This is a genomic window from Kribbella sp. NPDC048928 (genome assembly GCF_043197975.1).
GTDB lineage: Bacteria > Actinomycetota > Actinomycetes > Propionibacteriales > Kribbellaceae > Kribbella.
Genome location: NZ_JBICUC010000009.1, coordinates 53,511 through 277,510 on the forward strand (window position 1 = coordinate 53,511; position 224,000 = coordinate 277,510).

Sequence of the window (224,000 nt, forward strand, 5' to 3'; positions counted from 1 at the left end):
CAGGTCGGCTGGCTGCAGTTGGAGCGAGGCCACCTTGACGACGCCGAGCTGTGGATGAGCCGCGCACTGGAGCTGACCGACGACGAGCCGTACGGGCATGTACGCGCCATCGCGCTCAACGGCCTCGGGATGGTGCGCCTGTACCAGGGTGCTTTGCAGGAAGCCGCTGACCTCTTCGCGGCTGCGCTCGAGGCCGGCAAGTACGGTCTGGAGACGTCGACCCTCACCATCCGCGGCAACCTGGCGAGCGCCCTTCTGCAATCAGGCGCGACCGACCGCGCGGCTGAGTTGCTCAGCGAGCTGATGGCGACGTACCACCGCCGCTCGCACTTCCGTGGTGAGCTGTCGACCTTGGACGACTGGGCGCGGCTGCACAGTCAACGTGGTGACGGTGCAGCCGCACTGGAGACGGCGCTGCGAGCACACCAGCTCGCCAACGTCGTACGTGATCCGAAGGCTCAGGCTCAGACCGCGTCGACCGTGGCGCAGGCGCACCTGACCTTGGGCGACGCGGCCGCGGCCGCTGAGTGGATCGAGGCGTGTCTCGCGATCGCCCGCGAGACGTACCCGTACCTCGAAGTCGAGGCGCTGCTCGTGCTGGCTGCTGCCCGGGCCGTCGTCGGCGACCAGAAGGCCGCGGACGTGGCCGCCGAGCAGGCTGCGGTGATCGCCGCAGCCTGCGGTTTCCGACGACTCGAGGCCGAGGCCAGAACCAGATCTCAGGCCTTGTAGAGGCAGTACGAGTAGACGATGCGGCCGGTGATCGCACTGTCGCCCCGCGGCTCGAACCACAGCATGGTCTTGGTGCTCCGGGGGTGGTAGCCGAGGTTCACGGTCTTGGTGACCTCGCGGCCCGAGTTCCCCTGCAGGGTCGTGAACGTGCTGGACGTGCCCTGCCTGATCCGTACCCGGATCATCTTCGTGTTGCTCGCGGTCCGGTAGGTGACTCGTACCTTGGCGGTCCCGCCCGGCCAGGTGAGGTAGCCGAACCCGATGCCGGCGCTCACCTGGAAGCTCTCGCTCCTGGAGCTGACACAGGTCACGGCGTCCGCTCGGCTCGCGGTCCGGACTGCGACGGCCGACGACATCAGCAGGGCGAGCGCCGTGATCAGCACGGACACTCTTCGGACAGACAGACCCACAACGACTCCTTCAGTGGTTGGACAGCATCAGGAGCAACCTAGGAGTCGTGGCCGTCGTCCGGCTGCCCGTACTGTGCCCGTACCGGTGGGGTCAGCTGAGCGTTGTGGCTGCTGCTTTGAGGTCGTCCAGCGCGGCCAGGGTGCGCTGAGACAGCGTGGAGTCGTCGTCGACGGCCGTCCAGCTCTCGAAGCCTTGCTTGAACGCCAGGAGCCCGAGCTCGGCTGCCAGGTGGGCGATCGGGGCTGGGGTGCCTCGGCTCAGCAGGGCCTCGGTCATGGCTCGGCCCAGACCCACCGACTTCAGGGCGTCGCGTTCCTGGAGCTCTGTGCTGGCGGCGATGGCTGCCTTCAGGCGGGGAGCGAGCTCGCGGTTCATGGGGCCCATGGTGTTCGCGGCGCGTTCCAGGCCGGCGGCCACGGCCTCCAGCGGAGTGGCGGCGGCCGGCGCCTCGGTGATGCCCTCGGTCAGGAGCGTGCTGAGGGCGTCCTGCCCGGCGACCAGGAGTTCGCGCTTGTCCGGGAAGTGCCGGAAGAACGTGCTCTTGGTGACGCCTGCGCGCTCGGCGATCTGGGCGACCGTGGTGGTGTCGTAGCCGTGTTCGGCGAACAGGTCTACCGCGGCCATGACCAGCCGCTCGCGTGCTCCTGGTTGCCATCGTGCCATGCCGCCATTCTAGGCGATGGGACCTTTGTCCCATCGAGTGCTACGGTGATAGGACAAAGGTCCCATCACTGAGGAGTTCCTGATGCAGGTCTTCATTACCGGCGGCACCGGGCTGATCGGTTCCGCCGTCGTTCGTGAGTTGCTCGCCAACGGGCACACGGTGCTCGGGCTGGCGCGGTCCGATGCGTCCGCCGCTGCGTTGCGGGAGGCCGGCGCGGAAACAGTTCGCGGCGGTTTGGCCGATCTCGACGTGCTGCGCGCCGGCGCCGCCAAGTCCGACGGCGTGATTCACCTTGCCTTCAGCAACGACTTCAGCAGTCCGGAGGTGCTGGCCGCGGGGGTTGCCGAAGAGAGTGCTGCGCTGGCAGCGATGGGTGAGGAGTTGGTCGGGAGTGGGCGGCCGCTGGTGACGGTGTCCGGTACGCCGTGGGTGCCGGGGCGGGCGTCCACCGAGGAGGACCCGTTGCCGTTGGAGGGTCCGGTGGGTGGGCGCGGGCGTTCCGTCATGGCGGCGCTGGCGTTGGCCGAGCGCGGTGTGCGGAGTGCTGCCGTACGGATGCCGCGAACTGTCCATAACGAGGGTGACGGTGGATTTGCCGGCCTGCTGACACAGATCGCGCGTCAAAGCGGAGTGTCCGGATATCCCGGTGACGGTACGCAGCGTTGGCCCGCGGTGCATGCACTGGATGCGGCGGTGCTCTTCCGGCTGGTGCTGGAGAGTGCGGACGCCGGTACGGCGTGGCAGGCGGTGGACGACGAGGGAGACGCCGTACGGGACATTGCCGAGGTGATCGGCCGGCGGCTCGGACTGCCGGTGCAGTCGGTGCCGGAAGAGACGTACGGCCCACTCGGCCAGATCTTCGCGGTTGATCAGCCGGCGTCGAGTACGTACACGCGGAAGACTCTCGGCTGGCGGCCTGAGCACCCGAAGCTGCTGGCGGACCTGGAGAACATCCAGCCCTGAGGTGCAGACTGGGGGCGGAGGTACGCGATGGCTACCGTTCGCTACATGGTCCATGACGTCGACGCTGCGATCGCCTTCTATTGCGATCAGCTCGGGTTCCGCGAGGTGATGCACCCGGCGCCGACGTTCGCCATGGTCGCCCGGAACGACCTGCGGCTGACGCTCAGCGTCCCCGGGGGCGGGCCGGGCGGCGGGCAGGCGATGCCCGACGGTACGTTGCCGGCCCCGGGCGGCTGGAACCGGATCTCGCTCGAGGTCGCAGACCTCGAGGCCGACGTCGATCGGCTGCGCGCGGCCGGAGTCGTGTTCCGCAACGACGTCGTGACCGGCGTGGGCGGCAAGCAGATCCTGGTCGACGATCCGTCCGGCAATCCGGTGGAACTCTTCCAGCCCTTGATCCCCGAGGCGGCCGAGTAGTTAGGAAACGCGGCAGCTAATCTTGACTCATTCCAGAAAACGCGGAAGACTGCTGGGCGTGCCGACGGTGGATGAGCTCGAGGGGTTGCTGCGTGCAGCCTCGTTGCGGGTGACCCGGCCGCGGCTGGCGGTGCTGACCGCGGTCTACGGGCATCCGCATGCGGACACGGACTCGATTATCGGTGCCGTGCGCAACGAACTGCCCCAGACCTCGCATCAGGCGGTGTACGACTCGCTGCAGACGTTGACGGCAGCGGGCCTGGTACGGCGGATCCAGCCGCTGGGATCGGTGGCGCGGTACGAATCGCGGGTGGGCGACAACCATCACCACGCGGTCTGCCGGTCCTGCGGTGCGATCGCCGACGTCGACTGTGCGGTCGGGCATGCGCCCTGCCTGACCGCGTCCGACGACCACGGTTTCGTCATCGACGAGGCCGAGGTCATCTACTGGGGCCTGTGCGCCGACTGCTCACGCCGTACCTGATCTTCGTTCGACAACGTCCAGTCCTGGAAGGAATCCGATGTCCGAGACCCATGAGCCCCTGCCTGGCGAGGCTTCCGCGGAGAGCCGCGGCGCCGAGGAGACCGGCGGCTGCCCGGTGAACCACGGTCAGGGCGTGCACCCGACCAGCGGGAACGCCAACCGTGAATGGTGGCCGAACCAGCTGAACCTGAAGATCCTGGCCAAGAACCCGGCCGTCGCGAACCCGCTCGGCGGAGACTTCGACTACGCCGCCGAGTTCAAGACCCTGGACCTGGCCGCGGTCAAGGCCGACATCGCCGAGGTGCTCACCACCTCGCAGGACTGGTGGCCGGCCGACTTCGGCAACTACGGCCCGCTGATGATCCGGATGGCCTGGCACAGCGCCGGTACGTACCGGATCCACGACGGCCGCGGTGGCGCCGGCGCCGGGCAGCAGCGGTTCGCGCCGCTGAACAGCTGGCCGGACAACGGCAACCTGGACAAGGCGCGCCGGCTGCTCTGGCCGGTGAAGAAGAAGTACGGCCAGAAGATCTCCTGGGCCGACCTGCTGGTGCTGACCGGCAACGTCGCACTGGAGACGATGGGCTTCAAGACTTTCGGGTACGCCGGCGGCCGTGAGGACGTGTGGGAGCCCGAGACCGACGTGTACTGGGGTCCGGAGACGACCTGGCTCGGCGACGAGCGGTACACCGGTGACCGCGACCTGGAGCGTCCGCTCGGTGCGGTCCAGATGGGCCTCATCTACGTGAACCCGGAAGGCCCGAACGGCAACCCGGACCCGATCGCGTCGGCCCGCGACATCCGCGAGACGTTCGGCCGGATGGCGATGAACGACGAGGAGACCGTCGCGCTGATCGCGGGCGGCCACACGTTCGGCAAGACCCACGGAGCCGGCCCGGCCGAGAACGTCGGCGCGGAGCCCGAGGGTGCGCCGATGGACCACATGGGCCTGGGCTGGCGGAGCACGTTCAACACCGGCAAGGGCAAGGACGCGATCACCAGCGGTCTCGAGGTCACCTGGACCACCAAGCCGACGCAGTGGACGAACGAGTTCTGGGAGATCCTGTTCGGCTACGAGTGGGAGCTGAGCAAGAGCCCGGCCGGCGCCAACCAGTGGGTGGCGAAGAACGCCGAGGCGATCGTCCCGGACGCGCACGGCGGCCCGAACAAGCTGCCGACGATGCTGACCACCGACCTCGCGCTGCGGTTCGACCCGATCTATGAGCCGATCTCGCGGCGGTTCAAGGACAACCCGGACGAGTTCGCGGACGCGTTCGCGCGGGCCTGGTACAAGCTGACGCACCGCGACATGGGCCCGATCGTGCGCTACCTCGGCTCCGAGGTTCCGGGCGAGGTGCTGATCTGGCAGGACCCGGTGCCGGCCGTCGACCACGAGCTGGTGAACGACGCCGACGTGACCGCGCTCAAGGCCGCTATCGCCGCGTCGGGCCTGACCGTGGCGCAGCTGGTCTCGACCGCGTGGGCGTCCGCGTCGACGTTCCGCGGCAGTGACAAGCGTGGTGGCGCCAACGGTGCACGTATCCGCCTGCAGCCGCAGAGCGGGTGGCAGGTCAACAACCCCGACGAGCTCGCCCAGGTACTGCGGACGCTCGAGGGCATCCAGCAGTCGTTCGGCAAGCCGGTCTCGCTCGCGGACGTGATCGTCCTGGCCGGTGGTGTCGGTGTCGAGATCGCCGCGAAGAACGCCGGCGTCGACATCGTCGTACCGTTCACCCCGGGCCGTACGGACGCGACCGCGGAGCAGACCGACGCGGACTCGTTCGCCGCGCTCGAGCCGGTCGCGGACGGGTTCCGCAACTACTACGGCAAGGGCAACCGGCTGCCGGCCGAGTACCTGCTGCTCGACCGTGCGAACCTGCTCACGCTGAGCGCCCCGGAGCTGGCCGTCCTGGTCGGCGGTCTGCGGGTCCTCGGTGCGAACTACGACGGTTCGAAGTACGGCGTACTCACCGACAACCCCGGCACGCTGACGAACGACTTCTTCGTCAACCTGCTCGACCTCGGCACCGAGTGGCACGCGACCGACGAGAGCCAGGAGACGTTCGAGGGCACCGTCGACGGCAAGGTGAAGTGGACCGGTACCCGCGCCGACCTGGTCTTCGGCTCGAACTCCGAGCTCCGCGCCGTCGCCGAGGTCTACGCCAGTGACGACGCCAAGCAGAAGTTCGTCACCGAGTTCGCCGCCGCCTGGCACAAGGTGATGGAACTCGACCGCTTCGACCTCCACCGCTGACCCACTCCGAAACCGGCTCCCTCGCGCATGCGGCGGAGCCGGTTTCGCAGTGCGCAGCGCTCAGTTGTGGCAGGTGCGCGGCGGCGCGGACGGGGCTGTCGGGTCGCCGTTGGGGTCTACCAGAACCGGGCGGAGGTCGGTGATCTGGAGAGGGAGAGAGCGGCTGAAGTTGAGTGGGATGTCGCCCTGCATGCCGCCGCCGGTCCAATGCACGGTCCAGTACGCCGTTGCGGTGACGGTGTAGCTGCCTGTCTTCGTACAGCGTGAGGACTTGGTGTACTTGAAGCCGCACGTGGGCGATGAGGGCATGGCCTTCAGTGACTTGCCGGCCGCCATGCTCGTGGTGAACGGCGTGCCGGCGCCCTTGCAGGTAACGGACTTGCCGGCGCCCATGGCCCAGTCGATGTGGTCCACCCTGCCGGTCGCCGTGATCGACACCCCACCGAGCGTCGCAGTCTTGGTCTGCGGCCCGGTCGTCGTCGGCCCCGGATCCGTCACCCACATCCAAACCGGCACATTCACAATGCCGACATGCTGCGCACTCTGCACATAAGGCGAAACCCCAAGCCCCGGCGCCACAAACCCCATCGTCCGAACCACCAGCCGCGCAGCAACCCGAGGATCAATCGTGCGCGCCTTCGCGGGCTCCCGGACGACGGACAGCGCCCTCTCGATGCCTTCCGGTCTCCCGTTCACGACGTCAAGAATCACCCAGCACATGTAGTACTTGGTGCCTGGCGGGTACTTGATGGGCGGTCCCATCAGGAGCGGCGTGTCCACGGGGGTCAGGTAGCAGCCTGACCCCGCGTCGAAGAACCCGTCGGCTGTCCGGCAAGGCACAACCTGACCTTTGAAACGCACGCAGACTTGGCCGGCTTCTTGGATCCGGGAGTTGCCGTCCCGGAGGTCTTGGGCGGGTCTCCGCCGTCCTCGACGGAGGTTACACATTGGCCCGCGCTCCACCCGACGACGCAGTCCGATGAGCTCGGGACAGGATCTGCGGTTGCTCTGGGCAATCCTAGGAGGGACAGAGCGACTACGGCGCCGAGGACCTTGTACGTCAACACTTGGCGGCCTTCCTGCTCTGCGCATGATCAGCCTTCCAGGCGCCCTGGACGCGACGCATCTGCATCTGATCGACAGTCTGGTCGGGCGTACCGGGCCGCCGAACGCTCTTGCCCTTCGAGTCCAGCGCACCTGCCTCGGAGGAGTCGACGCACGCGCTCAGGATCAGATCGTTGATCTCGCCGGTGGCGTCAGGCTTGCCGATGCTCAGCGGCTTGGTCCAGACGACCCGCAAGTGGCCTGCGGAGTGCCATTTGTAGGCGCGGAAGTTCTCTGCCTCGATGATTTCGGCCTTGAGCATGACGCCGCTCGTGTACTTGTTCAATGCGGTCACATTGACGCCGCCGCTGAGGTACATGGCGTCCACTGCAGCGACGAAGCCGCGGTAGGCCGTTGATGCGGCTGCTACTGCCTGTGTTTTGGGCGAGTGGCTGGAGGTGGGGGAGGGCGTCGAGGTCGGCGAAGTGGGGGTGGTGTTGGGGTGACCGGCTTCGGGGGAGCCTTGGCAGGCCGTTAGCGCTGTCAGGGCGCAGAGGGCTGCGAGGGCGGTTCCGAGGGCCGGTCGGCGCGGCATTGGTGGCTCCGTTCATCGATGCGGGTGGTGTAAGGGTCGCATACGGAGGGTGTTCGCCGGCGGGTTATCCACAGAGCTGCAGGTTTGCTGCAATCGCGGGAGTGCCTGTGGATAAGTGGGGCTGAGGGCGGGTGGGAGTCGTACAGTCGGGGGGTGGCTACTGAGGGTTTTGAGGTTTGGTCGGTGGGGGATTTGCGGCGGGATCTTGCTGGGGTGTTGGGGCGGTTTCGGCGGGGGCGGGGGATGGCGTTCAGTTTTGGGGACGGTGGGGTGCCGGAGGCGGTGGTGCTGACGTACGACCAGTTCGAGGATCTTGGTGGGGAGACGAAGTTCGAGCGGCGGCCCGGTGTGGTGGGGGTCGAGGACGTTCGGGCTGAGTTGGCGGCGATGGTGGAGGCGATTCGGGGTGGGGCGTTCGCGCCGGTGGTGTGGGGGGATGGGGGTGTGGCTGAGGCGGTCATCATGTCCACTGCGCAGTACCGCGAGTTGCGTGGGGACGATGAGCCTCCGGCGGGGACGATCGACGACCCGACCCGTCGCGTCTACGCCAGCGAACCCCTCCCGACCAGCCGCGCCATGACTCTCGACGAGATCGCCGAGATGATGGGGCCGTACACCCAGCAGGTGCTCGAGGAGATCCGCCAGGAGCAGCGCGAGGAGGCGGAGGGTTCGCGCCGGGACGATGACTCGCAGTGAGCCAAGGCCCGGCGCGTTACGAGATCGTCATCGGCAAGGGGTTCGCCGTCGACCTGATGCGTCTTGCGGCGGCCGCTGAGAAGGATCCGCGTGGCCCCGACGGCTATCTTCACCGCCAGGTGCTGAGGCAGATCGGCGACCTCGCCGAGGGGGTGGCTGATGGGCGGCATGCATTGGGGTATGAGTCGGGGAAGGGGGATTTGCGGGATTGTGTGACTGCTTATCTGCAGTCGGATCCGCAGGCGAAGGCTGATTATCGGCTGGTGTTTCGGGAGATGCCGCCGGAGGGGCCGGGTGGGATTCCGCGGCGGGAGTTGCTGGCTGTCAAGCCGCGGCAGGGCGCCGGGAACATCTATGAGCACACGTGCGCGCGGCTGAACCGGAACCCGCACGATCGGCAGCCGGGGCTGAATGCGTTCGGTGATCGGATGCCCAGCCTCAAGCAGAACCAGGCTCAGCGGCAGGCCGAGCTTGACGCCAAGCGTGCTGTCGCGCACGCGTTCCCCGGTCAGGTGCCGTTGGCAACGTCACGCCCGCTGGCGGCCGCTCAGTTCGGCGCCCGTCGGGCGGACTCACCGTCGCAGCCGGGCCAGAGCCTCGACCGCTGAGGTGGTTCCCCACGCAGGCAGAACCCCGCAAAACCGGGGCAAAACGGCCTGATATCGGGGGTTCTGCCTGCGTGGAGAACCAGTTGGCGGATGGGGAGGGTTTGAAAGCGGGGGCTTGCGTGGCAGGCTGGTTGGGTTTGTTGTGGGCGGAGAGGGAGCTGGTATGCGGTTTCATGGAGATCGGGTGCCGGCGGGTGACCTGACGTTCAGTGATGTGTTCTTGGTGCCTAATCGGTCGGCGGTGGCGTCGCGGCTGGATGTGGATCTGTCGACGGCGGATGGGACCGGGGCGTCGATTCCGGTGGTTGCGGCGAACATGACCGCGGTGTCGGGGCGGCGGATGGCGGAGACGATCGCTCGGTGTGGCGGGCTGGCGGTGATTCCGCAGGACATTCCGGTGGATGTGGTCGCCGAGGTTGTTGCCTGGGTCAAGCAGCGGGATCCGGTGCATGACACGGCGTTGACGCTGCCCCCGACCGGTACGGTCGGCGAGGCGCTGAACCTGCTGCCGAAGCGGAACCACGGTGCCGTGATCGTCGTCGACCGGGGGCGTCCGGTGGGTGTCGTGACGGAGGCGGACTGCTCCGGCGTCGACCGGTTCGCGCAGCTGGACGCGATCATGTCCCGTGAGTTGCTCACGTTGCCGTACGGGATCGATCCGGAGGCGGCGTTCAACCAGCTGCACGACGGTCGGCACCGGCTGGCTCCGGTTGTCGATCGCGAGGGCGAGATCGTCGGCATCCTCACCCGTCAGCGGGCTCTCCGCGCCACGCTGTACGACCCGGCGCTCGATGCGAACGGCAAGCTCCGCGTCGCGGCCGCGATCGGGATGAACGGTGACGCGGAGCAGAAGGCGAAGGCCTTGCTGGATGTCGGCATTGACGTCCTGGTGCTCGACACCGCGCACGGGCACCAGGAGCGGATGCTCGAGGTCGTCGAACGGGTCCGTGCACTCGCCCCGCAGGTGCCGATCGTGGCCGGCAACGTGGTGACCGCCGAAGGCGTCACGGATCTCGTCAACGCCGGCGCGGACATCGTGAAGGTCGGTGTCGGACCGGGGGCGATGTGCACGACCCGGATGCAGACGGCGGTCGGGCGCCCGCAGTTCTCGGCGGTGCTCGAGTGTGCGACAAGGGCGCGGGAGCTCGGCAAGCACGTGTGGGCGGACGGCGGCGTACGGCATCCGCGGGATGTGGCGCTGGCGCTCGCGGCGGGCGCGTCGAGTGTGATGATCGGATCCTGGTTCGCGGGTACGTACGAGTCGCCGGGCGACCCGCACCGCGACAGCAAGGGCCGGATCTACAAGGAGAGCTTCGGGATGGCGTCGGCCCGCGCGGTCAAGTCCCGTACCGCCGAGGACTCGCCGTTCCAGCGCGCCCGGAAGAGCATCTTCGAGGAAGGGATCTCGACCGCCCGGATGTACCTGGATGCGGACCGCCCGAGCGTCGAGGACCTGCTGGACTCGATCGTGTCCGGGATCCGCAGCTCCTGCACGTACGTCGGCGCGGCGAACCTGAACGAGTACCACGAGCGTGCCGTGGTCGGGTTGCAGACCGCCGCCGGGTACGCGGAGGGCAAACCGCTCGACACCAGCTGGCTGTAATCGACTACACGGGCGTCATCCCGAGGGTGAGAGCGGGGCCCCGGCAAGATCATGCGCCGGGCGATGGTCACGGACCGCGTTCGGTGTCACCGTGTAGTCAACAGGGGGAGGAAGGGCACCGAACCATCCGTCGGGGGGTCGGAGTCCCGCTGGGGGCAGCGGGAGCGATCGACGCGGGGGCGCACGAACACCGGTGTCCTGCTCGTAGACGCGGGCGGTGGTGAGTTCGACCGAGGCTTGGGAGGGCGACTCGGGAACTCGCCCACCGCCCGCATCTGCTGTTCCGGCGGCACTTCACCGAGGCGCCCTTGATCCGGGCGGCGTACGGCGGCATAGTCTCAAGTGATCGATTGCTGCTCGGGAGCCGCTGTGGAAGCAGACAAGGCTGCCCCGCTACGGGTTGATGCCGAGACCGCGATCATCCTGCGCGAGGCGTACCACAAGATCGAAGCGTTGTTCCGCTCCGATCACTACGGGCTGTACGACTACGTCCGGGTGGTGGCCGGGAAGGTCGCGCACGTCGACGCGTTCTACGTCGGGTTCCTGCAGGGCACCAGCCGGGTGCGGTATCCGTACGGGTACGACGACGGCCAGTACGTCGACCCGGACACGCACATCTTCGGGCCCGGCGGGCAGACCGCGTGGCTGCTCAAGCACCGGCAGACGTACCGGTTCGGGTACGACAACGGGTTCGTGCTGCACGCCGGCGTACCGGTCGGAGATCCTGCCCGGCGCTCGGAGGACGCCGTGACCGTGCCGATCTACCGGCCGGCGAAGGACGGGCCCGACCAGCTGTTCGGGATGCTGTCGATGCAGAGTTACACGCCCAGGACGTACGACGACAACGCGGTGCGGGCGTTCGAGTGGCTGAGCGAAGTGGTGGAGCGGGTGCTGACCCGTGAGGGCGAGGACCGGGAGGCGTTGCGCCGGCTGCCCGCGGGGGACGTCGGCCCGAACCTGCTGACCTCGGACCACGTCATGGAGTACCTGACGCACCGGGTCGCGTCGATCCGCGAGATCGCGGCCGAGGCGCTGGACGAGCCTGACGTCGGTACGGCGGTGCACCGGCATCTGGAGCGGATCGTCGACGCGGCCGAGCACATCCAGTCCGAGCTCATCGAGATGCTGATGGAGACCGACGAAGGTCCCGAACGGCGGTTCACCACGCTCACCAAGGCGCAGCAAGGGGTCGCTCTGCTGCTGGCCGACGGCCTCGACAACGACCAGTTGGCCGTGGAGCTCGGCGTCAGCCTGAACACCGTCAAGACCCACCTCAGCGCGATCCTGCGCAAGTACGGGTTCCGCTATCGCGCCCAGGTCGCCGAGGACGTCCGCAAGTACCTGGCTCGCTGACCTCTCGACATAGTTGATCGGATGAAGTAACTTCCCGGGTGGTTAATTCATAAATATCCCCGCCGCCCCTGGGAGGTTCCTGTGCCGCTCGATCCTGTGTCCCGCCGGGCTTTTCTCGCGACGAGTGGTGGACTGCTCGCGTCCTGGACGCTGCCGGCCACCGCCCGTGCAACACCACCGGCGCAGACCACCGACCTGGCGCGGTTCCGTCCGGTGCGGGCGTCGTCGACCGCGTACGCCGCGACGCCGCCGGAGTTCGCCGTCGACGGCCTCGCGGTCCCGGGCGTCCGCGGATCGGGCTGGCGGGCCGGCGGCACGGACCCGCAATGGATCATGGTCGACCTGCAGGCGCGGTGCCGGGTGGAGTCCGTACGGCTGACGTTCGAGGCGACCGCTCAGGATCCTGCCTTCGACTTCTCCGGCGGCAACCCGTACGGGAACACGACCGGGCAGGAGTTGCTGTCCAGTTCACCGCTGGACTTCCGGGTCGACACCTCGACGGACGGCACGTCCTGGCAGACCGTGCACCAGGCGACGAACAGCCCCGGCGGCGCGGTGGAGATTGCGCTGCCGTCGCCGGTGACTGCGCAGTACGTGCGACTCACCGGGACCCGCCAGGCGAACACGAATGCCCTTGGCCTGAACGGTTTCCAGGTGTACGGCAGTACTGGAGCGCATCGTCCCGAGGCGACCGGCTGGACCGATTGGGGCCGGCACCTGGATCGACCGCCCGCGCTGCGGAAGGCCGCGGACGGGACGTACCCGATCGAGTCCGGCTGGACGCTGACGATGGACGAGTTCGCGAGTACGTCGGATGGCGCGGTGCTCGCCCAACCGGCAACTGACACGTCCACGTGGCTGCCCGCGACGGTTCCCGGGACCGTACTGGGGTCGCTTGTGGAGCAAGGGCATCTGCCGGATCCGGTCGAAGGCATGAACAACCTCGAGGTTCCGGAAGCGCTCAGTCGGCATGCGTGGTGGTACCACCGCAAGTTCGACCGGCCGACCGGCAGCGGGCGGGCCTGGCTGGAGTTCGACGGCGTGAACCATCTCGCCGAGGTGTGGCTGAACGGGACGTCCGTCGGATCCGTGAAGCACCCGTTCGCGCGAGCCGCCTTCGACGTCACCGCGGCGCTGCAGGCGAAGAACGCCCTCGTTGTTCGGATCACCCCAATGCCGCATCCCGGAACCGCCGGCGACAAAGGCGATGCAGGGCAATCGTTTGTTCAATCGGCGACCCTGTATCTGGACTCGCCGACGCTGCTCGCAGCATCCGGCTGGGACTGGATGCCCGCGGTCCGCGACCGCGCCGCCGGAATCTGGAACCACGTCCGCCTCCGCTACACCGGTGACGCGGTGGTCGGCGATCCCCGCGTCGTCACCAAGGTCCCGAGCCGCGACCGTGCAACCGTGACGATCACGGTCCCAGTACGCAACGCGGCCGCCGCGGCCCGGACGGTTACGGTGCAGGCAACGTTCCCCGGGCATACGGCCCGCAAGACCATCACCATCCAGCCAAACGCCACCACGAACGTTCCCTTCGACACGGTGACGATCGACAACCCACAACTGTGGTGGCCGAACGGCTACGGTGATCCGGCGCTACAGGAGTTGACTGTCACCGCGTCCGTCGCTGGTGCGGTGAGCGACAGCAGGACAAGCACCTTCGGGATCCGCGAGTTCTCGTACGACTACGACCTGCCGATCGTGATCGATCCGGCGACGAACAGTGCGCCGCAGACCGTCACGTTCGCCCAGCAGACCGCCCAGTACCTCCGGGTCCAAGGGCGTCGTCGCGCGACCGGGTGGGGCTATTCGCTGTGGACGTTGGCGATCAAGGACTCCACCGATCCGTCGGTGGACCTGGCGCGGACCGGTACAGCGACGGCGTCATCGGACGACGGGAGTCCCGCGTCGCAAGCAATCGACGGGAACGACAAGAGCCGGTGGTCCTCGCAGTACAACGACGATGAGTGGATCCAGGTCGATCTGGGAGCGCCGAAGGCCTTCGATCAGCTCGACTTGTTGTGGGAGACCGCGTACGCACTCTTGTTCACCGTCCAGGTCTCCCAGGACGGCGAGACCTGGACGGACGTCGAGACGGTCAGCAACGCACCGGTGCCGTTGAAGATCGGTGTGAACGGCGTCCGCGTGTTCTGCCGCGGCGGCAACTGGGGCTGGGACGAACTGCTCCGCCGGATGCCTGATGACCGGATGAGCGCGGTCCTCGGGATGCACCGGGACATGAACTTCACGATGATCCGGAACTGGATCGGGTCCAGTACGCGGGAGGAGTTCTACCAGGCCTGCGACGAGAACGGGATCCTGGTCTGGAACGACTTCTGGGAGGCAGGACCGTTCACCGACGACCTGCCCGGGTATGTCGGCATCGCCCGGGACACGATCGTCCGCTACCGGTCGCATCCCTGCATCGTGATCTGGTGCGGCGCGAACGAAGAGACTCCGCCGGCCGCGATCGGTGCCGGGATCGCGGCCGCGGTCCGCGAGGAGGACGACGAGATCCTGTACCTGCCGAACTCCGCCGCGGGGTTCGTCTCCGGTCATGGGCCGTACTACTGGGTCGATCCGGTGAAGTACTTCGACGCGAACACCTACGACACGTTCAACTTCGGGTTCCACACCGAGATCGGGATGCCGACGATCCCGGTCGTGGAGAGCATGCGGAACCTGGTCGGTGCTGACGATGCCGGCTGGCCGATCGGTACGCCCTGGTACCACCACGACTGGTCCACGCACGGCAACCAGCGGCCGGACACGTACCTCGGGGCGATCGAGGAACGGCTCGGGTCGTCGAGTGGGCTGGAGGAGTTCACCCGCAAGGCGCAGTTCGTGAACTACGAGAACCTGCGCGCGATGTTCGAGGCCTGGAACGCGCACCTGTGGAGCGATGCGTCGGCGCTGCTGCTCTGGATGTCGCACCCGGCGTGGCACTCGACCGTTTGGCAGACCTACGACTACGACCTGGACGTCAACGGCAGCTATTACGGCGCCCGCAAAGGCTGCGAGCCGATCCACGTCCAGGCGAACCGGACGGACTGGACAACGGTGGTCGTCAACCACACGACACAGCCGCTCGAAGGCACTGTCAACGCCGATGTGTACGCCCTCGACGGACGCCGACTGGCAACTCGCTCCGGTTCGGTGACAGTTGCGGACAGCAACAAAGCGGACGGTTTCCAGGTGGAGTTCGGCGACGAGCTGCCCGATCTCCACCTGCTCAGGTTGACGTTGGTCAGCGGCGGCAAAGTCCTTTCGGAGAACACCTACTGGCGGTACCGCCAACCGAATGCCATGCAGGCGCTCAACCAGCTCGGTCGGGCGCGCCTCGACGTACGAGCAAGCACCCGGAACGGTGCGCTGACCGCGACCGTCCGCAACACCGGCAACGTGGTCGCGGCGATGGTGCGGTTGTCGTTGCGGGATCACGCGGGCGAGCGGGTGCTGCCGGCGACGTACTCCGACAACTACTTCTGGCTGTTGCCCGGCGAGACCCGCACCGTCACCGTCACGACGCCGGGCTCGGCCTCCGGCCTGAAGCTGCAGGCCGAGCCCTACAACCGTTAGTACGAACGGGCGACGTACGCGATCAGGTCCGGCTCGTTGTCCTCGATCGGGAGCGAGCCGTCCTGGCGCTGGAGGCAGCGGACCGTCACGCCGGACTCGGCGAGGCGGTCCTCGCCCTCCTCGCCGACCGTGTCGTACGGCAGCCGCGCCCAGCCGGAGGCGGTCACCTCCACCGCCTCGTCGATCGTCGACACCGTGGTGATGCGGGCATTCTGGCGGTCGGTCGCTTCCGCCAGCAGGTGTTGCTGATCCGCGTCGATCGCCTCGACGACCGTGTTCGTGAGCTCGGCGAGGCCGACGGCGGACTTGGTGGAGCCGCGGAGCCGGCGTACGACGGTGGCGGTGCCGGCCGCCAGGTCGCGCGGGCCGACCTCGATCCGGATCGGTACGCCCTTGAGCTCCCAGTTCACCGCGCGGCGGCCGAACGGCTGGTCGGCGCGGTCGTCGAGCGTGACGCGCACACCGGCCGCGGTCAGGTCGTCCGCGATGCTCCGGGCCGCGGCGATCGTTTCATCCTTGATGGCGAGCACAACGACCTGTACGGGGGCGACTGAGGGCGGGACGCGGAGCCCCGCATCGTCTCCGTGCACCATGATCACGCCGCCGACCATCCGCGTCGTACTGCCCCAGGAGGTCGTCCAGGCCAGCTCGCGGCGGCCCTCGTTCGACAGGTAGCCGATGTCGAACGCGCGGGCGAAGTTCTGTCCGAGCTCGTGCGACGTCCCCATCTGCAGGGCTTTGCCGTCGCCGGTCATCGCCTCCAGGGTCATGGTGTTGATCGCGCCGGCGAACCGCTCCCGGCGCGTCTTCCGGCCGGCCACCACCGGGATCGCCAGCAGGTTGACCATCACGTCGCGGTAGACGTCGGACAGGATCCGCGTCGCGAAGGCGCGCGCGTCCTCGGCGGTCGCGTGCGCGGTATGGCCTTCCTGCCAGAGGAATTCGGTCGTCCGGAGGAACAGCCGGGGACGGAGCTCCCAGCGGACGACGTTCGACCACTGGTTCAGGAGCAGGGGCAGGTCACGGTAGCTCTGGATCCACTTCGCCATGTACTCGCCGACGACGGTCTCGGACGTGGGGCGGATCACCAGCGGCTCTTCGAGTTGCTTGCCGCCGGCATGCGTCACCACGGCGAGCTCGGGGCTGAAGCCCTCGACGTGTTCGGCCTCGCGCTGCAGATAGCTCTCGGGGATCAGGAGCGGGAAGTAGGCGTTCGCGGCGCCGGTGGACTTGATTCGGCGGTTCATTGCCTCCTGCAACAGTTCCCAGATCCCGTACCCATACGGTCGTACGACCATGGTCCCCCGCACCGGGCCGTTCTCGGCGAGCTCGGCCTTGGCAATCACGTCCTGGAACCATCGGGGGAAGTCCGTCGCCTGCGCAGCAAGCACGGATCGGGAAGCTGTCATGCTCCAGAAGTCTAGGAGCGTGCGGCCGGCGACGCCGCCCAATTAACGTACGAGCGCCCGGCCACCACGTGGGTTGCCGGGCGCTCGGGACTTGCGGTCAGAGGGTTGCGAGGGTGGTGTTCCAGGTCTTGGAGGGGCGCATGACGGCGGCGGCCTTGGCCGGGTCGGGCTGGTAGTAGCCGCCGAGGTCGACGGGGGTGCCCTGGACGGCGAGCAGTTCGTCGACGATGGTCTGCTCGTTCGCAGCCAGCGCCTCGGCGAGCGGGGTGAACGCCTTCGCCAGCTCCGCGTCGTCGGTCTGCTTGGCCAGCTCCTGCGCCCAGTACAGGGACAGGTAGAAGTGGCTGCCGCGGTTGTCGATCCCACCGACCCGACGGGTCGGCGACTTGTCCTCGTTCAGGAACGTGGCGGTCGCCCGGTCGAGGGTGTCGGCCAGGATCTGGGCCCGCGCGTTGCCGGTCGCCTGAGCGAGGTGCTCGAAGCTGGCGGCCAGCGCGAAGAACTCACCGAGGCTGTCCCAGCGCAGGTAGTTCTCCTTGACGAGCTGCTGCACGTGCTTCGGCGCGGAACCGCCCGCACCGGTCTCGAACAGACCGCCGCCGGCCATGAGCGGCACCACCGACAGCATCTTCGCGCTGGTGCCCAGCTCGAGGATCGGGAACAGGTCGGTCAGGTAGTCGCGCAGCACGTTGCCGGTCACCGAGATGGTGTCCTCGCCGCGCCGGATCCGCTCCAGCGAGAACGTGATCGCGTCCACCGGCGCGAGGATCCGGATGTCCAGGCCCTCGGTGTCGTGCTCGGCCAGGTACGTCTGCACCTTCGCGATGATCTGCGCGTCGTGGCCGCGGGTCTCGTCCAGCCAGAACACCGCCGGGTCGCCGGTCGCCCGGGCCCGGTTGACGGCGAGCTTGACCCAGTCCTGGATCGGGGCGTCCTTGGTCTGGCAGGCGCGGAAGATGTCGCCGGCCGACACGGCCTGCTCGAGGACGACGTCACCGGCCTTGTTCACCAGCCGTACGGTGCCGGTGGTCTGGATCTCGAACGTCTTGTCGTGCGACCCGTACTCCTCGGCCTTCTGCGCCATCAGGCCGACGTTCGGCACCGAACCCATGGTGGCCGGGTCGAACGCACCGTTGGCGCGGCAGTCGTCGAGGACGGCCTGGTAGATGCCGGAGTAGCTGTGGTCCGGCAGCACGGCGAGGGTGTCGGCCTCGGCGCCGTCCGGGCCCCACATGTGCCCCGACGTACGGATCATGGCCGGCATCGACGCGTCGACGATCACGTCCGACGGGACGTGCAGGTTCGTGATGCCCTTGTCCGAGTCGACCATCGCCAGCTTCGGGCCGGCGGTCAGTTCGGCGTCGAAGGACGCCTTGATGTCGGCGCCCTCCGGCAGCGCGGCGATCCCGTTCAGGATGCCACCGAGGCCGTCGTTCGGGGAGAGACCGGCCTTGGCGAGTACGTCACCGTACTGGGCGAAGGTCTGCGGGAAGAAGGCGCGGACGACGTGGCCGAAGATGATCGGGTCGGAGACCTTCATCATGGTGGCCTTCAGGTGCACGGAGAACAGCACGTCCTCGGCCTTCGCGCGGGCGACCTGCGCGGTCAGGAACTCGCGGAGCGCGGCCACGTGCAGCGCCGACGCGTCGACGACCTCGCCGGCGAGCACCGGGATCGCTTCGCGCAGCACCGTGGTGGTGCCGTCCTCGCCGACCAGCTCGATCCGGAGAGTGTCGTCGGCCGCGATCACGGCCGACGTCTCGGTGGCGCGGAAATCGTCGCTGTCCATCGTCGCGACGTTGGTCTTCGAGTCGCCGGTCCACGCGCCCATCCGGTGCGGGTGGGTCTTCGCGTAGTTCTTCACCGAGGCCGGTGCGCGGCGGTCTGAGTTGCCCTCGCGCAGCACCGGGTTCACCGCGGAGCCCTTGATCTTGTCGTAGCGGGCCTGGATCTCCCGCTCCTCGTCGGTCTTCGGCTCGTCCGGGTACTCCGGGAGGGCGTAGCCCTGGGACTGCAGCTCGGCGACGGCGGCATTCAGCTGCGGGACCGAGGCGGAGACGTTCGGCAGCTTGATGATGTTGGCCTCGGGCCGGTGGGTCAGCTCACCGAGCTCCGTCAGCGCGTCCGCGATCCGCTGGTCGTCCTTGAGGTACTCCGGGAAGACAGCCAGGATGCGGCCTGCCAGTGAGATGTCCCGGGTCTCCACGCCGACACCGGCCTGGCCGGCGTACGCCTGGACGACAGGGAGGAACGAGTACGTGGCGAGCGCCGGAGCCTCGTCGGTGTGGGTGTAGATGATCGTCGAGTCAGTCACAGGCCCACCTTAATGGGCCCTCCGGCCGAACCGGCCCGGGCGTGGGCAGGCTCACCCCGGGCAGGGCTCGGCTGCGGTGATCAGTCAGTCGAGCTCGTCGGGGTGCGCAAGTGTGATACCGCTCGCCGCGGTCACCGCGCTGGTGAACGCGAGCGTGTCGATCGGCGAGGCGGCGGCGACGGTCGCCCCGGCCAGCGAGGCGAGACCCTTCGCGCCCTCCCAGATGCAGTCGACGAAGACCGCAGTGGACGCCTTGACCTGGGAGAACTCCACTCCGGACAGGTCGCAGTTGCGGAACGTGGCGCCGGTCAGGTCAGCGGAGACGAAGTCGGCGCTCTGCAGCCGGCAGTCGGAGAACTCGACCTTCAGGAACTTCGTGAACCGGAACGACGCGAAGTCCAGCACGGTGTCGCGGACGGTCACGTGCTGGAAGCTCGCTCCGGAGGCCGCGAAGCCGATCATCCGGGAGCCGCCGATCGCGACCCGGGTCAGCGCCGCGTCCGCCCAGCGCGAGTTCGCGAGGTCACACTGGGTCAGCTCGGTGTCGACCAGGATCAGCTTCTCCAGCTCGGAGCCGGCCAGCTTGCACCGGGTCAGCCGGCAACCGCCGATCTCGACGTGCTCGGCCTCCACATCGCTGAGGTCCACGTCCTCCAGCCCGAGATCGAGCAACCGCTCCTCGTCCTCGACCTCGGTCGGGACGGCAGACTCCAGCTGGGTACGAAGGCGAGGCGCGGCGATCTTCACGGAGTCGACCGTAACGGCAGTCACCGACAACGGCGGTCCGCCAGGCCATCACAACTGCTGTGCTGCCGCGTCGCTGAGCGGGCCTGGGCCCGGTGCGGCTGATTGTGATGGGCCTGGGGTCCGCTACGCGGTGCGGAGGAAATGCGCGGCGGCGCCGATCAGGGCGGACTGTTCGGTGTCGTGGGTGGCGGAGGCGGGGAAGTCCAGGGCTGACGCGACCAGATCGAAGGCGCCGGAGATGGAGCCGCCGAGGACGGTCTGCGTGACTCCGAAGGCGTCGATCCAGGGCTTCAGTGCGTTGGCCAGGTCGGTGAAGCATGCGGTGAGGACCTCCTGCGCGGCGGTGTCGCCGGCGCGGGCCTGGTCGGCGATCTCCTTGACGCCGGGCGCTTCGGCACCGGTACGTTCGGCGTACCGGCGGAGGATCGCGCGGGCGGAGATCGAGTCCTCGAGCGGCTTCCCGGCGTACGACGTCTTGTAGAGCTCACCACCCGGCGGGACCGTCGGGCCCTCGCGCAGCACCCGGCCGTCGACGAGGAACGCCGTTCCGATGCCGGTGCCGATCGTCACGCCGACGCAGCGCTCGACGCCGCGGACCTCGCCCGCCGTCCACTCGCCGACCGCGAACGCCTCGGCGTCGTTCATGAACAGCGGCCGCTTCCCGCTCAGCTCGGCCTCGAGTTCGTTGCCCAGGGCACCGCCGAGGTCGAACCCGTACAGCTGATCGAACTTGCCCTGGTTGCGGTACCAGGCGACCCCGGTGTCGAAGTCGAACGGACCCGGCAGCGCGACCGCCAGACCGTTTGCCAGTGGCAACTTCCGGGCCGCGTCCGCGAGCTGCGACACCACCTCCGCGGCCGCCGCCTGCGACTCGAGCTTGGCCCGGTCGACCTCCGTCACCTGCCAGGTGTCCGCAGCCACCACGGCCGCCGTCACATGGCTTCCCCCGACCTCCAGCACCGCTACGTCCATCCGCACATCATCGCAGGGGTCAGTACTTCACCCGGAACACCTGCTTCCCCGAGGCGTCGTACATGGTGATGTAGACCGGGTCGGTGTTGAGATTCGTGTTGTCGGCGGTGTAGATCCGGTGCGTCCAGTACCCGTCCTTGACGGTGGCGTCGGCCTGCTGACCGAGACCCGAGAACGCGATCCGGGTGACTCCCTCCGGCACCCGGCCCGCGTAGCTGTACCTGGCTCCTTGGCACTGCCCGTAGTCCCGTGGATCAACCGGCTTGTCACCGCAGGCGCTGCTCCAGTACCGCTGGATCTGGTACGGCCGCGTGATGATGCCGGTGTTGAGCAGTGTCGACCCGAAGCCGCCTACCGGCTTGCCCTGGATCGGTACGCCGGCCACGCAGTACGCGACCTGCGATCCGTCCGGCGACCGGCGGACCAGCATCGAGCCGTCGGCGTCGGAGTCCCCGACCAGGACATCGCTCCAGTTCCTGACGATCTGCAGGCGATACCCCTTGTTGTTGGCGGTGCCGAGGAAGTTGTCCGACTTCGCGCACAGGTCGGTGGTCGGAGCCGGTGCCGGTGGCATTGCAGGCTGCGGCTCGGCGCGGGTGGTGTTGAGTTGGCCCACGAGCACCGCGGCGATCACGACCGCCGCCGCGGTCACCCCGGTCATCATCAGGCGGTGCACGCGCTCGCGGCGACGCCCGGCCGACACCAGCTCGGTGATGTCCGGCGCGAACGTCGTACCGCGCTCGGCGGCCTGATCCATCAAGTTCTTCAGGTCACCCATGTCAGGCCTCCATCCCGATCAGTTCGGAGAGTTCGGCCAGCGACGGGTGCGCGCGGAGCTTGTCCAGGGCGCGCATCGTCTGGCTCTTCACGGTTCCGGGGCGGCAGTCCAGGGCGAGCGCGGTCTCCTCGACGGACAGTTCGTCGAAGTACCGCAGGACGACACAGGCGCGCTGCCGGGGCGGGAGTTCGGCGAGGGCCTTGGTGATCACCATCCGGTTCTCGACGAGGCCGAGCGCATCGCCGACCACGGTCTCGTTGGCGAAGTACTCCTCGCCGGTGACGACCTCCTGGCTGGACTTGCGGCGGAGCGCGTCCAAGGTGGTCGACACGACGACCTTCCGGGCGTACGCGCCGACCACGCCCTTGCGCTGGATCCGGCCCCAGACCCGGTACATCCGGATCAGTGCCTCCTGGGTGGCGTCCTCGGCGCGCCGCCAGTCCCCGCACAGTAAGTAGGCGGTCCGGCACAGAGAGTTGGCGTGCGCGGTCACGAACTCGACGTAGTCCTGCTCCGTGTCCGGCTTCACCCGTGTCTCTCCCCAGTCATGCCGAATCTAACGTGCCAGGTGGCTCAACAGGTTGCACGTCTCCCGGGGGAACCGCCGTCGGTCGCTGTCCGTAGAGTTGCTGGAGCGAGGGGATCGACATGCCGACCGAGAGCAGGACGACATCCGTGGTCGCGGCGCTGAGCGTCGCGGTGGCGGTGATCGGTCACGCGCTCGTCGGGGGTGGCGGGGTGCCGCTCGGCGTCGTACCTCCCTTGGCCGCGCTGGCCGGGGTCTGCTGGCTGCTGGGTGAGTACCTGGCAGGGGAGCGGGTCCTGACCGCGCTGGTGCTGGCCGGCGTCCAGTTGTTCGTCCACGTCACGCTGGATTCGGCGACCATGCACCACGGGATGCCGATCAGCGGCAGCCTGATGATGACGGCCACCCACCTGACCGCGCTGATCGCCGGGGTGCTGGCGGTCGGTGGCACGCATCGGTGGGCCCGGCGAGTATTGCGAGTGTTCGCGCGACTGCTGCCGGAGCTTCCGGTGCTGCGCGCGCTCGCGGTGATCCCGACAGCTCCGGGCTTCTTCATTTCGTGGACCCCGATCGGGGTCCGTCTCGGTACGAGCGTTTCGGGCCGCGGACCGCCCGGCGTACGAGTAACTGCAGCTGTCTGAACCGGCGCTTGCGCCGGACTACTCGTATGCCCCGAAGTTAGGCCCTGAAAGGCTCTTTCATGCCCAAGAGATTCGCCCTGCGGGCGGCCGCGATCGCCGCGGCGTCCGCGCTCGTGGTGATCGGCGCCGCAGGCTCGGCGTCGGCGCACGTCACGGTGTCCTCGCCGGACGCCAAGCCCGGTGGGTACGCGAAGCTGGTCTTCCGCGTGCCGACCGAGTCGGACAACACCAGTACGACCAAGCTCGTCGTCTCGTTGCCCAAGGACCATCCGTTCGCGCACGTCGGTGCGCAGGTGAAGGACGGGTGGAAGGTGGAGAAGAAGGAGGAGAAGCTGCCGTCGGCGGTCAAGGTCGGCGACGTCACTCTGACCAAGGCGATCACCACGATCACCTGGACCGCGACCGCGGGCGGCATCCCGCCGAACGACTTCGACGAGTTCGCGCTGTCGGTCGGGAAGCTGCCGGAAGGCGTCGACGCGCTGAGCTTCCCGGCGGACCAGACCTACAGCGACGGTGAGGTGGTGAAGTGGGCCGAGGTCGCGAAGGACGGTGCGGACGAGCCCGAGCACCCGGCGCCGACGCTCAAGCTCGCCGCCGCGATCACCCCGGTCGCGGCGACGACCTCCGACGACGGTGGGTCCGACTCGCTGGCCCGGTGGCTCGGCGGCGGTGGGCTGTTCGTCGGGCTGCTCGGTCTGGCCTTCGGTCTGCGGTCACGCCGGGTCGCCGCGGAGTCCGGGAAGTAGCCGTGCGCCGACTGATCGCAGTACTGGTTGCGTCGCTGCTCATGCTGGCGGGTTCCGCCGGCATGGCGGCGGCGCACGCCAAGCTCGAGTCGATGACGCCGACCGACGGTTCGTCGATGGCCGCACCGCCGACCAAGGTGGTGCTGACCTTCAACGAGCCGGTCGGCTCCAACGGGACACAGGTCCAGATCAACTCACCGAGCGGCAAGAACGTCGCGAGCGGTGACGTCCAGGTGGTCGACAACACGGTCACGCAGCCGGCCGGCGCGATGGTCGAGGCCGGCAAGTACACGGTCGAGGCGCGTGTGGTCTCGGCCGACGGTCACCCGATCACCATCTCCGGTACGTTCACCGTCACGCACGCCGGTCACCCGGCCGTCGACCCGGGAACACCGACCTCGACAACCCAGCAGGAGGGCGGCTCCAACACGGTCACCATCGTGGCGATGTGCCTGGTGATGCTCGTCGTCGTGGCCCTCGCTGTGGTGATCGTCCGCCGCCGACCCGCGTCGTGATGAGCGAACGCACCGCACGGTCCGCCGGAGCGCGTATCCGGCTGGCCGTGCTCGGGATGGTTGCCGTCGGCCTCGTTGTGATGGTCGGCGCCCTGTACGCCGGGGGCGGCGCTCCGCAGAAGCCGGCCGACGGACTGCTCGGCGCCGGGCTCGGTGTCTCCTGGGCGGTCCTGGTGCTGCGGATCGTCGCCGACGCCGCCACGGTCGCGACCGCCGGAGCACTGCTGGCGGTGTTGTTGTTCCTGCCGGCGAAGGGCGGAAGGCTCGGTGCCAAAGCGATCCACGCCTGTCAGGACGCCGCGCTCGCCGCGGGGATCTGGGCCGTTGCGAGTATCGGCGGGCTGATCACGACCGCGACCGTCATCCTCGGTATCCCGCTCTCGCATCTGGCCGAGCACGCCGACTCGGCCGGCCAGATCACGCAGGTCCGCGCGCTGGCGGTCGCGGTCGTACTCACCGCCGTACTCGCCGTGATCCTCAGTGGGACCAAGACGCTGCGCGCTGCCCGGGTGGCCGCCGTGCTCACGGTCGCCGCGCTCATCGGTCCGCTGCTGACCGGTCATGGTGCGATCGACCGAACCAACCTGTGGTCGGTTCTCGCGACGGTTTCGCTCGTCGTTCATGTGACCGCCGCCAGTGCGTGGGTCGGCGGGCTCGGCGCCGTACTGCGGTATTCGCGGTCCCGCGAGGCCGCGGAGATCTTCAGCAAGCTCGCGCTGGTGTGCGCGGTGACGATCGGCATCACCGGACTCCTGACCGCAGAGATTCACCTCGACGGTCGGCAAGGTGGGTGGGGCCTGATCACGCAGTGGGTGACGACGGGGTACGGGGTGCTGGTGCTCGGGAAGGCGCTTGCGTTCACCGCGTTGGTCTTCATCGGGTGGCAGCACCGCCAGGGCACGCTGCCGCGGCTGGCGACCGGCGACCCGGCCGCGTTCCGTCAGCTCGCGGTCCTCGAGCTGTTGGTGATGGCCGGCACCATCGGGCTTGCCGTGGCCCTTTCCCGCACGCCGTAGCGGACTCGGTGACATGTCAACGTCTGTCCGTACAATGGGCAGATGAAGGAACCGCAGTGGCTCGACGAGCGTGAGGCGCGACTCTGGCAGTCGTACCGCGACACGCATCGCGAACTGATGCGTGCGCTCGAGGCGCGCATGATCACGAACTCGGGCCTGTCCGGCGCCGACTACGCCCTGTTGCACCCGTTGTCCGAGGCGGAGGACGGCGTCCTGCGGACCCGCGATCTCGGCCGCTCCGTCGGCTGGGAGCGCAGCCGCCTGTCGCACCAGGTCAGCCGGATGGAGAAGCGCGGCCTGGTCTGCCGCGAGGAGTGCACCTCCGACGCCCGCGGCTCGATGGTCCGCCTCACCGCCCTCGGCCGGAAGGCGATCGACGCCGCCGCCCCCGACCACGTCGAAGCCGTCCGCAACTACTTCTTCGACCGCCTCACCCCCAACGAGCAGGCCCAGCTCACCACCCTCCTCGACCGCATCGCCGCAGCCCTCCCCAACACCTGCACCCCCTCGGACTGCGAGGAGTAGCACCCGTACCGAACAACGGGTAGTGGTGCCCTTTCCGCCCAGGCAGCGGGTCGGGCCGAGCGTGCGCGCCGGGCGGCGGGACCTCCACTACCCGTCCTTCGGTACGCCCTGACACGCCGCTACGCAGAGCGACCGGTTGGCGGCTGCCGACAGAATGAGTGCGGTCGGGTTCGGATGCGCGCTGGATTTGACAATCGTTTTCACCAAGGTGAGGATGTGGCGCGTGTCCGAGGCGTTGGGTAGGCGTGGGTTCTTGGGGCTGGCCGCTGGTTTGGCCGGTGGGTTGGCGGGGGCTGCGGGGCTGGCTGCGATTGCCGGGTGTGGGTCCGCCGCGGCGGAGCCGAGGCCGGGTGGCCGGCTGCGGGCGGTCTATGCCGGTGGTGGGGCGAAGGAAGTGCTCGATCCACACGTGCAGAGCCTGTTCGTGGACATCGCGCGGCACAAGGCGCTCTACGAGAAGCTGGTCGAGCTCGGCCCGGACCTGAAGCCGGTGCCCCGGCTCGCGGCGCACTGGGACCACGACGGTACGGCTGCCACCTGGCGCTTCACGCTGCGGGACGCGACGTTCCACGACGGCGCGAAACTGGTCGCCGACGACGTGCTGTACAGCCTGACCCGGATCATCGATCCCGCCGTACCGGAACGGGTCGCCCAGTCGTCGCTCGCGACGCTGGATCTCAAGCGCAGCAAGGCGATCGGGCCCTCGACGGTCGAGCTCGTGCTGACCCGGCCGGACGCCGAGTTCCCCGCGTTGCTGGCCGGCATCGGCATGCAGATCGTGCGCAACGGCTTCAAGGATCCTTCGAAACCTGTTGGTACGGGCGCCTTCCGGTACGTCTCCTTCGAGGCGGGCCGCTCGATGATCGCCTCGCGGTACGACGACTACTGGGACGAGCCCGCGCGGATCGAGGAGTTGCACGTCCTGTCCGCGGACTCCGACGCACGGGCGAACGCGGTCCAGGGCGGCCAGGCCGAGTACGCCAACGACATGACCGCGACGTTCGCGCGGACCGCCGAGGCCGGGAAGACGGTGCGGATCGTGGCCGCGGAGGCGAGCACGCTGCAGGCGTTCGTGATGAAGGTCGATCAGCCGCCGTTCGACAATCCTGACGTCCGGCTGGCGTTCAAGCTGCTCGCGGACCGGCAGCGGCTGGTGGACGTTGTGCTCGCCGGACGGGGTGAGGTGGGGAACGACCTGTTCGGCAAGGGATATCAGTACTACCCGGCCGAGCTCCCGCAGCGCGAGCGGGACGTCGAACGGGCGAAGGCGTTGCTGGCGAAGGCCGGACTCGTGGGCAAGGAGGTCGAGATCTTCACCGCGGACGCATCGGCCGGGTTCGTGGAGGCGGCGACGTTGTTCGCGGAGCAGGTCGCGGAGGCGGGCGTACGGCTGAAGGTGACGACCGGCAGCCCGCAGACGTACGCGAAGGACCTCCTGACGAAGGGGGCTATCGGCAACCACCGCTCGGGGGCGATGCCGATCCCGCAGTACGTCACCGATCGCCTGCTGTCGCACTCGCCGTTCAACGTGACGCACTGGCGGCGGCCGGCGTTCGACGCGGGGTTCGCGGCGGCGCGTGCTGTGACGGACGAGGCGGAGCGCTCGCGGCGGTACGGCGCACTGCAGAAGACGTTGCGCGAAGAGGGCGGGATCCTCGCGTGGGGCCTGCCGGACTACCTGGTCGCGGTGTCGGCCAAGGTGCAGGGGGTGCAGGCGGCGCCGCCGAACACCATGGACCAGGGCCGGTTCGACAAGGTGTGGCTGGCCTGAATGCGGTCGTACGCCGTCCAGCGAGCGCTGCTCGCTGTGGCGCAGCTCGCCGTGCTGTCGGGACTGGTCTTCGCGCTGACGTCGTTGCTGCCGGGCGATGCTGCCGACCTGCGGTTCACCGAGACGCTGACGCCGTCGCAGGTCGCTGCCCTTCGGGTCGAGCTCGGCCTCGACCAGCCGCCGGTCGAGCGGTTCGTGCACTGGCTGGGGAACGTACTCACCGGTGATCTCGGTACGTCGTTGATCAGCGGCGGTCCCGTACTCGACATCGTGCGGCACTCGATCGGCGCGACGCTCGTCCTCACCTTGACGACCCTCGCGCTCGTCGTCCCGCTGGCCGTTGCCCTGGGCATCGTCATGGGAACGCGGGAGAACGGACGCCTCGATCGCGCGATCACGTCGGTCACGCTGGCGCTGTCCGCGATCCCGGACTTCGTGATCGCTGTGGTGCTGGTGGCCGTCTTCTCGCTACGCCTCGGGTGGTTGCCGGCGACCTGGATCGGCGGCAATCTCCTCGCGTCGCCGGCGCTGCTGATCCTGCCGATCGGAGTGCTGTTCGGCCGGACGGTCTGCTTGCTCTCACGGCAGGTCCGCGCCGGGACGGTCGCTGCTCTCGACGCGGAGTACATCACCCAGGCGCGCCGCCTCGGGGTCCCACGCCGTCAGTTGCTGCTACGGCACGTCCTGCCCAACGCTGCGGTGCCCGGGGTTCAGGAGCTTGCCCGTACGGGAGACACGCTGCTGGGTGGTGTGCTGGTGGTCGAGGCCATCTTCGCCATCCCCGGCTTCGCAACCGCACTGGTCGACGGTGTCGAGACTCGGGACGTTCCCGTGGTCCAGGGCCTCACCTTGGTCCTGGCGATCGCCGCCCTGCTCATCAACCTGGCCGCCGACCTGGTCTGCAATCGCCTGGTCCCACGGACGGCGCTCCTCCGATGAAGCGCGTCGCGGTGGGGTTGGCGCTGGTGCCGCTGATCGTCGCGGTGTTCGGGCCGTTGATCCCGTACGACGTGCAGGACGGACTGCCGTACTCGTCCGAAGGTCTGTTGGGGACCGATGGTTTGGGGCGGGACGTATTCGCGTTGGTGCTGGTTGGTGGCCGCTCGGCGTTGGGGATGGCGTTCGGGGCCGTTGCGTTGGCGTACCTGCTCGGTGGGCTGGTCGGTCTGACGGCCGCGTCCACTCGGCATCGGTGGCTGGACGAGGGCCTGATGCGGCCCCTCGACGTACTGCTGCCTTTGCCCTCGCTGCTCGTGATCAGCGTGGTCGCGGTCGGTTGGCGCGCGTCGGCGGTCGCGATCACCGTGGCTGTTGCTCTCGTCAACGTGCCGACTGTCGCGCGCCTGGTCCGGGCGGCTGCACTCGACGCGGCCAGTGGGCCTGTTGTCGAGGCGCTCCGGATGCAGCGGGAGTCATGGTTCACGATTCAGCTCGGATACGTCGGACGTTCGGTGCTCGGGCCGGTCGCCGCGGATCTCGGTACCCGGATCACGCTCGCGGTGTTCCTCGTTGCCTCGGTCAACTTCCTCGGACTCGGGCTGAGTCCGACCGCACCCGACTGGGCCGTGAGCGTCTCGCGCAACCGTGAGGGTCTGCTGCTGCAGCCGTGGTCTGTCCTCGCGCCGGCGCTTCTTCTGGTCTCGTTCACTCTCGGCTTCAACCTCCTGGCCGACTGCCTCGTTCACCACGCTCGCAGTCCGGTGGAGGCGCGATGAGCGGGGCGGAGCTGCTGGTTCGGGTGCGCGGGCTGTCCGCGGTCGCGGGATCCGCCGTGCTTGTGGACGACGTGTCCTTCGACGTGGTTGCCGGGGAAGTGACTGCGCTGGTGGGTGCTTCCGGGTCGGGGAAGACCACCTCGGCGCTGGCGTTGCTGGGGGAGTACGGGGACGGCGTACGGCTGAATGGGCTGGTCGAGGTCGCCGGCCGACTGGTTGTCGATGGCAACGGAGTGACGGACGCCGACGTCCGTGGCCAGGTCGTCGCCTACCTCCCGCAGCACCCGGGCAGCGCACTCAACCCGGCAAGGCGGATCGGTACGACGCTGCACGAACTCGCGAAGCTCCACGACGGCGACGCCGGTGAGGCTGTCCGTGCCGCACAGCTGCCCGGCGACACGGCAACGCTCAAACGGTTTCCGCACCAGTTCTCCGGAGGCCAGCGGCAACGCGTGGCGCTCGCACAGACGCTGACCTGCCGTCCGCAGGTCCTCGTGCTCGACGAGCCGAGCACCGGGCTCGACTCGATCACCAGGCTGCGTCTCGTCCACGAGCTCCGTGATCTCGCCGCCGCGGGCCTCGGCATCCTGCTGCTCAGTCACGATCTCGACCTGGTCCGCGCGCTCGCCACCCGGACCGTGGTCCTCGACGCCGGGGGCGTGATCGCCACCGACGTACTCCCCGAGCCGCCGGACCTGCACGCTCCGGGAACCAGCACGCCCGGACAACCGTTGCTAAGAGCAATGAACCTGTCAGCCTCGTTGCGCCCGCGCGGTCGCGGCGCCGTACTGCACGAGGTCGACCTCACTGTCCGCGCCGGCAGCTGTCTTGGCGTCGTCGGCCGCTCCGGCAGCGGGAAGACCACGCTCGCCCGCTGCCTCGCCGGTCTGCACGAGCGCTACACCGGCACCTTGCTTCTTGACGACGACAACCTCCCGGTCCTCCGCAAGCGCACCCTCGAGCAGCACCGCCGCGTCCAGTACGTCTGGCAGGAGGTCCGTGGGTCGTTCGACGAGCGGCGCCCCGTCGACCAGCAAGTTGCCCGTACGGCCGAACGCTTGCGCGGACTCGCCCCGGAGCAAGCCCGCGCCGAGGCCGTCTCGACCCTGGCTCGGCTCGGTGTCGCCGCGATCACTGCCGCTCGCCCGCCGAGCAGGCTGTCCGGCGGCGAACTTCAGCGCGCCGCACTCGCGCGGGCGATCCTCGCGAACCCCGAGGTCCTGATCTGTGACGAGATCACAACCGCCCTCGACGATCGCGGTACGGCCCTGGTCCTCGACCTGCTCGGCGAGCTGAAGGCCCGCGGCACGGCGCTGATCTGGATCGGGCACGACCTCGGTCTGGTCGCGGCCGTCGCCGACGAGGTCGTCGTCCTGGACGCCGGACGGATCGTCGAGCAGGGCCCGCCGGCAACCCTCACCACCGAACCGCGCCACGAGCTGACCCAGCGCCTGGTCGCCGCGGCCCACATCGGTGACCCCGAAGCTCCGCCCATGCTCACCCTCGATCCAAGGAGCGAACCGCGCCGATGACGCGACTGCACGACCACCTGGCGGAGGCCATCAAGGACCCGGACCCGATCCGGGTCAGATCGGCGTCCGGGGACGACCTGATCTGCCTGCGGTTCGAGACCATGAAGGTGTACTCGGCGCTCGGCGCCGTCCGGCACCTGCTGGAGACCGGCCGGGTCCGACCAGGCGACACGCTGATCGACAGCTCGAGCGGGATCTACGCGCACGCCCTCGCGCTGGCCTGCCACCGGTACGGGATGAAGTGCCACATCGTCGGCTCCACGACGGTCGACCGGACGCTGAAGATCCAGCTGGAGATCCTCGGCGCGACCGTCGAGCAGGTGCCGTCGTCGAACAACCTGCAGCTCGATCAGAACCTCCGGGTCCGCCGGATCGGGGAGATCCTCCGCGACAACCCGACGTACCACTGGATGCAGCAGTACCACGACGACATCCACTACCTCGGGTACCGCGCGGTCGCGGACCTGGTCGCCGCGCTCGTCCCGACCGGGCCGTTGTGCCTGGTCGGAGGCGTCGGTACCGGGGCGTCGACGGGCGCGATCGCGGCGTACCTGCGTGACGGTGGGCGGGACGTGAATCTGGTCGGGGTGCAGCCGTTCGGGAGCGTGACGTTCGGGGCCGGGCACACGCAGGATCCGGAGATGATCATCGCGGGGATCGGGAGCTCGATCGAGTTCCGGAACGTACGGCACGAGCTGTACGACCGGCTGCACTGGGTCTCGTTCGAGTACGCGATGTCGGCGGCGGTCGATCTGCTCCGGACGTCCGGGGTGTTCGCGGGGCTGTCGGCGGGGGCGGCGTACCTGTCGGCGCTCTGGGAGCACAACTGCGACCGCGGCCGGCAGCACGTCTTCCTGGCGGCGGACACCGGCACGAGGTACGTCGAGTCCGCCTTCGCCCGCCACGCCGAGGCCCGCCCGATGGCGTCGATGCGCCCCCAGGAGATCGACTCCCTGGAAGACCTCAAGGTCCCCTGGTCCACCATGCCCTGGCACCGCCGCGAGCCGACCCAACTTCAGCGCCGGGAATTCCCATCTGCGACTCAATCGCATTAGTGTGTGGGGTGTGAGTGGGTATGTGCTGCTGCCGGAGCTGTTCGGGACAAACGAGGTTGACCGCTTGCGGGACGTCGCCGAGCAGGTGCACGCGGAGGTCGTGGCCGCCGCCGAGGCAGGCGAGACCACGGTGAACATCTGGCCGGACGGACACCGCCTGGAGTCGGTCCGCGGCACAACCATCCACTGGGAACCGGACGCGATCGGCAAGGCGGTCCGCAGTCTGTCCCCGGTCTCACACCTGCATCCGGCCCTGGATGCACTCTGGGACGACCACCGATTGACCGACCCGATGTGCTCGTTGATCGGGGCAACGACCGGACGCTTCGTCGCGAAGCTGAACTTCAAGCGCGCCGGCGTCGGGTCGGAGTACGCCTGGCACCAGGACTTCCCGTACTGGTACGGCTGCTGCGGCCCGGCGGCGTACGACATCGCGACCGCGATCGTGATGCTCGACGACAACACCACCGCGAACGGCGCGCTGACGCTGATCCCAGGCAGCCCGGCCGTCGGTCCGGTACGCCGCGACCCACTGGACCCGACCGGATTGCTGGTCGACCCAACGCTGGTGGACGAGGCCCGCGCTGTGACGGTGGAGGCGCCGGCCGGATCGGTGCTGATGTTCCCCGGCCTGATGGTCCATCGCTCTGCCCCGAATCGTACGGCCACCGACCGCCGGTCTTTGCTGTACTGCTTCCAGCCGGCCGGCCGTCCGCAACTCCCCGCCCTGCAGTACGACCCCGAAAGGCTGGCCGATCTGCCATGACCGTTGCCGAGCTCACCGCCTCCGTCCTCGCCGGATCACCCTCGCCCGCGGACCTCGACATCACCAGCGCATTCTGGTTGCACCACACCACCCGTCTTCCCGGCGCCGACGTCACGTACCGGAACTACTACGTCCTGCTGCGAGTAGGCGAGGTCTTCGGCGCCTGCTCGTTCGAGCCCGGTGAGCTCGATCCGTCCTACTGCGCCGACACGTCCGGCCGTACGCTCGCCGACGTACTGTCCTCCGACGACGAGCCGCTGCCTGTCCGGATCGCCGCCCTGGATGCGTACCTGGCATCCGTCGAGCCGCATCACACCTCGCCGTACGCCGAGGAAGTCGTCCTTCCGGCCGGTACGCCGGACGTCCGCGCTCGGGCCCGCGACGCCGCCGTCGCTGGCCTATTGGACGTTGCCGAAGGCACCAAGGTCGCACTGATCGGCGTCGTCAACCCGCTTGTCGACGCGATCACCGAGCGCGGCGGAATCTGCCTGCCGTGCGACTTCAACCTGCGCGAAACCGCCTCCGGTCTGCCGGTCGCACGGGACATGACCGAGGTCGTCGACGCGGCCGACGCGGTCGTAGCGACCGGGATGACTCTGTCGAACGGCAGCTTCGACGTACTGCTGAAAAGTTGCCGCGAGCAATCGAAGCCGCTGGCGATCTATGCCCAGACCGGCAGTGCCGTGGCGCGCGCGTTCCTCGGCGCCGGCGTGACTGCGCTGTCCGCGGAACCCTTCCCCTTCTCCCAGTTCAGCTCCCGCCCGAGCAGCCTCTATCGCTACAGGACGGACAGATGAGCACGCAGCAGATCACCACCGCCGCCGAGGTGCCGGGCGACCTTCGGATGGCCAAGCGACTGTGGCCGTTCCTCCTGGCCTCGACCGTCAGCCTGATCCCGTTCACCGTGTTCGGGATGTATCTGGTGCCGATCTCCAACGCCGCCGGGGGGAGCGTGGCGGAGATCGGCGGGCTGCGCGGGCTCGGCGGACTCGCGGCGCTGGCAGTCGGCGTACTGCTGGCGCCGCTGATGGATCGCGCGCCGCGCGAACTGGTCGCCGCGGGCGGTCTGGGCCTGCTCGGCGTCTCGGCCGCGTTAGGTGCTGTGGGCAACGTATTCGCGCTGGCGGCGTTCTGCTTGCTGATCGGCGCGTCGACGTCGATCCTGGCGCCGGCGATCGGCGCTGCGGCGGCGGATCGCTTCCGGGCGCCGGCCGCGGCGGGGCGGGCCGCCACCCTGGTGTCGGCGACGACGAGTGCGATGGCGATGCTGGCCGCGCCGGTGCTCGCGGGGCCCGGGCTGCTCTGGGGCTGGCGGGGCAATCTCCTCGCCGCGTCGGCGATCGCACTGGTTCTGTCGGCGGCGTTCTTCATCCGCGGACGTGGGCGTACGGCGCCCGTCTCCGCCAGGGAGCGCACGAGCTACCTCGCGACGTACCGCGAACTGGCCCGCATCCCGGGTGCCCTGCCGCTGCTGGCCGTGGCGATGCTCAGGACGGCTGCCTTCATGGGGTACCTCGCGTACCTGGCGGCGTTCTACGACGAGAAGTTCGACCTCGCGCCGGGCTGGTTCGCGCTGGTCTGGTCGCTCAGCGGCGCCTCGTTCTTTCTGGGGAACCTGTTCGCCGGCCGCTACCTCGCCACCGAGCGTCCGTGGACCGAGCGGCTGCTGCTCATCGGGATCACCGTCGCCCTGGTCGCGGTCGGCGCATTCTACTTCTCGCCGACCCTGCCGCTGACACTCGTCCTCACCGCGGTCATGGGGGCCAGTCACGCGACTGTCGCCGCGTGCGTGACCACCCTCCTCGTCCGCCGCAGTGGTGAGTTGCGCGGTTCGGCGCTCAGTGTCAACGCGGCCGGGATGAGCCTCGGCACGTTCCTCGGCGCCGCGATCGGCGGGCTCGGCCTGAGCCTCGGCGGATACCCCGGTACGGCGGCCACGTTCGCCGCGCTCACCCTCGCAGCCACCCTCTGCGCGCTGCGCGTCCACCCCCGCCCCTGACCGCCTTTCCGGAACTTTTCCGTCGCCCGGTGCGAATTTGTTACCGCAAAGGGTCGTCTCGGGGGCGGTTCAGGGTTTTCACGGTGGTTTCAGGGGGCTGGTCTCGATATATCGTTGCGTGTTATGGAGAATCTGCCCGACAACCAGCACCCGCACGCGCATCTGCGCGCGTCCGACATCGATCGCGACCAGGTCGTCGACGTACTGCGGGATGCCCTGATGTCGGGCCGGTTGACGCAGGACGAGCACTCCGAGCGGCTCGAGCAGACGCTGCAGGCCCGGACCCTCGGCGAGCTCGAGCCGATCACCCGTGACCTGCTCGTCCCGGGGCAGGCGGCCCCGATCGCGCAGCCGGCCCAGGCCGCGTCGACCAGCCTGGTCCCGATCGAGGAGCCGGCCGATCCGAGCCAGAGCATCGACCACCTGGTGGCGATCTTCGGCGGCGGCGAGCGCAAGGGCCGTTGGCGGGTGAAGCAGCGGACGAACGCGTTCGCGATGTTCGGGGGCCACGACCTGGACATGACCGACGCCGTGTTCGAGGGCCGCGAGGTGACGATCTATGCGGTCGCCGTCTTCGGCGGGATCGACATCACGGTGCCCGAGGGCGTCACGGTGCGCAACGAGGGGATCGGGATCTTCGGCGGATTCGCCGCGCAGGGTTCCGACGACCCGGACCCGAACGCGCCGACCGTGGTGATCAAGGGCCTCGCCCTGTTCGGCGGCGTCGGTGGGCAGTCGTCGGCGAAGCGGCACCGCAAGCGCTTCAAGGACAAGAACCGCCACGAGCTGCACTGAGCCAAATGTGAATGCGGTCCGGCGGCAGCTCTCGTAGCCTGCCGTCATGGCCGACTTCGTTCCAGCTGACTTCGACGTACCGCGCGAGCTCGTCACGCCGCGCTTCCGGCTGGAGCCGCTGGGCCCCGAGCACAACGCCCCGGACTACGCCGCGTGGACCAGCAGCATCGACCACATCCGTGAGACCCCGGGCTTCGTGGGGAGCAGTTGGCCGCCGGTCGACGGGATGTCGCTGGACGGCAACCTCGGTGATCTGCAGCGGCACGCGGACGACTTCGCCGGACGTCGCGGGTTCACGTACACGGTCATCGAGACCGACGGCGACGTGATCGGCTGCCTGTACATCTACCCGTCGCGCAAGAACCCGGGCGCGACCGACGTCCGTTCGTGGGTACGCGCCGACCGGGCCGAGTTGGACCTCGAACTGTACGAGGCCGTGTCCGACTGGCTGGCCAAGCGCTGGCCGTTCACGAACGTCGACTACGCGCCTAGGGCGTGACTCCTGATCCGACGCCCTAGATCCAGGACTTGAACCACATCCGGCTGAGCCAGTCCTGGTGCGGGAGCACCTTGTCGGTCAGGACCGGCCAGATGTAGGCGAAGTTCAGCACCACCAGTACGACGAACGCGCCGACCACCGCGCTGCCGACGAGCCGGCGTGGAGTCGCCGTACTGAGCGCCTGTTTGGCCGGCCCGAGGACCTTGCCGAGGACCAGCGCCAGCGCCATCACGGTGAACGGGATCATCGTGACCGCGTAGAAGAAGAAGATCGGTCTTTGGTCGAACCCGAACCACGGGATCCAGCACGTCACGAACCCGACGATCGGGACGCCGAACCGCCAGTCGCGGGACCCGATCCACAGCACGAGCGCGGAGATCAGCGCCAGCGCGCCGCCCCACCACAACAGCGGCGTACCGAGGGCAGAGATCACCTGCAGACACGTCTGCCCGGCTGGGGCGTTGCAGCCCGGCGTACCGGGTTTGATGTCGTTGACCGCGTCGAAGCCGATCGGGCGGGCGATGATCGGCCAGCCGGCCGGGTTCGACTGGTACGGGTGGGTGGCGTGCTTGATGTAGTCGCCGGTGTGGAACGCGAGCACTTCCTTGTGGTACTCGAGCAGTGACCGGAAGTCGTCCGGGACGACCTTCATCACGCCGTGTGCCGGATTGCTCGCGGCCCAGTTGTGGTCGTACGCGTTGTCGTGCAACAGCCAGCCGGTCCAGGTGGCGACGTACGTGACGCCGGCGACCAGTACCAGGCTGACGAACGCCGGCAGGCCGTCCACGAGCGCCGACTTGACGAATGCGAACCGGACGCCGAGCGCGCGCCGGGCCCCGAAGTCCCAGGCGAACGCCAGGACGCCGAACGCGGCCAGCGTCCAGACCGCCGACCACTTGGTTCCGAGCGCGAGACCGAAGCAGATCCCGGCGGCGATCCGCCACGGCCGGATCAGCAGCCAGCGGCCGAGCGTCCGGCGGCCGCCGTCGTCGACAGGCTTGTCCAGGGTCTCGGCGTGCCGGCGGCGGGTCCAGTCGCGGTCGCACACCAGGCAGGAGACCGCCGCGACCAGCCAGAACGCGAGGAAGATGTCGAGCAGCGCCACCCGGGACATCACGAAGTGCAGGCCGTCGACCGCGAGCAGCAGGCCGGCGATGGCGCCGATCAGCGTCGAGCGGCTCATCCGGCGGACGGTCCGGATCACCAGCAGCACGGTCAGGGTGCCGAACAGCGCCGGCATGAACCGCCAGCCGAACGTGTTCATCCCGAACAGGTGCTCACCGGCCGCGATCATCCACTTGCCGACCTCGGGGTGCACGGTGAGGCTCGGAGTGTCCTTGAAGACGTCCAGGTTGCCGGCCAGGATCGCCTTGTCGGCGGCCCCCTCCGGCTGGTCGATGAACTGCCGCGCATAGCCGAACTTGAGCAGGCTGAACGCGTCCTTGGCGTAGTACGTCTCGTCGAAGACGAACTTCACCGGCGTACTGAGATGCCAGAACCGCAGGATGCCGGCCAGCAGCGTGATCGCGAGCGTGGCGATCCAGCCGGCGTCGAAGTCCCGCGGCATGGCCGGGTACAACCGGTCCTTGAGCGGCGGCAGCCGCCGGCCGAGCACGTCCCGCCCGAGCAGTTCGTGCTCCGCGTCCACATCGCTCCGCCGGACAGTCCCGTCCTCGATCACAGCAGCCACGCCCGCCATGCTACGGACCCCCCGGTCCCACCGCCTCCCGGTGTCGGTCCGGACGACTGGGATGATGGGCGGATGACCGGGCGATTGGTGTTGGCGGGGACTCCTATTGGGGATGTTTCGGATGCTTCGGGCCGGTTGGGGCAGGTGCTGGGGGCGGCTGATGTGGTGGCCGCGGAGGACACGCGGCGGTTGCGGCGGTTGACGGGGGAACTGGGAATCCACCTGAGCGGGCGGGTGGTCAGCTACTTCGAGGGGAACGAGCGGGAACGTACGCCGGAGTTGTTGCAGGCGCTCACGGACGGTCAGACCGTGGTGGTGGTGACGGATGCGGGCATGCCGAGCGTCTCGGATCCGGGATACCGGCTGGTCGCGGCGGCGATCGAGGCCGACGTACCGGTGACCGCCGTGCCAGGGCCGTCGGCGGTGCTGACCGCGCTGGCGCTGAGCGGGCTGCCGGTGGACCGGTTCACGTTCGAGGGCTTCCTGCCGCGCAAGCCGGGGGAGCGCGGGCGGCGGCTGGAGGACCTGAAGGACGAGCCACGAACGATGGTGTTCTTCGAGGCGCCGCACCGGCTGACCGCGTCCCTGGAGGCGATGCGGGACGCCTTCGGCCCGGATCGCCGGACGGCGGTCTGCCGAGAGCTCACGAAGACGTACGAAGAGGTCAAGCGCGGGCCGTTGTCCGACCTGGTGGCCTGGTCCGCGGACGGCGTCCGGGGCGAGATCACCGTGGTCGTGGCCGGCGCCGACCCGGACAAAGTACTGACGCCGGAGGACCTGGCCCGCGAGGTGGCCGTCGACGAGGAGGCCGGGACACCGCGCAAGCAGGCCATCTCCGACGTCGCCAAGCGCTTCAACGTCCCGAAACGGACCGTGTACGACGCCGTACTGGCCGCCCGGGACCCTGGTAACTGAGGCTGGCGCGCGGCACTACCCTTGTTGACATGTCCGAGAAGGCCTATTACGTCACCACCCCGATCTACTACGTCACGGCGGCGCCGCACATCGGCAGCGCCTACACGACGGTGGCCGGGGACGTCCTGACCCGTTGGCACGCCCAGCGCGGCGAACGCAAGTGGTACCTGACCGGTACCGACGAGCACGGCGAGAAGGTGCTGCGCAGCGCGCAGGCCCAGGGCATGACGCCGCAGGACTGGACGGACAAGCTCGTCGAGGAGGCCTGGAAGCCGGCCTGGGTCGACGTCGACATCGCGTACGACGACTTCATCCGGACGACCGAGAAGCGGCATACCGAGCGGGTCCAGGAGTTCGTCCAGGCGCTCTACGACCAGGGCGACGTCTACAAGGGCGAGTACGAGGGGCTGTACTGCGTCGGCTGCGAGGAGTTCAAGCTCCCCGCGGACATCCGGACCGACGACGACGGCGTCCAGCGGTGCATGATCCACGGCACCGAGCTGGAGACGGTCTCGGAGACCAACTACTTCTTCCGGCTCTCGGCGTACGCGGACAAGCTGCTCGCCCTGTACGACGAGCAGCCCAGCTTCGTCGCGCCCGCCAGCGCCCGCAACGAGGTGGTCGCGTTCGTCAAGCAGGGTCTGCAGGACCTGTCGATCACCCGCTCCACCTTCGACTGGGGCATCCCGGTCCCGTGGGACAAGGACCACGTCCTGTACGTCTGGGTCGACGCGCTGCTGAACTACGCGACGGCCGCCGGCTACGGCGCCGACCCGGAGCGGTTCGCGAGCCTGTGGCCGGCCGACGTGCACCTGGTCGGCAAGGACATCCTCCGCTTCCACGCGGTGATCTGGCCGGCGATGCTGATCGCTGCCGGAATCCCGGTCCCGAAGCAGGTCTTCGCGCACGGCTGGCTGCTCGTCGGCGGCGAGAAGATGAGCAAGTCGAAGCTGACCGCGATCGCGCCGCACGAGATCACCGACCACTTCGGCTCGGACGCCTTCCGGTACTACTTCCTCCGCACGATCCAGTTCGGGTCCGACGGCTCGTTCTCGTGGGAGCACCTGAGCGCGGTCTACACCTCCGAGCTCGCGAACGGCCTCGGCAACCTGGCCAGCCGGATCGCGGCGATGGTCGGGAAGTACTTCGACGGCCAACTGCCCGAGGCGACCGACCACGGTCCGGCCGAGCAGGCGCTCGCCGACAAGCTCGCGCAGACCGTGGCGACCGCCGACAAGGCGTTGGACACGCTCGCGTTCCAGGACGCGCTGGCCGCGATCAACGAGCTCGTGGGCGCGGTCAACGGGTACGTCACGGAGCAGGAGCCGTGGAAGGTCGCGAAGGACGAGTCGCAGCGCGACCGGCTCGCGACGATCCTGTACAGCGCCGCCGAGGTGCTGCGCGCGGTCGCCGTACTGCACAACCCGACGATGCCGAAGTCGTCCGCGAAGCTGTGGGCCCTGCTCGGCGCGGAGGAGAAGCTCGGTTCGCTGGCCGACCAGCGGATCCAGGACGCCGGGACGTGGGGCCAGCTCCCGGCCGGCGCCACGCTCACCAAGGGCGACCCGCTGTTCCCGCGCTTGGAAGAGAACTAACCGCAACAAACTAGCGCCGCCGTCCGGGAATGCCGGGCGGCGGCGCTGGCTTTTCTTGTAGCAACAACCATTCTTTTGGAGGCGGGTGCCATGCGCGCGGTGGAGTTCGAGGAGTACGGCGGTCCCGAGGTGCTCAAGGTCCAGGACGTGCCGGAGCCGCACGCCGGTCCGGGGCAGGTGCGGATCAAGGTACAGGCAGCCGGCGTGAACCCGTACGACACGAAGATCCGCCGCGGCTTCACGAAGGACTTCGCGCCCGCGAAGTTCCCGGCGATTCCGGGGTTCGAGGTAGCCGGCGTCGTGGACGAGGCCGGTGACGGCGCGGCGTTCGCGGTCGGCGACGAGGTCGTGGGCTGGTCGGCGGGCGGTTCGTACGCCGAGTACACGCTCGGCGGGAACGTGACGCGCAAGCCCGCCGGCGTGGCCTGGGAACAGGCGGTCGGCGTACCGGTGGCAGGCGAGACCGCGCAGCGGGTGCTCGATCTGCTCGGCGTGAAGTCCGGCGAGACGATCCTGATCCACGGTGCGGCCGGCGCAGTCGGTTCGGTCGCGGTCCAGCTCGCCAAGGCCGCCGGTCTCACGGTGATCGGTACGGCGTCGGCCGCGAACCACGACTACCTGCGCTCGATCGGCGCGGTCCCGGTCGCGTACGGAGAAGGGCTGCTCGAGCGCGTCCGCGAAGCCGCACCGCAGGGCGTCGACGCGGTGTTCGACACCGCCGGTCAGGGCGGTCTGCAGGAGTCGATCGAGCTCCGGGGCGGCACCGACCGGATCGTCACGATCGCCGACTTTGCCGCGAGCGAGCTCGGCATCCTGACGTCCGGCGGCGGCACGGCCTCCCCTGAGGAGGTCCGGACCGCCCTCGACTCGCAGCTCCAGGCAGTCGCCGACGGCAAACTCACCATCCGCATCGCCGAGACCTTCGGCCTCGCCGACGCCAGCAAAGCCCAGGCCCTCAGCGAATCCGGCCACGCCCGCGGCAAGATCGTGATCGTCCCGTAGGCGGACGCCCAGCACTCACCAACCTGCTCCCGGAGGACCTCCGTGCCGTCCGCCACGCCTGACCGCGAGCGCTGACGTGCGGTTGGTGAGTGCTGCAGGTCCGCCCTTCAGACGTAGGCGAACCGGGACGGCGGTGTGGGGACGTCGTCGACGCGCGGATCCCAGCGGTTGACGAAGTTGACGCCGGCGGGGACCTCGATGCAGTCGGTCGAGGTCCAGTTGCGGGTGAGGGTGGGGAAGTCGGGGACTTCGGGGTGGTAGTGCGGTTTCCCGGTGCCGAGGAGGTCGCGTGCCATCGGGGCGCTGACCGCCTGGTACCGGAAGTCCGCCGACAGTCGCAGCCGGTTCGTCCGGTTCGGCATCGCGCCGTGCACGGTGAGGCTCCCGAACAGCAGTACGTCACCGGGCAGGTACGACGTCGTACGCCACTCCGGATGGTTCTCGTCCGCCTCGGCCCGCATCATCCCCGGCCCGTCGGACGCCCGCACCGGCAGGACGCCGAGCCGCGGCGACCCGGCGAACACGCGCAACCCACCGATCTCCGGCGGCGCCGCACTCAACGGCAGCCAGGTCGTCAGCGTGTCGACGCACCCCTGGATGAACCGGTAGTCCTGATGGATCGGCGTCGGGTTGGCGCCCGGCGACGGCGGCGCGATCCGGCAGATGTGCGCCGGATGCGCGAACGCCTCCTCCCCGAGCAACCGCCCCGCCAACTCCAGCAACTCCGGACGTACGGCGAGCCGGTGAAATGCCTCGGTGCTCTGGATCGCCGTGTACGCCCCGAAGAACCCGGCCGCTCCTTCCTCGACCGCGCGCCCCGAGGCCACCAACTCCCGAGGATCCGCGTCCCGGTCCAGCCAGTCGCTGTCGTACAGAATCCGTGCCAGCTGCTCGTGCACATCGCCCACCACGTCCGCAGGCAACAAGCCCCTGAAGAACAAGTACCCGTCGTTCCCCAGCCGTTCCCGCAGTACGCCGGCGTCCTGCACGTCGGCGTACGAATCGGTCAGTTCCTTCACTTGTCGTTTCCGATCTTGTCCATGGCCTTGGCGATGTCGGCGACACCGACCTTGTCGAGGTAGAGGTCGTTCACGGCCTTGTTGATGTCAGGAGACTTGGCCGTCCAGCCCTCCGCGATCGGAAGGTTGACGGTGCTGCCGGCCGCGGAGTCGATGAAGGGCTGGACGTCGATGTCCTTCTTCTTCCAGTACGCCTGGTAGCCGGCGCCGGCGTCGTTGAGCGCCGGGATGATGTACCCGGCATCGCCCATCAGCCGCTGCGCCTTCTCCGAGCCGAGGAACGTGACCAGCTTGCCGGCCTCGTCCGGGTGCTTGGTCTTCGCGAACATCGCCTCCGCGAGCCCGTTGATCACCACTGTGCGTCCGGCGGGTCCGGCCGGCATCGCGGCGACCCCGATCGGGAACTTCACCTCGGGCAGGGCGAACGGGAGCAGCGCGTTGTTCGCCGGGAACATCGCCACCTCACCGCGGTAGAACATCTCGGTCGCCTGACCGGTCGGCGGGTTGGTCCGGGTACCGTCCGGCGACACCTTCCACTTGAAGACCAGGTCGCGGGCGAACTGCAGCGCCTCGACGGACTTGTCACCGGCGAAGTCGAAGGTCCCGTACGGCTTGTCCATCGCGTGGCCGCCGTTCGAGGCGATCCAGTTCAGCCACTGGGTCTGGCTGTGGTTCCAGGAACAGAAACCCCACTGCTTCTCGCCGACGGTCAGCTTGCGAGCGATCTCGAGGAAGCTGCCGGACCCGTCGGGCGCCCACGTCAACTCGGAAGGCATCGTGATGCCGGCCTTCGCGACCAGCGTCTTGTTGTAGAGCAGCCCGACGATCCCCAGGTCCTTCGGCATCCCGAGCTGCTTGTCCTCGAACTTGTACGACTGCACGACGTTCGGGTGGTACGCCTCGAGTTTCAGCCCGGCCTTGGAGATCAGGTCGTCGAGCGGCGCGAGCACGCCCTTGCTCGCGAAGTCCGGGAAGTAGTCGACGGTCAGCCAGAACACGTCCGGTGCCTTGCCGCTCGCCAGTTCGGTGGTGAGCTTGGTCCAGTACTGGTCCCACGGCAGCACCTCCATCCGGACGGTGATGTCCGGGTTCTCCTTGGTGAACTCCGCGAACACCGCCTTGTACCCGACCTCCTGCTGCTCGTCCCACAGGCGGTAGACGAGCTCGACCTTGCCGCCGCCGCTCGGCTTGTCGTTCGACGAGCCGCAGCCGGCCAGTGCGAGCACGCTGCCGGCGCCGATCAGAAAAGTCCTCCTGGACAAAGACATGAGAGCCTCCGAACTACTTGAGCCCGGTAACTGCGACCGAGCGGACGATGAAGCGCTGGAAGACGATGAACAGCACGAGCAGTGGCGCCAGCGCGATCAGGCTGCCGGCCATCACGGCGTTGTAGTCGACGCCGATCTCCCCCTTGAACAAGGCGATCCCGACCGAGAGCAGCCGCTTGTTCTCGCTGTTGGTGACGATCAACGGCCAGAGGAAGCTGTTCCAGTTGGCGACCACGGCGAGCGTGGTGACGGTGACCAGGATCGGTTTCGACAACGGCAGCACGATCGACACCAGTGTCCGGACCCGGCCGGCGCCGTCGATCCGGGCCGCGTCCTCGAGATCCGCGGGGATGCCGCGGAAGAACTGCCGGAGCAGGAAGATCGCGTACGGCGTCCCGAGCATCGTCGGCAGCATCAGACCGGCCCAGGTGTCGACCAGGCCGAGCTTCTGCATCATGAGGTACAGCGGGATCATCGTGACCACCGGCGGCACCATCAAAGTCGACAAATACACCCAGAACAGAGCGTCCCGGCCCGGGAACGTCAGCCGCGCGAACGCGTACGCCGCGAGGATCGCGAACACCAGCTGCCCGAGCGTGATGCCGGCCGTGACGAGCGCCGTGTTCACCAGGTACCCGCCGAAGCCGGACGCGAACAACCGGTGGAACGCGGCCGTACTGGGCGGCAGTCCCGGCTCCCACGGCATCGTCTCGGACAGTTGCCCCGGGCCCTTGAACGCGGTGAGCAGGGTCAGGAAGTACGGGAAGATCGCCAGAATGCAGCCGGCCACCAGGACGGCGTAGACGAAGATGCGCAGTCTCATCCGGACACCTCGTAGGTCGTACGGCGCTCGAAGTACACGAACTGGGAGATCGTCGCGATCAGTACGACCGCGAACAGCAGGACCGAGATCGTCGACGCGTACCCGAAGTCGAACTTGTGGAACGCCTCGTCGTAGATCAGGTACGTCGTCACCTCGGTACTGTCGCCGGGGCCGCCCTCGGTCATCACGAAGATCGTGTCGAACGCCTGGAACGAGCCGATCACGTTGGTGATCAGGACGAACAGCATCGTCGGCCGCAGCAGCGGGAGCGTGATCGTGAAGAAGTGCGCGATCGGTGAGGCGCCGTCCAGCGAAGAGGCTTCACGCAGTGAGGGCGGGATGTTCTGCAGGCCGGCCAGGAAGAACAGCATGTTGTACCCGGCGAACTGCCAGATGTGCACCGCCGCGACACTGGGCATCGCCAGTACCGGTGACGACAGCCACGCCGGACCGTCGATCCCGAACAGTCCGAGAAACTGGTTCAGTGCGCCGCGGCCGGGGTCGAAGATCCAGCTCCAGACCAGACCGAGCGCGACCGGCGTCGCCATCCACGGGATCACCAGTAGCGCCCGGAAGTACTTCATCCCGCGCAGCTTGCGATCGACGAGCAGGGCGAGCAGGAGCGAGAGGATCGTCGTACCGGGCACGCAGATCACCACGTAGTACAAGGTGACGAGCAGCGAGTGCCAGACGTCGGAGTCCGCGAAGAGTTTGCGGTAGTTGGCGAGGCCAATGAACTCCGGTGTTGAGAGCAACTTCCAGTCGAACAGGCTGAGCACCAGGACGATCAGCACCGGCGCGAGCAGGAACCCGAGGACCCCGACGAGGCTCGGCGCGAGCAGGGCGTAGGCGGCGGCCGTCTGCTTGTGGGCGCCGACGCGCCGGGCGCGTCGGGGCGCCGGCCTAAGCATCGGGATCCTTGAGCGGATGCGGCCGCGGTGAACTCGGGACGAGCAACTCGCGGGTACGGTCGATCGCCCACCGGTCGAGGGCGCCAATCGGGTCGCTGGACATCCGCAGCCCGGGACCGTCCGCGATGTGCTGAGCCCACAGCTCGCGTTGCTGGATGTCGGGTCGCACGATCAGGCAGTCGGAGTCGTTCGCCCACCAGCGCCCGTGCAGGAACTCGCGGGCGACCGAGGTTGACCGGGCGCCGCGCTGCCCCGGCTGGCTGATGTCGCCGGACGGTGGATCGACCAACGGATCGGTGTCGGGGGAGATCCGCATGCAGTCGACCAGCCCGAGGCTCGGCAGGATCGGGGCGCCGCACCCGTGCAGGATCCGGTTCGGGCCGACCGCTTCGCGCAGCAACCGCATCCCGTGCCGGTACGCCGTGACGCCGTCGACCTGCTCGTGGCGCGGTCCGTCGATCGCGCCGGCGTACACGAAGTCGAGTTTGAAGTGGTCGTACCCCTGACGGCAGAGCTCGGTGAACACGTCGTGGACATGCCGCGCGGCGCCCGGGTGCGTGACGTCGAGGACCAGTTGCTCCTCGCCCCAGTTCGTACCGGCGCTGATCCCGGGAACGAGCCACTCCGGATGCTTGCGAGCCGTCTCGCTGCCCGCCGCGGCCAGGAACGGCGCCACCCAGATCCCGGCCCGACGGCCGCTGGAGCGGATGTCCGCGGCCAGCCGGACCGTCGAGCCGAAGTCGTCGCGCGGGGTCAGCCAGTCGCCGATCGCCGTCTGGTATCCCTCGTCGAGCAGCACCAGGTCGACGCTGAGGTCGTGCTCGTCGAACTGCCGGACGTCCGTCATCACGTCCCGCTCGGTGACCTTGCCCCAGTACGCATACCAGCTGCACCACGACGGCCCGAAGACGCGCACCGCCGGAGCGCCGGCCCCTGCCGCGAAGGTGTCGGCCCAATCTGCGAGGGCCTGATTGGGGTTGGTCTGCGTACTGGTCTTCACTTCGACGTCGCCGTCGGCCGCGACCACCAGCTTGTCGCCGTCGACCTCGGCGCGGATCGACGGGATCGCGTCGGGGGTGACTGCCGCGATGACGGTGACCTCGCCGGCGGTCGCGACCGCGAGCAGTCCCTCGCCCTGGAACCGGCCCGCATCGACTCCGGGGCGGTACGCCATCACGTGATGGTTGGGCGCGGTCGGCCGCGGCGGCCGCGCGTCGAGCCGGTACCAGCCACTCGGGCTCCAGGACTGCCAGCCGTGCTCGAAGACCAGCGTGTGCGGATCGTGGTCGAGCTCGGCGACCGGGCGGAAGGGCACGGATCCCTCGATTCACTAGAAGTGCAGGATCTTGCTGCTACTGACTGCTGTGCCGCTAATCTTGGAGCGCCTACGAGGAGATCCACCATGACGGAGCCTGCTGACTTCGAGCACGATCTTGCTACTCAGGTGCTGATCGAGCTGTACAGCGAGATCCCGCCGCCGAGCAAGCTGGTGACCGGCCACTTCCACAGCGGCGGCGACTACCGCGTCGTCCGCCCGGACGGCGTCGGCAGCTGGTACCTGCTCTACACCGCGTCGGGAACGGGCCGGTACGTCCTTGGCGACAACAAGCTGATGCTGCGCCACGGAGACGTCCTGCTGGTCAGCCCGGGCACGCCGCACGACTACGGGACCGTCGGGACGTACTGGGAGTCCTGGTGGGCGCACTTCCAGCCGCGGCGGGAGTGGCACTCCTGGCTGTCGTTGCCACAGGCAATGCCCGGGCTCTCGTACGTGCGATTGTCCCGATCGTCGGAGACCGATCGGGTGGTGTCCGCGTTCGATCGCCTGCACCGCGACGCGCAGCGCGCCGGACTGTCCCCGACCGGCGACACCGAGCTGCACCTGCTGGAGAAGACCATCGCCACCGAGCTGACCATGAACGGCATCGAGGAGGTGCTGCTCACCGCGGTCGCCAGCCTGCGCCGCGAGATCCAGCACCTCGACGCCCGCGTACATCTGGTGCTCGAGGCAATCACCGCCGACCCGGCCAGGCCGCACACCCTGACGTCACTGGCCGGCCTCGCGCAGGTCTCGGTCTCCCGCCTGGCACACCTGTTCAAGGAGCAGGTCGGCGACTCCATCATGAACGTCGTTCTCGCGCTCCGCCTGCAACGCGCCGCCGAACTCCTCGGCGCCACCGACATGTCCGTGGCCCAGATCGCCGCCGCCGTAGGCTTCGACTCCCCCCACTACCTGAGCCGCCAGTTCGCCCGCCGCTACGGCATGTCCCCAACAACCCACCGAACCACAGTCAGGAACCCGGAGCTAGAGCTATATTGAGCTCGGTCGCGGCCGCGTAGTCCGCACCGCCCGCGAGTCCGACCAGCCGCACGTAGCGCGCGGTCGTACCGGCCGGGAATCTCGCGATCTTGGCGTCGATGCTGCCGTCCCACGAGCCCTTCGTCACCGACGTGAAGGTACTGCCGTCGGTGCTTGTCTGGACGTCGTACGACGAGATCCGTCCGTTCGGCACCTCGGCGTCCTGGCGTGGGGTGTAGACGAGCGCCTCGATCGCCCGCGGCGTCTTCAGATCCAGGGTGATGTACTGCGGGAGCGGGGCGTGCGGGCTCCAGTTCGAGTGCCACATGGTCGCGCAGTTGCCGTCGATCGCGGCGGGTGCTGCGTACGCGGACGAGCCCTGGCTGGTCGCGGTCGCGGTCATCTCGCGCTGCGGCAGCAGGTTCAGCGGACCGAACGGGCCGTCGGCCGGTGGTGGCGTACCCGGGATCGCGGTCACCCGGTCGAGGTTGGGTGCCTTGAGCGACGGATGGGTCCGCAGGTAGTTCAGGAAGACCTCCTGTCCCATCCGAGGTGCCCTGGTGAGGTCCGTGTACTGCTGGAAGCCCGGGTAGCCGTACTGCGCTCCGTGCAACGGCATCGCCGCGCTCGTCGTCACCCGGTAGGTCTTGTCGAGCTGCAGCGGGTTGCCGTTGATGAGGACGGCGGCCGGATCGATGCGGTCGCCGACCGGTCTGCGCAGGTCGTACGTGTAGCGGAAGTTCGCCGAGGTTGCGAGCGCGGACAGCCGGCTGCAGCCGTACGCGGGCGGGATCCACTGCTGCTCCAGAACGGCCTCGACCGTGGAGCCCTTCATCGAGAGCGTGGTGATCGGTGAGATCCCGGCGACCGGCCAGGCTTCGCCGTACGTCACCCTGCCCGCCTTCAGCCCCGCGGCGATCACGTCGACGCCAAGATCGGCCGGGACCAGAGCGAAGTCGCCGCCCGCCTCGGTCTTGTACAGGTCCGCGACCAGGTTGCCGGTGCGGCTCTCCGCCGTCGGTACGAAGTCGAGATCCCGGTCGAGCCTGGTCAGTGGTTCCTGCCGGCGTGCCGTCCACTTGTCCATCCAGTACTTGACGATCTTCTGGACCTTCGGGTCCGGCGTCACGTCCTTGGTCACCGCGTGGTTGGTGGCGGTTGTCGCGGACCGGATCACCTCGCCGGTCGCGGGATCGAGCGACAGGTTCACCTCGCCGAGTACGCGCCCGTGATTGCTTGCCTCGAGCACCGGACGCGGTACGCCGTTCGGGTCCGGGATCATGCAGTTGAACGCGGTGTGCCAGTGCCCGCCGAGGATCACGTCGATGTCGGGCGACATCGTCCGCGCGGCGTCGAAGATCGGGCCCGTCGGATTCGTGCACTCGTCGTACAGACCGCCCTGCTGTCCGCCCTCGTGCATGCTGACCACGATCGCGTTCACGCCCTGGGCCTTCAGCTCGGCGGCCGCGCGGTTGGCGGCCTCGACGACGCCCTGGAACTCGAACCCGGAGCCCTTGATCGACAGCGTCTCGGTCGGTGTCCCGGGGAAACCCAGCCCGATGAACCCGATCCGCTGCGAGCCGGCCTGGGCGATCCAGTACGGCGGGAGGACCGGACGTTTGGTCCGCGGGTCCACGATGTTCGCCGCGTGGTACGCGTAGTCGGTGCCGTGGAAGTTCCGGCCGGTGGAGTCCTTGAAGCAACTGTCGAAGCCGGGCTTGCCGTAGCAGGCGCCGGTGGTCATCCGGCGCAGGAACGGGAACTCCCGGTCGAACTCGTGGTTCCCGGCGACGTCGAAGTCCATCCCGAACGCGTTCAGTACCTCGATGGTCGGCTCGTTCGCGAAGGCCTGCGTGTAGTCCGGCCAGCCGCTGAACTGGTCGCCCGCGCCGATCAGGAAGCTGTTCGGCTTCCGCAGCTGGTCCAGGTGTGCCTTCAGGTACGCGGCGCCGCCGACCTGCTGGGTGCCGGACGGGCCGGCGATCGTCAGGTTCTCGGTCTCGGAGAGGTAGCCGTGCAGGTCGGTCAGGCTGAACACCTGCACCGGGATCGGCCTCGCGGCCGCGTCGCTCGGCGGCGGGGCGACTCCTGCCACCAGACCGAGTACGGCGAGAAGTGTGGTGATCCGGAACTTCCTGGTCATCGGCTGCTCCTGTCGGTCGGGCGGAACCTCGACGAAAGCTAAGCGCCGCCACCGGCGCCGCGACATGGCCCGGAGTGCTGACTTCCTGCACGATCCGGCTGACGCTTTTCTCCAAGCGGTTGGAGGGCGGGAATCGTACTGTCGACCTATGACTGGTTATGTGGCAGTTGCCGAGATCGACATTGCAGCCTCGCCCGAGCGGGTGTGGGACGTACTCACCAAGCCGGCCGACGTGCCGGAACTGTGGTTCGGCGCCGTGGTCGAGACGGACTGGCAGGTCGGCAGCCCGATCACCTGGACCGGCGAATGGCAAGGCAAGGCATACCAGGACAAAGGCGAGATCCTGGCCTTCGAGCCCGGCCGCTCCCTGAAGCTCACCCACTTCAGCCCTCTGACAGGCCAACCCGACGCCCCGGAGAACTACCACACCCTCACCTACACCCTCACCGGCAACACCCACCTGAAGCTGGAACAAGACAACAACGGCAGCGAGGAAGAAGCGGCCCACGCCCAAACCATGTGGGAAACCCTCGTCGCCAAGGTGAAGGAAGCCGCCGAATAGCCCGGTAGCGGATTGTTTGACGGCTGCCGGGTTACAACGCCCTAGCGGTGACATAGCCCGTCAGCGGGCCGGAGCGCGCGATGGCGCGGCTGATCTTGGCGAGGAGTACGGCGGGCTGGGAGAGGTCTGGCCACGAGACTCGGACCACTTGGTAGCCGAGATCGCGGAGGTGGTCCTCGCGGACCTTCTCCGCGAGTAGTGCGCGGGGTCCGCCGTCGGCGTACTTGACGGCTCCGTCGAACTCGACGATGACGCCGTACTGCTCGAACAGGAAATCGACCCGTCCGACGAGCTTGCCGTGTTCGTCGCGGATCTCCGCCTGTGGCAGCGGCGCCGTCATCGCTTGCGGCGTGGCGAGCCGGAGCCGCAGGACCTGATCCACCACGGAGACGGCAACCGGCAGGCTGGTCGATCGAACGGTCTCGACGACAGCCCGCGCGGGAGTGGTCGTCCGCACACCGTCCAGCTCGCAGATGACCTGTACGGCCGGCCGGGCCCCGTGTTGGCACACGGCCCGGTCGGACCGCCCGGACCCGATCATCCGGGTCACGTGCACCCGGTGCAGATCGAGCTCCGAGACCCGTACGCCGTGCAGGAGCAAGGCCGACTGATGACTCACCACGGCGCGGCCGCCCAGCCGGTGGTAGGTCGCTCGCGCCGCACGCCCATGAACCCAAGCCGCCTGCTCCCACGGCGGCATCGCCTCCACAGCAGGACAACGTGGTGCGTACGCACCACGCGTGACCCGCATCCACTCCCCGGACGCGACGTGCCTGCGCAGGTCGGCATCGGAGTACCCGGCAACAATCGCGTCCCGCCGCGAGAACCACCCGCCTCGCTCCGCGGCCACCATCTCCAGTTCGACATTCATGCCCGAGAAGATGCCCGGTTCCGCCTCCGCCGCGCGGCCCGACTTTGCGCCTGTGGACAACCGCTCGCCAGCGGGTTGTTTCACCGCTGGCCCGCTGCAACCCGGCAGCGGTGATAGAAGCCGCTGGCGACTCAGTAATCTGGCTCGTATGGGTTCAGATGGTGTGGAGGTTGGTCGGCCTACTCGGGAGCGGGCGGCCGTGGGGGAGGACGGGCGGTCTCGGGATCGGCGGCGGCCGGAGGTGCCGGATCCGTTGCCGATGAGCGTGGTGGATGCGCATTGCCATCTGGACATTGCGGATTCCGAGGACGGGGACTGGCTGAGTCCGGCTGAGGCGATCAAGAAGGCCTCGGCGGTTGGTGTGACCCGGATTGTGCAGGTGGGGTGTGATCTGCCCGGCGCGCAGTGGGCGGTCGAGGCGGCGGAGCAGTACCCGAACCTGATCGCGGGTGTTGCTCTGCATCCGAACGAGGCGCCGAAGTTGAAGGAGGCCGGCGAGCTGGACAGTGCGCTCGCCGAGATCGAGCGGCTGGCGTCGAGCAGTGCCAAGGTCCGGGTGATCGGCGAGACCGGGCTCGATTACTTCCGGACCGGTGCGGACGGGCAGGCGGCGCAGCACGAGTCGTTCGCGGCGCACATCGGGCTCGCGAAGCGGCTGGACAAGACGCTGATGATCCACGACCGGGACGCGCACCAGGACGTACTGCGGATCCTCGACCGCGAAGGCGTACCGGACCGGCTGGTGATGCACTGCTTCTCCGGCGACACCGAGTTCGCCCGCGAGTGCGTGAACCGCGGCGCGTACCTGAGCTTCGCCGGCGTCGTCACCTTCAAGAACGCCCAGTCCCTGCGCGACGCCCTCGCCGTCACTCCCCTCGACCGCATCCTCGTCGAGACCGACGCCCCGTACCTCACCCCGTCCCCCCACCGCGGCAAACCCAACGCCTCCTACCTGATCCCGCACACCGTCCGCAAAATGGCCGACGTCCTCAACATCTCCGTCCCCGAACTCTGCACAGCCCTCAACACCAACTCCAACAACGCCTTCGGCGGCTCCTGGTAGCACTGGGCCGATACCCTGAGTCCCGTGGACGAGGTGACGTACGAGGCTGTCAGCGCAGAGGTGAACGCGCTCGCCGACTCACTCCGCGGCGCCGACCAGGCCACGGTGTCCGCGGAGATGCAGCGCCTGCAGGAACTCGCGGAGCAGATCGCGGACGAGGGTCCCCGCCGTACGGCGTTGATCCGGGTACGCAAGCTGCCGGCGCTCATCGAAGGACCGAAGGCACCCTCGAGCCCCGAGTTCCAGCGGGCCTCGGCCCTGCAGGCCAAGGTGCTCGTGGACAAAGGCACGCCGGCCGAGCGGATCGCTCATGCCGAACGCGTGAAGCGCGAGATCGGGGAACTGTCCAGGCAGGCGCCGGCGCGCGAGTCCATGACGATCCTGCGGCTGAACTCCACCCTGGTGAGACTGATCGAGCGTCTTCGCGACGAGAACCGCGGCGACTGATCGTGAGCGGGTACGCCGAGGTCTCGCCGCAGTCCTGGGAGTACCGGCTGGTGGCCGCCGTCGTCCGTGCTGTCGAGCAGCGGGCCGGACGCGGCCAGGTCAAGACCAGGTGGAACGGCCGGCTGCTCGAGGAGAGCGACCCCGGACAACCTCGGTACGGCGCACCCGGACGGCAGCCTCGCGCTGTCGGTCGAGCAGGTCCTGTCCCGGTTGCAGCAGGCACAGGATGCCGATCGGCCGCTGTCCGAGGACGAGGTCTGGCTGCTTCGCGACGCGATGAACACGGTGGCTCACGAGGCCACGCACCTGATGACGCCCCTCGGCGACAAGACGGCACCGGAGGCCTACCCGTACGACGATGCCGCATCCGCGTTCGACGAGGGGCGCACCGAGTACTGGGCCGACGCCAACCTTGACGACATCGTCGAGGACGTCTTCCCGGAGGTCGGGCTGGGCCACCGGAAGGACGCGGTCGTGGGCGAATCGAGTTTGTCGGCCTATCCCGGCTACTCGGCGGCTGTGCGGCACCTCGACGAGGAACTGGCGGCGCGCAGCGGACTGACGCGAGAAGAGGTCACCCAGAGGTTGGTGGTGGCGGACGACCCCCAGCGGTGGAACGTTGCGGTCGACATGGTCATCGACGAACAGCTTGCCAGGAAAGGGCTGATGCCGGAGACCGACCGCGCGGACGTGCGTAGGCAGTTGGTCGCTCCGTTGCGCGAGTCCTTCGGCAGATTGGCTGCAGTCGAGGCAGACGAATCCCTTGCGGACAACGAGAAGGCGGCCGCCGGCATCAAAGCTGCACAAGAACCGGTGGCAGGTCTCGACACCGAACTCGATCGCATCAGGACGCAGCAGGAGCTGTCCCCGGATCTCAAGCGTTTGCAGGCCCTGACTGCGCCTCAGGCGCCCGCGGCGGGGGCGATCGGTCCGCGTGGGGAGGGTGGGCTTCGTGAGCGGGCGGGTGGGTCTGGTGAACCTTCTTCGAGACCGTTGCGGGGTGGGGCTCAGAGGAGCGGGCTGAGGGTGCCGGCCCCGGGTGGGGTCGGTCCTCGAGGGGAGGGGTAATGAGCGTTCTGATGACGATGCGGGTGAGGGGGGATGATGGCGCAGGCCGGGTGACGGAGGGGCCGAAGACCGAGTTCTGGCGGCATCTGGAGGTCGGCGGCGACGTCGGCTGACGCCGCTGGTAGACACACCTCATGGAGTTCAGCGAGGTGGTCCGCAGACGGCGGATGGTCAGGAACTACGACCCGGATCGGGCTGTGTCGGAGGAGGTTCGGGAGCGGATTTTGGGGAACGGGTTGCGGGCGCCGTCCGGGGGGTTCAGCCAGGGGTGGGCGTTCTTGACGTTGGAGGGGGACGAGCGGGAGCGGTACTGGGGGATTTCGGCCGCGGATCCGGATCCGAAGTATGTTGAATGGATCACAGGGCTGCGCCGGGCGCCGCTGCTGATTCTGGCGTTCGCGCACAAGGATGCGTACCTCGATCGGTACACCGAACCGGACAAGGGCTGGACCGATCGGGACGAGGGTCGCTGGACGGCGCCGTACTGGTACGTCGACACCGGGATGGCCGTTCTGCTGATGCTGCAGACGGTCGTCGACGAAGGCCTGGGAGCCTGCTTTTTCGGGCCTCCTGCGGACAAGGTGGGCGAATTGCTCGAGGAGTTCGGCGTCCCCGAGGGGTTCGATCTGGTGGGGGTGCTGTCGGTTGGTCACCGGGCCCCGGACAAGCGTTCGCCGTCGCTCAAACGGGGCCGCCGGACGACCGCGGAAGTGGTGCATCGGGGGCACTGGGGCAATCACAGCGCGTAAAGGGCCCGTTACACCTTTTTACGACTCGCCGACCAGGGGATTGGCGCTTCCGCTACTTCTTCGTTATGGTCCCGTGATGTTGGCCGGGATCGGGGAAGTTCCCGGGCAGTACAACCCCTCGGCGGGATTTGTGGGTTCCAGGCAGCCAGCCTGGCCCTCGCGATCGGTGCCTGTGCTGCTCCACCCCGTGCCCGGGTAGCCCTACCTGGGAGCGTTAGTGCGTAAGTCCATCATCGTGGCTGTCGGTGCGACGGCTGCGTTAGCCGTCGCGGGCGGCTCCGTGGCATATGCCTCGAAGAGCAAGACCGTGAGCATCTCCGTCGACGGCCAGGTGCGGAAGGTGCACACCTTCGGCTCCACCGTGGCAGACGCCCTGAAGGCCGAGAAAGTTCAGACCGGTGACCACGACAACGTGGCGCCCAGCCTGGACTCGAAGCTGAAGGACGGCCAGGAGATCGCCGTGCAGTACGGTCGCCAGCTGACCGTCAACGCCGACGGCACCAAGAAGGCGTACTGGACCACGGCCGACAGCGTGAACGAGGCGCTCGCCGACCTGGGTCTGCGGTACGACGGCGCGCAGCTGTCGACGAGCCGGAGCGCTGAGCTCGGCCGTCAGGGGCTGGAGCTGACCGTCACCACGCCGAAGACCGTGAACATCGTGCACCTCGGCAAGACCGTGACGATCAAGTCGCTGGCCGGCACCGTCGGGCAGGCCCTGACCCAGGCGAAGATCGCGTGGGACAAGGACGACCGGATCACCCCGGCGGCGGCCACCCCGCTGAAGCTCGGCGTGAACACGATCGGCTTCGTGCAGGTCCTGCAGAAGTCGGTCACCAAGACCGAGGCCGTCCAGCACGGCACCGACGAGACCAAGTCGGCGACGCTGCTCGAGGGCACCAAGAAGACCACGACGAAGGGCACGGACGGCGCCAAGGCCGTCACGTACCTGTACACCTACCTGGACGGCAAGCTGTCGACCACCAAGGTGGTCGCGACCAAGCTGGTGACCAAGGCGGTCGACGAGCAGGTCGTCGTCGGCACCAAGCCGAAGCCGGTCGACAAGCCGACCACCCCGACGTCGACGGGCGAGACCACGCCGCCGACCACGAGTGGTGGTGCCTGGGACCGGATCGCCGCGTGCGAGTCCGGCGGCAACTGGGCCGCGAACACGGGCAACGGCTACTACGGTGGCCTGCAGTTCGATCACGGCACCTGGGCGGCGTACGGCGGTACGGCGTACTCGAGCAACGCCAACGGTGCGTCGAAGGCGCAGCAGATCTCGATCGCGGAGAAGGTCAAGGCCGACCGCGGCGGGTACGGTGCGTGGCCGGTGTGCGGCAAGAAGGCCTGAGCCTGACACACTGACCAGCGTGAGCTCGTCTGATTCATCAACGTCCGCCGGACCGAGGCTTCTCGGTCCGGCGGACGTGCGTTCACTGGCCGCCGCGCTCGGGGTCCGCCCGACCAAGCAGCGCGGCCAGAACTTCGTCATCGACCCGAACACCGTCCGCCGGATCGTCCGCGCCGCCGACCTGACCGACGGCGAGCGGGTGCTCGAGATCGGCCCGGGTCTCGGATCGCTGACGCTGGCGCTGCTCGCCGACGGGCACCCGGTCACTGCGGTCGAGATCGACCCGCTGCTCGCGCAGGCGCTCCCGTCGACGGTGGCGACGTACGCTCCCGATCAGGCCGCTGATCTCACCGTCGTCGAGGCGGATGCGATGAACGTCGGGCCGGCCGAGATCGGGACGCCGACCGCCTGCGTCGCGAACCTGCCGTACAACGTTGCCGTACCGGTCCTGCTGCATCTCCTCCAGGTGTCGGACGACCTGCGGCACGGGCTGGTGATGGTGCAGGCCGAGGTCGCGGACCGGCTGGCCGCCCCACCCGGCTCCCGGACGTACGGCGTACCTTCCGCGAAGGCCGCCTGGTACGCCGATGTACGACGCGCCGGGCCGATCGGCCGGAACGTGTTCTGGCCGGCCCCGAACGTGGACTCCGGGCTGGTCGCGTTCGAGCGCCGCGAACCGCCGGCGACCGAGGCGAGCCGCGCGGAGGTGTTCGCGGTGATCGAGGCGGCGTTCTCGCAGCGCCGCAAGACGGTCCGCTCCGCCCTGGCCCGGTGGATGCCCGACCGCGCGCGGCTGGACGAGGTGTTCGCGCAGACCGGCATCGACCCGCAACTGCGCGGCGAGATGCTGGGTATCACAGAATTCGCGGCCCTAGCTGGAGCGGCTAGGCACTAGCCTGTCCGACGTGCCACCTTCTGCTGAGGTCACGGTGCGGGCGCCGGCCAAGATCAATCTCGGTCTGTCCGTCGGTCCGCCGCGCCCGGACGGGTTCCACCCGGTTGCCACGGTGTACCAGGCCGTTGCCTTGTACGACGATGTGACCGCGGTCCTGCGGGACGACGACGGCGAGGTCTCGGTGGAGATCTCCGGCGACTTCGCGGACGGCGTACCGACCGACGAGACCAACCTCGCGGTCCGCGCGGCGCAGCTGCTGCAGGCGGAGTACGACGTCGACGAGGGTGTCGATCTGACGATCCGGAAGACGATCCCGGTCGCGGGCGGGATGGCCGGCGGGTCGACCGACGCGGCGGCGACGCTGGTGGCGTGCAACCGGCTGTGGGGTCTGCAGCTGACCCAGACCGAACTGCAGCACCACGCGGCCGAGCTCGGCAGCGACGTACCGTTCTGCCTGGTCGGCCACACGGCGCTCGGCCAGGGACGTGGCGAGCAGGTCACCGAGGTGATGTCCCGCGGGACGTTCCACTGGGTGTTCGCGATCGCGGACGGCGGGTTGTCGACGCCGGAGGTGTACGGCCAGCTGGACCGGATGCGGCCGCTGCGCCGTGTCGAACCGCCGCAGGTCCGGCCCGAGCTGTTGTCGGCGCTGCTGTCCGGCAGCGCGGCGGCGCTCGCGGTTGCGCTCAGCAACGACCTCCAGGCGGCCGCGCTCGCGCTCCGGCCCGAGCTTGGTGACACGCTCCAGTTCGGCCTCGACCACGGCGCGCTGGCCGCGCAGATCTCCGGTTCCGGGCCGACCTGCCTCTTCCTCGCCGCCGACAGCCGCAACGCCGTCGACCTCGCCGTCGACCTCGCCGAGTCCGGCCTCTGCCGCATGGTCCGCCAGGCCGAAGGCCCCGTCCCCGGAGCCCGCATCCTCCCGGCAATCGTCAGCCGGTAGTAAACTTAGCTAGGTGGGCTAAGGCGGCTGGATGAGCGAGCTGGCGCAGTACAACATGCACGAAGCGAAGTCGCAGCTGTCCCGGATCGTCGAGCGGGTCGAGCACGGTGAAACTGTCGTCATCAGCCGGGCGGGCAAGCCGGTCGCCAAGGTCGTCCCGTTGACGGAGCTGCCGCGGCGGACGGGTCGCGGCTCGCTGGCCGGCCGGATCAGCTACGCCCCCGACTGGGACTCGGCCGAGGTGAACGAGGAGATCGCCGCCGACTTCGGTCTGCAGTCGTGAGCCCGTCGCCGGGGACCGCCCGGCTGCTCCTGGACACCCATGTGCTGCTCTGGTGGGCGCAGGACAGCGACGACCTCTCGGATGACCTGAAGGAGCGGATCGACACCGAACTAGAGGTCTACGTCAGCGCGGCGACACTGTGGGAGTTGTCGATCAAGGCGGCGGCCGGGAAGATCGAGCTTCCCGGCGATCTGGCCGAGTGGGCCGAGCGGAGTGGTCTGAGGGCGCTGCCGATCGACGCGACGCATGCGGTCCTGGCCAGCTCCTTGCCGATGATTCACCGGGATCCGTTCGATCGGATGCTTGTTGCGCAGGCGCTGGCCGAGAGGCTGACGCTCGTGACGCGTGACCGGTTCATCCAGAAGTACGACGTGCAGGTCCTCGAAGCCTGAAATTGGGTCGTCAGTGGGCGGAGTCGGTGTTAGCTTCGCCTCGAGAGGTTCTCAGCCACAGACAGGAGACCGGGATGCGCCAGGGATCGATCTACCGCATCGGTATTGATCGTTTCTACGCATTCGCGAGGACTCTTGAACTCTCTGACGATGGGCATTGTGGCGCATGTCGACGCCGGTAAGACCAGCCTGACCGAGCGGCTGCTGTACGCGGCCGGGGTCGTCGACCGGGTGGGCCGGGTCGACGACGGCAACACCCGTACCGACTCGATGGACCTCGAGCGCCGGCGTGGCATCACGATCCGATCGGCGGTGGTGTCGTTCCGGCTTGGCGACCTGCCGGTGAACCTGATCGACACGCCCGGGCACTCGGACTTCATCGCCGAGGTCGAGCGCGCGCTGTCGGTGCTCGACGGCGCCGTGCTGGTGATCTCCGCGGTCGAGGGCGTGCAGCCGCAGACCCGGCTGCTGATGCGTACGCTCGACCGGCTACGGATCCCGGTATTGCTGTTCGTGAACAAGATCGACCGGGTCGGCGCCCGGTACGACGAGTTGCTGGCGGACATCCGCCGGCTGCTGACACCGGCCGCCGTACCGATGGAGTCGGTCGACGACCTCGGCACCCGCGCGGCCGCCGTGGACCTGCTCGCGTTGCAGCGGCCGGAGCTCGGTGAATTGCTTGCCGAGCGCAACGATGCGTTCCTGGAGTCGTATCTGGAGGGCAACGCCGTCGACTACACGGCCGAGCTGAAAGCCCAGGTGGCGAAGGCCGCCGTGCACCCGGTGTACTTCGGATCCGCGATGACCGGGGTCGGAATCCCCGAGGTGATCGAGGGCATCCGGACTTGGTTGCCGCGGGCAAGCGGGGCGCCGGACGGCGAGCTGCGGGCGCGGGTGTTCAAGGTCGAACGCGGCGCGGCGGGGCAGAAGCTCGCGTCCGCGCGGATCGTCAGCGGGACGCTCGCAGCACGTACGCCGGTCCCGGTGCATCCCGTCGACGGGCCCGAGTACCAGACGCGGCCGAGTGGGATCGAGGTGTACCGCGACGGATCCAGGCAGCCCGCCGAACGGGTCGAGGCGGGGCAGATCGTGGCGTTGCGCGGGCTCAAGAGCATCCAGATCGGCGACCAGCTCGGCGTCCGGACGGCGTACTCGCAGCGGTTGTTCGCGCCGCCGACGCTGGAGACCGTGGTGAGTGCGCGGGACCGGATGCGGTTGTTCCAGGCGTTGACGCAGCTCGCCGAGCAGGATCCGCTGATCCGGGTCCGGAAGGCCGACGGGACCGGCGACATCACCGTCAGCCTGTACGGCGAGGTGCAGAAGGAGGTGATCGCGTCGCTGCTCGAGTCCGAGTACGGCGTCGAGGTCACGTTCAGCGAGACGACGCCGATCCACGTCGAACGGCTGAACGGCACCGGCGCCGCGACCCGCGAGATGTCCGAGAGCCTGTGGACGTCGGGGGTCGGGTTCCGGGTCTCACCGGTTGCCGAGGGCATCGAGTACGTCCTGGAGGTGGAGCTTGGCGCGCTGACCCGGGCGTTCCACACCGCGATCGAGGAGACCGTCCGGCAGACGCTCCAGCAGGGGTTGTCCGGCTGGGAGATCCCGAACATCCGCGTCGAGCTGACGCACACCGAGTTCGACAACGCGACGAGTGTGGCCTCGGACTTTCGCCGGCTGGTGCCGTTGGTCCTGATGCAGGCGATCGCCGAGGCCGGTACGACGGTGCTCGAGCCGGTGAACCACTTCGAGCTGGAGGTCCCGGCGGACACCGTCTCGCGGATCCTCGCCCACGTCGCGGAACATCGCGGCGTCGTCACGCAGGCCACCCAGACGCACATCGAGGGCACGATCCCGGCCGCGACCACGCACGCCTTCGAGTCCTACCTGCCCACCCTCGGGCGTGGCGAGGCCCTGCTCACCACCACGTTCCACAACTACACCCCGGTCGCGCCTCCGCCGCCGACCCGCCCGCGCACCGACGGCAACCCCCTCAACGAGAAGCAGTACCTCCTACACCTCAATCAAAGTCTTTGAGGATGGTGTGGATCTCGCTCACGGTGTCCGGGACGTCGGCGGTGTGGGCGGTGACGCAGAGGAGTTCTCGCAGGTGCAGGAGGGGCAGACGGTCGCGCCAGCCCGGGGTCAGCGGGTGGATCTCCTCGTACGCGTCGAACAGGGTCTCGGAGAGGTGGTTGTAGATGAGGAGGGTGGCGAGCTCGGCCTCCGGCCAGCCGTAGTACACGGCCGGATCGATCAGGGCCGGTGCGCCCGAGGGGCTCGGGAGCAGGTTGCCGTGCCAGAGGTCGCCGTGCAGGAGGGACGCGGGCTGGACGGGGATGAGATTCGCGAGGTTGCCGGCAACGCGTTCCAGCCGGCGGCGATCCTCCGGCGGGAGTTGGCTGTTGCAGTTGGGTTCCTCGAGGTACCGCAACAGCCGGTGCTCGGCGAAGAACGCGTGACCGTCCGTGGTCCACGGGTTCCGCTGCGGCAGTACGCCGAGGTAGTTGTCGTGCTGGTACCCGAACGCGTCCGCGGTCTGCTCGTGCTGAAGCGCGAGCGCGCGCCCCGCGTCCTCCCAGTACGTCGGCGACGGTTCCGACGTACCGAGATCCGCGAGCACGATGAAGTGTGGTGTGACCCGCAGCACTTCCGGTACGTCGAATCCGCCGGGCGCACGCAGCGCGTCGAGGCCATCGGCTTCCAACGCGTACAGGTCGGACGGCAGGTTCTCCTGGGTCTTCACGACGACCGTCCGGCCCTGTGTCGTACGCACCCGGAACGTCTTGCTGGCGTACCCGCCCTCGAGCGGATCGGCAGCGATCGGATCGCCAAGGGACAGGTCTTCCAGCCAAGCAGGAGTCAGCACTCGGACGATCCTGGCATGTGGGCTCGCGTCAGCTACCCTTGGGCGCGTTATGGCGGCACCTAACTTGGTCAATCTGGAAGCTGTTTCGAAGGGCTTCGGGACCCGCACACTGCTCGACTCGGTCAGTCTCGGCGTAGGCCGTGGTGAGCGTATCGGCGTGGTCGGGCGCAACGGCGACGGTAAATCGACGCTCTTGCAGCTCCTGGCCCGGCGCGAGCAGCCGGACAGCGGACGGATCACCCACAATCGCGACCTGCGGCTCGGGTTCCTCGGGCAGAGCGACGACCTCGACCCGGAGCAGACCGTGCTGCACGCGGTCCTCGGCGACGTCGAGACCTACACTTGGGCGGCGGACCCGCGGGCACGCTCGGTGATGGAGCACCTGCTCGGCGAGGTCGACCATCAGGCGCTGGTCGGCAGCCTCAGTGGTGGTGAACGCCGCCGTGCGTCGCTCGCCCGGCTGCTGCTGACCGAGGTCGACCTGCTGATCCTCGACGAGCCCACCAACCACCTCGACATCGAGGCGGTCAGCTGGCTGGCCGAGCACGTCGTCGACCGCGCGGGCGCGCTGATCGTGGTCACCCACGACCGCTGGTTCCTGGACGCGGTCTGTACGGACACGTGGGAGGTGCAGGGCGGCCGCATCACGTCGTACGACGGTGGGTACGCCGCCTACGTCCTGGCGAAGGCCGAGCGGACCCGTTCGGCCCAGGTCAGCGAGGAGAAGCGCCAGAACCTCCTGCGCAAGGAGCTGGCCTGGCTGCGCCGCGGCGCACCGGCCCGGACGAGCAAGCCCAAGTTCCGCATCGACGCCGCGAACGCCCTGATCGAGAACGAGCCGCCGCCGCGGGACAAGCTCGCACTGTCCCAGCTCGCGACGTCGCGGCTCGGCAAGGACGTGTTCGACGTCGAGGACGTCAGCCTGAGCTTCGGTCCGCGCACGATGCTCGACCATGTGACGTTCCGGCTCGGCCCGGCGGACCGGATCGGGCTGCTCGGCCCGAACGGGGCCGGCAAGACCACGTTCCTCAGGGTCGTCACCGGGCAGCTCGCGCCGGACCACGGCCTGGTCAAGCAGGGCAAGACGGTCCGGGTCGCGAACCTGTCGCAGACCCTCGACGAGATCGACGGCAGCCTCACGGTGCTCGACCACATCACGTCGATCCGGCGGACGGCGGCGCTCGCCGGGCGCGGCGGTGAGCTGACGTCGTCGCAGCTGCTCGAGCGGTTCGGGTTCACCGGCGACAAGCTGACCACCCGGATCTCGGACCTGTCCGGTGGCGAGCGGCGCCGGCTGCAACTGCTGCGGATCCTGCTCGACGAGCCGAACGTACTGATCCTCGACGAGCCGACCAACGACCTGGACGTCGAGACGCTGACCGTGCTCGAGGACTTCCTGGACAGCTGGCCCGGCGTGGTCGTCACGGTCACCCACGACCGGTACTTCCTGGAGCGGGTCAGCGACATGGTTTACGCAATCATGGGCGACGGCCGGGTGCGGCATCTGCCACGTGGCGTCGAGCAGTATCTCGACGAACTCGCTGCCGGAATTCCGCGACGGCCGGCGGCCAATGCATTGACGTCGGCGGCGGAAGTGCCCGCGGATATGCAGGCCGCGGAAAACGGGCAAGTGGTTGAACGTGGGACGGCTGACTCGGCAGTGGCCCGCGCAGCCAAAAAGGAGCTGAACCGGATCGAGCGGCAGCTCTCGAAGCTCACCCAGACCGAGACGAAACTGCACGACCAGCTGGCCGCCAGTGCGAGCGACTACGGGCGGCTGGCCGAGCTGGATGCCGAGCTGCGCAAGCTCGCGGACGAGCGCGGTGAGCTGGAGACGGCCTGGTTCGACGCCGCCGAACGCGCCGAGTAGCAGGGCTGAGCCTGCAGTGAGGGCTGGGGGAGCGAGCCGCGGCGCCCCCTCCGATCCCCTGTGATTCGGAGGGGTACGCCGAGCTCCTGGGTGAGCGGGCCCTGTGCCGGCCGGCGTTGTTCGGGCCCCGAGCCCCGGACACCGCACGGCCACCATTCGGCGGACCACCTCTTGCCGCCGAAGTCACCTTGTTTTGACATTTTGTAGTCGTTCAACCACCGACGGTGATGACCCTAGTAGGGGTGTAGACCGGTGTCGATGGCTCTCGGCTACAGCAGTCTCACGATCTCGTTGCAACTAGCAACGACCGAAACAGGGCCGAAGTGACGGGTGGTCTTTTCGGATAATTCCGGCGCAATTCCGCCGGGCTTTGTCCGGACCGGCAATCCGCTTTGTTCGGGTCAGTGTTTTTCGAGGTCGAACGGACGGACCAGCTCGCGCAGGACGCGGGCGATCTTCTGCTGGTCGCGCTCACCGATGCCGCCGAGCAGCGTGCGCTCGTGGGTGAGCAGGTCGGCCATCGCGGCGTCGACCTTGTCCCGCCCGGCGGGCGTCAGCTGGACCAGTACGCCGCGGCGATCGTGTGGATCAGGGAGGCGCTCGACGAGGCCGCGCGCGGTCAGCCGGTCGACCCGGTTCGTCATCGTGCCGGACGTGACGAGGGTTTCCTTCAGCAGCTTGCCGGGCGACAGCTGGTACGGCGCCCCGGCGCGACGCAGGGCGGCGAGCACGTCGAACTCCCAGGACTCGAGCCCGTGGGCGTCGAACGCCTGGCTGCGGGCGCGATCCAGGTGCCGCGCGAGCCGGCTGACCCGGGACAGCACCTCCATCGGGGCCACGTCGAGGTCGGGGCGCTCCCGCCGCCAGGCCTCGATCAGCCGATCGACCTCGTCCTCCATGAACTCGAGAGTACCGATCAAGACTCTTGACATCAAGACATCTGCGAGAGCTAGAGTATCTCGACGTCAAGATAAAATTCCTGGGAGGTGCAGTTCGATGCGCAGGTCACCGGTGTGGAGTCCCGAGCAGTACGGCACGTACGCCGACGAGCGGGCGCGGCCGTTCCGCGATCTGGTCGAGCGGGTCCGGGCCACCGACGTACGGACCGTGGTCGATCTCGGATGCGGTCCGGGTGCGCTGACCGCGTCGCTGCGCGACGTCTGGCCGGAGGCGACCATCCGTGGGATCGACAGCTCGCCGCAGATGCTCGAGGCGGCTGCGCCGTACGCGGACGAGCACCTGAGCTTCGAGCTCGGTGATGTCCGGGAGTGGACCGGCGCGGACCTCGATGTCATCGTCACCAATGCGACGCTGCAGTGGGTCCCTGACCAGGTCGAGCTGCTGCCCGGGTTCGTACGGGCGCTGCGGCCGGGTGGGTGGCTGGCGATCCAGATCCCCGGCAACGGCGACGCTCCGTCGCACGCGATCCTGCGCGAGCTCGCCGGGACGCCGCCGTACGCCGAGTACGCGAAGGACGCGTCGCTGCGTCCGGACGTACCGGGGCCGGCCGAGTTCGTCGACGTACTCAGTGCGGAAGGGTGTGTCGTGGACGCGTGGGAGACGACGTACTTCCACGTGCTGTCCGGCGACAACGCCGTACTGGAATGGGTGAAGGGGACCGGCGCTCGGCCGGTGCTGCAGTCGCTGCCGGACGAGCTGCGCAAGCAGTTCGAGGCGGAGTACGGCGCGCGGCTCGCGGAGGCGTACCCGCAGAAGGACTACGGGACGCTGCTGCCGTTCCGCCGGATCTTCGCCGTTGCGCAGAAGGCGGGATGACGATGCGCCTGGACCATGTGCAGGTGTCGTGCCCGCCCGGTGGCGAGGACGTGGCGCGGGCGTTCTACCGCGACGCGCTCGGAATGACCGAGGTGGAGAAGCCGGAGCTGCTGAAGGCGCGCGGCGGGTGCTGGTTCAAGGCCGACGCCGCCGAGCTCCACGTCGGCGTCGAGCAGGACTTCACCCCCGCGAAGAAGGCTCATCCAGCGCTCGCAGTTGAGGATCTGGACGGTCTGGCCGCACGGCTGGAAGGGCTCGGCTATCCGGTCACCTGGGACAACGAGACGATCCCGGGCCGGCGGCGGTTTCACACCGCCGACGGCCACGGGAACCGCGTGGAGATCGTGTAGTAAGAGCGGCTCGCCCAGCCCCCTCAAGCCGGGCGAGCCGCTGGCTCATTCGGTTGCCAGTGCGCCGGCCGGGGCGACCTTCGCCGCACGGCGGGCGGGCAGCACCGAGGCGAGCAGACCGGCGACCGCGGCGATTGCGGCGATCGCGATCAGCAGCGTTCCCGGTACGGCGTACTCGACACCGCCGTCGACCGTCTGGCCGCCCATCAACGCACTCGTTCCGGTCCAGCCGTACAGCAGGCCGAGCAGGATCCCGAGACCGGCCGCGACCAGCGCCATCATCAGCGACTCGAACGCGAGCATCCGGCGCAGCTGGCGGCGGGACAGCCCCATCGCCCGCAGCAGCGCGTTCTCCCGCGTCCGCTCCAGTACCGACAGGCTGAGCGTGTTGCCGACGCCGACCAGCGCAATCAGTACCGAGACCCCGAGCAACCCGATCCCGACGATCAGCAGGACGTCGAAGATCTTCGTGTACGACGACCGCTCGGCGAGCCCGCCGTCGACGCCGAGGTTCTGCACGCTCGGGATCGACTGCTCGACCGCGTCGATCACGTCCGGCGCGTCCGCCTTCGGATCGGAGGCCAGCCAGTACCCGCTCACCGCCGCGTTCGGCGCCAGCTTCGCGAGGTCGGTCGAGGTGATCGTGATCGGATCCAGCCCGATCGACAGCCGGACCGTCAGCGTGAGCTTGTGCTGCCCGGACACGAGCGTGATCGGCGACCCTTCCTCGAGGTCCAGCCCGCGCATCGTCGGATAGGTGACCAGCGCCGTCCCGGGCGTGAGCTTCCCAGCCAGCTCCTCGTTGTGGATCACCGAGGCGGCCTTGCCGGCGTCCAGTCCGGTGACGGGCAGCTCCTGCCCCCCGGTCTTCACGTCGACCGAGCTGACCGGGACGACCTGGGTGATGCCCTTGATGTCGCGGAGCTGCTGCTCGGCGCTCGCGGGCATCTTCTCCTTGTACGCCGTGACCTTCAGGTCGACCGGGTACTGGCCGTTCATCGACACGTCGAACGTCTTCTGCACCGAGGCGATCCCGACGCAGGTCAGGCTGATCAGCGTGACGCCGATGAGCAGGGCGGACGTGGTCGCCGCCGTACGCTTCGGGTTCCGGACGGCGTTCGCGACCGCGATCCGGGCCGGTACGCCGCCACCGCGGGCGGGCAGCGCACCGATCACGCGGATCAGCGCCGGTACCAGCAGCGAGCCGATCGCGAGGATGCCGAGGAACGAGATCGCCCCGCCGGCTGCGCCGATGATGACCTGGTGCATCGCGGCACCGGCCACCAGTAGTACGCCGCCACCCGCGAGGAGCAGGAAGCCGGCGAGCAGACGCAGTACGCCTGCCCGGGATCCGGCGGCCGGCGCGACGTCGGGGCGAAGCGCGGCCAGCGGTGCCACCTTCGTCGCCCGGCGGGCCGGTACGACGGCCGCGACGAGCGTGGCCAGGGTGCCGAGCAGGAGCGGGACGAACACCGACGCAATGTCCAGGTGCAGCGGTACCTTCGGGATGCCCCAGTCGAACTCGCGAGACAGCGTCAGCGCCAGCGCGGACAGTGCGACACCGAAGATCACACCGATCGCGGATGCGGCCACACCGACCACGCTCGCCTCGGCGAGTACGGACGTGAACACCTGCCGCCGGGACGCGCCGACGCAGCGCAGCAGCGCCATCTCGCGGGTGCGCTGGGCGATCACGATCGTGAAGGTGTTGCCGATCACCAGACACGCGACGAACAACGCGATCAGCGCGAACATGCCGAAGACTCCGCCGAGGACGTCGATGCCGTGTGTGTAGTCCTCGACCTCGCGCTGAATGAACTCCTCACCGGTGTACGTGGTGAGGCCGTCGGCCACCACACTCCGGGTGGCGTCGGCGAGCTGCGTCTGCGTGACACCGGGCTTGGCCGACAGCCCGATCGCGCGGACGAACGCCTCCGGTGCGATCACCTTCATCGTGGCCGGAGTCACCACGGCCGAGGCGGTGCCGACGGACTTCGAGTCGTCGACCAGTCCGACGATCTTCAGCGTCCACGACTTGCCTTCGTACGAACTGATCCGGAGCTGGTCGCCGATGCCGACCTTGTGCTTGGCGGCGGTCCGGGCCGGGAGTGCCAGCTCGTTCGTTGCGGTCGGCAACCGTCCGGAGGAGGTGCCGGGGCCGGCGATGACGCTGGTGTCGTAGAGCTCGTCGATCGAGATGCCGGTCGGACGGACCAGATCGGGGTACGAGACCTCCAGGTACGCGGTGGTCAGTGTGACCACGGACGACGCCTGCTGGACCTTCTGCGCCTTCGCGATGTCTTCGGGGGAGATCGTCGAGCGGCTCGGGTAGACGACCGCGTCGGCACCCTTGTACTGCGCGCCGACCGTCTCGTCGATGCCGTGCGATGCCGACGAGTGCACGATCATCGCCAGCGAACCGAACCCGACCCCGAGGACGATCGCCAGACAGGCGGCGACCAGGCGGCCCAGGTGGGCGCGCAGCGAGGAGAGGAGTGAACGTCGCACGTCAGGCTCCCAGCTGCCGCAGTGCGCCGAGGACGCTCTCCGGGGTCGGCTGCTGGAGCTCGCCGGCGAGCTTGCCGTCGGCAAGCATCACGACGCGGTCCGCGTACGACGCGGCGAGCGGGTCGTGCGTCACCATCACCACGGTCTGGCCGAACTCGCGGACCGAACGGCGCAGGAACCCGAGCACCTCCGCGCCGGACCGGGAGTCCAGGTTGCCGGTCGGCTCGTCGGCGAACACCACCTCGGGCCGGCCGACCAGTGCCCGCGCCACCGCGACCCGCTGCTGCTGGCCGCCGGACAGCTCGGACGGGCGGTGCGTGAGCCGGTCCTTCAGTCCGAGTACGTCGATCAGCGTGTCGAGCCACTGCTGGTCGGGCTTGCGGTTGCCGAGCTCGAGCGGCAGCAGGATGTTGTCCTTCGCGGACAGCATCGGTAGCAGGTTGAACGACTGGAACACGAACCCGATCCGGTCCCGCCGGATCTTGGTGAGCTCGGCGTCCGCGAGCCGGGTCAGCTCGGTCTCGCCGAGCAGGACCTGGCCGCTGGTCGGGGTGTCGAGACCGGCCAGGCAGTGCATCAGCGTCGACTTGCCGGACCCGGACGGACCCATGATCGCGGTGAACCGGCCGACCCCGAAGTCCACCCCGACACCGTCGAGCGCGGCGACCGCGGTGTCACCCTGTCCGTACACCTTGCGCAGCTCGTGGGCCCGGATCGCCGTCCGCGGCTCCCCGTCCTGCGGCAACCGCCCGACCGCGGACTGCGGTGTCTGCAAGCTCATGTCACTCCTCGACTCAACTGAACGTTGGTCAAGAAGTTAGTCACCGCGGCCGCGGATCTCGTCGGACCGCAGACTGCACTCCGGGTACGACCTGGGTATTACTTCGTCGGCTTGACGAGGCCGGTCTCGTACCCGAGGACGACCAGGGCGACCCGGTCGCGGAGGCCGGTCTTGGCCAGGATCCGGCCGATGTGCGTCTTGACCGTTGCCTCGGACAACGTGAAGAGCTTGGCGATCTCGGTGTTCGACAGGCCGCGGGCGACCTCGACCAGGACCTCGCGCTCGCGGGCCGTCAGGTCGGCGAGGTCGGGCCGCTCGTTGCCGGCGTCGGGCAGGGCGCCGGCGAAGTGCTCGAGCAGGCGTTTCGTCGTACTGGGGGAGACCACGGCGTCACCGGAGTGCACCTGGCGGATCGCGCTCAGCAGGTCCGCGGGCGGGGTGTTCTTGAGCAGGAAGCCGGCCGCGCCGGCCTTGATCGCGGCGAACGCGTACTCGTCCAGGTCGAACGTGGTCAGCACGATCACCTTCGGGGCCTCCGGCAACGATTGCAGCTGCCGGGTGGCCTCGACGCCGTCCAGCCGGGGCATCCGGACGTCCATCAGGACCACGTCGGACGCGGTCACCTGGATCTTCTCGACCGCCTCGCCGCCGTCCCCCGCCTGGCCGACCACGCGCATGTCGGCCTGGGAGTCCACCAGCATCGTGAAGCCCGCTCTGACGAGCTCCTGATCGTCCACCAGGAACACGCGGATCACGTCGTCTGACACTTACCCTCCGTTGGGCAGGTTGTACGGCAGCCGGGCGATCACCTCGTACCCACCGCCCGTCTTCGGTCCGGCGCTCACCGTACCGCCCGAGACCGAGACGCGCTGCCGCATCCCGACCAGCCCGTGACCGGGATCCACGCTCGGCGCGACCCCGGCTCCGCGGCCGTCGTCGGTGACCACCACGGTCAGCATCTCGCGTCCGAAGTCCAGCAGGACGGAGGTGCGGGCTCCCGGCCCGGCGTGTTTCAGGGTGTTGGTCAGGCCCTCCTGCACGATCCGGTATGCCGTCAGCCCGAGCAGTGCGGGCAGCTCGCGGGGCTGGCCGGTGACCTGGTACTCGACGGCGAGGCCGGCGTCGCGGACGTTCTCGATCAGCTCCGGGAGGCTCGAGACGCCGGGCTGCGGGCGCGGCTGGTTCGGGTCGAGCTCGCGCTCGTCCTGTTTGAGCAGTCCGAGCATCTTGCGCATCTCGGTGAGTGAGCTCCGGCCCGTGTCGCCGATCGTGGCGAGCGCCTTCTTCGCGGCCTCGGGGGACTGGTCCGCGGCGTACAGCCCGCCGTCGGCCTGGACGATCATGATCGACAGGCCGTGCGCGACGACGTCGTGGATCTCGCGGGCGATCCGGGTGCGTTCGTTGCTGACCGCGAGCTTGGATTCGCGGTCGCGGTCGCGCTCCAGCTGGGCGGCGCGTTCCTCGAGCTGAGCGACGTACAGGCCGCGGGTACGGCGGCGTTCGCCGAACGCCCAGACGCCGAAGACGACCGCCGCCAGCCCGCCCATCGTGGTGACCTGCTGTTTCCAGTCCGAGCCGGCCCAGTACCGCGAGGTCGCCATCAGCACGCCCAGCCCGCCGATGGCCAGGGCGACCCGGCTCAGGCGGACGTCTCCGTACACGGTGATCGCGTACAGCGCGACGAGCAGGCCGATGTTGCCGAGCTGCAGCTCGATCCCGATCAGCCATTGCAGGGTGGCGACCGAGCAGACGGCGAAGAACACCAGCTCCGGATGCGTACGGCGCCAGATCAGCGGGACCAGCATCCCGAACGAGAGCAGCCCGCCGAAATGCGCCTGGGCCAGCGACAGGAACCCGAACACCATGCACAGCGAGCCGGCCAGCAGCAGGTCGAACGCCCTGCTCCGGGCAGGCAGCGGCCGCGCGGTCAACATCCCCGTCATGCCCGCCAGCGTACGGGCCGGACCGCTTCTCGGGGTCATGCCACGGGGGGAACCTCTGCTACGACCGTGGGCTGGCGTACCGAAGGACGGGTAGTGGTCGCCTCCGCCGCCGCGCGCGACGCCGTCCGCGGCCTCACGGAGTGCCGGAAACAGGCACCACTACCCGTCCTTCGGTACGGCTACTTGTGCGGGCGGGTGGAGAGGATGGGCTTGGCCTCGAGGCCGGACAGGCCGTTCCAGGCGAGGTTGACGAGGTGGGCGGCGACGTCCTGCTTCTTCGGTTTGCGGGCGTCCAGCCACCACTGGCCGGTGAGCGCGACCATGCCGACGAGCATCTGCGCGTACATCGGCGCGTTCTTCGGCTCCAGGTCGCGGCGCTTGAACTCCTCGCCGAGGATGTGCTCGACCCGGGTCGCGACATCGCTGAGGATCGAGATGAACGAGCCCGTCGACGACCCGACCGGCGAGTCGCGGACCAGGATCCGGAACCCGTCGGCGTTGTTCTCGATGTAGTCCAGCAGCGCGAGCGCCGCCTGCTCGACCAGTTCGTGCGCGCGGCCGGCGGTCAGTGCGCCGGTGACGCCGTCGAGCAGCGCGCGGACCTCGCGGTCGACAACAACGGCGTACAGGCCCTCTTTGCCGCCGAAGTGTTCGTACACGACCGGCTTGGAGACCTCGGCGCGGTGCGCGATCTCCTCGACCGAGGTGGCCTCGTAGCCCTTCTGCGCGAACAGGCCGCGGGCGATCGTGATGAGTTGCTCGCGACGTTCGGCACTGGTCATCCGGATCCGGCCGGACCGCCGCGGTTTGGGTTCCGTCACGTCGTGATCACGTCAGCATCATGCCGTACTCGAGGTGTTGCCGGTGGGGGTTTTCGGTCTCAGGCAGCTTTCAGCGTACGCGTCGAGGCGTCCACCCGGCGGGCTTCCAGCCGCTCCTTGACCGGCCAGCGGACATCGGAGACCCAGCCACGCTGCTCGAAGAACCAGATGCAGCGGGCGGACGTGTCGAGCTGACCCTTCAGGACGCCGTGCCGTGCGCAGGTCGGATCCGAGTGGTGCAGGTTGTGCCACGACTCGCCCTGGCTGAGGATCGCCAGCCACCACACGTTGCCGGACTTGTCCCGGCTCTTGAACGGCCGGTCGCCGATCGTGTGGCAGATCGAGTTGATCGACCAGGTCACGTGGTGCAGCAGCGCGATCCGGACCAGGCTGGCCCAGAAGAACGCCGTCAGCGCGCCGGTCCAGGACCAGGACCACAGGCCGCCGATGACCGCCGGCGCGAGCAGGCTCACCGCGACCAGCAGCGGGAACATCCGCGACACCTTGACGATGTCCTTGTCCTTCAGCAGATCCGGCGCGTACTGCCGCTGCGGGGTCTGCTCGGTGTCGAACAGCCAGCCGACGTGCGCATGGAAGAAGCCCTTGGTGAGCGCGCCCAGCGTGTTGCCGTACTTCCACGGGCTGTGCGGGTCGCCGTCCCGGTCGGAGAACTTGTGGTGCTTGCGGTGGTCCGCCACCCAGCGGATCACCGGCCCCTCGATCGCCAGCGAGCCGGCGATCGCCAGTACGTACTTGAGCGGGCGATTCGGCTTGAACGACTTGTGCGTGAACAGCCGGTGGAAACCGATCGAGATCCCGTGCCCGGCGATCGTGTAGAAGACCACCGCGAGGACGATGTCCCGCCAGCCGAGGAGTCCGCCCCACGCGATCGGCACTGCCGCCAGCACCGCCAGGAACGGGATGCCGATGAACAAGGCCAGTGCGACCTGTTCCCACAGCTTCTTCTGCTCGCCACCGAGCGTCCCGGTGTGCACATCCTCGACAGGCGCGGTACGGGTGGGCGCGTCCGGCGTGGCAACGGGTGGAGTCATGACTGTTCTTCTCTCGGCTCCGGGGTCCTTACCTACGCCACCGTAACCTACGGAGGCGTAGGTAAGGAACCCCTCAGCGTGTCATCCACCCCACTCATGGCAAACTGTCCCGGCAACCACGATCCCCCGTGGGGTAATCGGCAGCCCGCGAGACTTTGAATCTCGAAGACCAGGATCGAAACCTGGCGGGGGAGCAACAGAACCCCCAGGTCAGAGCGCTTCTGACCTAGGGGTTCCCGCATGCTCAGACGGACCTGCTAACGCGCGACCACCGCCGGGCATCCCCGTTTGCGTGGTTCACCCTTCGGGTTGCCGGACAAATCACGGGCAACGAAGGCGCGCGCCTGTGCGTCTAATAGAAGGGACCTGGAAGGCGGAGAGACATGTCGCGCAGTACAGGGGCTGCGGTTCGACGGGTTGGACTGAGGCTGGGGTGTGTCGTGCTCACGCTGGCACTTGCCAGCGGTTGCCAAGCACACAGCACAGACAGCAGCACAGCTAGCATCACAGTGCGCGTCGCTCGCTTCGGAGGTCCGGTGACGCCAGGTGGTGGGATGGCTCTGGACGGCGCACCGGCGGTCGGCGTCGAGGTGACCGCGACGGCGGCCAGTGGAGCTACTTGGACGGGTACCACCGACGGTCGAGGCGAAGCGACGCTAGTCGTGCCACCCGGCTCGTACGAAGTGTTCTCGACCGGCTGCGGCACCAAGCACGTCGTAGCCCAGGCCAAGGCTGCCACGGCTGTGCCGATCGACTGCCAGGTCGCGTGAGCGACACCGCCAGTGGCTGCCGGCAATGCCGGGTTCTTGCCGGGGTCAGGTTTGTTGGGGGCCGGATGGTTGTTGGGTGATGGGGCGGCCGTTCGAGGTTCGGTGTACTCGGCGGAGGCCGTCCACGAAGAGAACGATGCCGAACAGGGCGAGCGGGGCGGCGAGGATCATGAATGCCCACCACCAGCCGCCGTTGTTGGCCGCGACCACCACCAGCGCGGCGGCCATGATCGACACCGACAGGCCCATCGTGATCAGGATCGGGTCGCGTTGCTCGATCTCCTGCCCGGCGACCATCGCGCGGACGCGATTGTCGACGTGCGAGAGGAGCAGCGGTCTCGCCGTACTGTCCTCGGGCAGCAGCCGGAGCAGTTCCGCATCCGCCTTCAACTGACTACCTCGGCCGGCATCATTTCGCCGTACCTGCAGCCACGTCGTGACCAAGAGCGCCAGCGCACCGACAATCGCGGCGACAACCTCAGGTGCCATGTCTCCTCATCGTCCCGCCCGGAAGCGACATCCTATGGTCGCGCAGAGTGCGCCGCGTGTTGTTGCATGTCGGTTGCAGGTTGTCGCAGGGTTTCTTTCTAGCTGTGAGGTCACGCGGCTAAGAAGATGGCGACCGTCGAACGGACGCCGACCGTGGCGATGGGGGTGGGACGTTGGCCGTTGGAGACGGACGGGACGCGGACGATCGTGTGCGCGTCCGCGGCTGGTTCCTGGCCGTGCAGGCGTTGGAGTTGGCGGTCGCGGCGGTGGGACTGCTCGCGTTCGGCTGGGCCGCAGCGGGGCTGAACTACTACCTGACCACCGTCGACCCGCGAGGTGGTGCGGACTCCGGGAAGCCTGTCGACCTCACCTGGCTGGCGATCGTCGCCTGGCTGCTCCTGACCTTGGTCGCCTCGACCGGACTACCACGCCGGAGCGCAGGTGGTGGGCTTCGGCGGGCTCGGGGTGGCGGTGGTGCGGCGGCTGTGCAGCTGATCGGTGGGCTGGTGGTGATCGGCGGGACCCTTCTGGCGTACGTCGTCTCGCACCCGTACGGCTTCGGCGGACCGGACATTCCCTGCACCTACGCCTCGTGCTGGCCGCAGCGGCCGCAAGCGGTCGGGCTGACCGTGCCAGGGCTCGCCGCCGGGGCCGCGTCGGTCGTGATGGCCCTCCTGGTGGACCGCTGTTCGTGGCTGACCCGGGCCGTCGTACCGGCCGCGCTCTGGGTGGTTCTGCTGGTGCTGCAGAACGCGATCTGGGACCCGTACCTGCTCCCCATCCTCCAAGGCCCGCCGCGATGACGAGGTACGTACCTGAGGGTCAGGTGAGGGTCTTCTTGAAGAAGGTTGCGGAGTCTTCGTAGGTGAGAGCTTGGTAGAACGCGCCTGCCCGGCGGCTCGCGAGCGCCACGTAGGCGGCGTTCTCGGAGCGGGCCCATTGTTCGGCGTGATCCATCAGCAGGCGGCCGACGCCGGAGCCACGGAGGTTCTCGTCGACCATGACCTCCTCGACCCAGGCGACCCGCCCGTTCGCCAGGAACGTCAGGTGACTGTTGCCGAGCAGATACCCGACGATCGCGCTGGTAGCGGTCTCGGCGACGAGCAGGAGAGTTCCCGGTACGTCGACCAGTTGCGACCATGTGGCGTCGAACGCTGCACGTTCGGGTGTGAACGAGGTGGCGAACGCGCGGGCGAGCGGCCAAACCTGTGCGCCGTCGTCGAGACGAGCGGGACGAATGCGAATCGGCTGATCTGACACAGGACCCATTCTTACGGTTCGCCGTGCCGTGGGCGATTGCAGGTTGTTGCAGATTGCTTGCTCGTGGCGAGCGGGCTGCGGAAGGATCTTCCGCAATCGGCTCGGGGCTGGGCGGGGGATGTTTCGTGGACCTGAAGATGCCACGTGAACGGTGAGCGGCGTGCAGGATTCCTGGCGGCGCAGGCGTGCGTACTGGTTGCTGCGACGATCGGATTGGTTGCGTTCGGCTGGGCGAGTGCGGGCCTGAACACGTACCTGATGGTCGTTGATCCGCGGGGTGGGTCGGATCCGAGGAAAGCGCTGGACCTGACCTGGGCGGCGATCGTCGTCTGGCTTTCGTTGACGTTGGTCGCCGCGGCCGGCCTGCCTCGACGTCGTGGTTCCGACCAGAGCGGTGCCCGACCGCTGCAGGGTCGTACACCGTGGGTGCAGGCTCGCGGTGGCGCTGGGGCGGCGGTTGTGCAGTTGTTCGGCGGTCTGGTCGTGATCGGTGGGACGCTGCTCGGATACTTCCTCAGCCACCCGTACACCTTCGGCGGACCGGACACCCCCTGCGCCTACACCTCGTGCTGGCCCCTGCGCCCGCAAGCTGTCGCGTTGACCGCACCGGGCGTGGTCGCCGGCCTGGTCATGATCGTGATGGCATTCCTGGTCAACCGTCGCCCGTGGTGGTTCCGCGCCGCCACCCCAGCCGCGACCTGGCTCCTTCTCCTCCTACTCCAGTACGCAATCTGGGACCCCTACCTCCTCCCAGTCTTCCAAGGCCCACCGCGCTAACGACGCGTTTGGAGACGCACTGTCCGCCGCCGGGCTTGCTGACAAGCGTGTGGGACGTTTGTCTTCGAGGTCCGGGATGCGTTCGAGCCACTGGACGCCGCGGTCCCAATTCAGGCACGCGGGACTCCAGATATCGCGAAGATATTCGCCATCGAGGTGCTGGGCCTGCAACATGGGCGCTGTGATCCGGAGACCTCGCGTTGAGCAACTGGCCGAGCTGCGCATCCGCGGTATGAACACGAGCGAGGATTTTGATCCGGACTCCTTGACGAGTCTCCTTGATGTCTCCCCGACCAAGGTCTGGCGACAGGGTGACGCTCTCCGTTCCGGCCGCATCCATCGCGCGACTGTGTGGTGGTGGGAAGGTCGCGAGCGCGTCGAGCGGGACAGCGAAGCGCTCGTACTCGAGGTGCTCGACGTCTTCGAGCCGGTCGCCGAGCAACTCGCGGAGGCGATCCGTCGCTGGGGACTCACCGTGGAGATTGGCCTCGTCATTTCCATGTACGGCGTGGTCCGGACCGACTCGGACAACGAGATCGGTGTCGACCTCTCAACGCCGGCCCTGGCCTTCTCGGCCGAGACACTGCGCAGGTTGGTACGACTGGGGGCGACCCTCGACATCGATCAGTACGTGATCGCCCCGGAATAGCCGCCGACGCGCACCGTCCACATCCACCGCGATCCACCTTCCCGACGGCCGCAGCCCGTCTGGCGGACGAGTGTCGCGTCAGTCGATCGGGGACATCGATCGAAGGTCGGAATCGGCGGGTACATAATCGCGTCATGGTTGTGCGGCGTCCGGCTTATCCGTTCGTGCCCAAGTCCAGTGCGTACCTGTTGCCTGGACACTTCTGGGGTGTTCCGCTGCGGGACGGGCGCTTTGCATGCGGTGTTGTGGTTGCGATTCCCACGGGGCAGGACGTTCCGCAGCGTGCCGTCAACGGTCGTACGTTCGTCGCGGGTCTGTTGGATTGGAGCGGCGACGATCTGCCGTCGCCGGCCGCTGTCGGCGACAGGCCGCTCCTCGCCTGGGGCTTCGGGCACATCAAGATGATCGGCACGAACGGCGGCGCGATCCTCGGTCGTCGGTCGGTGCCGGCGGGCGTGGACGGGGCATTGGAGCTTCCTGTTGGTACGTGGGGCTTCCGGTACGTCGTGGCGTTGGCCGATCGGGCGTTCGTCGACGGCGGGCCGATTGCTCGTGCTGAGTGAGATTGGGGAGCGGGTGGGTCGGCGGGTTGAGTGGCTGGGGTGCTGGGTGAGGCCGTGGTGATCGGTGGGACGCTGCTGGCGCACCTGCTCACGTACCGGGCAGCTAGACGGTGTGGGAGGCTGACCGCGTGTGCGCCTCAGCGTGGTGGGAGTTGCTCCAGGCTGACGATCGCCTGCGATTGCAACCGCCTGCCGGAGCGGCAGGGCTCGATTCCGTCGAGCGTGAACTCGGCGTCAAGCTGCCTGCCCAGCTGCGCCAGCTGTACGACGTGTCCGACGGCATCTACGACCTGCATGGCCAATGGTTCGCTATCTGGCCGCTGGGGGATCTGGTGGAGCGGAACGCTCTGGACTGGATCGGCTGGGAGACCGAGGTGCGGCGGACACTGCTCGGGTTCGGGGACGACGGCAGCGGAGCCCCGTACTGCGTTGCGCGCGAAGGTGGCTCCGCCATCTTCAAATGGTCACCGATCGACCAGGAGTCGACTCCGATCGCGTCGACACTCCGCGATTTCTGGCTGAGCCGGTACCCCAGGCCATCCACGACCTGACCGCGTCGACCTGAGCACCGTCATCGAGGCGAGCTGGGCGAGTACGAACAGGCTGATCAGACACGTCGACGGTCTCCGGCAGCTATGAGTGGCTGGTGATGTTGAAGGGGCTTTTGGGGGTGGTGTTCGACAGGAGGGTGGTGAGTAGGGGGCCGAGGTTGGGTGGGTAGATGGTGGATTGGGTGGTGGTCAGGGATTGGGGGGTCCACCAGTGGAAGGACTGGATGGTGCGGGTTTCGTAGGGGGTTAGTTGGGCGGGGGCTGGGGTGAAATGGGGGATGTGGTGGAGGAGCCAGTCTTCGTGTACGTCGTAGCGTTGGTTGTCGTACTCGTAGGTGTGGTCGCGCCACCAGACGTGTATGCCGGTGGGGAGGTCGCGGAGGCCGGTCTCCTCGTACGCCTCGCGGGCGGCCGCGTCCTGGAGGGATTCGCCGGGCTCGATGCCGCCGCCGACCGGGTACCAGCAGTCGTTGCCGGTGCTGGGGTCGCGGGAGTGGATGAGGAGCAGATGGTCGTGCTCGTCTAGCAGTAGGAGCTTGACCGTTTGGCGTGCCATCAGATCCAGCTCCGGTACTTGTCGGAGTCGACGTTGCTGCCGCAGATGATCGTGGTCACCGGGCGTCCGGCGAACCGGGCGGGGTCTTCGAGGATCGCGGCGATGCCGAGTGCGGCCGAGGGTTCGACGACGAGGCCGGCGTGGTCGAGGAGCAGGCGCAGGCCGGTGATGATCGAGGACTCCTGGACGAGTACGGCGTCGTCGGCGACGATCAGCAGGTCGTCGAGGACCTCGGGGATCGGGCGCCGGCCGGCGACTCCGTCGGCGATCGTGTCGGTCGAGTCGGTGGTGATGACGCGGCGCTGGTGCCAGGAGCGCGTCATCGCGGGCGCTCCGTGCGGCTGTACGCAGATCACCTCGACGTACGGCGCGAGCGTCTTCAGCACGTACCCGATCCCGGTCGCCATCGCACCCCCGCCCAAAGCAATCAACACAACCGGCTGCCCCGATCCTGTTCCACCGTCGCCGCCCGACCTGCCCGAAAGGTGGGCTTGCGGTGGGAGGACGGCCCGCGACTCGTGCGGCGCGTACGGGCGGAAGGAATCGACGAGTTCGAGGGCGATGGTGGCGGCGCCTTCGCAGGTTTCGAGGTCGAGGCTGTCTTCGAGGAGGCGGATGCCGTTGTGCTGGGCGATGGCTGCTGCGCGGTCGCGGGCGAGTTCGTGGTCGCCATCGACGAGTTCGAGGGTGGCTCCGAGGGCGCGGATGCGGTCGAGTTTCGCAGGGGTCGCGTACCGGGAGGCAACGACCGTGACGGCGAGGTCGCGGTGCCTGCCGGACCACGCGAGCGCCTGGCCGAGGTTGCCGGCGCTGGCGCACACCACCGCGTGTGACGTACCGCGGGAGAGCTGATCGGCGACGACCTCGGTACCGCGGCCTTTGAAGCTGCGTACGGGGTTGGCGGTCTCGAGTTTGATGCTGATCGCGCAACCGAGCACCGGGTCGAGGGCCTCGCAGCGATACAGCGGACTGTCCAGGAACACCGGATCGATGACCTGTCGAGCCGCACGAATCCGTTCCAGGTCGAGCCGCGTCCCCAGCACAGCAACAGAGCCTACGTGGCGTCCGGGCGATCCCACGCCCGGACGCCGCCGCGGACTCAGCTAGTCAGGGTAGGGAGCCAGTGGTGGTCGGGGTAGCGGGGCGCGATGTGGTCGTGGAGCCAGGTGCGATGCGGTGGGGTGAGCAGGTCCGCGACGTCGGTGAAGTCCGTGGTGTCCTTCGGCCGGTCGCTGCGGGACTTGAACAGCAGCACGATCTCGGGCGCCAGGTACGGGATGCCGTCGCGCGTGAGCGTGATGTCGTCGAGCGGTTTGCGGAGGGTTCCGCGACCGCGGTGGTAAACCCAGTCGTCGCCGTCGGAGGCCGCGAGGATGAGGCGGACCGGGGACGGGAACAGGTCGTCGGGGAATGCGAGTACGTCGGGGCCGGGGGTCAGGCGCTCGCCTGGTTCCCACGGCCGAAGGTCGCCGGTGTTCGGGTTCTCGACCAGCGGCCGCGGATCGGTGAAGGTGGCGGCGACCAGATCGAGGTCGCGGGCCAGGACGAGTACGTCGACGTCGGTGTGCGGTCGGCGGACCCGATCCGCGAACAGGTCGAGCGCCCACCCGCCGGCGATCCAGTAACGACCGGGATAGTCGGCGAAGTACGCGTGAACGGCGTTCAGAGAATGCATTGCGGGACTCCCTCGCATGAGGTCGGATGCGGTGAGCCCCGGGGGAGAGTCAGAGCCGCCGGAGTTTTCGAGGCGGCACCGCGCATGATCTGCGCATGACAACCACCTCCTCGACGCTCTGACACTCGACCACCGAGGTTAGCGGTCGCACAGTCGATCCCGCATCCGAATTCAGCCCGACAGGAAGTTGCGGATGTGGGTGGACCAGAGGCCGGGTTGTTCGAAGTGGCACATGTGCGCGGTCTCCGGGATTACCTGCAACTGGCTGGGGACCGAGTCGTGGAGGCGGCGGGCGAGTTGGACGGGGAAGCCCATGTCCTGCTCGCCGTGCAGGATGAGGATCGGCTTCGCGAACTCGCGGAGGATCTGCTCCGGGTCGCGGGTGCACCACGGATGCATGAGGCCGTTCATCGCGCGTTCGAAGGACCAGTCGCCGAGGTCGGTGCCGAGCGATTCGAGCAGTTGCAGGTACGCCGGTGCGCGCTCGAGGTCCCACACGAAGACCGTGGAGTTCCGCAGCGCACCGTTGGCCTCGTCCTCGATGCGTTGCCGGCGCTGGTACTCGGGCCAGTCGGCCAGGTACGGCGCGGCGTCCGACGACGAGTACGCCGACGTGGATGCGAGCACCAACCGGCGTACGTGCTCGGGATACTGGTCCACGAACTGCATCGCGGCGCGCCCGCCGGTCGAGAACCCCACCAGGTCGACGACCCCGAGCCCGAGCCGCTCGATCAGCCGGGCCGTGTCGCGGACGACGTACTCCGGCTGCAGATCGTCGTCCGGCAGCCCGCGCGAACTCCGCCCGCAACCACGGAAGTCGAACAGCACCACGTGATGGTCCGCCGCCAACGGCTCGAACCCGGGCACCAGATAGCCGTGACCCACATCCGGCCCACCGTGCATCACCACCAGCGAAGGCCGCTCGCCCCGCCGCCCGAGCTCCCGCACGAACAGCGTCACACCCCCAACCTCCACCAGCGATTCACCCATGCAGGAACGATGTCAGGCCCCACCGACAGAAAATCCACAGCACCCGACGGGCCCGCGAACTAGGGTCGCGGGCATGACTTTGTCGGATGGGTTTTTGCGGGAGCAGCTTGGGGGGCTTCCCGGGGAGCCGTTGGCGGTTGGGATGCAGGGGGCGGTTTATCGGGTTGGGGACGGCACGGTTGCCAAGGTTTGGTTTCATGCGGAGGAGCCGGAGCTCAGGACGCTGGCGGAGTTGTACGGCGCGATCGATGGACAGCTGCCGTACCGGACGCCGCGGATCCTGGACCTGCGCAGGCCGGGGCAGTACTGGGTGACGGTCGAGGAGGAGCTGCCGGGCGTTCCGCTGCACACGGTCGCGGTGCCGTACGGCGAGCCAGGATGGGAACGTACGCGGGACTGCGTCGTCGACGTGGTCGAGGCGCTGGCTCAGCTGGAGCCGCCCGAGGTTCTTCGCCGTACGTCAGTACTCGACGAAACCGTGCCGTTCCGGCCGGACGAGCGGTCCTGGATCGACGCGCTGACCGGGCTGGTTCAACGGCGGATCGCGCGCTTCGGGGATCAACTCGAGCCGGTCGTCGACGACTTCGGGCCCAAGGTCGACGCCTTGCTGAAGCTACTGTCCGACCTCGCAGAACCCGAGTCCCGCTTCGTCCACGGGGACGTCACGGCCGGCAACATCCTGGTCGACGACGAGCTGAATCCCGTGACGCTGCTCGATTTCGGGCTGCTCACGATGGCCGGCGACCCGATGTTCGAAGCTGCCGCGACCGCGAGCGTCATCGACCTGTGGTCGCCGAGGTCGCGCGAGATCGAGGCGGCGTACGACGCAGCGTTCGTGGAGCGGCTCGGGTACGACGACGTACGACTGCTCGTGTACCGGTGCGCGTACTCGTTGATCATCGCCAACGCGCACGAGGACGACCCGTACGGCCGCGACAGTCACGTACCGCTGACGGCCCGCTTCTTCAACACGCCTGAGGTCAGCGCGCTGCTCAGCTGATGACGCAGAAGACTGTGCCGTCGGGCGCCTTCAGCACGACGAAGTCGGCGTCCGGCGGGTAGGTCCAGTCGACGCGTTCGGCGCCGAGCGCGATCAGGCGCTCCACCTCGGCCTCCTGCGTCGAGTCTTCGACCCAGAGGTCGAGGTGCGTGCGGTCGGTCGTGTCGAGATGGAGCCTTGTCGGGCGTGCGGCCGCGGGCGGAACCAGGAAGTCGGGATTGCCGGCGGCGGTGAAGCCGAGGGCCTGCTGCCAGAACTCCGCGGCGGGGCCGGTCTCGGGGACGTTCAGGATGATTGCTCCGAGGGTGAGTGCCATGGTCTCCAGGCTGGCAGAAATCCGGGTGTAACGCAGGAGGATGGTCACCGCGTCGGGAGGGATACAAGGAACGCTGACTCGGAGGGGATCCCAGTGCGACCGAAAATGACACTGAAGACAGGCCTGCTCGCCGCAACGACCGGAATGCTCGCCACCGCGCTCGCAGCCGGACCCGCGACTGCGGGCGAGCCGCAGGGAACCACCGCGCAGAAATCGTTGCAGTGGACAACGACCGCGACCCATCGCCAACCGGCCACATTCAACGACGTGGCGACCGGCGCGGGCGGGACCTGGGCCGTGGGTGGCGACCAGAAGGACGAGTTCGTCGACCAGCGACCGCTCGCGATGCGCTGGGACGGGAAGGCGTGGAAGGCGACCGCGCAACCTGTGCAGACCAACGCAGTACTGGAAAGCGTCGCGGTCGGCACCGCGAAGAACGTCTGGGCCGTCGGCGAGGACCGTACGAACCCGGACCAGCCGAAGCCCCTCGCCCTGCACTGGAACGGCACCAAGTGGCAGGTCGTGAAGCCGCCCGCCGTGCCGACCGGATCGTTCGACGACGTCGTGGTCGCCCCGGACGCGTCCGCGTGGGTGACCGGCTGGGCGAACGTCGGCGGCAAGGAGCGCGCGGTCGTCTACCGGTACGCCGCGGGTAAGTGGCAGGCGCTGAACACCGGGCTCGATACCTCGATCAACGGCAACGTGCTGTCGGTACTGTCCGCGAAGAACGCCTGGCTCGGCCTGAACGCCGGCCTCGCGCACTTCGACGGGAAGCGCTGGACGGTGGTGAAGGACCTGCCGACCGACGGGTCGATGATCCCGACCGGTATCGCGGCCGCCGGCCCGAAGAACATCTGGCTGGTCGGCGTCCAGTACATGTCCGGGATCAAACCGCTCGCGATGCACTTCAACGGCACCAAGTGGACGCAGGTCCCGGCGCCGACGGGCATGGCCCAGTTGTACGACGTCGCGCTCCGCAACAACCGTCCTGTCGCGGTCGGCGAGCGCTTCGAGGGCGCCAACACGGTCGCGAAGCCGTACGTCCTCCAGTTGAGCGGCGGGAAGTTCGTCGCCGCTCCCGCCCCGAAGGCCGCTACCGGCACCCTCACCGCCGTCACCGCCGCCAAGGACCGCCTCTGGACCGTCGGCATGTCCGCCGCGTCGACCACCGCCCCCTTCACAGCCCTCGCCGCCTTCACCCGCTGACGGCCTACTGCCGTGAAATATTGACCCGATGCGTGCATTTGGGTTCAAGGAGATCAACGGCGACATCGTCGAGCTGGATCTTCCGTGTCCGGAACCGGGGGAGGGCGAGGTACTCATCCGGGTCTCGCACGCCGGGGTGAATTTCGCGGAGGTCCAGCACCGGCGCGGCGACTTCGGCGCGCCGGAGCCGACCGGTGACGTGCCGGGCCTCGAGGCGGCCGGGGCGGTGGCGGCCGTCGGTCCGGGCGTCCGGGGATTCGGCATCGGCGACCAGGTGACGGCGTACCTGCCGGCGTTCGGCGGCTACGCGGAGTATGTCGTCGCGCCGGCGGCGTTCACCTACCCGGTCGGGGACCTCGACCCGGTGGTCGCGGCAGGTGCCCCCACCGTGCTCACCACGGCGTACGGACTGCTGGTGGGCGCCGGGCGCCTGGCGGCGGGGGACACGGTGCTCATTCATGCGGCCGCCGGAGGGGTCGGCACGGCGGCGGTTCAGCTCGCCAAGGCGCTCGGGGCGGGGCAGGTCATCGGTACCGTCGGCTCCGCGGACAAGGTGGCGTACGCGAAGGAGTTCGGGTACGACGAAGTGGTGGTGCGTGACGGCTTCGCCGAGCAGGTCCGCGAGCTGACGGGCGGCCGCGGAGTGGACCTGGTGCTGGACTCGGTCGGCGGCAGCACCCGCGCCGACAGCCTCGGCGTCCTGGCCGTGTTCGGGCGGCTGGCTGCGTTCGGCGACGCGGGGAACCACCCCGATCTGACCCTGGCCGTGCGTCCGCTGTGGAAGAGCAACCAGCTGGTGGGCGGATTCAACATCGGCGACCTGGCCCGGCGCGCGCCGGAGTTGGTCACCCGGTTCGCCCGGGCGGCGCTGGACCTCGTCGCGGCGAAGCAGGTCCGGATCGACGTCACCGAGGTCCTGCCGCTGCCGGACGCAGGCGTTGCGCTCGACGGCCTCGCCGCCGGAACGAGCCGCGGCAAGCTGGTCCTTCGGGCGTGAGATCGCTCTCGTCCGGGGCGGTCAACGGGGGTTCTTCGGAGCAAGTAGGCTTGCGCGGGCACTGCATCGGGTGCCCATGCTGATACTTGTCGAAAGAACTCGCAGGGAACTCGAGGAGAAGACCGCGTGACTTCCCATCGCCCCGCGGCGGTCGTCATCATGGCCGCCGGTCTGGGAACCCGGATGAAATCGGCGACCCCGAAGGTGTTGCACGAGATCGGCGGGCGCAGTCTCGTCGGGCATGCCGTGCTGACCGCCCGGTCGCTCAGTCCCGAGCACCTCGTGGTCGTGGTCGGCAACGGCCGCGAGCTCGTCGAGGAGCACCTGAAGAACGTCGACGCCGACGCCCGGACGGCCGTCCAGGAGCAGCAGCTCGGGACCGGCGACGCCGTGCGCGCCGGGCTGGCTGCCGTACCGGAGACGTTCGACGGCTCGGTGATCGTCACGTCGGGTGACGTCCCGCTGCTGGAGGCGGAGACGCTGCACGAGCTGGTCGCGGCGCACGACAAGGACGGCAACGCGGTCACCGTGCTGACCGCACGGGTGCCGGACCCGACCGGCTACGGCCGGATCGTGCTCGCCCCGGACGGCACCGTCGCGGCGATCGTCGAGCACAAGGACGCGACGGCGGAGCAGCGGGCGATCGACGAGATCAACGCCGGCATCTACGTCTTCGATGCGGCTACGCTACGTGACGGTTTGAGCAGGTTGACCACGGACAACGCGCAGGGTGAGCTGTACCTGACCGACGTCCTCGGCATCGCCCGGACCGACGGCAAGCGGGTCGGTACGCACGTCACCGACGACGCGATGCAGACCGAGGGCGTCAACGACCGGGTGCAGCTGGCCACGCTCCGTGCCGAGCTGAACCGCCGGACGCTCACCAAGCACATGCGCGCCGGTGTCACGATCGTCGACCCGAGCACCACCTGGGTGGACCAGACCGTCGACCTCGCCCGCGACGTCACCCTGCTGCCGAACACCCAGCTGCACGGCGCCACCTCGGTCGGCAGCGGTACGGCGATCGGCCCGGACACCACGCTTACCGACGTCGAGATCGGCGAGAACGCGACGATCATCCGGACCCACGGCTCACTCGCGGTGATCGGCGACGGGGCGAGCGTCGGCCCGTTCGCGTACCTGCGTCCCGGCACCAAGCTCGGCGTGAAGGGCAAGATCGGCACGTTCGTCGAGACCAAGAATTCCACCATCGGCGACGGCGCCAAGGTCCCGCACCTGACGTACGCCGGCGACGCGACGATCGGCGAGGGCGCGAACATCGGCGCCGGCACGATCTTCGCCAACTACGACGGCGTCGCGAAGCACCCGACGCACGTCGGCAAGTACTCCTTCATCGGCAGCAACTCGGTACTGGTCGCGCCGCGGACGATCGCGGACGGTGCCTACCTGGCGGCCGGTACGGCGCTCACCGAGGACGTCGGCCCGGGCGAGATCGCGGTCGCGCGCGGCCGGCAGCGCAACATCAAGGGCTGGGTCGCCCGCAAGCGGCCCGGCACCAAGACCGCTGCGGCGGCCGAGGCCGCACTGGCCGACCAGCCGGCCGACCCGGACGCGGCCGGCCCGGCGGACCGGCCGGACGAGCAGCAGGCCTGAGCAGCAGACAGCACAACGGGAGGCGCGGGCGATGAGCGGGATGAAACGAACCACCGAGAAGAACCTGATGGTTTTCTCCGGCCGGGCGCATCCCGGCCTCGCCGAGCAGGTGTCCGAGGAGCTGGGATCGGGCTTGGTCCCGACCCAGGCGTACGACTTCGCCAACGGCGAGATCTACGTCCGGTTCGAGGAGTCGGTGCGGGGCAGCGACGCGTTCGTGATCCAGAGCCACACCTCGCCGATCAACGAGTGGATCATGGAGCAGCTGATCATGGTCGACGCGCTGAAGCGGGCGTCGGCCAAGCGGATCACGGTGGTGCTCCCGTTCTACGGGTACGCGCGGCAGGACAAGAAGCACCGCGGCCGGGAGCCGATCTCGGCCCGGCTGATGGCCGACCTGTTCAAGACCGCGGGCGCCAACCGGCTGATCTGCGTGGACCTGCACACCTCGCAGATCCAGGGCTTCTTCGACGGCCCGGTGGACCACCTGATGGCGATGCCGATCCTCAGCGAGTACGTCCGGAACAAGTACGGCGACGAGCAGCTGGCCGTGGTCTCGCCGGACGCCGGCCGGATCAAGGTCGCCGAGCAGTGGTCGGCGCGGCTGGACAATGCGCCGCTGGCGTTCATCCACAAGACCCGCGACATCGACCGCCCGAACGAGACGGTCGCGAACCGCGTCGTCGGTGAGGTCAAGGGCCGGGTCTGCATCCTGGTCGACGACATGATCGACACCGCCGGCACGATCACCAAGGCCGCCGACGCGCTGTACGCCGAGGGCGCCGCGGGCGTCGTGATCGCGGCCACCCACGCGATCCTGTCCGGCCCCGCCGTCGACCGGCTGAAGAATTGCCAGGCCAGCGAGGTGATCGTCACGAACACGCTGCCGATCGCCGAGGAGCGCCGCTTCGACAAGCTCACCGAGCTGTCGATCGCGCCGCTGATCAGCCGGGCGATCCGCGAGGTCTTCGAGGACGGCTCGGTAACCAGCCTCTTCGACGGCCGCGCCTGAGAGCCGGGCCGATGCGGATCGCGGTCTTCCATCCGGGGGCGATGGGCTCCAAGCTCGCCGCGCAACTGGTTGCGGCCGGGCACGAGGTGCATTGGGTGCCGGACGGCCGCAGTGAGTCCTCCAAGGCCCGCGCCGACGAGGCGGGCCTGATCGGTACGCCGTTCGCGGACGCCGTCGCCCAGGCGGACGGCGTCCTGTGTTCGTGTGCGCCGCAAGGGGCCGTGGACATCGCCAAGCAGGTCGGCCGGGCCGGCTTCAAGGGTGTATACGTCGAGGCGAATCCGCTCTCGCCGATGTCGCTGCGGGAGGCGCAATCCGCCGTACCGGATGCGACGTTCGTCGATGCCGGGGTCGTCGGTCCGCCACCGACCGGCGGGCCGAGCCCGACGCACCTGATGCTGTCCGGGACGGCGGCCGACCAGGTCGCCGGGTGGTGGGCCGGTACGGCGGTCACGCCGATGGTGGTCGGCTCCGAGCCAGGGGCAGCCAGTGCGGCCAAGTCGTCGTACGCGCTCTACAACAAGGGCAAGGCGGCGCTTGCCGTTCTCGCGTTCCAGCTGGCCGAGAAGCACGGTGTCACCGAGGCGCTGGTCGCCCAGCAGACCCGCGCCGACGGAGGCTCCCTTAAGGACCCCGGCCTGCCCGAACAGCTCCGCTCGGTCGCCTGGCGCTGGGGTCCGGAGTTCGACGAGCTCGCCGAGACGCTCGACAACGCCGGTCTCGAAGGCGATGCGGCCCGCGCGCTGCGTCAGGTCTGGACCAGACTCACCTGAGCTCGGGGACAGCTCAGGAGTAGACCGGACCTCCGTAGTCGCGGAGCACGAACGGCGGCAGCAGGTCGACCAGGTGGCTCATCGCCTCCAGCCGGGCGAGGACGTCCGGTACGGCGAAGCTGTCGCGGGTCCACGAGACGAACGCGTTGCCGGCGATCTGCCACTGCAGCCCCGGGTTGCGCAGCTGGCACTCCATCATCCGCGGGTGCATCACCGCCGAGCCGTACCGGTCGTCCAGGCACTCGACCCGGAACTGCTCGTTGAACTGCTCGTTCTCGAGCTCGAGATCGCTGCCGCGGAACATCCACCCCAGGCTGTTCTCACGCCCCACCGTGATCGGCGGCAACGCCACCGGCAGCGTCAGCGCGACCAGGTTGACGTGGTGCGTCTGGCTGGACTTGCCGTTGCTGGTGACGTACGTGTAGTCGAGGACGCACAGACCGCGACCGTTGTACACGCCGGCGTACGCCTCGCCAGGTGTTCCCTCCCGGAACGTGTTCGCGGCGACGTGCGCCAGCCACGGGTTCGGCGGGACCGGATACCAGCCGATCGACTGCACCTGCGCCGCGCGCTGCAGCAGCAGATCGCGCCGGCGGCGGCCGGTGACCACGATCAGCGCGACGACACCGGCGATCAGGGCGACCGGGAACAGCAGACTGAGGAGGACGTAGGCGGCAAACACCCTGGCAACGTACCCAAGATCCCGGATTTCCCGTCTGGGCACGCTCGTGGGTAGACTGTTTTGGTTGCCTCGGCGAGGGACGCCCCCCGAGATGTGCAGGGCGCGGCTCCGTGATCGACGCGGTGGTTCGTTGCCTGACGCCTTCTCCGGGGTCAGCAGGCGCCCGCTGAGGCTGCAGCCTAGTTCCATCCAGACAACAGATCACCGCAACGCTTTAGAGGAGTGTCATCTCGTGGCCGAGGTCAAGATCCAAGCCGAAGCGCGCACTGAGTTCGGCAAGGGTGCTGCCCGCCGAATCCGCCGGGACAACAAGGTGCCCGCAGTCCTGTACGGCCACGGCAGTGACCCGGTGCACATCTCGCTGCCCGGGCACGACACCATGCTGGCCCTGAAGACCGCCAACGCCCTGCTGATGATCGAGGTCGAGGGCGGCGAGTCCCACCTCGCGCTGCCGAAGCAGGTCCAGCGCGACCCGATCAAGGGCTTCATCGAGCACGTCGACCTGGTCATCGTCCGCCGCGGCGAGAAGGTCCAGGTCGAGGTTGCCGTGCACCTCGAGGGCGAGGCCGTCTCCGACGCGCTGGTCGTCACCGAGCACGCCTCCGTCCTGGTCGAGGCCGAGGCGACCCACATCCCGGAGAGCATCACGGTCTCCATCGAGGGCCTCGAGATCGGTGCGCAGATCCACGCGTCCGACCTGGCGCTGCCGACCGGGTCCACGCTGGCCATCGAGCCGGACACCCTGATCGTGAACGTCACCGCGCAGCCGACCGCCGAGCAGGTCGAGGGCGAGCTGGCCGATGCCGAGGCCGAGGCCGGCATCGAGCGCGACGAGTCGGCGGCCGCGGAGCCGGTGGCCGCAGCGGCCGAGTAGTCTGCTCCCGCAGCACCAGACATCTTCGGGAGGGCCGGGATCCGTGGCGGACGACGTGTGGTTGGTCGTCGGACTGGGGAATCCCGGCCCTTCGTATGCCCGCACCCGGCACAACATCGGGCACCTGGTCGCCGACGAGCTGGCGGCCCGGACCGGCGGGAAGTGGAAGCAGAGCAAGCAGGTCAAGGCCGAGGTGATCGAGACCCGGATCAGCGGCCTGCGGACGGTGCTCGCCAAGCCCCGGGCGTACATGAACGAGTCCGGCGGCCCGGTGTCCGGGCTGCTGAAGTTCTTCAAGCTGGATCCGGCCCACCTGGTCGTCGTGCACGACGAGCTGGACATCGACTTCGGTGTCCTGCGCTGCAAGTTCGGCGGCGGGGACAACGGCCACAACGGGCTGAAATCGGTCCGGAAATCGCTTGGCAGCGGTGAGTACTATCGAGTCCGGTTCGGTGTGGGTCGTCCACCGGGCCGGCAGGCGCCCGCCGACTTCGTCCTCAACGAGTTCTCCTCGACCGAACGCAAGGACCTTCCGTTCGCCGTCGACCGGACCGCGGACGCCGTCGAGTTCCTGCTCACCGACGGCCTAGAGGCAACCCAAGGGCGGTACAACTCGTGAAACTGAGCGGTCTGGTCGACACCCTGATCACCGATCCGGTGGTGTCCGAGGCCGTTCGTGACGCCCGCGGTGAGAGTGTCACGACCCTCGACCTGAGCGCGCCGACGCCGGTGCGCCCGGTCCTGCTCGCCGCGCTCGCCGCGGCTCAGAACGGCGCCGGCCGTCCGGTGCTCGCCGTCACCGCCACCTTCCGCGAGGCCGAGGAGCTCACCGAGTCCCTGCAGTGCCTCGTCGAGGAGCCCGGCACCGTCGCGTACTACCCGGCCTGGGAGACGCTTCCGCACGAGCGCCTGTCGCCGCGCTCGGACACGGTCGGGCGCCGGCTGGCCGTACTGCGTCGGCTCGTGCATCCGGATCCGTCCGACGAGACCACCGGGCCGATCCGGATCCTGGTCGCGCCCGTGCGTTCGGTGCTGCAGCCGCAGGTCGCGGGACTCGCGGACCTGAAGCCGGTGCAGCTGCACGTCGGCGACACCGTCGAGCTCGAGGACGTCGTCGAGCGGCTCGCCGCCGCGGCGTACCACCGGGTCGACCTGGTCGAGCGCCGTGGTGAGTTCGCGGTCCGGGGCGGCATCATCGACGTCTTCCCGCCGACCGAGGAGCACCCGCTGCGGGTGGACTTCTTCGGCGACGACGTCGAGGAGGTCCGGTACTTCGCGGTCGCCGACCAGCGGTCCCTGGAGATCGCCCAGCACGGTCTGTGGGCGCCGCCCTGCCGCGAGTTGCTGCTGACCGACGAGGTGCGCGCGCGGGCCGCCGTACTGGCCAAGGAACACCCCGAGCTGGCCGAGCTGTTCGACAAGCTCGCCGAAGGCCACGCGGTCGAGGGCATGGAGTCGCTGGCGCCGGTCCTGGTCGACGAGATGGAGCTGCTGGTCGACCTGATGCCGGCCGGCGCGCACGTCGTCGTCAGCGACCCGGAGCGGGTCCGTGCGCGGGCGCACGACCTGGTGGCGACCAGTCAGGAGTTCCTGGAGGCGTCCTGGGCCGCGGCCGCCGGTGGCGGCGAGGCTCCGATCGACCTCGGCGCGGCGGCGTACATGTCGCTCGGCGACGTCCGGTCGCATGCCCTGGGCAAGGGTCTCGCGTGGTGGAGCCTGTCGCCGTTCGCGGCGGCGCCGGCCGACGACCCCCGCGAGCTGCGGGACTCGATGGGCGAGCGGATCGCGTTCGACATCGACACCGAGGCCGGCGCGGTGACCAGCAAGATCCTCGACGTCCACGAGGTCGACCCGTACCGCGGGGAGACCGGCGCCGCGACCGAGGACATCCGCGGCTGGCTGCGGGACGGCTGGCGGGTCGTCTGCGTCACCGAAGGACACGGGCCGGCGCAGCGGCTGGCCGAGGTGTTCTCCGAGGCGGAGTTGCCGGCACGGGCGGTCGAGGGCATCGAGGAGATCCCCGAGCCCGGTGTCGTACTGATCTCGCAGGGTCAGCTCGACCACGGGTTCATTGCCGAAGGCATCAAGTTTGCGGTGCTCACCGAGAACGACCTGGCCGGCCAGCGCTCGGCGGCCGAACGTCGTTCCCAGCAACGGATGCCGTCGCGGCGGAAGAAGACGATCGACCCGCTCGAGCTGCAGCCCGGCGACCACGTCGTGCACGAGCAGCACGGCGTCGGCCGGTACGTCGAGATGATGCAGCGCACCGTCGGCACCGGCACGCAGAAGGCCACCCGGGAGTATGTGGTCATCGAGTTCGCGCCGAGCAAGCGCGGCCAGCCGGGCGACCGGTTGTACGTTCCGACCGACCAGCTCGACCAGGTCACGCGGTACGTCGGCGGCGAGCAGCCGAGCCTGGACAAGATGGGCGGCGGCGACTGGGCCAAGCGCAAGGGCCGCGCCCGCAGGGCGGTCCGGCAGATCGCCGGCGAGCTGATCAAGCTGTACGCGGCGCGGCAGGCGACGAAGGGTCACGCGTTCGCCAAGGACACCCCGTGGCAGCGCGAGCTGGAGGACGCGTTCCCGTTCGTCGAGACGCCCGACCAGCTCTCCACCATCGACGACGTCAAGCACGACATGGAACGCGTCATGCCGATGGACCGGATCGTCTGCGGTGACGTCGGGTACGGCAAGACCGAGATCGCCGTCCGGGCCGCGTTCAAGGCGGTGCAGGACGGCAAGCAGGTCGCCGTACTGGTGCCGACGACGCTGCTCGTACAGCAGCACTACGCGACCTTCGCCGAGCGGTACGCCGCGTTCCCGGTGACCGTCGCGCCGCTGTCGCGGTTCCAGACCGACAAGGAGGCCAAGGCCACCATCGACGGCCTGGCCGACGGCTCGATCGACGTGGTGATCGGGACGCACCGGCTGTTCAGCGGCGAGGTCGCGTTCAAGGACCTCGGCCTGGTGATCGTCGACGAGGAGCAGCGGTTCGGCGTCGAGCACAAGGAGCAGCTGAAGCGGCTGCGGACGGCCGTCGACGTACTGACGATGTCCGCGACACCGATCCCGCGGACGCTGGAGATGTCGATCACCGGGATCCGCGAGATGTCCACGATCGCCACCCCGCCGGAGGAGCGGCACCCGGTACTGACGTTCGTCGGCGCGTACGACGAGCACCAGGTGACCGCCGCGATCCGGCGCGAGCTGCTCCGCGAGGGCCAGGTCTTCGTCGTGCACAACCGGGTGAACACGATCGAGAAGGCCGCCGCGCGGATCCGCCAGCTGGTGCCCGAGGCGCGGGTGGCGGTCGCGCACGGCCAGATGAACGAGCACACCCTGGAGCAGGTCATCCAGGGCTTCTGGGAGAAGCAGTCCGACGTGATCGTGTGTACGACGATCGTCGAGTCCGGGATCGACATCTCGAACGCGAACACGATGATCATCGAGCGTTCCGACCTGCTCGGTCTGTCCCAGCTGCACCAGCTCCGCGGCCGCGTGGGCCGTGGTCGCGAGCGCGCGTACGCATACTTCTTCTACCCGCCGGAGAAGCCGCTCACCGAGACCGCGCACGACCGGCTGGCCACGATCGCGCAGCACGCCGATCTGGGCGGCGGCATGGCGGTCGCGATGAAGGACCTGGAGATCCGCGGCGCCGGCAACCTGCTCGGCGGCGAGCAGTCCGGGCACATCGCGGACGTCGGCTTCGATCTGTACGTCCGGCTGGTCGGCGAGGCGGTCGCGGAGTACCGCGGCGACACCCAGGCCGAGGAGCCCGAGGTCAAGATCGAGCTGCCGATCGACGCGCACCTGCCGCACGACTACATCCCGTCGCAGCGGCTGCGCCTGGAGATGTACCAGCGGCTCGCGGCCGTACGCGACGACGAGGGCATCGCCGAGCTGGTCGAGGAGCTGCACGACCGGTACGGCGACATCCCGCAGGCCGTGCTGAACCTGATCGAGGTGGCGAAGTTCCGCAATCACGCCCGCCGGGCGGGGCTGCACGACGTCACTCTGCAGGGGAACCTGATCCGGTTCGGGCCGGTCGAGCTGCCCGATTCGAAGGTGCTGCGGCTGAACAGGCTGTACCCGAAGAGTCTGGTGAAGCCGCAACTGCATACCATTCTGGTGCCGAGACCTGCCACCAGGCCGGTCGGCGGTCAGCCGCTCCGCGACCAGGAGTTGCTGCAATGGTGCACCCGGTTGATCGACGACGTGATCGCCGAACCTATCGTGGTGCCCGCGTGAACCTGACAAGAACTGACGAGGAGATTCGGTGAGCACACGGCTTCGGGCTCTCGGTGTGGTGGCGGCGACGGTGCTGCTGACCGGTGGTTGTGCAGCGGGGACCCACCCGGGTGCGGCGGCTGTGGTCGGCAAGACGGAGATCAGCATCAGCGACGTGGACAACACGTCGCGGGCGGTCACCACGGCACTCGGTCAGAACTTCAACGCGAACGCGACCCTACGCACCCTGGTCACCAACGCGATGGCCGCCGAAGTGGCGCAGCAGAAGTCGATCACGATCACCCCGGCCGAAACTGCCCAGTCGGCGCTTCAGGCGGTCGGCGAGAATCAGGAGGCCTACGCGAAGTTCCAGAGCGAGGCCGACACCCGCGATTTTCTGAACGCGGTCGGCAACACGCAGTTGATCGCGCTGAAGCTGGCCGGCGGTGGGGTCAACGACATGCAGAACCAAGCCAAGCTGCAGCAGGCCCAGATGGCGATCAATGAGGCATCGAAGGGCATCGACATCACAATCGCGCCGCGCTTCGGCAAGTGGACCGGCAGCGACGTCGACAACACGATCTCCGGGTCGTTGTCGAAGGAGTCCAAGCAGACCGCTGCCCAGCGCGAGGCCGCCGAGAACGCTGCCAAGCAGCAGCAACAGCAGGGCCAGGGCTGAGCCCCGAGCCGGTGACTGACGTCCGCGAGCCCGCCGGTGCGGGGGAGTCCGGCCGGATCACAATCCTCCTGACCAGCCCACGGGTCGCCCCCGGGCTCATGACCCGCGCGGCCTGGCAGTCCCTCACCGACGCCGACGAGATCGCCGCGGCGGGCCGCGGTCAGGTGTTGCGCGGTGACGTACAGGCTGTGGTCGGGTCGGGGCTTGCGGTGACGCAGGTCGAGGGCGACAGCGGCGAGCACTGGGGCTGGTTGTCGTCCGCGGCCGAGGCGGGCCGGAGCGTCGCGTGGCTCGTCGGTGACGACGGTGAGCCGGGTCTGCTGCGGGTGGTCGCCGAGCAGGTGGCGCGGGACCCGCGTCCGGCGTACGGCGTGGAGATCCTGCACGGCTCGTACGACGTGCCAGGAGCCCGGCTGATCGATCTGGTCCGGGTGATGGACCGGATCCGCCGCGACTGCCCGTGGACGCAGCAGGAGACGCACGAGAGCCTCGCCAAGTACCTGCTGGAAGAGACCTACGAGACCCTCGAGGCGCTCGACACCGGCGACCGCGCCCACCTCCGCGAGGAGCTCGGCGACCTGCTCCTCCAGGTCGCGCTGAACTCCCGCATCGCCGAGGAGGACCCGGACGACGGGTTCACGATCGACGACGTGGCCGGCGGCATCGTCGAGAAGCTGATCCGCCGCCACCCGCACGTCTTCGCCGATGTCGACGCCACCGACGTGGCCACCGTCGAAGCCAACTGGGAAGCCATCAAGGCCACCGAGAAGCAACGCTCCTCGGTCCTCGAAGGCATCCCGCTGGCCCTCCCCGCGCTGGCCCTCGCAGACAAGGTCCTCGGCCGCGCCGCAAAGGTCCTCCCCGCCGACCTCCCGCCCACCGGCGACTCGGCCCAGGACCGCATCGGCCACCACCTCCTGCAACTCGTCCGCGAATCCCGCGCCGCCGGCGTAGACGCCGAGCAAGCCCTACGCACCGCCATACGCCAACTCACCACCCAAATCCGCACCGCCGAACACCCCTGACCGCAGCCCGCTGGCGGGTTGTTTCACCGACGGCCTGTTGCAGGGCGCCAGCGATGAAACAACCCGCCGGCGGCGTGGCTGATTACTGCGGGCCGTTGAGGAGGGTCTCGAGGGCGGTTCTGTGAGCTGTGTAGGCGTGTTGGCCGGCTTTGGTCATGCGGTAGGTGGTGGTGGCGCCGCGGCCGTGGCCGCTCTTGGTGGTGGTGACGTAGCCGGCGGACTCCAGGGCGGACATGTGTTTGGAGAGGTCGGAGTCAGCGACCTCCAGGTAGTCCTTGAGGAAGCGGAACGTCACAGTGGTCGCGTTCGCCAGCACCGCCATCGCGGCCAGCCGCTTCGGGGCGTGGATGACCGGGTCGAGTCCGTCGATCACCCGAGACGCTCCCGGACGTGTGCCGCGGCGATCGCGTACCGGCGCTCGTAGTACCAGATCCCGGCCGTGACCAGCACGAACGCCGTCGCCGCGGCCACCGGTACGCCGGCCAGCCACCACGTGAGCCCCACGACCACCACGAGCACCGGCACGGCCAGGAAGTACCCCTTCCAGATCCGGCCGATCTCCCGCGGCGGCCGCCCACGCCCCGGGAACGGCATCGCGCCGTGCCGGCGCTGCATCCAGACCAGGAACCAGACCTCGAACGCGACCAGCACCGCCAGCGAGCCGACGAACAGCAGGCCGTTCTCGCGCCACCAGGCGAACGCACCGATCAGCCCTGCCACCCAGAGTCCGACGGCCGGCGGATACCACCCCGGCGTCTCCGGATAGCTGACATACGGTGCCGCCTCGGCGCGCTCGATGATCCACAGCTGCTCGTCCGCATCACTTTCCACACTGGAAACTTAATCAATAACTTTCCACTTCCGCAAGTAAAAACAGCTCCTGCATTGCATGTGTGATGGTCGGGATCGGCAGCTCGACAGGACGTGTCGGTCGGTGCCTAGTACACCTGATCCGGCGCCACGGTGAGCGTGGGTGGTTGTGGGTGGTGAGGTCTGGTATTACCGGGCCGGGGTCGCGACAATCGGGTTGGCCCGGCGGGTCCTCCGAGTACGACGGCTGTAGGTCCCGGACTGGGTGCGGATCAAATTACTGGGGATGGAGACATCATGAAGAAGCTGATCGCGCTGGCTGGACTGGCTGTCCTGTCGATCGTCGGCGTTGCGACCCCTGCGGCGGCGACCCCCGCAGCGCCCGGCTGCGTCATAGTCGTGCAGTGGTGCTGAGCCACCTGCCCTAGTCCCGCTGGCCAGCACTGCTCAGGGTTCGGGGTGGGGCGGAAATCGGGTGTCGGGGGGCGGGGCCGCGCTGGCAGGGTGGGGTTGGTGGACGTTGCTGGGGTATTGCGGGAGTACTGGGATCTGAAGCCGTTGGAGCTGGAGGTGTTGGCCGGCGGCATGAACTCGGCGGCCTGGCTGGTGTCCACGGGTGCGCGGCGGGTCGTTGTGAAGACTGTGGAGCTGGACGACAGTGCGTTCGAGCCTGGGCTGGAGCTGGCGGCGCGGTTGGACGATGGCGGCGTACGGACAGGTCGGCCGTTGGCCGGCAAGCAGGGGCGGCTGGTCGAGCGGGTGGACGGGCGGCAGGTCGCAGTATTGGAGTACGTCGACGGGCCTGAGCTTGGGCCCGCGGATCAGGCGCCGATCGGGGAGCTGCTCGGACGGGTGCACGAGGCCGCGGTGGTCGAGACCGGCGTGACGGCCGACTGGTTGCGGTTCCTGCTGCCGTTCCAGGCGAGCCTCGATCTGGAGCCGTGGATCCGGCCGGCCGTCGAGGCGGCGGTGGCCGATGCGATCTCACTCGGCACGTTGTCCTGGGCCTGGTTGCACGGGGATCCCGCCGCGGAGGCGTTCCGGCGGCAGAGCGACGGCCAGATCGCCCTCATCGACTGGGGCAGCGCGATGCGAGGACCGATCCTGTACGACGTCGCATCCGCCGTCATGTACAACGGCGATCAGGTGGTCCCGGCGTACCTGCGAAAGCGCCCCGACCTGACCGACGAACTCGACCGTGGTCTCCCCACGTTCCTCCGCGTCCGCTGGGCCGTACAAGCCGGCTACTTCGCCTGGCGCATCACCAACAACATCCTCACCGGCATCTCCGGCCCACCCGACAACCTGAGGGGCCTGAACGACGCCCGCCGTTCATTGTCCTAGAACGCCGACCTGGGGAGGATTTTGTGCCGAATCGGGCGCAAAAACCTCCCCAGGCAGGCAGGACCGGCGCGGGCCGGGAAGGCTTGCTGGGTGTGGATCCCGCCGATCTGGAGGTGTTTCGGGCGCCCAACGGAGTGTTATTGACGCGGGAGGTACCTCGGGATGCGATCGTTAGCGTCGACGCGGTCCACTGAGCCAGGTGGTCTGGGGACTAGGCTCGGCAGCGATTCGTCATCGAGAACTTGGGAGTCATTGTGGCCACCATTGAGGCCGTCGGCGCGCGCGAGATCCTCGACTCGCGCGGCAACCCCACTGTCGAGGTCGAGGTTCTGCTCGACGACGACACGATCGCCCGTGCGGCCGTCCCGTCGGGCGCGTCCACCGGCCAGTTCGAGGCCGTCGAGCTCCGCGACGGCGACAAGGCCCGGTACGGCGGCAAGGGCGTCCAGAAGGCCGTCACCGCGATCCTCGAGGACATCGACAAGGAGATCGTCGGGTACGACGTCCACGAGCAGCGCCTGATCGACCGGGCCCTCCTGGACCTGGACGGCACCCCGAACAAGGCCAAGCTCGGCGCGAACGCGATCCTCGGCGTCAGCCTCGCGGTCGCCAAGGCCGCGGCGGACAGCTCCGGCCTGCCGCTGTTCCGGTACGTCGGCGGCCCGAACGCGCACGTCCTGCCGGTGCCGATGATGAACATCCTCAACGGCGGCGCGCACGCGGACAGCAACGTCGACGTCCAGGAGTTCATGATCGCCCCGATCGGCGCCGCCACCTACGGCGAGGCGCTGATGCAGGGCGCGACCGTCTACCACGCGCTGAAGGCGGTGCTCAAGGAGCGCGGCCTGTCCACCGGTCTCGGCGACGAGGGCGGCTTCGCGCCGAACCTGGACAGCAACCGGGCCGCCCTGGACCTGATCGCGGTCGCGGTCGAGAAGGCCGGCCTCGAGCTCGGCAAGGACATCGCGCTGGCGATGGACGTGGCCGCGAGCGAGTTCTTCACCGAGGGCGTGTACGCCTTCGAGGGCGGCAAGAAGTCCGCGGACGAGATGATCGCGTACTACGCCGACCTGGTCGCCTCGTACCCGATCGTCTCGATCGAGGACCCGCTGAACGAGGAGGACTGGGACGGCTGGAAGAACCTCAGCTCCCAGCTCGGCGACAAGATCCAGATCGTCGGCGACGACCTGTTCGTCACCAACGTCGAGCGCCTGCAGCGCGGTATCGACGAGAAGTCGGCGAACAGCCTGCTCGTCAAGGTGAACCAGATCGGGTCGCTGACCGAGACGCTGGACGCCGTCGACCTCGCGCACCGCAGCGGCTTCACCTGCATGATGAGCCACCGTTCCGGTGAGACCGAGGACACCACGATCGCCGACCTCGCGGTCGCGACCAACTGCGGCCAGATCAAGTCCGGTGCGCCGGCCCGGTCCGACCGCACCGCCAAGTACAACCAGCTGCTCCGGATCGAGGAGGAGCTCGACGACGCGGCGACGTACGCCGGTCGCTCGGCCTTCCCGCGCTTCCAGGGCTGACCCTTCTCGGAGGTTTGGTATGCCGTCCCGTCGGGATTCCGGTGCACGACCCGGCTCGCGTCCGTCGAGCCGGACCCAGTCGCGTCCACCGGCCCGGCGGGGCGACCAGCCGAAACGCCGTACAGCGGGAACTCAGGCCGAGCCCGCGCGGACCAGAGGGTCCCGCAACCTGACCGGCCGGGCGGCCGTCGTGCTGCTCGTGCTCGGCGCGCTGATCGTGTCGTACGCGCAGAGCCTGCGGGTCTGGTTCGACCAGCATCAGCAGATCAGCGCCCTCAACCAGGAGATCCGGGACCGGGAGAAGCGCGTCGGCGAGCTGAACGACGAGATCGCCCGCTGGCAGGACGACGCGTACGTGAAGGCGCAGGCGCGGCAGCGGCTCGGCTGGGTGATGCCGGGCGAGATCGGCTACCGGGTGATCGGCGTGGACGGGAAGCCGCTCGGCGCCCCGCCGGAGCCGCCCGCACCCTCCGACGGTACGGCGGAGCCGGAGAAGCCGACCTGGTACACGAAGCTGTGGGGCAGTGTCGAGGGCGCGGGCAACCCGCCGGCACCGGCCGTCACGCCGACCCCGACGCCCACGTCGTCGGCGACCGGCACGCCGTCACCTAAGGTGACCAGGTGAGTGTCAGTCCTTCCGATCAAGAAGCGGTCAGCAAGCAGTTGGGCCGGACCGCCCGCGGCATCCGGTCAATCGCGCACCGGTGCACTTGCGGCCTCCCCGACGTGGTCGAGACCGAGCCGCGGCTTCCGGACGGTACGCCGTTCCCGACGACGTACTACGTGACGTGCCCACGGCTCGCGTCCGCGATCGGGACGCTCGAGTCGTCCGGGCTGATGAAGGAGATGACCGACCGGCTGGCCGAGGACGAGGACCTGGCCGCGCGCTACCGGGCGGCCCACGAGTCGTACCTCGCGCATCGCGAGTCGATCGAGCAGGTCGAGGAGATCGCCGGCATCACCGCCGGCGGCATGCCGACCCGGGTCAAATGCCTGCACGTCCTGGTCGGTCACTCGCTCGCGGCCGGCCCGGGCGTGAACCCGCTCGGCGACGAAGCCCTGGAGGCCCTTGAAGACTGGGGCCGCAAAGGTCCCTGTGTCTGACGCTGGAGTGCGGGTTGCGGCGGTCGACTGTGGAACCAACTCGATCCGGCTGCTGATCGCCGATCTTGTCGATGGTCAGCTGCATGAGGTCGATCGGCGGATGACAATCGTGCGGCTGGGGCAGGGCGTGGATGCGACCGGCGCCTTCGCCCCGGAGGCTCTGGACCGGGTGTTCGCGGCCGCCGAGGACTTCGCGTCGGTCATTCGGTCCAACTCCGTCAGCAGGATCCGGTTCGTTGCGACCTCCGCGGCCCGCGACGTCAGCAATCGGGACGCGTTCTTCGCCGGCATCGAGGAGCGTCTCGGCGTACGTCCGGAGATCATCTCCGGCGACGACGAAGCCGAGCTCAGCTTCCGCGGCGCCACGACCGCCCTCGACGTCCCCGCGCCGTACCTGGTGACCGACATCGGCGGCGGCTCCACCGAACTCGTCCTCGGCGACGCCAACGGCGTGATCGCGGCGCAGTCCCTCGACCTCGGCTCCGTACGCCTGACCGAGCGCCACGTGACGACCGACCCGATCGCGCCGGCCGAGCTCGCGGCGATCACCAAGGACATCGATGCCCTCCTCGACGCGACGACGGTCCCACTCAGCGAGGCCCGCGCGTTGATCGCAGTGGCCGGGACGGCGACCACTGTCGCAGCCGTCGCCCTCAAGCTCCCGGAGTACGACCGTACGGCGGTGCACCACGCTCGCCTCACCACGGATCAACTCCGCGAAACCACGACCTGGCTCACGACGTCGACGCATGCGGCTCGCGCCGCAGTCCACTCCATCCACCCCGGCCGCATAGACGTCATCGGCGCCGGCGCCCTCATCCTCCAGCGCCTGACAGACCGCCTCCCAGTCACCACCCTCACCATCTCAGAGCAAGACATCCTCGACGGCACAGCCCTAACCCTCCACTCACCTCGTTAGTGGGTGCGGACGCCGTCCAAGGCTATGGCCAGGACTCGGTCTCGTTGGGCCTGGTCCACGAAGCCGGCTGCGGTGAGGCCGCTGACCATGCGGAGCAGATCGTCGAACGAGACGTCCTTGCGCGCCTCGCCGGCCGCCTGGGCGCGTTCGAACAGGGGAGTGCCGGCGCCGTACATCGCTGCGCGGGCCGTCTTGAAGCTGTCGCTGTCGCGGTTCAGTGACTCCCAGATCGCGCGCTTGGTCGCGGCGTACCCGACGAAGCGCTGCAGCCAGGTGGTGAGCGCCTCCCACGGCGGCAGGCCGGCCGCCTCGTCGGCGGCGACGCACAGCTCCTCGATCTCGCCGAAGTACACCGCGTTCAGCAGGTCCTGACGGGTCGGGAAGTTCCGGTAGAGGGTGCCGATACCGACGCCGGCCTGGCGCGCGATGTCTTCCAGGGACGCCCCGACGCCCTTGGTCGCGAACGCGTCCCGCGCGGCGCCGAGCAGCGCGTCGAAGTTCCGTCGCGCGTCGGCTCGCTGCGGACGCCGTACGTCGACCTGCAACGCAGCCCGATTCTGCTCGCTCATCCATTCACCTTAATCACTTGGTACCGGAGGCACCCCTCCGTTATAGTGGAGGCATACCTCGACTTTACCAGGCCGGGGAGATCTCGCGCCCGTGTTCCGGCGCGCTCACACCCTCTCGAAGGAACTTCTGCATGCCTGTCATCAGGTCTGGAAACCCACGGCTGACCCTGGCGGTACTCGCCACGGTGGTCGCCTCGTTCTCGATGTTGCAGTCGCTGGTGAGCCCGGCGCTGCCCGTCATCCAGCACGACCTGCACACCACCCCGGGCACGGTCACCTGGGTCTTCACCGCCCTCCTGCTCTCGGTCTCGATCGCGACCCCGTTGCTCGGCCGCGTCGGCGACCTGGCCGGCAAGGAGCGCACGCTGTTCATCGCCCTCGGCGCGCTCGCCGTCGGCTGCCTGATCGCGGCCCTGGCGCCGAACATCGGCGTACTGATCGCCGCCCGGGTGTTCCAGGGCGTCGGCGGTGCCGTATTCCCGCTGGCGTTCGGGATCATCCGCGACGAGTTCCCGGCCGAACGCGTGCCGTCCGTGGTCGGCGTGGTCTCGGCGATCATCGCCGCCGGCGGCGGGCTCGGCATCGTCCTGGCCGGCCCGATCGTCGAGTGGCTCGGCTGGCGCTGGCTGTTCTGGATCCCGATGGCGGTGGTCGTGATCTCGACGGCGCTGGTCCGCCGGTACGTTCCGGAGTCGCCGAACCGGGTCGCCGGCCGCATCGACTGGCTGGCCGCGGCAATGCTGTCGGGCTGGCTGATTGCGCTGCTGCTGCCGTTGAGCTCCGGGCGCTCGTGGGGTTGGGCATCGGTACGTACGACGGGCCTGTTCGCGCTCGCCGTCGTACTCTTCGCAGGCTGGATCGCGGTCGAACTGCGCTCGCGGAACCCGCTGATCGACATGCGGATGATGCGGCGCCCCGCGGTCTGGACGACCAACCTGGTCGCGCTGCTGTTCGGTGCGGCGATGTTCGCGGTGTACGCGTTCGTCCCGCAGTTCCTGCAGATCCCGAAGGCCGCCGGCTTCGGCTTCGGCGCGAGCGTGACACAGGCCGGACTGCTGATGCTGCCGATGCTCGTGACGATGGCCGTCACCGGTTCGCTGAGCGGGCCGCTCGCGTCCCGGATCAGCGCGAAGAAGCAGGTCGTGTCGGGTTCGGCGCTGACGCTGGTCGGCGCGCTGCTGTTCGCCGGCTATCACGACCAGCAGTGGCAGATCGCGGTGTCGACGGCGTTGTTCGGTGTCGGGCTGGGCCTCGCGTACGCGTCCATGACCAGCCTGATCGTGCAGAACGTCCCGCGCGAGCAGACCGGCGCGGCGACCGGCATGAACACCAACATCCGTACCATCGGCGGCTCGATCGGTACTGCGCTCGCCAGTTCGATCATCACCAGCCACGTGCAGCCCTCCGGCCTGCCCGCGGAGTCCGGCTTCACCAGTACGTTCCTGTTGCTCTCGGCCTTCGCCGCTGCGGCCGTCGTACTGGCCCTCGCCATCCCGACCGCACGCCACACCCGCGCGACCGTCCTCGACCGCCCCGCCGAGGAAGAGCAGCTAGCCGCTTAATCTATGGGGATGCAGCTGCCGCATCCCTTGACCGGCGAGGTGTTCGAGAGTCCTGTCCCGCCGGGGACCGGCTGGCCCGAGGACCCGGCGGCGCCGGATACTCCGGTGGCGCGGGGTCCGGACGACGTACGGCAGTTGGCGGCGATCGACGACCTGCACGAGCTCGACGCGCGGGTGTCGGTCTGCCGGGCCTGCCCGCGGCTGGTGGAGTGGCGTGAGGACGTTGCCGTCGGCAAGCGCAAGTCGTTCGCCGGGCAGCCGTACTGGGGCCGGCCGATCCCGGGCTGGGGTGAAGCCGAGCCGGGCATCCTGATCGTCGGCCTCGCCCCGGCGGCGAACGGCGGGAACCGGACCGGCCGGGTCTTCACCGGCGACCGGTCCGGCGACTGGCTGTTCGCGAGCCTGCACCGGGTCGGCCTCGCCAATCAGGCGACGAGCGAACATGCCGGCGACGGCCTGCGCCTGTTCGGCGCGCGGATGATCGCCGCCGTCCGCTGCGCCCCACCGGCCAACAAGCCGACCCCGATCGAGCGCGACACCTGCGCTCCCTGGTACCGCAGTGAACTCGAGCTCGTGCTCCCCAGCACCCGAGCCATCGTCTGTCTCGGCAAGTACGGGTACGACACGCTGCTCGCCGCACTGATTGCCCTGGGCGCCGACGTACCGCGACCGCGGCCGAAGTTCGGGCACGGTGTCGAGTACCGGATCCCGACTCCGTACGGCGAGGTCAGCGTGCTCGGCTGCTTCCACCCCAGCCAGCAGAACACGTTCACCGGCAAGCTCACCGAAGAGATGACCGACGCCGTACTGACGCGTGCGAAGGAGTTGTCCACAGGTAGGCAGAAGGGGAGTTGACCGTGCCCCCTGAGGTGTTGGAGGCTCTGCACTATGCATCCGGGGCGCGCTCATGAGTCGTGACAATCTGCCCGAGCAGTCCCGGGGCCGTCCGGCCGCGCAACGGCCCTCGGGCGGTGGCGTCGAGCGCGCGCAGCCGACGCAGGCGATGCCGGCGGCGCATCAGGCCGGGGCGCTCGGGTTCGTCCCCAGCCCGGACCGGTTCCACTGGTGGGCGGAGCTGTCCGGCGACGTCAAGACGTACGTCGAGGGCAAGGTAGGACCCGCCGTCGAGTGGTGGGCAGATCTGCATGAGCGCGAGCGCGATCGGCCGTACGCCGTGGTTCTCGGGCCGAACGGGCTGGCCGTGACCACCCCGAAGGTGAACCAGCGCGGCCAGCGGACGCAGAGCGTGCGCCTGGACAAGTTCGTACCGTCGAGCCTGAAACACGCCGTCGTCCAGCAGCAGGCGACCCGGGCGCGGTCGGGGCTGCGGTCGCTGATGGGGCGGGGGCGCGACGAGCAGCAGCCGACGGCTGCGCCACAGCTGGAGCTCTCGGAGTACATGCGCGGCGTCCTCGGCAACCTTCCGCTGGAGGCACAGCAGCGGTTGCAGACGCCGTTCCTCGGGTCGCAGGCCGTCCAGCACTACCGGTCGTACTACTACGGCAACGACGAGGACCTCGACATGTGGCTGTACCTCGCGGGCGACCGGACCGTCACGTTCGCGTCCGGCCACCGTTCGTTGCCCGCCGGCGCCGACCCGCAGCAGGCGTCCTGGCGACTGGTCTGTTATCAGGCGGACGTCGCTCGATGAGCGCCGGCCGGGACTTCCGGGACCTCGCTGGAGCCGATCCCTGGAAGTTGCTCGGCGTCGCGCGTACTGCGGACGCCGACGAGATCAGGCGCAGCTACCGGCGCCTGTCGCGCAGCCACCACACCGACGTCGGTGGTGACGCGGACCAGCAGGCCAGGATCAACCGTGCGTACGCGGTGTTGTCCGACCCGGGCCGGCGGGCCGACTACGCGCAACTCCTGGATCGCCCGAAGCAGCAGCCCAGGGCGAACCCGACCGACTTCGCGCAGCCGGACCCCGACGAGCCGCCCGCCGACCCGTTCGAGTGGTCCACCGGCCCGGCCCCGAACCACACCCAGCCATACGCACCACCGCGCCAGCCGGCCCCGCCACCGCGCCAGCCGTACACCTCGCAGCGCGAGCCGTACGTCGCCCCGCCATACCAGCAGACACCCCAACAAGACCCGCACGTCGCCCCGCCGTACCGCGATCCGTACAGCGCGCCCACGTACCCGACCCAGCGCCGTGGCCTCAGCGGCCGCGCGGTCGCTGCGCTGATCACGGTCGTGATCTGCTCGCCGCTGTCGATCATCCTCGCGATCCAGGCGCTGCGGAGGATGCGCTGGAGCGGTCAGCGCGGCAAGACCCTCGCCTGGCTCGCACTGGCCTTCGACGCGCTCTTCATCGGGTCGTTCGTCTACACCCAGCTCAAGTAGTGCGGTGCCCGGGACGGGATTCGAACCCGTACACCCGTGAGGGCCAGGAGGTTTAAGCTCCCTGCGTCTGCCGTTCCGCCACCCGGGCTCCGGCCCCTGAGACTACTCGCTACTGGTAGGTCTTCCGCGGGTACACGGCGTGGGCGCCGGCGACGCGGTCCAGGAAGAGCTTGCCGTTGCAGTGGTCGATCTCGTGCTGCAGCGCCCGCGCCTCGAACGCGTCGGTGGTGACCGTGACGGTTTCGGTGGTTCCGGGCAGTACGCCGGTCACGGTCAGGCGGCTCGCGCGTTTGACGTCGCCGGTGAAGTCCGGGACCGACATACAGCCCTCACGCGCCTTCTCGTTGCGCGAGGCCTCGACGACGACCGCATTGCAGAGCACGAAGACGCCGTGGCAGGTACGGGTCTTCGGGTGACCGCTGACGTCCAGCGAGAACATCTGCGCGGCTACGCCGACCTGCGGCGCCGCGAGCCCGACGCAGCCAGGCGAGACGCGCATCGTCGCGACCAGGTCCGCGGCGAGCTGGATCATCTCCGGGTCGAGCGGGTCCACGGGCGCACTCTCGGTCGCCAGCACCGGATGCGGCGCGCGGACGACCTCCAGGACCGCCCCCTCGACCTTCAGCTCGTCGGGCGACCAGTCGGTGATCACAGGTCGTCGCTCTCGGCCGGCCGCAGCGTGACGCCGACCCCGAGCTCCTCGGCGGTGATCTCGAGCGCCCGGTTCAGCGTCTCCAGCTCGGCCGCCGGCGGCAGCTCCACCTCGGCGGTCAGCACGTACAGGCCGCCGCTCAGCCGGGTCGACAGGTCCGTGATCGTGCCGCCGACGGCCGCGATCATCCGCGTCACCGCGGCCACGATCCCCGGCCGGTCCGCGCCGTGCACGCTGAGCATGTACGGCGCGCCGATCGGCGCGTGCCGGTGCTCCGGGCCCATCTTGCGGACCGTGATCACCAGCTCGCCACGCAGCGGCTCGAGCGCCGACTTCACCTCGTCGAACGGCCCGGCGCAGACGATCATCATCGCGAAATGGCCGCGCAGCAGCGTCATGGTCGAGTCCTCGAGGTTGACCCCGGTACCGGCCAGGGCCTCGGTGACGTCCGCGATGATTCCTGGGCGGTCCGGTCCGATGACGGTGACAGCGAGCTGACTCATGCCCGGAAACCTACCGTTGACCTAAGTAGCCGGGGGCTGCGACTTCGGTATCCGGACAGCCGGCAACGCCCCGGACAGCGGTCGCAGACCGCTACATTCGGACCATGGAGTCCCCGCGCCCGCGTCGTTCCACCCGTGACTGGGTGGTCGACAGCGTCGCGTTCGTGGTCGCGATCCTGATCGCGCTGCTCACCTACAACGACGGCCGGTCCGACCAAGTACCGGGGGTGCTGCTGGCGATCGACTTCTGGTCCGGGATGCTGCTGGCGCTGACGCTGTGGTTCCGCCGCCGCTGGCCGGTGCAGCTGGCGCTGATCGCCGCCGCGATCTCGGTGTACTCCGACGCGGCGGCCGGGCCGACGCTGGTGCTGATCATGACGGTCGCGGTTCACAAGCCGTGGCGTACGTCGCTGTGGGTGTTCGCGGTCAACTTCATCGCGACCGTCGGCTACCTCCAGGTGCGGAACAAGCCGGACTGGAAGACGCAGCTCGTCATCGCCGTCATCCTGTACGCCGCGATGGCCGGCTGGGGGCGGTACATCCGTTCCCGCCGGCAGCTCCTGCAGACGCTGCGGGACCGCGCGGATCGGGCCGAGACAGTGGCGACGCTGCAGGCCGAGCAGGCGCAGCTCCGGGCGCGGGAGGAGATCGCCCGCGAGATGCACGACGTACTCGGCCATCGGCTGTCGCTGCTGAGCGTGCACGCCGGTGCGCTGGCGTACCGTCCGGATGCGTCCACGGCCGAGGTGGCCGGTGCTGCCGAGATCATCCGCGCGAGTGCTCATCAGGCGCTGCAGGATCTGCGCGAGGTGATCGGTGTCCTGCGGGCGCCGGTCGGGGAGCTGCCGCAGCCGGCGTTCGCGGACCTGCCGGAGTTGGTGGAGGGGTCGCGCGCGGCCGGGATCCCGGTGGAGCTGATCCTCGACGCGGACGGCCCGATGCCGGAGCATGTCGGACGTACGGCGTACCGGATCGTCCAGGAAGGGCTGACGAACGCGGTCAAGCACGCACCGGGCGAAGCGGTGACGATCAGCGTGACCGGTGCCCCGGGCAACGGATTGTCCGTCGAGCTCCGCAACCCGGCACCGCACCGGCGACTGGGGGACGGCCAAGGACTGAAGGGCCTCAGCGAACGCGCCGCCCTGGTGGACGGCCGCCTGGAGCACGGCCGCACCCCCGACGGCGAGTTCCGCCTATACGCCTGGCTACCGTGGCCGCTATGACCGAGCGGAGCGAGGGCATCATCGAACACAGCCCATTTTGTGCCTCATCCGCGCCCGGAGCGAAGCGAGGACGTGGATGAGTATTCGGGTACTCATCGTTGACGATGATCCGTTGTTGCGGGCTGGTTTGAAGTTGATGCTGGGTGGGGCCGAGGACGTCCGCGTGGTCGGGGAGGCGGGCGACGGGTCGGGGATCCACGGGCTGATCGAGCGGCTCGCGCCGGACGTGATCCTGATGGACATCCGGATGCCCGGCACCGACGGACTGACCGCGACCGAAGCCGTACGCCGTCGTCCGGGCGCCCCCGAGGTCGTCATCCTCACCACGTTCGACGCCGACGAGCACGTCCTGCGGGCGCTCCGTGCCGGCGCGGCCGGTTTCATCCTCAAGGACACGCCGCCCGCGGAGATCGTCGAGTCCGTACGCCGGATCGCGGCCGGTCAGCCAGTGCTGTCGCCGGCCGTGACCAAACGATTGATCACCCGCGTCGCCGACTCCGGCCAGGACAACCGCAAGTCCAAGGCGGCCGCCCGGCTCGCGGAGCTGAACGACCGCGAGCGCGAGATCGCGGTCGCGGTCGGTGAGGGCAAGTCGAACGCCGAGATCAGCGCGACGCTCTACCTCAGCGTCCCGACCGTGAAGACGCACGTCTCGCGCATCCTCACCAAGCTCGACCTGAACAACCGCGTCCAGATCGCCCTGCTCGTCCACGACGCCGGCCTGCTGCACGAACGATGAAAAGAAGGCCGGGCCCCCGGCGAGTTGGAGGCCCGGCCGATCAGGTGGTGTTGCGGCCCTGGAGCTGTGCTACGACTGCGTGGCCCGGCGGAACTCGTCGTTCGGGGTCTGCAGGCTGCCGAGGCTGGTCACCTCGCGCCGGAAGAACAGCGCCAGCGTCCAGTCCAGGATGACCCGGGCCTTCCGGTTCAGGGTAGGCACCCGGGACACGTGGTACGTCCGGTGCAGGAACCAGGCCAGCCAGCCCTTCACCTTGATGCCGTACAGCTGGGCGACGCCCTTGTGCAGGCCGAGGCTTGCGACCGAACCGACGTACTTGTGCTTGTAGTCCTGCGGCGGCTGACCGTCGACGACCCGGAGGATGTTCGCGGCCAGCTGGTGCGCCTGCCGGACGGCGTGCTGCGCGTTCGGGGCGCAGAACGCGCCGGTCTCGCTCGTCAGGTCCGGTACGGCGGCGTTGTCGCCGGCGGTCCAGGCGTCCTCGACGCCCTCGATCCGCAGGTTCGCCAGCGTCTTGATCCGGCCCTTCTCGTCCAGCGGGAAGTCGGTCGCGGCGAGCGCCGGGTTGGCCTTCACGCCGGCCGTCCAGACGATCGTGTCCGCGTCGAACTCCTCGCCGTCGCTGAGGATCACGTGGCCCTTCTCGCAGGACTCCAGCCGGGTCTCCAGCTTGATGTCCATGTTCCGCTTGCGGAGCTCGTCCACGGTGTACTTGCCGAGGTCCTCACCGACCTCGGGCAGGATCCGCCCGGTGGCCTCGACCAGGACCCAGCGCATGTCCTCGGGCTTGATGTTGTCGTAGTAGCGAGTGGCGTAGCGCGCCATGTCCTCGAGCTCGGCGAACGCCTCGACACCGGCGTACCCGCCGCCGACGAAGACGAACGTCAGCGCGGACTTGCGCAGTACCGGGTCGGGCTGCGAGGACGCGACGTCCAGCCGGTCGAGGACCTTGTTGCGCAGGGCAATGGCCTCTTCGACGTTCTTGAACCCGGTCGCCTCGTCGGCCAGTCCGGGGATCGGCAGCGTCCGGGCGATCGAGCCGAGCGCGACCACGATCTGGTCGTAGGCGAGCTCGTACTCCGGGCCCTCCTCGGGCATCACCTTCGCGACCTTGTGCGCGTGGTCGATCCCGGTCACCCGGCCGGTCACGACCCGGCAGCCCTTGAGGGTCTTGCGCAGCGGCACCACGACGTGCCGCGGCTCCACCGATCCGGCCGCGGCCTCGGGCAGGAACGGCTGGTAGGTCATCACCGACCGCGGGTCGACCACCGTCACGCGGATCCGGCCCTGACGGGCGGCGCGGCGCAGGCCGTACGCGGTGTACATCCCGACGTAACCGCCTCCGACGACGAGGATGTGCGGCACCTGGGCTGTCATCCGGTTCACTCTCCCTGAGTGGATCTCCGACTTCATGTTCACTTCAACGCTAAACACTCGTGAAAGATTTCACAAACCCTCTCACGAGTGATCTCACCCACCGAACATCCCCCGCGCGAGGGACTCTCCATCCCCACATGGTGAGCCGGTTCCCACCCCCGAACCACCCCACACCACCCCCCGTCACACAACCGCAAGCCCCAACCACCCCCGCCCCGACCCACCGCCCGGACCCACCGCCCCCAATCTGCGCCGAGTCGTGGCGTTTGGCCGGCCCCCGGAACGCCGAGTCGTGGATCGAGGCTCGATCGGGCCACATTTCGCAGCCGACATCCACGACTCGACGAACCGTGGACAACTGCCGCACGGCGGCGGACAGGTCGAGGGCCGGCCGAGCGCACACCCGCGGATGCGTCAGCCAAGAGTGGATATCCGCTGCTCTTGAGGGTTCTTCGTTCGCACACCAGAGGAGAACCCACAACACGAGCAGATATCCACTCTTGGCGAGGGCGAGGGCGAGGGCGAGGGCGAGGGCGAGGGCGAGGGCGAGCCCGAGCCCGAGCCCGGGCCGGGCCGGGGGCAGGTGCCGGTTGGTGGGTTGAGCGGGTGTGCGGTGGGTGCTGGGGCGGGTGGTTGGTGGGTGGTGGTGGTGTTACGGGGTGGGGAGGCGGTAGGTGGTGATGTGGGAGGGGGAGTCTGCTGTGAAGGGGGTGGCGGTCCAGTCGGCGTGGCGGGATTCCAGGGTGAAGCCGGCGAGTTGCGCCATCAGGTCGAGTTCGGCGGGCCAGATGTAGCGGTGCGGGGTGCGGAAGAGCTCGGCCTTGGTGCCGTTCCCGAAGTGGAAGTGGTGCGAGACGACGTGCTGCTGCAGTACGTCGTACGTGTCGAGCAGGATGTAGCCGGGATCGGTGACGCCGACGGTGGCCGGCGTACCGGGTGGGAGGCGGCGGAGTTCGGGTACCCAGAGCTCGATCACGAAGCAGCCGCCGGGGGAGAGGTGCCGGGCCGCGTTCCGGAAGCAGGCGACCTGCTCCTCCTGAGTGAGCAGGTTCGAGATCGTGTTGAAGACCAGGTACACGAGGCTGAACTCGCCCGGCGCGCGGGTCGTCGCCATGTCGCCGGCCGTCACCGGGATCGTTGCCTCGTCGGCCTTCTTCCGCAGTTGCGCGACCATCGCGGGCGCCAGCTCGATCCCGCTCACCGGTACGCCGTGCTCGGACAGCGGTACGGCGACCCGCCCGGTGCCGATCGCGAACTCGAGCGCGCGTCCGCCCGCCGCGAGCTGCGCCAGCCGCTCCACGGTCGGCCCGATGACCTCGGGCGCGAACATCCCGGTGCCGGGCGTGTCGTACCGGGCGGCGGTCTGTGCGTTCCACAGCTCCTCGCGCCTGGTGTCCTTCGTCCACTGCAGGATGTCCTCGGTGTCGTTCGCACCGATCTTGACGAAGCCGAGGCGGTCGTAGAGCCGGCGCGCGTCCGGGTTGTCGCGTTCGACGTGCAGTTTCAGCGGTACGTCGTTGCGCTCGGCCTCGGACTGCAGCCGCGTGATGATCGCGGTCCCGATCCCGCGGCCCTGGACGCCCGGGTGCAGCTGGATCCCGTTCAGCTCGACCGCTTCCGGCGTCCGGCTGACCCGGAGCCGGCCGACGCTGCGGCCGTCCACCTCGACGACGCTGAGGTCGGTCGACGGATCAGCGATCGACTCCCGGCTCCACTCCACGAACCCGGCGGTCCATGTGTCCCGGTCGAAGTCCGCGGGCAGCCGTCCCTGCGCACGGGTCGCCGCCATTGTGACGTTGGCGAGGAACAGTACGTCGTCCTCCACCGCCGGCCGAATCCGGTAAGGCTCCACCATGGCAACCCAACCTAGTGTTCGAGGCAGCCCTCCGGCCTCCCATTTTCGAGCGCTACTCGCCGACCTCACCGTCGGTGGACTCGCGGAGCAGGTCGAGGTGGCCGAGATGGCGAGCGGTTTCCTCGATCAGGTGCGCCACGGCGTACCGCAGGTTGAACGTCATCCCTTCCGAGCGCGCGATGTCGTCGAAGGACGCCGCCGCGATGATCCGGCGGGACCGCGCGCATTCGGTGCGGTACGCCGCCAGTAGTCCGGCCACGGTGTCGTCCGGGGCGAGGGGGAAGCAGCCGTGCGGATCCTCGTCGGTCCACGGCCACTCGACGTCCTGGCCGGCGAAGTCGATCGCGAACCAGAAGCGTTCTACGCCGGTCAGATGTTTGACGACTCCGGCCGGTGTGAGTGCGGACGGGGTGACCGGGCGGGCGAAGGCCTGCTGCTCGGTGAGGCCGGTGAGTTTGAGCTCGACGGTGGCCCGGAGGAAGTCGAGCAGGCCGGTCAGCGTGCCGCGTTCGTCGGCGTCCTCGGGCGGACGGATGCGTGCGATCTCGGGCATGGGGCCACCGTACGGGTGACAGACCTTTGTGAGAACTGTTGATCCGATGCCGCAGGTGCGCATCAATAGGGGAGTGGAGAACTACCGCGCCCCGGTCCTGACGGCCTCACTGCTCGTTCCGCCGGCGATTTGTGCACTGCTGACGCCGTTCCGCGAGCATTTCGACAACGCGAACGCCGCGCTTGTGCTGGTGGTCGTGATCGTCGCCGTCGCCGTGTTCGGGATCCGGCTGGCGGGGATCCTGGCGGCGATGTCGAGCGCGGTGTGGTTCGACTTCTTCCTGACCGTGCCGTACGACAGCTTCACGATCAACAGCAGCAACGACGTCGAGCAGGCCGGACTGTTGCTGGTGATCGGCATCGCGGTCACCCAGATCGCGATCTGGGGCCGACGGCAACAAGCCAAGGCATCCCGGCGGCGCGGGTACCTGGACGGTGTCATCACCACCTCGCAAGCAGTCGCGGCCGGCGCGTCGGCGGACGACCTCATCGAACAGGTCCGCGCGGAACTCACGGCCGTACTGGGCATCGACGGCGCGAAGTTCGTTGCCAACAGCAAGCAGACGACCGGGCCGCGGCTCAACCCGGACGGCTCGGTGACCCGCGGTTCCCACGTCCTCAAGGTGGAGCGCGACGGCCTCCCGACGAACGCCGAGATCGAGCTCACCGTCCAGCACGCCGGCGAGCCCCGCGGCCGCTTCCTCCTCACCGCCGCCACCCACATAGCCCGCCCCGACCTCGAACAACGCCTGGTAGCCATAGCCCTGGCCGACCAAGTAGGCGCCGCCCTCACCACCCAACAACCCGCCCACCCCCACGTCTGACCAGAAAACTCCATCGGCAACCGATGTAATCCCTTGTATTTCAGGGGTTTCGGTTGGGGAACATCGGGGGGATTCTCAGATTGTGTTCAGGATGGGGCCGTAGTATTTCGGCACGGCCCCGGATGTGGGTCATCAGGAGGAAGCAATGCAGAGCCGTAACCCGGTGCTGAACCGGTCGAGTGCGTTTGCGCCTGGCCAGGGCCAGGCCTATCCGGGGGCCGCTCCGTACGGTCAGCCGGCCCCTTACGGCTACGGCGGGTCGGGCATGCCGCCGCAGCAGCAGCAAGGTGCTCCGGCCGCGAGCCGGCCCATGACCCTGGACGATGTGATCGTCAAGACCGCGATCACCCTCGGTGTGGTCGTTGCGGCCGCCGCCGTGGCCTGGTGGCGGGTCCCGGACACGCTGGTCACCCCGGTGTTCCTGGCCGGCGCGCTGGTCGCGTTCGCGCTCTCCATGGTGCTGTCGTTCTCCCGCAAGGTGAACCCGGCGCTGGTGATGGTGTTCGCCGCCGCCGAGGGCGTGTTCCTCGGGATCGGCAGCAAGTTCATCGCCAACTGGTCCGGTCATTCCGACATCATCGTGCAGGCCGTGCTGGCCACGATGGTGACGGCCGGCCTGACGCTGGCGACCTACAAGTACTTCGCGATCAAGGTGACGCCGAAGTTCACCAAGATGGTCGTGATCGGGACCATGGGCTTCGCCGGTGTGCTGCTGGTCAACCTGCTGCTGAGCCTGTTCGGCGTGCACACCGGGATCAGCGGCTTCGGCCCGATGGGCCTGCTGTTCGCCGCGCTCGGTGCGGGTCTCGCGGTGTTCAACCTGATCCTCGACTTCGACCTGGTCGAGCAGGGCGTCCGCCACGGTGCCCCGCAGAACGAGGCCTGGCGCGCAGCGTTCGCGCTGACTGTCACGCTCGTCTGGCTGTACTGGAACATCCTGCGCATCCTCGCCATCCTCCGCGGTGGCGACTGATCCAGCGGGGTAGCCAAATCAACGAAGGGCCGGTCCAGGTGGGCCGGCCCTTCGTCATTGGATCAGGGGGCCTTCTCGGCGACCAGACCACGCCGTACGGCGATCCCGCCCGCAATCGTGCTCACCGCGATCGTGACCAGCGCCCCGAGGAGCAGCGCGGACGACTCGCCCGGCTCGAGCACGTGCAGTGACGTACCGACCGTGGCGGCAGCTACCGGTACGCCGAGCTGAGCCGCGGCCAGCGCACTGATGCTGATCGGCTGGCGGGTCAACGCGCCGGACAGGTGACTGATCACCGCACCGACGCCGAGCAGCACGCCCAGGGCGATGAAGGCCGGTTTCGTGCCGAGCTCCCGCAGTTCGAGCGACGCGCCGAGCCAGACGAAGAATACCGGCCCGAGGAAACCCTCCGTCAGGGCGAACAACTGTCGGGCCAATCGTCGCGGTTCGCCCACGGCCGCCACCGCCAGCCCGAACACGAATCCGGCCAGCATGATCGAGACATGTGTGGCCGTCGCGAGCCCTGCGAGCGCGAACAGCACCACCAGACTGATCCGCAGTTCGACCGCGAACAGCCGGTCCTCCGAAACGTCGTGCACCCGGCGCCGTACGCCGGACCGCTCCGCCTTGTTCAGCAGGACGAACACCACGACACCCGCCCCGATGACCGCCAGCGCACCGAGCGCCGCCCGGCCGGCGTGTGGCGGATCGATCGCCAGCGGCAGGGCCACGATGCAGGCGGCGTCCGCGATCGCGACCTGCGGCAGCAGTTCGACGACCGGCCGCCCGCCGAGACCGAGCGAGTCGACGATCGGCAGGATCAGCGCCGCGGACGAGGACGCCATCAGTACGGCGTACAGCGGCACGTGACCGGTGTCGAAGACAGCGTTGAGGGCGAACGCGAGACCGGTCGCGACCAGGCCCGTGAGCACCGCGCGGAGCAGCCCGGGGCGGATCGCCCGCCGCAGGCTCTCGTCGCGGACCGGGACATGGGTCCCGGCCACGAACATCACCAGGCCGAACCCGATGTCGGCGAGGAACGTGAACAGGGTGTCGGACGCGGTCAGGTACCCGAACCCGGTGCGCCCGAGGACGACGCCGGCGATCAGCTCGCCGAGCACGATCGGGATGTGCCAGCCGCGCGGCTGCGCGAGCAGCGGTCCGAGCAGGCCGATCGCGACGACCACCGCCAGCATCGTGAAACTCACCGCGCCATTGTGCATCCGCACCGCGTTGTTCCCCGGGATCTTCGGTTCCGGACGCACCTCGTCCGGTTCCGGCTCTACGGTGGTCACCATGACCAGTGTTTGGTACGACGCTCCCTCGCACGCCGCCGGCGCCGCCCTCGCGACTAACCCCGCAAACGCGGACCTGGACATTCGGAGTACTGGCGTACGGGTGTCCGTCGATGACCTGGCGGAGGTGTCGGCGCACGCCCGCGAGCTCGGCCTGACGGAGAACCCGGAGGGTCTGCAGACCCTCGACGTAGAGATCCAGGCCACCGACCCAACCGCGGTCGGCACCTTCTGGGACGTCGCCCTAGGCGGTCTGCAGGATCCGCTCCGGCGTGGCCCCGCCTTCGCCGTACGGAAGCTCGAAGAGCCACGCCCGCTCCGCAACCGGATCCACGTCGACGTGGTCCGCCCCGAGGCAGAGGTGATCCGCGCACGGGCCGGTCGTGAACCCTCCGGCGCGTTCGGAGTGATGCTCGCCGACGTCGAAGGCAACGAGGCCGACCTGGTGCCCGGCGACCCGCTGCCCGGGACGACCGACTGGCTGGCGCTGTTCAGCGCGATGGTCTTCTACCCGAACGCCACACCGCAGTTCGTGACGACCGTGGCGGAGCTGGCCGACGCCGCGGACCTTCCGCTGCTGATCGACGTACGGCGGGAAGGCGTCCTGCTCGACAGCGGCAAGGACCGCTGGGAGGGCGACGACGGGGCCGACCCGAGGTTCGTCGCGCTGGCGCAGCAGATCGAGGCCGCGGCGAAGGAACTGGGGCTGCGCGCCGATCCGGCGCCGCTGCGGTTCGTGCAGTTCGGGATCGACGCGATGGATGTTCCTGCGGTACGGGCGTTCTGGACGCGGCTGCTCGGCTACGAGGAGGATCCGCGGATGTTCCTCACCGACATCCGCGACCCGCGCGGGCTGAACCCGGTCCTGTTCTTCCAGCAGCTGGAGGAGGCCCGGCAGCAGCGGAACCGGATCCGCTTCGAACTCGCCGTACCGGAAGAATTGCTGGCGCAGCGGATCGCGACCGCGGTCTCGGCCGGCGGGCGAGTACTGTCCGAAAACCCTTACCTGGTAGCGGATCCGGAGGGCAACGAGGTTCTGCTCGGAACGCGAAAGACCTGCCCCTCCACCTGAAAGGGCAGGCCTTCGCGGTTGTCTCCTTTGCGGTTCAGCCCATTCGCCGGTGCGCCTTGACCAGGTCGTACTCGTGCACGATGGCGGTCGCGTGCCCGTGGGCGAGTGCGTACTCGCCGGCCAGCCATCTCACTCTTTCGTCGAAGCGCAGGAACGACGGTCCGTCGTTCATCAGCTGGAACCACTCGGTCATAGCGCGTCCGGTGCACCTGGGCACGGCCTCCACCAAACGCTGATGCGTCTCCTCGGAGTGGTTCAAGCCCATCTTCGCCTCCCGCTATCGGGGTACCGCGTAGTTATCGACTGTGCACCACACGGCCGCCCGGAGGCAAGACTCCCGACATGAAAGGTGCCGCTCAGCGGACGCACAACCCAGCAACTATTGGCCGACCGGCACCGATTCGGCCGAGTCCTTCGAGTCCTCGTCGACGCGTTCCACGTCGGCCTGCGGGTGCCGGCGACGATGCCGGAGTGCAGCCCAGCGACCGCGCGGACCGCGCTCCCGGCCGGCGACCTCGGTCGCTGCCACCTCGGTACCGGCGCGACGGGCGGCCTGGACCGCGGCCTCCGCGATCGGCAGGATCGCCTCGCCGCGGAACGGCTCCGGGTGCACGAACGACTCCGGTCCGACGCCCATCGCGGCGGCGACCGACGGCAGCAGCGCGGCGGCAGCGGCCGCGTACCCGGTGGCCGACGGGTGGAAGTTGTCCCGGCCCCACATCGACGGGTTGGTCCGGAACACCTCACCGAGCAGCGAGCCCAGAGACACTGAGCGGCCGCCTGCCTCGACGACCGCGATGGTCTGAGCGGCGGCCAGCCGGTGGCTCCAGGACCGGGCGACCCACCGCAGCGGCGGCATGATCGTCCGGACCACTCCCAGGTCGGGGCAGGTACCCACCACGACCTGACAGTTCGCGGCGCGCAACCGGCGGACGGCGGCGGACAGCAGCCGTACCGAGGTCGACGGCGGCATCTGCGCCTTGACGTCGTTGACGCCGATCAGGATCACGGCGACGTGCGGCCCGGCCTGCAGGGCGGCGTCGACCTGTGCGGCAAGATCGGTGGACTTCGCCCCGGTCTTGGAGACGTCGACGAGTCGCACCGGCCGCTCGGCGAGGTCGGTCAGCCCGGAGGCGAGCATCACGCCGGGCGTCTCGTCCGGCGAATCGGTGCCGTACCCCGCGGCGCTGGAATCGCCCAGCATCGCGAACGTGATCGGATGTCCTGGATACCGGCCGTACAGACCGTCGCCCGGAGTGGGGTAGTACCTCGCCGGTCCGATCACGTGTTTCGCGTACTCGGCCTCAGCGGTCAGTACGCCGTACAACGTGGCACCGATGAGTCCGAGTCCCCCGCCCCCGAAGGCTGCGGCCTGGGCCAGCTTCTTGGCTGCCCTGGCTCTACTCACAAGTACAAGGATTACACGCTGTCACGGCGGCGCAAGTGAAAATAGGGGAAAGCAGCGCGTATCACTACAGTAAAGATCGTGCGCTACGCAGAATCACTCCTGGACCTGGTCGGCAACACCCCGCTGGTGCGGCTGACGAAGACGACCGACGGCGCCAAGCCTCTCGTGCTGGCCAAGGTCGAGTACTTCAACCCCGGCGGCTCGGTGAAGGACCGGATCGCGGTCCGGATGATCGAGGCCGCGGAGGCCTCCGGCGAGCTCAAGCCCGGCGGCACGATCGTCGAGCCGACCTCCGGCAACACCGGCGTCGGGCTGGCGATGGTGGCCCAGCAGAAGGGCTACAAATGCGTCTTCGTCTGCCCGGACAAGGTCAGCGAGGACAAGCGCAACGTGCTCAAGGCGTACGGCGCCGAGGTGGTCGTCTGCCCGACGGCGGTCGCCCCCGAGCACCCCGACTCGTACTACAACGTCTCCGACCGCCTGGTCCGCGAGATCGAGGGCGCCTGGAAGCCGAACCAGTACGCGAACCAGAACAACCCCCGCTCGCACTACGAGACCACCGGCCCGGAGCTCTGGGAGCAGACCGACGGGAAAATCACGCACTTCGTCGCGGGCGTCGGCACCGGCGGCACGATCACCGGCACCGGGAAGTACCTCAAGGAGGTGTCGAACGGCCGCGTCCAGATCGTCGGCGCCGACCCGGAGGGCTCGGTGTACTCCGGCGGCACCGGCCGGCCGTACCTGGTCGAGGGCGTCGGCGAGGACTTCTGGCCGGAGACGTACGACCGGGAGATCTGCGACCGGATCATCGAGGTCTCGGACGCGGACTCGTTCGCACTCACCCGGCGGCTCGCGCGTGAAGAGGCGATGCTGGTCGGCGGCTCGGCCGGGATGGCCGCCGCGGCCGCGATCCGGCTCGCGCACGAGCTCGACGATCCCGAGGCCGTCATCGTGGTCCTGCTGCCGGACGGCGGCCGCGGCTACCTGACGAAGGTGTTCAACGACGACTGGCTGGCGCAGTACGGCTTCCTGGCGCACGCCAAGCAGGGCACGACGCTCGGTGACGTACTGGCCGGCAAGGACGGCAGCCTGCCGCCGCTCGTGCACACGCATCCGCACGAGACGATCGCCGAGGCGGTCGCGATCCTCCGTGAGTACGGCGTCTCGCAGATGCCGGTCGTACGGGCGGAGCCGCCGGTGATGGCGGCCGAGGTGGCCGGCGCGGTGTCGGAGCGGACCCTGATGGATGCGCTGTACTCCGGCAAGGCCCGGCTGGCCGACATCGTCGAGCAGCACATGGACCCGGCGCTACCGTCCCTCGGCGCCGGCGAACCTGTGGCGAAGGCGGTCGGCCTGCTCGAGGGCCGCGACGCCCTGATGGTCCTCGACGACGGCAAACCGGTCGGCGTCCTGACCCGTCAGGACCTGCTGGTTCACCTGTCCGCCGACTGAGGATCAGCGGTCGACGACTGATGGGATGATGGCGATCAGCGCGGTGATCAGGATGCCGATCACCACGACTGCCGCGCCTGCGATCTGAAGAATGTCCATGTCTCAAGAGTCCTTCAACAGACCTTCCGAGACATCGCCCTCCGGATCGGTCTTCCCCTCATCCCAAGGTCGTACCCCAACACCCCCCACCTCCTACTACAGGAGTCCGGGCAATCCCCTAATGGACTACTGCGAAGTCTGCTGGGTTCAGGCGTCTGGTTCGGCGCCAGTAGGTGAAGGTCCAGTCGGGCCAGATGGTGGAGTTTCGGCCGGTGGTGTCCAGGTACCAGCTGGTGCAGCCGGAGTGCCAGACCGAGTTGTCGAGTTCGTGCTGGACGGTGTCGACGAACTGCTCCTGGGCATCCTCGCGGACCTCGACGTACGTCGCGTTGCGGCGCCGGAGCAGGTGCAGGGCCTGCATCACGTACCGGACCTGGGCCTCGATCATGAAGACCATCGAGGAGTGGCCGAGGACGGTGTTCGGGCCGACGAGCAGGAACAGGTTCGGGTAGCCGGCGACCGTGATGCCGAGGTGGGCGCCGATGCCGTCGCGCTTCCAGTGGTCGGCCAGGTCGACGCCGTCCTTGCCGAGGATCGGCATCCGGGTCAGGTTCGCCGAGACGTCGAAGCCGGTGCCGAGCACGATCGTGTCGCAGGCGCGCTCGGTGCCGTCCGCGGTGACCACTCCGGTCGGTGTCACCCGCGCGATCGGTGTGGTGACCACGTCGACGTTCGGCCGGGTGAGCGCGGGGTAGTAGTCGTTCGAGATCAGTACGCGCTTGCAGCCGATCTGGTAGTCCGGCGTCAGCTTCGCGCGCAGTTCGGGATCGGTGACCTGCTTGTGCAGGTGCCGTTTCGCCTGTAGCTCAAGGCCTTTCATCAACTTCGGGTTCCCGGCGAAGCCGGCGCCGCGGCCCTCGAGCCCCCAGTAGATCGCGTTCCGGATCGTCCGCTGCGCGGCCGGGAACCGTTCGTGCAGCTTGCGTTCCCAGCCGCCGATCGCGCGGTCCGGTTTCGGGGTGACCCACGCCGGCGTGCGCTGGTACAGGTCCAGTTGCGCGACCTCCGGCGCGATCTGCGGTACGAACTGGATCGCCGACGCCCCGGTGCCGATCACGGCGACGTTCCGGCCGCGCAGCTCGACCGAGTGATCCCAGACCGCGGAGTGGAACGCGGTGCCCTCGAACGTGTCCAGGCCGGGGAGGTCCGGGAGCTTCGGCGCATGGAGGCTGCCGACGCCCGCGACCAGGGCCTGGGTCTCGATGGTCTCGTCGCCGTTGACCGTCACGGTCCAGTGCCCGCTCGCCTCGTCGAAGACGGCTTCAGTGGCCTCGGCGCCGTACCGGACCTTGTCCGCGATGCCGTACTTGGTGGCGCAGTGCCGAAGGTAGGTGAGGATCTCGTTCCAGGGGGCGAACATCCGCGTCCAGCGCGGGTTCTGCTCGAACGAGAACGAGTAGAGGTACGACGGGATGTCGCAGGCGCAGCCCGGGTAGGTGTTGTCCCGCCAGGTGCCGCCGAGGTCGTCGGCCTTCTCCAGGATGACGAAGTCCTCACATCCGGCCTGCCGGAGCTTGATCCCCATGCACAGCCCCGCAAACCCGGACCCGATGATCACGACGTCTGTCATAACCCGCAGGTTACCGGCGGGTCATCTCCAGCGGCTAGGCCTTCAGGCGGTAGAGGGTTTCGCCGGCGTTCGGGACGACGAAGGTGTCCGGGTCGTCCTCGTACGTCTGGAGGTCGAACGTCGACGGGTCCAGGTAGCCGAGGTTCGCGCCGCGGACGACCTCCTCGGGGATGCCGGTCGCCAGCGTGACCCGGACGCGCAGGTGCTCGCCGCTCGTCGGGTCCCAGCTGCCGGCGCCGCGCAGGTGCGTGGAGTGCGCGAGCACGCCCCAATGCAGGTCGCGGAACTTCTCCCACTGGCCGAGGAAGTAGTCGCGGCAGTGGTACCCGATCTCGGCGATCTCCGGGTGCATCGCGGCCAGTTCGGTGACGTGCGGCGCGTACAGGATCACCTCGCCGCCGTCCGCGACGATCGGCTCCACCTTGTAGAACCCCTTCGCCGCGGTCCAGATGTCGGCGTACTTCGGTGGCATCACCGAGACCACGCGCCGGACCGGACGCTCCAGGTAGCGGACGTGGGTCTGCGCGGAGATCTCGGCGGCCGCGCGCCAGGACGAGATCGTGTCACCGAACGCGACCGCGTGCAGTGCGTCGGTCCCGGACTGGGCGACCACGGACAGCGCGAGCTTCTCGGCCGGGATCAGCGCCGCGGCCTCGTCGATCAGCGCACGGACCGGGGTGATGCCCGGCGTACCGATGATGTTGGCGCTGGTGATCAGCGCGCCGAGCCAGTGCGAGAAGTCGATGACCTCCTGGCCGGCGACGCCCGGGAAGAAGTACTTGTTGCCGCCGGAGAAGCCGACCACCTCGTGCGGGAACACCGGCCCGACGACCAGCGCCACGTCGTGCTCGACGACGGCGCGGTTCAGCCGCACCGGGACCTCGTCGCGGAGCATCTCGCCGGAGATCGCACCGACCCGGTCGGAGCCGATCGTGCCGAGGTCGGCGAAGGTGTCCGGCTTCCACCACTCGTGGTTGATCACGTTCGGATAGTCGTCACCGAGGTGCTTGCGGAGCTGCTCTGGCGTCATCTCCGCATGGGTGCCGAGGGCAACCAGGATCGTGACCTGACTGCCCTTGAGGGCCTGGGTGACGGCCTTCAGGAGCAGGGGCAACGGGCAACTACGGGTCGCGTCCGGGACGATCACGCAGACGCTGCGCCCCTCCAGCCCCGCACCGGCCAAGGCCTCGCCGACGAACGACGTCACCTCGTCCTCGGTCAGAACCTGTCCTGCACCACCGATCACCGCCGCACTGGTCACGCCTCGACCTTACCGACGGACAACGCTCGATCCCAGACCGTCTCAGGGCGTTGACCCCTGCACGGGTGCGTTGCACGATCGGTGGATCACCTGGGGGAGTGAGCAAGGGGGAGTTTCAGCATGTCCGACACGATCGAACACGCACGCCCACCGGGATTCGGTGGCGTAGTGCTCCAGGGCGGTGACCCGGCGTACGACGAGGCCCGGACCGTCTTCAACGGCATGATCGACAAGCGGCCGGCGATGATCGCGCAGTGCGAGACCGCGGCCGACGTCCAGGCGGCGGTGCGCTACGGCACCGGCCGGGACCTGGAGGTCGCCGTCCGCGGCGGCGGTCACGGGGTGGCGGGGACCGCGGTCACCGACGGTGGGCTGGTGGTCGATCTGCGCCGGATGAACAGCGTCCAGATCGATCCCGAGGCGCGGATCGCCCGGATCGGCGGCGGTGCGACCTGGGGTGACGTCGACCGCGCGTGCACGCCGTACGCCCTGGCGACAACGGGCGGCCGGGTGTCCACGACCGGGGTCGCCGGGCTCACGCTGGGCGGCGGCTCGGGGTGGTTCGAACGCAAGTGGGGGCTCGCCTGCGATGCGTTGGTCTCGGTCGAGCTCGTGACCGCCGACGGCCGGCTGGTCATCGCGGACGAGACCCGGAACACCGAGCTGTTCTGGGCGCTGCACGGCGGTGGCGGGAACTTCGGTGCCGTCACGTCGCTGACGCTGCGGCTCCAGCCGTTGCCGGAGTGCACGCTCGCGTTGCTGCTCTGGCCTGCCGACGCGGGGCCACAGGTGGTTCGTGCGTACCGGGATCTGATCGAAGCCGGCGCGCCGGACGATCTCGGTGGTGCGGTGGTGTACCTGACGGGACCGCCGGAGGAGTTCGTCCCCGAGCATCTGCAGGGCAGGCTGCTGATCGGTGCCGCCGCGGTCTACGCCGGGAACGAGGCGGAGACCCGCGACGTGTTCGCGCCGATGTTCGCTCTCGCCCCGGAGGCGGTGATGGTCGCCGAGTTGCCGTACGACGCGTTGCAGTCGGCGCTCGACGATCCGCCCGGGTTCCGGAACTACTGGTCCGCCGAACACCTGTCCACGTTGCCGGATGCGGCGGTCCAGGCGTTCTGTGACCGGGTGGTCGACATGCCCAACCCGTCGCCGTCCCAGCAGATGGTGGCGCCGTGGGGCGGCCAGGTGCTGCGCGCCGCGGACCGGTGGCCGTTGCCGCACCGGAACGCTGCCTGGGTGGTTCACCCGTTCGGGCTCTGGGCGGACCAGGCCGACGACGAGCGCGGGATCCGCTGGGCACGTGACCTGTGCGCGGACCTGCAGGAGTGGGCCACCGGGTACGTCTACCTGAACTTCATCGGCAACGAAGGACAGAACCGCGTGATCGCGGGCTTCGGCCAGGAGAACTACGAGCGGCTGGCCCGGGTGAAATGCCAGTGGGATCCGGAGAACGTCTTCCACCTGAACCAGAACATCGAGCCAGGCTGGCCCTGCTAGGGCGCCCTAAACCGGCTGCCCCGCGGGGGCCGGGACGCGGGCCCATTGCACGGCGACGATGACGGCGTAGGCGACCGCCCCCAGCGGGACAGCCCAGAAACGGAAGAACGGGAGCTGTCCCGAAACGGCGGTCGCCGCGAAGACCACGCCGTACGTCGAGATGCCCGCGATCGTCCCGCGCCGCCGGGAATCGAGCGCGCTGCTCGGCAACGGACCCATGTGCCGGTCGAGCAGCGTGCCGAACCCGCTCACGCCGGCGAGCGTCGCCACGATGCTCAGGATCCCGCCAGGCAGGCCGCCGAAGATGATCCCGGCCACGCTGAAGAAGGTGACGACCGCGAAGGCCACGCCCATGTCCAGCGCGCCCCACATCAGATGTGAGCGCCGTCGGCGTTTGAGGTCGACGGCGGCGCCGGCCTCGTCCGTGCCGGGCCGGATCGGGCCGGGGTCGCCGGTGAGCCGTTGGACGGTCAGGATCAGGCCCGGCACGAGCACGATCAGCAGCAGGACACCGACGACGGACAGCACCACCGAACGGGTCGTCGACATGTACTGGTGGACCTCGCCGCCGGACACACAGCTCGCGGACGGTGGGAACCAACTGGTGCGCACCGTCCCGTCACCGACGCCGAGCTTGCGAGCACAGTCCTCGCCCGGGTCGTACCAGCCCGGCGACGACAATGTGACGACCGTCGTCCACACCAGGCCGCCGATCAGCCCCAACCCCAGCAGGGATCCTGCCCGCCGTCTCACCCAGTCCACGGGCTCTACCCTCTCATCCGTGGACTCCTACCTTGCCCAGCTGCGTCGCGACGTCGGCTCCCGCCTGCTCCTGCTGCCCGGCGCCCAGGTGCTCGCGGTCGACGCGGACGATCGCATCCTGTTCCAGCGGAGTCGCGACTCCGGGCTGTGGGAGCTTCCGGCCGGTGGTGCGGAGCCGGGAGACAGCTTCCGGCGTACGGCAGCTCGCGAGTTCCGGGAGGAGACCGGGCTCGAGGTCGCGGAGGAGGACCTGGTCCCGTTCGCCAGCCTGTCGCAGGCCGACGTCCACACACTGACGTACCCGAACGGCGACGTGGTGCACTGCTTCGCCCTCTGCTTCGAAGCCCGCCGCTGGACCGGAACCCTGCAGCCGGGCGCAGACGAGGTGATCGAGGCCGGCTTCTTCAGCGCGCCGCCCGGCCCGTTGCATCCCCCGACCGAGGTCGTGCTGCGCCTGCACGCCGCGTACCGGGAGACGGGGTTGTTTCAAGCGCTCTAGATGCTTGCGCGCTTGTTCTGCTCGGTCGGTCAGTCGTCGGTGATGTCGATGAGGACCTTGCCGATGATGCTCTGCTCGACGGCGGCGTGGGCTTCGGCGGCCTGGGCCATCGTGTAGTGGTGCAAGGGGATTCCGGCCTCCGGGCCGATCCGGATCGCGCCGGCCTCGACCGCGGCGGCGACGTCGGCGAGGCCGCGGGGGCGCCAGGAGTCGGGGGCCGTGTAGAGCAGGACGAACTGCCAGCGGGCGTTCGGCACCATCGACGCGCGGACCGGGAGCTCCATCGTCTCGCCGCCGTCGGTCGCGTACACGGCCACGGAGCCGTGGGTCGCGATCACCGCGGCGTCGATGGCCGCGTTCGCCGCCGGCGAGACCTCGACGATCGTGTCGACGCCGTGCGGTGCGATCGCGCGGACCTCCGCGGCGACGTCCTGCTGCTTGTAGTCGATGACGTGGTCGGCGCCGGCCAGCGCCGCGAGGTTGCCCTTCTCCGGGCTGCTCACGGTGGTGATCACCGTGGCGTCCGACCAGCGCGCCAGTTGGATGGCCGCGTTGCCGACCGCTCCGGCACCACCCGTGACGAGCACCGTCCGGCCTGCGAGCTTGCCCGGCCCGAGGCGATCCGGGCCGTCCTCGGTCACGGTCAGGCAGCGATGCGCGGTCAGGAACGGTACGCCGAGCGCGGCGCCGAGGTCGTACGACGCGTTGTCCGGCAGCGGCATCACATGCCGCACCGGCACCACGGCGTACTCCTGCGCCGTACCGCCCGAGGGACGTTGGTACGCCGCCTCCCAGAGCCAGACGCGCTGCCCGGCGAGCGCCACGTCGACGCCCTGGCCGACGGCGTCGACGACACCGGAGCCGTCTTGGTTCGGCACCTGCGCCGGGTGCACCGGCGTACCGGCGCCGGAGCCGCGGCGCGTCTTCCAGTCGGTCGGATTGACGCCCGACCGGTGGATCCGCACCCGCACCTCCCCGGGCCCCGGATCGAGGATCGGCCTGTCCACGAGGGTCAGGACATCGGGCTCACCGGTCACGGAGTACTCGACAGCTCGCACCCTCCCGACGCTACCTCAGCTGTTTGGTGAACATCAGGGTGGCGTCGTCGTCGTTCCGGATCATCTCCATCGGCGGCACCTGACGCCCGTCGTAGATCAGCCCACGCCCGTCCGGAAGGTAGCCGCGCCGTACGTACATCCGCTGTGCCTGCCCGTAGTCCGGGTACAGCCCGACCCCGATCCCGACCACCGCAGACCGCTCCGCGACCATCGCCTCGGCCGCGTCCATCAACGCGCTCCCGATGCCCTGCCGCCGCACCTTCGGCAGCACGTTGAAATCCTGGATCTCCGGGATCGTCGCGAAGTACGGCGACCTCCAGGCCTGCGCGAGCGCACTGGACCGTGCAAACGGTTTATCGGCGAGGGCGCCGTCGCTCGGACGGCGCCCTCGCTACGCGGTTACGGTGTTGGGTCCGGGTAGCTGCCTCCGAGGATGTCAGTGTTTCCGAAGGTCGACGGGCAGGCCACCAGGACGTTCGGCGGTGCACCGGGGGTCGCGGTGTACAGCGACGTCCGATAGGCATTGATCGCCGGGCAGACGCCCGCATTCAGCGAGTCGTTCCAGACCGCGACGGCGCGGTCGTTCGTCGCAGCGGCGTAGACGTAGTCACCCAGGAACTCCGAGGTCAGCGAGTTCGCGCTGCTGCCCCGCGGGTCACCACCCGGTACCCGCTCCAGCGTCGTCCAGCCGGACGGTACGCCGGCCGTGACGTTCGCGTGCCGGACCTCGCCGACCAGACCGCGCGGGTCCGTCGTGTTGTCGCGGTACGGGGTCGTGAACGAGTTGTGCACGAGGTACAGGTCGGTGCCGTCCGGGGACACGGCGGGCGCCGTGTAGACCGGGCGGTCCCCGGTGCTCAGGGCGAGCGGAGCCGGCGTCGCCCAGGATGCGCCGCCGTTGCGCGACCAGGTCAGCATCAACTGCTCGTGATTCAGGCCGGCCCGGCCGTCGGACCAGGTCATGAAGATCTCGTTGGTCGCTCCAACGCCGGTGGGGCGGCCGTTCGCGATGTCGACGTTCGGCCCGCCGGCCAGGTCGACGCGGGCGCCGGCGACACCGTCCATCACCGGGCGTCCCTGGACCGGGTCGAGCACGCCGGGCTCGATCACTGGCGCGACCGCCGCCGGACCGACCCAGTGCGCGCCGCCGTCGGTCGACTTGTACATGAGTTGCAGGCTCGTGCCGCCGCGTACGCCGACGCCGAAGACGTAGACGTTCCCGGTGCTGTCGGTACGGACCACACAGCCGTCGGGCTGCTGGTTGATGCCGTTGCTGGTGGCCGGTCCGACCTGCTTGGTGACCCAGGTACGACCGCCGTCGGCCGAGCGCGCCACGGTCAGCGGCACCGGAAGGGCCTGTCCGTGGCTGTTGCTGCGGAAGCTCGCCCAGCAGGTGTACACGTGGCCGAAGAAGCGGCTGCTCGCGGCGTTGTCGGCGTAGATCTGCTCCTTGTCGGAGAAGGTCGTCGACGACTGCTTCGAGATGATGACCGGAGCGGTCCACGCCGAGGCGTTGTCGGCTGCCGCGGCGCGGACGTCGTCGGTGGTCGACACCGCGATCGCCTCGAAACCACGGAACGTCTCCAGCTGCCGGTCGGCGGCGAAGTTCGAGGTCAGATTGGCGTAGTACAGCCGGGAACCGTTGGCCCACGAGAACGTGCCGTCGGGGCCTGGGCGCGGCCCGAACGCGACGGCCGGGTCGCCGTCGGAGACCAGCCCGGCCTCGTAGTAGTGCGGCAGTGTCCCGATCGGCCCGACCTGCGGGACGCAGGCCGCCGGGCCGAGGCAGGCCCGGGCGGTCCAGCCGGCGTAGGTCGGCTGCGTCCAGTTCTGCCCGCTGTCGAACGAGAAGTACACGCCGGAGACGCCTACGCCGCCGGTGAACGGGCACGTGCCCGGGTCACCCGCCGCGCACGACTCCATGTCGATCTCGTCGTTGGACCCCGCGACCATCACGGCCGGATCGTTGGCGTCGATCGCGACGGCCGGTTCGTTCTGCTTGTTCTGCGAGAACGGCGACGGTGGGCTGCCGGCCGACACCTGCACGACCGGTGCCGCAGAGGCAGTGACCGCGGCTCCGCACAGGGCAGCTGCGAAGGCAGCGACGGAAGCGACGATGAGGCGTGGTTTGCCCATGATCCCCTCCCCGGGACAACCATCGGTCCGGGACGGTTTCCCGGCCCGAATGGCCGATTCGACCTTGCACCCGCGGTCGGTGCCGCACAACAGGTCGCAACCGGCCGTGACGGCCCGCACTCGGGTTGATGCGGGTCGTCACGGCCTCGGCGTCACCGGACGGTGTGGGTGGCCTTTTCGATGACTTTGGTGACCGGGCCCGGGTCGGTGAGCAGGCCGAGGTGGCCGGCCGGGATCCGGGTGATGGCGGAGTGCGCCCGGGTGGCCATGAAGTTCTGGGCCGTCGGGGTGATGATCAGGTCGCGGGTCCCCAGGACGTACCAGGACGGGATCGTGGTCCAGGCCGGCGTACCGGACGGAGTGAAGCCCGCGCTGAGCGTGAGTGGCCGTTGCGCCGGGTACAGCTTCTCGGACTGGCTGCGCGGCATCCCGGAGGCGAACGACTTCACGAACGTGTCGTGCTTGAGGTAGAGATCGACGTCACCGGCCGGTGCGCCCGGGTACGGAACGCTGTCGAAAACGTTTTCCGGCGGTACGGCGAGCGCGGAGTCGGCGCCGGCCAGCGGGAAGATCGGCTCCCCGGCCGCGGGCGCGAACGCGTCGACGTAGACCAGCGCCTTGACGTTCGGGTTTCCGGTGGCCGCATTGGTGATGACGGCGCCGCCGTACGAGTGCCCGACGAGCACGATCGGTCCGGACAGCGTGCTCAGGAAGTCCCGGATCGTGGCGGCGTCGGTGGTGAGGTTGCGCAACGGGTTCGGCGGCACCCGGACCTGGTAGCCGTCGTCGATCAGGCGGCTGGTGACCTTCGACCAGCTGGACCCGTCCGCCCACGCGCCGTGCACGAGCACGACGGTCGGCTTCGGGCCTTTCGGGTACGACGCGGCGGCGGGCGTCACCGCCGCGAGCAGGATTGCGAGTACGGCCCCCAGCACCGCCAGAAAACGTGTTCTGTGGTGGCTCATGGCTTACGACCCGAAGAATTCGAGCAGGTCGGCGTTGACGACGTCGGCGTGCGTGGTGGGCAGTCCGTGGGGGAGGTCCTTGTACGTCTTGAGGACCCCGTTCTTGAGCAGTGCGGCGGACTTCGGGCCCGCGTCGGCGTACGGCACGATCTGGTCGTCCTCGCTGTGCACGACCAGCACCGGGATCGTGATCTTGCGCAGATCCTCGGTGAAGTCGGTCTGCGAGAACGCGACGATGCCGTCGTAGTGCGCCTTGGCGCCGCCCATCATGCCCTGGCGCCACCAGTTCGCGATGATCGCCTCGTTCGGCTCCGCGCCCGGCCGGTTGAACCCGTAGAACGGTCCCTCCGGCAGCGCCCGGTAGAAGGCCGACCGGTTCGCGGCGAGCTGGGCCTGGAGGTCGTCGAAGACCTCCTTGGGCAGACCCTCCGGGTTCGCGTCGGTCTTCAGCATCAGCGGCGGGACCGCGCAGAGCAGCGCGGCCTTGGCGGCCCGGTCCTCGCCGTGCCGGGCCAGGTAGTGCGTGACCTCGCCGCCGCCGGTCGAGTGACCGACGTGGATGCAGTCGCGCAGATCGAGATGGTCGACGACCGCCTTCAGGTCGTCGGCGTAGTGGTCCATGTCGTGCCCGTCGCCGGTCTGCGAGGACCGGCCGTGACCTCGGCGGTCGTGCGCGACGACGCGGTAGCCCTTCGACAAGAAGAACAACAGTTGGTTGTCCCAATCGTCGGCCGACAGTGGCCATCCGTGACTGAAGACGATCGGCTGTCCCGTCCCCCAGTCCTTGTAGAAGATCTCCGTACCGTCACCGGTCGTGATCGTACCCACCGTGAACCCCCTCAAGTTCGGACGGATGCGGCGTTCTCGCCGCCCGGGTTCACGCTAGACGGCGATCGCCCGGCCGAGGAGGCCTCGGCGGCACAACCACGGACAAGACCACGGATTCTCATAGCGGACAGTACCTGGCCGCTTCTCCGCCTAGAGTCGAACCATGACGACAAACGAGCAGACCGTCTCCGGCGAGCGGGCGGACATCCTGGACCTCCTCAACACCCGCCGGAACTTCCTGCGGCACACCGCACAGGGCCTGACGGACGAGCAGGCGAGTACCCGCAGTACCGCCAGCGAACTGACGGTCGGCGGGCTGATCAAGCACGTGTCGACGGTCGAGCAGCACTGGGGCGAGTTCGCCCAGGGCAAGGCCGCGACCGCGCCGGTCGAGTTCACGCCCGACGTCGTCGCCTCGTGGCAGGACCAGTTCCGGATCGTCGAGGGCGAGACGCTCGCCGACGTCCTCGCGGCGTACGACAAGGTCGCCGCGGAGACCGAGGACCTGGTCCGCACCCTCGACCTGGACGCGAAGTACGAGCTGCCGGCCGCGCCGTGGCAGCCGCCGGGCGTCTTCTGGACGGTCCGGATGGCGTTCCTGCACATCGCCTCCGAGACCGCGCAGCACGCCGGCCACGCCGACATCATCCGGGAGACCATCGACGGCCAGAAGACGATGGGCTGAAACTCAGCAGCCTGAAAATAGTGGGCTGAACCAACAACCTTCTTCCCCACCGGCGCATCGAGGTCTGTAAGGGGTAACAGAGCTCGGGGACGGTGGGGAGAGGTGTGGCTTCATGCGATTCAGGGGTACGGCCGGTGTGGCCGTGGCAATCGCTGTTCTGGCTTTGGGGGCCGGAACGGCAGCTGGGGAAACGCGAGCACCGCAGGACAATCCCGGGATCCCGATCGTGCCGGGACCCGAGGAGCCGGGCGAGGCGCAGTTCGTGCCGGGGGCGAGCAATGTCGTCCCCGCCACCGCGGCGCCGGCAACCGACATCGGTGCGAGCAAAGCGCGGTCGCTGACCGCTCCGTTCTACGCCTGTCCAGGGTTCAGCGGGATCGACGCCACCAACCCGCTGGCCAACCTGTACGCCGACAAGTTCGCCTGGGGTCCGTACGCGGCGTACAAGGTCGGTAACGGTGGCGGCAACATCAACTGGGCCTCGAACCCGTACAAGAACGCGAGCTGGTACATGTGGTTCCACTCGCTGCGCTGGCTCGGGCAGGGCATCGTCGCGGCCGGCAAGGGCGACCTGACCGCGCTCACCCGGGTGAACACGATCGCGTACGACTGGTACCGCGACAACCCGTACTCGTGGAAGGCGAACGTCGGCGCGTGGGAGTCCACCATGCACCGTACGAACGTCCTGATCTGCCTGCGCCAGGCGATCATCAAGGGCCTGAACGTGACGACGCTGCCGACCCGGTACGCCTGGCTGGACACGGCGCTGCTGAGTCACGCACGGTTCCTCACCAACTACTGGAGCGGCGCGTGGAACCACGGCACCGACGAGAGCATCGCGCTCTTCGGCGTCGGCTGCACGCTCGGCCGCACCGACTACAAGAACGTCGCGCAGCAACGGCTGGGCGCCGGGATCACCACCTCGATCGATGCCCAGGGGTCGACCAACGAACAGTCGACCGGGTACGCGTCATTCAACTACTCGCTGTGGGGCCGTGCGATCGCGGTGCTGCAGAACTGCGGTGTCGATCCCGGTACGACGATCTCGACACGGCGCGCGTTGCTGGCCAAATGGTTGACGCTGGCAACGAACTCGCTGGGCAAGCTGCACCAGCTCGGTGACACCGAGGTGCAGTCGACGTACCCGTGGGCGGGGACGCCGATGGAGTACGCCGGTTCGCTCGGGAAGAGCGGGACGGTACCGCCGTGGCGGGTCGGGATCTACTCGAACGGGTACGTCTTCGGGCGGACCGGTTGGGGAACCGAACCGGGGCGCGGGTTCACCGGCGAGTCGACGTACAGCATCAGGTTCGGGCCGGGACGGGCGTTCCACGGGCACTTCGACCACACGAGCATCACGTACACGGCGCGCGGGCGGGACATCATCGTCGACGGTGGGTACGCCGCGTACACCGCCGGGGCGTACCGCACGTGGGTCGTCAGCCCGTACGCGCACAGTGCGCTGACGACGCCGATGTCGACGTACACGAACCCGGTCACGCGGCTGACCGCGTCGACGGTGAAGGCGAACTGGGAGTCGTACGTGTTCAACGATGCGCCGGGGGCCTCGATCAACCGCCTGCGGTCGGTCCTGGTACTGAAGGACCCGGACCTGATGGTCGTCTGGGATCGTGCGTCGGCGAAGACCGCGCAGGCGTTCCAGACGTTGTGGCACCTGCCGTCGGACCAGAAGGCGAGCGTGTACTCGCGGACGACGGCCGTGGCGATGAAGCCCGGCGACTCGACCCGGACGGTCGTGTTCCAGGTGCCGTTCCAGCAGGCGCTGCCGCCCGGCGCGATCCTGATCAAGCAGGCGCAGACCAACCCGATCCAGGGCTGGCAGTACCCGACCAGCTACGACCGCAGGTCTGCTCCGACCCTGATGATGGCGCGCTCCGGCAAGTCGGCGTCCATCCTGTCCTTCGTCGTCCCGGTCCGGGCGACAGGATCCGTCCTGTACGCCGTCCGCAAGGTCGGCACCACCACCATCGTCGACCTGAACGTGGGCGGCGTGAAGACCTCCATCGCGATCTCCGGCGGCGGCTCGCTGTACCGCGTCAGCTGACCCCGGTCGGTACTGCGCTCCCGATCACCCCCGGGAGCGCAGCACCGCGAACGCTTCCGATGGACCGCCGTACAGCCGCTCACCGAGGATATGGTCGACAACCACGTTGTTCCCCGCCGACACCATCCCGGCCACCGCGCGGTGAAATCCCAGGACGGTCCGCTGGAACACCGCCAGGAACTCCTCCTCGCTCCACTCCCGCCGCGCGCGGATGTGATGAAACTGGTCGATCGCGAGCCAGTCATCGCTCGTACTTCGTGGGGAGCTGGAAGCGGTGTACCTCCTGGGGCCAGCCGCACGCGATCGCGATCTTGCCGGCCCAGTGCCGTGCGGCCTCCTCGTCGGGTACATCCAGTACGGCGAAGCCGCCCAGGTGCTCCTTCGACTCGACGTACGGCCCGTCGGTGAACAGCGGCGTACCGCTCGACGCGTCCACACTGACCACCGGCGCCTCCGGATCCAGCCCTCCGGTGAAGATCAGCGCCCCGGCCTCCCGCATCTCAGCGAGCAACGGCCGCAGCGCCCGGGACCTCCCGACCAACTCCTCATCGGTCAGCTCCGGCACCCACTCCTGGTTGAACACCACCAAATACTCAGCCACAACTCCTCCTAGGAACCACCCACCACAACCCTTCCACCTCCACCACGAACCCGCGTCGCCCGATCCGACACTCCGCGGGGAAGGAGTTATTCGCCGGACAGCCAGGCGCTGGTACGGGAGGCGTAGACCGTTCCGGGGAAGGTGATCGCGATCTTGCCGTACGACGTGATGGTGGTTGCTGTGCCGTTGGCCTTGCCGAACACGTACTGATAAGCGGAGTCGGTGTTGTGGTCGATGCCGACGACGACGCTCCCGTCGTAGTTGCCGCAGTGCTCGACCAGGAGCGACTCGAACGAGGGCCAGCCCGACTTGCGGATCACCTTCACGACCGGCTTCGCCGTCGCGGTGGTCGGGATGTGGATCGTGTAGAGCGCGCCTGCGGTGGTCGTCATCAGGAGCGTGTCGTACGTCGGCCGCTGGCTGATCACCGCCATCGTCTTGAAGCTCCTGAACCCACCGAACGAGCCGTACGCCTTGTAGCCGGTGCCGTTCGCGGCGTACCGGTAGAGGTACCCGTTGGTGTTCAGGCCGTACAGGAACGAATGCTTGGCGCCGACCGGTTCGTTGAAGCTCGACGTCGCGATCGACTTGAAGCTCGTCCACCCGCCTCCGAGCTTGGTCGCGGTCACCCGTGCCCGGCTACCTGGCGGGGTGATGGTGGAGTGCCGATACAGATTCCCACCCTGCAGCAACAGCCCGTACGAGTACTGCTCACCCTGACGCGTCGTCGACATGTACCAGGTCGACATGGCCCGAACCGGCACGAACTGTGCGAGCTGGTACGGCCCCAGGCCCCGCGGCGGTTTCGCGGCGGTGACGTCAGCCTCCTGCACAGCGTTCGCGCTGTCGGTCCAGACCATGTAGTTGGTGCACGGCACCGAACTGGGCAAAGCCGCCTGCGCCCGCCCGGGCAACCCACCAGCCATCAACACCCCGACCACAGCCAGAACCGCCCCCAGCCGCCGCACGCTCATCCGCCCCATCCCTCCGCCATCCTGAACCCCGGACCGCAGACGATAGCGCCCCCTCCGGACAAAACCACCCCCCATTGCCACTTCCTGCAAACACCCCCGGCGAACTCAAACATGGCCCCGAACTAGCCCGCCTCGCTGTAGACCGCTTCACCGGCCCGGTCGACGGACAGGACCAACATCAGTTGGTGATCACCCACGCATTCCTGGTCGCCTGGCTCGCACGCCACGCCCTGGACGCCCCCAACTGGCGCTGGCTAACCCTGACCCCCCACAACGCCGCCCTAACAATCCTCCGCTACACCCCGACGCGCCCGTCCGCGATCGTCCTGTACAACGACACGCACCACCTCAACGAAAGAGGCCCCTCGATGAACGTCTAATCGTTGGCTAGGTCAACAACCGCGTCGAAGTACGGCCAGCCGTCGAGCTCGGTCTGCTGCTCGAGTGCCGAGAGATCCAGTTCCGACGCAGCCGCATCCAGGAGCCGGCGAACTGTTCCGGGCTCGAAGAGGTTGAGGTAGTTGCGATCCGGCAGCCGCGCCACGGTCCCGGCCTCGAAGTAGGTGTTCGAGACAACCCGATCCGCACCAGGACGAAACACGAAAACCAACCGGCCCCGCGCCCCCTCCCGAACCAAAGAGAGCCGCAGGCAACAGTCCGCACCCTCCCCCCGCTGCCGAACCGTCCACAGCCAAACAACATCCCCCACCACCAGGCGGCGCAGCCGACGGTCCTCGTTCCTCACCCAACTACCGTAATCCACAACCCCAGGGGTTCTTGTCGAGGTAGGACGTCAGAGCGATGGGGCTCAGCCATGCGTGAGCGAGTCCAGTTCTCTGCTGATGGCATCCCGCAGCGCATCGTGTTGAGGACCGAGCCGGAATTGCTCGTCACTCCACCGGTCACGCGGATAGAGCCATACCGGCTTGCCCGCCAGTTCGGCCGGCTCCCATTCGAAGCGCGGCCAGATATGGGCATGCAGAAAAGGGTCTGCGTTACCGAGGATCTCCAGGTTGACCCGGCGAAAGTCGGGGTCCAGCCGCCGGCATGCCCGCTCAACCGCTTCTCCGAGTTGATCCATGTCGGACAGAAACGCCAGTCGCTTGGCCCTGGGCAGGTCAGTCAGCCGTTCAACAGCCGGCTCGTCGGTCAGGAGAACGGAGTATCCGGGGAGAAACTGAACATCGCCGATCACCGCGAAGCCGGATCCGAGCCGCCTCAGCACGGTCGGATTCTGGCCCCGCAGAGCAGCCCCGATCCGGTCCATCCGCCAGTCACTGGTCATGGCGCGAGACTACTGGCAGGTGATCAAGACCTGCGCTTCGCTCTCCGCTCACCTCAAGGGCCGACTTAGAAGGTGAGAGACGCTGAGGAACTGACCTCTTTCGACGGTGGACGGCCCACGATCAGCAATGGGAGGAGCAGCGTGCGTGAGCTCCTCCCACCTCCACCTAACCGTCAGCGGGGAACCGGGCACCGGTGTTGCTGTGGCAGCGGTAACCGTACGGGTTTTTGTGGAGGTACTGCTGGTGGTGGGGTTCGGCGTAGTAGAAGGTTTGGGCGGGGGCTATTTCGGTGGTGATTTCGCCGTAGCCCAGGGGCTTGATGACGGGGGCGTAGAGGTCGCGGGTGCGTTCGGCCTCGGCGCGCTGGGCGTCGGTGGTGTAGTAGATCGCCGAGCGGTACTGGGAACCGCGGTCGTTGCCCTGGCGCATGCCCTGGGTCGGGTCGTGGGTCTCCCAGAACACCTTCAGCAGGTCGGTGAAGGTCGTCTTGCTCGGGTCGTACACGACGCGTACGGCCTCGGTCTGGCCGGTGCGGCCGGTGCAGACCTCTTCGTACGTGGGGTTCGGGGTGTAGCCGCCGGCGTACCCGACCGCGGTGGTGTACACGCCCGGCTGCTGCCAGAAGATCTCCTCGGTGCCCCAGAAGCATCCGGTGCCGAACCAGACCTCCTCGAACCCCTCAGGTGCAGCGGCGGTCTGCGGCGTGTGCAGGACGATGTTCTCGTCCGGTACGGCGAAGCCCGGCGTCGAGCGGCCCGGCAGCGCGGCCGCAGGCTCGACCATGGCGGTTTTGCGACTGAAGAACGACATTCTCACGCCTCTCGCAGAGTTGCTCTCACACCGTCTCAACGCCTGCTTCAAGGTCGACCTTCCCCAGAGCCCTTACGGCACGATGACGCGTACCGACCGACGGGTGGTGGTAGGCGCGATCGGCCAGCTCGCGGCCTGGCGCGGCGGCCGGGCGGCCGTCCGGGGCGACCACTACCCGTTGATCGGTACGGTTCACGCGATCATCACGCCGCGCCGGGTGGGGATCGCAGCGGTCAGGGAGTCGTACGACACCGCCAACCGGTGTACGCCGTCGCGGAGGGCGTCCTCGTCGAGGGTGAAGGGGAGGCGGATGAACGATTCGAGGCCGCCGTCGGGGGAGAAGCGGGAGCCGGCGACGAGCAGCGCGCCGTTGCGCTGGGCAACACCGACCAGGCTCGACCCCACCGGCTCAGGCAGCTCGCACCACAGCGACAACCCACCACCCGGCACGCGGAACTTCCACGAAGGGAGCTCGGCTGAGACCGCTGCCGCGAGCGCATCCCGCCGCCGCGCCAGCGTCACGCGCCGCTCGGGCAGCAGCGAGGACCGCCGCCGCAGCAGGTCCGCGACCACCAGCTGATCGAGCACCGGTGCCCCGAGATCCATCGACGCCTTCGCGTCCAGGACCCGTGCCACCATCGACTCCGGCACCCGCATCCACCCGATCCGCAACCCACCCCAGAACGACTTGCTGACCGACCCCACCGTGATCACGCCGTCCGGGTCGAACGACGCGAACGGCGGCGGCATCTCCTGCCCGTCCAGCGACAGCTCGAAGAGCGTCTCGTCCACGATCGCCGTCGTCCGCGACCGTGCGAACGCCCGCGCCAGCCGCTGCCGATCCGCCGCCGGCATCAGGAAACCGGTCGGGTTCTGGAAGTCGACCACCATCCACGCGGCCCGCGGCGCGGTCTGCCGAATGGTTGCCTCCAGCAATGGCAGGTCCCACCCGCCGGGCGACGTCGGTACGGCGACCACGCGGCACCCGCTGCGCCGGATCGCGTCCACCGAGTTCGGGTGCGTGGGGCTCTCGGTGAGTACCCGGTCGCCGATCTGCGTGATCGCCCGGACCGCGATCGAGGTCGCCGCGAGGGCGCCCGCCGTGACGATGATCTGGTCCACGGACGTCGGCAGCCCACGTTCGCAGTACGCCGCCGCGATCTCGGCGCGCAGTACTGGCAGCCCCTGCGGGTGATATCCGGGCGTCGCGAGGTGCCGCGGCAGTTCCTCGGCCGCCGACGCCACTGCCGTACTGATGCCGGGCACGGCCGCGGGTGCCGCGCAGGTGAAGTCGCAGAGGCCCTCGGTGTCGATGCCCGGCGCGTGGTGCCGCCCGAGCTCCGGCTCGATCTTCGACGGCAGGGCGGTGACGCTCCCGGATCCCCGCCGGCTCGTCAGGTACCCGCTGTCGCGCAGTTCGCGGTACGCCGACGCCACCGTCGTCCGACTGACGCCGAGCGCCTCGGTCAGCTCCCGCTCGCTCGGCAGCCGCGAGCCGGGCATAATCCGCCCGTCCGCGATCAGCAGCCGCAGCCGCTCGGCCAGGACCCGGTACGCCGGACCGGTGCCGTCGGCCCACTCGCCGAGCAGGCCGGTCAACGTACTGGCGGGAAGATAGCGCGCTCGCATGCAGTCCACTATTGCGCAATTGGCTATCGAACACCAGGCCACTTTCTCCGGACACTGGAGAACGTGACCGCCACCTCCGATGCCGCCCCGCGCCAGCTCGCGCCGATCAACCCGATCCAGCAGCTGAAGGCAGGCCACCTGCCGCGCCGCCTGGTGCAGCTGTACGTCGGCCTGACCCTGTACGGCGCCTCGATGGGCCTGATGATCCAGGGCAACCTCGGCCTGGATCCGTGGGACGTCTTCCACTCCGGGATCATCAAGCACCTGCCGCTCAGCTTCGGCACGGTGGTGATCCTGATGAGCTTCGTCGTCCTGCTCGCCTGGATCCCGCTGCGCCAGTGGCCCGGTCTCGGCACGATCAGCAACGCCATCGTGATCGGCCTGGTCACCGACCTGACGCTGGCCACGCTCGATCGCCCGGACGCGCTCTGGCTCCGGATCGTCTTCCTGCTCGCCGGTGTCGTGCTGAACGCGCTCGCCGGCGCCCTCTACATCGGCGCCCAGTTCGGTCCCGGCCCCCGCGACGGACTGATGACGGGTCTGGTCCGCCGTACGGGTCTGAGCGTCCGGCTCGTACGGACGTCGATCGAGCTGACCGTACTCGCGACCGGCTTCCTGCTCGGCGGCTCGGTCGGCGTCGGCACCGTCATCTACGCGCTCGCGATCGGCCCGCTCGTCCACGTACTGCTGCCGATCTTCACCGTCCGGCTGAAGCAGTCAGAGCCGGCTCCCGCTCTTCGGCCGGTGGACTGACCTTGATGCGGCGCGGCCACCAGGCGCGGGTGCCGAGCAGTGCGATCACGCTGGGCACCAGGAAGCTCGACATCACGAACGCCGAGATGACGATGCCGGCCGCGACCGAGAACCCCATCTCGGTGAGCAGCGCCATCCCGGCGAGCATCAGCGACGAGAACGTACCGGCCAGGATCAGCCCGGCCGCGGCCACCGACGGACCGCCGTGCTCGATCGCGCGGTCGGCCGCGGTCCGTGGATCGGTCCCGCGGGCCGCCTCCTCGCGCAGTCGCGCGATCATCAGGATGTTGTAGTCGGTGCCGATGGCAACGACGAACAGATACAGCATGATCGGCAGCGAGAACGTCACGCCCGCATGCCCGGCGGCGCCCTGGAACACGAACACCGTCGCACCGATCGAGCTGAAGAAGCTCAGCACCACCGCGAGCATCAGGATCAGCGGCGCGATCAGCGACCGCAGCAGCAGCGCGAGGATGACCGCGATCAGCCCGCCGGCGACCGGGAAGATCACCGAGAGGTCCCGGCTGTTCGCGGCCCGGATGTCGGTGTAGCTCGCGGTCACGCCGCCGATCAGCGCCGTCGTACCGTCCGGGGCGTCGGCGTGCACGGCCTCTCGCAACTTGCCGTCGACGAGATCCAGCGAGGCGTTCGCGTACGGCGCTTCCTTGAGCACGACGTTGAGCTGGGCAACGGTCTTGTCCTTGTTCAGCAAGGCCATGCTGCCGTCCGCGCTAGCCGGAAGCACTCCGCCGACACCGTCGACCTTCGCCAGCTTCCCTGCGTACGTTGTGATCTCCGCCGGGTCGAGCGGCGTGCCGTCGGTGCTGCGGACGTACACGGTTGTGGGGTTCAGCGCGCCGGCCGGGAACCCTGCCTGCAGGTCCTTGATCGCGCGCGCCGACTCGGTGCCGTCCGGCAGTTGGCTGAAGGCGTCGTAGTCGACCTTCATCCCGAGCGAGCCGAGCGCGAGCACCACCATGATGCCGCCGGAGATCGCCGCGACCACGCCCGGGCGGCGCGCGGTGAACGTGCCGAGCCGCTTGAACATCGCGCCTTTCGGCGTCTGCTGCCAGGACTTCGACGGCCAGAACACCTTCGGGCCGAGCAGCGAGACGACTGCGGGGATCAGCGTGATCGCCGCGAACGCCATCACCGCGACCGCGATCGCGAGACCCGGGCCGAGGCTCTTGAACCCGCCGAACACCGCGAGCAGCAGCGCGCTGAACGCGACGATGATCGCGCCCGCCGCCGACACGATCACCTCGGCGACGCGGGCGACCGCATTCACCAGGGCTTCCTTCGGCTGCTCGCCGGCGCGGAGCCGTTCGCGGTAGCGGAACAGCAGGAACAAGATGTAGTCGGTGCCGACCCCGTACAGCACGACGGTCAGGATCGTCTGCAGGTCCTGGGTGACCTGCAGGCCGGTCGCCTTCGCCACCAGGGCGATCAGGCCGGGCGCGATCGCGGAGACCAGACCGACCGTCAGGATCGGCAGGAACGCGGCGACCGGGCTGCGATAGATCACCAGCAGCAGGCCGATGATCAGTACGACGGTCGCGATACCGACCACGATGAACGCATTGTTGAACGCGTCCTGGTTGTCGAGCATCAGCGCCGCGTCGCCGGTCACGCCGTACTCGAGGTCGGCGCCGGTGAGCGTACTGCCGGTGACGTCGCGAATCTTCTGGACCGCGTCCAGTACGGGCTGCTCGTCCGGCGTGCCCTTCAGACCGATGCTGACGATCTGGACCTGCTTGTTCGGCGAGACGGCCTGCGGGCCGGTGACCGCCGCGGTCACCCGATCGATCCGGGCGCCGGTGATCTTCGCCGCGACCTCGGTGACCTTGGCCTGGTCGGCCGCGGTCAGTTCGCCGCCCGCGGCCCGCTTGACCACGATGCTTGCGGTCGCGTCGTTGGTCTGGCCGAACGCGTCCGCGGCCAGCTTCTGCGCCTGGACCGATTCGTACTTGTCGGGCAGCAGCGCCGCCTGGTCCTTGGTGGTGACGTCCGCGAGCGTCGGCGCGAACGCGATCACGGCCACCGCCGCGACCACCCACGCGGCGATCACCTTCCACGGGTTGTGGACGACGAACCGTCCGAGTCTCGTGAACACCCCGAACCCCCTCCAACCTCCGCGAAGCGGAGCTCTTGCCCAACCAACCTCCGCGAAGCGGAGCTCTTGTGAAGTCTTCCCTGTCTACCTGCCGGTCGGTAGGTAGACTACCTGCCGCCCGGTAGGCGAGTGAAGGTGAGAAGGTGGTGACGTGCAGCACGCGACGAGTTCCCGGGACACCAAGACGGAGATCCACCGTGCCGCGGTCAACCTGTTCTCCACCCAGGGGTACGACAAGACCAGCCTGCGCGAGATCGCCGAGCAGGTCGGCATCACCAAGGCCTCGCTCTACTACCACTACTCGTCGAAGCAGGAGCTGCTGCGCGCGATCGTCGGCACGTTCCTCGACGACGTCTTCGCCGTACTGCGCCTCACCGAGACACTGGAGTGGTCGCCCGAGACCGAGCAGGACGTTCTCGGCGCGTACGTCGACGTGATCATCGCGCACCGCTCCACCGGGCCGACCCTGCTCCGGGACATCGCGGCCGTACTGGCGGCGTTCGGGGACGACCTCGACGAGCTGATCGCGCAGAGCCGGCGGTTCCAGCTGTGGCTGGCTGGGCCGAATCCGAGCGCTGCCGACCGGTTGCGCGCGTCGGCCGCGGTCGAGTCGATCGGGGCGGCGATGTCCGCCGAGCTCGAGCTCCCGACCCGGAACGAGGAGATCCGCGCGGTGCTGCTGGACTCCGCCACCGCGATCCTCACGCGCCGCGGGATGCCGGTGGCCGAGTGAGCGGCTACCGGTTCACGGCGCCGATGTGGCTGTATCCGGGGGAGGTCAGCTGGTACTTCGTCACCGTGCCCGAGGGGATCAGCGACGAGATCACCGACCTCACCGAAGGGCGCCGGAAGGGCTTCGGATCGGTACGTGTCGCGGTGACGGTCGGTGGGAGCAGCTGGCAGACTTCGGTGTTCCCGTCGAAGGACGGCACCTACGTTCTACCGATCAAGAAGCCCATCCGGCTAGCCGAGTCGCTGGCCGAAGGCGCTCCGGTCCGCACTCACCTGCAGCTCGTAGACCTCTAACCGCCGACGGGCTGCTCGGTCAGATCTGCTTGCCTGAAGGCTTGGACTGGGTGGACTTGGTTGGGCCCTGGTTGCCGTGCTGCGGTCGGCTCGTGTCGCCCTGGCTCTCCTGGGTTGCCTTCTTGACGTCGTCCCCTGAGACCTTGCCGAGCGGCGTCTGCGCACCCATCGAGACCCGTCGCAGCTCCGCGAGCTGCGGATCCGCGGCAGCTCCCTGCCCCTCACCCTGCACCTCACCACCCTGCTGCGCCTGCTGCCCCGCAGGGCCTGGCGTCTGCGTACTCGATGCCGCCTGCTGCCCGTTGGGACCCGGCGTCTGCGGGCCGGGTGCCGGCTGCTGTCCGTTGGGACCCGGCGTCTGCGGGCCTGTTGGGGTTTGTTGTGACTGTGGGCCGGGCATGGCCGGCTGTTGCTGGTTGCCGGTGCCTTGTGGGCCGTTCGCGTACGGGTTGCCGTTCTCGATCGACTGAGTCCAGCGCTCACCTTCAGAGACCTCAGCCTGAGCAGGCGCCTGCTCAGGCCCACCCTGGACGGCAGCCTCGTTCCCGCTCAACCCCTGCTCACCACCCTGCTCACCAACAGCCCGAGGCTCGCCACCCTCGCCACCCTCGACGACAGCCTCGCCCTCCTGCCCCTGCTCGCCGGGGGCTTGGGCGGCGGGCTCGGGGGCTGGGGCGGCGGTCCCGGTTTCCTCGCCGGCCTGCTGTCCCTGGCCGTCGTCGAGTACGGGCATGAACCGCACGTGGTCGTCGAGCTGCGGAGCCGGCTGCTGCGCCCCGCCCTGCTGCTGACCCGGCTCGCCCTGCTGCTGCCCTGACTGGCCTTGCTGCTGGTCCGGCTCGCCCTGCTGCTGACCCGGCTGGCCTTGCTGTTGACCTGGCTGGCCTTGCTGCTGGCCTTGCTGACCCAGGTCCTGGGACGGGTTCGTGAGCTGGTTCTGCTGCTGGACCTGCGCGGCCCGCTCCTGGAGCAGTTGCTGCATCTGCGCCTGGAGCTGGTTGTTCTGCTCGAGGAGCGCGATCGTCCGCTGCTGGTTCTCGATGATCGACTGCTGCAACGCGATGATCCGCTGGTTCATCTGCTCGGACTGCGGCGCCGGTCCCCGCTGAGCGGCGTCCCGAGACTGGATCCCCGCCTGCGGCTGCTGCGCCCGCCCAGCACCCTGCGGCTGCTGACCAGGCCCATTCTGCCCCTGGCCCCGCCCTGGCGCTTGACCCTGCCCGTCGAACACGCGCCCGACCTGACCCGACGAGAGCGACGCCAGGTCCAGGCTGGTGAACCGCGACCGCCCGATCGCCGCCAGCACCGCGGGATCGGTCTTCTTCACGTCCCGCGCTGCCTGCGTGAACGCCTGCTTGAGCGCCTTCGTACCGGCGCGCTCATTCCGCCGCCAGCGCGAATACCGGTTGTGCCGGGTGATGAAGTTGTTCCTCGGGGCCGGACCGGCCCGACGGAGCCGGGCGTTCGCAACCTGGCTCAGCCGCTGCGCGTGGTTGCCGTACCGATCCGGCTGGAACTCTGCGTTGACGGCCGAGTGCGCCAGGGCTTGCAGCTCGGCCCGGCCCAGCTTGGCGCGCCCGATCTGCTCACGGACCGCCGGATCGATGCGCTTGCGCTCGGCCGCTGCCAGTGCGTACCCGGCCTTGAGCATCTTCCGGCCCTGCCGCGCGGCGCGCTTGGTGTCCTTGCGCTCGGCCTTGTCGGTCTTGCGCTGCGCGCGCTCGGCGCGCTTCTGCTCGCGCCGGCTCAGGGGCTGCACCGTCGTGTCGCTCATGGGGTCTCCTAGTCGATGTAGACCGCGTAGTTGACCCCGACCGCCGTCGTGAGCGGGTCGTGGGCGGGCTTGATGCTGTACAGGTGGAACTCCGCGCCCTCGCGCAGCCAGACGGCCAGGTGCCGCCGGCCGGTGCCGGCGCCGACCTCCCACTCGTCCACGAAGGCCGGGCTGCGGTCGTCACCGACGTAGTCGGGCTCCCCCCAGTGCCGCGTCGCGAGCGCGAGGTGCTGGGGCCAGTGCGCGTCCAGGCCCGCCTCCGCGGCGGCGATGTCGCCGGGACCGATCTCGTACGCCGACCAGCCGCTGTCCGGGCAGTCCGGGAACGCGAGCCCGTCGAACACGATCATCGTGGTCCCGCGACGGGTGGTGAACCCCCACGAGACCATCTCCGCGTCGATCACCTCGCCGGCCTGCAGCGGCCAGGGCTGCCAGGACGTCCGGCCCATCACCCGGTGCACCAGGGCACGCACGACCTCCGGCCCGGCGTCGTCGCCGTCCGGCCCCGCGATCACGGTCCAGTCCGGGATCTCGGCGAGGTCTGCCATCGCCAGGTCGTCCTGGTCGAGCGGCCTGTCCTGGGTCTTCATCCGGCCCCGTCGTCCTTCCTGCCCCGGTCCCTGACCGTGATTTCGGTGTAGCTCTGTGCGTAACCGTAGGTGGCCGAGTGGGTCATCCGCCAGCCGGTACGACGTGCCTGTGGACAACTGGGTTCCTGCGGATCGGCCGGGCGGTGGACGGGATGCGGGTGTGCAGCAGACCACGTCGTACGCTGGTCCGGTGAACTCCGAACACCAGTACGGCTTCGAGACGCTTGCCATCCACGCCGGGAACGAGCCTGACCCGACGACCGGAGCAGTGGTCCCGCCGATCTACGCGACCAGCACCTACAAGCAGGACGGCGTCGGCGGCCTCCGCAACGGCTACGAGTACTCCCGGTCGGCGAATCCGACCCGGACCGCGCTCGAGGAGTGTCTGGCCGCGATCGAGGCCGGTAGCCGCGGCTTCGCCTTCGCGAGCGGTCTCGCCGCCGAGGACACGCTGATCCGGTCGGTGTGCGCGCCCGGCGACCACGTGGTGTTCCCCGACGACGCGTACGGCGGCACCTTTCGGCTGTTCTCCCGCGTACTGAGCAACTGGGGTGTCGAGATGACGCCCGCCGCGGTCACCCACCCGGAGGCGATCCGGGCCGCGATCCAGCCGGGGAAGACCAAGGTCGTCTGGCTGGAGACCCCGACCAACCCGCTGCTGAACGTCGCGGACATCGCGATCGTCGCCCAGATCGCGCACGACGCCGGGGCGCTGCTCGTGGTCGACAACACCTTCGCCTCGGCGTACCTGCAGCAGCCGCTCGAGCTCGGCGCGGACGTCGTCGTGCACTCGACGACGAAGTACATGGGCGGCCACTCCGACGTGGTCGGCGGTGCGCTCGTGGTCCGCGACGCCGAGCTGGCCGAGAAGATCGCCTTCCACCAGAACGCGATCGGCGCGGTCGCCGGCCCGTTCGACTCGTGGCTGGTGCTGCGCGGCATCAAGACGCTCGGCGTCCGGATGGACCGGCACAGCGACAACGCGGAGAAGGTGGTCGAGTTCCTGCAGCGGCACAAGTCGGTCAGCCAGGTGCTCTACCCGGGCGTCGACGGGCACCCCGGGCACGAGACCGCTGCCAAGCAGATGAAGCGCTTCGGCGGGATCGTCAGCTTCCGGGTCGCCGGCGGTGAGGCGCAGGCGCTCGACATCTGCAACAAGGCCGAGGTCTTCACCCTTGGTGAGTCGCTCGGCGGCGTCGAGTCGCTGATCGAGCACCCGGGCAAGATGACTCACGCCTCGGTCGCCGGCACCCCGCTCGAGGTCCCGGCCGACCTGATCCGGTTGAGCGTCGGCATCGAAACCGTCGACGACCTGCTGCTGGACCTCGACCGAGCCCTCGCATAACTTCCCGCCCCTTCCCGCCCTACCCCCGACGCACCCCATCCCGCCCCACCCGCAACCGCCCGCCCCGCCCCGCAACCGCCCGCCCGGCAACCGCCCGTGGTCCCGCAACCGCCCCATGGCACGGCCGTGCAACCGCCGGCCCGCAACCGCCCGCTCTGTGCCACCACCGCGCAACCGTCGGCCTGCCCCATTTGAGTGGTGAACCTCTGAGATTGTTGCTTCGCCCTTGCCAGGCGAGCGGTGAAGGAACCATCTCAGAGGTGAACCTCCGAGATGGGCACCGGGCGGCGGCACCGGGCGGCGGCACCGGCGAGGCGGCGGTGCGGGGCGGTGGTGCGGGGCGGTGGTGCGGGGCGGTGGTGCGGGGCGGTGGTGCGGGCGGTCGGCGGTGGCGGGGCGTGGGGGGGCGGCGTGTGAGGGTAGTGCGTGTCGGCGGTGGCGCGGGTGGCTGCGGTGGCGGGGCGTGGGGGGCGGCGTGTGAGAGTGGTGCGTGTCGGCGGCGGTTGGGTGTTGTGGGTTGGGGGTGATGGTTGGTGAGTTTGGTGGTGGCGGTCGACTTCGGGTCGACTTTTACCAAGGCGGTTGCGGTGGATCTCGGCTCGGGCGAGTTGGTGGCGCGGGCCGAGCACCGGACGACGATCGACAGCGACGTGATGGACGGCTGGCAGGCGTGCCGCGCCGTACTCGAGGAGGCTGATCGCGGCGTCCGGACCGCCGACGTGCTGGCGTGTTCGAGCGCGGGCGGCGGTCTGCGGATCGGTGTCGTGGGCAACGAAGAGCTCGTGACAGCCGAGGCCGGGCGGCGGGTGGCGCTGTCCAGTGGCGGGCGTGTGGTGGCGGTGGTCAGCGGCGGCCTGACCGCGACCAGCCAGAAGGCGCTGCGCAAGGACCGTCCGGACGTCGTACTGCTGCTCGGCGGCACCGACGGCGGCAACTCGGCCGTACTGCTCAAGGCCGCGGAGACGCTCGCCAAGTACCAGTGGCGGAAACCGATCGTTGTCGCAGGCAACTTCGACGCCCGCGACGAGATCGCCGGTACGTTGACCGCGGCCGGCGTACCGCACGTGCTGGCCGGCAACGTCGTACCGGAGATCGGGGTGTTCGCGCCGGACAGCGCCCGGGCCGCGATCCGCGAGATGTTCCTCGAGCACGTGATCGGCGGCAAGAACCTGTCCCGGGACCCGGCGTTCGCGCGAATGGTCCGCGCCGCCACACCGGACGTCGTGCTGCGCGGCGTGGAGGTGCTCGCCGGTCTGCACGGCGACGTCGCGGTCGTCGACATCGGCGGCGCCACCACAGATGTGCACTCGGTGATCGAGCTCGACCCCGAGGACGCGAACCTCGGCCGCGAGGTGGTCGCGACACATCCCGTGACGCGGACCGTCGAGGGCGATCTCGGCATGCGCTGGAGCGCCGTACCGGTGGTCGAAGCGGGCGCCGAGGCCGAGCTGATCGCCGACGTCGAGGCGCTGCGATCGGCGGCCGAGCGGCGCCGGGCGGATCCGGCGTACCTCCCGGACGGCGAGCGCGAGGCGACGTACGACGAGACGCTGGCGAGCGTCGCCGCGACGGTGGCGCTGCGGCGGCACGCGGGACGGCAGCGGATCGTGTTCGGTCCCGGTGGGCGGGTGATCGAACGCTCCGGCAAGGACCTGCGCGAGGTCGATCTGCTGGTCGGATCCGGGGGAGTACTGCGGCACAATCCACCCGAGGTGGCGGCGCGGATCCTCGGTGCGATCGGGACAAACGCACAGGAGGAGGGCTGGCTGGTGCCGCAGCACGCGGACGTGTGCGTCGACGCGGACTACGTACTGGCGGCCGTCGGGCTGCTCGCCGAGGACGCCCCGAAGGCGGCCGAAGGACTGGCCGCGCACATTCATGGAACGGCCCGCGCCGGGCACTAGTCTCTCATCAACAGGGAGGTCTGATGAGCGACAAGGGGCGGGACGAGGAACCGGTGGGCGACCGCGCCGAGGAGAGTCCGGTCGCGGACAACGAGGTCGTGGAAGACTCCGCAGACCGGGCGACGCCCGGCGAGCAAACGGACGCGGCAACGGCCGCCGAGCAGTCGGACAGTAAGCGGACGGCTGGTGAGCGGACGGATGTTGTGACGCCGGACCGCGGGCGGCGGGTGGACACCGGAGTGACGCCTGGCATGGCGATCGCCAGCGCCTGGGCGTGGCGGTTCCTGGTTGTCGTCGCGGCCGTCGCGGTCATCGGTTACGCGATGCGGTACCTGTCCGAGGTCGTCGTACCGGTGACCGTCGGCGTACTCCTCACCGCCCTCCTGGTCCCGATCACGAACGGTCTGCAGAAGCTCCGCCTCCCGCGCGGCCCCGCAGCAGGCGTCACCGTGATCGCGACGATCATCGTGATCGCCGGACTGCTGACGCTGGTCGGGACGCAGATCGCCGGTCAGTTCGAGGACCTGTCGAACCAGGTCGGCGCCGGTGTGCAGAAGCTCCGCGACCTGGCCCGCATCAACTTCGGCCTCACCGACGCGGACATCACGAACCTCTTCAAGCAGATCCAGAAGCAGTTCACGTCCGGCGGCGCGCTCGGTCAGCAGGCGGCAGCGGTCGGTACGACGGCGACGCACGTGGTCGCGGGACTGTTCATCGCGCTTTTCTGCCTGTTCTTCTTCCTGTACCAGGGCGAGCAGATCTGGTCGTGGCTGGTCCGGCTGTTCCCGCGGCGGGCCCGCGACAAGGCGGACTCCTCCGGGCGCCGGGCCTGGGTGTCGCTGACCGCGTTCGTCCGCGCCACGGTGATCGTCGCGGCGGTCGATGCGATCGGGATCTCGCTCGGTGCCGCGATCCTGGGGCTGCCGCTGGTCAGCGCGATCGGGATCCTGGTGTTCGTCGGCGCGTTCATCCCGGTCGTCGGCGCGCTGGTCAGCGGGATCGTCGCGGTCCTGGTCGCACTGGTTGCCAAGGGCCCCCTTATCGCGATCATCATGCTCGCGGTCGTGATCGGCGTCCAGCAACTGGAGGCGCACGTCCTGCAGCCGTTCCTGCTCGGCCGCGCCGTCAGCGTCCACCCGCTGGCCGTGATCCTGTCCATCGCCACCGGCGTCGTCATCGCCGGCATCGTCGGCGCCCTGATCGCCGTCCCCACAGCCGCCGTACTGAACGCCATCGTCAACCACCTGGCCGGCAACGACCCCGCCCCAGAACCCCCTAGACGCCGAGCCCGCCACCCAGCCCCAGCGGGCGACTAGGTCCCCCGCTCACCCTTCGCCCGCTCCTGGCTCAGCGCCTTGCCCGTGCGGGCGGCTGCGCCCTGCGTCAAGTTCGCGGAGCCCGATCCGGCCCTTGACTGCCCGGACTCGGTGAGCCGCATCGCCTGATCCGCCTCCGGGTTCTGCGCCCTGGTCCGGACCTGCTGTGCCCAGTTACCCATGTCCTACTTGAGCGCCGCAGTCTGCTCAGGATTCATCCCGTACGCGGCGAACTTCTCGTCCGGAATCCCTCGCGCCTGGTCCAATTGGTAGGCGAACCCGTCCCGATCCATCCCCGACATCTCCTGCTCGTCGCCCAGGGCAAGAAGATCATCGCGCGAGTAGTGGCCGGACTGAACGGCGGCCTCCAGGTCGATGTACCCCTTGGCCTCGACGCGGTCGTAGACCATACCGACCTTCGAACCCACTGAGTCCTCGACCGACAGCATCGGTCCGACCTCGGTCTCGACCGGTGGGCGGCTGCGGAAATCCCGGCCGACGTCGATGTCGGTACTGCGCCCGTCCTTGCTGACTGTGAACTTCGCGTGCTCCGCGGACCGCTCGCGCAGGTCGACCTGGTAGCCGGCATCGCCGTACGCCGTCTGCAGCTTGTCCATCGTCTGGTCGAAATCGGTCTGCCGGTCGGTGAACAGGTCGACGTCCTCAGGCGTCCGCACACCGATCCCATGCTCCCTGAACGCCTGCCCGCCAGCCAGCGCGAACCCGTCCTCCCGGGTCGCGGCGAGGCCGATGCGGGCTACCCGCGCGTGTTCCGGATCCATCATTGCCAGATTCCGCCGGCGCCGATTTCAGCCAGGTGGGGAAAGGCGGTGTGCCAGCGGCGTACGCAATACCGCGGCAGGTGCAGTTGCGGCCAGAGCTCGATCAGAAGGCCTTTGTTCACGAGGGCGGTGAGCTGATCGAGCGTCGAGGCTTCGCTGAGCACCGTCCGGTAGAGAAACAGCCGGTCGTCGGCCTTGCTGAGGTCGTAGACCCGCTGCGGGCCCCAGTTGAGCGAGACCGGCAGCTCGACGATCCCTGTACGCGGCGCTGTGAGCTGGTCCAACGACTCAGGTACGACGTACGGGATCCGGGACGCATAGGAGTCTCCCGGTCCGGTGGGGCGCGGCTCGTTCATTCACCCATCGTCCCTGACGAGCGGGCCAGCCGCTCGGCCCACTGCCCCGCCGTGTCCCGGATCCGCGCGATCAGCTCCGGCGTGGCGCCGTACTGCTGGAAGCCGGACTCAGGCAGTCGCGCCCCGGTCCGCAGTTGGACCGCGAACATTTCTCGGTCCAACGCGGTGACCTCCCGCTGGTCGGCGAGGGCGAGCAATGCATCCGCGTCGTACCGACCGCTGTCCAGCACGGCCTGTACGTCAATGAGGTCGCGCGGCTCGAGCCGTGAGTAGACCGCGCCGACCTTGCTGCCCAACGCATCCTGCTCGGAGAGCACAGGCCCGACCGTGGACATCGTCGGGGGCAACAGCCGGTGGTCCATCCCGAGATCAGCCTTCGCCATGGCGCCGCCGGCGTCGGTCACCACGAGCCGAGCGAAGCTCGCGACCTGGCGCGCGACCTCGGCCGCCAGACCGGTGCCTCGGTAGGTGTCGGTGAGCAGCGCAACGGCCTCGGCGAAGTGGTTGGGGTCGAGGTCGTTCGTGAACAGGTCGATGTCGTCGGACTCGCGATCCCCGAAGCCGTGGAGCTGCAGTGCGTAACCCCCGGCCAGTACGAAACCGTGCCCGGCCAGAGCCTGCAGCCCGACAGTCGCCATCTGGGTTTGGAGGGGGTTCATGAGGTCAGTGTGCCGGGTTGTTGTGCCGGGACGCAGAGCGGCCGTCCTCGCGCGGGGCGAGGACGGCCGGGGGACTGCTGGTGGGTCAGCGCTGTACGCCGCCGTTGCCGTTCTGGCGTTCGGCGGGTTGCGCGGGACGCTGCTGGGCGCCCTGCTGTGCGCTCTGGTCGGTGCCCTGCTGTCCGGCGGCCCCCGGCGTCTGAGCGCCGGTCGACTGCGTCGCCTGGGCGGCGGGTGCCTGGGCGGCCTGCATCCCGGTCGTGTTGCTCTGCTCGATCTGCGAGCGGAGCTTGGCGACGACCTGCTCGGCGGCGGCCAGCTGCTCCGCCGGCGACTGCGCGGCGACGACCGCGGTGGCACGGGCCGACAGGTCGGCCCCGTCCGGGGCGGACACCTGCGGGGCGGCCGGGTTCGCCCGGCCTTCCTTGAAGGCGCGGAACCCGGCCTCGGCAGCAACCGTCGAGCGGCTCCACTTGTCCGAGACCCAACGGCCGAACTTCGAGTTGGCGATGTCGCTCGCGACACCCCTGGTCGTGTTCGCAACGCCCTGGCCGACAGCGGAGTTGGCGATCCCGCGACCCGCTGCGGCCGCGGTTTGGCCGATGCCCCGTCCGGTTGCCTTGACACCGGTTTCGATGCCCCGGCCGGTTGCCCTGAGGCCGGTTTCGAGGCCGCGGCCGGTTGCCGCCAGCGCCTGGCCGCCGGCATCCACCGTGTTGTCCCAGGCCTGTCGCGGGTTCTGAGCGGCGAACTGCGCGCCGCGGACGGCCGCGCCGGTCGCGGCTGCCACCTGGTTGCCGACGTAGCGGGCCTGCAGACCGGGCTGCGAGTTCCACGCCTCCTGGGCAGTGTTCATGGTGGCGTTCCACATCCGCTTCATCCGCGGCTGGTGGTTGAGCATCTTCTCGAAGTTCCGCTGCTGGTCAGGCGTCAGGTTCGTCAGGAACTTGATCGCCGCCTTGCGGCTGCCCGGGGTGAAGAGCGGGCCTGCTGGCTGTGACATTGAGAGAACTCCTAGTCGATGTAGACCGCGTAGCTGACGCAGACGGCCTCGGTCAGCGGCTCCGAGGTCGGCTTGTCGCTGAAGAGGCGAAGCTCCCCGCCCGGGCGGGCCCAGACGGCCAGGTGGCGCTTGTCGGCGCCCAGCCCCGGGGCCCAGGCGTCGTCGAAGCCCGGATCGTTGTGGTCGCCGACGTAGGTCGGCTCACCGAAGTGCTTGCGGGTCAGCTCGAGGTGCTCGGGCCAGTGCGCGTCCAGCCCGGCCTCGGCCTCCCCGAGGTCGTCCGGACCGATCTCGTACGCCGACCAGCCGCTGTTGCGGGCGTCCGCGAACGCCATCCCGTCGTACACCAGGATGGTGCTGCCGCGCGGTGTGCTGAATCCCCACCCGGCGCTGTGCGGGCCGACCGCGCCGGGCGCGTCGACGGCCCACGGAGTCCAGTTGGTCGCGGCGGTGACCCGCTCGACGATGCCCTTGATGGTGGCCGGACCGGTCTGGTCCGAGTCCGGGCCGGCGATCCTTGTCCAGTCGGCGATCTCGGCGAGGTCCGCCAGCGCCAGGTCGTCCTCGTGGAGCGGCCTGTCCTGCGTCTTCATTCTGGGCTGGTTCCTTCCGTCGCTGCTCAAGCGGTTGCCGCTCAGCGTAGGTGGCCTCCAGGGTCACCTACAACGGCCGGTTCGGCACCTGTGGATAACTGCGTTCAGGCGTGAGGCGGTGTGCTGCGGGCGGCTCTCAGACGCCCCGGCCGTGATCGCGGTTCCGGGTCGTCGAGGAGCCGTTGGCCTGCGGCCGCGCACCGTCGTTGCCCGATGCACGCGTCGGGCCGGACGGGGTTGTCCCGGCCTGGAAATGCCGGTCCGTCGCCGGTCCGGCGGCACGGGCGTGCGCAAGCGCGGTGAGGGAGGTGTCTGAGACGCTGCTGTGCTCCTGGCCTGTGGGCGCGGGGGTGTCGGTGTTGGCAAGCAGGTCCCGCTGGCCTTCGCGGGCCATTTGGGCGGTGGTTCTCATGTCCCCTCCTCGTTGAGGTACACGACGTAGTTGATGCCGACCGAGGTCGACAGCGGTTTTGCTGTCGGCTTGTTGCTGTACAGATGGATCTCCGCGCCCGGTGGGGTCCAGACCGCCAGGTGCCGGCGTCCGACGCCTGCGCCCGGGGCCCAGTCGTCGTCGAAACCGGTCTTGCTCTCCACTCCGACGTACGAGGGCTGTCCCCAGTGCCGGCAGGCGAGGTCGAATTTCTGCGGCCAGTGCTCGTCGAGTCCGGCGGCCGCCTCCTGGACGTCCACGGGCTCGATCGCGAACGCGACCCAGCCGCTGAACGGGCTGTGCGGCAGCACCTGGTCGTCGTACACCGCGAGCTCGGTGTTCCGGCGGGTCAGGAAGCCCCAGCCGTCGAGCTGGTCGTCGATCACCGTCCGGCGGTTGATCGGCCACGGCTTCCAGTTCGTCCCGGACTTCACCCGCCGGATCAGGCGGCGGACCGGGACCGGCCCGGTCTGGCCGGCCTGGGGTCCACCCAGGCGGCGCCAGTCGCGGACCTCGGCGATGTCGGCCATCGCGCGGTCGTCGTCATCAAGCGGCCGGTCAAGTGTCTTCATCCGTGCGGCAGTCCCTGTCGGTCGGTACGTCTCGAAACTAAGACCCCGGGAGGGTCAGACGGCGGTCCGGCCGGTGTACAACAGCCGAACAGCCGCCCTGGAAAGCTTTCCAGGGCGGCTGCCGGGTGGGTCAACCGCTGTTCGGTCTCAGTTCGGTCAAGCGACCGGCCGGACTCAGTGCATCGCGGCGGCCGCGGAGGCCTCCAGCGACTCCTCGCCCTCGGGCTTGGGGCCGTCGTTGCGGCCCGCCAGCCGCTGCTCCGGGGTGATGATCGCGATCACCAGGGCGATCGCCAGGAACGGGAGGGAGACCAGGAACACGTCGCCCATCGCGTCGACCAGGCCGTGCAGCGCCCAGCCCTTCATCGGCTCCTTCAGCGAGTGCAGCACCTGGACGCTGTTCGCGGCCTTGGCCAGACCGTCCACCATCGCCTGGGTGGCGTGCGGGACGATGTCGGTCAGGTGCTCCTTCAGGCGGCTGGTCAGGACGGCGCCGTACACCGCCGTACCGATCGCACCACCCATCGAGCGGAAGAAGGTCATCGACGACGTCGCGGTGCCCATGTGCTTGCGCGGAACGCTGTTCTGTGCGGCGGTGACGGTGATCTGCATCGACAGGCCCAGGCCGGCGCCCATCACGAACATGTAGATCGCGAGCTGCCAGTACGGCGTGGTCATGCTCAGCGTGGACAGCAGCACCATCGCGGCGCCGACCATGACGGCCGAGATGATCGGGTAGATCTTGTACCGGCCGGTCTTGCTCATCAGCTGGCCGCTGGGGATCGACGCGGAGAAGATACCGACGATCATCGGCAGCAGCGCCAGGCCGGAGCGGGTCGGCGACATGTCCTTGACCGCTTGCAGGTACAGCGGCAGGAAGATCAGCGCACCGAACATCGCGAAGCCGAGCAGGAACGCGAACCCGGCGTACCCGGAGAAGATCCGGCCCTTGAACAGGTCCATCGGGATGATCGGCTCGGCCACCCGCAACTCGATCATCACGAACGCGACGGCCAGTACGACGGCCGCGACCAGCAAGGCGATCGTGGTGCCCGTACCCCAGCCGTTGGTCGGGCCGCTCCAGGAGACGGCCAGCAGCAGCGAGGTGACGGCGGCGGCCACGGTGGACGCGCCGAGGTAGTCGATCTTGTGCGAGCGCTTCACGTGCGGCAGCTTCAGGACCGCGCCGACGACGCCCAGGGCGACCAGGCCGATCGGCAGGTTGATCCAGAAGATCCAGCGCCAGCCCGGACCGTCGGTGAGCAGACCGCCGAGCAGCGGGCCGGCTACCGAGGAGAGGCCGAAGACGGCACCGAAGTACCCCATGTACTTACCGCGCTCACGCGGCGGGATCACGTCGCCGATGGTGGCGAACGCGAGCGACATCAGGCCGCCGGCACCCAGACCCTGGACGGCCCGGAAGCCGATCAGCATCTCGATGTTCTGCGACAGGGCGGCCAGCACGGAGCCGGCCAGGAAGGTGACGATCGCCGCGATGAACAGCGGGCGGCGGCCGTAGAGGTCGGAAACCTTGCCCCACAGCGGGGTCGAGGCGGTCGAGGTCAGCAGGTACGCCGTGACCACCCAGGACAGCTTGTCCAGGCTGTTGAACTCGCTGACGATCCGCGGCAGTGCCGTACCCACGATGCTCTGGTCAAGTGCGGCCAGGAACATGCCGGCCATCAGTCCGCCGAGGATGACCAGGATCTGCTTGTGGGACAGGTAGTTGGGACCACCGTCCGTCGGTGCAGCGCCGCCGGCGGTGGCGGGCTCTGTGGTGCTCATCTGGTGCTCTCCAGGTTGTTGTCGTTGTTCTCGTGGCCGGCAGGGTCGCCGCCGGTCGCGGAGTCTGTGTCGGTACTGCGCTCTGCCGAGCGGTCCGGGCGCAGTCGTGGTGCGACCGCGGCCCAGCCCTTGTCCGCCCAGGCGGCGCTGCTCGGTGCTTCGGTGTGGGCGGCGATGCCGTCCGCGAAGCGGGTCATCAGCCGCTCGAAGGTCTGTACGTCCTCGTCGGACCAGCCCTCCATGGCGGCGCTCAGCAGCTCCATCCGGCGCCGGGCGCTGGTCTCCCACTGCTCGATGCCCTGCTCGGTGAGCTCCACCCGGAAGGCACGGCCGTCGTCCGGGTCGGGGGAGCGCCGGATCAGGCCGAGCTGCTCCAGGGACCGGACGTGCCGGCTCGCGGTGGAGGCGTCGAGCTCCAGCCGTCCGGCCAGGTCGGACAGTCGCAGTGCGCCGTTGCACCGCAGAGCGAACAGCACGACGTGCGCGCTGTGGTCCATCGTGTCGCCGGGCTGCTTGGCCTTCAGCCGCCGCCCGACTCGGGTGAACGCGTGCAGCACACCCTCAACGGGGGTCTGTGGAGCGTACGCGTCGTTTACATGCATGCTGCAAGCATATACATGCTTGCGTGATACACGCAAATGAGTTTCCAAGTTGTTCAAGTGAGCCGCCACTCATTTGCTCTCGGTCGCCGAACCATCACTGTCCGCAGTCGATCAGTGGGTACTGACACTCTTCCGACGCACGAGGGTGGCGTTCTGTGACGCGAATCCGGCAAATGGTGGTGCTGGCCACACCGGCATGGTCGGCCCAGCACCCTGTTCCGGTCGCTGTGTGTTACCGAGGCTTGGGCGGTGAACAAGCGACGGCTGGTGGAGTTCGGAGTTGTCTGTCTCGTCCTGACCTGGGTGCCGTGGGCAGTCCTCGGTGTGCTCGGGGCGGACCTTGACGATGGCGCGGGCATGCTCGTGTTCTCGCTCGCGGCGTCGGGGCCGTCGCTGGCCGCACTGGTGCTGTGGCTGCGGCACCGGGAGCGGCGACGGGTCGTCCGGTGGTCGCCCGTGTGGCTGGTGACGTCTGTCGTACTCGGTGCGCTGCCGCCGCTCGTGGCGTGTGCGTTGATGGGGGACCTGCCCGCGCTGCCCGACCACGCCGCATCCGTCATCTCGGGAGCGGGCGGTGTGCTTGGTGCAGCGGCCTACACGTTCCTGGCCGGGCCGGTCGCTGAGGAGTTCGGCTGGCGTGGGTACGTGCAGCCGCGGCTCCGGGAGCACTTCGGGCCGGTCGGGACCACCCTGGTGCTTGGAGCGGCCTGGGGTGTGTGGCATCTGCCGCTGTACTTCCTCAACGGCACAGGGCAGCACGACGACGGCCTGTTCACGCAGCAGGGGCTGACGTTCTTCCTGGAGCTGTTCCCGCTCAGCTTCGTCATGCTGTACGTCAGCGAGCGGCTGCGTGGTGGCGTACCGGCGGCGATCCTCGTGCACGCCGCCTGGAACCTCACAGAGGAGCTGGTGCCTCCGCTCGGCTGGGGTGTATGGCTGGAGTTCCTCGTACTGACGGTCGTCGCGGCCGCGTTGCTGCCATCCTGGACGGCAGATCGACGAGGCAGAAGGGTGACGGTATGACGCGGGTTGCAGTGGTGACCGGAGGTGGGTCGGGGCTCGGGCGTGAGATGGCGCTCGCACTGGCCGGGGCCGGGTATCAGGTGTGGGTGACCGGCCGGACCGAGGAGAAGCTGAGGGAGACGGTCGAGCTCGGTGGCGACCAGGTGCGGTACGCCGTGCTCGACGTGGCCGACGGTGCCGCGGTGCGGGAGTTCTTCGGTGGGCTGGAGCGGATCGACGTACTGGTGAACAACGCCGGCACCGGGTCGCGGGCCGCGGCGGTGCAGGACGTACAGGAAGCCGACTGGCGCCGGGTCGTGGACACCAACCTGACCGGGTCGTTCCTGTGTGCGCAGGCGGCGTACGACCTGATGCTGCGGCAGGACCCGAAGGGCGGCCGGATCATCAACAACGGGTCGATCTCGGCGCACGTACCGCGGCCGCAGGGGATCGCCTACACCGCGAGCAAGCACGCGATCAGCGGCCTGACGAAGGGCCTCGAACTCGAGGGCCGCCCGCACGGCATCACCGCCTGCCAGATCGATATCGGCAACGCGGCGACCGCGATGACCGCCCGGATGGAGCAGGGCGTGCTCCAGCCGGACGGATCGATCGCGACCGAGCCGACGTTCGACCCGAAGATCGTGGCGGACTTCGTGGTCCGGATCGCGGAGCTGCCGACATCGGTCGCCGTACCGACGCTGACCGTGATGGCCGCCGGGATGCCTTATGTAGGACGCGGCTGACGGGACAGGTCGACGTCGGTCAGGTCGAGCCAGCGTCCTGACGGCGGCTGTTCCAGCAACGGATCCTTCCAGCGCAGCCGGACCCGCTCCGGCTGCGCTTCCATCAGCACGGCCTCCTGCCAGTCCGCGTCGGTGCGCGCCCACCAGGTCTCGGTGAGGCACGCCAGTCCTTCTGACTCGACGGTCTGTACGGCGGTGGCCTTCTCACCAGCGGGACCGAGTGCTGCGCCGAAGACGGTCGTTGGCAACCACCCGCCCGCTCCCGGCACCACTCGACCCAGCACCTCCCCGTCCTCTCGCACCACGTCCTCAGGTGCTGGGAACCCTGGCCACTGCTCCTTGAGCGCCTTGATGATCCGCGACGTGGTCTCACCGAGGAAGCGGATCCCTGCGAGCTCCCCGTCTGTACCTGCGTAGTCCACAGGTGCGTCACCGCCGACCCAGGTCTGCCGGATCCGTTGTGTGGCAGTGATGTCAGCCAGTGGGTCCCCGTCGACCAGCAACAGGTCAGCACGTGCACCGACTGCCAACCGCCCCCGGTCGGTCAGTTGGAACACCTCAGCGGGCGCACTGGCCGCAGCAACAACCGCCTGTGCCGGTGACAGCCCGGCAGCCACCAGATGCACCAGCTCTCGATGCAGCGACGCTCCGAACACCTGACCCGGGTTAGGCGCGTCCGTCCCAGCTAGAACTCGTACGCCGGCCCGCAGCAACGCCAGCGTGTTCGCCCGGGCCGCTGCACCGTCTGGTGGGTGCGGTGGCATCCAGCGACGGGACTGGTGGTCCAGAACCCTCCGCCACCGCGCGGGCATGCGCGACATCAGCTCTGGCTCGTCCAGCAACGGCAGGTGTCCAGATGGGCCGTTGAACCCGTCCACGCCGACACCGAGCGTCGCAATCACCGCAACACCAGCAACAGCATCGAGGTCGGCAGGAGACATGAGGTCGGACGGCACATGCGCGAGTACGTCGACGCCGCACTCGACAACCGCTACCGCACCGGCCGCGGTCGACACGTGCGCCACCACCGTGAGTCCGTGAGCGTGTGCCTCGTCGGCCAGCGCCCGCACAGTGGAGGACGTCAGTGTCGGGATGTTCATCATTGCGCCCGAGCCGTCGTCGTAGATCAGCTTGAGGTGGTCAGCACCCTCGGCGATCCGGCCCGCGACGAACTGCTTCGCGTCCTCCGGCCCGGTCACGTACGGGAACGGCGGGAATGCCATCGTCGGGTGCCCGCCCGGTGCGGTCGCGCCGATGCTCGATGTGAAGAACGCGGACCGCGGCGTCTCCCCGGCGATGACCTCCGGCATGCTGAACATGTCCAGCTGCGTCGTTACCCCGTACGTCGCCGCGAGCTGCGTACTGCCCGGCGCCAGGTGGACGTGCGAGTCGATCAGCCCGGGGAGCAGCGTCGCGCCGGTGCCGTCGACGAGTACGTCGCCCGGCTGCGCGATCTCCGGGCCGCCGATCGCCACGATGCGACCGTCCGCGACCCGCAGACAGTCCGCGGACAGCGCCGTACCGCGATCGGCCAGTCGGGTGTGCAGGATCGTGAATGCCATGTCCCGGACGCTAAAGGGTGACGTAACGTCATACTCCAACCCGATTTCCGGAGGTGTCGTGGAGCGCACGGTCAGCGAGGCGGCGCGGCTCGCCGGAGTCTCGGTCCGGACCCTGCGGCACTACGACGCCATCGGCCTGCTCCCGCCCGGCCGCGTCGCCACCAACGGCTACCGGTACTACGGCCGTCCCGAACTCCTCCGCCTGCAACGGATCCTGCTGCTCCGCGAGCTCGATGTACCGCTGCCGTCGATTGCGCGGATCCTGGACGAGCAGGAGGACGAGGTCACCGCGCTGCAAGGACATCGCGAGCAGTTGCTGCAGGAGCGGCAGCGGCTGGATGCCGTGCTCGGCGCGATCGAGCGGACGATCGACGGGCTGTCGGGTGACGAGACGGTCACCGACGAGGACTTCTTCACCGGGCTCTCGGAGGCACGGACGCGGTTGCGCGACGACCTGGCCGCACGGTTCGGCGAGGCCGCTGCCGACGGATTCGAGAAGGCGGTGGAGGAGACCGCGGGGTGGACCCGGGACGACTACGAGCGACTCGGCGACGAGGGCCGTCGGCTGCTGCTGCGGATGGCTGCGGCCCGGGATCGCGGCGTACAGCCGGATTCGCAGGAGGGGCTCGAGCTGATCGAGCAGCACTACCAGGGCGTACTGGAGTTGTGGCCCGCGACGCCCTCGTCGTACTACGCGCTCGGCGACGTCCTGATCGAGAACGCCGATCAGCGAGCGATCATCGAACTGGTGGACGCGGAGCTGCCCGAGTGGCTGGCTGCCGGAGTGCGCGCGTACGCCGTCCGAAAGCTCGGTCATTCGGCATCAAAGCCCGATCATTCGTAAACAAACAGGAAACTGTCCGAATGGCCGTCTAGTGTCGGGCAGGTGAGTGATTCTCTGGTGCACGTCCGCGGGCTGCGGAAGTCGTACGGCGACTTCGAGGCGGTCCGTGGCATCGACCTGGACGTGTGGCGCGGCGAGGCGTTCGGGTTCCTGGGGCCGAACGGCGCGGGCAAGTCGTCGACGATGCGGATGATCGGTGCGGTCTCGCCGACCAGCGGCGGCACACTCCGGATCCTCGGGATGGACCCGGCCACCGACGGCCCGGCGATCCGCGGCCGGCTCGGCGTCTGCCCGCAGGACGACACGCTCGACACCGAGCTCTCGGTCCGGGAGAACCTGACGATCTACGGGCGGTACTTCGGTCTCAGCCGGGCCGAGTGCCGCAGCCGCGCGGACGAACTGCTCGAGTTCGTGGCGCTCACCGAGAAGGCGAAGGTCAAGGTCGACGAGCTGTCCGGCGGCATGAAGCGCCGGCTGACGATCGCGCGCTCGCTGGTCAGCAAGCCGGACCTGCTGCTGCTCGACGAGCCGACCACCGGCCTCGATCCGCAGGCGCGGCACCTGCTGTGGGACAAGCTGTTCCGGCTCAAACAGGCCGGTGTCACGCTGATCATCACCACCCACTACATGGACGAGGCCGAGCAGCTGTGCGACCGGCTCGTGGTGATGGACGGCGGCCTGATCGCGGCCGAGGGGTCGCCCGCGGAGCTGATCCGCGACTACTCGACGCGTGAGGTGACCGAGCTGCGGTTCGGGCCGGACGTGATGCTGGCCGACCACGACGCGCTGGCCGGCAAGGTCGCGGACCTCGCGCAGCGCATCGAGGTGCTGCCGGACCGGCTGCTGCTCTACACCGACGACGGCGAGCGCGCGGTCGCCCAGGTGCACGAGCGCGGCCTCGAGCCGGCCGCCGTACTGGTGCGCCGGTCAACCCTGGAGGACGTCTTCCTCAGACTCACCGGCCGAACGCTGGTCGACTGATGGCAGTACAAATGTCGCGACTCCGTCGCGACGGGTCATCGGGCTGTAACTCCCGTCCTTCCCTCGTCGCTCCGGTCGCTGCGCTCCCTCCGCTCCTCAGTCCAGGACGGGAGGCCCGATGACCACCGCAGTTGAGAACGGGCGCCGGATGTTCGACTACTGGCTGACCGTCTACAAGCGGACCTGGAAGGGCACGATGATCAGCAGCTTCCTGCTGCCGATGCTCTACCTGGCCGCGATGGGGATCGGGCTCGGCTCGTTCGTCGACAGCAACGGGACCGGTGCGCTCGGTGGCGTCAGCTACCTGCAGTTCATCGCGCCCGGGCTGCTCGCCTCGACCGCGCTGCAGATCGCGGTCGGCGAGGCGACGTACCCGGTGATGAGCGGGCTGAAGTGGCAGAAGTTCTTCCACTCGATGATCGCGACGCCGCTGCGGCCCGCCGACGTGGTGTACGGGCAGCTCGCGTTCATCGCGTTCCGGGTGCTCAGCTCGTGCACGGTGTTCCTGGTGATCATCGCGCTGTTCGGCGGACTGCGCTCGCCGCTCGGGATCCTCGGGCTGCCGGTTGCGTTGCTCGTCGGGATGGCGGCCGCCGCCCCGATCGCGGCGTACGCGACGACCCTCGAGAACGACTCCGGTTTCGCGATGGTGTTCCGGTTCGGGGTGGTGCCGGCGTTCCTGTTCTCCGGCGCGTTCTTCCCGGTCTCCCAGCTGCCTGACTGGATCGAGTGGCTCGCGTACGTGAGCCCGCTGTGGCACGCGGTCGACCTGTCCCGCAGCCTCAGCCTCGGCTCGGTGAACCCGTGGCTCGCCCTCGTCAACATCGTCTACCTGCTGGCATGGTTCGCGGTCGGCACCCGCCTCGCCGTCCGCGGCTTCACCAAGAAGCTGGTCGGCTGATGGCTGTGCATATGCCGCGACTCCGTCGCGGCGGGTCATGGGGCTGTGACTCCCGGCCTTCCCTCGTCGCTCCGGTCGCTTCGCTCCCTCCGCTCCTCAGTCCAGGCCGGGAGGCCCCATGACCACTATTGCAGCGCGGGTGCTGCCTGTTCCGGTGCGGCTGAGTGGCGGCCGGCACATCGTCGAGCGGAACTTCATGCTCTACCGCCGCTCCTGGGTGGTGTTCCTGTCGGGCTTCTTCGAGCCGGTGTTCTACCTGCTCTCGATCGGGGTCGGCGTCGCGCACCTGGTCGGCTCGTTCACGCTGGCCGACGGCAGCACGATCGCGTACGCCGCGTTCGTCGCGCCGGCGATGCTCGCCAGCTCCGCGATGAACGGTGCGATCTTCGACTCGACGTACAACATCTTCTTCCGGATGAAGTACGCCAAGTTGTACGACTCGATCCTCGCCACCCCGCTGCGGCCGTGGGACGTGGCGACCGGCGAGGTCACCTGGGCGCTGCTGCGCGGGGCGATCTACTCGGCGATGTTCGTGGTCGTGATGCTGATCATGGGGCTGATCTCGTCGTGGTGGGCGCTGCTCGCGCTGCCGGCCGCGGTGCTGATCGGGTTCGCGTTCGCCGGCGCCGGGATGGCGCTGACCACGTTCATGCGCAGCTGGCAGGACTTCGAGTTCGTGCAGCTGGCGATCATGCCGATGTTCCTGTTCTCGGCGACGTTCTACCCGGTCGAGACGTACCCGGGCGCGATCCGCTGGCTGGTCGAGCTCACCCCGCTCTACCAGGGCGTCGTCCTTGAGCGCGCCTTCAGTACCGGCAACGTCGGCTGGTTCCTGATCGTGCACGCCCTCTACCTCGCCGCCATGGGCACCCTCGGTATGTACGTAGCCTCCCGCCGCCTCGGCAAGCTCCTCCTGAAGTAGACGGAACCAGGACGGCGGTTGGTCCCGTCCGAGTCGGCATGGGAGAGGACCTGGTGCGGGCGCCGAAGGTTGTGTTGCCCGGTGGGCCGCGGCGGTGGGTCGAGGCGTCGTTCCAGCTGCTCGTCGAGCACTTCGGCGCGGACGTGCTGCGGCGGCCCGTCGTGGTGCCGGCCGAGTTCGTACCGGCTGGGTACGACGGCTCGGACGCGGCGGCGCGGGCGGTGTGCGTGCAGGTGTGTGAGCGGATGGGGGTGGATCCGGAGCGGGTGCACTTCAGCTTCCGGCTCGAGAAGGTGAGCGAGGCGGCCGAGCTGCTCGGATCGGCGATGCTCGACGTGTACGTCGACCCCGAGCACCCGTTCTCGCGAGGCTCGTCGCCCGGCGATCTGGCCGCCGTACGGACGCACTCGAACCGCCTGGGCACAGCGTCGTTCGAACAGGTCGACCGGATCATCGAGGCGGAGCTGCCCGACGACGACGGCGACAGCCTGCTGCCGTTCCTGGTACGTCGCCTGGGCGCAGGCGAGTTCGGCGCGGAAGTGGTGCGCTGTCTGCTGGCCGCGTCCGATCCGCGGGCCGTCCGTACGGCGACGGGGACTGCGCTTCCGGGCTCGGCGCTCGGGCGGTGGGTCGATCTCGGTGCGGATTGTCCGGGCGTCGACCCGATCCCGGGACACTGTGCCGTACTGCTGCGGTCCGACGTCCTCGCCGATCCAGTGAAGCTGCTCGCCGCGGTCGCTCACGAGCTCGGCCATGAACTGCTGTCCAGGGACGCTCCGCCCTGGGCCACCGGGCCGCTGGAGGAGCCGCTGACCGATCTGTGTGCGCTGTTCCACGGGTTCGGCATCGTGCTCGTGAACGCCGCTGTGGACGAGACGACGCTCGACGACGAGTGGGTCCACACCTCCGGCTACCTCGGCGAACGCGCCATCGCTGAGGCTCTCGCGCTGTACCGCTTCCAGCAACACCGCCGCACCGCCGACGGTCCACTACTCCCGCCCTGGCACGAGACCCTCGACCCAGTACCCCGAGCCCGCTTCAAGTCCCGCCTCGACGAGCTGACCGCCGGTCCACCGACTGTGCCGGGAGTTCCAGCCCCATGACCCGCCGCGACGGAGTCGCGGCATCAGATACAGAGTGGTGATCGTTCTGCAATATTTCTGATGGAACGGGGGGCTCGGGCCTCGCGTCAGTTTCGGTATGAATCTGATCGGTGCATGGCGCCGGCGGCAGCATGAGCGGGACCTGCTCTACGGGCCGAAGGTGATGTTGCCCGGTGGTCCGGAGCGCTGGATCGAGGAATCGCTGGACTGGCTGATCGGCCGGTTCGGTGTCGAGCCGCTACGCCGTCGTCCGGTGCTGCCGAGCGCCTTCGTGCCGTCCGGGTACGACCGTTCGGAGCGCGCGGCGCGTGAGCTCTGTCTGAAGGTCTGCGCCTGGATGGAGGTACCGGACGACCGGATCCGGTTCAGCTTCCGGATGGAGCAGGTCCGCGAGGCCGCGCGGAGCACCGCCGTACGCCGGCTGAACGCCGAGCAGAGCGCCGACCTGATCGCGATTTCGGGGCTCCGGGCAACGATGACCTCCGCGGAGGTCGACGCGCTGGCCGCCGCCGGATACGCACCGGAGATCGAGGTGCTCGCCGAACGCGAGCTTGCGGTCGAGCTGAAACGGAGCACCGCGATCCTCCAGGAAACCGATCGGGCTCGTCGCGCCGAGCTGTCCGAACGTGCTGCGGAGGTCTGGTCCCCACCGGCCGGCAGCAGATCGCGCGCGGCCTGGATGGACCTGCGGTCCGGCGGCTTCGACGGCACCGCCGTGATGCTCTCGGCAAGCACTTTGGCCGACCCCGCCGCAGTGGTCGCCGCGACCGCCCACGAACTCGGGCACGAGGTGCTCTGGGGCTACCACCTGATGGATCGCAGCCGCGCGGACGCCGAGGCGGTGACGGACCTGTTCGCGATCTTCCACGGCTTCGGCATCTTCCTCGCCAACCAGGCGGTCGAGCGGGTCCCCGGCCGGCGCTCGATGCTGCAGAGCCTCGGGTACCTGGGGGAGCGCGGTGCCTCCGATGCGCTGGCGGCGTACTGCTTCCGCCGGCATCGGTTGTGGCCGGAGTCGGTGCTCCCGGCGCTGCCGACCGAGCTCGACCGTACGGTCCGGATCCGCACGTTCGCCCGGCTCGCGGGACTGGTGAAGGACGCCGAGCTCGCCGCCATCCAGGCCGGCGCCTGACGGCCGGCGCTGTCAAGGTTCGGTGACGCAAAGGAACCGGAAGGTTTCACTGCGGCGTCGGGCAGGCATGATCGGGCGGGTGAGGAATCCGATCGGGATGATCCGCCGCAGTCAGCAGGTGCGGTCCCAGTTGAAGGCACCCCGCGAGCGGTTGCCGGGTGGCAGCCGGCGCTGGATCCGTACGTCGATGGACTGGCTGATTGCGGAGTTCGGCCGGGACGTCCTGCTGCGGCCGATCGTCCTGCCCGCGGACGTCATCCCGGACGGGTACGACGGAACCGAGGCCGCCGCCGGCGCACTGTGTGGGCGTATCGACGACCGGATGGATCTGCAGCCCGGACAGTGCGGTCTGAGCTTCGCGCTGAACGGAGTCCGGCGTCCGGTGAACCGGCTGATGGTGAAGGAGCAGTCCGGCCGCTGGATTCGTGGCGACGGGCAGAACCAGATCGAGCTGGCGCCGGGGCTCGCGGCCGATCCGGTCGCGCTGACGGCGATCTACGCACACGAGGTCGGCCACGAGCTCCTGCTCGGCAGCGGCCGGATCACGCTCTGGCGCCGGCCCGACCACGAGCCGCTGACCGACCTGATCACGGTGTTCTACGGCCTCGGCATCTTCACCGCGAACGCCGCCTACGAACGCCGCCCGCGGCCGAACGGGCGCGGTAAGCAGCCGCTGGCCCGCGGCTACCTCCGCGAGGCCGCGCTGTCCGAGGCCCTCGCCTACTACGCCATGCTCCGCGGCGAACGGCACCCGACCTGGGACCGCTACCTGGATCCACCCGTACGCCGCGGCATGCGCAACCAGCTAGCCGTCCTGCACCGCTAGCTAGCCGTCCTGCACCGTTTAGCTAGTCGTCCTGCGCAGCCAGCTAGACGTCCTGTGCCGCTAGCAGCTTCCGCATCCAGTGGTCGCCGCCGCGGAGCATCGACTGCTGGCTCGGACCGGTGAGGTGATCGACCAGGTGCAGGTACGTGATCGCCTGATAGAGCGTGCCAAGCTCCTCGGCCAGCAACAGCGCACGCGCGAGGTCAGCCGGCGCGGCGTACTCTTCCCACTCGCTCAGGTACGCCTCCCGCACCCGCGGGTCCGCGGACAGCGGCGAGCTCTTCTCGACGAACGTCACCAGGTCCAGGAACGGATGCGCAAGCGCCGCGTCGGTCCAGTCGAACGCGAGCACCTTCCCGTCCCGGACCGCCAGGTTCCGCGGGTGCAGATCGCCGTGCAGCAAGGTCTCCGGGACACCGGTCGCCGCCAGCTCGTTGATTGCCTCGCGCAACTGCTTCGCGCGGTCCGGCAATTTCGCAAGGTCCGTCGGCTCGAGGCGCCGGGTCAGCGCGTTCGGCTCGAGCAGCCGGTCCAGCTCGACATCGAGTACGGAAAGCCGCCGGTCCGCGCAGCTGTACGACAGCAGCCGTTCGGGGTCGTCGACGTAGCTCCGCTGCAATCGCGCATGGTTGCGTACGGCATCGATCCAGAGCGCGACGTCGTCCTCGTTCGCGAGCGGCGTACCGAGGTCGGGCAGCAACATCCAGCCGCGCCGCTCGTCGACGGCGATCGGCGCAGGCACCTCGCCGGGGCGATCGGTGGACGCGCGCTGCAGGAACCGCGGCTCGTGCGCGAACAGGAACGGGAGCGCGTCCGGCCGGGTCGAGGCCCGCGAAAGCGCCTTGAAATAAACGTCTCCGTCGGCGGTCGGGATCCGCAGAACGTTGGACAGACCCCAGGACTTGAGCTGCCGCCACGGGCCGGTTGCCTGGACCTGCTCCGCGATCCACGGCGGCGCCTCGTCGTACCACTCGGGCCGCGTCCACGCGGGCAGCTCGTCGTCGGCCGGCGCCTCGCTGCCGGGATGCAACAGGTACGTGATCGGGTCCTCAGCTACGCACGCGAGGACGACCGCGTCGACGCCGTGCTGGTCCTTCAACGCCTCCAGTACAGGCTCGACGTCCGGGAACCAGAAGTCCTCGGGCATCTCGAGCGTGAAGGTTTCGCGTCCACCGTGAGCCCGGACTTCCATGTGCAGAAGCGTATGTTCCCGGTGCAACCGGTTTACCGCTGTAGATGGGCCAGCAGACTCACGAGGAACTTGCCCGGCTCTTCCCACGGCGCCAGATGTGCCGAGTGCTCGAACCAGACCGCCTGCTTGTACGGCGCTTTGACGGCATTGAACCACGCCTCGACCGGCGCCGTCGGGGTCGTGTAGTCGTGCCGCCCGAGGAACATCAGCACCGGGATCGGGAACTCGTGCACTGAAGTGAAGTCGACCCGGAGCATCTCGCCGAGCACCCGGCCGAGCGTGAACACATTGCCCTCACCCATCGCCTGGGCCTCCGCGACCGTGTACTCCGGCGACAGTAGCGCCGCCATGAAGAAGTACAACGAGCTGTCCCGATACGCCGAGAGTCCGCCGCGGTACTGCGCCCAGTCGCGGGCGATGATGATCCGCTCCCGCGTCACCGGCTCGTCACCCGGGTACGGTGCGATCGACGCGAGCTGTTCGAGCGCCTCGGTGTGGTTGTGCTCGCGGGCCTGCGCGAGCGCGTACTCGAAGCACAACTCCTCGTTCGCGCGCCCATCGACGATCTGGCCGATTCCGACGTAGGCGTGGAAGAGGTCGGGTCGGTCGAGGGCGGCCTGGGTCGCGATGATCGTGCCCCAGCTGTGGCCGAGCAGAATGAGCTTCTCGACGCCGTACCGGTCGCGGATCTGTTCGGCGAGCTCGATCGCGTCGGCGACGTACTGCGCGATTGTCAGCGTGTCCGCGATCGTCTCGGGATCGACGGTGTGCAAGGTGCGCCCGGCGGCCCGCTGGTCGTATGTCACGACCGTGAAGTACTCCTCGACCGGGCGCTGGAACTGCCAGGAGACCGGGGCGAGTGGCGACGCAGGACCGCCGTGGATGAACAGGATCACCGGGTTGGCGCGGTCGTGACCGCGTGCGTAGACCCAGTGGTCGACGCCGCCGGCGGACAGTAGGTAGTTCTCCTGGACGCCGTCGGGCGTCACGATCCGCTGCAGATCCGCGATCAGCTCGCGGGCGTCCTCGAAGGTCTCACTCACCCGATGATGGTAGAGGCCCACAGGTCTTCACGAGTGGTGCGTGCAGCCGCTGCGCGAGCACCTTGCGCTGGGTCGGCTGCGCCTCGGCCTGCCGGTGCAGACCCTCGTCGGTCAGCCGGACGTTCACCGCGCGCCGGTCCTCCGGGCACATGTGCCGCTCGACCAGACCGGCGACCTCGAGGCGGCCGATCACGCGCGACAGCGCACTCTGGCTGAGATGGACCGACTTCGCGATCGTGGCGACCTTGGCGGAGTGCTCCGGGAGCTCGGCGAGCCGCTCGAGCACCTCGTACTCACTCATGCCCAGCGAGTGGCCGGCCTGGAGTGCCCTGTCGAGGGCGCACGTCATATCCGCGTGCCGGGCGAGCAACTCGCGCCATTCGCGCACATCGGCGGTGGTCTCACCAGTCCCACCGCTGACCTTCGTAGCGGTCATGTCGGCGACCATAGCATGCACGCGCAATCTATGCAAACGCATTTAATGCCTAGACATTAGATGCATGTGCATGGAATAGTCCTTCCTCGTGACTACGCAAACCACATCCCGCATGACCTGGGACGCGCGCCTCTGGGGTGCGCTCCTGGTGGTCTGCGGCGTGATCTTCCTCGATGGCCTGGACGTCTCCATGGTCGGCATGTCCCTGCCGTCCATCGGCGCCGACCTGGGCGTCTCCCTTGCCTCTCTCCAGTGGGTCGTGACCGGCTACGTGCTCGGGTACGGCGGCTTGCTGCTGCTCGGCGGCCGGACGGCCGACCTGCTCGGCCGGCGCCGGGTCTTCCTGATCGCACTGGCCGTCTTCGCGGTCGTCTCGATGCTGAGCTCACTGGCGAGCAACCCCGAACTGCTCATCGCGGCGCGGTTCGTGAAGGGCATCGCCGCGGCGTTCACCGCCCCGGCGGCGCTCTCGATCATCACCACCACGTTCCACGAAGGCCCGGATCGCAACCGCGCCCTCAGTATCTTCACCACCTGCGCGGCCAGCGGCTTCTCGATGGGCCTGATCCTCGGCGGCGCGCTCACCGAGGTCGGCTGGCGCTGGACCTTCCTGATGCCCGGCCCGGTCGCCCTGATCGTGCTGCTGTTCGGCCTCAAGCTGATCCCGAACAGCCCGCGCGACGACGCCGCCGGCGGGTACGACGTACCGGGTGCGGTCACCGTCACCGGCGGCATGCTGTCACTGGTCTACGCGGTCGTCGGCGCCGAGAGCGCCGGCTGGATCTCGGTGCAGACCATCGGGCTGTTCGTGCTCGCGGTCGTGCTGCTGGCCGGCTTCGTCGCGATCGAGCTGCGGACCAAGCACCCGCTCGTCCGGCTCGGCATCCTGCGCAACGCGTCCCTGCGGCGCGCGAACCTGGCCATCCTGACCGTCTTCGGTTCGTACGTCGCCTTCCAGCTGATCGGCACGCTGTACCTGCAGAACCTGCTCGGCTGGTCGTCGTTCCAGACCGCGCTGGGCTTCCTGCCGGCCGGCATCCTGGTCGTCACGCTGTCGCCGAACGTCGGCAAGATCGTCGACCGGGTCGGTACCGAGAAGATGATCATCGTCGCGATGGCGCTGTTCGTCGCCGGGTACGCCCTCGCGCAGCGGATCGGCCCGGAGTCGGCGTACTTCTCGACCGTGTTTCCGACCATCATGCTGCTCGGTCTCGGGTTCGCGATCGGGTTCCCGTCGCTGAACATCCAGGCCGTGTCCGGGGTCCCGGACCACGAGCAGGGGCTGGCCTCGGGGCTGTTCAACACCTCCAACCAGGTCGGCGGCGCGGTCGTACTGGCGATCGTGACCGCGGTGATCAGCAGCAGGACGGCCGGCGACAGCGCACCGACCGGGGTGCTCTCGGCGTACAAGGCCGGGCTCGGCGTCGTGGCCGGGATCGCGGCGCTCGGTCTCGTGATCGCGCTGACCGGGTTGCGCGGTCTGAAGGCGCGGCGGGCTGCTGAGCAGACCGAGGCGGCGGAGCTGGCCGCCGTACAGGACGAGCTGGCGGAGGAGGAGATGACGCCGGCGGCGTGACAACAACCAGCCCTGTTCAGGGCTGCGAAGTGATAGAGAGCGGGTGGTGCGGACTCCTTCCGGGGTCCGCACCACTGCAATTCGGGGGATTCCCCGATTGGTTTCGACCCGGCGGGGTGCTGGACTGGGAGACATGAGCAACCAGAGCTACGACGAGAAGGTCAAGGACATCCTGGACCGCGTCGCCAACGGCCACCTCTCGACCGAGGAAGCCGCCACGCTGATCGCCGCCATCAAGTCCACTCCCGAGGCCACCGACCCCGCAGCTCCGGCATCCCCGACCCCCGAAGCTCCGGTTGCCGGCAACTCCACGCCAGGCGAGTCTGCGTCCGGCGAGTCCGCGAGCGACGGCGAGCGGAGCCCGAACACCTGGGCCGACGCCGTCGACTCCCCTTTCACCGGTGCGACCGGTGCGACCGGTGCGACCGGTGCGACCGGTGCGACCGGTGCGGCTGGCGGGGCTGAGCCGGGGGCTTGGCCGGCTGCTTCGACCGGGGAGGCGGGCGGGCGGCACGCTGCTGCAGAGCCGTCGCCGGTCCGGGACGCGCCGGTTCAGGACGCCGCGCAGGGCGAGGTCGTCGAGGACGAGGCGCCCGCGCAGGAGGAGGAGCACAGCAACGTACCGATCCCGTCCGGGGTGCAGCGGGTGACCGTACGGGCGATCGGCCGCCGGGTGCGGCTGATCGGCGAACCGGCGGTGAACGGCGTCGCCGTCGACGGTCCGCACGTGATCAAGCGCGACGGCGACACGCTCGCGATCAGCAGCGAGGGCGACATGGGCGTCTCGATCGACGGGTTCAGCATGCTGCGGAACCCGACCGACCTGAAGGCGCACGTGAACGGGCTGGCCAAGGAACTGTCGATCCGGGTCAATCCGCATCTCCAGGTCGAGGTCGAGGTCACCGGCGGCAGCGTGAACGCCGAGCGGCTGCCCGGTCTGACCCGGGTCCGCGTCACCGCCGGTACGGCGAAGGTCGCGGACGTCGACGGACCGATCGACGTCCTGGTCCAGGCCGGCTCCGCGCAGCTCGACGCGCAGATCACGAAGGGCCGCTCCCGCGTCCGCGTCGAGTCCGGCACGGCGCAGGTCGCGCTCCGCCGCGGCTCCGACGTCCAGGTCCACACCGAGGCCCAGCTCGGCCGCGTCACCTGGTCCGGCGCCGTCTCCGGCCAGTCCAAGGACGTGGAGATCGGCCGCGGCCGCGCCGCCCTCGACGTAGAAGTCCTAGTAGGCACCGCCCAAATCACCTCCGACTGACCCCACCCCGCCAACCACCCCGACCCCCGCACCCACCCCCGCCTCCGCACCCACCCCCGCACCCACCCCCGCCTCCGCACCCACCCCCACACCCACACCCACACCCACCCCCGCCTCCGCACCCACCTCCGCACCCGCCTCCGCACCCGCCTCCGCACCCGCACCCGGCCCCGCCTCTGCACTCGCCAACCCACAAACTCAGAGGTCAACCTCCGAGGTGGTGGGTTGACCCGCCGCATACCCGCCGCGAACCCACCGGCTCAGCGGTCAACTTCTGAGGTGGTGGGTTGGCGGTGTTTGCCTGCGCGGTCTCTGGGGTTGGCCTCTGTGGTGGTGGGTTGGCTTGTGGTGTGGAGGTTGCGAACCCACCAGCTCAGCGGTCAACTTCTGAGGTGGTGGGTTGGCGGTGTTTGCATGCGCGGTCTCCGGGGTTGGCCTCTGTGGTGGTGGGTTGGCTTGTGGTGTGGAGGCTGCGAACCCACCAGCTCAGCGGTCAACTTCTGAGGTGGTGGGTTCGGTGGGGATGGTGCGGAGGGGGCGGAGCGGGGAGAAGTAGAGGGCCGTGTTGGCGGTCAGGGTGCCGAGGCCTGCTATCCACAGGGTGGTGTGCAGTCCGAACGTGGTGCCCAGCGCGCCGCCGAGCAGGCTGCCCACGGGAGCGGCGCCCCAGCCGACGAAGCTCATCGTGGCGCTGACCCGGCCCTGCAGTTCCGGCGGGCAAAGGCGCTGCCGCGTGCTCACCTGCAGGATGTAGCTGACGATGATGCAGAAGCCGGCGAGCAGCGTGCCGACGACGTACCAGCTCACCCGCCAACCGGGCGCCGTGAGGGCCTGCACGGTGAACGCGACGCCGACCCCGGTCGACGAGAGCAGCAGTGTGCGCGCATCGCCGTACCGCGTGCTGAGTCTCTCGGTGATGGCCGACGCGACGATCGCGCCGAGGAGGCCGATCATGCTCAGGACTCCGATGGTCGCGGGTTGCAGATGGACGCCGCGGACCAGGTAGACGACCATGATCGCGCCGGCCGCCGCCTGGAAGAGCATCGTCGCCATCGTGTTCAGGGCGATCGGCCGCAGCAGCGGATGCCTGAACACGAAGCGCATCCCGTCGCCGATCTCGCCGCGCAGGTCGGGGCGCTCGGGTTTCACCGGATCGGCCTCGGGCGTACGGATGCTGCGCAGCCAGATCGCTGACCACAGGAAGCTCAGTGCGTCCAGGCCGATGGTCAGCGCGGCGCCGAGCCATTGCACGAGCAGTCCGCCCGCGCCGGCGCCGATGACCGCGGCGATCGAGTGGTTCGCCGCCAGCTTCGCGTTGCCGGGAAGCAGATGGTCCCGTTCGAGGAGCCGCGGCAGGTACGAGTTGTGCGCGACGTCGAACAGCACGGTCAGGATCCCTGCCGGGACCAGTACGGCGTACACCTGAGCGAGTGTCAGTACGTCGAACCACCAGGCGATCGGGATCGAGGCGAGCAGGACTGCCCGGAGCAGGTCCGCGTACACCAGGACCGGCCGGGAACGTACGCGGTCGGCCCAGGCGCCCGCGAACAGCCCGAGCACGAGCCACGCTGCGGTCTCACAGGTGCGCAGCAACGAGACCTGGAACGTCGAGGCGTTCAGGACCAGGACGGCAAGCAGTGGGATCGCGCCCATGCTGAGGCGCGATCCCAACTGGCTGAGCAGGTCGGCGGCCCACAGCCGACGGAAGTCTGGATGGCGGAGGATGCCCATTCCGCGACCGTAGGACCAAACCTGAGTCGTGTCGACTCAACTGTCAAGAAAGTTGAGTCGACTACGCTCAACCTAAGCGTGAATCCTCCAAAGCGAAGCGCCCCGGTGGGGATCCACCGGGGCGCTCGAAGCTTTGGTGGAGTCAGCCGGTGAAGGGTTCTGCGCCGACGATCTCGACAGTGACGTCCTTGCCGTTCGGCGCCTCGTAGGTCGCCTTGTCGCCCTTCTTCTTGCCGAGGATCGCGGCGCCGAGGGGGGACTGCGGAGAGTAGACGTCGATGTCGACCGACGCATCCAGGGCGAGCAGTTCGCGGGAGCCGAGCAGGAACGTCTCGACGTCGTCGTCGCCGGCGAACTTGATCGACACCTTCATGCCGGGCTCGATCTTGCCGCCGGCCTTCGGGGTCTCGCCGACCCGGGCGCGGCGGAGCATGTCCTCCAGTTGCCGGATCCGGGCCTCGATCTTGCCCTGCTCGTCCTTGGCGGCGTGGTAGCCGCCGTTCTCCTTGAGGTCGCCCTCGTCCCTGGCCTCGCTGATCCGCTGCGTGATCTCGGCACGGGCGGGACCCTTGAGGTGTTCGAGCTCGGACTTCAGCTGGTCGTAACCGTCCTGCGTCAGCCAGACAACGCTGTCCTCATCGATCTTCTGCGTCACGGGCTGCTCCTTGTGTCGGTGGATGGGCAGGAAAATACTGCTGGCCGCCGTCGTCGACGGCGACCAATCAAACGAGCGTAGCAAGAGACGGCAGATCACGCAGGGGTTCTGACGGGCCGCAAACGCTTGGAAAACGTTTGCTAGCGAGGTTTTCGGGACCGCGTGACGAGGATCCCGGCAATCGGTTGCCGCAGCAGCTTTCTCCCTTGATTGTTTGAGGGGTTAACCCTTCGGATCGCCCGTTCCGCCGTCTTATGCGGAGGGTGAAGGGGCAATTTGGGTGGTTAACCACCCAAATGCGTGCCGGGCCGGGGCCGGTTCGGGTGGCGGGCGATCAGTGGGGGCGGTGCTGGTCGGCGGTGGTGCAGCCGACCAGGACGACGGTGGTCGCCGAGCGTTGCGTTGTCAGGGTCACCGGCAGCGTCTGGTGGCGGGCCGAGCCGGCCGGCACGGTCACGGTCAGTTCGCCGACGATCGAGAAGTCCGCGGCCTTCGCCTGCAGCCGGCAGGAGGCCTCGACCGACTTGGTTCGGTCAACCTTCATCGTCGCCTTCGCGCTCGTCGGCGAGACGATCTCGAACCCCTGCAGCTGCGAGCGGACCGGCGGGTTCGACTGCACCCAGGCAGCCCAGATCAGCCACGCCAGCCCGGCCAGGACGACGACCGCCAGGACGCCGATCAGCAGGGGGCGACGGGACCGTCCGGCGCGGCCGTACCGGGCGTTCAGGTCGGACGTCGGGGTGGCAGCTGGTGAGTCGGTCACAGGTCGTCCAGGGGGTCGGTCGTGGGTTTTGCGTCGGCTTGGAGGACCATTGTGTCTTGTGAGTGGAGATCTTCGGTTGTTGCATGTGCACGCCCACCCGGACGACGAGTCGAGCAAGGGCGCCGCGTCGACCGCCCGGTACGTCGCCGAAGGCGTCGAAGTGATGGTCGCCACCTGTACCGGCGGCGAACGCGGATCGATCCTGAATCCGAAGATGGACCGCCCCGAGGTGCTCGCGAACATCAGCGAGATCCGCCGCAAGGAGATGGACGCGGCCCGCGGGATCCTCGGCATCCGGCAGGAGTGGCTCGGCTGGGTGGACTCCGGCTTCCCGGAGGGCGATCCGCTGCCGCCGCTGCCCGAGGGCTGTTTCGCGGCGCACAAGGTCGAGGACGCCGCCGCCCCGCTGGTGCAGCTGATCCGTACGTTCCGTCCGCAGGTCGTCACGACGTACGACGAGAACGGTGGCTACCCGCACCCGGACCACGTGATGTGCCACCAGATCACGGTGGCCGCGTTCGAGGCGGCGGGCGACAAAGATGCGTACCCGGAGCTCGGCGAGCCGTGGCAGCCGCTCAAGCTGTACTACCACCACACGTTCCACTACGAGCGGATGAAGGCGCTGCACGACGCGATGATCGCGCGCGGCCTGGAGTCGCCGTACGCCGAGCGTCTGAAGGACTGGAAGCCCGATCCGGAGAACGAGCGCCGCATCACCACCCGGGTGGAGTGCGCACAGTACTTCGAGACGCGGGACCGGGCGCTGCTCGCGCACGCGACGCAGATCGACCCGGACGGTTCCTGGTTCGCCGTACCGCTCGAGGTGCACCAGGCGGCCTGGCCGACCGAGGACTACGAGCTGGCGCGGAGTCTGGTCGAGTCGGAGCTGCCCGAGAACGACCTGTTCGCGGGGCTCCGCTGACGGGCGGCCCGGACAATGAGAGAATGGTGGCGTGACAGCGATGATCTCCCTTCAGGCGGCCGAGATCGACCCGAACGTGGTGAAGCCGGGCTGGATCGCGCTGCTCATCGTGCTCGCACTCGGTGCCGCCACAGTGCTTCTGTGGCTCAGCATGCGCAAACAGCTGAAGCGGATCGACGTGGATCGCGATGGTGCGGACGCCCCAGCACCGTCCGGCGACCCAGCGAGTCCGGACGGCTCGCCCTCCCCGGCCGGCGATGCAGCGCCGACGACTTCGGAGCAGACCCCGACGCCGAATGAGGCAAAGCAACACTGAGTAGATCTCGGTCCGGTTACCGATTCCTGGGAGCCGGGTCACGAGATGGTGTCGGACTGGGCAGCCCACCTCCGGCTGACCCTATAGTGAGCCGCGTGCTGAATGGAGCTCAGGACCGGTTCGTCCGGTGACCGCGACCCGCGCCGCCCGGCATCGCATGCCCGGACGTCTGGTCGCGGGTGGGGTGGGTGCTGTCCTGGTCGCCTCCGTGGCGCTCGTGATCGCGCTGTACGCCGCCGACAGCGAGCCGCACAACGGCGGCATCGGCGGCCCGGGCGACTTCGTGTCGTGGCTGTTGCCCCTGTTCCGGCTGGTCGCCACCATGGCCACGGTCGGCTGTGCGGGCGCGCTGCTCGCTGCCGTCGTACTGCTGCGACTCGAGGGCGGACCGCTCGGCGTACAGGGCCGGCGTGCAGTCCGGGACGCCAGCAACGCCGCGATCATCTGGGCGGTGTGTGCGTTCGCCGGTGCGATCGTGACGGCGGCGCTGCTGCTCAACACGCCCGTACGGCTGCTGCGGCTGCGGATCGACGACGCCCTCGGCGTACCTGAAGTGAAGGCGCTGCTGATCACGGGCATCCTCGTTCTCGCGCTGGCGATCGGGATCCGCCGCGTGCAGACGTCGTCGGCGGCCGGGATCGGCGTACTGGTCGCGATCGCGGCGCTCGTCCCGACCGCGGTCACGGCGTACCCGAGGAACGAGTCGTACGTCATCCTCGCCGGCGCAGCCCTGGTCATCCACGTGATCGCGGCGACGACCTGGATCGGCGGGCTGGCCGGCCTCGTCCGGTACGGTCGCGCGAGCCGTTCCGGCCTCCCGATCGTGATGGAGCGCTACGGCCAGGTCGCGTACCTCTCCGCGATCGCGGTCCTCATCAGCGGCCTGATCAGCGCAGCCGGCCGTCTGGCCGCGCGAGGCGGCGGCTGGGGCTCGATCGTCGACGAACTGACCCACGACGCCTACGGCGCCCTCCTGATCGCAAAAGTCGCCATCTTCGTCGTCCTGGTCCTACTGGCCGCCCTCCACCGCTCCCACTCCCAAGGCGACCTCCTGACCTCCGGCCGCCCCTTCTGGCGCACAGTAGGCATAGAACTCCTGACCATGGCCCTAACCCTCGGCCTCTCAGTAGCCCTCTCCCAGACCGTTTAGGACCAGGGGGCGGTTTGGAGGTCTTGGGTGGTTCGGCGGGGGCGGGTGGGTGGGGGGTCTTCGGCGGGGGTGCCGGCGGCGATCATGGAGACTATGTGCCAGCCGGGGCCGGGGTTCAGGTCGGCGGTGAGGGCTTCCAGGTCGAAGGCGCGGAACTGGCGGCAGGCCAGGTTCATCGCGTGGGCCTGGAGCGTGAGGTGCGCGACGGACTGGCCGAGGTCGTAGTCGGCGAAGTCCGAGTAGGCCCAGTCGGTGTCGTCGACGTACCGGTGGGCCATCGTGACGATCAGCAGCGACGCGGTCGGCGCCCAGCGGGCCGAGCTGCGGGCCAGGTGCCGGACGATGCGCTTGTGCTCGGGCTCGTCGCGGCGGGCCACGAAGTACGCCCAGGGTTGGGAGTTGCCGGCGGACGGGGCCCAGCGGGCGGCCTCGAGGAGGAGGTCGACGTCGGCGTCGGTGACGCTCCGCGCGGGGTCGAACAACAGCGGGCTGAAGCGGCTGGCGAGCAGCGGGTGCACGGGCATGGTTCCATTCAACATACCGTTGGGGCGTGACGCATGTACTCGGCCGCCGGGCACTGAACCGCGCGACTCTCGACCGGCAACTGTTGCTGCGTCGCTCCGAGTTGCCGGTCGTCGATGCGGTACGGCGGCTTGCCGGGCTGCAGGCGCAGACACCGCACACCTGGTACGTCGGCCTGTGGTCCCGGCTGACGGACTTCAACCCTGGGCAGGCGGCCGAGCTGCTCGTCGATCGCTCGCTGATCCGGATCGCGTTGATGCGCTCGACGATCCATCTCGTCACCCCGGAGGACGCCCGCGCGCTGCGCCCACTGATCCAGCCTGTGCTGGACCGCGACCTCTACCGCAACTTCACCCACGGTAAGCCGATCCAAGGCATCGACATGGCGCAGTTGGTCGCCGACGGCATCGAGCTGCTCGCCCCGAAACCGTTGCCGAACAAGGAGCTCGGCGCCTTGCTCGCCGAACGCTGGCCCGGCCGCCCTCCAGCCTCCCTGGTGTATGCGATCCGCAATCAGGTGCCGCTGGTCCAGGTACCGCCGCGCGCAGTCTGGGGCCGGAGCGGACCGATCGCCCACACCACCGCAGACGCCTGGCTCGGCGCGAACGTGGGCGCGAGCGTACCGGCGACCGCGTCGCTCGAGTGGATGATCCGCCGCTATCTGGCGGCCTTCGGGCCGGCGAGCGTCAAGGACATGCAGGTGTGGTCCGGCCTCACCAAACTGCGCGAGGTCGTCGAACCGATGAGCCTGCAGGTCTTCCTGGACGAGCACGGCCAGACCCTGTACGACCTCCCGGACACAACCCACCCGGATCCGGAAAGCCCGGCGCCGCCCAGATTCCTGTACGACTTCGACAACCTGCTGCTGTCGTACGCCGATCGCACCCGCGTGATCACCGACGACCACGCTCGGCACCGTACGCAGCGCACCGTCCCGCAGATCCTGCTCGTCGACGGCTTCACCGCGGGTGACTGGACGGTCGGCCGGGACGCCGACGAGGCGACCCTCACGATCCGGACGTATCAGTCACTGACTGATCCCGGCGCCGTGGTCAAAGAAGCGGAGGCGTTGCTGGCGTTCCTGCATCCGGACGCCGGGACCCGCAAGGTTCTGCTTTAGCGGGAGCATACGGTTGGGGCATGGCGAACGAGCTTGGGCGATCGACCAGTCCGTACCTGCGGCAGCACGCGGGCAATCCGGTGGAGTGGCGGGAGTGGTCGGACCAGGCGTTCGCCGAGGCCCGTGAGCGCGACGTACCGGTGTTCCTCTCGGTCGGGTATTCGGCTTGTCACTGGTGTCACGTGGCCGGAAGCACCCTCAATCCATGATCACCGAATTCGGATCCCCCTTGATTCGGGCCTGAACCAGGCCGTATTGGTTCGTCTTCTGACGCCGCAGATCGCCGATTCCGTGGCCCGATGCATCACGAAATGCATCACGCGGAGCACCCGGCGAGATGTATCCCCGCGCGGCGGCCGAGCAGGTCGCCCATGTTGGCTTGGGCCCAGTGCCGCCGGCTGCGAGCGGCTCATGGAGTCACGATCCGGCGGTCCGGGGCGCTCTAGCGTCTCTGCGTGCCCGCTCGATCAGTCCCCCCAAATCACGGCCGCCACCGTAACGTCACGCCCGCGCAAGCCTGGAGAAGTCCATCGGCGTCGTCGCCGATACCTGGGCGATCTCAGTCCAGTCGAGCGTCGCCAGGTCGGGCGGGAATCGTGGGCGGGTTGTTCATCGCTGTTGCGTGGGTCGCTCCATGCGCTGCTTGCACCGGGTCCGCGGAGCCGGATTGTGCGCCTGGTCCTCGAGCGCGGCCCGGTTCGATCACCCGCTGGGCGCTGCAGTTTGCTCGGCGCGACAACCATGCACCTGTCGTCCGGCGCGACCTGCAGATCGGCCTGAAGCGATGCCACGGGAGCCTGATCCGGCGCGAAGCCGCGAAGTACGCCGGCCAGATCCTTGCCGACGAGCCTGATCAGGCGGCTGCGTCGAAGACTGCGCGGCGCGAGGCCGCCTACAGATTCATGAAGAAGATCGACGCTGAGTGCGTCACCCGCGAGTCATCAGCCGTCGTTGCCGAGCTCTTGAGGTGCTAGTCAGTCGCCAGGACTGCATGTTCGGATGAGCGCTCACCCAGGCAAGGGGGAGTACGACGAGCACCGGTGTCAGTTGGTGCGAACGGCAGTCGACCTTCTCTGTCCTCGACGACGACAGGCCGATCCGAGCGACTGTCGGTAGCGGCTGCGAGACTTTTCGTGAGCAGAGCTGGTCGAGGTCTATGCCAGTATTCATGAGGCGTTCTGGGGGAGGCGGCTATGGCGGCGAAACATCAGCCTGAGGACTACGCCCGATGGGGTATCCCGAGGTTTGCCAAGATGCCGCAGGTGTACGCGGTCGACCTGTCATCGGCGCACCGGCGAGTGGTCTTCCTTCGTGCCGGCGGCAAGGATCAGCCCGTGCCGGGCGACGAACTCAAAGGCACCGTCGCAGAGCGAACGGCCAATAAGGACAAGAAACACTTCCACTGCTTGGTCGACGGCTGCGGACCGTTCTCTCACGTTCAGGCCGGCAGCAAGCGGGATGGCTGGGTCCATCCGCGGGACAATGACACGAACAAGCGAAACGACCACAGTCCGGAGAGCCTGTGGCATCGCCACGTGAAGCACATGTTCGCTAGCTGGGCCTCCGGCAGGCTAGGTATCGACAACATCCGGGTTTGCCATATCGACGACCGGCGCTTGCCGACACCGCTCGGTGAGGTAATGCCCGACGTGTATATCGAGACCGTAGATGGGCGGCGGATCGCGATCGAGATCCAGCGATCGGCCGGCGAGGCCATCGAACTCGCTCACAGGCACCAACGCTACGAGTCAATCGGTGTCATCGACTGGTGGATCTTCTCCAGCCTGCAGGAGACCTGCAAGGTGTGCCGCGGCGGAGGTCCTTACCAGCGCGTCGTGCCGACCGCTTCCCAGGCCGACATGGTCAGCCGCGGGCAATCTTTCTACTGGTTCAATCACGCGACCAACCAGCTAGCGACGCCTTACAGCTTCCACCAGCCGCAGTACGAGCGTCGAAGCGGCGAGACCTGGGACGGCATCGATCTGCCACGACTCATGCACAAACCACTCAGGGGACGTCGGCTGAAGCCCTACATCTACTTCTGCGTGGACGACCTCGACGAATGCGACATAACACCTCAGGGCCATCTGTGGTCACCCGGTGACGAGCGCATCGCGCGAGCTCAACGCAAGGCGAAGGCGATGGAGCGGGGCTTCAGGCGCAGAGCGGAAGCGCAGTTTCGCGCTCTGGCTGCAGCTCAGGCAAGCGCTGCGGCGGATGCTGCTCTGTGTGTCGCCGCCGACTGCGCCGAGCCTCAATTCGAATCGCGTCCAACGCCTCCTCTCGTTGGGGCGCTAACGGTCTCGGAGCCGTGGACTGCAGGAGCTACCGTCCACGAAACCAGCCAGCCACGGATTGAGAGCAGCCCGCAGACAGTTGTAGGACCCGCCGCCATACTGAGTTCAGTCCGGCGACAGTCACCATGGCACCGGCTGCTGCGCCGGCTCGGATTCGCACGGTGACCGCGGAAGAACCGGCAAGCCCGGATCACACCCCTGAGTCTGTCGATGCCTATATGGGATTCTTCGACCGTCCCATCGCTGACTATGTCCTCCGCCAACAGACGCACTACATCGTCCACGAACCTGAGTTCGCCGGCGCGCTCAACCGGCAGATTCCCTACGCCGCAATGGCTTCATCGGCAGCAGACGTCGCATCCAGGTCGCAGACGGCACGAACGGAGGCCTACGCGGCCGTCAGCTGTGCTCTGGCCTTCTACGCGGCGGCGGCCTACACCCTCTATCGCGAGAGCTCGGCTCTGCTGGCGTGGCGCAACCCGGGCCTGGGCGAGAGTCTGCAGAGCGTCGGTCAGTTCGATGCGGCGCTGGAGCGCCTCGGCGGTTCTGCACCTGCAGCTCTGATCGCGGTTGCCAACGTGGCGCTGATCATCTCCACGATTCGCGTGAGCCGCTGGATGCGAGGGCGGCTCAGGGAATGGTGTGCCCAGGTCAGGAGCGTCCTTCGGCCAGCGTTGCGGGTCGCGGTCAACCGTGAGCTCAGTGAGGAGTCTCCGCACCTGCTCCACATCAGTGATGCCCAGGGTCTGGCGCATATCGACGGTCTGGATCGCTGGGTCGAACGTGCGAGCTCCACCCGAATCGCACGGTTGATTTCGGATCTTGGCGCCAGCGCAATCGCTGTCAGTGGCCGGCGAGGTGTCGGAAAGACGTCCCTGCTGCGACGCATGGCCTCCCAGGTTCCTCGACCCGCGGCAACAGATGCTGACTCCGATCTGTTTCGAGACAACTCGAAGCCGCTGAGAGTGTTCGTCGATGCCCCCGTGGATTACGCGCCGCGCGACTTTCTGCTGAACCTGTATAGCCAGCTGTGCGAGGCGGTGATCCAGACAGCCCCAGGTCCGCGGTTCCATCCCCGGACTGTCGCAGGTCGCTTCATCGTTCGTCGCGTTGCGCTGGCAGTACGCCTGGCCTGCGGCCTTCTCATCACCGCTCTACTGGCCAGCAAGTTCTACCCGCTGAACCGGCCGGCCTGGCTGATCGGCAACGCGCGGCTGGTGCTGGACTTCGCACATATCAATCATGCTCAGGCGACCGAGCCGACGGTGATTTATGCCATCGGGATCGTCGCAATTTATGTGGCAGCTGGGTACTTTCGCTGGCCGGTGTCCGGCGACCTGGCAAAACAAGCGACACGTGAACTGGCCCAGCTCAGGTACTTGCAGACCCTCCAGTCCGAGCACGCAGCGAACCTGACCAGGTCAGTGCTCGGTCTGAGCTGGCGACGTGCTCGGCAGTTGGCTGAACAGCCGATGGCCATGCCTGAACTTGTCCGGCGCTACCGCACGTTCGCCGAGAAGGCGTCTTGGGAGTACGGGAACGACAACGGGCCGGGACTGATCGTGGCAATCGACGAGATGGACCGGATCGCCAACGCTCAGTCAGCAGAAGACTTCCTCAACCAAATAAAGGCGATCTTCGGCGTACCGCGCTGTGTCTACCTGGTCGCGGTGTCAGATGAAGCCCTCAGCCAGTTCGAGCGCCGCATCTCGACCCTCCGCACGACCATCGACACCACCTTTGACGAGGTCGTCTGGCTGCCAGAATTCACCCTGGTCGAATCGGTCACCCTGCTTCGGCGGCGAGCCACTGGATTCCCCGACCTCTTCCTTGCTTTGTGCCACTGCCTGTCCGGAGGCGTCCCTCGCGACCTCGTCCGGGCAGCACGCAGCCTGGTGGATACACGTCGTGGCACCGGCTTGGAGGAACTGAGCGACATCACTACGGCTGTGATCAACTCCGAGGTCGCCGGCTATCTGCGGGGACTGATCCGTCATCTTCACCAGGCCCCGCAAACGGATCTCCAAGGCCAACCAGGGCCAGCGAGTCACACCGCGCCCGGAGCTCAACAGCCCGAGCTGATTGCGCTTCTGCTTCGTCTCAACGAAGACCCGCTCCGATGGCGTGGATACAGCACACAACTCACCGACTTCGTCAATCAAGGCAATCGGCCGGCAACCGAGCTCACTGCGGTAGTGGAGTACTACGCAGTCGTCGAGGACCTGTTCACCAGTCACCGCCACATCGTTGACGCAGCGGTCAGAGTCCATCCGTGCGAGCACAGTCTCCAGCTACTTGAACGTATCGCGACATGCAGAGCCACGCTGCCTCTCAGCCCAAGCACAACGATCCGGCAACTCAAGTCTGCTCAGGCTCGATTCCATTCTCGGCGACACGCCGCACCACAGGCGCAGCCTTAGATGCTCCGGGACAGGCGCAGCTGGTGTAGCGGTTCTGCCGCTGAGACTCGGACTGAGAGCTGAGATCTGGCTGCGGTCCCCCGGATGGCCCTCAGTTGGAGTTGAGGGCAGGGATCGTGCCTGCTCGGTCGGTATCTCAATGAAGATAATTCCCGGCACTATCGCCTACAATGGCTACAATAGTCGTCATTACGTCGGAGTGTGATTGTCATGAGTCGACCGCCTGTGCCGGTGCGGACACGGCTGGCCGGGGAGCGAATCGGCGCGCATCTAACGGCGTGGCGGAAGTTGCAAGGGCTCACGGCCGCCCAGGTCTCGGACCGTGCTGGGGTCTCGCGTGACACCCTGCGCAAGTTGGAGCACGGGGAGGTCACGGTTGGTCTCGACGTGTTCCTGAACGTCGCGCGGGTGCTGGGCACTCTCGATCGCGTGGCAGAGGCACTGGATCCGTATGAGACCGATCTCGGCCGTGCCCGCGCGGATCAGGCGCTACCGAAACGCGTCCGGCGATGAGCGGCGCCGTGATCGTCTCGGTGGATCTGGCCGGAGGACCCGTCGATGTCGGGACGGCGTACTTCAGCCGTCGTCGCAACGTGCTCTCGACGACCTTTCGGTACGACGAGACATACCTGGCGCGACCGGATGCGTACGCGGTCGACCCGGCGATGCCTCTCACAGACGGTAATCACACGGTCAACGGGATGCCCGGTGCGCTCAGCGACTGTTCCCCAGACCGCTGGGGCCGGAACCTCATTGCCAAACTGTTGCGGGTACGAGCCCTCCGGGAAGGTAGAGCGAGCCCGGCTGTGAGTGACGTGGACTATCTGCTGGGCGTCAGCGATTTGACACGCCAAGGAGCGCTCCGTTTCCGCTCGTCGCCAGACGGCCCGTACCTCGATCCGGATCTGACGGTTCCCAAGCTGGTGGAGCTGCCGAGGCTGTTGCAGGCAGCCGACGCCGCGGCTCGAGATCCCGATGATCTGTCGGCTGTGAAAGACCTGCTCGACGCCGGCTCGGGCTCGCTGGGCGGCGCCCGGCCGAAGGCGTCCGTTCGTGATCAGGAGCGACTGTATATCGCCAAGTTCCCGCATCCTGGCGACGAGTGGGATGTCATCAGCTGGGAGAAGACGACCCTCGATCTCGCCGAGCGATCAGGCATTGAGGTACCGTCGCGGCGCCTGACCTCGATCGCCGGCAGATCCGTCCTCGTGCTCGAGCGGTTCGACCGTGAAGCGCAGAATCGGGTCGGGTACATGAGCGCGATGACCATGGTTCAGGGCACGGACGGCACACCAGGTGACTACCTTGAGGTGGCCGAGACACTGACCGAGTACGGATCGCAGGTCGGCGAGGACCTGCGGCAGCTGTGGCGGCGGATCGCCTTCTCGGTCGCCGTCCACAACACCGACGACCACCTGCGCAATCATGGATTTCTCCGCGATGGCCGAGCCGGCTGGCGGCTGTCGCCGGCCTTCGATCTCAACCCGAACCCCGACGTCGGAGCGCAACGCGTCACCGGTATCGGAGGCGCGTACCGCCGCGAGGACGAACTGACCGGCCTGATGTCGTACGCGGACTCGTTCCGGCTCACGCCCAACGAAGCCTGCCGAGTTCTTCGCGACGTACTCGACGGAACCGCAGCATGGAGGGAAGTTGCTATGAGTAACGGTGTACCTGGCCGTGAAGTGCCGCGCTTCGAGGATGCACTGGAAGGCGTTCGAGAGACGATGACGGGGTTGGCAGGCTGAGCCTGTTCCCTGGCGCGCACCGCTCACCGGCTCGACTCGTGCTGGAGCGGTCTACGGCATCAGCGGCTTGCGGCAGGTCGCTGGTGCTCTGTGCCGCTGGATTTGCGAGAGGATGGCCGATGTGAACCGTCTCGGATGCTCCACGAGCCCGTATCTCCTGCAACACGCCGGGAATCCTGTGGACTGGTGGGAGTGGGACGAGGACGCCTTCGCTGAAGCCAAGCGACGGGACGTACCGGTGTTCCTCTCGGTCGGGTATTCGGCTTGTCACTGGTGCCATGTGATGGCGCACGAGTCGTTCGAGGATCCTGGTACGGCGGCGTACCTGAGCGAGCACTTCGTGAGTGTGAAGGTGGATCGCGAGGAGCGGCCGGACGTCGACGCGATCTACATGGCGGCGACCGTGGCGATGACCGGGCAGGGCGGCTGGCCGATGTCGGCGTTCCTCACGCCGGCGGGGGAGCCGTTCTTCTGCGGGACGTACTTCCCGAAGGATGCGCGCGGCGGGATGTCGTCGTTCGGGCAGGTGCTGGAGGCCATCACCGATGCCTGGCAGAACCGGCGCGACCAGATCGACGGGATCGGGAAGCGGGTCGTCGAGCAGCTCGGCGCCCAAGGAGCGCAGCAGCCGGCGGCGCAGGAGACGTTCGACCTCGACCGCGCGGTGCAGTTGCTGAAGACCGACTTCGACCCGGTCCACGGCGGGTTCGGCGGTGCGCCGAAGTTCCCGCCGTCGATGGCGCTCGACTTCCTGCTCCGGCAGCACCGGCGGACCGGCGACGAGGACGCGCTCGCGATGGTCGCGCACACCTGCGACCGGATGGCGCGGGGCGGGATGTACGACCAGCTCGCCGGCGGGTTCGCGCGGTACTCCGTCGACGGGCAGTGGGTCGTCCCGCACTTCGAGAAGATGCTGTACGACAACGCGCTGCTGCTCGACGTCTACACACACTGGTGGACGTCGACCGCCGATCCGCTCGCGAAGCGGATCGCCGAGCAGACCGCGGACTTCTTGCTTGCCGAGCTACGGACGTCCGAGGGCGGCTTCGCGTCGGCGCTCGACGCGGACACGGAGGGCGAGGAGGGCAAGTACTACGTCTGGACCCCGTCCGAGCTGCGCGCGGCGCTGTCGCCGGAGGACGCCGACTGGGTGGTCGACCTCTGCGATGTCACCGGCACCTTCGAGCACGGCTCGTCCGTACTTCAGTTGCGGCGCGATCCGGAAGACCCGGAGCGGTGGGACCGGGTGCGTCGCGTACTGCTGGAGGCGCGGAGCGAACGCGCCTATCCGGGGCGCGACGACAAGGTTGTTGCGGCGTGGAACGGGTTGGCGATCACGGCGCTCACGCGGGCCGGGGTGGTTCTGGACAGGCCTGAGTACGTCGAGGCTGCGCGCGCGGCGGCTGTGCTGATCCAGGACGTGCACCTCGAAGAGGGCGGACGGTTGTTCCGGACGTCGCGGGACGGCGCGCGCGGGAATGCTGACGGCGTACTCGAGGACTATGCGGCGTTCGCCCAAGGGTGCTTGACGTTGCTGGGGGCCACGGGTGACGGCGAGTGGTTCCGGGTCGCGGAGGGTCTGCTCGATCGGGTGCTGGAACAGTTTGTTGCTGATGGCTCCTATTTCGACACGGCTGCGGATGCGGAGCAGTTGGTGTGGCGGCCGCAGGATGCGACCGACAATGCGACGCCGGCCGGGGTCAGCCTGGCGGCCGAGGCGTTCACCACGCTCGCGAGCCTGACTGGATCGGAGCGGTACGAGACCGCGGCCCAGCAGGCTTTGCAGGCTTCGGCCGCGATCGCCCAACGCGCGCCGCGGTTCGCCGGCCGGGCCCTCGCGGTCGCCGAAACAGTGGCCTCAGGCCCCCTTGAGATCGCAATCGCCGCTGATCCGACGGGTGCCGACGGCGTGGGGGAGTTGCGGCGAGTGGCGTTTGCGGACGGGCCGTGGGGGACGGCGATTGTTGCCGGGACGCCGGATCTGGCGGTGCCGCTGATGGACGGGCGGGTGCCGATCGACGGGCGTGCGGCGGCGTACGTCTGTCAGAAATTCACCTGCCGGCTACCGGTCACGTTGCCGGAAGACCTTCGGCACGCGCTGCACCCCACCCGCTGACTGCTTGCGCAGGTGCGGGTTTTCCCTGTCCTTTCGGTCGAATCCCTTGACTCACGGCGACCGGGCGGCAACAGTCGGTCCTCAGCCGGATGTAACAGAACTCGCATGTATCGACACGAAGTGTCACAAATGAGGCAGTGGCACTGTTGCGTCAGCATCCGGCGCGTCCCCAACTGAATTCGGTCGCTGCGCCCAAACAGCGACCACACCGTGAGGAGATGTTGTCTTGAAACGACTGACATCAGCAGGGGCGGTGGCGATTGTCGCGGCAGCGGGTCTGGCCGCGACCTTCACCGCTTCGACCGCCGGCGCCGCCGACCGGCAGGCACCGCTCCCGGCATCCGGCTTCAACCAGCCGGCCGCCGTCAAGGCCGAACAGGCGCTGACCGCGCGGACGGCTACCGCCCTCGGACTCGGCGCCGGCGAGCAGCTCCAGGTCCGTGATGTGGTCAAGGACCCCGACGGCACCGAGTACGTCCGCTACGACCGCACCTTCAACGGCCTGAAGGTCGTCGGCGGTGACCTGATCGTCAAGCGCAAGGGCGAGTCGATCGGGCAGGTCACCTACAACCGCGGTGCCAAGGCCGTCGAGGTCGCGACGAAGCCGACTCTGTCCCAGTCGGCGGCGTTGACCAAGGGCGCGCAAGCAGCGAAGTTCAAGGCAACTGCCAACAAGGGCCAGCTCGTCGTCTTCGTGACGCCGACCAAGCCCGTCCTCGCGTACGAGGTCGTCACGACCGGCGTGAAGCCCGACCAGACCCCGTCGGTGCTGCACTCGTTCATCGACGCCAAGTCCGGCAAGGTGCTGGCGCAGGACGACGAGATCAAGGCCGGTACCGGCAACTCGATGTACGCCGGCAAGGTCACCATCGGTACGTCGGGCTCGTCCGGCAACTTCTCGATGACCGACGCGTCCCGCGGTGGCAACTACACCACCGACCTGAAGGGCTCGACGTCCGGGAACGGCACGACGTTCACCGACGCCGACGACACCTGGGGCAGCGGTGCCGCCTCCGACCGAGCGACCGCTGCGGTGGATGCGCACTACGGCGCCCAGCTGACCTGGGACTACTACAAGAACGTCCACGGCCGGAACGGCATCTTCAACAACGGCCAGGGCGCTCGCTCCCGCGTGCACTACGGCAACGCGTACGTGAACGCGTTCTGGGACGGCACCCAGATGACGTACGGCGACGGGATCAGCAACACGCACCCGCTGACCGCGATCGACGTGGCCGGCCACGAGATGAGCCACGGTGTCACCGAGGCGACCGCCAACCTGAACTACTCCGGTGACGCGGGCGGCCTGAACGAGTCGACGTCGGACATCTTCGGCACCATGGTCGAGTGGTACGCGAACAACGCCAGCGACCCGGGTGACTACCTGATCGGCGAGAAGATCAACATCAACGGCGACGGTACGCCGCTGCGCTACATGGACAAGCCGTCGAAGGACGGGGCCAGCGTCGACTGCTGGTCGACCAGCACCGGCGGCCTGGACCCGCACTACTCGTCCGGCCCGCTGAACCACTGGTTCTACCTGGCCTCCGAGGGCACCGGCAGCAAGACCATCAACGGTGTCAACTACAACAGCACCGCCTGCAACGGGACCACGTTCGCCGGTGTCGGCCGGGACGTGGCGTCGAAGGTCTGGTACCGCACGCTGAGCACCAAGCTGAGCTCGGGCAGCACCTACAAGGACGCGCGGGAAGGCGCGATCACCTCCGCGAAGGAGCTGTACGGCGCGGACTCCGCCGAGTGCAAGGGCATCGAGGCCGCGTTCGGTGGCATCGCGGTCCCGGCCGGCTCGGCTGCCTGCGGTGGTGGCACCACGCCGCCGCCCACCGGCGACAACCTGCTGCAGAACCCGGGCTTCGAGTCCGGCGCGGTGAACTGGACCGGTACCGCCGGCCCGGTCACCAACAACACCGGCCGCCCGGCGCGGACCGGTAGCTGGAAGCTGTGGCTGCAGGGCAACGGTCGCGCCACCACCGAGAACGTCGGCCAGTCGGTCGCGATCCCGGCGTCGGCAACGTCGGCCAGCCTGACCTTCTGGATCCGCATCGACACCGCGGAGACCACCGGTACGGTCGCGTACGACACCGCGAAGGTCCAGGTCGTCAACGGCTCGACGACGAGCACGCTGGCGACGTACTCGAACCTGAACAAGAACACGTCGTACGTGCAGAAGACGGTGAATCTGACGCAGTACAAGGGCAAGACCGTCACGGTCAAGTTCGTCGGCCAGGAGGACTCCTCGGCGCAGACGAGCTTCGTCATCGACGACACTGCCCTGACCGTCAGCTGAAGATCGTCCGGGGCGCGCGGGGCCTCCGCCCAAGGTCCGCGCGCCCCGGATTCCCTTCGAGGGCAGGGCTCCTAGAGTTTCGTGCAGAGCTTGCCCGGGGGAATGGCGGCCTCGGTGAGCAGTTTGCTCACCGGGGCCGCCAACGGCTTGAGCTTCGGGTCCTCGAGGCGGGCGGTCTTACCGTTCGCGGAGACCGCGACGATCATGTCGTCCGGGTGCCGCGTGGACGGCTTCGTCGCCACAAGGCTTGCCCAGTCGACCTTTTCGGCGGCTGTGGTGATCGTGGTCAGCAGGCTCGGGTCGAGCTTGCACCGCAGCGTCTCCTTGCCGCGTGAGCTCACGGTCGCGACCCCGTCGGTACTGATCAGCACCTGGTCGTCGAAGCCCGCGAACCCACCCTTTCTGGACACCGTGAGCGGCAGACCGGCACCGACCGGCGCGGACTGCGTCACTGACGGCATCGTCGGTGGTGGAGTACTACTGGGTGAGGTTGGCGTACCACTGCCGGCTCCTGACTCGCTGCCGCACCCGGCCAGCACGAATCCCGCCACTGTCGTACACAGGGCCACTGTCGCGTATCTGCTCAGGTTCCTCACGCACAAGGGATACCCGGAGACAGGCCGTTCGTTGCAGCTGTGACACGACTGAGATGTGATCGGGTCAGACAACGGGGGACACCAGGTCGACGATCGCCCTGGTCAGCTGGACCCGCTGCTCGAACAGCTCCAGCGACGCGTCCGTCTTGCCGAACAGCTCCAGCGGCAGCGCCGTGAACGCCGCACGGACGAGCAGCGAGCCCAGGTACCCGTACAGCACCTCGTCCTCCGGCACCTGCATCCCGTCGACCTGAAGCCCGTCCTGGAACGCCTTGAGGATCACCTTGTGTACGGCAGGCAACGCCTCCGGCGCCAGCTCGCCCGCGTGCGCGAGGCCGATCAGCAGCTGCCCCAGGTCGAACCCGACGGCCTGCGGGCAGTCGAAGCCCCAGTCGATGACCACGAACTCGTCCGGGCTGTCGTACGGCACCAACAGGTTCTGCGGGCTGGCGTCCCCGTGCTGGTAGCACTGCGGCAGCGCATCGAGAGCATCCAGTACGGCCGGAACGCGCTCGCCCAGCTCGAGCAGATCGTCCCGCAGCGCGTGGTCGCCCAGGTTGCAGACCGCGGCGCTCAGCATCGGGTGCCGCCACGTCTGCCGGTCCGCGAGCGCGGGGAGTGCCGTACGCAGAATCCGGCCGTCCGCGTAGAACCGCAGCCCGACGCCCGGTGTGGTGACGTGATCGCGGGGGAGGAACGGCTGCACGCGATCCGGCCGTCGGCGCGCCGACAGCCGCCCGAGCAGGTACGCCGCCCGTTCGAACCGCTCGATCGGCCACGGGCCCCACGCCTGGACCACGTTCTCCATCCACAACGTGGCGCGGTCGTCGTCGTACACGTCGATCCGGTACGCCACCGGCAGCCGCAGGCCCTCGGGCAGGAGCTCGGCGACGGCGCTGCGGTGCACCGCGATCTCCAACTGCCAGGGCAGGTTGTGGATGAAGAGCCGGCGGAAGTCCGCGGGCAGCCGGTCGATCATCGGCCAGTGCACGACCGACTGGAACTTCTTCACGAAGCACGACCAGTTCACGTCCCGGGTCGTCGTACCGAACACGCGGTGCAGCGACTCGGTGCTCGGCGTACCGATCGGGTAGTCGACCGGCTCGACCCGGACCGCGCCCGGTACGGCCGCCGGATCCCCGGTGATCGTCCGTACGAGCGCGGTCAGGGCCTCCTCCCCCAGAGCGTCCCGGCCGAGCGGTTCCAGCGTGCTGCGCATGATCTTCCCCCCGGAAGTAAAGCGACCTTACTAGTTGGATAGTAAAGTGGCCTTATGACTTCCGTCAATGACGTGGCGGCGCCCTTGAGCGGGCCGTGGTCCGAGCACATTGCCGGGCTGCTCGGCGCCGCGCTGAAGCGGATCCGCGCGGAGATCCTGGAGGCGTCCGAGGAACAGTTCCCCGGCCTCCGGGTGTCGCACTACCGGCTGCTCGAGATGATCCCGCCCGACGGAGCGCGGATCACCGACCTCGCCGAGGTCGCCGTGATGACGAAACAGGGCCTCGGGCAGCACGTCGACTACCTGCAGCGGCTCGGGTACGTCGAGTCCGACCGCCTGCGTACGGACCGCCGCGTCCGCCTGGTCCGCCGCACCGTTCGCGGCGACGAGGCAGCCGCCTACAGCCGCAAAGCCATCGAACGCGTCGAAGCCCTCTGGTCCACCCGCCTCGGCCAGGAGCGCTACCAGGCGCTCCGCGAGACCCTTCGCGAACTGGGCCTGTGATCAGCCGGCGTGGTAGGTGGCGATGCTTACGGCGATGTAGTGGCAGATGAAGGCGGCCACGGTGAAGGCGTGGAAGATCTCGTGGAAGCCGAACCAGCGCGGTGACGGGTTGGGGCGCTTGGTGGCGTAGACGACGGCGCCGAGCGAGTACAGGCCGCCGCCGACCGCGATCAGCGTGACGACCGCCGTGCCGCCGGCATGGTAGATGTCGCCCATCCAGAAGATCGCCACCCAGCCCAGCGCCAGGTAGATCGGCGTGTAGATCCAGCGCGGTGCGCTCAGCCAGAAGATCCGGAACAGGATGCCGACCGCGGCACCGCCCCAGGCCAGGCCGAGCAGCAGCAGCCGGTCCTTGCCGTGCAGCAGCACCATCCCGAGCGGCGTGTAGGTGCCGGCGATCAGCAGGAAGATGTTGCTGTGGTCGAGGCGGCGCAGGATCGCCTCGCCGGTCGGGCCCCAGTAGAACCGGTGGTACAGCGCGGAGATGCCGAACAGCAGCATCGATCCGGCCGTGTAGACCGCGGCCGCCCAGCGCGCGTCGGCGTGCGGCGCGAGGCAGATCAGCACGATGCCGGCCGCGGTGGCGAACGGGAACGTCCCGGCGTGCAACCAGCCACGCAGCTTGGGCTTCAGTGGGCCGAGCCGTCCGGAGAGCCCGTGACCGGCTTCCTGGGGCTGGGCGCTGGTAGCGGTCATCGCCGTCCTTTCGAGGGGTGCCGGGCGGGTGTACCTACGCAACCGTAACCTACGCAACCGTAGGTTGTATCGGTCGGAAGGATGAAATGTAGGCGACGTCACCGGACCGACGCGACACCTCCGCGTGTTCGATGCACGAACTGCGCGGAAAGTTCGGCCTTCTGCGTAGCTTTCCGGCAGCTTTCCGAGAGTCGCTCCCGGGCCTCTCCGACCCGGCGAATCTGGGCTAGCCTCGTGACCGAGAGTCTTCGAGGAGAGCATCCTGCCCATGCGGACACCTGGCAAGCAGAAGCTGCGCAACGCGCTCTACGTCCTGTACGAGCGCCGGCTTCGGCGATCCCTGGCCCCGGACCGGATCCCGCGGCACATCGGCGTCATCATCGACGGCAACCGCCGCTGGGCCCGCTCGGCCGGTAACCCTGTCTCGCACGGCCACGAGGCCGGCGCGGACAAGATCACCGAGTTCCTCGAGTGGTGCGACGACGTCGGCGTGAAGGTCGTCACGGTGTGGATGCTGTCCACCGACAACCTGACCCGCCCGTCCGACGAGCTGGAACCGCTGCTGCGGATCATCGAGCAGGCCGTCGAGGAGCTGACCGCGACGGGCCGCTGGCGGATCCACCCGGTCGGTGCTCTCGACCTCCTCCCGGGCAGTACGGCCGAGGCACTCAAGGCCGCCGAGACCGCGACCCACGACGTCAACGGCATGCTCGTGAACGTCGCCGTCGGGTACGGCGGCCGCCGCGAGCTCGCCGACGCGGTCCGTTCGCTGCTGCTCGAAGAAGCCGCGAAGGGCATGTCCATCGAGGAGCTGGCCGACCGGGTCGACGTCGAGCACATCGCCCGGCACCTGTACACCAAGGGCCAGCCCGACCCGGACCTCGTGATCCGTACGTCCGGTGAGCAGCGCCTCGGCGGCTTCCTGCTGTGGCAGAGCGCGCTCAGCGAGTTCTACTTCTGCGAGGCCCTCTGGCCGGACTTCCGGCACGTCGACTTCCTTCGCGCGGTTCGCAGCTACGCCCAACGCGAACGCCGCTTCGGCACCTGACCGGCGTCGCCCCGTACGGCACCTGGCCTGCTTCGCCCGTCTGGCCCGCCTCGCCCGCAGCGTCGGCAGGTCGTCCGGCGCCGCAGGTAGTAGGCGTACGTCGCCGTCCCCAAGGCTGCGCCCCAGAGGGTCCAGAGGATGCCCGGCGCGTTGATCGCCCAGTTGTCGCCGTCGAGGCGGAGCTGAGCGTTCATCACACCCGCGGGGATCAGCACGACGGCAACCACCGAGGCGGGGATGATCGCGAGCAGTGGCGGCACCCGGCGGCCCGCCTTGAACCAGATCCAGCGTGGGTAGACCTCGCCCCAGTGGTGCACCAGCCCGTGGGTGAGGAGGCCGCCGGCGAGGCCCATCGCGGCCAGACCGAGGCCCATTTCGAGCATCCCGGGCGTGTCGGCCATCATCCGGTGGAAATCGTCGGTGATCCCGAGCGGCCATCCGAAGTACCAGGCGACCCGGGTGAGCTCGTACGGGAGATTGGCCAGCACCGCGACGACGACCGCCTTGCGGCCCCAGCGCAGCGCAGCCTCCGGGCGCTGCCACGCCGGCTCCGTGTCGCCACGGCCGCATCCGACGCACAGGGCGCGGCTACGGCGGTGGTACGCGATGGCGGTGGCCGCCCAGAGCACGCCGCCGATGAACAGGACGATCAGGTTCACGCGGTGCCAGTACAGAATGTCGCCGATGCCCGCCTGCGGACCCGGTACGCCGGTGAACACGAACACCAGGAGGATGGGGGCCAGGGCAACGACCATCACCAGCGTGTAGTCGGGGATCACGAGCGCGAGGCCGACTGCGAGTACGGCGGCGATCGCCTGCGGGACCCGGCCGCGCGGGCGGGTGCGAGTCATCACAAGTGCGAGTACGGCTCCGCCGAGGCCGACGGCCGCCAGTACGGGCGCGACCACGCGGTACGGCGTGTCTTCGAGGATCGAGGCGGTCGCACGGTCGTCGGGGACCGGGGCGAACGGGTAGCCGCCGCCTCCGAAGGACCAGTAGAGGCCGAGCGCGCCGTACCCGAAGGACCAGATCGCCGTGGCGTAGCCGGTCCAGGCCGGCCAGTTCTTTCTCATGTACCGAGCGTTGCCGGGGCCCTGCGGTGCCGGATCACCCAGCGGAGTGAAGCGACTCCCTCGGGTGGGGGGAAGCCGTAACGCCGTGTTAACCCCGTGGCCGGGCGTGTCGGGCTGCGCCGTTTGCGGGGGGCTCCTACTCTGGCAGAGACGGTCGGAGGGGAAGCCGGCTGTCACGGGAGGCCCGATCAGTTTGAGAATCTCGTTCCAGCCGGTTGCCCCATGAGGGGCCGAACGGAGTACCCGAGACCTAGGGCGTGTCCCCCGGTCCCGGACTCACTGATCGCCGTTGCCGCTTGCGCGGCGGCTCGGACGGGGCCAACACCAGGCCCTGAGGGCGACACCCGACCCATCACCTAACCACTGGCGGGCCGGGGCGAGGGTGTACGTCACGGCCTAGAAGAGGACGTGCGACATGGCCATCCACGCCAAGGCGTCAAGTACCTCATCCACACCGGACCAGCGCACCTTCGTGCTGGACACCTCGGTGCTTCTGTCGGACCCGCACGCGATGCTGCGGTTCGACGAGCACGAGGTGGTCGTCCCGGTGGTCGTCGTCACCGAATTGGAGGCCAAACGGCATCACCCGGAACTCGGCTACTTCGCCCGTACCGCGCTGCGGCTGCTCGACGAGCTCCGGATCCTGCACGGTCGACTGGACGCCCCCCTGCCAGTGGGGGAGAAAGGTGGAACGCTCCGGGTCGAACTGAACCACACCGACCCGCAGACCTTGCCTGCCGGCTTCCGGCTCGGCGACAACGACAGCCGGATCCTGGCGGTGGCCTGCAACTTCATGGCCGAGGGCAAGGATGTCACGCTGGTCTCGAAGGACCTGCCGATGCGGGTCAAGGCGTCGGCGTGCGGCCTGCAGGCGGAGGAGTACCGCGCCGAGCTCACCCTGGAGTCCGGCTGGACCGGGATGGCCGAGCTCGAGGTCGAGACGCACGTGGTCGACGACCTGTACGAGAACGGCACGGTCGAGCTGACCGAGGCCGGTGAGTTCCCGACCCACACCGGGCTGGTGATGCTGTCCGACCGGGGCAGCGCGCTCGGGCGGGTGATGCCGGACAAGCGGGTCCGGCTGGTCCGCGGCGATCGCGAGGCGTTCGGGCTCCGCGGCCGGTCCGCCGAGCAGCGGGTCGCGCTCGACCTGCTGCTGGACCCCGACGTCGGGATCATCTCGCTCGGCGGCCGCGCCGGTACGGGCAAGTCCGCCCTGGCCCTGTGCGCCGGCCTGGAGTCGGTGATGGAGCGCCGGCAGCACAAGAAGGTCATCGTCTTCCGGCCGCTGTTCGCGGTCGGTGGGCAGGAGCTCGGGTACCTGCCGGGCACCGAGTCCGAGAAGATGGGGCCGTGGGCGCAGGCCGTGCACGACACGCTCGGCGCGCTGACCAGCAGCGACGTGATCGACGAGGTGATGGATCGCGGCATGCTCGAGGTGCTGCCGCTGACCCACATCCGCGGCCGGTCGCTGCACGACGCGTTCGTGATCGTCGACGAGGCGCAGTCCCTGGAGCGGAACGTACTGCTCACGGTCCTGTCCCGCGTCGGGGCGAACTCGCGGGTCGTACTGACCCACGACGTCGCCCAGCGGGACAACCTGCGGGTCGGGCGGCACGACGGCGTGGTCGCGGTCGTCGAGCAGCTGAAGGGGCATCCGTTGTTCGCGCACGTCACGCTGACCCGCTCGGAGCGCTCGCCGATCGCGGCGCTGGTCACCGAGATGCTGGACGATCTGCAGCTGTAAGGAGCGTTCGTGTAGTTAGGTCATAGCTTTCTGTAAAGCAACGGTAAGAACGGTGCGGTCGCCACGCGGCGACCGCACCGTTGTACCGTGACCTGCTTGTGATCACGCACGGTTTACGCCAGAGTATGTTCTCGTTGCAGCCGACGGGGGTCGGGTTTTCTCGGAAGGACAGATGAAAGCGAAGCGCTCCGTCGCGGTTCTCGCAGTCACCGGAATCGCCGTGGTCTCCGTTGTCGCCGGTATCGACCTCTTCAGCTCTCCTGGGAGCAGCAGTGCGTCGGAGAAGGTGTCAGGGCGGGCCGAGATGGCCGTCATCAACAGTGGCAAGGTGCTGACCGGCGACGACAAGCCGCAGGCCGTCCCCAAGGGTGCCGACAAGGCCGCCGCCGACGCCGTTCGGATGCGCAACCAGGTCGAGGCCGTCGCCGCGCAGCAGGTCGCCCTGCAGGACGCGTCCGACCGGAAGAACGCCGCCAAGAACGCCGCCCTGAAGCGTTACGAGGCCCTGGCCCGCGCCACCCGCTCGTCGAGCGAGGAGCGTGCCAGCCGGGACGCCGAGCGGAAGAAGTACGAGGGCACGCCGAAGGAGGTCGCAATGAACCTCCTCCCCGACCATGGCTGGAGCCAGAGCCAGTTCAGCTGCCTCGAGAAGCTCTGGACCAAGGAGTCGCACTGGAAGGTCAGTGCCGACAACCCGACCTCGACCGCGTACGGCATCCCGCAGGCGCTCCCCGGCAACCGCATGGCGGCCTACGGCAGCGACTGGCGGACGAACCCGGTCGTCCAGATCAAATGGGGCCTCGACTACATCGAAGCCACCTACGGCTCCCCCTGCAAAGCCTGGTCCCACTCCCAAGCCAAGGGCTGGTACTGAGGGACGCTGTGCTGACTCCGGGCCATCGGACGTTGGTGGTGCGGGAGGATGGGCTTGTGAGTGAGATTGCGCGCGGGGTTAGTGAGCGCGGGGAGTTGGTGTTGCGGCTGCGGGGGGATGGGGCGCTGGAGCTGCGGGTCAACGGTGTGTTTGTGATGGACGATCGGGAGACGTCCAGCGAGGAGTTGCTGGCGTCTGCGGCGCTGGCGGCGGTGGAGCATCCGGATCGGGTGCTGGTGGGTGGGCTCGGGCTTGGGTACACGGTGCGGGCGCTGCTCGGCGACGACCGGCTCGGGCAGGTGATCGTCGCGGAGATCGAGCCGGAGCTGGTGGCGTGGATGCGCGCGGGCCTGGTGCCGTCGGTTCTCGACGATGCACGCGTCGCGGTGGTCGTCGGCGACGTACGGGACGTGGTCGCGGACCTGCCCGATGCGTCGGTCGACGCGATCCTGCTCGATGTGGACAACGGCCCGGACTTCCTTGTCTACAACGAGAACTCCGCCATCTACACGTCCGGGTTCCTCGGGATGTGCCGTACGAAACTCCGCGCCGGCGGCGTCCTCACGGTCTGGTCGTCGTCGGCGTCGACCGCGCTGGAGGCAGCCGTTACCGCTGTCTTCGGCGGATGTGCCGTGCAGCCCGTCCCGGTCGAGCTGCAGGGCCGGGACGAGCTGTACTACGTCTATCAGGGCAGCTCGTAGCCGATCGTCACCCGCGGGCCCTGCTCGTCGTGCTGGAAGAAGACGGTGCCGGTCAGGCCGGCCAGATCGCCCTCGGCCGCCACGATCATGCCGGGCGAACCTGACGCGCCGGCCGAGGCACCGTGCACCATCACGAACGACCCCTTCCGCCCGCCGAGCGTGCCGGTGAACCGCTCGAGCGCCGTGTACGCCGCCGGCCCGTCCGCGGTGCCGGCCATCAACAGCTCGGCCGTGCTGGTGCCCTCCAGTTCGCCGCCGGTGAACGTCTTGCCGACGGTCGCCTTGCCGAGCTCGATCGTGCCGCCCTCGTCGTAGGCCGCCTGCTCCCATTTGGTGATCTCGAACGACTGGGTGAACTCCATCGATCCCCTCCTGTGGTGTTGTCCACAGCTTGTCTATCAGGGCGTTCCGACAGTTCCGATCGAAGTACTCTGCAGGTATGGGTGATGACGTGGAGTTCAGGATCGAGCACGACACGATGGGCGAGGTGAAGGTGCCTCGGGACGCATTGTGGCGGGCTCAGACGCAACGTGCCGTGGAGAACTTCCCGATCTCCGGGCGGCCGCTCGCGCCGGAGCTGGTGCACGCACTGGCGCAGATCAAGGCCTCGGCCGCGGTGGTGAACGCCTCGCTCGGCGTCCTCGACGCGGACCGGTCGGCCGCGATCGTCGCCGCCGCGGACCAGGTCACCGCGGGGGAGTACGACGCGGAGTTCCCGATCGACGTCTTCCAGACCGGTTCCGGTACGTCGACGAACATGAACGTCAACGAGGTCCTGGCCACTCTCGCCACCCGCTCGCTCGGCGCGGACGTGCACCCGAACGACCACGTCAACGCGTCCCAGTCCAGCAACGACACGTTCCCGTCCGCGATCCACGTGGCGGCCACCGCGGGCGTCGTGCAGGAGCTGTTGCCGGCGCTGGAGCACCTCGTCGATTCCCTTGCCCGTAAGGGATCTGAGTTCGCCGAGGTGGTGAAGTCCGGCCGGACGCACCTGATGGACGCTACGCCGGTGACGCTCGGCCAGGAGTTCAACGGGTATGCGCAGCAGATCCGGCGCGGCGCGGCCCGGGTCCGCGCGACCTTGCCGCGGGTTGCCGAGCTGCCACTCGGCGGGACCGCGGTCGGCACCGGGATCAACACGCCGCCCGGTTTCGCGGCCGCGGTGATCACCGAGCTGAACCGGCGTACCGGGCTGGAGCTGAGCGAGGCCGAGGACCACTTCGAGGCGCAGGGTGCGCGGGACGGGCTGGTCGAGCTGTCCGGACAGCTCAAGACCGTCGCGGTCAGCCTGACGAAGATCTGCAACGACCTGCGCTGGATGGGCTCCGGCCCGCGCGCCGGTCTCGGCGAGATCGCCCTGCCGGACCTGCAGCCCGGGTCGAGCATCATGCCCGGCAAGGTGAACCCGGTGATCTGCGAGGCGACGCTGATGGTCGCCGCGCAGGTGATCGGCAACGACACCACGATCACCGTGGCCGGTGCCGGCGGCAACTTCGAGCTGAACGTGATGCTTCCGGTGATCGCACGCAACCTGCTCGAATCGATCACCCTGCTGGCGAACAGCGCCCGCCTGCTCGCCGACCGCTGCGTCGACGGCATCACGGCGAAGGTCGACCACGCCCGCGCGCTGGCCGAGTCGTCGCCGTCGATCGTCACGCCGCTGAACCGCTACATCGGGTACGAGAACGCTGCCGCGGTTGCCAAGAGCGCTTTGAAACAAGGGAAGACGATCCGCGAGGTCGTCATCGAGAACGGTCACGTCGAGAAGGGCGACCTCACCGAGGAGCAGCTGGACGCCGCGCTCGACGTGCTGTCGATGACCCGCCCGGCGCAGTCGTGACCGACGGCGGGACGCAGTACTGGGAGCCGGGAACAACCATCGAGTGGGTGTACGAGGGCACCGGGCAGCACGCAGACAAGCCGAACGTACGACCGATGACGGTCGTGCGCGACGACGCGGACGGGCTGGTCGCCTGGCTCGCCCCTGGTACGCCGCTGCTCAAGCCCGTCCTCGCCGACGGGCGCGAGCTCCGGCATGCCGGCCCGACCGGGATGTTCACCGAGCCGCGGGTGCTCAAGCTCGACATCTGGCACGGCACCGGGATCCTCAAGGCGTCACCGGCGGGGAAGCCCTGGTCGGTCTGGTGTTTCTGGGGAGCGGACGGCGCCTTCCACGGCTGGTACGTGAACCTCGAGCGTGAACATGTCCGCGACCAGGCGGCCCGGCGTACCAGCACGGTCGATCACGTACTCGACCTGTGGATCCGTCCGGATCGCACCATCGAGTGGAAGGACGAGGACGAGTTGGAGGCCGCGGTCAGCGCCGGGCGCTTCACGGCGGCCGAGGCGGAGCGAATCGTCGCCGACGCCCGGGCCGCGATCCGCGACATCGAGTCCTGGGCGGCCCCGTTCTGCGACAACTGGCAGTCCTGGTCAGCACCGCCGGCCTGGCGAGTACCCACCGCCCCAACCACCCACCAACCAACGCTGATAGCCGAACAACTCCACACCTGACAACAACCCACCGCCCACTGCCCCGCCGCCCGGCCGCGGGTGGCGAGTTCGGCGCGCACCCCGCCCCGATCACACGGGGGGATATCCGCTCGCGTGCTGGGTTCTCCACTGGTGTACGAGCAGAGAACCCCCGACAGCAACGAAGGACCCTGCAGCGGTGGGGGCCTGCCTGCAGCTGCGGGGCGTGCCTGGCCGTGGTGCTGCTGCGGGCTTGGTGTCAGGTGCGGGGGCGTACGGTCAGGGGGACCGGTTTGCGGGTGTCGGTGAAGAAGTCGTTGCCTTTGTCGTCGACGACGATGAAGGCGGGGAAGTCCTCGACCTGGATCTTCCAGATCGCTTCCATGCCGAGCTCGGCGTACTCGATCACGTCGACGGACTTGATGCAGTCCTGCGCCAGCCGCGCCGCCGGACCGCCGATCGAGCCGAGGTAGAACCCGCCGTGCTCCTTGCACGCTGCTGTCACCTTCGCCGACCGGTTGCCCTTGGCAAGCATTACGAACGACCCACCGGCCGCCTGGAACTGGTCGACGTACGCATCCATCCGCCCCGCCGTCGTCGGCCCGAACGATCCGGACGCGTACCCCTCCGGTGTCTTCGCCGGCCCGGCGTAATACACAGCGTGATCCCGCAGATAAGAAGGCATCTCCTCACCTGCGTCCAGCCGCTCCTTGATCTTCGCGTGCGCGATGTCCCGCGCCACCACCAGCGGCCCGCTCAGCGACAGCCGCGTCTTCACCGGCAGCTTGGACAGTTCCGCGCGGATCTCCGCCATCGGCCGGTTCAGATCGATCCGTACGACGTCCGACGCGTCGTCGAGGTGCTCGTCGGTGGTGTCCGGCAGGAACCGCGCCGGGTCCCGCTCGAGCTGCTCCAGGAACACACCCTCCGGCGTGATCTTCGCCAGCGCCTGCCGGTCCGCCGAGCAGGAGACCGCGATCGCGACCGGGCAGGACGCACCGTGCCGCGGCAGCCGGATCACGCGGACGTCGTGGCAGAAGTACTTCCCGCCGAACTGCGCCCCGATCCCGAACTCCTGCGTCAGCTTGAAGACCTCCTCCTCGAGCTCCACGTCCCGGAACCCGTGCCCTACGGGTGATCCCGCACTCGGCAGCGTGTCCAGGTAGTGCGCCGAGGCGTACTTCGCGGTCTTCAGCGCGAACTCCGCCGACGTACCGCCGACGACGACCGCGAGGTGGTACGGCGGGCACGCGGCCGTACCGAGCGAGCGGATCTTCTCGTCCAGGAACTCCATCATCCGCGACGGGTTCAGCACCGCCTTGGTCTCCTGGAAGAGGAACGACTTGTTCGCCGAGCCGCCGCCCTTGGCCATGAAGAGGAACTTGTACGCGGGGTCGGTGGTGCCCGGCGTGGAGTACAGCTCGATCTGTGCGGGCAGGTTGGAGCCGGTGTTCTTCTCGTCCCACATGGTCAGCGGGGCCATCTGGCTGTAGCGCAGGTTCAGCTTGGTGTACGCGTCGTACACGCCGCGGCTGATCCACTCCTCGTCGACCGCCCCGGTGAGCACGCCCTCGGACTTCTTGCCCATCACGATCGCGGTGCCGGTGTCCTGGCACATCGGGAGCACGCCGCCGGCCGAGATGTTCGCGTTCTTCAGCAGATCGAGCGCGACGAACCGGTCGTTCCCGGAGGCCTCCGGGTCGTCGATGATCCGGCGCAACTGCTCGAGGTGCGCGGTCCGCAGGTAGTGCGAGATGTCGTGCATCGCCTCGGCGGTGAGCTGCTGCAGCACCTCGGGCTGCACCTGCAGGAACGTCCGATCGCCCGCGGTGAAGGTGCTGACACCTTCCGTCGTCAGCAGCCGGTACTCCGTCTCGTCGGCACCCAACGGCAGCAGATCGGAGTAGTTGAAGTCGGCAGACACCGGGCGTACCTCCACACGAACTGGACTGGACGCCCAAAGGCTACCCCTCGGCATCAGGGGTCTGGTCAGGGGTGAATGGGGGGAGAAACTGGCGGCACGGGCTGCGTGTCCCGCGTATGGTTTTGCCGTGGCTCAGGATGACGTTCCCCAGGAGAACCGACCGCAGGACGCCGTGCCCGCACCGGTCGAGGTTGACCCGGCGCTGCGGCGGCGGGTGTCCGATCTCGAGCGGGAGGAGGTCGCTGACGTACTGCGCGACGCCGCGGGCGAGGGGCGCTTGTCGTACTCCGAGCTCGAGGATCGCCTGGAGACGCTGTACGCCTCGAAGACGTACGGCGAGCTCGTCGAACTGACCTCCGACCTGCCGAACGGGCCGCGCGCACCACAGTCGCAGGGTGTGGCGTCCACCACCCCGGAGTACAGCGGCGCGCTGGTGGAGTCCGGCCCGGTGATCAACGTCTTCCTGTCCGACACCAAGCGGACGGGCAACTGGCTGGTCCCGCAGCGCCAGGAGGTGCACGCGGTGCTCGGAGACGTGACGCTCGACTACACCGAGGCGCAGATCCCGTTCGACGAGATCTACATCGACGTGAAGTCGATCCTCGCCGACGTGAAGATCCGCATCCCGCAGAACGCGGTCGTCCTGCTCGACAGCAACCCCGTCCTCGGCTCCATCACCGAACAGGAAGCCGGCCTGAAAGCCGTCCCCGACCCGAACGCCCGGCCCAACGCCCCCAAACGCTTCCACATCCGCGGCACCGCCATCCTCGGCGAAATCAAAATCAAACGAGGCCCCCGCCTAACCAAACGCCTCGGCCTCACCTGACCCCATCCCCATCCCCATCCACTCAGCCCTCGCCTGATGCTTAGGCGGCGTTCACTGGGGCTGTTGCCGGTGGGTGGTGGCGGTCCAGCGGCCGGCGTGGTGGGTTATTTGGATGGGGTGGGTGAAGGTTCGGGTGATCAGTGGGGTGGTGAGGACGTCTTCGGCCAGGCCTGCGGAGAGGATGTGGCCTTCGCGGAGGAGGGCGGCGTGGGTGGTGCAGGTGGGGAGTTCTTCGAGGTGGTGGGTGACCAGGAGCCAGGCCAGGTGCGAGTGGGTGGTGTGGATGTGGTCGAGGGTTTCGAGGAGTTGTTCGCGGGCCGCGACGTCCAGGCCGGTCGACGGTTCGTCGAGCAGGAGTAGTTGGGGGTCCGAGATGAGGGCGCGGGCGATCAAGGCGCGGCCGCGTTCGCCCTGGGAGATGGTGGTCCAGGGCGCTGCGGCGAGTGCGCCGATGCCGAGCAGGTCGATGAGCTCGTCGGCGCGCTGTTCCTGAGCGGCCGTCGGCTGCCAGCGCGGCATCCGTTCGATCGTGCCCGTCAGGCCGGTCAGTACGACGTCCCGGATGCTCAGCGGCGACCGGACCGGATGCCGCGGATTGACGTGCCCGATCGACTCGCGCAGCGTGCGGATGTCGACCGTACCGAGCCGTCGGCCGAGGATCTCGACCGTGCCGCGGGTCGGGTGCGTGACGGCGCCGCACAGCCCGAGCAGCGTGCTCTTGCCGGCGCCGTTCGGCCCGAGCAGCGCCCAGCGCTCGCCCGGGCCCACGGTCAGCGACACCCCGGAGAGCAGCAGTTTGCCGTCCCGGACGAAGTCGACGTCCTTCAGTTCGAGCACCCGTAAACCTCCTCGTACAACGCCTTCAGCTCCGCTGCGCCGGCTTCCCGCCCGGTCGCATCCGTGTGCTGCTGCACCCGCTGCGCAAACGACCGCTCGGCATCGGCATCCAGCCGGATGCCGTACACAGACTCCAGCACATGGGCGATCCCACCTTTACCCGACTGGCTGTTCACCCGTACGACAGCCTCGTACCCACGCCCAACATCGGCCGGATCGATCGGCAGGTACGGCACCTCCCACAGCCCGTCGCCCTGGATCGCGAACCCCTTGCGGATCGCGTCCTGGTGGGTTCCGGAGAAGGCTGTGTAGACGAGCTCCCCGACGTACGGATGCCGCGGATGGATCGGCATCCGGGTGCAGTACTCGACCACCGAACGGATGCCGTCGATGTCGGAGAAGTCGATCATCGGGTCGACGCCCTGCGCGTGCAGGTTGAGGGCGAGCGTGGCGATGTCGACGTTCCCGGTGCGTTCACCGTTGCCGAAGACGCAGCCCTCGACGCGTTGCGCTCCGGCGAGTACGGCGAGCTCGGCGCAGGCGATGCCGGTACCGCGGTCGTTGTGCGGATGTACGGACAAGATCACGCCGTCGCGGCGCGGCAGGTTCTGGTGCATGTACTCGATCTGGTCGGCGTACACGTTCGGTGTCGCGACCTCGACCGTGGCCGGCAGGTTCAGGATGACGGGCCGGTCCGCGGTCGCGTCCCACTGCTTGGTCAGGTGGTCGGCCAGCTCCAGTACGTAGTCCGGCTCGGTCAGGTTGTACACCTCGGGCGAGAACTGGAACCGCACCGAGTCGCCGGCCAGGCGCAGGATCTCCTCCGATCCGGCGTAGATCATCGACGCCAGTTCGTCCCGCGTACGGCGCAGGACGACGTCCCGCCACACCGGCGCGGTCGCGGCGTACATGTGGATGACGACGTCACCGCGGATGCCCTGGACGGATTCGACCGTCCGGGCGATCAGGTCCGGGCGGGCCGGTGTGAAGACCACGATCGTGACGTCGTCCGGGACCAGATCCGACGTGGCGAGCAACCGTACGAAGTCGAAGTCGGTCTGTGACGCGGACGGGTACCCGACCTCGATCTCCTTGTAGCCGATGGCAACCATCAGCTCGAAGAACTTGCGCTTCCGCTCGGGGTCCATCGGCTCGGCCAAGGCCTGGTTGCCGTCGCGGAGGTCGACCGGCACCCAGAGCGGTGCTTCGGTGATCCGGCGGTCGGGCCAGGTGCGTGCGACGGGTGCGACCGGGACCTTGGCGAAGATGTCGCGGTACCGGTGGCTGGGCATCGGGGAGGGCTGCTGACGGTTCATGGTGTGGGTCCTTCCAAGACGGTGGAGGACCGGCGGACGACTGCACTCCACGGTGGGAGCGCCGGTCGATCAGCTCCCGCCGTGGCGGCCAAGAAGGAGGAGACCCGGAAGCTTGCGCATGCCGAGCACCGTATCAACTCCTCAGACAAGCTGACAACTCAGCTCCGGCTATCCTGACCCGCATGATTCGCCGTCACCCACTCGCCGAGCAGGCCGCCGAGGAGCTGCTGCGCCGGATCGGGAGCGGCGAGTTCACGCTCGGCGCCAAACTCCCGGGCGAGACCACGCTCGCCGCGCAGCTCGGCGTCGGCCGGTCGACGATCCGCGAGGCGGTTCGCGAGCTGGCCGGCCGCCGGGTGCTGGAGAGCCGGCAGGGCGCGGGCGTGTTCGTGATCGCGCTGCAGGCCGCCGAGGACTGGGACAAGGTCCTGCGGAAGGCCGACATCACCGACGTCCTGGAGGGACGGCTGGCGATCGAGACCGAAGGCGCCCGGCTGGCCGCTTCTCGTCGTACGCCGGGTGACCTGAAGAACTTCCGCTACACGCTCGCCGACCGCAAGCGCGCGGCCGCGAACGCGCCGGACGACTGGTACATCGAGGCCGATCTCGCCTTCCACCGCGCCGTGGTGACGGCCGCGCACAACGCCGTACTGACCGAGCTGTTCGACACCTTCGTGCCGCGCATCCGGCGGGCGATGATCGACATGCTCAAACTCGACGACGAGCACCGCCACCGGCACGACCAGGCTGCCCACGAGGCGATCGCGGACGCGATCCGCGAGAAGGACCCGGAGCTCGCCGCCACCCGGTCCCGCGAGCACCTCAGCGCCGTCCGGAGCTCAGTCAGCTAGGGGGCCTGTGTGATGATCCAGCGCCGTAGCGAGGAGGTGCTCGGCACGGCATCTCGCCGCACGGGTGCAAAGGCCACGATGCTCCGCATCGAGACCTTCGCCCCCGCACGCCGAGCTACCGCACCGAGCACCTCCTCGCTACGGCGCTGGATCATCACACAGGCCCCGGTGCTGCTCGTGGAGCGAGCGGAGCCAGGGGGTGAGGGCGTCGAGGTCCTCGACGTTGTCCTGGGGGATGGAGATCGGGCGCGTACGGCGGTCCGCCGGATTGACCTGGACGGCGCGGGCGAGCGGGAAGCCGGACGGGTCGCCGATGCTGGTGATGCCCGACCAGCGCAGGCTGCGGCCGCGAGTGATGCCTTCGGCGTCGACCGTGATGACCGGGCGGTTCGTGAGCAGCTGCCACGCGGTCAGTCCGGTGCCGTAGACGAACGCCGCGAGCGCGGTCAGCCGGAGTACGCCGAGGGCGCCGGACACACCGTCCGCGCGCAGGTGGTCGACGTTCGTCCACGCCGAGAGCACCATCAGCAGAGCGAAACCGGCCAGCCGTACGGCGAGCCGTCCGCGGCGCGGAGGAAACGCGACGCGGCCCTTGGCCTCCAGCTCGGAGGACCAGGCCTCGGCGGACACCGTCAGGAACCCCGCTCGGCTGCCAACTCGGTCGCGGACGGCGGGTCGGCACCATGCCGCGTACAGGTGATCGCGGCCGCCCGTACCGCGTAGTCCACGACGTCGCGCAGGTCCTCGGTGGTCAGCCCGGCCAGCCGGCGATCGCCGAGCAGCCCCCGCTGCAGCAGTCCGGTGATCAGTGCGGCCATCAACGAATCACCGGCGCCGACGGTGTCGACGACCTCGATCGACGGCGCTCGTACCTCGACGCGGACCTCGCGGCCGATCCCGATCGCGCCCTCGCCGCCGCGCGTGATGACGACACACTGCGTCCGGTCCGCGGTCAGCAGTTCCGCCGCGATGTCCTCCAGCGGAACCCCCGGCCGGAAGAACGCGCAGTCCTCGTCGCTCAGCTTGACCAGGTCGGACAACGCGGCGATCGTCTGTACGGCGGACCATGCGACCACCGGGTCCGGTGTGATCGCCGGTCGCGCGTTCGGGTCGAAGGTGACGCTCACCGGCTGGTCGGCCACCGACTCCAGGAACGCGCGGATCGCGGTTGCGCCGGGTTCGAGCATGGTCGCGATCGAGCCGGTGTGGATGACCGGACAGCCGCGCCGCAGCGACAGCGCCGGCGGGTCCCAGGTCATGTCGAACTTGTAGGTCGCCACGCCGTCGGCATCCAGCGTCGCGGTGGCAGTGCTGGTCCGGAACCCGGGGTCGATCGTCCCGGGGGCGAGTTGGACGCCGTTCCCGAACAGGTGCGCGCCGAGCAGATCGCCGTACGTGTCGGTGCCGAAGCGGGCGACCAACTCGGTCGGCACGCCCATCCGGGCCAGACCGACCGCGACGTTCGCCGCGAAACCACCGGGGATCGCCTTGGTCTTGCCGTTGCCGTTCCGCGGCTTGCCGGCCGGGCCGGGAACCACGATGTCCACGAGAGCCTCGCCGATGACGAGCACGGGTGCGCTCATCGGGCGGACTCGGAGCCGCAGCGCATCACGGGCGACTGGTCGGCTCGGCCGCTGCCTCTGGTTCGCCTGCTGCACTCGCTCATGTGAACGGATCGTAGCCAACGCCCTTGGGCGGTGTTCGGGCGGATTGCGCGTCGCGAGACACTGTGAGCATGAGTTCCACAGGTCAGGGCGGTTCCGGCGAGGCTGCCGCTCCCGAAACGGCGCAGGAGCAGGCGGAGGCGGCCGCCCGGGAGAAGGCGCAGGTCCAGGCGGAGGCGAACGAGTACCGGCAGGCGTACCGGCGGGACAAGGCGAAGTCGCAGACCGTCGGGAACATGGTGTTCGCGCTGGCCATCTGCCTGGCCGTCGCAGCGTTCCTGATCATCGTGACGTGGCGGCCCAAGCAGGAGAAGGTGAACGCGGTCGAGTACACCGCGCAACTGCAGGACGCCCGCAAGGCCGCGCCGTGGGTCCGCGGGCCGGAGCCGATGCCGGCCGGATGGGCCGCGACCAGCGTGGACTTCCGGCACCCGCAGCAGGAGCCGATCACCTGGCACCTCGGGACCGTGACGAACGAGAAGAAATACGTCGGCCTCGAGCAGTCGAATGTGACCACCGGCAAATTCCCCACCGACAAGCTCGGCCGGACGTCCGACGACGGCACCTCGACGGTCGCCGGGGTCACCTGGCAGCGGAAGATCCTGCTCGACCGGAAGAACGAGAACGCCTTGATCCTGGTGGGTTCCGGCGTCACCACGATCGTCACCGGGAATGCCGGCTATCCGGCGCTTGAAGCGTTCGCTTCGGCTCTGCATTGAGCTGATCCGGGCCTTTGTGCTGACCTGAACTGGCCGGTATTGACCATTTCCCGGGCATTTCCGCCCACTTTCCGGACGGTCGTTGACACGTGCCCACGGCAAGCGGTTCGATCGAAGCTCGGCTTGTACGCTCGGGGACCAGCGGAAAGAGTCTCCTATGGCCACGCCGTCCCGGGCGCGGAGTTGATCGCCGATGTTCATCACGGGGCTTGTACTGGGGGCCGACAGTTCACCGCATCTCGGTGCGCCGTGGCAGTTGCTCGCCTACGAGGGCGGGACGTTGTTCGGCGCCGCGCTCGACAGTGCGCGTGAGTGCGGGTTCGACCAGTTGGTGGTGACGCTGGGGACCGCGTCGGAGCAGATCCACGACCGGATCGACCTGGACGGCGTCCGCGTGGTCGAGTCGCCGCACGCCGACACCGGCAGCGCCTCGATCGTGCCCGCGCTGGATGCCGTCGACCGGCGCGCCGACGGCATCGTCGTACTGCTCGGTGACCAGCCCGGCGTCACCTCGGCGACCGTCTGGTCGCTGGTCGCCGAGGTCGCCACCCCGATCGGCGTCTGCCGGTACGACGACGGCGAGGGCCATCCGTGCTGGTTCGGGCGCGAACTGTTCGGCGAGCTCCGCAACCTGCGCAGCGACGCCGACCTCTGGGACCCGATCAACGACGGCACCCACCCGGTCACCCGAGTCGATGCCATCGGCAACATGCCGCCGCGCGCCACCACCTGGTCCGCGTACCACCAACTGCTCTCCGGCCACCCCGCCGCACCGGAAGACCTCCCGCACTCCGCGCTGGCGCCCCAACACCCCCGCCCCCGCCGCCGCACCACCACCTGACCCGCCTTCCGCGCCTTCCGCACCACACCTGACGCACACCCCGCCCCGTCCGCGCCGCCGCACCACCACCTGCCCCCCGCCCCGTCCCCCCGCATTTGCTGGGTAGGCCAGGCAAATTGCTGGGTGGGCCAGTCAAATGGGGGGTTCGTGACGCGTTATACGGGTGTGGAACCCCGCATTTGACTGGCCTACCCAGCAAATGTGAGCTGGGTGGGACGGGGGACCGGGACGGGATGCCCGGAGCGGGACGGGGTAGAGCGGGGCGGGGGTGCGGGACGCGGGGTGCGGGACGGGGGGAGCGGGACGGGGTGGGGGGCTGTGTGGGTGGGTTAGTCGGCGCCGGCGAGGCGGAGGCCGATGACGCCGGTGACGATCAGGGCGAGGCAAGCCAGGCGGGTGGGGGTGACCGGCTCGTGGAACAAGACGATGCCGAGCGTCACCACGCCGACCGAGCCGACGCCGGTCCAGATCGCGTAGGCCGTACCGACCGGGAGACGGTCGAGCGTCTTCGCGAGCAGGGCAACCGAGATCACCCCGAACACGAGAACACCGACCGTCGGCCACAGCCGGCTGAACCCCTCACTGGGTTTAAGGCTGAGCGCGAACGCGATCTCGAACGCCGCCGCGGCGAGCAGAACGATCCAGGCCATCAGGCCGCCTGTGCTCCCCGCAGGTGCCGGTGCGTGACGCTCGCGACCCGGGCCCCGAGCGCCGACGCCGTACGCAGATCGGTGGCCGGCGGCGCCTTCTCCGCCGACAGGTCCGCGTCGGACTGCGCCATCGCGCCCAGCCAGCTGCCGAGCCGGTTGAGATCCTCGATGCTCGCGGTGCTCTCCGCCCAGCCCGGGTAGATGTCGAGACCGACCCAGATCATCCCGTGCTGCGCAGCGAACACGGCCAGGTCGACGAGGCTGTTCAGCTTGTCGCCGGACATCGCCTTCGAGTTCGTGAAGCCGGCCGCGATCTTGTCCCGCCAGGCGAGGTCGGCGGCCCAGATCCGGACGCTCTCCTCGGCGAACTTCTTGAACACCCAACTCGGGCTACCCATGTACGTCGGCGCGCCGAACACGATGCCGTCCGCAGCGGTCAGCCGGGCCCACACGTCCTCGGTCAGGTCGTCGATCGGCACCAGGTCGACGGTCGTCCCCGGAACCGAGGCGGCGCCGGCGGCGACTGCCTCCGCCTGCTTCGCGGTGTGCCCGTAGCCCGAGTGGTACGCGACGGCGATCCGCGCGTTCGTGTTGCTCATGTGCTTCCTCCGAAGTCGTTAGCGGACTACAGTCCGTCTTATGAACGACAGTACCGGACCGCAGTCCGCTTCACAACAGGGTCTGCCGATCGTGGGTGAGTCACGGCCGGAGCGAGCCGATGCGCGGCGCAATCGCCTGCGCGTACTGGAGGCGGCCGAGCGGCTGTTCACCGAGCACGGGGTGAAGAACGTCTCGCTCGACACGATCGCCGCGGAGGCGGGCGTCGGGAAAGGGACCGTGTTCCGGCGGTTCGGTGATCGTGCAGGGCTCGCTGTCGCGCTGCTGGACGAGCGTGAACAGGAACTGCAGGCCAAGATCCTCAGCGGGCCGCCACCGCTCGGTCCGGGTGCCACGCCGCTGGTCCGCGTGACTGCGTTCCTCGAGGCGTACCTCGACCTGCTCGACCGGCACGCCGCGTTGTTCATGGACAGCGAGAACGCCTCGGACGGTGCGCGCTACCGCATCGGCTCGTACCACCTGTGGCACCGCCACCTGTCGCACCTGATCGAAGCCGCCCGCCCAGAGCTGGACGCCGACTACACCGCCCACGCCCTGCTGGCACCGCTCGCGGCCGACCTGCACAACGCCCTACGCGCCCAGGGCTTCGAGCTCGACCGCTTGAAAGCCGGCCTCCGCGCGGTGGCTACAAGCTTGCTGACATCCTGACCTCGGGCAGGTCGTTCAGCGACGAGTACGCCCGGCCCGCGGTCTCCACGAACCCGTAGCGCGCGTAGAACCGCCGCGCCCGATTATTTGCCTCGAGCACCCATAGCTGGACGCTGTCACACCCGGACTCACGGAGGTCGGCGCAGGCGGCGTCGGTCAGCGCGCGGCCGGCGCCGGTTCCCCAGTGGTCGGGGTGGACGAACAGCGCGTACAACTCGCCGGTGTTCGCCGGGGCTTGTGGATCACGCTCCGGCCCGACGCCCGCGTACCCGATCACGTCGCCGTCGAGCAACGCAACGTGCAGCCGCGAGCGCCCGGCCGCAATGCTGTCGGTCCAGGATGCGGCGATCGCGGTCGGGTCCATTGCGTCCAGGAAGTCCTGGGGGACCAGGCCGGTGAAAGCGGCGTGCCAGCTGGCGACCCGTGCCTCGGCGGCCCCGAGAAGATCGGCAGGACGAGCGAGCCGCGTCGCCAACCGCGTGTTCAGTTGCTGGGTTTTTCTTCGTGGGCGGCTTGGGCTTTGGTGAGGCGTTCGCGGGCGCCGTCCAGCCAGCGCTGGCAGGTGCCGGCGAGCTCCTCGCCGCGCTCCCACAGGGCCAGGGATTCCTCGAGCGACGTGCCGCCGGCTTCGAGCTTGCGGACCACGTCGACGAGCTCCTCGCGGGCCTGCTCGTAGGTCATCTCAGGTCGGTCGGCACTCACGCGTTCTCCTCGGACTTGACTTCGACCGTGAACCGGCCGTCACTGACCCGCGCCTGCAGCAGGTCTCCCGGCGCCACCTGCGCCACCTCCCGGACCGCGGTCCCGTCGGCCAGCTGGAGCACCGAGTATCCGCGCTCGAGTGTCGCCTTCGGGGACAGCGCCCGGACGCTTGCCAGCCGGTGCGCGATGTCGTCGCTCGCCCGGTCGAGTCGATGGGTGAGCGTCCGGCGGCTGCGCTCGATCAGCGCCGCGACCTCGTCGGAGCGCCGCTGCAGGTCCGTGACCGGCGCCGCGAGGGCCGGGCGCGAACGGATCGAGGCCAGTGCGTGCGTCTCGCGATCCAGCCAGGACGTGATCGCCCGCAGCCCCCGTTCGCGCAGCATCCGGACGCCGTCGAGCTCCTCGCGGACGTCGGGCACGATCCTTTTCGCCGCATCGGTCGGTGTCGACGCGCGCAGGTCCGCGACCAGGTCGAGCAGCGGCGAGTCCGGCTCGTGACCGATCGCGCTCACCACCGGAGTACGAGTCTTCGACACCGCACGGATCAGACCCTCGTCGGAGAACGGGAGCAGGTCCTCCAGCGACCCGCCGCCGCGGGCGATCACGATCACCTCGACCGAATCGTCCGCATCCAGCTTCCGCAAGGCCTGCATCACCTCGCCGGCCGCCGACGGTCCCTGGACCGACGCGTACTCGATCCGGAACGCGACGGCCGGCCAGCGGCGCTTCGCGTTCTCCAGGACGTCGCGCTCGGCCGCCGAGTCCCGCCCGCAGATCAGGCCGATCGTGTGCGGCAGAAAGGGCAGCTTCTGCTTGCGGTACGACTCGAAGAGGCCCTCCGCGCCGAGCAGCTGCTTGAGCCGCTCGATCCGGGCGAGCAGCTCGCCGATCCCGACGTGCCGGATCTCGCTGACCGCGAGCGCGAGCGTCCCGCGCCGGGCGAAGAAGTTCGGCTTGGCGTGCACCAGGACGCGCGAACCGTCCCGGACCTCGACGGCCTCGAACACCCGTCGGTTGCAGGTGAACCGCAGCGAGATGTCCGCATCGGTGTCGCGGAGCGTGCCGAACACCGTCGTCGTACCGCGCCCGATCGAGACGTCCGTCAGCTGCCCCTCGACCCACACGGACCCGAGCTGGTTGATCCAGCTCGCAATCCCGTTCGCGATCGTGCGAACGGCCGCAGGCGCTTCCGGCGACGTCTCCAAAGCCACGCCCAAGACCCTACGGCCCCGCACCGACAATCCCTAACGTTGAGTAATGCGCCCACTCCTGCTGCTGGATTTCGACGGACCGCTCAACCCGCACGCCGCCGACGGCATCCCGCCTGGGTACCAGCGCCACCAGATCACCGAGGGGGCGAAGACCTGGCGGATCCTGCTGAATCCACAGCACGGCGTGGAGCTCAACGACCTCACGTCCAGCTTCGACCTCGTGTGGGCGAGCAGCTGGGAGCACGGCGCCAATCGCCTGCTCGGCCCGCTTCTCGGGCTGCCTGAGCTGCCAACGATCCTCTGGCCTGACCGTTCGCCGGTACGCCGTGGGTCCTGGAAGGCGCCGTACATCGCCGACTGGGTTGGCGATCGCCCGTTCGCCTGGGTCGACGACGAGATCGGCAAGCCGGAGCGGGAACGCTTCCCCGGCCAACTGATCCTTCCGGTCGACGCAACCGTAGGTCTGACCGGCAAGCACTTCGCCGCCCTCCGCGCCTGGGCCCGAAAACCCTTTGCGGACAAGGGTTTTCCCAGGCATTCTTAACGCACTGGTAACACCTCCCACGGAGGAGCCGCCCGGACAGGGCGGGCGGCTCCCCGATGTACCTTCCGTGGTGACGCTGTTCACACTGTCCGATGTGGGCGTGTCGATCGCGGCCCGTACGATGGGCGGCGTGACTGAGGAGACCGGTACGACGACCAAGCGGGTGCTGCTGGCGGCGCCGCGTGGGTACTGCGCGGGCGTGGACCGCGCCGTGGTGGCGGTCGAGAAGGCGCTCGATCTGTACGGGCCGCCGGTGTACGTGCGCAAGGAGATCGTGCACAACAAGTACGTCGTGCAGACCCTGCAGAAGCGCGGCGCGATCTTCGTCGACGAGACCGCCGAGGTGCCCGAGGGGGAGACGGTGATCTTCTCGGCGCACGGCGTTGCCCCGGTGGTGCACGAAGAGGCCGCCTCCCGGCAGTTGAAGACGATCGACGCGACCTGCCCGCTGGTCACCAAGGTGCACCACGAGGCGAAGCGGTTCGCCGCGACCGACTACGACATCCTGCTGATCGGCCACGAGGGCCACGAGGAGGTCATCGGCACCGCCGGCGAGGCCCCCGAGCACGTGCACCTGGTCGACGGACCCGACGACGTACCGAATGTCACCGTCCGCGACCCCGAGAAGGTCGTCTGGCTGTCCCAGACCACATTGTCCGTCGACGAGACCATGGAGACGGTACGCCGGCTGCGCGAGCGCTTCCCGCACTTGCAGGATCCGCCGAGCGACGACATCTGCTACGCCACCCAGAACCGGCAGGCCGCGGTCAAGAAGCTCGCGCCCGAGGCCGACCTGATGCTCGTCGTCGGCTCCCGGAACTCGTCGAACTCGGTGCGTCTGGTCGAGGTCGCGGTGGAGCACGGTGCGAAGGCCGGCTACCTGGTCGACTTCGCAGACGAGATCGACGAGGCCTGGCTGGAGGGTGTGGACTCGGTCGGGGTCAGCAGCGGCGCGAGCGTCCCCGAGGTGCTCGTCCGGGACGTACTGCGCTGGCTCGCCGAGCGTGGGTACGGCGACGTACGCGAGATCACGGCTGCGGAGGAGAGCCTGACGTTCGCTCTCCCCCGCGACCTGCGCACCGACCTGAAGGCAGCCGGCCTCCCCACCACCGGCACCTCCGACCACGCCTGGACTATTTGACCGTCACGTTCGCCGTCGCGGTCACCGGGACCCAGCCCTTCGCGCCGCAGTACCGGACCGTGTAGCTGATCTTGTAGGTGCCTGCCTTCGTGTACGTGTGATTGCTCGGCGGCGTCGGCGCGGGCGACATCCAGTCGATCAGCGCCCTCGTCTGCTGCCCGGTTTTCGTCGTGTGCGAGTCGACGCAGTTGACCGTGCCGGCGTCCGAACCGTTCTGCTGGCCGTCGCCGAACGTGTAGTTCTCGCTGCCGAGAACAGAGGTGAACGAGCCGGACTTGTCGTCGCCGACCGGCACCCGGACCGTTCCCTTGGCGGTCATGTTCACCGTCACCACCCGGCCTTTGACGGTCGGGTGCAGGCTGACGTCCAGGCTGAGCCGCGGTGCGGCCGGCGTGTTCGAGCTGCTCGACGTCGAGACCGGCGGCGGCGTGTTGGTGTTCGTGTTCTGGGTGTTCGGGTTCGGGGTATGTACGGCGCCCACGTGCACCGACGTGCTGCCGGTGGTTCCGGGCGCTGACGGGGTTCGTGTGGGTGTTGTAGTGGGGGTGGATGACGGCGGCGGCGTGCTTGTCGGTGCCACGACGCTCGGGGTGTTGGAGACCGGTGGGCGGCCGTCGATGTCGGTGACGTTGTTGACGGCGAACGCCACGGCGACCACTGCGGCGGCGGTCAGGGTGAGCGCACCGGCGGTACGCCGGCGTCGTGCCGTCCGGACCCGGGCGAACACGGCCTCGCTGGGCACTGTGCTCGGCGGCGGCGGATCGGCAACCAGCTGCTCGAACTTGTTCTTCAGATCGTCGGTCATGTCAGCCCTCCTTCTGGACCGTGGGGCGCATCGCGGCGGGACTCGTGCTGGGGATCGCGGTGATCAGTTCGTGTTCGCGGAGCTTCGCCAGCCCGCGGGAGACGCTCGACTTCACGGTGCCGATCGAGCAGCCCATGATCTGGGCGATCTCGGCCTCCGGAAGATCTTCGAAGTACCGCAGGACCAGCGCCGCGCGGGTACGGCGGGGCAGCGTCGCGAGTGCGCGGAGCAACAGGTCCCGGTCGTCGACCGTGCCGTACTGCTCCTGCGCCCCGTGCTCGGGCAGCTGCTCGGTCGGTGTTTCGCCGCGCCACTTCCGGCGCCACCACTGCGTGCTGGTGTTCACCATCACGGTCCGGGTGTAGCTCTCCAGCGCGGTGCCGCTGCGCAAGGAATTCCGGTGGAACCACACCTTCGTCAGCGCGGTCTGCACCAGATCCTCGGCAAGATGCCATTCACCCGTCAGCAGATATCCGAACCGCTGCAGTGCGGTGAACCGCCCGTCCACGAACTCGGCGAATTCGTGGTCGCGTCCTGGATCCATCCCAACCCCCATCTCGTTCAACTCGGTCAGACTTGTGATGCCTGAGCGGGCCGGAAAGGTTGAGCGGTACTCCGGGCCGATGTCAGCGCGACGTCCCGAGTGACTTGCCGAGGTAGCCGCGGGCAATCATCGTGACCCACTGGTAGACGGCGTCCTCCGCCGGGGCCAGCGGACCGGGGCGGTAGTGCGGTGACTCGGCGCCGCGCTGCACCGACTCGCAGGCGGCCCAGTCCTCGCGGTTGGTGATGTCCCAGAACTCCACCGCGTACGACGGATCGGACACTCCTGCGGGGAAGTACCAGGAGCATTCGATCGTGGTGCGGCCCGGCGTACGGGGCTCCAGGCGGTGGGTCATCACGTAGTCGGGGTGCAGCGAGATGAGCAGGTTCGGGAAGAGGCCGAGGTAGTTGACCCGGCGCGGATCCACGCCATCGATCGGGATGCCGTGGGACCGGCCGTCGAGCGACATCGTCTCGGCGTCCGGCCGTAGATCCATCAGCCCGCCGACCCAGGCTCCGGGCAGGTCCCAGTTGTCGCCCGAGGTCGGCGGTGACACCTTGCACAGCTCGGGGTGGATCAGCGGGCAGTGGTAGCACTCGTGGTAGTTCTCGACGATCGTCTTCCAGTTCGCCGCCACGTCGTACGTGTGCCGCGCCTTCAGGGCCAGCGTCTCCGGCGCGTACGGGGCGACCAGGCCGGTGAGTCCGCCGAGATGGTCCGCGAACGCCGTCGCCGTACCGGTCGCGTTCACGAACAGCCAGCCCTGCCATACCTCGGCCGGCAGCTCGACCAGCCCGTACGGCATCGTGTCGAACGTGTCGCCCATCCGTGGCGCGGCCTTCACCGAGCCGTCGAGCTCGTACGACCAGCCGTGGTACGGGCACACCACCGCGCGCCGATCGCTGGTCTCGTCACGCTGCAGCAGCTCGTGCCCGCGATGCCTGCACACGTTGGCGAACGCCCGCGGCCGCTCGCCGAACGTCACCACGGTTGCGATGTCCCCGACGGTCACCTCGCGGTACGTCGTACCGGCTGCCAACTCGTCGACGCGCCCGAGGCAGGTCCACGTCCCCGCGAAGAAGTTCCGACGCTCCCAGGTCAGGACGTCGGGGTCGACGTACGCCGCACGCGGCAGCATGACCGATTCGCCGTGCGGGCGCAGCGAAGGCTCCAGGGCGTCGGCAGGCAGCATCTGCCTACTATCGGGCGAACTCCACGTATTTGCCCAGCACGTAGTCCCAGCCGGTGTCGTAGCTGAGCCGGGCCCGGCCGCCGTCGCCGCGCTCCCAGCCGGAGTGCACGAGCTTGACCTCGGTGCCGTCGCCGGCCGTGGCGAAGGTGACCGTCACCTGCCCGGCCTCCGCGGGATCGCCGCCCGGGTGCCAGCTGAAGCTGAGCCCGGCCGGCGGGTCCCACTCCGAGACCGTGCCCCAGGTCGCGATCTCGCCGTCGGCACCGTGCTCGACGATGCGTCCGCCGACGGCGCCTTCCAGCCGTACTTCGTGTGCGGCCGCCTCGCCGACCGAGTGGCTGAACAGCGGCCACCACGCCGACGTCTCCGCCGTGAACGCCTCGAAGGCGCGATCGACACCGACCGGCACGACCACGGTCTTCACCAGCGGTGAGATGTCTTGTTCCACAGTCATTTCCGTTCCTCCTCGGTCCCCTGAGCAGTTCGCCGCACGTGGTCTGCGTACGCCTGCAGCGCGTCGCCCCAGAACTGGTCGAGCCAGCTGCGCAGCTCGTCGAGCCCGGCCTGCTGGACGCGGTAGATGTTCCGCGTCCCGCGGGACTCGTGCTGCACCAGACCGACCGCGCCGAGCACCTTCAGGTGCTGCGAGATCGCGGGCCGGCTGACGGGCACGTGCTCGGCGAGTACACCGACCGAGCACGGCCCGCCTGTCCGCAGCGTCTCGAGGATCACCCGGCGGGTCGGGTCGCCCAGTGCGTCCAGCACCGGTCCGACCGCCTGCAGTGATCCGTAAGTATCCACGAACGGTAAGTTGCCACTAACGGATTGAAGAGTCAAGCCTCGGGACTCAGTTGAGCGGATCCAGGATCAGTGCGGCCTGCTGCGGGTTGCCGTCGTGCACGAGCGCCTCGTGGTTGCCGACGTCGTCGAACGCGAACCCGTACGCGCGCCCGTCGACCATCTGCGAGTGGATGATCTTCGAGTACTGGTTGGTGACCGCGTCCTGGTAGAAGTTCGCGTCGCTGGCGTCCGGCTGGTTCGGGTTCGTCAGCAGGGTGGAGCGGTTGTACCCGGCGCACAACGTCCGGGAGATCGGGCCGCGAACCTGGTCGTTCGGTGCGTCGAGCAACTTGGCGCAGCCGAACACGCTGGCCGAGTCGGGCTTCTGGAACGAGGTGACGACGGCGCCCGCGCTGTTGGCGAAGTTCATGACGGAGCCGGACACCTTGCCGAAGTACTTCGTGTCCGGCTGGTCGCCGAACGGCGTGACGGTCAGCGTCTCCGAGCTGTACTTCGACCACACCCGGTTGATGTAGTCGTCCATCGCGCTCGCCGGCAGCGCGCCGATCTCGACGCCGTACGTCGGGGACAGCGCGCGCAGCGCCGTGCCGTCGGGCGCGGTCTGGATCAGGCCGCCCCAGCCGCCGGCGGCGTTCCGGAGCGAGTTGTAGACCGCGTTGTACCCGCCGGACTTGAGGTGGCCGGTGGTGCTGGAGTTCACGCTGACCGCATACGGGGCGGAGAACATGTCGACCTGGGTGCTGTTGATCCACAGCCCGCCGTCGTTGAGCGTGTACTCCGACCAGTTGAACAGGATGTTCCGGTTCGGGTCGCTCGGGTTCTGTACGGCGGGCTGCACCAGGCCGCCGGTGGTGAGCTTGAAGACGAGCTTCTGCCCGTACGAGAAGTAGACGCGGCCGGAGAACTTCGGCATCTGGATCGTCACCGACTGCCCGTTCGCCGGGCCCGCGATCGACGCGTCCGGCGCCGGGGTGGGCGGATTGCCGCCGGCCGGCCAGGCGTGGAACGTGCCGGATGCGTCGCCCCAGCCCTGCTGCCCGGTCGCCAGGTTGGTGCCGAGGTTGTAGATGTAGACCGGGTCGCCACGACCCGAGTTGTTGGTGATCGTCAACGGAATCGTCGCCGGGACCGCAGCGTCGGCGGGCCGCTCCGGCGCCGCCGACAGCACCCCGGCCACCGCCACGGCAGCCGCGACGACCCCGAGCACTCTGTTTCTGAAGCGCATCATTTCTCCTCACGTCCGCTTGAGAGAGCGCTCTCATCGTTGCGTGCCACCAACACCGACTGTCAACACCTCATCACTGTCGGCTTTCCGCCACCCTCGCACGGCCACCCCCCGCACGGCCATCCCCGCATGGCCGATCCCCACCCGGCCGATCCCCACCCGGCCGATCCCCACCCAGCCGATCCCCGCGCAGCCAGCCCTCTGCGCAGCCAACGCCCGCGCCGCCGACTCGCGCGCGCCCAGGCCCGCGCCGAGACCCCTCGCTCGGCTGGCCCCTGCCGCCAACCTCCGCGCAGCCAACGCCCGCGCCGCCGATGACGCTTGACCGCCGACCCGCATGGTGACGGCCGCCGGATGTCGAGTCGTGGAAGTTGGCTGCATTTAGCGAGCCACTTTCCACGACTCACGCCCGCCCCTCGGACCATTCGCCACGACTCGGCGGAGTCGGCTGTCGATGTGGCGCCAAGCCTCGTCTGGCGAGCCAACCGTCCGTCGAGTCGTGGATTCCGGCTGCGCAAATCAACCCAAATCCACGACTCGAGGCCGCGCCAGGAGCCGTCAACGCGCCGAGTCGTGCGTTTAGGCTGCGAAATTCGCATTTCGCGAGCCACTGTCCACGACTCGGTGTCCGGTGCCGGAACCATTCGCCACGACTCGGCGAACCGCGCGGAAGTCGGCGGGTTGCAGGGGACGGGCGAGGTGGGCGGGAGGCGTGTTTCGCCGGTGACGCCGTCGACGGACTCGAGATTGAGGTCCGCTTGGTGGTGTGGCGGCCGCACTCCTCAAGCAGCGCGAGCCGGCCGCCTGCCGCCGACCGGGACCATGACCGGGACCGCCGTTCGTGGCCGTCGACCGTGGTCGTCGACCGGGGGTGTTGGTGGTGGGTGGTGGTTGTTCTGCCGGGGGCGGACCGCTGCGTTCCGGGTGGACGTGTGGTGGTTGGGGTCGAGTGGCCCGACCAACGCGTCGGCCGCACTCGCGGCGATCGGCGGTTCGGGGAATGGGTCAGCCGGCTTGGGAGGGGGGCCAGCGGTGGGTGGTGGGGGGCTCCTCGAGGGCCAGGAACTCGGGGGCGGTGAGTGGGCGGACGGATGCTTCGATGGACTCCATGGCGGTCAGTTCGGACTCGGTGACGTGCAGGTCGCGGAGTTTGCGGGCGGTGATGAAGACGCGGCGCTCGAAGGAGCCGACCGTCCCGTTGTAGGCCTCGACGGCGGACGTGAGGGAGCGGCCGACCCGGCCCAGGTGGTCGCCCATCGTGCCGAGTCGTTCGTACAGCTCGCGGCCGAGCTCGAACACCTGCTGGGCGGACTCGGTCAGCGCCGACTGGTTCCACGCGTACGCCGCCGCGCGCAGCGTCGCGATCAGCGTGGTCGGCGTCGCCAGGATCACCCGGCGCTCGGCCGCGTACTCCAGCAGGGACGGCTCGACGTCGAGGGCCGCGGACAGGAACGATTCGCCCGGCACGAACAGGATGACGAACTCGGGCGACGGCGACAGCCGCGTCCAGTACGCCTTCGCCGCGAGCTGGTCGACGTGCGTCCGCAGGTGCCGGGCGTGCGCCCGCAGGCGGTCCTCGCGGAACTCCGCGTCGTCGGACTCGCTCGCGTCCAGGAACGCGGCCAGCGGCACCTTCGAGTCGACGACCAGATTCTTGCCTTCGGCAAGCCTCACCACGAGATCCGGCCGCAGGATGCCGTCCTCGCCGAAGGTCGTCGCCTGCTCGGTGAAGTCGCAGTGCGCCACCATCCCGGCGAGCTCGACCGTACGACGCAGATGCAGCTCGCCCCAGCGCCCGCGCACCTGCGGTTTTCGCAGTGCGGTGGACAGCGACGCGGTCTCGCGACGCAACGCCTCGCCGCTCATCCGCACCTCGTTCACCTGCTGATGCAGCTGGCTCTGCCACGCGGCGCGCCCCTTCTCGAGCTGATTCAGCTGTGCGTGCAGGCGATCCAGCGCCTCCTTGACGACGGCCTGACCACCCATCTGCTGGCCGACGCTCGTCCGCTCCTGGGTCAGCTCGACGACGCGGTCCTCGGCCGCGTCGCGCTCGGCGGTGATCCGCGCGAGCTGCGCGCCGTCCCGCCCGCGCACCCACAGCACGCCGAAGACAGCACCCAGCAGCAGCCCCACCACCAGGAAGAGCAGGATCAGCAAGATCGTCGTACCCGTCATGTCACCGATAGTGCCGAACGCCACCGACAGTTTCGGTGACATTGCGCACCGAGTTCCGGGAAAGTACCGGAAGAGGTCCGGTTCAGTTCCGAATCAGGCGGGCGTTCAAGCTGGTGTGGCCTCGAGGACGAACATGTCCGAGGACGTCGGGATCGTCTGTGTCAACTCCAGATCGGCGCCCGCGAGGAGCGTTCGGTACTCGTCGGTGGTGCGCTCCAGCCCGCCGGTCATCACGAGCATGTTCAGATCGGTGAACGCGGTCCGCAGTGGATCCGGTGCCTGATCCAGCAGTTGCTCCAGGATCAGCAGCCGGCCGTCAGAGGGCATCGCGCGCCGCACGCTGCGGAGAATCGCGATCGCCTCCGCGTCCGCCCAGTCGTGCAGTACGGACTTGAGCAGGTGCAACGAACCTTCGGGCACCGCTTCGAAGAAGCTGCCGCCGACGACCCGGCAACCGACGACCGCCTCCGCGACGACGGCGGGCTGGTCGAACAGCACGCCCTCCACCGACGAGTAGCGCGCCAGGATCGTCCCCAGCAGCAGGCCGCGTCCGCCGCCGACATCCACCACGGTCGGAAAGCGACCGAAGTCGTACGCCGCCGCGATCGCATCCGCCTGCGTCTTCGAGATCGCCACCATCGCGGCGTCGAACAGTTCACGTTCCGCCGGATGCTTGTCGCGGTACGACCAGAGCGACTCGCCGTGCACCGACGAGAACGCCGTCTCGCCCGTACGGACGCTGTGTTCGAGAGCGCCGTACGCCTGCCACTGCGACCCCTGTCCGATGTACCGAGCCCAGCCGGCGATCGACTGCGGTGCATCGGTCCGCAACGCGTCGCCGAGGGACGTGTTCTGGTAGCGCCCGTCGGCCGCCTCGTACAGCCCGAGCGCTGTCAGTGCTCGCAGCAGGCGCCCGAGGGCGACCTGGTCCGACGAGGTGAGCTCGGCCAGTTCGGCCGCGGTCTTCGGACCCTCGGCGAGCAGATCGCTCAGTCGCAGCGCCGCGGCCACGTGCACGGCCTGCGTCACTTGGAACCCCGAGGTCAGGCGCTGCAACTGCCGGGAAGCGTCCATACGTCCATCTTGCGACGTTCAGCGGTTCAGCGCTGCTCGCACTGCATGGCGGGGAACGTGTACCCCTGCGCCTTCAGCACCGGCAGCACCTGCTTGAGCGCCGCGACCGTCTGCGTACGGTTCCCGCCGCCGTCGTGCATCAGGACGATCCGGCCGCTGTGCGCGTGGGTGAGGATGTTGTGCACGATCGCGCTGGTTCCGGGACGGGCCCAATCCCGCGGGTCGACGTCCCACAGCACCTGCACCATGCCGGCCGCCTTGATCTCGGCGCGGACCTTCGTGTTCGTCGCGCCGTACGGCGGGCGGAAGCAGGTGGAGTGCGGTCCGTCGAAGATCTCGTGGTGCCGCTTCGCCGGCGAGACCGCGGTCAGCTGCGGATGCGTGATCGAGTGGCTGCCGATGGTGTTGCCTGCGGCAAGCACCTGCTCGCGGAGCCCGGCGTGCTCGCTCTGCATCTCGCCGAGCTCGAAGAACGTCGCGTGCGCACCGTACTGCGCCAGCGTCGCCAGCACCTGCGGGGTCCAGGTCGGGTCCGGTCCGTCGTCGAAGGTCAGGAACAGCACCTTTCCGTTGCCTGCGGCAAGCGTTGGGTTCGGCGGCAGCGGCTTGGCGGGCGTCGAGGGCGGGGTGCTCTGCGTCGGCGTACTGCTGACGGCCTCCGTGGGAGTGCCGGTCGGTGTCGCCGAGGCCTGCGTGGTCGCTGCGGCCGGGTGCGGCTGACGCGAATGCCCGACCGCGGCTGCCATCATCCAGCCGCCGACCGCGGCGAGCGCAACCAACGTCGTGACGAATGCGGCGAACTTGCGGGTCATGGCGTTTCCCCTTGCAGATCAGACGGTTCTGTCCCCAGTGCTCCCCGTCAGGAGCGCCTCACACCACAAGAGACGCCTTACTCCGCAGGTTGGTTGGCATCGCGATGTTGCGGTGAGATCTCGACCGTTGCGGTCGTGCCGCGGTGGTACAGCCGGCCTTCCAGCGCCTTCACGCTCGCCACCAGTACGAAGCTCATACTGACCAGCAACGACCACGCACCGAACTTCGCCGGATGCACGAGTCGCCACACGCTGACCTGGTCCGGATAGTTCCACGCGTCCAGGAACGTGCCGAAGTTCTCCGCGATCCACAGGAAGAACCCGATCAGCGCGAACGACACCGCGAGCGGCATCCGGTACCTGCGGACGCCGACGGTGAAGAAGACCCACGTGCGTCGGAGTACGAAGAGCAGAGCGACCGTGATCGGGATGCGCAGGTCGGGGATCCAGTGATGGGTGAAGAAGTTCGCGTAGATCCCGACCGCGCAGATCGTGGTGAGCACGGGGCGGTAGTTGCTGACCCGGAGGTCGAAGCGGCGCCACGCCTGGCACAGGTAGCTGCCGACGGCCGCGTACATGAAGCCGGCGAACAGCGGTACGCCGGCGAACTTCGTGACCGCGTCGCCCGGGTACTGCCAGGAGCCGATCTGGACCTTGAACAGCTCCAGCCCCAGTCCGATCAGGTGAAACGCGAAGATCACCGCCACCTCACGCCACGTCTCCAGGCGGACCGCCCAGAACAGGATCGTCAACATGAGGCAGTAGATCAGCAGCGCGTCGTACCGGGCGATCGGCAGGTCGACGTACTTCGAGACCGCCAGGCCGGCGAACAGGAACGCCGGGAACAGGCAAGACACCAGTTCGAGCCACCCGAACCGGAGGAGCTGCAGGCAACCGGTCACGAAGCGTGAAGGGATTCCGGCACGGTCGGTCCAGGTGGTCACCCAGGGAAGACGCCCCCCGGCGAGCTCTGGTTCGGACCACGGATTGGGGTACTTGGGTCTTCGCCGCGTAACCTTGACGCCCGTGGCACTCACCATCGGAATCGTCGGGCTCCCGAACGCGGGCAAGTCCACCCTGTTCAATGCGCTGACCAAGAACGACGTGCTCGCCGCGAACTACCCGTTCGCGACCATCGAGCCGAACGTCGGGGTGGTCGGTGTGCCGGACCCGCGGCTGGGGAAGCTGGCCGAGCTGTTCAGCTCGCAGAAGGTGATTCCGGCGACCGTGCAGTTC

General features: G+C 68.7%; 228 protein-coding genes, 2 tRNA genes and 2 pseudogenes (2 of these 232 cut by a window edge). 125 read left to right on the forward strand and 107 right to left on the reverse strand.

Annotated elements, in window-relative coordinates; genetic code table 11:
- Positions 1–732, forward strand: the final stretch of a protein-coding gene (locus ACGFI6_RS33160; RefSeq protein ID WP_393126375.1) for a BTAD domain-containing putative transcriptional regulator. Its footprint begins 2,145 nt before the window's first position; only the last 732 of its 2,877 coding nucleotides appear in the window; its start codon lies off the left edge, out of view; it ends in the stop codon at positions 730–732.
- Here the strand turns inward: ACGFI6_RS33160 and ACGFI6_RS33165 are convergent.
- Together ACGFI6_RS33165 and ACGFI6_RS33170 are read right to left on the reverse strand one after the other, a co-directional pair.
- Entirely contained in the window at positions 720–1,142 is a 423-nt protein-coding gene (locus ACGFI6_RS33165; RefSeq protein WP_393125645.1) for a hypothetical protein, read from the reverse strand. The genes ACGFI6_RS33160 and ACGFI6_RS33165 overlap by 13 nt on opposite strands.
- A 91-nt stretch (positions 1,143–1,233) precedes the next feature.
- Positions 1,234–1,806 (reverse strand): TetR/AcrR family transcriptional regulator, encoded by a 573-nt coding sequence (locus ACGFI6_RS33170; protein ID WP_393125647.1) that lies wholly within the window; start codon positions 1,804–1,806, stop codon positions 1,234–1,236.
- Between the two features lie 82 nt (positions 1,807–1,888).
- Between ACGFI6_RS33170 and ACGFI6_RS33175 the strand changes: the two genes are divergently transcribed.
- From ACGFI6_RS33175 to katG, 4 genes are read left to right on the forward strand one after another with little or no spacing between them, the layout of a single operon-like run.
- Positions 1,889–2,770: an SDR family oxidoreductase gene (locus tag ACGFI6_RS33175; RefSeq protein WP_393125649.1), complete on the forward strand. Its 882-nt coding sequence runs from the start codon at positions 1,889–1,891 to the stop codon at positions 2,768–2,770.
- Between the two features lie 27 nt (positions 2,771–2,797).
- Complete coding sequence (locus tag ACGFI6_RS33180) at positions 2,798–3,187, forward strand: VOC family protein (protein WP_393125651.1); 390 nt, start codon at positions 2,798–2,800, stop codon at positions 3,185–3,187.
- Positions 3,188–3,245: 58 nt separating this feature from the next.
- Entirely contained in the window at positions 3,246–3,671 is a 426-nt protein-coding gene (locus ACGFI6_RS33185; protein WP_393125653.1) for a Fur family transcriptional regulator, read from the forward strand.
- Positions 3,672–3,708: 37 nt separating this feature from the next.
- Positions 3,709–5,925, forward strand: a complete 2,217-nt coding sequence (gene katG / locus ACGFI6_RS33190) for a catalase/peroxidase HPI (protein WP_393125655.1) — start codon at positions 3,709–3,711, stop codon at positions 5,923–5,925.
- A 60-nt stretch (positions 5,926–5,985) separates the two neighbouring features.
- On the opposite strand, the gene ACGFI6_RS33195 is transcribed toward katG, so the two are convergent.
- Together ACGFI6_RS33195 and ACGFI6_RS33200 are read right to left on the reverse strand one after the other, a co-directional pair.
- Positions 5,986–6,705, reverse strand: a complete 720-nt coding sequence (locus ACGFI6_RS33195) for a hypothetical protein (protein WP_393125657.1) — start codon at positions 6,703–6,705, stop codon at positions 5,986–5,988.
- Between the two features lie 280 nt (positions 6,706–6,985).
- Entirely contained in the window at positions 6,986–7,348 is a 363-nt protein-coding gene (locus ACGFI6_RS33200; protein ID WP_393125659.1) for a hypothetical protein, read from the reverse strand.
- A 459-nt stretch (positions 7,349–7,807) separates the two neighbouring features.
- Here ACGFI6_RS33200 and ACGFI6_RS33205 point away from each other — a divergent pair, with 459 nt between their 5' ends.
- From ACGFI6_RS33205 to ACGFI6_RS33225, 5 genes are all read left to right on the forward strand, one after another.
- Positions 7,808–8,260 carry a hypothetical protein gene (locus ACGFI6_RS33205; RefSeq protein ID WP_393125661.1) on the forward strand — a complete coding sequence of 151 codons (453 nt, stop codon included), beginning with the start codon at positions 7,808–7,810 and terminating at the stop codon, positions 8,258–8,260.
- On the forward strand, positions 8,257–8,868 hold the full coding sequence (locus tag ACGFI6_RS33210) for a hypothetical protein (protein ID WP_393125663.1): 612 nt from the start codon (positions 8,257–8,259) through the stop codon (positions 8,866–8,868). The genes ACGFI6_RS33205 and ACGFI6_RS33210 overlap by 4 nt, the downstream gene beginning before the upstream one ends.
- Before the next feature lie 163 nt (positions 8,869–9,031).
- The gene (locus ACGFI6_RS33215) at positions 9,032–10,471 is read left to right on the forward strand and encodes a GuaB1 family IMP dehydrogenase-related protein (RefSeq protein WP_393125665.1); all 1,440 of its coding nucleotides are present in this window, start codon (positions 9,032–9,034) and stop codon (positions 10,469–10,471) included.
- A 369-nt stretch (positions 10,472–10,840) separates the two neighbouring features.
- Complete coding sequence (locus tag ACGFI6_RS33220; protein WP_393125667.1) at positions 10,841–11,824, forward strand: LuxR C-terminal-related transcriptional regulator; 984 nt, start codon at positions 10,841–10,843, stop codon at positions 11,822–11,824.
- Positions 11,825–11,905: 81 nt separating this feature from the next.
- A complete protein-coding gene (locus tag ACGFI6_RS33225) occupies positions 11,906–15,409 on the forward strand; it encodes a discoidin domain-containing protein (RefSeq protein WP_393125669.1) in 3,504 nt (1,167 codons plus the stop codon).
- Here ACGFI6_RS33225 and proS read toward each other — a convergent pair.
- The 6 genes from proS to ACGFI6_RS33255 form a co-directional block, all read right to left on the reverse strand.
- Positions 15,406–16,818: a proline--tRNA ligase gene (gene proS / locus ACGFI6_RS33230; protein ID WP_393125671.1), complete on the reverse strand. Its 1,413-nt coding sequence runs from the start codon at positions 16,816–16,818 to the stop codon at positions 15,406–15,408. The two genes, ACGFI6_RS33225 and proS, sit on opposite strands and share 4 nt — an antisense overlap.
- A 97-nt stretch (positions 16,819–16,915) precedes the next feature.
- Positions 16,916–19,132: an NADP-dependent isocitrate dehydrogenase gene (locus ACGFI6_RS33235; protein ID WP_393125673.1), complete on the reverse strand. Its 2,217-nt coding sequence runs from the start codon at positions 19,130–19,132 to the stop codon at positions 16,916–16,918.
- A gap of 84 nt (positions 19,133–19,216) precedes the next feature.
- Entirely contained in the window at positions 19,217–19,879 is a 663-nt protein-coding gene (locus ACGFI6_RS33240; RefSeq protein ID WP_393125675.1) for a pentapeptide repeat-containing protein, read from the reverse strand.
- A 123-nt stretch (positions 19,880–20,002) separates the two neighbouring features.
- A complete protein-coding gene (locus ACGFI6_RS33245; RefSeq protein WP_393125677.1) occupies positions 20,003–20,851 on the reverse strand; it encodes an ROK family protein in 849 nt (282 codons plus the stop codon).
- A 19-nt stretch (positions 20,852–20,870) separates the two neighbouring features.
- Positions 20,871–21,629 carry a hypothetical protein gene (locus tag ACGFI6_RS33250; RefSeq protein ID WP_393125679.1) on the reverse strand — a complete coding sequence of 253 codons (759 nt, stop codon included), beginning with the start codon at positions 21,627–21,629 and terminating at the stop codon, positions 20,871–20,873.
- 1 nt (position 21,630) lies between these two features.
- Entirely contained in the window at positions 21,631–22,158 is a 528-nt protein-coding gene (locus tag ACGFI6_RS33255; protein WP_393125681.1) for a SigE family RNA polymerase sigma factor, read from the reverse strand.
- Positions 22,159–22,277: 119 nt separating this feature from the next.
- Here ACGFI6_RS33255 and ACGFI6_RS33260 point away from each other — a divergent pair, with 119 nt between their 5' ends.
- The 15 genes from ACGFI6_RS33260 to ACGFI6_RS33330 all read left to right on the forward strand — a co-directional run bounded on the left by ACGFI6_RS33260 (position 22,278) and on the right by ACGFI6_RS33330 (position 35,730).
- Entirely contained in the window at positions 22,278–22,796 is a 519-nt protein-coding gene (locus tag ACGFI6_RS33260; protein ID WP_393125683.1) for a hypothetical protein, read from the forward strand.
- A 59-nt stretch (positions 22,797–22,855) separates the two neighbouring features.
- Complete coding sequence (locus tag ACGFI6_RS33265; protein ID WP_393125685.1) at positions 22,856–23,542, forward strand: YcnI family protein; 687 nt, start codon at positions 22,856–22,858, stop codon at positions 23,540–23,542.
- A gap of 2 nt (positions 23,543–23,544) precedes the next feature.
- The gene (locus ACGFI6_RS33270; protein ID WP_393125687.1) at positions 23,545–24,057 is read left to right on the forward strand and encodes a copper resistance protein CopC; all 513 of its coding nucleotides are present in this window, start codon (positions 23,545–23,547) and stop codon (positions 24,055–24,057) included.
- Positions 24,057–25,073: a copper resistance D family protein gene (locus tag ACGFI6_RS33275; RefSeq protein WP_393125689.1), complete on the forward strand. Its 1,017-nt coding sequence runs from the start codon at positions 24,057–24,059 to the stop codon at positions 25,071–25,073. The genes ACGFI6_RS33270 and ACGFI6_RS33275 overlap by 1 nt, the downstream gene beginning before the upstream one ends.
- Before the next feature lie 42 nt (positions 25,074–25,115).
- On the forward strand, positions 25,116–25,598 hold the full coding sequence (locus tag ACGFI6_RS33280) for a MarR family winged helix-turn-helix transcriptional regulator (RefSeq protein WP_393125691.1): 483 nt from the start codon (positions 25,116–25,118) through the stop codon (positions 25,596–25,598).
- Between the two features lie 214 nt (positions 25,599–25,812).
- A complete protein-coding gene (locus tag ACGFI6_RS33285; RefSeq protein ID WP_393125693.1) occupies positions 25,813–27,369 on the forward strand; it encodes an ABC transporter substrate-binding protein in 1,557 nt (518 codons plus the stop codon).
- Positions 27,370–28,308: an ABC transporter permease gene (locus tag ACGFI6_RS33290; protein ID WP_393125695.1), complete on the forward strand. Its 939-nt coding sequence runs from the start codon at positions 27,370–27,372 to the stop codon at positions 28,306–28,308.
- Positions 28,305–29,084, forward strand: coding sequence for an ABC transporter permease (locus ACGFI6_RS33295; RefSeq protein ID WP_393125697.1), 780 nt, complete (start codon positions 28,305–28,307; stop codon positions 29,082–29,084). The genes ACGFI6_RS33290 and ACGFI6_RS33295 overlap by 4 nt, the downstream gene beginning before the upstream one ends.
- Positions 29,081–30,616 carry an ABC transporter ATP-binding protein gene (locus ACGFI6_RS33300; protein WP_393125699.1) on the forward strand — a complete coding sequence of 512 codons (1,536 nt, stop codon included), beginning with the start codon at positions 29,081–29,083 and terminating at the stop codon, positions 30,614–30,616. The genes ACGFI6_RS33295 and ACGFI6_RS33300 overlap by 4 nt, the downstream gene beginning before the upstream one ends.
- On the forward strand, positions 30,613–31,671 hold the full coding sequence (locus ACGFI6_RS33305) for a pyridoxal-phosphate dependent enzyme (RefSeq protein WP_393125701.1): 1,059 nt from the start codon (positions 30,613–30,615) through the stop codon (positions 31,669–31,671). The genes ACGFI6_RS33300 and ACGFI6_RS33305 overlap by 4 nt, the downstream gene beginning before the upstream one ends.
- 10 nt (positions 31,672–31,681) lie before the next feature.
- A complete protein-coding gene (locus ACGFI6_RS33310) occupies positions 31,682–32,437 on the forward strand; it encodes a phytanoyl-CoA dioxygenase family protein (RefSeq protein ID WP_393125703.1) in 756 nt (251 codons plus the stop codon).
- Entirely contained in the window at positions 32,434–33,234 is an 801-nt protein-coding gene (locus ACGFI6_RS33315) for a Rossmann-like domain-containing protein (protein ID WP_393125705.1), read from the forward strand. The genes ACGFI6_RS33310 and ACGFI6_RS33315 overlap by 4 nt, the downstream gene beginning before the upstream one ends.
- Positions 33,231–34,436 (forward strand): MFS transporter, encoded by a 1,206-nt coding sequence (locus ACGFI6_RS33320; RefSeq protein WP_393125707.1) that lies wholly within the window; start codon positions 33,231–33,233, stop codon positions 34,434–34,436. Before ACGFI6_RS33315 ends, ACGFI6_RS33320 begins: the two co-directional genes overlap by 4 nt.
- A 123-nt stretch (positions 34,437–34,559) precedes the next feature.
- Positions 34,560–35,231 (forward strand): DUF1707 domain-containing protein, encoded by a 672-nt coding sequence (locus ACGFI6_RS33325; RefSeq protein ID WP_393125709.1) that lies wholly within the window; start codon positions 34,560–34,562, stop codon positions 35,229–35,231.
- A gap of 46 nt (positions 35,232–35,277) precedes the next feature.
- Positions 35,278–35,730, forward strand: coding sequence for a GNAT family N-acetyltransferase (locus tag ACGFI6_RS33330; protein WP_393125711.1), 453 nt, complete (start codon positions 35,278–35,280; stop codon positions 35,728–35,730).
- Between the two features lie 16 nt (positions 35,731–35,746).
- On the opposite strand, the gene ACGFI6_RS33335 is transcribed toward ACGFI6_RS33330, so the two are convergent.
- A complete protein-coding gene (locus tag ACGFI6_RS33335; RefSeq protein ID WP_393125713.1) occupies positions 35,747–37,429 on the reverse strand; it encodes a dolichyl-phosphate-mannose--protein mannosyltransferase in 1,683 nt (560 codons plus the stop codon).
- 63 nt (positions 37,430–37,492) lie between these two features.
- Between ACGFI6_RS33335 and rsmI the strand changes: the two genes are divergently transcribed.
- The 3 genes from rsmI to ACGFI6_RS33350 all read left to right on the forward strand — a co-directional run bounded on the left by rsmI (position 37,493) and on the right by ACGFI6_RS33350 (position 40,932).
- On the forward strand, positions 37,493–38,335 hold the full coding sequence (rsmI, locus tag ACGFI6_RS33340; RefSeq protein WP_393125715.1) for a 16S rRNA (cytidine(1402)-2'-O)-methyltransferase: 843 nt from the start codon (positions 37,493–37,495) through the stop codon (positions 38,333–38,335).
- A 29-nt stretch (positions 38,336–38,364) separates the two neighbouring features.
- Entirely contained in the window at positions 38,365–39,930 is a 1,566-nt protein-coding gene (metG, locus tag ACGFI6_RS33345; RefSeq protein WP_393125717.1) for a methionine--tRNA ligase, read from the forward strand.
- A 90-nt stretch (positions 39,931–40,020) separates the two neighbouring features.
- Entirely contained in the window at positions 40,021–40,932 is a 912-nt protein-coding gene (locus ACGFI6_RS33350; protein ID WP_393125719.1) for an NADP-dependent oxidoreductase, read from the forward strand.
- Between the two features lie 107 nt (positions 40,933–41,039).
- On the opposite strand, the gene ACGFI6_RS33355 is transcribed toward ACGFI6_RS33350, so the two are convergent.
- The 5 genes from ACGFI6_RS33355 to ACGFI6_RS33375 are packed head-to-tail and all read right to left on the reverse strand — an operon-like array spanning position 41,040 to position 46,268.
- Positions 41,040–41,951, reverse strand: coding sequence for a phytanoyl-CoA dioxygenase family protein (locus ACGFI6_RS33355; RefSeq protein WP_393125721.1), 912 nt, complete (start codon positions 41,949–41,951; stop codon positions 41,040–41,042).
- Positions 41,948–43,219 (reverse strand): ABC transporter substrate-binding protein, encoded by a 1,272-nt coding sequence (locus ACGFI6_RS33360; protein WP_393125723.1) that lies wholly within the window; start codon positions 43,217–43,219, stop codon positions 41,948–41,950. Before ACGFI6_RS33360 ends, ACGFI6_RS33355 begins: the two co-directional genes overlap by 4 nt.
- Positions 43,220–43,232: 13 nt before the next feature.
- The gene (locus ACGFI6_RS33365; protein WP_393125725.1) at positions 43,233–44,042 is read right to left on the reverse strand and encodes a carbohydrate ABC transporter permease; all 810 of its coding nucleotides are present in this window, start codon (positions 44,040–44,042) and stop codon (positions 43,233–43,235) included.
- Entirely contained in the window at positions 44,039–44,953 is a 915-nt protein-coding gene (locus ACGFI6_RS33370) for a carbohydrate ABC transporter permease (protein ID WP_393125727.1), read from the reverse strand. Before ACGFI6_RS33370 ends, ACGFI6_RS33365 begins: the two co-directional genes overlap by 4 nt.
- Entirely contained in the window at positions 44,946–46,268 is a 1,323-nt protein-coding gene (locus tag ACGFI6_RS33375; protein WP_393125729.1) for a glycoside hydrolase family 36 protein, read from the reverse strand. Before ACGFI6_RS33375 ends, ACGFI6_RS33370 begins: the two co-directional genes overlap by 8 nt.
- Positions 46,269–46,355: 87 nt before the next feature.
- Here ACGFI6_RS33375 and ACGFI6_RS33380 point away from each other — a divergent pair, with 87 nt between their 5' ends.
- Complete coding sequence (locus tag ACGFI6_RS33380) at positions 46,356–47,273, forward strand: helix-turn-helix domain-containing protein (RefSeq protein ID WP_393125731.1); 918 nt, start codon at positions 46,356–46,358, stop codon at positions 47,271–47,273.
- On the opposite strand, the gene ACGFI6_RS33385 is transcribed toward ACGFI6_RS33380, so the two are convergent.
- Positions 47,245–49,395: a discoidin domain-containing protein gene (locus ACGFI6_RS33385; RefSeq protein ID WP_393125733.1), complete on the reverse strand. Its 2,151-nt coding sequence runs from the start codon at positions 49,393–49,395 to the stop codon at positions 47,245–47,247. The two genes, ACGFI6_RS33380 and ACGFI6_RS33385, sit on opposite strands and share 29 nt — an antisense overlap.
- A 148-nt stretch (positions 49,396–49,543) precedes the next feature.
- Between ACGFI6_RS33385 and ACGFI6_RS33390 the strand changes: the two genes are divergently transcribed.
- Positions 49,544–49,957, forward strand: a complete 414-nt coding sequence (locus tag ACGFI6_RS33390; protein WP_393125735.1) for an SRPBCC domain-containing protein — start codon at positions 49,544–49,546, stop codon at positions 49,955–49,957.
- Between the two features lie 31 nt (positions 49,958–49,988).
- Here the strand turns inward: ACGFI6_RS33390 and ACGFI6_RS33395 are convergent, their stop codons facing one another.
- Positions 49,989–50,828, reverse strand: a complete 840-nt coding sequence (locus tag ACGFI6_RS33395) for a type IV toxin-antitoxin system AbiEi family antitoxin domain-containing protein (RefSeq protein ID WP_393125737.1) — start codon at positions 50,826–50,828, stop codon at positions 49,989–49,991.
- Positions 50,829–50,976: 148 nt separating this feature from the next.
- Between ACGFI6_RS33395 and ACGFI6_RS33400 the strand changes: the two genes are divergently transcribed.
- From ACGFI6_RS33400 to ACGFI6_RS33445, 10 genes are all read left to right on the forward strand, one after another.
- Entirely contained in the window at positions 50,977–51,891 is a 915-nt protein-coding gene (locus ACGFI6_RS33400) for a TatD family hydrolase (protein ID WP_393125739.1), read from the forward strand.
- A gap of 24 nt (positions 51,892–51,915) precedes the next feature.
- Positions 51,916–52,338: a hypothetical protein gene (locus ACGFI6_RS33405; protein WP_393125741.1), complete on the forward strand. Its 423-nt coding sequence runs from the start codon at positions 51,916–51,918 to the stop codon at positions 52,336–52,338.
- A 66-nt stretch (positions 52,339–52,404) separates the two neighbouring features.
- Positions 52,405–53,406, forward strand: a complete 1,002-nt coding sequence (locus tag ACGFI6_RS33410; RefSeq protein WP_393125743.1) for a hypothetical protein — start codon at positions 52,405–52,407, stop codon at positions 53,404–53,406.
- Positions 53,407–53,540: 134 nt separating this feature from the next.
- Entirely contained in the window at positions 53,541–54,155 is a 615-nt protein-coding gene (locus ACGFI6_RS33415; protein WP_393125745.1) for a nitroreductase family protein, read from the forward strand.
- Between the two features lie 307 nt (positions 54,156–54,462).
- Positions 54,463–55,506, forward strand: a complete 1,044-nt coding sequence (locus ACGFI6_RS33420) for a ubiquitin-like domain-containing protein (protein ID WP_393125747.1) — start codon at positions 54,463–54,465, stop codon at positions 55,504–55,506.
- 19 nt (positions 55,507–55,525) lie between these two features.
- Positions 55,526–56,401: a 16S rRNA (adenine(1518)-N(6)/adenine(1519)-N(6))-dimethyltransferase RsmA gene (gene rsmA / locus ACGFI6_RS33425; protein ID WP_393125749.1), complete on the forward strand. Its 876-nt coding sequence runs from the start codon at positions 55,526–55,528 to the stop codon at positions 56,399–56,401.
- 10 nt (positions 56,402–56,411) lie between these two features.
- A complete protein-coding gene (locus tag ACGFI6_RS33430; RefSeq protein WP_393125751.1) occupies positions 56,412–57,344 on the forward strand; it encodes a 4-(cytidine 5'-diphospho)-2-C-methyl-D-erythritol kinase in 933 nt (310 codons plus the stop codon).
- Positions 57,345–57,375: 31 nt separating this feature from the next.
- The gene (locus tag ACGFI6_RS33435) at positions 57,376–57,627 is read left to right on the forward strand and encodes a type II toxin-antitoxin system Phd/YefM family antitoxin (RefSeq protein ID WP_393125753.1); all 252 of its coding nucleotides are present in this window, start codon (positions 57,376–57,378) and stop codon (positions 57,625–57,627) included.
- Complete coding sequence (locus ACGFI6_RS33440) at positions 57,624–58,019, forward strand: type II toxin-antitoxin system VapC family toxin (protein WP_393125755.1); 396 nt, start codon at positions 57,624–57,626, stop codon at positions 58,017–58,019. Before ACGFI6_RS33435 ends, ACGFI6_RS33440 begins: the two co-directional genes overlap by 4 nt.
- Before the next feature lie 150 nt (positions 58,020–58,169).
- Positions 58,170–60,056 carry a GTP-binding protein gene (locus ACGFI6_RS33445; protein ID WP_393125757.1) on the forward strand — a complete coding sequence of 629 codons (1,887 nt, stop codon included), beginning with the start codon at positions 58,170–58,172 and terminating at the stop codon, positions 60,054–60,056.
- On the opposite strand, the gene ACGFI6_RS33450 is transcribed toward ACGFI6_RS33445, so the two are convergent.
- Positions 60,040–60,888 carry a fructosamine kinase family protein gene (locus tag ACGFI6_RS33450; protein ID WP_393125759.1) on the reverse strand — a complete coding sequence of 283 codons (849 nt, stop codon included), beginning with the start codon at positions 60,886–60,888 and terminating at the stop codon, positions 60,040–60,042. The genes ACGFI6_RS33445 and ACGFI6_RS33450 overlap by 17 nt on opposite strands.
- A gap of 49 nt (positions 60,889–60,937) precedes the next feature.
- Between ACGFI6_RS33450 and ACGFI6_RS33455 the strand changes: the two genes are divergently transcribed.
- On the forward strand, positions 60,938–62,758 hold the full coding sequence (locus ACGFI6_RS33455) for an ABC-F family ATP-binding cassette domain-containing protein (RefSeq protein ID WP_393125761.1): 1,821 nt from the start codon (positions 60,938–60,940) through the stop codon (positions 62,756–62,758).
- 401 nt (positions 62,759–63,159) lie between these two features.
- Here the strand turns inward: ACGFI6_RS33455 and ACGFI6_RS33460 are convergent, their stop codons facing one another.
- On the reverse strand, positions 63,160–63,657 hold the full coding sequence (locus tag ACGFI6_RS33460) for a MarR family winged helix-turn-helix transcriptional regulator (protein WP_393125763.1): 498 nt from the start codon (positions 63,655–63,657) through the stop codon (positions 63,160–63,162).
- A 97-nt stretch (positions 63,658–63,754) separates the two neighbouring features.
- On the opposite strand from ACGFI6_RS33460, the gene ACGFI6_RS33465 reads away from it, so the two are divergent.
- Both ACGFI6_RS33465 and ACGFI6_RS33470 read left to right on the forward strand, forming a co-directional pair.
- The gene (locus tag ACGFI6_RS33465; RefSeq protein WP_393125765.1) at positions 63,755–64,534 is read left to right on the forward strand and encodes a methyltransferase domain-containing protein; all 780 of its coding nucleotides are present in this window, start codon (positions 63,755–63,757) and stop codon (positions 64,532–64,534) included.
- Complete coding sequence (locus ACGFI6_RS33470; RefSeq protein WP_393125767.1) at positions 64,531–64,884, forward strand: VOC family protein; 354 nt, start codon at positions 64,531–64,533, stop codon at positions 64,882–64,884. Before ACGFI6_RS33465 ends, ACGFI6_RS33470 begins: the two co-directional genes overlap by 4 nt.
- Positions 64,885–64,929: 45 nt before the next feature.
- Here ACGFI6_RS33470 and ACGFI6_RS33475 read toward each other — a convergent pair whose 3' ends face one another.
- From ACGFI6_RS33475 to ACGFI6_RS33500, 6 genes are all read right to left on the reverse strand, one after another.
- Positions 64,930–67,392, reverse strand: coding sequence for an ABC transporter permease (locus tag ACGFI6_RS33475; protein ID WP_393125769.1), 2,463 nt, complete (start codon positions 67,390–67,392; stop codon positions 64,930–64,932).
- 1 nt (position 67,393) lies between these two features.
- Positions 67,394–68,173, reverse strand: a complete 780-nt coding sequence (locus tag ACGFI6_RS33480) for an ABC transporter ATP-binding protein (protein WP_393125771.1) — start codon at positions 68,171–68,173, stop codon at positions 67,394–67,396.
- Positions 68,174–68,271: 98 nt separating this feature from the next.
- Positions 68,272–68,940, reverse strand: a complete 669-nt coding sequence (locus ACGFI6_RS33485; RefSeq protein ID WP_393125773.1) for a response regulator transcription factor — start codon at positions 68,938–68,940, stop codon at positions 68,272–68,274.
- The gene (locus ACGFI6_RS33490) at positions 68,941–70,116 is read right to left on the reverse strand and encodes a sensor histidine kinase (RefSeq protein WP_393125775.1); all 1,176 of its coding nucleotides are present in this window, start codon (positions 70,114–70,116) and stop codon (positions 68,941–68,943) included.
- A gap of 179 nt (positions 70,117–70,295) precedes the next feature.
- Entirely contained in the window at positions 70,296–70,937 is a 642-nt protein-coding gene (locus tag ACGFI6_RS33495) for a TetR family transcriptional regulator (RefSeq protein ID WP_393125777.1), read from the reverse strand.
- A gap of 59 nt (positions 70,938–70,996) precedes the next feature.
- Positions 70,997–71,989, reverse strand: coding sequence for an acyl-CoA desaturase (locus ACGFI6_RS33500; protein WP_393125779.1), 993 nt, complete (start codon positions 71,987–71,989; stop codon positions 70,997–70,999).
- Positions 71,990–72,111: 122 nt separating this feature from the next.
- Here ACGFI6_RS33500 and ACGFI6_RS33505 point away from each other — a divergent pair.
- Together ACGFI6_RS33505 and ACGFI6_RS33510 are read left to right on the forward strand one after the other, a co-directional pair.
- Positions 72,112–72,183, forward strand: a tRNA-Gln gene (locus ACGFI6_RS33505).
- A 360-nt stretch (positions 72,184–72,543) separates the two neighbouring features.
- Positions 72,544–72,759, forward strand: coding sequence for a hypothetical protein (locus ACGFI6_RS33510; protein ID WP_393125781.1), 216 nt, complete (start codon positions 72,544–72,546; stop codon positions 72,757–72,759).
- 45 nt (positions 72,760–72,804) lie between these two features.
- Here ACGFI6_RS33510 and ACGFI6_RS33515 read toward each other — a convergent pair whose 3' ends face one another.
- Complete coding sequence (locus ACGFI6_RS33515; RefSeq protein ID WP_393125783.1) at positions 72,805–73,248, reverse strand: hypothetical protein; 444 nt, start codon at positions 73,246–73,248, stop codon at positions 72,805–72,807.
- Between the two features lie 173 nt (positions 73,249–73,421).
- On the opposite strand from ACGFI6_RS33515, the gene ACGFI6_RS33520 reads away from it, so the two are divergent.
- The gene (locus tag ACGFI6_RS33520; protein WP_393125785.1) at positions 73,422–74,051 is read left to right on the forward strand and encodes a hypothetical protein; all 630 of its coding nucleotides are present in this window, start codon (positions 73,422–73,424) and stop codon (positions 74,049–74,051) included.
- A gap of 19 nt (positions 74,052–74,070) precedes the next feature.
- Here the strand turns inward: ACGFI6_RS33520 and ACGFI6_RS33525 are convergent, their stop codons facing one another.
- Positions 74,071–74,508 carry a GNAT family N-acetyltransferase gene (locus tag ACGFI6_RS33525; protein ID WP_393125787.1) on the reverse strand — a complete coding sequence of 146 codons (438 nt, stop codon included), beginning with the start codon at positions 74,506–74,508 and terminating at the stop codon, positions 74,071–74,073.
- 144 nt (positions 74,509–74,652) lie between these two features.
- Between ACGFI6_RS33525 and ACGFI6_RS33530 the strand changes: the two genes are divergently transcribed.
- The 4 genes from ACGFI6_RS33530 to ACGFI6_RS33545 all read left to right on the forward strand — a co-directional run bounded on the left by ACGFI6_RS33530 (position 74,653) and on the right by ACGFI6_RS33545 (position 77,048).
- Positions 74,653–75,285 (forward strand): hypothetical protein, encoded by a 633-nt coding sequence (locus ACGFI6_RS33530; RefSeq protein WP_393125789.1) that lies wholly within the window; start codon positions 74,653–74,655, stop codon positions 75,283–75,285.
- 181 nt (positions 75,286–75,466) lie between these two features.
- Positions 75,467–75,934, forward strand: a complete 468-nt coding sequence (locus tag ACGFI6_RS33535) for a DUF4279 domain-containing protein (RefSeq protein WP_393125791.1) — start codon at positions 75,467–75,469, stop codon at positions 75,932–75,934.
- A 134-nt stretch (positions 75,935–76,068) separates the two neighbouring features.
- Complete coding sequence (locus ACGFI6_RS33540; protein WP_393125793.1) at positions 76,069–76,497, forward strand: hypothetical protein; 429 nt, start codon at positions 76,069–76,071, stop codon at positions 76,495–76,497.
- Positions 76,498–76,625: 128 nt separating this feature from the next.
- Entirely contained in the window at positions 76,626–77,048 is a 423-nt protein-coding gene (locus ACGFI6_RS33545) for an SMI1/KNR4 family protein (RefSeq protein WP_393125795.1), read from the forward strand.
- Positions 77,049–77,130: 82 nt separating this feature from the next.
- Here ACGFI6_RS33545 and ACGFI6_RS33550 read toward each other — a convergent pair whose 3' ends face one another.
- The 4 genes from ACGFI6_RS33550 to ACGFI6_RS33565 form a co-directional block, all read right to left on the reverse strand.
- The gene (locus tag ACGFI6_RS33550) at positions 77,131–77,604 is read right to left on the reverse strand and encodes an NUDIX hydrolase (RefSeq protein ID WP_393125797.1); all 474 of its coding nucleotides are present in this window, start codon (positions 77,602–77,604) and stop codon (positions 77,131–77,133) included.
- The gene (locus tag ACGFI6_RS33555) at positions 77,604–78,647 is read right to left on the reverse strand and encodes a threonine/serine dehydratase (protein ID WP_393125799.1); all 1,044 of its coding nucleotides are present in this window, start codon (positions 78,645–78,647) and stop codon (positions 77,604–77,606) included. Before ACGFI6_RS33555 ends, ACGFI6_RS33550 begins: the two co-directional genes overlap by 1 nt.
- A 56-nt stretch (positions 78,648–78,703) precedes the next feature.
- Positions 78,704–79,279 (reverse strand): nucleotidyltransferase domain-containing protein, encoded by a 576-nt coding sequence (locus ACGFI6_RS33560; protein WP_393125801.1) that lies wholly within the window; start codon positions 79,277–79,279, stop codon positions 78,704–78,706.
- Between the two features lie 171 nt (positions 79,280–79,450).
- Positions 79,451–80,269: an alpha/beta fold hydrolase gene (locus tag ACGFI6_RS33565; RefSeq protein WP_393125803.1), complete on the reverse strand. Its 819-nt coding sequence runs from the start codon at positions 80,267–80,269 to the stop codon at positions 79,451–79,453.
- A gap of 73 nt (positions 80,270–80,342) precedes the next feature.
- Between ACGFI6_RS33565 and ACGFI6_RS33570 the strand changes: the two genes are divergently transcribed.
- A complete protein-coding gene (locus ACGFI6_RS33570; RefSeq protein ID WP_393125805.1) occupies positions 80,343–81,269 on the forward strand; it encodes a phosphotransferase family protein in 927 nt (308 codons plus the stop codon).
- On the opposite strand, the gene ACGFI6_RS33575 is transcribed toward ACGFI6_RS33570, so the two are convergent.
- The gene (locus ACGFI6_RS33575; RefSeq protein ID WP_393125807.1) at positions 81,262–81,585 is read right to left on the reverse strand and encodes a VOC family protein; all 324 of its coding nucleotides are present in this window, start codon (positions 81,583–81,585) and stop codon (positions 81,262–81,264) included. The genes ACGFI6_RS33570 and ACGFI6_RS33575 overlap by 8 nt on opposite strands.
- A 105-nt stretch (positions 81,586–81,690) precedes the next feature.
- Between ACGFI6_RS33575 and ACGFI6_RS33580 the strand changes: the two genes are divergently transcribed.
- From ACGFI6_RS33580 to ACGFI6_RS33600, 5 genes are all read left to right on the forward strand, one after another.
- Positions 81,691–82,791, forward strand: coding sequence for a hypothetical protein (locus ACGFI6_RS33580; protein ID WP_393125809.1), 1,101 nt, complete (start codon positions 81,691–81,693; stop codon positions 82,789–82,791).
- A 28-nt stretch (positions 82,792–82,819) separates the two neighbouring features.
- Positions 82,820–83,788, forward strand: coding sequence for a zinc-binding alcohol dehydrogenase family protein (locus ACGFI6_RS33585; protein ID WP_393125811.1), 969 nt, complete (start codon positions 82,820–82,822; stop codon positions 83,786–83,788).
- Between the two features lie 126 nt (positions 83,789–83,914).
- The gene (gene glmU, locus ACGFI6_RS33590; protein WP_393125813.1) at positions 83,915–85,402 is read left to right on the forward strand and encodes a bifunctional UDP-N-acetylglucosamine diphosphorylase/glucosamine-1-phosphate N-acetyltransferase GlmU; all 1,488 of its coding nucleotides are present in this window, start codon (positions 83,915–83,917) and stop codon (positions 85,400–85,402) included.
- Positions 85,403–85,433: 31 nt separating this feature from the next.
- Positions 85,434–86,414, forward strand: a complete 981-nt coding sequence (locus ACGFI6_RS33595; RefSeq protein WP_393125815.1) for a ribose-phosphate diphosphokinase — start codon at positions 85,434–85,436, stop codon at positions 86,412–86,414.
- Positions 86,415–86,425: 11 nt separating this feature from the next.
- Positions 86,426–87,187: an NAD(P)-binding domain-containing protein gene (locus ACGFI6_RS33600; protein WP_393125817.1), complete on the forward strand. Its 762-nt coding sequence runs from the start codon at positions 86,426–86,428 to the stop codon at positions 87,185–87,187.
- A 13-nt stretch (positions 87,188–87,200) separates the two neighbouring features.
- Here ACGFI6_RS33600 and ACGFI6_RS33605 read toward each other — a convergent pair whose 3' ends face one another.
- Positions 87,201–87,869 (reverse strand): hypothetical protein, encoded by a 669-nt coding sequence (locus tag ACGFI6_RS33605; RefSeq protein ID WP_393125819.1) that lies wholly within the window; start codon positions 87,867–87,869, stop codon positions 87,201–87,203.
- A gap of 232 nt (positions 87,870–88,101) precedes the next feature.
- Here ACGFI6_RS33605 and ACGFI6_RS33610 point away from each other — a divergent pair, with 232 nt between their 5' ends.
- From ACGFI6_RS33610 to ACGFI6_RS33630, 5 genes are read left to right on the forward strand one after another with little or no spacing between them, the layout of a single operon-like run.
- On the forward strand, positions 88,102–88,743 hold the full coding sequence (locus ACGFI6_RS33610) for a 50S ribosomal protein L25/general stress protein Ctc (protein ID WP_393125821.1): 642 nt from the start codon (positions 88,102–88,104) through the stop codon (positions 88,741–88,743).
- Between the two features lie 43 nt (positions 88,744–88,786).
- Positions 88,787–89,362, forward strand: coding sequence for an aminoacyl-tRNA hydrolase (gene pth / locus ACGFI6_RS33615; protein ID WP_393125823.1), 576 nt, complete (start codon positions 88,787–88,789; stop codon positions 89,360–89,362).
- Complete coding sequence (gene mfd, locus ACGFI6_RS33620; protein ID WP_393125825.1) at positions 89,359–92,991, forward strand: transcription-repair coupling factor; 3,633 nt, start codon at positions 89,359–89,361, stop codon at positions 92,989–92,991. Before pth ends, mfd begins: the two co-directional genes overlap by 4 nt.
- A gap of 28 nt (positions 92,992–93,019) precedes the next feature.
- Complete coding sequence (locus ACGFI6_RS33625; protein WP_393125827.1) at positions 93,020–93,649, forward strand: hypothetical protein; 630 nt, start codon at positions 93,020–93,022, stop codon at positions 93,647–93,649.
- 11 nt (positions 93,650–93,660) lie between these two features.
- The gene (locus tag ACGFI6_RS33630) at positions 93,661–94,674 is read left to right on the forward strand and encodes a MazG family protein (protein WP_393125829.1); all 1,014 of its coding nucleotides are present in this window, start codon (positions 93,661–93,663) and stop codon (positions 94,672–94,674) included.
- Between the two features lie 82 nt (positions 94,675–94,756).
- On the opposite strand, the gene ACGFI6_RS33635 is transcribed toward ACGFI6_RS33630, so the two are convergent.
- Together ACGFI6_RS33635 and ACGFI6_RS33640 are read right to left on the reverse strand one after the other, a co-directional pair.
- Positions 94,757–95,047 carry a transcriptional regulator gene (locus ACGFI6_RS33635; RefSeq protein WP_393125831.1) on the reverse strand — a complete coding sequence of 97 codons (291 nt, stop codon included), beginning with the start codon at positions 95,045–95,047 and terminating at the stop codon, positions 94,757–94,759.
- Complete coding sequence (locus tag ACGFI6_RS33640; protein ID WP_393125833.1) at positions 95,044–95,505, reverse strand: hypothetical protein; 462 nt, start codon at positions 95,503–95,505, stop codon at positions 95,044–95,046. Before ACGFI6_RS33640 ends, ACGFI6_RS33635 begins: the two co-directional genes overlap by 4 nt.
- 492 nt (positions 95,506–95,997) lie before the next feature.
- Between ACGFI6_RS33640 and ACGFI6_RS33645 the strand changes: the two genes are divergently transcribed.
- The 5 genes from ACGFI6_RS33645 to ACGFI6_RS33665 all read left to right on the forward strand — a co-directional run bounded on the left by ACGFI6_RS33645 (position 95,998) and on the right by ACGFI6_RS33665 (position 100,386).
- Positions 95,998–96,828 carry a phosphotransferase enzyme family protein gene (locus ACGFI6_RS33645; RefSeq protein ID WP_393125835.1) on the forward strand — a complete coding sequence of 277 codons (831 nt, stop codon included), beginning with the start codon at positions 95,998–96,000 and terminating at the stop codon, positions 96,826–96,828.
- A gap of 254 nt (positions 96,829–97,082) precedes the next feature.
- Positions 97,083–98,363, forward strand: coding sequence for a phosphopyruvate hydratase (gene eno, locus ACGFI6_RS33650; protein WP_393125837.1), 1,281 nt, complete (start codon positions 97,083–97,085; stop codon positions 98,361–98,363).
- Positions 98,364–98,382: 19 nt separating this feature from the next.
- Positions 98,383–98,988, forward strand: a complete 606-nt coding sequence (locus tag ACGFI6_RS33655) for a septum formation initiator family protein (RefSeq protein WP_393125839.1) — start codon at positions 98,383–98,385, stop codon at positions 98,986–98,988.
- Positions 98,985–99,467 carry a DUF501 domain-containing protein gene (locus ACGFI6_RS33660; RefSeq protein ID WP_393125841.1) on the forward strand — a complete coding sequence of 161 codons (483 nt, stop codon included), beginning with the start codon at positions 98,985–98,987 and terminating at the stop codon, positions 99,465–99,467. Before ACGFI6_RS33655 ends, ACGFI6_RS33660 begins: the two co-directional genes overlap by 4 nt.
- Positions 99,460–100,386: an exopolyphosphatase gene (locus ACGFI6_RS33665; RefSeq protein WP_393125843.1), complete on the forward strand. Its 927-nt coding sequence runs from the start codon at positions 99,460–99,462 to the stop codon at positions 100,384–100,386. Before ACGFI6_RS33660 ends, ACGFI6_RS33665 begins: the two co-directional genes overlap by 8 nt.
- Here the strand turns inward: ACGFI6_RS33665 and ACGFI6_RS33670 are convergent.
- Complete coding sequence (locus ACGFI6_RS33670; RefSeq protein WP_393125845.1) at positions 100,383–100,955, reverse strand: TetR/AcrR family transcriptional regulator; 573 nt, start codon at positions 100,953–100,955, stop codon at positions 100,383–100,385. The genes ACGFI6_RS33665 and ACGFI6_RS33670 overlap by 4 nt on opposite strands.
- Before the next feature lie 131 nt (positions 100,956–101,086).
- Here ACGFI6_RS33670 and ACGFI6_RS33675 point away from each other — a divergent pair, with 131 nt between their 5' ends.
- From ACGFI6_RS33675 to ACGFI6_RS33690, 4 genes are read left to right on the forward strand one after another with little or no spacing between them, the layout of a single operon-like run.
- Positions 101,087–102,517, forward strand: a complete 1,431-nt coding sequence (locus ACGFI6_RS33675; protein WP_393125847.1) for an MFS transporter — start codon at positions 101,087–101,089, stop codon at positions 102,515–102,517.
- A gap of 9 nt (positions 102,518–102,526) precedes the next feature.
- Positions 102,527–103,372 (forward strand): uracil-DNA glycosylase, encoded by an 846-nt coding sequence (locus tag ACGFI6_RS33680; RefSeq protein WP_393125849.1) that lies wholly within the window; start codon positions 102,527–102,529, stop codon positions 103,370–103,372.
- 52 nt (positions 103,373–103,424) lie between these two features.
- Positions 103,425–104,168, forward strand: a complete 744-nt coding sequence (locus ACGFI6_RS33685; RefSeq protein ID WP_393125851.1) for a hypothetical protein — start codon at positions 103,425–103,427, stop codon at positions 104,166–104,168.
- Positions 104,165–104,863: a DnaJ domain-containing protein gene (locus tag ACGFI6_RS33690; protein ID WP_393125853.1), complete on the forward strand. Its 699-nt coding sequence runs from the start codon at positions 104,165–104,167 to the stop codon at positions 104,861–104,863. The genes ACGFI6_RS33685 and ACGFI6_RS33690 overlap by 4 nt, the downstream gene beginning before the upstream one ends.
- A 5-nt stretch (positions 104,864–104,868) precedes the next feature.
- Here the strand turns inward: ACGFI6_RS33690 and ACGFI6_RS33695 are convergent.
- The 3 genes from ACGFI6_RS33695 to ACGFI6_RS33705 all read right to left on the reverse strand — a co-directional run bounded on the left by ACGFI6_RS33695 (position 104,869) and on the right by ACGFI6_RS33705 (position 106,018).
- Positions 104,869–104,951 (reverse strand) — tRNA-Leu (locus ACGFI6_RS33695).
- A 21-nt stretch (positions 104,952–104,972) separates the two neighbouring features.
- Positions 104,973–105,515, reverse strand: a complete 543-nt coding sequence (def, locus tag ACGFI6_RS33700; RefSeq protein WP_393125855.1) for a peptide deformylase — start codon at positions 105,513–105,515, stop codon at positions 104,973–104,975.
- A complete protein-coding gene (locus ACGFI6_RS33705) occupies positions 105,512–106,018 on the reverse strand; it encodes a glycine cleavage system protein R (RefSeq protein WP_393125857.1) in 507 nt (168 codons plus the stop codon). Before ACGFI6_RS33705 ends, def begins: the two co-directional genes overlap by 4 nt.
- Positions 106,019–106,122: 104 nt before the next feature.
- Between ACGFI6_RS33705 and ACGFI6_RS33710 the strand changes: the two genes are divergently transcribed.
- Both ACGFI6_RS33710 and ACGFI6_RS33715 read left to right on the forward strand, forming a co-directional pair.
- On the forward strand, positions 106,123–107,241 hold the full coding sequence (locus ACGFI6_RS33710; RefSeq protein WP_393125859.1) for a sensor histidine kinase: 1,119 nt from the start codon (positions 106,123–106,125) through the stop codon (positions 107,239–107,241).
- A 76-nt stretch (positions 107,242–107,317) separates the two neighbouring features.
- A complete protein-coding gene (locus ACGFI6_RS33715; protein ID WP_393125861.1) occupies positions 107,318–107,980 on the forward strand; it encodes a response regulator in 663 nt (220 codons plus the stop codon).
- Positions 107,981–108,049: 69 nt separating this feature from the next.
- On the opposite strand, the gene ACGFI6_RS33720 is transcribed toward ACGFI6_RS33715, so the two are convergent.
- From ACGFI6_RS33720 to ACGFI6_RS33730, 3 genes are all read right to left on the reverse strand, one after another.
- Positions 108,050–109,357 (reverse strand): NAD(P)/FAD-dependent oxidoreductase, encoded by a 1,308-nt coding sequence (locus ACGFI6_RS33720; RefSeq protein ID WP_393125863.1) that lies wholly within the window; start codon positions 109,355–109,357, stop codon positions 108,050–108,052.
- Positions 109,358–110,009: 652 nt separating this feature from the next.
- The gene (locus ACGFI6_RS33725) at positions 110,010–111,212 is read right to left on the reverse strand and encodes a GNAT family N-acetyltransferase (protein ID WP_393125865.1); all 1,203 of its coding nucleotides are present in this window, start codon (positions 111,210–111,212) and stop codon (positions 110,010–110,012) included.
- Positions 111,213–111,264: 52 nt separating this feature from the next.
- Positions 111,265–111,765 (reverse strand): DinB family protein, encoded by a 501-nt coding sequence (locus tag ACGFI6_RS33730; RefSeq protein WP_393125867.1) that lies wholly within the window; start codon positions 111,763–111,765, stop codon positions 111,265–111,267.
- Between the two features lie 46 nt (positions 111,766–111,811).
- Between ACGFI6_RS33730 and ACGFI6_RS33735 the strand changes: the two genes are divergently transcribed.
- Together ACGFI6_RS33735 and ACGFI6_RS33740 are read left to right on the forward strand one after the other, a co-directional pair.
- Positions 111,812–112,588, forward strand: a complete 777-nt coding sequence (locus tag ACGFI6_RS33735) for a DUF4118 domain-containing protein (RefSeq protein WP_393125869.1) — start codon at positions 111,812–111,814, stop codon at positions 112,586–112,588.
- Positions 112,589–112,733: 145 nt separating this feature from the next.
- Positions 112,734–113,561: a Bax inhibitor-1/YccA family protein gene (locus ACGFI6_RS33740; RefSeq protein WP_393125871.1), complete on the forward strand. Its 828-nt coding sequence runs from the start codon at positions 112,734–112,736 to the stop codon at positions 113,559–113,561.
- A gap of 62 nt (positions 113,562–113,623) precedes the next feature.
- Here ACGFI6_RS33740 and ACGFI6_RS33745 read toward each other — a convergent pair whose 3' ends face one another.
- Positions 113,624–114,859: a cation:proton antiporter gene (locus tag ACGFI6_RS33745; RefSeq protein WP_393125873.1), complete on the reverse strand. Its 1,236-nt coding sequence runs from the start codon at positions 114,857–114,859 to the stop codon at positions 113,624–113,626.
- On the opposite strand from ACGFI6_RS33745, the gene ACGFI6_RS33750 reads away from it, so the two are divergent.
- A complete protein-coding gene (locus ACGFI6_RS33750; protein WP_393125875.1) occupies positions 114,858–115,928 on the forward strand; it encodes a VOC family protein in 1,071 nt (356 codons plus the stop codon). The genes ACGFI6_RS33745 and ACGFI6_RS33750 overlap by 2 nt on opposite strands.
- A gap of 34 nt (positions 115,929–115,962) precedes the next feature.
- On the opposite strand, the gene ACGFI6_RS33755 is transcribed toward ACGFI6_RS33750, so the two are convergent.
- Positions 115,963–116,193 carry a DUF4287 domain-containing protein gene (locus tag ACGFI6_RS33755; RefSeq protein ID WP_393125877.1) on the reverse strand — a complete coding sequence of 77 codons (231 nt, stop codon included), beginning with the start codon at positions 116,191–116,193 and terminating at the stop codon, positions 115,963–115,965.
- 114 nt (positions 116,194–116,307) lie between these two features.
- Positions 116,308–117,336, reverse strand: a complete 1,029-nt coding sequence (locus tag ACGFI6_RS33760; protein WP_393125879.1) for an SGNH/GDSL hydrolase family protein — start codon at positions 117,334–117,336, stop codon at positions 116,308–116,310.
- Positions 117,337–117,414: 78 nt separating this feature from the next.
- On the opposite strand from ACGFI6_RS33760, the gene ACGFI6_RS33765 reads away from it, so the two are divergent.
- Positions 117,415–118,788, forward strand: coding sequence for a cystathionine beta-synthase (locus tag ACGFI6_RS33765; RefSeq protein ID WP_393125881.1), 1,374 nt, complete (start codon positions 117,415–117,417; stop codon positions 118,786–118,788).
- A 217-nt stretch (positions 118,789–119,005) separates the two neighbouring features.
- On the opposite strand, the gene ACGFI6_RS33770 is transcribed toward ACGFI6_RS33765, so the two are convergent.
- A complete protein-coding gene (locus ACGFI6_RS33770; RefSeq protein WP_393125883.1) occupies positions 119,006–120,457 on the reverse strand; it encodes a flavin-containing monooxygenase in 1,452 nt (483 codons plus the stop codon).
- A 34-nt stretch (positions 120,458–120,491) separates the two neighbouring features.
- A complete protein-coding gene (locus ACGFI6_RS33775; RefSeq protein WP_393125885.1) occupies positions 120,492–121,718 on the reverse strand; it encodes a lactate racemase domain-containing protein in 1,227 nt (408 codons plus the stop codon).
- A gap of 120 nt (positions 121,719–121,838) precedes the next feature.
- On the opposite strand from ACGFI6_RS33775, the gene ACGFI6_RS33780 reads away from it, so the two are divergent.
- Complete coding sequence (locus ACGFI6_RS33780) at positions 121,839–123,218, forward strand: FAD-binding oxidoreductase (RefSeq protein ID WP_393125887.1); 1,380 nt, start codon at positions 121,839–121,841, stop codon at positions 123,216–123,218.
- Between the two features lie 6 nt (positions 123,219–123,224).
- Here the strand turns inward: ACGFI6_RS33780 and ACGFI6_RS33785 are convergent, their stop codons facing one another.
- Positions 123,225–123,980 carry a hypothetical protein gene (locus ACGFI6_RS33785; protein ID WP_393125889.1) on the reverse strand — a complete coding sequence of 252 codons (756 nt, stop codon included), beginning with the start codon at positions 123,978–123,980 and terminating at the stop codon, positions 123,225–123,227.
- Between the two features lie 19 nt (positions 123,981–123,999).
- Here ACGFI6_RS33785 and ACGFI6_RS33790 point away from each other — a divergent pair, with 19 nt between their 5' ends.
- Entirely contained in the window at positions 124,000–124,479 is a 480-nt protein-coding gene (locus ACGFI6_RS33790; protein ID WP_393125891.1) for an NUDIX domain-containing protein, read from the forward strand.
- Positions 124,480–124,508: 29 nt separating this feature from the next.
- On the opposite strand, the gene ACGFI6_RS33795 is transcribed toward ACGFI6_RS33790, so the two are convergent.
- The 5 genes from ACGFI6_RS33795 to ACGFI6_RS33815 all read right to left on the reverse strand — a co-directional run bounded on the left by ACGFI6_RS33795 (position 124,509) and on the right by ACGFI6_RS33815 (position 129,466).
- Positions 124,509–125,537, reverse strand: a complete 1,029-nt coding sequence (locus tag ACGFI6_RS33795; RefSeq protein WP_393125894.1) for an NADPH:quinone reductase — start codon at positions 125,535–125,537, stop codon at positions 124,509–124,511.
- Between the two features lie 10 nt (positions 125,538–125,547).
- Positions 125,548–125,832, reverse strand: coding sequence for a GNAT family N-acetyltransferase (locus ACGFI6_RS33800; protein ID WP_393126377.1), 285 nt, complete (start codon positions 125,830–125,832; stop codon positions 125,548–125,550).
- A 104-nt stretch (positions 125,833–125,936) separates the two neighbouring features.
- Complete coding sequence (locus ACGFI6_RS33805) at positions 125,937–127,673, reverse strand: hypothetical protein (RefSeq protein ID WP_393125896.1); 1,737 nt, start codon at positions 127,671–127,673, stop codon at positions 125,937–125,939.
- 152 nt (positions 127,674–127,825) lie between these two features.
- Positions 127,826–128,638: an alpha/beta fold hydrolase gene (locus ACGFI6_RS33810; protein WP_393125898.1), complete on the reverse strand. Its 813-nt coding sequence runs from the start codon at positions 128,636–128,638 to the stop codon at positions 127,826–127,828.
- A gap of 3 nt (positions 128,639–128,641) precedes the next feature.
- Entirely contained in the window at positions 128,642–129,466 is an 825-nt protein-coding gene (locus ACGFI6_RS33815; RefSeq protein WP_393125899.1) for an alpha/beta fold hydrolase, read from the reverse strand.
- Between the two features lie 163 nt (positions 129,467–129,629).
- Between ACGFI6_RS33815 and ACGFI6_RS33820 the strand changes: the two genes are divergently transcribed.
- Together ACGFI6_RS33820 and ACGFI6_RS33825 are read left to right on the forward strand one after the other, a co-directional pair.
- A complete protein-coding gene (locus ACGFI6_RS33820; protein WP_393125901.1) occupies positions 129,630–130,151 on the forward strand; it encodes a DinB family protein in 522 nt (173 codons plus the stop codon).
- Positions 130,152–130,377: 226 nt separating this feature from the next.
- The gene (locus tag ACGFI6_RS33825; protein WP_393125903.1) at positions 130,378–132,216 is read left to right on the forward strand and encodes a heparinase II/III family protein; all 1,839 of its coding nucleotides are present in this window, start codon (positions 130,378–130,380) and stop codon (positions 132,214–132,216) included.
- 24 nt (positions 132,217–132,240) lie between these two features.
- On the opposite strand, the gene ACGFI6_RS33830 is transcribed toward ACGFI6_RS33825, so the two are convergent.
- The 3 genes from ACGFI6_RS33830 to ACGFI6_RS33840 form a co-directional block, all read right to left on the reverse strand.
- Positions 132,241–132,567, reverse strand: coding sequence for a hypothetical protein (locus ACGFI6_RS33830; RefSeq protein WP_393125905.1), 327 nt, complete (start codon positions 132,565–132,567; stop codon positions 132,241–132,243).
- Entirely contained in the window at positions 132,458–132,817 is a 360-nt protein-coding gene (locus ACGFI6_RS33835; RefSeq protein ID WP_393125907.1) for a YciI family protein, read from the reverse strand. Before ACGFI6_RS33835 ends, ACGFI6_RS33830 begins: the two co-directional genes overlap by 110 nt.
- A gap of 86 nt (positions 132,818–132,903) precedes the next feature.
- Positions 132,904–133,791: a hypothetical protein gene (locus tag ACGFI6_RS33840; protein WP_393125908.1), complete on the reverse strand. Its 888-nt coding sequence runs from the start codon at positions 133,789–133,791 to the stop codon at positions 132,904–132,906.
- A gap of 74 nt (positions 133,792–133,865) precedes the next feature.
- On the opposite strand from ACGFI6_RS33840, the gene ACGFI6_RS33845 reads away from it, so the two are divergent.
- Positions 133,866–134,171 (forward strand): histidine phosphatase family protein, encoded by a 306-nt coding sequence (locus ACGFI6_RS33845; protein WP_393125909.1) that lies wholly within the window; start codon positions 133,866–133,868, stop codon positions 134,169–134,171.
- Here the strand turns inward: ACGFI6_RS33845 and ACGFI6_RS33850 are convergent.
- From ACGFI6_RS33850 to ACGFI6_RS33865, 4 genes are all read right to left on the reverse strand, one after another.
- Positions 134,168–134,392, reverse strand: a complete 225-nt coding sequence (locus tag ACGFI6_RS33850; RefSeq protein ID WP_393125911.1) for a hypothetical protein — start codon at positions 134,390–134,392, stop codon at positions 134,168–134,170. The two genes, ACGFI6_RS33845 and ACGFI6_RS33850, sit on opposite strands and share 4 nt — an antisense overlap.
- A 207-nt stretch (positions 134,393–134,599) precedes the next feature.
- The gene (locus tag ACGFI6_RS33855; RefSeq protein WP_393125913.1) at positions 134,600–135,076 is read right to left on the reverse strand and encodes an HIT family protein; all 477 of its coding nucleotides are present in this window, start codon (positions 135,074–135,076) and stop codon (positions 134,600–134,602) included.
- Positions 135,077–135,242: 166 nt separating this feature from the next.
- On the reverse strand, positions 135,243–135,887 hold the full coding sequence (gene msrA, locus ACGFI6_RS33860; RefSeq protein ID WP_393125915.1) for a peptide-methionine (S)-S-oxide reductase MsrA: 645 nt from the start codon (positions 135,885–135,887) through the stop codon (positions 135,243–135,245).
- A 192-nt stretch (positions 135,888–136,079) separates the two neighbouring features.
- The gene (locus ACGFI6_RS33865) at positions 136,080–137,516 is read right to left on the reverse strand and encodes a PLP-dependent aminotransferase family protein (protein WP_393125917.1); all 1,437 of its coding nucleotides are present in this window, start codon (positions 137,514–137,516) and stop codon (positions 136,080–136,082) included.
- A gap of 63 nt (positions 137,517–137,579) precedes the next feature.
- Between ACGFI6_RS33865 and ACGFI6_RS33870 the strand changes: the two genes are divergently transcribed.
- Entirely contained in the window at positions 137,580–138,269 is a 690-nt protein-coding gene (locus ACGFI6_RS33870; protein WP_393125919.1) for a YitT family protein, read from the forward strand.
- Here the strand turns inward: ACGFI6_RS33870 and ACGFI6_RS33875 are convergent.
- On the reverse strand, positions 138,214–140,382 hold the full coding sequence (locus ACGFI6_RS33875; RefSeq protein ID WP_393125921.1) for an MMPL family transporter: 2,169 nt from the start codon (positions 140,380–140,382) through the stop codon (positions 138,214–138,216). The genes ACGFI6_RS33870 and ACGFI6_RS33875 overlap by 56 nt on opposite strands.
- Before the next feature lie 151 nt (positions 140,383–140,533).
- On the opposite strand from ACGFI6_RS33875, the gene ACGFI6_RS33880 reads away from it, so the two are divergent.
- Entirely contained in the window at positions 140,534–141,115 is a 582-nt protein-coding gene (locus ACGFI6_RS33880; protein WP_393125923.1) for a TetR/AcrR family transcriptional regulator, read from the forward strand.
- A complete protein-coding gene (locus ACGFI6_RS33885) occupies positions 141,112–141,408 on the forward strand; it encodes a DUF1905 domain-containing protein (protein WP_393125925.1) in 297 nt (98 codons plus the stop codon). Before ACGFI6_RS33880 ends, ACGFI6_RS33885 begins: the two co-directional genes overlap by 4 nt.
- A gap of 19 nt (positions 141,409–141,427) precedes the next feature.
- Here the strand turns inward: ACGFI6_RS33885 and ACGFI6_RS33890 are convergent, their stop codons facing one another.
- Both ACGFI6_RS33890 and ACGFI6_RS33895 read right to left on the reverse strand, forming a co-directional pair.
- Positions 141,428–143,182, reverse strand: a complete 1,755-nt coding sequence (locus tag ACGFI6_RS33890) for a hypothetical protein (RefSeq protein ID WP_393125926.1) — start codon at positions 143,180–143,182, stop codon at positions 141,428–141,430.
- An 8-nt stretch (positions 143,183–143,190) separates the two neighbouring features.
- Complete coding sequence (locus ACGFI6_RS33895) at positions 143,191–143,772, reverse strand: hypothetical protein (RefSeq protein ID WP_393125928.1); 582 nt, start codon at positions 143,770–143,772, stop codon at positions 143,191–143,193.
- A gap of 190 nt (positions 143,773–143,962) precedes the next feature.
- On the opposite strand from ACGFI6_RS33895, the gene ACGFI6_RS33900 reads away from it, so the two are divergent.
- The 3 genes from ACGFI6_RS33900 (at position 143,963) to ACGFI6_RS33910 (ending at position 148,337) form a co-directional block, all read left to right on the forward strand.
- Complete coding sequence (locus ACGFI6_RS33900; RefSeq protein WP_393125930.1) at positions 143,963–145,117, forward strand: cystathionine gamma-synthase; 1,155 nt, start codon at positions 143,963–143,965, stop codon at positions 145,115–145,117.
- A 533-nt stretch (positions 145,118–145,650) separates the two neighbouring features.
- The gene (locus tag ACGFI6_RS33905; RefSeq protein ID WP_393125932.1) at positions 145,651–147,021 is read left to right on the forward strand and encodes a glutamate mutase L; all 1,371 of its coding nucleotides are present in this window, start codon (positions 145,651–145,653) and stop codon (positions 147,019–147,021) included.
- A 23-nt stretch (positions 147,022–147,044) separates the two neighbouring features.
- On the forward strand, positions 147,045–148,337 hold the full coding sequence (locus ACGFI6_RS33910; protein ID WP_393125934.1) for an AI-2E family transporter: 1,293 nt from the start codon (positions 147,045–147,047) through the stop codon (positions 148,335–148,337).
- Here ACGFI6_RS33910 and ACGFI6_RS33915 read toward each other — a convergent pair.
- The 10 genes from ACGFI6_RS33915 to ACGFI6_RS33960 all read right to left on the reverse strand — a co-directional run bounded on the left by ACGFI6_RS33915 (position 148,334) and on the right by ACGFI6_RS33960 (position 155,119).
- Complete coding sequence (locus ACGFI6_RS33915) at positions 148,334–148,519, reverse strand: hypothetical protein (protein WP_393125936.1); 186 nt, start codon at positions 148,517–148,519, stop codon at positions 148,334–148,336. The genes ACGFI6_RS33910 and ACGFI6_RS33915 overlap by 4 nt on opposite strands.
- 3 nt (positions 148,520–148,522) lie before the next feature.
- The gene (locus ACGFI6_RS33920; RefSeq protein ID WP_393125938.1) at positions 148,523–149,122 is read right to left on the reverse strand and encodes a nucleotidyl transferase AbiEii/AbiGii toxin family protein; all 600 of its coding nucleotides are present in this window, start codon (positions 149,120–149,122) and stop codon (positions 148,523–148,525) included.
- The gene (locus ACGFI6_RS33925; RefSeq protein ID WP_393125940.1) at positions 149,119–149,475 is read right to left on the reverse strand and encodes a hypothetical protein; all 357 of its coding nucleotides are present in this window, start codon (positions 149,473–149,475) and stop codon (positions 149,119–149,121) included. The genes ACGFI6_RS33920 and ACGFI6_RS33925 overlap by 4 nt, the downstream gene beginning before the upstream one ends.
- Positions 149,472–150,134 carry a nucleotidyl transferase AbiEii/AbiGii toxin family protein gene (locus tag ACGFI6_RS33930; protein WP_393125942.1) on the reverse strand — a complete coding sequence of 221 codons (663 nt, stop codon included), beginning with the start codon at positions 150,132–150,134 and terminating at the stop codon, positions 149,472–149,474. The genes ACGFI6_RS33925 and ACGFI6_RS33930 overlap by 4 nt, the downstream gene beginning before the upstream one ends.
- Before the next feature lie 85 nt (positions 150,135–150,219).
- Positions 150,220–151,137: a hypothetical protein gene (locus tag ACGFI6_RS33935; protein ID WP_393125944.1), complete on the reverse strand. Its 918-nt coding sequence runs from the start codon at positions 151,135–151,137 to the stop codon at positions 150,220–150,222.
- A gap of 11 nt (positions 151,138–151,148) precedes the next feature.
- Positions 151,149–151,730 (reverse strand): hypothetical protein, encoded by a 582-nt coding sequence (locus tag ACGFI6_RS33940; protein WP_393125946.1) that lies wholly within the window; start codon positions 151,728–151,730, stop codon positions 151,149–151,151.
- A 136-nt stretch (positions 151,731–151,866) separates the two neighbouring features.
- A complete protein-coding gene (locus tag ACGFI6_RS33945; protein ID WP_393125948.1) occupies positions 151,867–152,142 on the reverse strand; it encodes a hypothetical protein in 276 nt (91 codons plus the stop codon).
- Positions 152,139–152,732 (reverse strand): hypothetical protein, encoded by a 594-nt coding sequence (locus ACGFI6_RS33950; protein WP_393125950.1) that lies wholly within the window; start codon positions 152,730–152,732, stop codon positions 152,139–152,141. Before ACGFI6_RS33950 ends, ACGFI6_RS33945 begins: the two co-directional genes overlap by 4 nt.
- A gap of 174 nt (positions 152,733–152,906) precedes the next feature.
- Positions 152,907–154,517 carry an MDR family MFS transporter gene (locus ACGFI6_RS33955; protein WP_393125952.1) on the reverse strand — a complete coding sequence of 537 codons (1,611 nt, stop codon included), beginning with the start codon at positions 154,515–154,517 and terminating at the stop codon, positions 152,907–152,909.
- Positions 154,514–155,119 (reverse strand): MarR family winged helix-turn-helix transcriptional regulator, encoded by a 606-nt coding sequence (locus ACGFI6_RS33960; RefSeq protein WP_393125954.1) that lies wholly within the window; start codon positions 155,117–155,119, stop codon positions 154,514–154,516. Before ACGFI6_RS33960 ends, ACGFI6_RS33955 begins: the two co-directional genes overlap by 4 nt.
- Before the next feature lie 249 nt (positions 155,120–155,368).
- On the opposite strand from ACGFI6_RS33960, the gene ACGFI6_RS33965 reads away from it, so the two are divergent.
- Together ACGFI6_RS33965 and ACGFI6_RS33970 are read left to right on the forward strand one after the other, a co-directional pair.
- The gene (locus ACGFI6_RS33965) at positions 155,369–156,142 is read left to right on the forward strand and encodes a CPBP family intramembrane glutamic endopeptidase (RefSeq protein WP_393125956.1); all 774 of its coding nucleotides are present in this window, start codon (positions 155,369–155,371) and stop codon (positions 156,140–156,142) included.
- Positions 156,139–156,867, forward strand: a complete 729-nt coding sequence (locus ACGFI6_RS33970) for an SDR family oxidoreductase (RefSeq protein ID WP_393125958.1) — start codon at positions 156,139–156,141, stop codon at positions 156,865–156,867. The genes ACGFI6_RS33965 and ACGFI6_RS33970 overlap by 4 nt, the downstream gene beginning before the upstream one ends.
- Here ACGFI6_RS33970 and ACGFI6_RS33975 read toward each other — a convergent pair.
- Positions 156,849–158,429 carry an amidohydrolase family protein gene (locus ACGFI6_RS33975; protein ID WP_393125960.1) on the reverse strand — a complete coding sequence of 527 codons (1,581 nt, stop codon included), beginning with the start codon at positions 158,427–158,429 and terminating at the stop codon, positions 156,849–156,851. The two genes, ACGFI6_RS33970 and ACGFI6_RS33975, sit on opposite strands and share 19 nt — an antisense overlap.
- Positions 158,430–158,487: 58 nt before the next feature.
- Here ACGFI6_RS33975 and ACGFI6_RS33980 point away from each other — a divergent pair, with 58 nt between their 5' ends.
- From ACGFI6_RS33980 to ACGFI6_RS34010, 7 genes are all read left to right on the forward strand, one after another.
- Complete coding sequence (locus tag ACGFI6_RS33980; RefSeq protein WP_393125962.1) at positions 158,488–159,273, forward strand: MerR family transcriptional regulator; 786 nt, start codon at positions 158,488–158,490, stop codon at positions 159,271–159,273.
- A 42-nt stretch (positions 159,274–159,315) separates the two neighbouring features.
- Positions 159,316–160,254: an ABC transporter ATP-binding protein gene (locus tag ACGFI6_RS33985; protein WP_393125964.1), complete on the forward strand. Its 939-nt coding sequence runs from the start codon at positions 159,316–159,318 to the stop codon at positions 160,252–160,254.
- A gap of 118 nt (positions 160,255–160,372) precedes the next feature.
- Complete coding sequence (locus ACGFI6_RS33990; RefSeq protein WP_393125966.1) at positions 160,373–161,155, forward strand: ABC transporter permease; 783 nt, start codon at positions 160,373–160,375, stop codon at positions 161,153–161,155.
- A 118-nt stretch (positions 161,156–161,273) separates the two neighbouring features.
- Positions 161,274–162,077 (forward strand): ABC transporter permease, encoded by an 804-nt coding sequence (locus ACGFI6_RS33995; protein WP_393125968.1) that lies wholly within the window; start codon positions 161,274–161,276, stop codon positions 162,075–162,077.
- Between the two features lie 38 nt (positions 162,078–162,115).
- Positions 162,116–163,180 (forward strand): hypothetical protein, encoded by a 1,065-nt coding sequence (locus ACGFI6_RS34000; protein ID WP_393125970.1) that lies wholly within the window; start codon positions 162,116–162,118, stop codon positions 163,178–163,180.
- Between the two features lie 97 nt (positions 163,181–163,277).
- Entirely contained in the window at positions 163,278–164,312 is a 1,035-nt protein-coding gene (locus ACGFI6_RS34005; RefSeq protein ID WP_393125972.1) for a hypothetical protein, read from the forward strand.
- 79 nt (positions 164,313–164,391) lie between these two features.
- Positions 164,392–165,138: a hypothetical protein gene (locus ACGFI6_RS34010; RefSeq protein ID WP_393125974.1), complete on the forward strand. Its 747-nt coding sequence runs from the start codon at positions 164,392–164,394 to the stop codon at positions 165,136–165,138.
- Between the two features lie 43 nt (positions 165,139–165,181).
- Here ACGFI6_RS34010 and ACGFI6_RS34015 read toward each other — a convergent pair whose 3' ends face one another.
- Genes ACGFI6_RS34015 through ACGFI6_RS34025 form a run of 3 tightly spaced genes read right to left on the reverse strand, consistent with a single transcriptional unit; the run spans position 165,182 to position 167,809 of the window.
- A complete protein-coding gene (locus ACGFI6_RS34015) occupies positions 165,182–166,330 on the reverse strand; it encodes an aminoglycoside phosphotransferase family protein (protein ID WP_393125976.1) in 1,149 nt (382 codons plus the stop codon).
- A 32-nt stretch (positions 166,331–166,362) separates the two neighbouring features.
- Positions 166,363–167,373: an alpha/beta fold hydrolase gene (locus ACGFI6_RS34020; RefSeq protein ID WP_393125978.1), complete on the reverse strand. Its 1,011-nt coding sequence runs from the start codon at positions 167,371–167,373 to the stop codon at positions 166,363–166,365.
- Entirely contained in the window at positions 167,366–167,809 is a 444-nt protein-coding gene (locus ACGFI6_RS34025; RefSeq protein WP_393125979.1) for a MarR family winged helix-turn-helix transcriptional regulator, read from the reverse strand. The genes ACGFI6_RS34020 and ACGFI6_RS34025 overlap by 8 nt, the downstream gene beginning before the upstream one ends.
- A gap of 112 nt (positions 167,810–167,921) precedes the next feature.
- Here ACGFI6_RS34025 and ACGFI6_RS34030 point away from each other — a divergent pair, with 112 nt between their 5' ends.
- Positions 167,922–169,385 (forward strand): MFS transporter, encoded by a 1,464-nt coding sequence (locus tag ACGFI6_RS34030; protein ID WP_393125981.1) that lies wholly within the window; start codon positions 167,922–167,924, stop codon positions 169,383–169,385.
- Positions 169,386–169,518: 133 nt separating this feature from the next.
- Positions 169,519–170,643, forward strand: coding sequence for a hypothetical protein (locus ACGFI6_RS34035; RefSeq protein ID WP_393125983.1), 1,125 nt, complete (start codon positions 169,519–169,521; stop codon positions 170,641–170,643).
- 486 nt (positions 170,644–171,129) lie between these two features.
- Here ACGFI6_RS34035 and ACGFI6_RS34040 read toward each other — a convergent pair whose 3' ends face one another.
- From ACGFI6_RS34040 to ACGFI6_RS34050, 3 genes are all read right to left on the reverse strand, one after another.
- Positions 171,130–172,374, reverse strand: a complete 1,245-nt coding sequence (locus ACGFI6_RS34040; protein WP_393125985.1) for an MFS transporter — start codon at positions 172,372–172,374, stop codon at positions 171,130–171,132.
- 142 nt (positions 172,375–172,516) lie between these two features.
- On the reverse strand, positions 172,517–173,029 hold the full coding sequence (greA, locus tag ACGFI6_RS34045; RefSeq protein ID WP_131334673.1) for a transcription elongation factor GreA: 513 nt from the start codon (positions 173,027–173,029) through the stop codon (positions 172,517–172,519).
- A 334-nt stretch (positions 173,030–173,363) separates the two neighbouring features.
- The gene (locus tag ACGFI6_RS34050; RefSeq protein ID WP_393125987.1) at positions 173,364–173,792 is read right to left on the reverse strand and encodes a DUF4307 domain-containing protein; all 429 of its coding nucleotides are present in this window, start codon (positions 173,790–173,792) and stop codon (positions 173,364–173,366) included.
- Between the two features lie 58 nt (positions 173,793–173,850).
- Between ACGFI6_RS34050 and mca the strand changes: the two genes are divergently transcribed.
- The 3 genes from mca (at position 173,851) to ACGFI6_RS34065 (ending at position 176,180) form a co-directional block, all read left to right on the forward strand.
- Entirely contained in the window at positions 173,851–174,714 is an 864-nt protein-coding gene (mca, locus tag ACGFI6_RS34055) for a mycothiol conjugate amidase Mca (protein ID WP_393125989.1), read from the forward strand.
- A gap of 31 nt (positions 174,715–174,745) precedes the next feature.
- On the forward strand, positions 174,746–175,030 hold the full coding sequence (locus tag ACGFI6_RS34060; protein WP_393125991.1) for a hypothetical protein: 285 nt from the start codon (positions 174,746–174,748) through the stop codon (positions 175,028–175,030).
- A 127-nt stretch (positions 175,031–175,157) separates the two neighbouring features.
- Positions 175,158–176,180, forward strand: a complete 1,023-nt coding sequence (locus tag ACGFI6_RS34065; protein WP_393125993.1) for a copper resistance D family protein — start codon at positions 175,158–175,160, stop codon at positions 176,178–176,180.
- Here the strand turns inward: ACGFI6_RS34065 and ACGFI6_RS34070 are convergent.
- The gene (locus ACGFI6_RS34070; RefSeq protein WP_393125995.1) at positions 176,177–176,704 is read right to left on the reverse strand and encodes a nitroreductase family protein; all 528 of its coding nucleotides are present in this window, start codon (positions 176,702–176,704) and stop codon (positions 176,177–176,179) included. The genes ACGFI6_RS34065 and ACGFI6_RS34070 overlap by 4 nt on opposite strands.
- A 26-nt stretch (positions 176,705–176,730) precedes the next feature.
- Between ACGFI6_RS34070 and ACGFI6_RS34075 the strand changes: the two genes are divergently transcribed.
- The 9 genes and pseudogenes from ACGFI6_RS34075 to ACGFI6_RS34115 all read left to right on the forward strand — a co-directional run bounded on the left by ACGFI6_RS34075 (position 176,731) and on the right by ACGFI6_RS34115 (position 188,711).
- Positions 176,731–177,822 (forward strand): winged helix DNA-binding domain-containing protein, encoded by a 1,092-nt coding sequence (locus tag ACGFI6_RS34075; RefSeq protein ID WP_393125997.1) that lies wholly within the window; start codon positions 176,731–176,733, stop codon positions 177,820–177,822.
- 20 nt (positions 177,823–177,842) lie between these two features.
- Positions 177,843–178,007, forward strand: a pseudogene (locus tag ACGFI6_RS34080) (DUF255 domain-containing protein); the annotation flags it as partial.
- A 1,008-nt stretch (positions 178,008–179,015) separates the two neighbouring features.
- Positions 179,016–180,284: a hypothetical protein gene (locus ACGFI6_RS34085; RefSeq protein WP_393125999.1), complete on the forward strand. Its 1,269-nt coding sequence runs from the start codon at positions 179,016–179,018 to the stop codon at positions 180,282–180,284.
- The gene (locus tag ACGFI6_RS34090) at positions 180,281–182,539 is read left to right on the forward strand and encodes a hypothetical protein (RefSeq protein WP_393126001.1); all 2,259 of its coding nucleotides are present in this window, start codon (positions 180,281–180,283) and stop codon (positions 182,537–182,539) included. The genes ACGFI6_RS34085 and ACGFI6_RS34090 overlap by 4 nt, the downstream gene beginning before the upstream one ends.
- Positions 182,540–182,749: 210 nt before the next feature.
- The gene (locus tag ACGFI6_RS34095) at positions 182,750–183,052 is read left to right on the forward strand and encodes a helix-turn-helix domain-containing protein (protein WP_393126003.1); all 303 of its coding nucleotides are present in this window, start codon (positions 182,750–182,752) and stop codon (positions 183,050–183,052) included.
- A pseudogene (locus tag ACGFI6_RS34100) lies at positions 183,049–183,306 on the forward strand (HipA N-terminal domain-containing protein); the annotation flags it as partial. The gene ACGFI6_RS34095 and the pseudogene ACGFI6_RS34100, both read left to right, overlap by 4 nt.
- A gap of 39 nt (positions 183,307–183,345) precedes the next feature.
- Positions 183,346–184,287 (forward strand): type II toxin-antitoxin system HipA family toxin, encoded by a 942-nt coding sequence (locus tag ACGFI6_RS34105; protein ID WP_393126379.1) that lies wholly within the window; start codon positions 183,346–183,348, stop codon positions 184,285–184,287.
- A 112-nt stretch (positions 184,288–184,399) separates the two neighbouring features.
- The gene (locus ACGFI6_RS34110) at positions 184,400–186,403 is read left to right on the forward strand and encodes a thioredoxin domain-containing protein (protein WP_393126005.1); all 2,004 of its coding nucleotides are present in this window, start codon (positions 184,400–184,402) and stop codon (positions 186,401–186,403) included.
- Between the two features lie 226 nt (positions 186,404–186,629).
- On the forward strand, positions 186,630–188,711 hold the full coding sequence (locus ACGFI6_RS34115) for a M4 family metallopeptidase (protein ID WP_393126007.1): 2,082 nt from the start codon (positions 186,630–186,632) through the stop codon (positions 188,709–188,711).
- A gap of 71 nt (positions 188,712–188,782) precedes the next feature.
- Here the strand turns inward: ACGFI6_RS34115 and ACGFI6_RS34120 are convergent, their stop codons facing one another.
- Both ACGFI6_RS34120 and ACGFI6_RS34125 read right to left on the reverse strand, forming a co-directional pair.
- Complete coding sequence (locus tag ACGFI6_RS34120) at positions 188,783–189,172, reverse strand: hypothetical protein (RefSeq protein ID WP_393126009.1); 390 nt, start codon at positions 189,170–189,172, stop codon at positions 188,783–188,785.
- Positions 189,173–189,371: 199 nt separating this feature from the next.
- Positions 189,372–190,526 (reverse strand): phosphotransferase, encoded by a 1,155-nt coding sequence (locus tag ACGFI6_RS34125; protein WP_393126011.1) that lies wholly within the window; start codon positions 190,524–190,526, stop codon positions 189,372–189,374.
- Between the two features lie 54 nt (positions 190,527–190,580).
- Between ACGFI6_RS34125 and ACGFI6_RS34130 the strand changes: the two genes are divergently transcribed.
- Positions 190,581–191,030: a MarR family transcriptional regulator gene (locus ACGFI6_RS34130; RefSeq protein WP_393126013.1), complete on the forward strand. Its 450-nt coding sequence runs from the start codon at positions 190,581–190,583 to the stop codon at positions 191,028–191,030.
- On the opposite strand, the gene ACGFI6_RS34135 is transcribed toward ACGFI6_RS34130, so the two are convergent.
- The gene (locus ACGFI6_RS34135; RefSeq protein WP_393126015.1) at positions 191,031–191,726 is read right to left on the reverse strand and encodes a hemolysin III family protein; all 696 of its coding nucleotides are present in this window, start codon (positions 191,724–191,726) and stop codon (positions 191,031–191,033) included. It abuts the gene before it with no gap.
- Between the two features lie 268 nt (positions 191,727–191,994).
- Between ACGFI6_RS34135 and ACGFI6_RS34140 the strand changes: the two genes are divergently transcribed.
- On the forward strand, positions 191,995–192,774 hold the full coding sequence (locus tag ACGFI6_RS34140; protein WP_393126016.1) for an isoprenyl transferase: 780 nt from the start codon (positions 191,995–191,997) through the stop codon (positions 192,772–192,774).
- Here the strand turns inward: ACGFI6_RS34140 and ACGFI6_RS34145 are convergent.
- Positions 192,741–193,847 (reverse strand): NYN domain-containing protein, encoded by a 1,107-nt coding sequence (locus ACGFI6_RS34145; RefSeq protein ID WP_393126018.1) that lies wholly within the window; start codon positions 193,845–193,847, stop codon positions 192,741–192,743. The genes ACGFI6_RS34140 and ACGFI6_RS34145 overlap by 34 nt on opposite strands.
- A gap of 415 nt (positions 193,848–194,262) precedes the next feature.
- Here ACGFI6_RS34145 and ACGFI6_RS34150 point away from each other — a divergent pair, with 415 nt between their 5' ends.
- The 3 genes from ACGFI6_RS34150 to ACGFI6_RS34160 all read left to right on the forward strand — a co-directional run bounded on the left by ACGFI6_RS34150 (position 194,263) and on the right by ACGFI6_RS34160 (position 197,169).
- Positions 194,263–195,594, forward strand: a complete 1,332-nt coding sequence (locus tag ACGFI6_RS34150; protein WP_393126020.1) for a PhoH family protein — start codon at positions 194,263–194,265, stop codon at positions 195,592–195,594.
- Positions 195,595–195,766: 172 nt separating this feature from the next.
- Positions 195,767–196,468: a hypothetical protein gene (locus tag ACGFI6_RS34155; RefSeq protein WP_393126022.1), complete on the forward strand. Its 702-nt coding sequence runs from the start codon at positions 195,767–195,769 to the stop codon at positions 196,466–196,468.
- Between the two features lie 56 nt (positions 196,469–196,524).
- The gene (locus tag ACGFI6_RS34160; RefSeq protein ID WP_393126024.1) at positions 196,525–197,169 is read left to right on the forward strand and encodes a hypothetical protein; all 645 of its coding nucleotides are present in this window, start codon (positions 196,525–196,527) and stop codon (positions 197,167–197,169) included.
- Here ACGFI6_RS34160 and ACGFI6_RS34165 read toward each other — a convergent pair.
- Positions 197,154–197,531, reverse strand: coding sequence for a DUF3224 domain-containing protein (locus ACGFI6_RS34165; RefSeq protein ID WP_393126026.1), 378 nt, complete (start codon positions 197,529–197,531; stop codon positions 197,154–197,156). The two genes, ACGFI6_RS34160 and ACGFI6_RS34165, sit on opposite strands and share 16 nt — an antisense overlap.
- Before the next feature lie 77 nt (positions 197,532–197,608).
- Between ACGFI6_RS34165 and ACGFI6_RS34170 the strand changes: the two genes are divergently transcribed.
- Together ACGFI6_RS34170 and ACGFI6_RS34175 are read left to right on the forward strand one after the other, a co-directional pair.
- On the forward strand, positions 197,609–199,012 hold the full coding sequence (locus ACGFI6_RS34170) for a class II fumarate hydratase (RefSeq protein ID WP_393126027.1): 1,404 nt from the start codon (positions 197,609–197,611) through the stop codon (positions 199,010–199,012).
- Entirely contained in the window at positions 199,009–199,686 is a 678-nt protein-coding gene (locus ACGFI6_RS34175) for a DUF402 domain-containing protein (RefSeq protein WP_393126029.1), read from the forward strand. The genes ACGFI6_RS34170 and ACGFI6_RS34175 overlap by 4 nt, the downstream gene beginning before the upstream one ends.
- A gap of 217 nt (positions 199,687–199,903) precedes the next feature.
- Here ACGFI6_RS34175 and ACGFI6_RS34180 read toward each other — a convergent pair whose 3' ends face one another.
- Positions 199,904–201,622 (reverse strand): fumarate hydratase, encoded by a 1,719-nt coding sequence (locus ACGFI6_RS34180; RefSeq protein ID WP_393126031.1) that lies wholly within the window; start codon positions 201,620–201,622, stop codon positions 199,904–199,906.
- A 73-nt stretch (positions 201,623–201,695) separates the two neighbouring features.
- Between ACGFI6_RS34180 and ACGFI6_RS34185 the strand changes: the two genes are divergently transcribed.
- Positions 201,696–202,394, forward strand: a complete 699-nt coding sequence (locus ACGFI6_RS34185) for a DUF1707 domain-containing protein (protein WP_393126033.1) — start codon at positions 201,696–201,698, stop codon at positions 202,392–202,394.
- A 51-nt stretch (positions 202,395–202,445) separates the two neighbouring features.
- On the opposite strand, the gene ACGFI6_RS34190 is transcribed toward ACGFI6_RS34185, so the two are convergent.
- On the reverse strand, positions 202,446–203,231 hold the full coding sequence (locus ACGFI6_RS34190) for an ABC transporter ATP-binding protein (RefSeq protein WP_393126035.1): 786 nt from the start codon (positions 203,229–203,231) through the stop codon (positions 202,446–202,448).
- Complete coding sequence (locus ACGFI6_RS34195; protein WP_393126037.1) at positions 203,219–204,547, reverse strand: 2-isopropylmalate synthase; 1,329 nt, start codon at positions 204,545–204,547, stop codon at positions 203,219–203,221. Before ACGFI6_RS34195 ends, ACGFI6_RS34190 begins: the two co-directional genes overlap by 13 nt.
- A 182-nt stretch (positions 204,548–204,729) precedes the next feature.
- Here ACGFI6_RS34195 and ACGFI6_RS34200 point away from each other — a divergent pair, with 182 nt between their 5' ends.
- Positions 204,730–205,398, forward strand: coding sequence for a FadR/GntR family transcriptional regulator (locus ACGFI6_RS34200; RefSeq protein WP_393126039.1), 669 nt, complete (start codon positions 204,730–204,732; stop codon positions 205,396–205,398).
- 138 nt (positions 205,399–205,536) lie between these two features.
- On the opposite strand, the gene ACGFI6_RS34205 is transcribed toward ACGFI6_RS34200, so the two are convergent.
- Positions 205,537–206,028 (reverse strand): hypothetical protein, encoded by a 492-nt coding sequence (locus tag ACGFI6_RS34205; RefSeq protein ID WP_393126041.1) that lies wholly within the window; start codon positions 206,026–206,028, stop codon positions 205,537–205,539.
- A gap of 2 nt (positions 206,029–206,030) precedes the next feature.
- Positions 206,031–206,981 carry a carbohydrate kinase gene (locus ACGFI6_RS34210; RefSeq protein ID WP_393126043.1) on the reverse strand — a complete coding sequence of 317 codons (951 nt, stop codon included), beginning with the start codon at positions 206,979–206,981 and terminating at the stop codon, positions 206,031–206,033.
- A gap of 152 nt (positions 206,982–207,133) precedes the next feature.
- On the opposite strand from ACGFI6_RS34210, the gene ACGFI6_RS34215 reads away from it, so the two are divergent.
- Positions 207,134–207,781, forward strand: coding sequence for a DUF4245 domain-containing protein (locus ACGFI6_RS34215; protein ID WP_393126045.1), 648 nt, complete (start codon positions 207,134–207,136; stop codon positions 207,779–207,781).
- A 193-nt stretch (positions 207,782–207,974) separates the two neighbouring features.
- Positions 207,975–208,622: an NTP transferase domain-containing protein gene (locus ACGFI6_RS34220; protein WP_393126047.1), complete on the forward strand. Its 648-nt coding sequence runs from the start codon at positions 207,975–207,977 to the stop codon at positions 208,620–208,622.
- A gap of 329 nt (positions 208,623–208,951) precedes the next feature.
- On the opposite strand, the gene ACGFI6_RS34225 is transcribed toward ACGFI6_RS34220, so the two are convergent.
- Complete coding sequence (locus ACGFI6_RS34225) at positions 208,952–209,272, reverse strand: DMT family transporter (protein ID WP_393126049.1); 321 nt, start codon at positions 209,270–209,272, stop codon at positions 208,952–208,954.
- Positions 209,272–209,871, reverse strand: a complete 600-nt coding sequence (locus tag ACGFI6_RS34230) for a flavodoxin family protein (RefSeq protein WP_393126051.1) — start codon at positions 209,869–209,871, stop codon at positions 209,272–209,274. The genes ACGFI6_RS34225 and ACGFI6_RS34230 overlap by 1 nt, the downstream gene beginning before the upstream one ends.
- A 40-nt stretch (positions 209,872–209,911) precedes the next feature.
- Between ACGFI6_RS34230 and ACGFI6_RS34235 the strand changes: the two genes are divergently transcribed.
- On the forward strand, positions 209,912–210,538 hold the full coding sequence (locus ACGFI6_RS34235; RefSeq protein WP_393126053.1) for a TetR/AcrR family transcriptional regulator: 627 nt from the start codon (positions 209,912–209,914) through the stop codon (positions 210,536–210,538).
- Here the strand turns inward: ACGFI6_RS34235 and ACGFI6_RS34240 are convergent.
- From ACGFI6_RS34240 to xseA, 3 genes are read right to left on the reverse strand one after another with little or no spacing between them, the layout of a single operon-like run.
- Positions 210,516–211,013, reverse strand: coding sequence for a GNAT family N-acetyltransferase (locus ACGFI6_RS34240; RefSeq protein ID WP_393126055.1), 498 nt, complete (start codon positions 211,011–211,013; stop codon positions 210,516–210,518). The genes ACGFI6_RS34235 and ACGFI6_RS34240 overlap by 23 nt on opposite strands.
- A gap of 8 nt (positions 211,014–211,021) precedes the next feature.
- On the reverse strand, positions 211,022–211,240 hold the full coding sequence (locus ACGFI6_RS34245; RefSeq protein WP_393126057.1) for an exodeoxyribonuclease VII small subunit: 219 nt from the start codon (positions 211,238–211,240) through the stop codon (positions 211,022–211,024).
- The gene (xseA, locus tag ACGFI6_RS34250; protein WP_393126059.1) at positions 211,237–212,451 is read right to left on the reverse strand and encodes an exodeoxyribonuclease VII large subunit; all 1,215 of its coding nucleotides are present in this window, start codon (positions 212,449–212,451) and stop codon (positions 211,237–211,239) included. The genes ACGFI6_RS34245 and xseA overlap by 4 nt, the downstream gene beginning before the upstream one ends.
- Before the next feature lie 46 nt (positions 212,452–212,497).
- Between xseA and ACGFI6_RS34255 the strand changes: the two genes are divergently transcribed.
- On the forward strand, positions 212,498–212,995 hold the full coding sequence (locus ACGFI6_RS34255) for an HAD domain-containing protein (RefSeq protein ID WP_393126061.1): 498 nt from the start codon (positions 212,498–212,500) through the stop codon (positions 212,993–212,995).
- 121 nt (positions 212,996–213,116) lie between these two features.
- Complete coding sequence (locus ACGFI6_RS34260; RefSeq protein ID WP_393126381.1) at positions 213,117–214,136, forward strand: 4-hydroxy-3-methylbut-2-enyl diphosphate reductase; 1,020 nt, start codon at positions 213,117–213,119, stop codon at positions 214,134–214,136.
- Here the strand turns inward: ACGFI6_RS34260 and ACGFI6_RS34265 are convergent.
- From ACGFI6_RS34265 to ACGFI6_RS34310, 10 genes are all read right to left on the reverse strand, one after another.
- Positions 214,129–214,941 carry a hypothetical protein gene (locus tag ACGFI6_RS34265; protein ID WP_393126062.1) on the reverse strand — a complete coding sequence of 271 codons (813 nt, stop codon included), beginning with the start codon at positions 214,939–214,941 and terminating at the stop codon, positions 214,129–214,131. The genes ACGFI6_RS34260 and ACGFI6_RS34265 overlap by 8 nt on opposite strands.
- Before the next feature lies 1 nt (position 214,942).
- Positions 214,943–215,485 carry a SigE family RNA polymerase sigma factor gene (locus ACGFI6_RS34270; RefSeq protein WP_393126064.1) on the reverse strand — a complete coding sequence of 181 codons (543 nt, stop codon included), beginning with the start codon at positions 215,483–215,485 and terminating at the stop codon, positions 214,943–214,945.
- Positions 215,486–215,567: 82 nt separating this feature from the next.
- Positions 215,568–216,677: an aromatic ring-hydroxylating dioxygenase subunit alpha gene (locus ACGFI6_RS34275; protein ID WP_393126066.1), complete on the reverse strand. Its 1,110-nt coding sequence runs from the start codon at positions 216,675–216,677 to the stop codon at positions 215,568–215,570.
- Positions 216,678–216,684: 7 nt separating this feature from the next.
- Entirely contained in the window at positions 216,685–217,131 is a 447-nt protein-coding gene (locus ACGFI6_RS34280) for an SRPBCC domain-containing protein (RefSeq protein WP_393126068.1), read from the reverse strand.
- A complete protein-coding gene (locus tag ACGFI6_RS34285) occupies positions 217,128–217,478 on the reverse strand; it encodes an ArsR/SmtB family transcription factor (RefSeq protein ID WP_393126069.1) in 351 nt (116 codons plus the stop codon). Before ACGFI6_RS34285 ends, ACGFI6_RS34280 begins: the two co-directional genes overlap by 4 nt.
- A gap of 46 nt (positions 217,479–217,524) precedes the next feature.
- Positions 217,525–218,706, reverse strand: coding sequence for a glycoside hydrolase family 64 protein (locus ACGFI6_RS34290; protein ID WP_393126071.1), 1,182 nt, complete (start codon positions 218,704–218,706; stop codon positions 217,525–217,527).
- 1,002 nt (positions 218,707–219,708) lie between these two features.
- Entirely contained in the window at positions 219,709–220,878 is a 1,170-nt protein-coding gene (locus ACGFI6_RS34295; protein WP_393126073.1) for a DNA recombination protein RmuC, read from the reverse strand.
- Positions 220,879–220,983: 105 nt separating this feature from the next.
- Entirely contained in the window at positions 220,984–221,952 is a 969-nt protein-coding gene (locus tag ACGFI6_RS34300) for a methyltransferase (RefSeq protein ID WP_393126075.1), read from the reverse strand.
- 26 nt (positions 221,953–221,978) lie between these two features.
- Complete coding sequence (locus ACGFI6_RS34305; RefSeq protein WP_393126077.1) at positions 221,979–222,764, reverse strand: polysaccharide deacetylase family protein; 786 nt, start codon at positions 222,762–222,764, stop codon at positions 221,979–221,981.
- Between the two features lie 77 nt (positions 222,765–222,841).
- On the reverse strand, positions 222,842–223,708 hold the full coding sequence (locus ACGFI6_RS34310; protein WP_393126079.1) for a DUF817 domain-containing protein: 867 nt from the start codon (positions 223,706–223,708) through the stop codon (positions 222,842–222,844).
- A gap of 82 nt (positions 223,709–223,790) precedes the next feature.
- Between ACGFI6_RS34310 and ychF the strand changes: the two genes are divergently transcribed.
- A protein-coding gene (gene ychF / locus ACGFI6_RS34315; RefSeq protein WP_393126081.1) for a redox-regulated ATPase YchF crosses the window boundary here: on the forward strand, positions 223,791–224,000 show its beginning. The gene runs 867 nt beyond the window's last position; the window shows 210 of its 1,077 coding nt (coding positions 1–210); the start codon lies at positions 223,791–223,793; its stop codon lies beyond the right edge, outside the window.

Bases quoted from the DNA above. Each gene is read 5' to 3' on its own strand.
- ACGFI6_RS33655 (WP_393125839.1), top strand. From the start codon at position 98,383: ATGCCGTCCCGTCGGGATTCCGGTGCACGACCCGGCTCGCGTCCGTCG.
- ACGFI6_RS33360 (WP_393125723.1), bottom strand. From the start codon at position 43,219: ATGTCTTTGTCCAGGAGGACTTTTCTGATCGGCGCCGGCAGCGTGCTC.
- ACGFI6_RS33740 (WP_393125871.1), top strand. From the start codon at position 112,734: ATGCAGAGCCGTAACCCGGTGCTGAACCGGTCGAGTGCGTTTGCGCCT.
- ACGFI6_RS33245 (WP_393125677.1), bottom strand. From the start codon at position 20,851: ATGGACGTAGCGGTGCTGGAGGTCGGGGGAAGCCATGTGACGGCGGCC.
- ACGFI6_RS33725 (WP_393125865.1), bottom strand. From the start codon at position 111,212: ATGGTGGAGCCTTACCGGATTCGGCCGGCGGTGGAGGACGACGTACTG.
- ACGFI6_RS33745 (WP_393125873.1), bottom strand. From the start codon at position 114,859: ATGGTGACCACCGTAGAGCCGGAACCGGACGAGGTGCGTCCGGAACCG.
- ACGFI6_RS34170 (WP_393126027.1), top strand. From the start codon at position 197,609: ATGGGTGATGACGTGGAGTTCAGGATCGAGCACGACACGATGGGCGAG.
- ACGFI6_RS33390 (WP_393125735.1), top strand. From the start codon at position 49,544: ATGACTGGTTATGTGGCAGTTGCCGAGATCGACATTGCAGCCTCGCCC.
- ACGFI6_RS33330 (WP_393125711.1), top strand. From the start codon at position 35,278: ATGGCCGACTTCGTTCCAGCTGACTTCGACGTACCGCGCGAGCTCGTC.
- ACGFI6_RS33320 (WP_393125707.1), top strand. From the start codon at position 33,231: ATGAGCACGCAGCAGATCACCACCGCCGCCGAGGTGCCGGGCGACCTT.
- ACGFI6_RS33470 (WP_393125767.1), top strand. From the start codon at position 64,531: ATGACGATGCGCCTGGACCATGTGCAGGTGTCGTGCCCGCCCGGTGGC.
- ACGFI6_RS34275 (WP_393126066.1), bottom strand. From the start codon at position 216,677: ATGCTGCCTGCCGACGCCCTGGAGCCTTCGCTGCGCCCGCACGGCGAA.
- ACGFI6_RS33915 (WP_393125936.1), bottom strand. From the start codon at position 148,519: ATGGGTAACTGGGCACAGCAGGTCCGGACCAGGGCGCAGAACCCGGAG.
- ACGFI6_RS33550 (WP_393125797.1), bottom strand. From the start codon at position 77,604: ATGGCACGCCAAACGGTCAAGCTCCTACTGCTAGACGAGCACGACCAT.
- ACGFI6_RS34125 (WP_393126011.1), bottom strand. From the start codon at position 190,526: ATGCGCAGCACGCTGGAACCGCTCGGCCGGGACGCTCTGGGGGAGGAG.
- ACGFI6_RS33890 (WP_393125926.1), bottom strand. From the start codon at position 143,182: ATGAGCGACACGACGGTGCAGCCCCTGAGCCGGCGCGAGCAGAAGCGC.
- ACGFI6_RS33805 (WP_393125896.1), bottom strand. From the start codon at position 127,673: ATGGGCAAACCACGCCTCATCGTCGCTTCCGTCGCTGCCTTCGCAGCT.
- ACGFI6_RS33575 (WP_393125807.1), bottom strand. From the start codon at position 81,585: ATGGCACTCACCCTCGGAGCAATCATCCTGAACGTCCCCGAGACCGGC.
- ACGFI6_RS33305 (WP_393125701.1), top strand. From the start codon at position 30,613: ATGACGCGACTGCACGACCACCTGGCGGAGGCCATCAAGGACCCGGAC.
- ACGFI6_RS33215 (WP_393125665.1), top strand. From the start codon at position 9,032: ATGCGGTTTCATGGAGATCGGGTGCCGGCGGGTGACCTGACGTTCAGT.
- ACGFI6_RS34155 (WP_393126022.1), top strand. From the start codon at position 195,767: ATGAAAGCGAAGCGCTCCGTCGCGGTTCTCGCAGTCACCGGAATCGCC.
- ACGFI6_RS33480 (WP_393125771.1), bottom strand. From the start codon at position 68,173: ATGAGCTTGCAGACACCGCAGTCCGCGGTCGGGCGGTTGCCGCAGGAC.
- ACGFI6_RS34225 (WP_393126049.1), bottom strand. From the start codon at position 209,272: ATGGCCTGGATCGTTCTGCTCGCCGCGGCGGCGTTCGAGATCGCGTTC.
- ACGFI6_RS33315 (WP_393125705.1), top strand. From the start codon at position 32,434: ATGACCGTTGCCGAGCTCACCGCCTCCGTCCTCGCCGGATCACCCTCG.
- ACGFI6_RS34030 (WP_393125981.1), top strand. From the start codon at position 167,922: ATGACCTGGGACGCGCGCCTCTGGGGTGCGCTCCTGGTGGTCTGCGGC.
- metG (WP_393125717.1), top strand. From the start codon at position 38,365: ATGTCCGAGAAGGCCTATTACGTCACCACCCCGATCTACTACGTCACG.
- ACGFI6_RS34025 (WP_393125979.1), bottom strand. From the start codon at position 167,809: ATGACCGCTACGAAGGTCAGCGGTGGGACTGGTGAGACCACCGCCGAT.
- ACGFI6_RS34140 (WP_393126016.1), top strand. From the start codon at position 191,995: ATGCGGACACCTGGCAAGCAGAAGCTGCGCAACGCGCTCTACGTCCTG.
- ACGFI6_RS33995 (WP_393125968.1), top strand. From the start codon at position 161,274: ATGACCACTATTGCAGCGCGGGTGCTGCCTGTTCCGGTGCGGCTGAGT.
- ACGFI6_RS34260 (WP_393126381.1), top strand. From the start codon at position 213,117: ATGGGCGGCGTGACTGAGGAGACCGGTACGACGACCAAGCGGGTGCTG.
- ACGFI6_RS33365 (WP_393125725.1), bottom strand. From the start codon at position 44,042: ATGAGACTGCGCATCTTCGTCTACGCCGTCCTGGTGGCCGGCTGCATT.
- ACGFI6_RS33285 (WP_393125693.1), top strand. From the start codon at position 25,813: ATGTGGCGCGTGTCCGAGGCGTTGGGTAGGCGTGGGTTCTTGGGGCTG.
- ACGFI6_RS34005 (WP_393125972.1), top strand. From the start codon at position 163,278: ATGAATCTGATCGGTGCATGGCGCCGGCGGCAGCATGAGCGGGACCTG.
- ACGFI6_RS34150 (WP_393126020.1), top strand. From the start codon at position 194,263: ATGGCCATCCACGCCAAGGCGTCAAGTACCTCATCCACACCGGACCAG.
- proS (WP_393125671.1), bottom strand. From the start codon at position 16,818: ATGACAGCTTCCCGATCCGTGCTTGCTGCGCAGGCGACGGACTTCCCC.
- ACGFI6_RS33260 (WP_393125683.1), top strand. From the start codon at position 22,278: ATGCCGACCGAGAGCAGGACGACATCCGTGGTCGCGGCGCTGAGCGTC.
- ACGFI6_RS33200 (WP_393125659.1), bottom strand. From the start codon at position 7,348: ATGTACCTCAGCGGCGGCGTCAATGTGACCGCATTGAACAAGTACACG.
- ACGFI6_RS34120 (WP_393126009.1), bottom strand. From the start codon at position 189,172: ATGCCGTCAGTGACGCAGTCCGCGCCGGTCGGTGCCGGTCTGCCGCTC.
- ACGFI6_RS33840 (WP_393125908.1), bottom strand. From the start codon at position 133,791: ATGAGCGTGCGGCGGCTGGGGGCGGTTCTGGCTGTGGTCGGGGTGTTG.
- ACGFI6_RS33970 (WP_393125958.1), top strand. From the start codon at position 156,139: ATGACGCGGGTTGCAGTGGTGACCGGAGGTGGGTCGGGGCTCGGGCGT.
- ACGFI6_RS33935 (WP_393125944.1), bottom strand. From the start codon at position 151,137: ATGTCACAGCCAGCAGGCCCGCTCTTCACCCCGGGCAGCCGCAAGGCG.
- ACGFI6_RS33585 (WP_393125811.1), top strand. From the start codon at position 82,820: ATGCGTGCATTTGGGTTCAAGGAGATCAACGGCGACATCGTCGAGCTG.
- ACGFI6_RS33275 (WP_393125689.1), top strand. From the start codon at position 24,057: ATGAGCGAACGCACCGCACGGTCCGCCGGAGCGCGTATCCGGCTGGCC.
- ACGFI6_RS33400 (WP_393125739.1), top strand. From the start codon at position 50,977: ATGGGTTCAGATGGTGTGGAGGTTGGTCGGCCTACTCGGGAGCGGGCG.
- ACGFI6_RS34210 (WP_393126043.1), bottom strand. From the start codon at position 206,981: ATGAGCGCACCCGTGCTCGTCATCGGCGAGGCTCTCGTGGACATCGTG.
- ACGFI6_RS33675 (WP_393125847.1), top strand. From the start codon at position 101,087: ATGCCTGTCATCAGGTCTGGAAACCCACGGCTGACCCTGGCGGTACTC.
- ACGFI6_RS33940 (WP_393125946.1), bottom strand. From the start codon at position 151,730: ATGAAGACGCAGGACAGGCCGCTCCACGAGGACGACCTGGCGCTGGCG.
- ACGFI6_RS34145 (WP_393126018.1), bottom strand. From the start codon at position 193,847: ATGAGAAAGAACTGGCCGGCCTGGACCGGCTACGCCACGGCGATCTGG.
- ACGFI6_RS33810 (WP_393125898.1), bottom strand. From the start codon at position 128,638: ATGAGCCACCACAGAACACGTTTTCTGGCGGTGCTGGGGGCCGTACTC.
- katG (WP_393125655.1), top strand. From the start codon at position 3,709: ATGTCCGAGACCCATGAGCCCCTGCCTGGCGAGGCTTCCGCGGAGAGC.
- ACGFI6_RS33265 (WP_393125685.1), top strand. From the start codon at position 22,856: ATGCCCAAGAGATTCGCCCTGCGGGCGGCCGCGATCGCCGCGGCGTCC.
- ACGFI6_RS33180 (WP_393125651.1), top strand. From the start codon at position 2,798: ATGGCTACCGTTCGCTACATGGTCCATGACGTCGACGCTGCGATCGCC.
- ACGFI6_RS33500 (WP_393125779.1), bottom strand. From the start codon at position 71,989: ATGACTCCACCCGTTGCCACGCCGGACGCGCCCACCCGTACCGCGCCT.
- ACGFI6_RS34290 (WP_393126071.1), bottom strand. From the start codon at position 218,706: ATGATGCGCTTCAGAAACAGAGTGCTCGGGGTCGTCGCGGCTGCCGTG.
- ACGFI6_RS34255 (WP_393126061.1), top strand. From the start codon at position 212,498: ATGCGCCCACTCCTGCTGCTGGATTTCGACGGACCGCTCAACCCGCAC.
- ACGFI6_RS33380 (WP_393125731.1), top strand. From the start codon at position 46,356: ATGACGGAGCCTGCTGACTTCGAGCACGATCTTGCTACTCAGGTGCTG.
- ACGFI6_RS33975 (WP_393125960.1), bottom strand. From the start codon at position 158,429: ATGGCATTCACGATCCTGCACACCCGACTGGCCGATCGCGGTACGGCG.
- ACGFI6_RS33730 (WP_393125867.1), bottom strand. From the start codon at position 111,765: ATGCCCGAGATCGCACGCATCCGTCCGCCCGAGGACGCCGACGAACGC.
- ACGFI6_RS33930 (WP_393125942.1), bottom strand. From the start codon at position 150,134: ATGAACCCCCTCCAAACCCAGATGGCGACTGTCGGGCTGCAGGCTCTG.
- ACGFI6_RS33280 (WP_393125691.1), top strand. From the start codon at position 25,116: ATGAAGGAACCGCAGTGGCTCGACGAGCGTGAGGCGCGACTCTGGCAG.
- ACGFI6_RS34095 (WP_393126003.1), top strand. From the start codon at position 182,750: ATGAGTCGACCGCCTGTGCCGGTGCGGACACGGCTGGCCGGGGAGCGA.
- ACGFI6_RS34130 (WP_393126013.1), top strand. From the start codon at position 190,581: ATGACTTCCGTCAATGACGTGGCGGCGCCCTTGAGCGGGCCGTGGTCC.
- ACGFI6_RS34000 (WP_393125970.1), top strand. From the start codon at position 162,116: ATGGGAGAGGACCTGGTGCGGGCGCCGAAGGTTGTGTTGCCCGGTGGG.
- ACGFI6_RS33855 (WP_393125913.1), bottom strand. From the start codon at position 135,076: ATGACCAGTGACTGGCGGATGGACCGGATCGGGGCTGCTCTGCGGGGC.
- ACGFI6_RS33705 (WP_393125857.1), bottom strand. From the start codon at position 106,018: ATGAGTCAGCTCGCTGTCACCGTCATCGGACCGGACCGCCCAGGAATC.
- ACGFI6_RS34110 (WP_393126005.1), top strand. From the start codon at position 184,400: ATGGCCGATGTGAACCGTCTCGGATGCTCCACGAGCCCGTATCTCCTG.
- msrA (WP_393125915.1), bottom strand. From the start codon at position 135,887: ATGTCGTTCTTCAGTCGCAAAACCGCCATGGTCGAGCCTGCGGCCGCG.
- ACGFI6_RS33510 (WP_393125781.1), top strand. From the start codon at position 72,544: ATGGCTCTGGACGGCGCACCGGCGGTCGGCGTCGAGGTGACCGCGACG.
- ACGFI6_RS33250 (WP_393125679.1), bottom strand. From the start codon at position 21,629: ATGGGTGACCTGAAGAACTTGATGGATCAGGCCGCCGAGCGCGGTACG.
- ACGFI6_RS33325 (WP_393125709.1), top strand. From the start codon at position 34,560: ATGGAGAATCTGCCCGACAACCAGCACCCGCACGCGCATCTGCGCGCG.
- ACGFI6_RS34165 (WP_393126026.1), bottom strand. From the start codon at position 197,531: ATGGAGTTCACCCAGTCGTTCGAGATCACCAAATGGGAGCAGGCGGCC.
- ACGFI6_RS33540 (WP_393125793.1), top strand. From the start codon at position 76,069: ATGGTTGTGCGGCGTCCGGCTTATCCGTTCGTGCCCAAGTCCAGTGCG.
- ACGFI6_RS33600 (WP_393125817.1), top strand. From the start codon at position 86,426: ATGCGGATCGCGGTCTTCCATCCGGGGGCGATGGGCTCCAAGCTCGCC.
- ACGFI6_RS33455 (WP_393125761.1), top strand. From the start codon at position 60,938: ATGGCGGCACCTAACTTGGTCAATCTGGAAGCTGTTTCGAAGGGCTTC.
- ACGFI6_RS33560 (WP_393125801.1), bottom strand. From the start codon at position 79,279: ATGCATTCTCTGAACGCCGTTCACGCGTACTTCGCCGACTATCCCGGT.
- ACGFI6_RS33385 (WP_393125733.1), bottom strand. From the start codon at position 49,395: ATGACCAGGAAGTTCCGGATCACCACACTTCTCGCCGTACTCGGTCTG.
- ACGFI6_RS33715 (WP_393125861.1), top strand. From the start codon at position 107,318: ATGAGTATTCGGGTACTCATCGTTGACGATGATCCGTTGTTGCGGGCT.
- ACGFI6_RS33955 (WP_393125952.1), bottom strand. From the start codon at position 154,517: ATGAGCACCACAGAGCCCGCCACCGCCGGCGGCGCTGCACCGACGGAC.
- ACGFI6_RS33690 (WP_393125853.1), top strand. From the start codon at position 104,165: ATGAGCGCCGGCCGGGACTTCCGGGACCTCGCTGGAGCCGATCCCTGG.
- ACGFI6_RS33685 (WP_393125851.1), top strand. From the start codon at position 103,425: ATGAGTCGTGACAATCTGCCCGAGCAGTCCCGGGGCCGTCCGGCCGCG.
- ACGFI6_RS33595 (WP_393125815.1), top strand. From the start codon at position 85,434: ATGAGCGGGATGAAACGAACCACCGAGAAGAACCTGATGGTTTTCTCC.
- ACGFI6_RS33830 (WP_393125905.1), bottom strand. From the start codon at position 132,567: ATGTACCCGACGAGGAGGCCGCACGGCACTGGGCCGGCAAGATCGCGA.
- ACGFI6_RS34215 (WP_393126045.1), top strand. From the start codon at position 207,134: ATGAGTTCCACAGGTCAGGGCGGTTCCGGCGAGGCTGCCGCTCCCGAA.
- ACGFI6_RS33565 (WP_393125803.1), bottom strand. From the start codon at position 80,269: ATGGGTGAATCGCTGGTGGAGGTTGGGGGTGTGACGCTGTTCGTGCGG.
- ACGFI6_RS33670 (WP_393125845.1), bottom strand. From the start codon at position 100,955: ATGAGCGAGCAGAATCGGGCTGCGTTGCAGGTCGACGTACGGCGTCCG.
- ACGFI6_RS33415 (WP_393125745.1), top strand. From the start codon at position 53,541: ATGGAGTTCAGCGAGGTGGTCCGCAGACGGCGGATGGTCAGGAACTAC.
- ACGFI6_RS33465 (WP_393125765.1), top strand. From the start codon at position 63,755: ATGCGCAGGTCACCGGTGTGGAGTCCCGAGCAGTACGGCACGTACGCC.
- ACGFI6_RS33865 (WP_393125917.1), bottom strand. From the start codon at position 137,516: ATGCGAGCGCGCTATCTTCCCGCCAGTACGTTGACCGGCCTGCTCGGC.
- ACGFI6_RS34085 (WP_393125999.1), top strand. From the start codon at position 179,016: ATGGCGGCGAAACATCAGCCTGAGGACTACGCCCGATGGGGTATCCCG.
- ACGFI6_RS34280 (WP_393126068.1), bottom strand. From the start codon at position 217,131: ATGACTGTGGAACAAGACATCTCACCGCTGGTGAAGACCGTGGTCGTG.
- ACGFI6_RS33350 (WP_393125719.1), top strand. From the start codon at position 40,021: ATGCGCGCGGTGGAGTTCGAGGAGTACGGCGGTCCCGAGGTGCTCAAG.
- ACGFI6_RS33175 (WP_393125649.1), top strand. From the start codon at position 1,889: ATGCAGGTCTTCATTACCGGCGGCACCGGGCTGATCGGTTCCGCCGTC.
- ACGFI6_RS33720 (WP_393125863.1), bottom strand. From the start codon at position 109,357: ATGACAGCCCAGGTGCCGCACATCCTCGTCGTCGGAGGCGGTTACGTC.
- ACGFI6_RS34220 (WP_393126047.1), top strand. From the start codon at position 207,975: ATGTTCATCACGGGGCTTGTACTGGGGGCCGACAGTTCACCGCATCTC.
- ACGFI6_RS33570 (WP_393125805.1), top strand. From the start codon at position 80,343: ATGACTTTGTCGGATGGGTTTTTGCGGGAGCAGCTTGGGGGGCTTCCC.
- ACGFI6_RS34035 (WP_393125983.1), top strand. From the start codon at position 169,519: ATGAGCAACCAGAGCTACGACGAGAAGGTCAAGGACATCCTGGACCGC.
- ACGFI6_RS34295 (WP_393126073.1), bottom strand. From the start codon at position 220,878: ATGACGGGTACGACGATCTTGCTGATCCTGCTCTTCCTGGTGGTGGGG.
- ACGFI6_RS34265 (WP_393126062.1), bottom strand. From the start codon at position 214,941: ATGACCGACGATCTGAAGAACAAGTTCGAGCAGCTGGTTGCCGATCCG.
- ACGFI6_RS33460 (WP_393125763.1), bottom strand. From the start codon at position 63,657: ATGGAGGACGAGGTCGATCGGCTGATCGAGGCCTGGCGGCGGGAGCGC.
- ACGFI6_RS34230 (WP_393126051.1), bottom strand. From the start codon at position 209,871: ATGAGCAACACGAACGCGCGGATCGCCGTCGCGTACCACTCGGGCTAC.
- ACGFI6_RS33710 (WP_393125859.1), top strand. From the start codon at position 106,123: ATGGAGTCCCCGCGCCCGCGTCGTTCCACCCGTGACTGGGTGGTCGAC.
- ACGFI6_RS34180 (WP_393126031.1), bottom strand. From the start codon at position 201,622: ATGCCGAGGGGTAGCCTTTGGGCGTCCAGTCCAGTTCGTGTGGAGGTA.
- ACGFI6_RS34235 (WP_393126053.1), top strand. From the start codon at position 209,912: ATGAACGACAGTACCGGACCGCAGTCCGCTTCACAACAGGGTCTGCCG.
- ACGFI6_RS33445 (WP_393125757.1), top strand. From the start codon at position 58,170: ATGGGCATTGTGGCGCATGTCGACGCCGGTAAGACCAGCCTGACCGAG.
- ACGFI6_RS33820 (WP_393125901.1), top strand. From the start codon at position 129,630: ATGACGACAAACGAGCAGACCGTCTCCGGCGAGCGGGCGGACATCCTG.
- ACGFI6_RS33395 (WP_393125737.1), bottom strand. From the start codon at position 50,828: ATGAATGTCGAACTGGAGATGGTGGCCGCGGAGCGAGGCGGGTGGTTC.
- ACGFI6_RS34070 (WP_393125995.1), bottom strand. From the start codon at position 176,704: ATGCCCGTGCACCCGCTGCTCGCCAGCCGCTTCAGCCCGCTGTTGTTC.
- ACGFI6_RS33205 (WP_393125661.1), top strand. From the start codon at position 7,808: ATGGCGTTCAGTTTTGGGGACGGTGGGGTGCCGGAGGCGGTGGTGCTG.
- ACGFI6_RS33735 (WP_393125869.1), top strand. From the start codon at position 111,812: ATGCCGCAGGTGCGCATCAATAGGGGAGTGGAGAACTACCGCGCCCCG.
- ACGFI6_RS34305 (WP_393126077.1), bottom strand. From the start codon at position 222,764: ATGACCCGCAAGTTCGCCGCATTCGTCACGACGTTGGTTGCGCTCGCC.
- ACGFI6_RS33300 (WP_393125699.1), top strand. From the start codon at position 29,081: ATGAGCGGGGCGGAGCTGCTGGTTCGGGTGCGCGGGCTGTCCGCGGTC.
- ACGFI6_RS34300 (WP_393126075.1), bottom strand. From the start codon at position 221,952: ATGGACGCTTCCCGGCAGTTGCAGCGCCTGACCTCGGGGTTCCAAGTG.
- ACGFI6_RS33925 (WP_393125940.1), bottom strand. From the start codon at position 149,475: ATGAACGAGCCGCGCCCCACCGGACCGGGAGACTCCTATGCGTCCCGG.
- ACGFI6_RS33895 (WP_393125928.1), bottom strand. From the start codon at position 143,772: ATGAAGACCCAGGACAGGCCGCTCGACCAGGACGACCTGGCGATGGCA.
- ACGFI6_RS33945 (WP_393125948.1), bottom strand. From the start codon at position 152,142: ATGAGAACCACCGCCCAAATGGCCCGCGAAGGCCAGCGGGACCTGCTT.
- ACGFI6_RS34195 (WP_393126037.1), bottom strand. From the start codon at position 204,547: ATGAACCGTCAGCAGCCCTCCCCGATGCCCAGCCACCGGTACCGCGAC.
- ACGFI6_RS33910 (WP_393125934.1), top strand. From the start codon at position 147,045: ATGAGCGACAAGGGGCGGGACGAGGAACCGGTGGGCGACCGCGCCGAG.
- ACGFI6_RS34135 (WP_393126015.1), bottom strand. From the start codon at position 191,726: ATGACCGCTACCAGCGCCCAGCCCCAGGAAGCCGGTCACGGGCTCTCC.
- ACGFI6_RS33680 (WP_393125849.1), top strand. From the start codon at position 102,527: ATGCAGCTGCCGCATCCCTTGACCGGCGAGGTGTTCGAGAGTCCTGTC.
- ACGFI6_RS33920 (WP_393125938.1), bottom strand. From the start codon at position 149,122: ATGATGGATCCGGAACACGCGCGGGTAGCCCGCATCGGCCTCGCCGCG.
- ACGFI6_RS33770 (WP_393125883.1), bottom strand. From the start codon at position 120,457: ATGACAGACGTCGTGATCATCGGGTCCGGGTTTGCGGGGCTGTGCATG.
- ACGFI6_RS33290 (WP_393125695.1), top strand. From the start codon at position 27,370: ATGCGGTCGTACGCCGTCCAGCGAGCGCTGCTCGCTGTGGCGCAGCTC.
- ACGFI6_RS33435 (WP_393125753.1), top strand. From the start codon at position 57,376: ATGAGCGAGCTGGCGCAGTACAACATGCACGAAGCGAAGTCGCAGCTG.
- ACGFI6_RS33370 (WP_393125727.1), bottom strand. From the start codon at position 44,953: ATGCTTAGGCCGGCGCCCCGACGCGCCCGGCGCGTCGGCGCCCACAAG.
- ACGFI6_RS33755 (WP_393125877.1), bottom strand. From the start codon at position 116,193: ATGGGCTTGAACCACTCCGAGGAGACGCATCAGCGTTTGGTGGAGGCC.
- rsmI (WP_393125715.1), top strand. From the start codon at position 37,493: ATGACCGGGCGATTGGTGTTGGCGGGGACTCCTATTGGGGATGTTTCG.
- ACGFI6_RS33295 (WP_393125697.1), top strand. From the start codon at position 28,305: ATGAAGCGCGTCGCGGTGGGGTTGGCGCTGGTGCCGCTGATCGTCGCG.
- ACGFI6_RS34200 (WP_393126039.1), top strand. From the start codon at position 204,730: ATGATTCGCCGTCACCCACTCGCCGAGCAGGCCGCCGAGGAGCTGCTG.
- ACGFI6_RS34040 (WP_393125985.1), bottom strand. From the start codon at position 172,374: ATGGGCATCCTCCGCCATCCAGACTTCCGTCGGCTGTGGGCCGCCGAC.
- ACGFI6_RS33750 (WP_393125875.1), top strand. From the start codon at position 114,858: ATGACCAGTGTTTGGTACGACGCTCCCTCGCACGCCGCCGGCGCCGCC.
- ACGFI6_RS33990 (WP_393125966.1), top strand. From the start codon at position 160,373: ATGACCACCGCAGTTGAGAACGGGCGCCGGATGTTCGACTACTGGCTG.
- ACGFI6_RS33780 (WP_393125887.1), top strand. From the start codon at position 121,839: ATGTCCGACACGATCGAACACGCACGCCCACCGGGATTCGGTGGCGTA.
- ACGFI6_RS33335 (WP_393125713.1), bottom strand. From the start codon at position 37,429: ATGGCGGGCGTGGCTGCTGTGATCGAGGACGGGACTGTCCGGCGGAGC.
- ACGFI6_RS33960 (WP_393125954.1), bottom strand. From the start codon at position 155,119: ATGCATGTAAACGACGCGTACGCTCCACAGACCCCCGTTGAGGGTGTG.
- ACGFI6_RS33515 (WP_393125783.1), bottom strand. From the start codon at position 73,248: ATGGCACCTGAGGTTGTCGCCGCGATTGTCGGTGCGCTGGCGCTCTTG.
- ACGFI6_RS33170 (WP_393125647.1), bottom strand. From the start codon at position 1,806: ATGGCACGATGGCAACCAGGAGCACGCGAGCGGCTGGTCATGGCCGCG.
- ACGFI6_RS34015 (WP_393125976.1), bottom strand. From the start codon at position 166,330: ATGGAAGTCCGGGCTCACGGTGGACGCGAAACCTTCACGCTCGAGATG.
- ACGFI6_RS33490 (WP_393125775.1), bottom strand. From the start codon at position 70,116: ATGACGGGGATGTTGACCGCGCGGCCGCTGCCTGCCCGGAGCAGGGCG.
- ACGFI6_RS33580 (WP_393125809.1), top strand. From the start codon at position 81,691: ATGACACTGAAGACAGGCCTGCTCGCCGCAACGACCGGAATGCTCGCC.
- ACGFI6_RS33950 (WP_393125950.1), bottom strand. From the start codon at position 152,732: ATGAAGACACTTGACCGGCCGCTTGATGACGACGACCGCGCGATGGCC.
- ACGFI6_RS34270 (WP_393126064.1), bottom strand. From the start codon at position 215,485: ATGGATCCAGGACGCGACCACGAATTCGCCGAGTTCGTGGACGGGCGG.